This window comes from Glutamicibacter bergerei (assembly GCF_054495185.1).
The window spans coordinates 1,326,142-1,556,827 of sequence record NZ_CM137131.1 but is presented as its reverse complement, the minus strand read 5'-3'; the positions used below and the strand labels follow the sequence as shown (position 1 = coordinate 1,556,827).

The 230,686-nt window shown below is 53.4% G+C and carries 179 protein-coding genes, 5 tRNA genes and 5 pseudogenes (2 of these 189 running past the window's edge); 57 read left to right on the top strand and 132 right to left on the bottom strand.

Annotated features, from left to right (window positions below; all coding sequences use genetic code 11):
• A protein-coding gene (locus ACX5K5_RS07080; protein ID WP_459175315.1) for a cell wall-binding repeat-containing protein crosses the window boundary here: on the top strand, window positions 1–234 show its end. Its footprint begins 1,938 nt before the window's first position; 234 of the gene's 2,172 nt are visible here — the last part of the coding sequence; its start codon lies off the left edge, out of view; it ends in the stop codon at window positions 232–234.
• Window positions 235–307: 73 nt separating this feature from the next.
• Here ACX5K5_RS07080 and ACX5K5_RS07075 read toward each other — a convergent pair whose 3' ends face one another.
• Both ACX5K5_RS07075 and smc read right to left on the bottom strand, forming a co-directional pair.
• Window positions 308–1,765 carry a glycosyltransferase family 2 protein gene (locus tag ACX5K5_RS07075; RefSeq protein WP_459175314.1) on the bottom strand — a complete coding sequence of 486 codons (1,458 nt, stop codon included), beginning with the start codon at window positions 1,763–1,765 and terminating at the stop codon, window positions 308–310.
• A 74-nt stretch (window positions 1,766–1,839) separates the two neighbouring features.
• Window positions 1,840–5,412, bottom strand: coding sequence for a chromosome segregation protein SMC (gene smc, locus ACX5K5_RS07070; RefSeq protein WP_459175313.1), 3,573 nt, complete (start codon window positions 5,410–5,412; stop codon window positions 1,840–1,842).
• Between the two features lie 151 nt (window positions 5,413–5,563).
• Here smc and ACX5K5_RS07065 point away from each other — a divergent pair, with 151 nt between their 5' ends.
• From ACX5K5_RS07065 to ACX5K5_RS07050, 4 genes are all read left to right on the top strand, one after another.
• A complete protein-coding gene (locus ACX5K5_RS07065) occupies window positions 5,564–6,400 on the top strand; it encodes a serine hydrolase domain-containing protein (RefSeq protein WP_459175312.1) in 837 nt (278 codons plus the stop codon).
• Window positions 6,401–6,529: 129 nt separating this feature from the next.
• Window positions 6,530–7,462 carry a hypothetical protein gene (locus tag ACX5K5_RS07060; RefSeq protein ID WP_459175311.1) on the top strand — a complete coding sequence of 311 codons (933 nt, stop codon included), beginning with the start codon at window positions 6,530–6,532 and terminating at the stop codon, window positions 7,460–7,462.
• Between the two features lie 267 nt (window positions 7,463–7,729).
• The gene (locus ACX5K5_RS07055) at window positions 7,730–9,391 is read left to right on the top strand and encodes a hypothetical protein (protein ID WP_459175310.1); all 1,662 of its coding nucleotides are present in this window, start codon (window positions 7,730–7,732) and stop codon (window positions 9,389–9,391) included.
• A gap of 205 nt (window positions 9,392–9,596) precedes the next feature.
• The gene (locus tag ACX5K5_RS07050) at window positions 9,597–10,313 is read left to right on the top strand and encodes a DUF6270 domain-containing protein (protein WP_459175309.1); all 717 of its coding nucleotides are present in this window, start codon (window positions 9,597–9,599) and stop codon (window positions 10,311–10,313) included.
• A gap of 108 nt (window positions 10,314–10,421) precedes the next feature.
• On the opposite strand, the gene ACX5K5_RS07045 is transcribed toward ACX5K5_RS07050, so the two are convergent.
• The 16 genes from ACX5K5_RS07045 to coaD form a co-directional block, all read right to left on the bottom strand.
• Window positions 10,422–11,195 (bottom strand): hypothetical protein, encoded by a 774-nt coding sequence (locus ACX5K5_RS07045; RefSeq protein ID WP_459175308.1) that lies wholly within the window; start codon window positions 11,193–11,195, stop codon window positions 10,422–10,424.
• A gap of 143 nt (window positions 11,196–11,338) precedes the next feature.
• Complete coding sequence (mutM, locus tag ACX5K5_RS07040) at window positions 11,339–12,268, bottom strand: bifunctional DNA-formamidopyrimidine glycosylase/DNA-(apurinic or apyrimidinic site) lyase (RefSeq protein WP_459175307.1); 930 nt, start codon at window positions 12,266–12,268, stop codon at window positions 11,339–11,341.
• Between the two features lie 9 nt (window positions 12,269–12,277).
• The gene (gene rnc, locus ACX5K5_RS07035; RefSeq protein ID WP_459175306.1) at window positions 12,278–12,976 is read right to left on the bottom strand and encodes a ribonuclease III; all 699 of its coding nucleotides are present in this window, start codon (window positions 12,974–12,976) and stop codon (window positions 12,278–12,280) included.
• Between the two features lie 3 nt (window positions 12,977–12,979).
• A complete protein-coding gene (gene rpmF, locus ACX5K5_RS07030) occupies window positions 12,980–13,183 on the bottom strand; it encodes a 50S ribosomal protein L32 (protein ID WP_096255361.1) in 204 nt (67 codons plus the stop codon).
• Window positions 13,184–13,185: 2 nt separating this feature from the next.
• Window positions 13,186–13,707 carry a YceD family protein gene (locus tag ACX5K5_RS07025; protein ID WP_096255359.1) on the bottom strand — a complete coding sequence of 174 codons (522 nt, stop codon included), beginning with the start codon at window positions 13,705–13,707 and terminating at the stop codon, window positions 13,186–13,188.
• Between the two features lie 260 nt (window positions 13,708–13,967).
• A complete protein-coding gene (locus tag ACX5K5_RS07020; protein ID WP_459175305.1) occupies window positions 13,968–14,756 on the bottom strand; it encodes a CatB-related O-acetyltransferase in 789 nt (262 codons plus the stop codon).
• Window positions 14,757–15,001: 245 nt separating this feature from the next.
• Complete coding sequence (locus ACX5K5_RS07015; protein WP_459175304.1) at window positions 15,002–16,276, bottom strand: CDP-glycerol glycerophosphotransferase family protein; 1,275 nt, start codon at window positions 16,274–16,276, stop codon at window positions 15,002–15,004.
• Window positions 16,277–16,321: 45 nt separating this feature from the next.
• On the bottom strand, window positions 16,322–16,783 hold the full coding sequence (locus ACX5K5_RS07010; RefSeq protein WP_459175303.1) for an FAD synthase family protein: 462 nt from the start codon (window positions 16,781–16,783) through the stop codon (window positions 16,322–16,324).
• Window positions 16,784–16,849: 66 nt separating this feature from the next.
• A complete protein-coding gene (locus ACX5K5_RS07005; RefSeq protein ID WP_459175302.1) occupies window positions 16,850–17,740 on the bottom strand; it encodes a glycosyltransferase family 2 protein in 891 nt (296 codons plus the stop codon).
• Between the two features lie 18 nt (window positions 17,741–17,758).
• On the bottom strand, window positions 17,759–18,583 hold the full coding sequence (locus ACX5K5_RS07000; RefSeq protein WP_459175301.1) for a CDP-alcohol phosphatidyltransferase family protein: 825 nt from the start codon (window positions 18,581–18,583) through the stop codon (window positions 17,759–17,761).
• Entirely contained in the window at window positions 18,580–19,617 is a 1,038-nt protein-coding gene (locus ACX5K5_RS06995; RefSeq protein ID WP_459175300.1) for a glycosyltransferase family 2 protein, read from the bottom strand. The genes ACX5K5_RS07000 and ACX5K5_RS06995 overlap by 4 nt, the downstream gene beginning before the upstream one ends.
• Before the next feature lie 8 nt (window positions 19,618–19,625).
• Window positions 19,626–20,510: an ABC transporter ATP-binding protein gene (locus ACX5K5_RS06990; protein ID WP_443443524.1), complete on the bottom strand. Its 885-nt coding sequence runs from the start codon at window positions 20,508–20,510 to the stop codon at window positions 19,626–19,628.
• Window positions 20,500–21,348, bottom strand: coding sequence for an ABC transporter permease (locus ACX5K5_RS06985; RefSeq protein ID WP_459175299.1), 849 nt, complete (start codon window positions 21,346–21,348; stop codon window positions 20,500–20,502). The genes ACX5K5_RS06990 and ACX5K5_RS06985 overlap by 11 nt, the downstream gene beginning before the upstream one ends.
• A gap of 144 nt (window positions 21,349–21,492) precedes the next feature.
• Window positions 21,493–22,554, bottom strand: coding sequence for an LCP family protein (locus ACX5K5_RS06980; RefSeq protein ID WP_459175298.1), 1,062 nt, complete (start codon window positions 22,552–22,554; stop codon window positions 21,493–21,495).
• Between the two features lie 126 nt (window positions 22,555–22,680).
• On the bottom strand, window positions 22,681–23,580 hold the full coding sequence (gene galU / locus ACX5K5_RS06975) for a UTP--glucose-1-phosphate uridylyltransferase GalU (RefSeq protein WP_459175297.1): 900 nt from the start codon (window positions 23,578–23,580) through the stop codon (window positions 22,681–22,683).
• Between the two features lie 62 nt (window positions 23,581–23,642).
• Complete coding sequence (coaD, locus tag ACX5K5_RS06970; protein ID WP_188685375.1) at window positions 23,643–24,119, bottom strand: pantetheine-phosphate adenylyltransferase; 477 nt, start codon at window positions 24,117–24,119, stop codon at window positions 23,643–23,645.
• A gap of 113 nt (window positions 24,120–24,232) precedes the next feature.
• Here coaD and ACX5K5_RS06965 point away from each other — a divergent pair, with 113 nt between their 5' ends.
• Both ACX5K5_RS06965 and ACX5K5_RS06960 read left to right on the top strand, forming a co-directional pair.
• A complete protein-coding gene (locus tag ACX5K5_RS06965; RefSeq protein ID WP_459175296.1) occupies window positions 24,233–25,444 on the top strand; it encodes an aminotransferase class I/II-fold pyridoxal phosphate-dependent enzyme in 1,212 nt (403 codons plus the stop codon).
• Window positions 25,441–26,223 carry a spermidine synthase gene (locus ACX5K5_RS06960; RefSeq protein WP_459175295.1) on the top strand — a complete coding sequence of 261 codons (783 nt, stop codon included), beginning with the start codon at window positions 25,441–25,443 and terminating at the stop codon, window positions 26,221–26,223. Before ACX5K5_RS06965 ends, ACX5K5_RS06960 begins: the two co-directional genes overlap by 4 nt.
• Here the strand turns inward: ACX5K5_RS06960 and rsmD are convergent.
• Genes rsmD through ACX5K5_RS06940 form a run of 4 tightly spaced genes read right to left on the bottom strand, consistent with a single transcriptional unit; the run spans window position 26,194 to window position 31,026 of the window.
• The gene (gene rsmD / locus ACX5K5_RS06955) at window positions 26,194–26,784 is read right to left on the bottom strand and encodes a 16S rRNA (guanine(966)-N(2))-methyltransferase RsmD (RefSeq protein WP_459175294.1); all 591 of its coding nucleotides are present in this window, start codon (window positions 26,782–26,784) and stop codon (window positions 26,194–26,196) included. The genes ACX5K5_RS06960 and rsmD overlap by 30 nt on opposite strands.
• Window positions 26,785–26,813: 29 nt before the next feature.
• Window positions 26,814–29,003, bottom strand: a complete 2,190-nt coding sequence (recG, locus tag ACX5K5_RS06950) for an ATP-dependent DNA helicase RecG (RefSeq protein WP_459175293.1) — start codon at window positions 29,001–29,003, stop codon at window positions 26,814–26,816.
• On the bottom strand, window positions 28,993–29,958 hold the full coding sequence (locus ACX5K5_RS06945) for a DAK2 domain-containing protein (protein WP_170947793.1): 966 nt from the start codon (window positions 29,956–29,958) through the stop codon (window positions 28,993–28,995). The genes recG and ACX5K5_RS06945 overlap by 11 nt, the downstream gene beginning before the upstream one ends.
• A gap of 21 nt (window positions 29,959–29,979) precedes the next feature.
• Complete coding sequence (locus ACX5K5_RS06940; RefSeq protein ID WP_096255328.1) at window positions 29,980–31,026, bottom strand: LCP family protein; 1,047 nt, start codon at window positions 31,024–31,026, stop codon at window positions 29,980–29,982.
• Between the two features lie 153 nt (window positions 31,027–31,179).
• Here ACX5K5_RS06940 and ACX5K5_RS06935 point away from each other — a divergent pair, with 153 nt between their 5' ends.
• A complete protein-coding gene (locus ACX5K5_RS06935) occupies window positions 31,180–31,614 on the top strand; it encodes a DUF3515 family protein (RefSeq protein WP_240520491.1) in 435 nt (144 codons plus the stop codon).
• A gap of 91 nt (window positions 31,615–31,705) precedes the next feature.
• Here the strand turns inward: ACX5K5_RS06935 and ACX5K5_RS06930 are convergent, their stop codons facing one another.
• The 6 genes from ACX5K5_RS06930 to leuC form a co-directional block, all read right to left on the bottom strand.
• Window positions 31,706–32,818 (bottom strand): D-alanine--D-alanine ligase family protein, encoded by a 1,113-nt coding sequence (locus tag ACX5K5_RS06930; RefSeq protein WP_443462184.1) that lies wholly within the window; start codon window positions 32,816–32,818, stop codon window positions 31,706–31,708.
• The gene (locus tag ACX5K5_RS06925; protein ID WP_096255381.1) at window positions 32,815–33,819 is read right to left on the bottom strand and encodes an NAD(P)H-dependent glycerol-3-phosphate dehydrogenase; all 1,005 of its coding nucleotides are present in this window, start codon (window positions 33,817–33,819) and stop codon (window positions 32,815–32,817) included. Before ACX5K5_RS06925 ends, ACX5K5_RS06930 begins: the two co-directional genes overlap by 4 nt.
• Window positions 33,820–33,879: 60 nt before the next feature.
• On the bottom strand, window positions 33,880–34,572 hold the full coding sequence (locus tag ACX5K5_RS06920; protein WP_096255380.1) for a lysophospholipid acyltransferase family protein: 693 nt from the start codon (window positions 34,570–34,572) through the stop codon (window positions 33,880–33,882).
• Window positions 34,573–34,667: 95 nt separating this feature from the next.
• On the bottom strand, window positions 34,668–35,987 hold the full coding sequence (gene murA, locus ACX5K5_RS06915) for a UDP-N-acetylglucosamine 1-carboxyvinyltransferase (RefSeq protein WP_096255322.1): 1,320 nt from the start codon (window positions 35,985–35,987) through the stop codon (window positions 34,668–34,670).
• 247 nt (window positions 35,988–36,234) lie between these two features.
• Complete coding sequence (gene leuD / locus ACX5K5_RS06910) at window positions 36,235–36,840, bottom strand: 3-isopropylmalate dehydratase small subunit (protein WP_443448569.1); 606 nt, start codon at window positions 36,838–36,840, stop codon at window positions 36,235–36,237.
• A 14-nt stretch (window positions 36,841–36,854) separates the two neighbouring features.
• A complete protein-coding gene (leuC, locus tag ACX5K5_RS06905) occupies window positions 36,855–38,294 on the bottom strand; it encodes a 3-isopropylmalate dehydratase large subunit (protein ID WP_096255378.1) in 1,440 nt (479 codons plus the stop codon).
• A 122-nt stretch (window positions 38,295–38,416) separates the two neighbouring features.
• Here leuC and ACX5K5_RS06900 point away from each other — a divergent pair, with 122 nt between their 5' ends.
• Window positions 38,417–39,139, top strand: a complete 723-nt coding sequence (locus ACX5K5_RS06900; protein ID WP_096255318.1) for an IclR family transcriptional regulator — start codon at window positions 38,417–38,419, stop codon at window positions 39,137–39,139.
• 15 nt (window positions 39,140–39,154) lie between these two features.
• Here the strand turns inward: ACX5K5_RS06900 and thiL are convergent, their stop codons facing one another.
• The 12 genes from thiL to ACX5K5_RS06840 all read right to left on the bottom strand — a co-directional run bounded on the left by thiL (window position 39,155) and on the right by ACX5K5_RS06840 (window position 53,220).
• On the bottom strand, window positions 39,155–40,171 hold the full coding sequence (gene thiL / locus ACX5K5_RS06895) for a thiamine-phosphate kinase (protein WP_459175292.1): 1,017 nt from the start codon (window positions 40,169–40,171) through the stop codon (window positions 39,155–39,157).
• A gap of 6 nt (window positions 40,172–40,177) precedes the next feature.
• Window positions 40,178–41,821 (bottom strand): GTPase, encoded by a 1,644-nt coding sequence (locus ACX5K5_RS06890; RefSeq protein ID WP_459175291.1) that lies wholly within the window; start codon window positions 41,819–41,821, stop codon window positions 40,178–40,180.
• A complete protein-coding gene (locus ACX5K5_RS06885; protein ID WP_459175290.1) occupies window positions 41,818–43,578 on the bottom strand; it encodes a dynamin family protein in 1,761 nt (586 codons plus the stop codon). Before ACX5K5_RS06885 ends, ACX5K5_RS06890 begins: the two co-directional genes overlap by 4 nt.
• A gap of 96 nt (window positions 43,579–43,674) precedes the next feature.
• Window positions 43,675–43,747, bottom strand: a tRNA-Glu gene (locus tag ACX5K5_RS06880).
• 48 nt (window positions 43,748–43,795) lie between these two features.
• Window positions 43,796–43,867 (bottom strand) — tRNA-Gln (locus ACX5K5_RS06875).
• 118 nt (window positions 43,868–43,985) lie between these two features.
• Window positions 43,986–44,747, bottom strand: coding sequence for an HAD family hydrolase (locus ACX5K5_RS06870; protein WP_459175289.1), 762 nt, complete (start codon window positions 44,745–44,747; stop codon window positions 43,986–43,988).
• 15 nt (window positions 44,748–44,762) lie between these two features.
• Window positions 44,763–46,268 carry a glutamate--tRNA ligase gene (gene gltX, locus ACX5K5_RS06865; RefSeq protein ID WP_459175288.1) on the bottom strand — a complete coding sequence of 502 codons (1,506 nt, stop codon included), beginning with the start codon at window positions 46,266–46,268 and terminating at the stop codon, window positions 44,763–44,765.
• A gap of 155 nt (window positions 46,269–46,423) precedes the next feature.
• A complete protein-coding gene (locus ACX5K5_RS06860; RefSeq protein ID WP_459175287.1) occupies window positions 46,424–47,188 on the bottom strand; it encodes a fumarylacetoacetate hydrolase family protein in 765 nt (254 codons plus the stop codon).
• A 135-nt stretch (window positions 47,189–47,323) separates the two neighbouring features.
• Window positions 47,324–49,579 carry a hypothetical protein gene (locus ACX5K5_RS06855; RefSeq protein WP_459175286.1) on the bottom strand — a complete coding sequence of 752 codons (2,256 nt, stop codon included), beginning with the start codon at window positions 49,577–49,579 and terminating at the stop codon, window positions 47,324–47,326.
• A 206-nt stretch (window positions 49,580–49,785) separates the two neighbouring features.
• Window positions 49,786–50,868 carry a UDP-glucose 4-epimerase GalE gene (galE, locus tag ACX5K5_RS06850; RefSeq protein ID WP_459175285.1) on the bottom strand — a complete coding sequence of 361 codons (1,083 nt, stop codon included), beginning with the start codon at window positions 50,866–50,868 and terminating at the stop codon, window positions 49,786–49,788.
• Between the two features lie 80 nt (window positions 50,869–50,948).
• The gene (locus ACX5K5_RS06845) at window positions 50,949–52,043 is read right to left on the bottom strand and encodes a branched-chain amino acid aminotransferase (protein ID WP_459175284.1); all 1,095 of its coding nucleotides are present in this window, start codon (window positions 52,041–52,043) and stop codon (window positions 50,949–50,951) included.
• A 118-nt stretch (window positions 52,044–52,161) separates the two neighbouring features.
• Entirely contained in the window at window positions 52,162–53,220 is a 1,059-nt protein-coding gene (locus tag ACX5K5_RS06840) for a 3-isopropylmalate dehydrogenase (RefSeq protein WP_459175431.1), read from the bottom strand.
• A 232-nt stretch (window positions 53,221–53,452) separates the two neighbouring features.
• On the opposite strand from ACX5K5_RS06840, the gene ACX5K5_RS06835 reads away from it, so the two are divergent.
• Both ACX5K5_RS06835 and ACX5K5_RS06830 read left to right on the top strand, forming a co-directional pair.
• Window positions 53,453–54,598 carry a sensor histidine kinase gene (locus tag ACX5K5_RS06835; RefSeq protein ID WP_459175430.1) on the top strand — a complete coding sequence of 382 codons (1,146 nt, stop codon included), beginning with the start codon at window positions 53,453–53,455 and terminating at the stop codon, window positions 54,596–54,598.
• 6 nt (window positions 54,599–54,604) lie between these two features.
• Window positions 54,605–55,294, top strand: a complete 690-nt coding sequence (locus tag ACX5K5_RS06830; protein WP_459175283.1) for a response regulator — start codon at window positions 54,605–54,607, stop codon at window positions 55,292–55,294.
• A 73-nt stretch (window positions 55,295–55,367) separates the two neighbouring features.
• On the opposite strand, the gene metG is transcribed toward ACX5K5_RS06830, so the two are convergent.
• From metG to ACX5K5_RS06780, 10 genes and pseudogenes are all read right to left on the bottom strand, one after another.
• Window positions 55,368–56,918 carry a methionine--tRNA ligase gene (gene metG, locus ACX5K5_RS06825; protein ID WP_459175282.1) on the bottom strand — a complete coding sequence of 517 codons (1,551 nt, stop codon included), beginning with the start codon at window positions 56,916–56,918 and terminating at the stop codon, window positions 55,368–55,370.
• 57 nt (window positions 56,919–56,975) lie between these two features.
• Window positions 56,976–57,980 carry an NYN domain-containing protein gene (locus tag ACX5K5_RS06820; protein WP_459175281.1) on the bottom strand — a complete coding sequence of 335 codons (1,005 nt, stop codon included), beginning with the start codon at window positions 57,978–57,980 and terminating at the stop codon, window positions 56,976–56,978.
• Between the two features lie 122 nt (window positions 57,981–58,102).
• Window positions 58,103–59,287: a non-hydrolyzing UDP-N-acetylglucosamine 2-epimerase gene (wecB, locus tag ACX5K5_RS06815; RefSeq protein WP_459175280.1), complete on the bottom strand. Its 1,185-nt coding sequence runs from the start codon at window positions 59,285–59,287 to the stop codon at window positions 58,103–58,105.
• Window positions 59,288–59,316: 29 nt separating this feature from the next.
• Window positions 59,317–60,549 (bottom strand): UDP-N-acetyl-D-mannosamine dehydrogenase, encoded by a 1,233-nt coding sequence (gene wecC, locus ACX5K5_RS06810; RefSeq protein ID WP_459175279.1) that lies wholly within the window; start codon window positions 60,547–60,549, stop codon window positions 59,317–59,319.
• A 131-nt stretch (window positions 60,550–60,680) separates the two neighbouring features.
• Window positions 60,681–62,426, bottom strand: coding sequence for a glycosyltransferase family 4 protein (locus ACX5K5_RS06805; RefSeq protein ID WP_459175278.1), 1,746 nt, complete (start codon window positions 62,424–62,426; stop codon window positions 60,681–60,683).
• A 9-nt stretch (window positions 62,427–62,435) separates the two neighbouring features.
• Complete coding sequence (locus ACX5K5_RS06800; RefSeq protein ID WP_459175277.1) at window positions 62,436–63,611, bottom strand: glycosyltransferase family 4 protein; 1,176 nt, start codon at window positions 63,609–63,611, stop codon at window positions 62,436–62,438.
• Between the two features lie 48 nt (window positions 63,612–63,659).
• On the bottom strand, window positions 63,660–65,156 hold the full coding sequence (locus ACX5K5_RS06795) for a glycosyltransferase family protein (RefSeq protein ID WP_459175276.1): 1,497 nt from the start codon (window positions 65,154–65,156) through the stop codon (window positions 63,660–63,662).
• Window positions 65,157–65,690: 534 nt separating this feature from the next.
• Window positions 65,691–69,752, bottom strand: a complete 4,062-nt coding sequence (locus ACX5K5_RS06790) for a glycosyltransferase (RefSeq protein ID WP_459175275.1) — start codon at window positions 69,750–69,752, stop codon at window positions 65,691–65,693.
• Between the two features lie 1,061 nt (window positions 69,753–70,813).
• On the bottom strand, window positions 70,814–71,347 hold the full coding sequence (locus ACX5K5_RS06785; protein WP_459175274.1) for a hypothetical protein: 534 nt from the start codon (window positions 71,345–71,347) through the stop codon (window positions 70,814–70,816).
• An 897-nt stretch (window positions 71,348–72,244) separates the two neighbouring features.
• Window positions 72,245–73,619, bottom strand: a pseudogene (locus ACX5K5_RS06780) (IS1380 family transposase).
• A 267-nt stretch (window positions 73,620–73,886) separates the two neighbouring features.
• On the opposite strand from ACX5K5_RS06780, the gene ACX5K5_RS06775 reads away from it, so the two are divergent.
• The gene (locus ACX5K5_RS06775) at window positions 73,887–75,053 is read left to right on the top strand and encodes a nucleotide sugar dehydrogenase (protein WP_459175273.1); all 1,167 of its coding nucleotides are present in this window, start codon (window positions 73,887–73,889) and stop codon (window positions 75,051–75,053) included.
• 356 nt (window positions 75,054–75,409) lie between these two features.
• On the opposite strand, the gene ACX5K5_RS06770 is transcribed toward ACX5K5_RS06775, so the two are convergent.
• From ACX5K5_RS06770 to ACX5K5_RS06735, 8 genes are all read right to left on the bottom strand, one after another.
• Entirely contained in the window at window positions 75,410–76,024 is a 615-nt protein-coding gene (locus ACX5K5_RS06770) for a hypothetical protein (RefSeq protein WP_459175272.1), read from the bottom strand.
• 11 nt (window positions 76,025–76,035) lie between these two features.
• Entirely contained in the window at window positions 76,036–77,907 is a 1,872-nt protein-coding gene (locus tag ACX5K5_RS06765) for a glycosyltransferase family 2 protein (protein ID WP_459175271.1), read from the bottom strand.
• Between the two features lies 1 nt (window position 77,908).
• Window positions 77,909–78,328, bottom strand: coding sequence for a hypothetical protein (locus tag ACX5K5_RS06760; RefSeq protein ID WP_459175270.1), 420 nt, complete (start codon window positions 78,326–78,328; stop codon window positions 77,909–77,911).
• A gap of 5 nt (window positions 78,329–78,333) precedes the next feature.
• Complete coding sequence (locus tag ACX5K5_RS06755) at window positions 78,334–78,846, bottom strand: acyltransferase (RefSeq protein ID WP_459175269.1); 513 nt, start codon at window positions 78,844–78,846, stop codon at window positions 78,334–78,336.
• Between the two features lie 135 nt (window positions 78,847–78,981).
• Window positions 78,982–80,745: a glycosyltransferase family protein gene (locus tag ACX5K5_RS06750; protein ID WP_459175268.1), complete on the bottom strand. Its 1,764-nt coding sequence runs from the start codon at window positions 80,743–80,745 to the stop codon at window positions 78,982–78,984.
• Window positions 80,745–81,380, bottom strand: a complete 636-nt coding sequence (locus ACX5K5_RS06745; protein ID WP_459175267.1) for a hypothetical protein — start codon at window positions 81,378–81,380, stop codon at window positions 80,745–80,747. The genes ACX5K5_RS06750 and ACX5K5_RS06745 overlap by 1 nt, the downstream gene beginning before the upstream one ends.
• Before the next feature lie 13 nt (window positions 81,381–81,393).
• On the bottom strand, window positions 81,394–82,764 hold the full coding sequence (locus ACX5K5_RS06740) for a glycosyltransferase family 2 protein (RefSeq protein WP_459175266.1): 1,371 nt from the start codon (window positions 82,762–82,764) through the stop codon (window positions 81,394–81,396).
• A gap of 3 nt (window positions 82,765–82,767) precedes the next feature.
• Window positions 82,768–83,193, bottom strand: coding sequence for a hypothetical protein (locus ACX5K5_RS06735; RefSeq protein WP_459175265.1), 426 nt, complete (start codon window positions 83,191–83,193; stop codon window positions 82,768–82,770).
• Between the two features lie 890 nt (window positions 83,194–84,083).
• On the opposite strand from ACX5K5_RS06735, the pseudogene ACX5K5_RS06730 reads away from it, so the two are divergent.
• A pseudogene (locus ACX5K5_RS06730) lies at window positions 84,084–84,494 on the top strand (transposase); the annotation flags it as partial.
• 18 nt (window positions 84,495–84,512) lie between these two features.
• A pseudogene (locus ACX5K5_RS06725) lies at window positions 84,513–84,833 on the top strand (ISL3 family transposase); the annotation flags it as partial.
• A 262-nt stretch (window positions 84,834–85,095) separates the two neighbouring features.
• On the opposite strand, the gene ACX5K5_RS06720 reads toward ACX5K5_RS06725, so the two are convergent.
• Window positions 85,096–86,384 (bottom strand): IS3 family transposase gene (locus ACX5K5_RS06720; RefSeq protein ID WP_105650854.1). Its coding sequence is split into 2 segments (ribosomal slippage): window positions 85,096–86,111 and window positions 86,111–86,384, totalling 1,290 coding nucleotides; the frame shifts between segments, so codons are not numbered across the junction.
• 365 nt (window positions 86,385–86,749) lie between these two features.
• Between ACX5K5_RS06720 and ACX5K5_RS06715 the strand changes: the two genes are divergently transcribed.
• Window positions 86,750–89,812: a glycosyltransferase gene (locus ACX5K5_RS06715; RefSeq protein ID WP_459175264.1), complete on the top strand. Its 3,063-nt coding sequence runs from the start codon at window positions 86,750–86,752 to the stop codon at window positions 89,810–89,812.
• 480 nt (window positions 89,813–90,292) lie between these two features.
• Window positions 90,293–90,615 (top strand): annotated as a pseudogene (locus tag ACX5K5_RS06710) (transposase); the annotation flags it as partial.
• Window positions 90,616–90,660: 45 nt separating this feature from the next.
• Here the strand turns inward: ACX5K5_RS06710 and ACX5K5_RS06705 are convergent.
• The 3 genes from ACX5K5_RS06705 to ACX5K5_RS06695 are packed head-to-tail and all read right to left on the bottom strand — an operon-like array spanning window position 90,661 to window position 93,865.
• Window positions 90,661–91,695, bottom strand: a complete 1,035-nt coding sequence (locus ACX5K5_RS06705; RefSeq protein WP_459175263.1) for a tyrosine-type recombinase/integrase — start codon at window positions 91,693–91,695, stop codon at window positions 90,661–90,663.
• Entirely contained in the window at window positions 91,692–92,636 is a 945-nt protein-coding gene (locus ACX5K5_RS06700; RefSeq protein WP_459175262.1) for a tyrosine-type recombinase/integrase, read from the bottom strand. The genes ACX5K5_RS06705 and ACX5K5_RS06700 overlap by 4 nt, the downstream gene beginning before the upstream one ends.
• The gene (locus ACX5K5_RS06695; RefSeq protein ID WP_459175261.1) at window positions 92,633–93,865 is read right to left on the bottom strand and encodes a tyrosine-type recombinase/integrase; all 1,233 of its coding nucleotides are present in this window, start codon (window positions 93,863–93,865) and stop codon (window positions 92,633–92,635) included. Before ACX5K5_RS06695 ends, ACX5K5_RS06700 begins: the two co-directional genes overlap by 4 nt.
• 155 nt (window positions 93,866–94,020) lie before the next feature.
• Here ACX5K5_RS06695 and ACX5K5_RS06690 point away from each other — a divergent pair.
• A pseudogene (locus tag ACX5K5_RS06690) lies at window positions 94,021–95,088 on the top strand (DDE-type integrase/transposase/recombinase); the annotation flags it as partial.
• Window positions 95,089–95,203: 115 nt separating this feature from the next.
• On the opposite strand, the gene ACX5K5_RS06685 reads toward ACX5K5_RS06690, so the two are convergent.
• Both ACX5K5_RS06685 and rfbB (ACX5K5_RS06680) read right to left on the bottom strand, forming a co-directional pair.
• Window positions 95,204–96,628 (bottom strand): sugar nucleotide-binding protein, encoded by a 1,425-nt coding sequence (locus ACX5K5_RS06685; RefSeq protein WP_459175260.1) that lies wholly within the window; start codon window positions 96,626–96,628, stop codon window positions 95,204–95,206.
• A 65-nt stretch (window positions 96,629–96,693) separates the two neighbouring features.
• The gene (gene rfbB, locus ACX5K5_RS06680) at window positions 96,694–97,692 is read right to left on the bottom strand and encodes a dTDP-glucose 4,6-dehydratase (protein WP_459175259.1); all 999 of its coding nucleotides are present in this window, start codon (window positions 97,690–97,692) and stop codon (window positions 96,694–96,696) included.
• 55 nt (window positions 97,693–97,747) lie between these two features.
• Between rfbB (ACX5K5_RS06680) and rfbA (ACX5K5_RS06675) the strand changes: the two genes are divergently transcribed.
• A complete protein-coding gene (gene rfbA / locus ACX5K5_RS06675) occupies window positions 97,748–98,608 on the top strand; it encodes a glucose-1-phosphate thymidylyltransferase RfbA (protein ID WP_459175258.1) in 861 nt (286 codons plus the stop codon).
• Window positions 98,609–99,024: 416 nt separating this feature from the next.
• On the top strand, window positions 99,025–99,897 hold the full coding sequence (locus tag ACX5K5_RS06670) for a GT-D fold domain-containing protein (RefSeq protein ID WP_459175257.1): 873 nt from the start codon (window positions 99,025–99,027) through the stop codon (window positions 99,895–99,897).
• A gap of 318 nt (window positions 99,898–100,215) precedes the next feature.
• Here ACX5K5_RS06670 and serA read toward each other — a convergent pair whose 3' ends face one another.
• Window positions 100,216–101,811, bottom strand: coding sequence for a phosphoglycerate dehydrogenase (gene serA / locus ACX5K5_RS06665; RefSeq protein ID WP_459175256.1), 1,596 nt, complete (start codon window positions 101,809–101,811; stop codon window positions 100,216–100,218).
• A gap of 404 nt (window positions 101,812–102,215) precedes the next feature.
• Between serA and lhgO the strand changes: the two genes are divergently transcribed.
• Both lhgO and ACX5K5_RS06655 read left to right on the top strand, forming a co-directional pair.
• Window positions 102,216–103,418, top strand: a complete 1,203-nt coding sequence (gene lhgO / locus ACX5K5_RS06660; protein ID WP_459175255.1) for an L-2-hydroxyglutarate dehydrogenase — start codon at window positions 102,216–102,218, stop codon at window positions 103,416–103,418.
• A 230-nt stretch (window positions 103,419–103,648) separates the two neighbouring features.
• A complete protein-coding gene (locus ACX5K5_RS06655) occupies window positions 103,649–109,459 on the top strand; it encodes a DUF4082 domain-containing protein (protein ID WP_459175254.1) in 5,811 nt (1,936 codons plus the stop codon).
• A gap of 59 nt (window positions 109,460–109,518) precedes the next feature.
• Here the strand turns inward: ACX5K5_RS06655 and ACX5K5_RS06650 are convergent, their stop codons facing one another.
• The 3 genes from ACX5K5_RS06650 to ACX5K5_RS06640 are packed head-to-tail and all read right to left on the bottom strand — an operon-like array spanning window position 109,519 to window position 112,442.
• The gene (locus tag ACX5K5_RS06650; RefSeq protein ID WP_459175253.1) at window positions 109,519–110,550 is read right to left on the bottom strand and encodes a TolB-like translocation protein; all 1,032 of its coding nucleotides are present in this window, start codon (window positions 110,548–110,550) and stop codon (window positions 109,519–109,521) included.
• The gene (locus tag ACX5K5_RS06645; RefSeq protein ID WP_459175252.1) at window positions 110,547–111,833 is read right to left on the bottom strand and encodes an MFS transporter; all 1,287 of its coding nucleotides are present in this window, start codon (window positions 111,831–111,833) and stop codon (window positions 110,547–110,549) included. The genes ACX5K5_RS06650 and ACX5K5_RS06645 overlap by 4 nt, the downstream gene beginning before the upstream one ends.
• A 3-nt stretch (window positions 111,834–111,836) precedes the next feature.
• On the bottom strand, window positions 111,837–112,442 hold the full coding sequence (locus ACX5K5_RS06640; protein WP_459175251.1) for a hypothetical protein: 606 nt from the start codon (window positions 112,440–112,442) through the stop codon (window positions 111,837–111,839).
• 401 nt (window positions 112,443–112,843) lie between these two features.
• Between ACX5K5_RS06640 and ACX5K5_RS06635 the strand changes: the two genes are divergently transcribed.
• Window positions 112,844–113,431, top strand: a complete 588-nt coding sequence (locus tag ACX5K5_RS06635) for an acyltransferase (RefSeq protein WP_459175250.1) — start codon at window positions 112,844–112,846, stop codon at window positions 113,429–113,431.
• A gap of 95 nt (window positions 113,432–113,526) precedes the next feature.
• A complete protein-coding gene (locus ACX5K5_RS06630) occupies window positions 113,527–116,226 on the top strand; it encodes a WecB/TagA/CpsF family glycosyltransferase (protein WP_459175249.1) in 2,700 nt (899 codons plus the stop codon).
• 278 nt (window positions 116,227–116,504) lie between these two features.
• On the opposite strand, the gene ACX5K5_RS06625 is transcribed toward ACX5K5_RS06630, so the two are convergent.
• From ACX5K5_RS06625 to rfbB (ACX5K5_RS06555), 15 genes are all read right to left on the bottom strand, one after another.
• Window positions 116,505–117,839 carry a hypothetical protein gene (locus tag ACX5K5_RS06625; protein WP_459175248.1) on the bottom strand — a complete coding sequence of 445 codons (1,335 nt, stop codon included), beginning with the start codon at window positions 117,837–117,839 and terminating at the stop codon, window positions 116,505–116,507.
• The gene (locus tag ACX5K5_RS06620) at window positions 117,836–119,779 is read right to left on the bottom strand and encodes an O-antigen ligase family protein (RefSeq protein WP_459175247.1); all 1,944 of its coding nucleotides are present in this window, start codon (window positions 119,777–119,779) and stop codon (window positions 117,836–117,838) included. Before ACX5K5_RS06620 ends, ACX5K5_RS06625 begins: the two co-directional genes overlap by 4 nt.
• 3 nt (window positions 119,780–119,782) lie before the next feature.
• Window positions 119,783–120,514 (bottom strand): YveK family protein, encoded by a 732-nt coding sequence (locus tag ACX5K5_RS06615; RefSeq protein WP_459175246.1) that lies wholly within the window; start codon window positions 120,512–120,514, stop codon window positions 119,783–119,785.
• 118 nt (window positions 120,515–120,632) lie between these two features.
• Window positions 120,633–123,017, bottom strand: a complete 2,385-nt coding sequence (locus ACX5K5_RS06610) for a glycosyltransferase (protein WP_459175245.1) — start codon at window positions 123,015–123,017, stop codon at window positions 120,633–120,635.
• A complete protein-coding gene (locus ACX5K5_RS06605; RefSeq protein ID WP_459175244.1) occupies window positions 123,014–124,489 on the bottom strand; it encodes a lipopolysaccharide biosynthesis protein in 1,476 nt (491 codons plus the stop codon). The genes ACX5K5_RS06610 and ACX5K5_RS06605 overlap by 4 nt, the downstream gene beginning before the upstream one ends.
• A 4-nt stretch (window positions 124,490–124,493) precedes the next feature.
• Window positions 124,494–125,621 carry a DegT/DnrJ/EryC1/StrS family aminotransferase gene (locus ACX5K5_RS06600; protein WP_459175243.1) on the bottom strand — a complete coding sequence of 376 codons (1,128 nt, stop codon included), beginning with the start codon at window positions 125,619–125,621 and terminating at the stop codon, window positions 124,494–124,496.
• On the bottom strand, window positions 125,618–126,271 hold the full coding sequence (locus ACX5K5_RS06595) for a NeuD/PglB/VioB family sugar acetyltransferase (RefSeq protein WP_459175242.1): 654 nt from the start codon (window positions 126,269–126,271) through the stop codon (window positions 125,618–125,620). The genes ACX5K5_RS06600 and ACX5K5_RS06595 overlap by 4 nt, the downstream gene beginning before the upstream one ends.
• A gap of 1 nt (window position 126,272) precedes the next feature.
• Window positions 126,273–127,427, bottom strand: coding sequence for a DegT/DnrJ/EryC1/StrS family aminotransferase (locus ACX5K5_RS06590; protein WP_459175241.1), 1,155 nt, complete (start codon window positions 127,425–127,427; stop codon window positions 126,273–126,275).
• A gap of 29 nt (window positions 127,428–127,456) precedes the next feature.
• A complete protein-coding gene (locus ACX5K5_RS06585; protein WP_459175240.1) occupies window positions 127,457–128,479 on the bottom strand; it encodes an NAD-dependent epimerase/dehydratase family protein in 1,023 nt (340 codons plus the stop codon).
• The gene (locus ACX5K5_RS06580; RefSeq protein ID WP_459175239.1) at window positions 128,476–129,573 is read right to left on the bottom strand and encodes a Gfo/Idh/MocA family protein; all 1,098 of its coding nucleotides are present in this window, start codon (window positions 129,571–129,573) and stop codon (window positions 128,476–128,478) included. The genes ACX5K5_RS06585 and ACX5K5_RS06580 overlap by 4 nt, the downstream gene beginning before the upstream one ends.
• Window positions 129,573–131,102 carry a sugar transferase gene (locus ACX5K5_RS06575; protein ID WP_459175238.1) on the bottom strand — a complete coding sequence of 510 codons (1,530 nt, stop codon included), beginning with the start codon at window positions 131,100–131,102 and terminating at the stop codon, window positions 129,573–129,575. Before ACX5K5_RS06575 ends, ACX5K5_RS06580 begins: the two co-directional genes overlap by 1 nt.
• Window positions 131,103–131,679: 577 nt before the next feature.
• Window positions 131,680–134,367: a LuxR C-terminal-related transcriptional regulator gene (locus tag ACX5K5_RS06570; RefSeq protein WP_459175237.1), complete on the bottom strand. Its 2,688-nt coding sequence runs from the start codon at window positions 134,365–134,367 to the stop codon at window positions 131,680–131,682.
• Complete coding sequence (locus ACX5K5_RS06565) at window positions 134,364–136,997, bottom strand: helix-turn-helix transcriptional regulator (protein WP_459175236.1); 2,634 nt, start codon at window positions 136,995–136,997, stop codon at window positions 134,364–134,366. Before ACX5K5_RS06565 ends, ACX5K5_RS06570 begins: the two co-directional genes overlap by 4 nt.
• Window positions 136,998–137,308: 311 nt before the next feature.
• Window positions 137,309–138,745 (bottom strand): sugar nucleotide-binding protein, encoded by a 1,437-nt coding sequence (locus ACX5K5_RS06560; RefSeq protein WP_459175235.1) that lies wholly within the window; start codon window positions 138,743–138,745, stop codon window positions 137,309–137,311.
• Window positions 138,745–139,764, bottom strand: a complete 1,020-nt coding sequence (rfbB, locus tag ACX5K5_RS06555) for a dTDP-glucose 4,6-dehydratase (RefSeq protein ID WP_459175234.1) — start codon at window positions 139,762–139,764, stop codon at window positions 138,745–138,747. The genes ACX5K5_RS06560 and rfbB (ACX5K5_RS06555) overlap by 1 nt, the downstream gene beginning before the upstream one ends.
• Window positions 139,765–139,867: 103 nt before the next feature.
• On the opposite strand from rfbB (ACX5K5_RS06555), the gene rfbA (ACX5K5_RS06550) reads away from it, so the two are divergent.
• Together rfbA (ACX5K5_RS06550) and ACX5K5_RS06545 are read left to right on the top strand one after the other, a co-directional pair.
• Window positions 139,868–140,752 carry a glucose-1-phosphate thymidylyltransferase RfbA gene (rfbA, locus tag ACX5K5_RS06550; protein WP_459175233.1) on the top strand — a complete coding sequence of 295 codons (885 nt, stop codon included), beginning with the start codon at window positions 139,868–139,870 and terminating at the stop codon, window positions 140,750–140,752.
• 190 nt (window positions 140,753–140,942) lie between these two features.
• Window positions 140,943–141,548, top strand: a complete 606-nt coding sequence (locus ACX5K5_RS06545; protein ID WP_459175232.1) for a sunset domain-containing protein — start codon at window positions 140,943–140,945, stop codon at window positions 141,546–141,548.
• Between the two features lie 116 nt (window positions 141,549–141,664).
• On the opposite strand, the gene ilvC is transcribed toward ACX5K5_RS06545, so the two are convergent.
• From ilvC to ilvD, 4 genes are all read right to left on the bottom strand, one after another.
• Window positions 141,665–142,687 carry a ketol-acid reductoisomerase gene (gene ilvC, locus ACX5K5_RS06540; RefSeq protein WP_382344689.1) on the bottom strand — a complete coding sequence of 341 codons (1,023 nt, stop codon included), beginning with the start codon at window positions 142,685–142,687 and terminating at the stop codon, window positions 141,665–141,667.
• A gap of 73 nt (window positions 142,688–142,760) precedes the next feature.
• Window positions 142,761–143,279 carry an acetolactate synthase small subunit gene (ilvN, locus tag ACX5K5_RS06535; RefSeq protein ID WP_096256157.1) on the bottom strand — a complete coding sequence of 173 codons (519 nt, stop codon included), beginning with the start codon at window positions 143,277–143,279 and terminating at the stop codon, window positions 142,761–142,763.
• 3 nt (window positions 143,280–143,282) lie between these two features.
• Complete coding sequence (locus ACX5K5_RS06530) at window positions 143,283–145,166, bottom strand: acetolactate synthase large subunit (RefSeq protein WP_459175231.1); 1,884 nt, start codon at window positions 145,164–145,166, stop codon at window positions 143,283–143,285.
• Between the two features lie 286 nt (window positions 145,167–145,452).
• Window positions 145,453–147,156, bottom strand: coding sequence for a dihydroxy-acid dehydratase (gene ilvD / locus ACX5K5_RS06525; protein ID WP_459175230.1), 1,704 nt, complete (start codon window positions 147,154–147,156; stop codon window positions 145,453–145,455).
• A 117-nt stretch (window positions 147,157–147,273) separates the two neighbouring features.
• On the opposite strand from ilvD, the gene ACX5K5_RS06520 reads away from it, so the two are divergent.
• Window positions 147,274–147,735, top strand: a complete 462-nt coding sequence (locus ACX5K5_RS06520; protein WP_459175229.1) for a hypothetical protein — start codon at window positions 147,274–147,276, stop codon at window positions 147,733–147,735.
• Window positions 147,736–147,857: 122 nt separating this feature from the next.
• Here the strand turns inward: ACX5K5_RS06520 and ACX5K5_RS06515 are convergent, their stop codons facing one another.
• Window positions 147,858–148,019 carry a hypothetical protein gene (locus tag ACX5K5_RS06515; RefSeq protein WP_324091680.1) on the bottom strand — a complete coding sequence of 54 codons (162 nt, stop codon included), beginning with the start codon at window positions 148,017–148,019 and terminating at the stop codon, window positions 147,858–147,860.
• Between the two features lie 170 nt (window positions 148,020–148,189).
• On the opposite strand from ACX5K5_RS06515, the gene ACX5K5_RS06510 reads away from it, so the two are divergent.
• The 3 genes from ACX5K5_RS06510 (at window position 148,190) to ACX5K5_RS06500 (ending at window position 151,173) form a co-directional block, all read left to right on the top strand.
• Window positions 148,190–149,155: a hypothetical protein gene (locus ACX5K5_RS06510; RefSeq protein WP_459175228.1), complete on the top strand. Its 966-nt coding sequence runs from the start codon at window positions 148,190–148,192 to the stop codon at window positions 149,153–149,155.
• The gene (locus tag ACX5K5_RS06505) at window positions 149,152–150,654 is read left to right on the top strand and encodes a putative bifunctional diguanylate cyclase/phosphodiesterase (RefSeq protein ID WP_459175227.1); all 1,503 of its coding nucleotides are present in this window, start codon (window positions 149,152–149,154) and stop codon (window positions 150,652–150,654) included. Before ACX5K5_RS06510 ends, ACX5K5_RS06505 begins: the two co-directional genes overlap by 4 nt.
• A 111-nt stretch (window positions 150,655–150,765) precedes the next feature.
• Window positions 150,766–151,173, top strand: coding sequence for a hypothetical protein (locus ACX5K5_RS06500; protein WP_459175226.1), 408 nt, complete (start codon window positions 150,766–150,768; stop codon window positions 151,171–151,173).
• 55 nt (window positions 151,174–151,228) lie between these two features.
• Here the strand turns inward: ACX5K5_RS06500 and ACX5K5_RS06495 are convergent, their stop codons facing one another.
• Window positions 151,229–152,788, bottom strand: coding sequence for a chitinase (locus ACX5K5_RS06495; RefSeq protein WP_459175225.1), 1,560 nt, complete (start codon window positions 152,786–152,788; stop codon window positions 151,229–151,231).
• 277 nt (window positions 152,789–153,065) lie between these two features.
• Between ACX5K5_RS06495 and ACX5K5_RS06490 the strand changes: the two genes are divergently transcribed.
• Entirely contained in the window at window positions 153,066–155,375 is a 2,310-nt protein-coding gene (locus ACX5K5_RS06490; protein ID WP_459175224.1) for a glycosyltransferase family 2 protein, read from the top strand.
• A gap of 51 nt (window positions 155,376–155,426) precedes the next feature.
• On the opposite strand, the gene ACX5K5_RS06485 is transcribed toward ACX5K5_RS06490, so the two are convergent.
• The gene (locus tag ACX5K5_RS06485) at window positions 155,427–156,788 is read right to left on the bottom strand and encodes a nucleotide sugar dehydrogenase (RefSeq protein ID WP_459175223.1); all 1,362 of its coding nucleotides are present in this window, start codon (window positions 156,786–156,788) and stop codon (window positions 155,427–155,429) included.
• 820 nt (window positions 156,789–157,608) lie between these two features.
• Here ACX5K5_RS06485 and ACX5K5_RS06480 point away from each other — a divergent pair.
• The 4 genes from ACX5K5_RS06480 to ACX5K5_RS06465 all read left to right on the top strand — a co-directional run bounded on the left by ACX5K5_RS06480 (window position 157,609) and on the right by ACX5K5_RS06465 (window position 163,513).
• Window positions 157,609–160,257 carry a LuxR C-terminal-related transcriptional regulator gene (locus ACX5K5_RS06480; RefSeq protein WP_459175222.1) on the top strand — a complete coding sequence of 883 codons (2,649 nt, stop codon included), beginning with the start codon at window positions 157,609–157,611 and terminating at the stop codon, window positions 160,255–160,257.
• 166 nt (window positions 160,258–160,423) lie between these two features.
• A complete protein-coding gene (locus tag ACX5K5_RS06475) occupies window positions 160,424–160,660 on the top strand; it encodes a heavy-metal-associated domain-containing protein (protein WP_188687147.1) in 237 nt (78 codons plus the stop codon).
• A gap of 35 nt (window positions 160,661–160,695) precedes the next feature.
• Complete coding sequence (locus tag ACX5K5_RS06470) at window positions 160,696–162,699, top strand: heavy metal translocating P-type ATPase (RefSeq protein ID WP_459175429.1); 2,004 nt, start codon at window positions 160,696–160,698, stop codon at window positions 162,697–162,699.
• 97 nt (window positions 162,700–162,796) lie between these two features.
• Window positions 162,797–163,513 carry a Crp/Fnr family transcriptional regulator gene (locus ACX5K5_RS06465; protein WP_188687152.1) on the top strand — a complete coding sequence of 239 codons (717 nt, stop codon included), beginning with the start codon at window positions 162,797–162,799 and terminating at the stop codon, window positions 163,511–163,513.
• A 78-nt stretch (window positions 163,514–163,591) separates the two neighbouring features.
• Here ACX5K5_RS06465 and ACX5K5_RS06460 read toward each other — a convergent pair whose 3' ends face one another.
• The 9 genes from ACX5K5_RS06460 to ACX5K5_RS06420 form a co-directional block, all read right to left on the bottom strand.
• Window positions 163,592–164,743: a N(5)-(carboxyethyl)ornithine synthase gene (locus ACX5K5_RS06460; RefSeq protein ID WP_459175221.1), complete on the bottom strand. Its 1,152-nt coding sequence runs from the start codon at window positions 164,741–164,743 to the stop codon at window positions 163,592–163,594.
• 131 nt (window positions 164,744–164,874) lie between these two features.
• Window positions 164,875–165,393 (bottom strand): isopentenyl-diphosphate Delta-isomerase, encoded by a 519-nt coding sequence (gene idi / locus ACX5K5_RS06455; RefSeq protein ID WP_459175220.1) that lies wholly within the window; start codon window positions 165,391–165,393, stop codon window positions 164,875–164,877.
• Window positions 165,394–165,425: 32 nt separating this feature from the next.
• Window positions 165,426–166,286: a prenyltransferase gene (locus ACX5K5_RS06450; RefSeq protein WP_459175219.1), complete on the bottom strand. Its 861-nt coding sequence runs from the start codon at window positions 166,284–166,286 to the stop codon at window positions 165,426–165,428.
• Entirely contained in the window at window positions 166,283–166,609 is a 327-nt protein-coding gene (locus ACX5K5_RS06445) for a lycopene cyclase domain-containing protein (RefSeq protein WP_459175218.1), read from the bottom strand. The genes ACX5K5_RS06450 and ACX5K5_RS06445 overlap by 4 nt, the downstream gene beginning before the upstream one ends.
• On the bottom strand, window positions 166,599–166,949 hold the full coding sequence (locus tag ACX5K5_RS06440) for a lycopene cyclase domain-containing protein (protein ID WP_459175217.1): 351 nt from the start codon (window positions 166,947–166,949) through the stop codon (window positions 166,599–166,601). Before ACX5K5_RS06440 ends, ACX5K5_RS06445 begins: the two co-directional genes overlap by 11 nt.
• On the bottom strand, window positions 166,946–168,535 hold the full coding sequence (gene crtI, locus ACX5K5_RS06435) for a phytoene desaturase family protein (RefSeq protein WP_459175216.1): 1,590 nt from the start codon (window positions 168,533–168,535) through the stop codon (window positions 166,946–166,948). Before crtI ends, ACX5K5_RS06440 begins: the two co-directional genes overlap by 4 nt.
• The gene (locus ACX5K5_RS06430; RefSeq protein ID WP_188687156.1) at window positions 168,532–169,410 is read right to left on the bottom strand and encodes a phytoene/squalene synthase family protein; all 879 of its coding nucleotides are present in this window, start codon (window positions 169,408–169,410) and stop codon (window positions 168,532–168,534) included. Before ACX5K5_RS06430 ends, crtI begins: the two co-directional genes overlap by 4 nt.
• 3 nt (window positions 169,411–169,413) lie before the next feature.
• Window positions 169,414–170,490, bottom strand: a complete 1,077-nt coding sequence (locus ACX5K5_RS06425; RefSeq protein WP_442346844.1) for a polyprenyl synthetase family protein — start codon at window positions 170,488–170,490, stop codon at window positions 169,414–169,416.
• On the bottom strand, window positions 170,487–170,954 hold the full coding sequence (locus ACX5K5_RS06420) for a MarR family winged helix-turn-helix transcriptional regulator (RefSeq protein ID WP_441664919.1): 468 nt from the start codon (window positions 170,952–170,954) through the stop codon (window positions 170,487–170,489). The genes ACX5K5_RS06425 and ACX5K5_RS06420 overlap by 4 nt, the downstream gene beginning before the upstream one ends.
• A 118-nt stretch (window positions 170,955–171,072) precedes the next feature.
• Here ACX5K5_RS06420 and ACX5K5_RS06415 point away from each other — a divergent pair, with 118 nt between their 5' ends.
• Together ACX5K5_RS06415 and ACX5K5_RS06410 are read left to right on the top strand one after the other, a co-directional pair.
• On the top strand, window positions 171,073–171,891 hold the full coding sequence (locus ACX5K5_RS06415) for a TspO/MBR family protein (protein ID WP_459175215.1): 819 nt from the start codon (window positions 171,073–171,075) through the stop codon (window positions 171,889–171,891).
• Window positions 171,888–173,351: an SDR family oxidoreductase gene (locus ACX5K5_RS06410; protein ID WP_188687159.1), complete on the top strand. Its 1,464-nt coding sequence runs from the start codon at window positions 171,888–171,890 to the stop codon at window positions 173,349–173,351. Before ACX5K5_RS06415 ends, ACX5K5_RS06410 begins: the two co-directional genes overlap by 4 nt.
• Window positions 173,352–173,355: 4 nt before the next feature.
• Here ACX5K5_RS06410 and ACX5K5_RS06405 read toward each other — a convergent pair whose 3' ends face one another.
• From ACX5K5_RS06405 to ACX5K5_RS06380, 6 genes are all read right to left on the bottom strand, one after another.
• On the bottom strand, window positions 173,356–173,925 hold the full coding sequence (locus ACX5K5_RS06405; protein WP_346060233.1) for a MarR family winged helix-turn-helix transcriptional regulator: 570 nt from the start codon (window positions 173,923–173,925) through the stop codon (window positions 173,356–173,358).
• Window positions 173,926–174,087: 162 nt separating this feature from the next.
• Window positions 174,088–174,172: transfer RNA gene (locus ACX5K5_RS06400), tRNA-Leu, on the bottom strand.
• Between the two features lie 88 nt (window positions 174,173–174,260).
• Window positions 174,261–174,755, bottom strand: coding sequence for a thioredoxin-dependent thiol peroxidase (gene bcp, locus ACX5K5_RS06395; RefSeq protein WP_096256136.1), 495 nt, complete (start codon window positions 174,753–174,755; stop codon window positions 174,261–174,263).
• A 63-nt stretch (window positions 174,756–174,818) separates the two neighbouring features.
• Window positions 174,819–174,894: transfer RNA gene (locus ACX5K5_RS06390), tRNA-Lys, on the bottom strand.
• 227 nt (window positions 174,895–175,121) lie between these two features.
• Entirely contained in the window at window positions 175,122–176,072 is a 951-nt protein-coding gene (locus tag ACX5K5_RS06385) for a zeta toxin family protein (protein WP_459175214.1), read from the bottom strand.
• A 292-nt stretch (window positions 176,073–176,364) separates the two neighbouring features.
• Window positions 176,365–176,437 (bottom strand) — tRNA-Lys (locus ACX5K5_RS06380).
• A gap of 172 nt (window positions 176,438–176,609) precedes the next feature.
• Here ACX5K5_RS06380 and ACX5K5_RS06375 point away from each other — a divergent pair.
• From ACX5K5_RS06375 to ACX5K5_RS06365, 3 genes are all read left to right on the top strand, one after another.
• Entirely contained in the window at window positions 176,610–177,548 is a 939-nt protein-coding gene (locus tag ACX5K5_RS06375; RefSeq protein WP_459175213.1) for a 2-hydroxyacid dehydrogenase, read from the top strand.
• Window positions 177,549–177,744: 196 nt separating this feature from the next.
• Window positions 177,745–179,562, top strand: coding sequence for an ABC transporter substrate-binding protein (locus tag ACX5K5_RS06370; protein WP_459175212.1), 1,818 nt, complete (start codon window positions 177,745–177,747; stop codon window positions 179,560–179,562).
• A 59-nt stretch (window positions 179,563–179,621) separates the two neighbouring features.
• Window positions 179,622–181,112 carry a malate:quinone oxidoreductase gene (locus ACX5K5_RS06365; protein WP_188687163.1) on the top strand — a complete coding sequence of 497 codons (1,491 nt, stop codon included), beginning with the start codon at window positions 179,622–179,624 and terminating at the stop codon, window positions 181,110–181,112.
• A gap of 83 nt (window positions 181,113–181,195) precedes the next feature.
• On the opposite strand, the gene ACX5K5_RS06360 is transcribed toward ACX5K5_RS06365, so the two are convergent.
• Window positions 181,196–182,152, bottom strand: coding sequence for an Ltp family lipoprotein (locus tag ACX5K5_RS06360; protein WP_441664911.1), 957 nt, complete (start codon window positions 182,150–182,152; stop codon window positions 181,196–181,198).
• Window positions 182,153–182,440: 288 nt separating this feature from the next.
• On the opposite strand from ACX5K5_RS06360, the gene ACX5K5_RS06355 reads away from it, so the two are divergent.
• The 4 genes from ACX5K5_RS06355 to ACX5K5_RS06340 all read left to right on the top strand — a co-directional run bounded on the left by ACX5K5_RS06355 (window position 182,441) and on the right by ACX5K5_RS06340 (window position 187,385).
• A complete protein-coding gene (locus ACX5K5_RS06355) occupies window positions 182,441–185,827 on the top strand; it encodes an efflux RND transporter permease subunit (protein ID WP_459175211.1) in 3,387 nt (1,128 codons plus the stop codon).
• A gap of 199 nt (window positions 185,828–186,026) precedes the next feature.
• Entirely contained in the window at window positions 186,027–186,467 is a 441-nt protein-coding gene (locus ACX5K5_RS06350) for a MarR family winged helix-turn-helix transcriptional regulator (protein WP_240520520.1), read from the top strand.
• Between the two features lie 47 nt (window positions 186,468–186,514).
• Window positions 186,515–186,937: an organic hydroperoxide resistance protein gene (locus ACX5K5_RS06345; protein ID WP_096256132.1), complete on the top strand. Its 423-nt coding sequence runs from the start codon at window positions 186,515–186,517 to the stop codon at window positions 186,935–186,937.
• Entirely contained in the window at window positions 186,930–187,385 is a 456-nt protein-coding gene (locus ACX5K5_RS06340) for a DoxX family protein (protein ID WP_096256131.1), read from the top strand. The genes ACX5K5_RS06345 and ACX5K5_RS06340 overlap by 8 nt, the downstream gene beginning before the upstream one ends.
• A 133-nt stretch (window positions 187,386–187,518) precedes the next feature.
• On the opposite strand, the gene ACX5K5_RS06335 is transcribed toward ACX5K5_RS06340, so the two are convergent.
• The 3 genes from ACX5K5_RS06335 to ACX5K5_RS06325 form a co-directional block, all read right to left on the bottom strand.
• Complete coding sequence (locus ACX5K5_RS06335; protein WP_459175210.1) at window positions 187,519–188,241, bottom strand: TVP38/TMEM64 family protein; 723 nt, start codon at window positions 188,239–188,241, stop codon at window positions 187,519–187,521.
• 165 nt (window positions 188,242–188,406) lie between these two features.
• Entirely contained in the window at window positions 188,407–189,045 is a 639-nt protein-coding gene (locus ACX5K5_RS06330; RefSeq protein ID WP_459175209.1) for a CueP family metal-binding protein, read from the bottom strand.
• 34 nt (window positions 189,046–189,079) lie between these two features.
• Window positions 189,080–189,685: a DUF305 domain-containing protein gene (locus ACX5K5_RS06325; RefSeq protein WP_459175208.1), complete on the bottom strand. Its 606-nt coding sequence runs from the start codon at window positions 189,683–189,685 to the stop codon at window positions 189,080–189,082.
• A gap of 828 nt (window positions 189,686–190,513) precedes the next feature.
• Between ACX5K5_RS06325 and ACX5K5_RS06320 the strand changes: the two genes are divergently transcribed.
• From ACX5K5_RS06320 to ACX5K5_RS06300, 5 genes are all read left to right on the top strand, one after another.
• A complete protein-coding gene (locus ACX5K5_RS06320) occupies window positions 190,514–191,344 on the top strand; it encodes a hypothetical protein (protein ID WP_459175207.1) in 831 nt (276 codons plus the stop codon).
• Window positions 191,345–191,567: 223 nt separating this feature from the next.
• On the top strand, window positions 191,568–192,008 hold the full coding sequence (locus tag ACX5K5_RS06315) for a LuxR C-terminal-related transcriptional regulator (RefSeq protein WP_459175206.1): 441 nt from the start codon (window positions 191,568–191,570) through the stop codon (window positions 192,006–192,008).
• Window positions 192,009–192,133: 125 nt separating this feature from the next.
• Window positions 192,134–193,270, top strand: coding sequence for an LLM class flavin-dependent oxidoreductase (locus ACX5K5_RS06310; protein WP_443461257.1), 1,137 nt, complete (start codon window positions 192,134–192,136; stop codon window positions 193,268–193,270).
• Entirely contained in the window at window positions 193,254–193,712 is a 459-nt protein-coding gene (locus ACX5K5_RS06305) for a MarR family winged helix-turn-helix transcriptional regulator (protein ID WP_459175205.1), read from the top strand. The genes ACX5K5_RS06310 and ACX5K5_RS06305 overlap by 17 nt, the downstream gene beginning before the upstream one ends.
• 142 nt (window positions 193,713–193,854) lie before the next feature.
• On the top strand, window positions 193,855–194,184 hold the full coding sequence (locus ACX5K5_RS06300) for a YciI family protein (protein ID WP_459175204.1): 330 nt from the start codon (window positions 193,855–193,857) through the stop codon (window positions 194,182–194,184).
• Between the two features lie 6 nt (window positions 194,185–194,190).
• On the opposite strand, the gene ACX5K5_RS06295 is transcribed toward ACX5K5_RS06300, so the two are convergent.
• Window positions 194,191–194,508, bottom strand: coding sequence for an SRPBCC domain-containing protein (locus ACX5K5_RS06295; protein WP_443466834.1), 318 nt, complete (start codon window positions 194,506–194,508; stop codon window positions 194,191–194,193).
• Window positions 194,509–194,664: 156 nt separating this feature from the next.
• Here ACX5K5_RS06295 and ACX5K5_RS06290 point away from each other — a divergent pair, with 156 nt between their 5' ends.
• The 3 genes from ACX5K5_RS06290 (at window position 194,665) to ACX5K5_RS06280 (ending at window position 196,840) form a co-directional block, all read left to right on the top strand.
• Window positions 194,665–195,972 (top strand): ISL3-like element ISAar19 family transposase, encoded by a 1,308-nt coding sequence (locus tag ACX5K5_RS06290; protein ID WP_459175203.1) that lies wholly within the window; start codon window positions 194,665–194,667, stop codon window positions 195,970–195,972.
• Between the two features lie 291 nt (window positions 195,973–196,263).
• A complete protein-coding gene (locus ACX5K5_RS06285; RefSeq protein WP_268236926.1) occupies window positions 196,264–196,389 on the top strand; it encodes a hypothetical protein in 126 nt (41 codons plus the stop codon).
• Window positions 196,390–196,435: 46 nt separating this feature from the next.
• The gene (locus ACX5K5_RS06280; RefSeq protein WP_141392924.1) at window positions 196,436–196,840 is read left to right on the top strand and encodes a hypothetical protein; all 405 of its coding nucleotides are present in this window, start codon (window positions 196,436–196,438) and stop codon (window positions 196,838–196,840) included.
• 14 nt (window positions 196,841–196,854) lie between these two features.
• Here the strand turns inward: ACX5K5_RS06280 and ACX5K5_RS06275 are convergent, their stop codons facing one another.
• Window positions 196,855–197,367 (bottom strand): GNAT family N-acetyltransferase, encoded by a 513-nt coding sequence (locus tag ACX5K5_RS06275; RefSeq protein WP_096256120.1) that lies wholly within the window; start codon window positions 197,365–197,367, stop codon window positions 196,855–196,857.
• Between the two features lie 242 nt (window positions 197,368–197,609).
• On the opposite strand from ACX5K5_RS06275, the gene ACX5K5_RS06270 reads away from it, so the two are divergent.
• From ACX5K5_RS06270 to ACX5K5_RS06260, 3 genes are all read left to right on the top strand, one after another.
• Window positions 197,610–199,052, top strand: coding sequence for a D-alanyl-D-alanine carboxypeptidase family protein (locus tag ACX5K5_RS06270; RefSeq protein ID WP_459175202.1), 1,443 nt, complete (start codon window positions 197,610–197,612; stop codon window positions 199,050–199,052).
• Window positions 199,053–199,476: 424 nt separating this feature from the next.
• On the top strand, window positions 199,477–200,409 hold the full coding sequence (locus ACX5K5_RS06265; RefSeq protein WP_459175201.1) for a hypothetical protein: 933 nt from the start codon (window positions 199,477–199,479) through the stop codon (window positions 200,407–200,409).
• A 421-nt stretch (window positions 200,410–200,830) separates the two neighbouring features.
• Window positions 200,831–201,544: a hypothetical protein gene (locus ACX5K5_RS06260; RefSeq protein ID WP_459175200.1), complete on the top strand. Its 714-nt coding sequence runs from the start codon at window positions 200,831–200,833 to the stop codon at window positions 201,542–201,544.
• A 222-nt stretch (window positions 201,545–201,766) separates the two neighbouring features.
• On the opposite strand, the gene ACX5K5_RS06255 is transcribed toward ACX5K5_RS06260, so the two are convergent.
• From ACX5K5_RS06255 to ACX5K5_RS06230, 6 genes are all read right to left on the bottom strand, one after another.
• Entirely contained in the window at window positions 201,767–204,274 is a 2,508-nt protein-coding gene (locus ACX5K5_RS06255; protein ID WP_459175199.1) for a CAP domain-containing protein, read from the bottom strand.
• Window positions 204,275–204,670: 396 nt separating this feature from the next.
• Complete coding sequence (locus ACX5K5_RS06250) at window positions 204,671–205,810, bottom strand: cysteine desulfurase family protein (protein ID WP_459175198.1); 1,140 nt, start codon at window positions 205,808–205,810, stop codon at window positions 204,671–204,673.
• On the bottom strand, window positions 205,807–206,673 hold the full coding sequence (nadC, locus tag ACX5K5_RS06245; protein ID WP_459175197.1) for a carboxylating nicotinate-nucleotide diphosphorylase: 867 nt from the start codon (window positions 206,671–206,673) through the stop codon (window positions 205,807–205,809). Before nadC ends, ACX5K5_RS06250 begins: the two co-directional genes overlap by 4 nt.
• On the bottom strand, window positions 206,670–208,280 hold the full coding sequence (locus tag ACX5K5_RS06240) for an L-aspartate oxidase (protein WP_459175196.1): 1,611 nt from the start codon (window positions 208,278–208,280) through the stop codon (window positions 206,670–206,672). The genes nadC and ACX5K5_RS06240 overlap by 4 nt, the downstream gene beginning before the upstream one ends.
• Entirely contained in the window at window positions 208,277–209,539 is a 1,263-nt protein-coding gene (gene nadA, locus ACX5K5_RS06235; RefSeq protein WP_459175195.1) for a quinolinate synthase NadA, read from the bottom strand. The genes ACX5K5_RS06240 and nadA overlap by 4 nt, the downstream gene beginning before the upstream one ends.
• Window positions 209,536–210,258, bottom strand: coding sequence for an NUDIX hydrolase (locus tag ACX5K5_RS06230; protein ID WP_459175194.1), 723 nt, complete (start codon window positions 210,256–210,258; stop codon window positions 209,536–209,538). The genes nadA and ACX5K5_RS06230 overlap by 4 nt, the downstream gene beginning before the upstream one ends.
• A gap of 462 nt (window positions 210,259–210,720) precedes the next feature.
• Between ACX5K5_RS06230 and ACX5K5_RS06225 the strand changes: the two genes are divergently transcribed.
• Window positions 210,721–211,476 (top strand): alpha/beta fold hydrolase, encoded by a 756-nt coding sequence (locus tag ACX5K5_RS06225; protein ID WP_459175193.1) that lies wholly within the window; start codon window positions 210,721–210,723, stop codon window positions 211,474–211,476.
• Between the two features lie 570 nt (window positions 211,477–212,046).
• On the top strand, window positions 212,047–212,781 hold the full coding sequence (locus ACX5K5_RS06220; protein WP_459175192.1) for a hypothetical protein: 735 nt from the start codon (window positions 212,047–212,049) through the stop codon (window positions 212,779–212,781).
• 54 nt (window positions 212,782–212,835) lie between these two features.
• On the opposite strand, the gene ACX5K5_RS06215 is transcribed toward ACX5K5_RS06220, so the two are convergent.
• On the bottom strand, window positions 212,836–212,964 hold the full coding sequence (locus ACX5K5_RS06215; protein ID WP_459175191.1) for a hypothetical protein: 129 nt from the start codon (window positions 212,962–212,964) through the stop codon (window positions 212,836–212,838).
• A 261-nt stretch (window positions 212,965–213,225) separates the two neighbouring features.
• Here ACX5K5_RS06215 and ACX5K5_RS06210 point away from each other — a divergent pair, with 261 nt between their 5' ends.
• Window positions 213,226–213,966, top strand: a complete 741-nt coding sequence (locus ACX5K5_RS06210) for an ATP-binding protein (protein ID WP_459175190.1) — start codon at window positions 213,226–213,228, stop codon at window positions 213,964–213,966.
• A gap of 284 nt (window positions 213,967–214,250) precedes the next feature.
• Here ACX5K5_RS06210 and ACX5K5_RS06205 read toward each other — a convergent pair whose 3' ends face one another.
• The 14 genes from ACX5K5_RS06205 to ACX5K5_RS06140 form a co-directional block, all read right to left on the bottom strand.
• Entirely contained in the window at window positions 214,251–214,820 is a 570-nt protein-coding gene (locus ACX5K5_RS06205) for an arsenate reductase/protein-tyrosine-phosphatase family protein (RefSeq protein WP_459175428.1), read from the bottom strand.
• A 59-nt stretch (window positions 214,821–214,879) separates the two neighbouring features.
• A complete protein-coding gene (locus ACX5K5_RS06200) occupies window positions 214,880–216,337 on the bottom strand; it encodes a tyrosine-protein kinase domain-containing protein (protein WP_459175189.1) in 1,458 nt (485 codons plus the stop codon).
• Window positions 216,338–216,713: 376 nt separating this feature from the next.
• Window positions 216,714–217,700, bottom strand: a complete 987-nt coding sequence (locus tag ACX5K5_RS06195) for a Gfo/Idh/MocA family oxidoreductase (RefSeq protein WP_459175188.1) — start codon at window positions 217,698–217,700, stop codon at window positions 216,714–216,716.
• A complete protein-coding gene (locus ACX5K5_RS06190) occupies window positions 217,700–218,797 on the bottom strand; it encodes a DegT/DnrJ/EryC1/StrS family aminotransferase (RefSeq protein WP_459175187.1) in 1,098 nt (365 codons plus the stop codon). Before ACX5K5_RS06190 ends, ACX5K5_RS06195 begins: the two co-directional genes overlap by 1 nt.
• Window positions 218,794–219,405 carry an acyltransferase gene (locus ACX5K5_RS06185; RefSeq protein ID WP_459175186.1) on the bottom strand — a complete coding sequence of 204 codons (612 nt, stop codon included), beginning with the start codon at window positions 219,403–219,405 and terminating at the stop codon, window positions 218,794–218,796. The genes ACX5K5_RS06190 and ACX5K5_RS06185 overlap by 4 nt, the downstream gene beginning before the upstream one ends.
• Window positions 219,406–219,446: 41 nt before the next feature.
• The gene (locus ACX5K5_RS06180) at window positions 219,447–220,763 is read right to left on the bottom strand and encodes a nucleotide sugar dehydrogenase (RefSeq protein WP_459175185.1); all 1,317 of its coding nucleotides are present in this window, start codon (window positions 220,761–220,763) and stop codon (window positions 219,447–219,449) included.
• Between the two features lie 461 nt (window positions 220,764–221,224).
• The gene (locus tag ACX5K5_RS06175; RefSeq protein ID WP_459175184.1) at window positions 221,225–222,259 is read right to left on the bottom strand and encodes an IS630-like element ISAar31 family transposase; all 1,035 of its coding nucleotides are present in this window, start codon (window positions 222,257–222,259) and stop codon (window positions 221,225–221,227) included.
• Between the two features lie 153 nt (window positions 222,260–222,412).
• Window positions 222,413–223,825 (bottom strand): oligosaccharide flippase family protein, encoded by a 1,413-nt coding sequence (locus ACX5K5_RS06170; RefSeq protein WP_459175427.1) that lies wholly within the window; start codon window positions 223,823–223,825, stop codon window positions 222,413–222,415.
• A 114-nt stretch (window positions 223,826–223,939) separates the two neighbouring features.
• Window positions 223,940–225,145: a glycosyltransferase family 4 protein gene (locus tag ACX5K5_RS06165; RefSeq protein WP_459175183.1), complete on the bottom strand. Its 1,206-nt coding sequence runs from the start codon at window positions 225,143–225,145 to the stop codon at window positions 223,940–223,942.
• A 2-nt stretch (window positions 225,146–225,147) separates the two neighbouring features.
• Window positions 225,148–226,002: an O-antigen ligase family protein gene (locus ACX5K5_RS06160; protein ID WP_459175182.1), complete on the bottom strand. Its 855-nt coding sequence runs from the start codon at window positions 226,000–226,002 to the stop codon at window positions 225,148–225,150.
• A gap of 503 nt (window positions 226,003–226,505) precedes the next feature.
• Window positions 226,506–227,645: a glycosyltransferase gene (locus tag ACX5K5_RS06155; RefSeq protein ID WP_459175181.1), complete on the bottom strand. Its 1,140-nt coding sequence runs from the start codon at window positions 227,643–227,645 to the stop codon at window positions 226,506–226,508.
• 33 nt (window positions 227,646–227,678) lie between these two features.
• Complete coding sequence (wecB, locus tag ACX5K5_RS06150; RefSeq protein ID WP_459175180.1) at window positions 227,679–228,779, bottom strand: non-hydrolyzing UDP-N-acetylglucosamine 2-epimerase; 1,101 nt, start codon at window positions 228,777–228,779, stop codon at window positions 227,679–227,681.
• A 204-nt stretch (window positions 228,780–228,983) separates the two neighbouring features.
• Entirely contained in the window at window positions 228,984–230,213 is a 1,230-nt protein-coding gene (locus ACX5K5_RS06145) for a glycosyltransferase family 4 protein (protein ID WP_459175179.1), read from the bottom strand.
• Window positions 230,210–230,686, bottom strand: partial view of a glycosyltransferase gene (locus ACX5K5_RS06140; RefSeq protein WP_459175426.1) — the 3' portion only. The gene runs 609 nt beyond the window's last position; 477 of the gene's 1,086 nt are visible here — the last part of the coding sequence; the start codon falls outside the window, past its right edge; it ends in the stop codon at window positions 230,210–230,212. The genes ACX5K5_RS06145 and ACX5K5_RS06140 overlap by 4 nt, the downstream gene beginning before the upstream one ends.

The following is a 230,686-nucleotide window of genomic DNA, read 5'->3' as shown; positions in this document are numbered from 1 at the left end:
TCACAACGCCAATTCATCGCAACGGGTAACGGTTATCCTGATGGTTTGACTGGCGCCGTGGCCGCCGGCTACAACGATGCGCCACTGTTGCTCTCAAAAAAGATCTGTCTACCCGCTCCTATTGCGTCGGCTCAGGCTTCCATGCAGGGGTGGACCAATGTCTTGATTGGTGGACCGCTGGTCCTAGATTCTACGGTTGTCTACAAAAAAGACGGAAATTTAAACCAGTGCTAAGAACGGTTTAATCGATTCAAATTCGTCGGGTCACAGAAACGTATACGTTCTGTGGCCCGACCTTTTAATCTAACTACCGTTGTGCATTACGTACATCTACACTCAGCGAGCCCTTGATGGTTCGATAAATTCGGGTTCCTTGTAGGTACCCTTCGACAATACCTTCAGGAAAACGGATACGTCTTGGCTTCTCTCCTTGATATTCAAGGAAAATATCGCCAAATTCTGTTAAGTCTGCCAGCATAAGCTCGACTGAGAGCGTCGCAACGTACTGACCGGGTTGACTCGCGGCTGACACATCAGAACGTATCTCTTGGATACCCGAGCGCTCTTTAACTAGTATCCCCACTGGCTTGGGACCGTCAGCTGGAGTATCTATTTTCAGGATGAAACCATGATCAGTGGTTGAAACTTCTGCAAGCTTTGGCCTTTCACTGCTCGTAAGATCTAGCTTTGCGAGCCGCTTCAGCTCTCCAACGTTACCCACCACTATTGCTTCAGTTTTGGCTAGATCCGTTCGGTTAAAGACCGCATCCCGATTCGTAGGAAGATACTCATTGATGAAGCCCTGATGCGCCTTAATCCAACCCTGCTGTTTAGCTGGTTTATAATTCAAGAACCGCTTACCTAAGTAGAATCTCAGGGCCTTGCGTTTAAACAAGCCAGCCAAAAGTTTTTGTTGGTAGTCCTTGTCGTTATCTGTACGGCTGCGGACGGTCGAAGCTATATGGGACAGGGATTCCACATATCCGCGAGGATCTATCGCCCGCGAACTAATGTTCTGCCCGTCTTCACGAGTCCGAAGGAAATAGTAGTCGTAATCGGCGAGTTCACTGATCCGTTTTGCCACGCAGTAAGCTTCGACCATTGCCATACCATCTTCAAGCCGAACTTTGTCCTCCCTGAAGCGGATCTGATGTTCAGTTAAGAGACTCTTTCGAATCATTTTCTGCGGCATCAAAGTCGTCAAGATAACGTCCAGCGGAGTATCAATCAGCGTTTGAGCGAATAATGCACTGTAAATAGCTCTGCCACCCGTCGGCACGAGCTTTGGTGCTAACGCATCAGAGCCATGCTCTAACGCAAAATCACGCATGCGACGTAGCGCTTCACTGCCTAAAGTGTCATCCGAATCCACAAAAAATACATACTCACCACGGGCCAAATCTAGGCCGACATTTCTCGGCTTTCCAGCCCAACCACTATTCTCTTGGTGCATAACACGGAAATTTGAGTTGCGTTTCGCATAGACGTCAAGGATCTCTCCGCCAAAGTCGGATGACCCGTCGTCAACGGCAATGACCTCGTAAAATTCGTGCGCTAAATCCTGAGCTTCGAGCGAATTGAGCAGTTCGGTAAGATACGGCATCGCATTGTAGACGGGGATTACCACGCTGATAAAGATTTCGTGTCTGGGTGAGTCTACGGGTTCTGGCTGCATGATTTCAGGAACCGTCATCTGAGGAGGCTCCGGCTTTGTAACCAGTTTCGTCGATTTTAACTTGTTACTGATCTTGGTAAAGATTGCCATTTATTTTCCGTGTCACTAGCAGTATTAAGTCTAACGATTGCTCCTTCAAATCATAAACATCAATCCTGTAATAGCTACAGGCCGACGCCACGGGACAATTTCTGGCTGATAACAGTCGATACTCCATCGCCGCGCATGGTCACGCCGTACAGCGCGTCAGCGACTTCCATGGTTTTTTTCTGGTGCGTGATGACAATCAGCTGAGACGCTTCACGCAGCTCTTCAAAGATGGTGATCAGGCGGCCTAAGTTCACATCATCCAAGGCTGCTTCCACCTCGTCCATCACGTAGAAGGGCGAAGGACGCGCCTTGAAGATGGCAACTAGCAGTGCCACTGCCGTCAACGAACGTTCTCCGCCGGAGAGCAGAGACAATCGTTTGATCCGCTTACCTGCGGGACGCGCTTCCACCTCGATGCCGGTGGTCAGCATGTTCTCCGGGTCAGTGAGGACAAGTTGGCCTTCTCCCCCAGGGAAAAGACGATCAAAGATCCTCTTGAATTGAATCGCTGTGTCATTGTATGCCTCGGTGAATACCCGTTCTACGTGCGCATCCACATCCTTGATGATCTGCTGCAGATCATTGCGGGATTTTTTCAGGTCTTCCAACTGACCGCTGAGGAACTTATGGCGTTCCTCCAAAGCGGCAAATTCTTCCAGAGCCAGCGGGTTGACCTTGCCCAGAGCCGCTAAGTCCCGCTCGGCCTTCTTCAGGCGCTTTTCCTGCTCTATTCGGTCAAAGGGTTTGGTTCCGATGATGTTGCCCACATCATCAACATTCTGACGAAGTTCGGCCCACCGATCTTCTGGATCAACGTCTTCGGGAATCAGCTGGTCCGGGCCAAAATGTGCAATCAGATGATCCGCCGTGAATCCAAGATCTTCTAAGGATTTCGTTTCCAACGTTTCGATGCGGAGCCGCAACTCGGCACGCGCCATCTCGTCGCGGTGCACCGCGTCAGATAGCCGGGCGAGTTCCGCGGTGAGTTGTTCTGCCTGGGTACGCTGACTCGATAGCAGCTGGTCCAGATCACGCTGCTTGCCGGTAAGTCTTTCACGTTCTTGGGCGGCAATGTCCACAGAAATATCAATGAATTTCAAAACCCGCTCTGCTGCTTGCTCCACGCGTTGTGCGTTCACTGCTTGGATACGGCGATCTTCTGCTCTGCGCGCGGCCACCTCGCGGTGGCTGCGTTCGGCCGCCGCAGTTCTGCGCAGCCCCTCTACCCGGGAACGAAGAGCATTCACACGTTCCTCGCTGCTACGCAGCACCAACCGGGCTTCCAGCTCACGCTGGCGGGCTGCAGCGGCCGCGTCTGCCAAGGCAGCGCGTCCGGCGTCATCTACCGAGTCCTCGTCTTGGTCCTCAGAGGCCGTCTCCATGCGTTCGGTAATTTCTTCAAAAGATTCTTGTTCAATCTCAAGTTTTTCGCCAGTCAGGTGTATCCGCTGGGCCAACGCTTCTTTGTCTGTGCGGGCTGTATGCAACTTCTGTCCGAGCTTGGCCAGATAGGTTGAGATCTCATCAATGCTGGTATCCGACTCTGCCAGTGCACCCTGAGCATCTTCATAGGCTTGTTGCGCTTCCGAAAGCACTGGGGCACGCTCTGCTAATTGGCTTTCGCATTCGCTCAGTTCGTTGCTTGCTGCAGATAGTTCTAACGACGTTTGTTCCACCAGCGCCTGCTGGGCAATGAGCGAAGCGCCAGCCGTATCGCCTACGGAACTGCGCAGCGCGGAAACCGTAGCGCCGTCCAATGTGGTGATCTGCGCTTGTGGGTCTGCGTTCAGCAGTTCGGCAGCTTCGTCCAGGTGCTGCACCACGTAGTGATGCGCGAAGAGCACATCAAGCAGATCATTGAGCAGCGGATCGGAGGTGACAACTTCTCGCGCCGAAATACCGAAGACCTTGGGTGTGCCTAAATCCGAGCTCTTCACGGATGCATGAACAAAGCTCGCATGAGTGGCGCGATCTGTTGCCAATGACTTGAGAAGCCTCAAGGCAGAGCCTTGGTCGCGTGCAACGAGCGCTTCGGAGGATTCGCGCAGAATCGCGGAGATTGCTTGTTCATATCCTGGCGAAACGGAAATGAGTTCACCAAGGCGTCCCAAAATTGTTTCGGGAGCCTGCTCAATGATCTGCGCGGATTGATCATCTTGTTTTGTATTCAGCCGCAGTGCTTCGAGGCGTGCTTTGAGCCCGGAGATTTTGACCGACAGTTCCCGTTCACGTGCCGATGTCTCCGACTGGGCTTGGGATAGCCGAAGAAATTCCTTCTCCGCCCGCTCAAATTCCTCATTCAGTGAGGATTCCATGGCCAGATGCTGGTCAAGTTCTGCCGAAAGCTCGGTATGCGATCTTGCGTCAGCGTCTAAGTCCGCATCAAAGGAGCGCAACCCATCTTGCAGACGGGCAATTTCTGCGCGGGTCACATCAACTCGGCTTCGTGCCGATGCCACTTGGGAGGCTAGACGGGACATGCCCTCACGACGGTCAGCCGCAGCACGCAGCAGGGCTGCCATGCGTTGCTGCTCCGCTCGTGCCTGCTCCTCTGCCTGTTCCTTGGCCTCGATGGTTTCAGCGAGAATTTCGTGGCGGTCCTCAACTGACTCTTCAAGCTCTTCGAGTTCTTCGGCTAGGCGTTCGGCCTGTGCCTCGAGCCGGCCCGGATCCCGGCTAGAGTCAAAATGGGTTTGGTTTCCTTCAAGGAGCTTTCCGCGTTCACGTGCGAGTGCAGCCAAGGAGCGGAAACGCTCCCCCTGGGTGGTGAGCGAAACCCAGGTTTCATTGATCAGGCTCAGCCGCGGGTTAAGCAGTTCAATTTCTTCACTCAGCTGAGACACATGCTTTTTCACGTGCTCAAGGCGCTGGTCAGTCTCCTGCTGGCGAGCCTGGATTTTGGTCTCGTCATCAATGTCCTGGGCAAGCTTGTTGTTCAGAGACACAAGATCATCAGCCAAAAGCCGAGCTTTTGCGTCACGGACGTCCAGTTGAACACTTTGAGCGCGGCGGGCAATTTTTGCCTGGCGCCCGAGCGGTGCCAGTTGCCTGCGAACCTCCGAGCTCAAGTCTTCAAGACGGTCCAGATTTCCTTGCATGCCTTGAAGCTTTCGCAGGGTCTTTTCCTTGCGCCGGCGGTGCTTGAGAACGCCGGCCGCTTCTTCGATAAAGCCACGGCGGTCTTCTGCGGTAGCGTGCAAGATTTTATCCAGCTGGCCCTGACCGACAATGACATGCATTTCGCGGCCCAGTCCGGAGTCCGAGAGCAGTTCCTGGATATCAAGCAGTCTGCACGAAGAGCCGTTGATGGCGTATTCTGATCCACCTGCACGGAACAATGTTCTGGAAATGGTCACTTCGGCATAGTCAATAGGAAGCTTTCCATCAGCGTTATCGATGGTCAGCGATACATGGGCACGGCCTAGTGGCGCCCGGCCGGAGGTACCAGCAAAAATAACGTCTTCCATCTTGCCGCCACGCAGGGTCTTAGCCCCCTGCTCCCCCATGACCCAGGCGAGCGCATCGACAACGTTAGATTTTCCTGAACCGTTCGGGCCTACGACAGCGGTCACACCAGGCTCGAATTCAAAGGTGGTCGCCGAAGCAAAAGACTTGAATCCGCGAACGGTGAGAGTCTTCAGATGCACGGCGTAAAGTTCCTATGTTCGGTCAAGTGTAGATATGGTTGGTCAAGGGAAAGCTACCCAATTCCTGCTCGTAATTCTAGCGAAGCGATGCGACGATTGGGTGATTCCCGCTCGCAATCACGAGAACGAATAATGAGGGATTGGTCTAACTATGAGCGTATTGGCCCAGATTGAGCAGTGGCCTGCAGATAACGCGGTTTCTGCAGTCGTCAACGGAGACGGCGCGATAGTTGCCGAGCACGGCGATACCCAGCGTGTTTACCCGCTAGCCTCTGTGACCAAGCTGTTAAGCACTTATGCGTTCCTCATTGCCCTTGAAGAAGAAGCAATCACGCTGGAAGACTCGGCGGGCCCGGAGGGCTCAACAGTTCACCATCTACTAACACACACAGCCGGATATGACTTTGACTCGACAACTATCCGTTACGCGGTAGGAACCAAGCGGGGATATTCAAACACCGGTTTTGAAGTTCTGGCCGAGTATCTTGAAAAAGAAACCGGGATGAGTTTCCCGGACTATGCGCAAGAGGCCGTCTTTACGCCCCTGGGTATGAGCAACACCGAGATTGCCGGCAGCTGTGCCAAAGATGGTCGCTCGAATGCCTCGGACCTTGCGACATTTGCGGCCGAGCTTCTCAATCCCACGCTCGTGGCGGCAGAAACTATGCAGGATGCTACGCGGGTTCATTTCGAAAATCTCGCCGGTATCCTGCCTGGCTATGGCCGCCAGAACCCCAACGATTGGGGCCTGGGCTTTGAGATCCGCTCTGCTAAGAATCCGCACTGGACCGGTCAGAGCCACCCAGCAAGCACCTTTGGACACTTTGGCCAGTCCGGTACATTCCTCTGGGTTGATCCGGAACATCGACTAGCCTGCGTGACGCTGACAGACAAACCATTCGGCTCGTGGGCAGTCGAAGCGTGGGCACCCTACAACGAGGAAATCCTCGCGTCAGAAGTTTCCCAATCTTTCGGCTCCAAGAATTAAAGCAATTTTCACGATATGCAACCGTCTCAACACTATTTCGAGCGGACGCCTGCGTCATTCAGAACGTTAATAGCATCTGACATAGAATGTTAGGAACTAATGTTATAACGTATCGAGGAGCAAACAGAAGTGGCAAATACCAACTATGCCCAGTGGAAACTATTGCACTACATGTGGGATTCCGTTCAGGATTTCAAAGCGCGCTGGAACGGTTTCGCAGGTGTACACACCATTGCGGTTGCCGATAACCAACCATCCATTGATATATATGTAAATGAGTTTGTTGCAGAACAAAAACATTCCACTCAGACCGTGTTCTTCACTGGCGCAGTATCAAATCGCAATGGGAAAAAAGGGCCGTTCTTTTCGGGTCTAGGTATCTGCTTTAACAGCAAGCTTCCACTGATCGCAATCGCGGATCCAGCCCTAGACGATGACATGGAAATTGGTCTGGGCTGGTATCTCGGTGGCCCAAATGATAGCTACGAAAACAATCTTAACAACCTCTTACTTGCAGTCCAAGAAGTGCTGAGTCGAGAACTTATTTTCGTTGGAGGTTCGGGCGGTGGATTCGCTGCGCTCAATTTTGCTCGCAGATTCTCTGGAGATTGTTCAGTTCTAGTCTGGAATCCACAGACGGACATTTACGAATACTCAGAACGATTCGTTAAGGCATTTCTAAAGAGCCGTTTCGGCTTCGCGCACGCTTCCTTGGCAAAACAAGATTGGAAAGAATTCTGCAAGATACGCACCGACGGCAGAATTTCAACTGACGTACTGGAAGCAAGGACCCTCACTATCCCACGTCGACTCATCTATCTACAGAATAAGAGTGACTGGCACAGAAAATCGCATCTGGCGCCGCTTTGGAAGCTTCATACGGAAGATCCAATCGTGGACGGCACTAACAGAATCGATGAAAATCACCTCATCATTGTGGACGAGTTTGCCGAAGGTCATGCCCCTCCCTCCTCGAAACTTATAGCCTCAATTCTTCGCCAGTTAATGGATCCATTAAAAACTGTTGAAACAATTGTCTTTGCCGAATCGGTAGAAGCCTAGATTCGTTACGGGAACATCCACGCAATACCATCACACCAAGTGGAGTGGGTACAGTACATGACCTGCCAATAGACCCCGACATACCTCCAATTATTAAGGATCAGCGTGGAAAAAATCAGACTGACCGCACCAGTGATTATTAGCTCTGGACCCTCCTCTGCGGAAGGCTCCGTTAGCCGGGTTGTCCAGCACTCGCACCAAGAACCTGTTGTTCGCGGAAACCGACGATTCTGGCTTGACGGTAGCGTCGTACTTGATGGCACGTGCGTGAGACGAACGGCCGATCTTGAATTCGTTCTTCCACAAGCAGCTGCTCGCTGGTCCGTAGAATTGATTGCCGACTGGTGGGCCCGTGGCGCAAAGAACCCAGGTGCCCTTTATATCGAAGATACCGCCGAATCGTGGAGTGCTTGTCTACCAGACCCACTTGGTGGTGCCGTGGCGCTGTATTTTGAGCAGCCCGGCCACGTGTTCATCAGCACGTCAAACGTCGAGCTGGCGAAGGCTGCTGAAGATCGGGGCGTCAAGATGGTAAAAGATCCCCAGTTCCAGGTTGAGCGCCTCTTGTTGGGAAATGGAGGTTTGACCGCATCGAGTTATAAAAATGTTAAGTCAATCGAGCCATTCCAGTACTTGGTGTTAAACGAATCCCAGGTCCGCGTACAGAACTACAAAATCCTTGACGAGTACTCGTCCATGTCTCTGTACGAAGTTTTCAGCACCCTCCGCAATGATGTCTTGAGCAACGTACACGCCATCGCTAATTCGGGGGTAGAACAAGTTATTTCACATCTTACTGGTGGATTCGATTCGAGACTCGTACTCTCCGCAGTTCTTAATCTGGGACTCCACGATAAAATCGACTTGTTTTGCTCAGGCCCTGATGGATCTACGGATCGTGTCATCGCAGATGGTTTGACGCGTCGGTTCTCGTTGAGACGTACCAACGGTGCAGGCCTGACAACTGCTCCCACTCAGAACATGTCCGAACGACTCATGGGTGCTCTCTTTGCCAGCGGTGGCATCACCAACACAGGTCCGCACGGACGAGAAGTCTCGGTCAACGTCGCGGCAATGGGTGGCGGCTATGGCGAAGTGCTCCGCACGTTTTACGGCAACAGGGTGATCCATAACGGCGGCAAGCTAGACAAGAATCTGTTGGTCTCGAGCTTCATGCCAAGCGCTCGCAACAAAAATAGCTATGTCTCAGAGCAGGCTGTGCAGGATGTATCAGCCAAGCTGATGACCAAATTCGAGTTCCTCGATGACTGTTACGCAGGAACTGACTTCGTGGCGGATGCCTTCTATACACATGTCCGTAATCGCTACCATATTGGGCAAACTTCGTTGCTCTGGAGTCGCATCGGTTCTAGATTCGATCCTCTCTACTCCGTCGCAGGATTTGAACTTAGCCGACGAACCACACAATCCTCCCGCATGTCGAATATCGTCGGTTTTGACCTCATGGATTCGATGTTCTCAGACTTGGTGTCCCAGCCTTTTGACTATGAACGATTCAACGAGGCATTGCGCGGTTTCCGTCGACCACCTGAAACTCTTGGCTGGCCAGCTAAAGACAATCCCATCGATTTCAAACATGCTCTTACACCCTCAACGACAGAAACAAGCCCGTTCCTGCAGACGTTATCTCGCATCAGCGCGAAAGAGCCGGAGCTAACGCCTGCAGATCGTCGTGCCAAAACACTTGAAGCCAACAAGATGGGAGTCAGCTTTTGGCAGATCGTTTACAAAAATACCGGCAAAGAATTGCTGGCTAGTGCCTATGAGCAAACTCGTGAAAGCCAGATATTCGACTTAGTTGACGCCAGTTACGTCGAGAAACTGATCACGTCCAATGTCATGACTAAAAAGCAGCTTCGCGACCTCTACAGTCTTGGCGGTATCCTCACTTGGTTGAGCTTTGGCTAGTAATGCCACTGCCGAAATCATGGCCTCTTCACCTGTCTGAGAACGAACGATCCCACGTAGCCTTGCTTCCACAGCACAGTTCATAAAGAACCAAGACGCACCAGGGTGATTCATAACTGAGATAGAACTCTAATTTCACGCGATCATTTCGCGAACTTCCCAGAATTTTCGGAAAACACAATTATCCCAACTATGACAGGACCTCATGGCTAACTTTCTCATCTATGGCGGATGCGTTTCTCGCGACACCTTTGAGTTGGTCAAGGACGAACATACTTTACTTGCCTACGTTGCCCGGCAGTCCCTCATCAGCGCGTCGTCTAAACCCGAAACACGCATCAATATGCGCGGGTTATCGGCCCAATTTAATTCTCGTATGGTGAAAGGTGACATTCAGTCAAACCTCATGCCTACTATTCGCAAGGTCGCGGATGAAGTTGACGTTTTTCTGTTTGACATTCTTAGCGAGAGACTTGGTGTCTTCCGATTGTCTGGCGGAACTTACATAACGAATTCTGCCGAGCTCAAAAAATCCGAGCTCATGGAATCCTCCGCTGTAGCAAAAGCCTCAGTCCCGATGGGCACCGAAATGCACTTTGGCCTCTGGAAGAATGCAGTCAATACCTTTAAAATATCTCTTGTAGACCTCGGAATTTTCGACAAGACCTACCTCATTAAATCAGTGTGGACGGATGAAACAGTCCAAGGTAGTGCAACGCCGCGTTATCGAAATTGGAGTTCTGAACAAGGGAATAGCCTCTATGAGCCTTACTTCGAATACTTGAGAGAATTAGGTTTCAAGATGATTGTCCCTCCAGCTGAGGTCAGTAAATCAACAGAAGATCACAAGTGGGGTCCCGCTCCATACCACTACCAGAGCGAGTTCTACGACTATATTCTGTCCGCACTGAGCCTCAAATAGCGTCTCAAATTTGCGCGAACTAAACACTTTGCAAAGTGCTACCCGTAGCCTGTTTCAGTTCGGTGAGCGCTTTAACATCATAGTGCGCATAAAGTCACTCGTAGTCGTTTAGATTAGTGAAGTAGATGCCCATTCGTCAATCTCCTTGATAACTAATTCCCGACCGAGTGCTTTATGACCAGATAACTCCGTAATGCAATGCAATCGTTGCACGCCATATGAAGGAATACCCAAGTTTTTGATTTCGCTCATGAACTCGTTCTGCAGAGCGAAAGTAGCATCCTTTTCGTTGGTTATGATCTTAAACTGAGGGACGATGCCGGAAAGCCTAAAGCGATCCCGCAAGTCGACTTTATGTGGTTGTACCAAGCGGAAATCGTCAAACGTCTGATTAAGGATATGCTGTTCAATTGCTTTAACCGCTATCCGGACACTCCATTTGGATACGTCAATTTGAGGGACCTCCGCAATAGCTGTAGCCCCTTTCAACAAGGAAGCCATGGCCAAGGCTCCATAACCACCTAGGGAGGAACCGTAGAACAGAACATCGGAATTTTTAAGGCCCAAAACTTTGACTTGGTCAGAAACCAAGTCAGCCATTTCCACGATTAAGTCAGCATCAGGATGGATATACCAGCCACCTAGTAGCTCGGAGTGTACCGTCATCGCGGGATCGGCCAGTGCCAACACATGGTACTTGGTCAACGATTCACGCCAACGGAAGCGAGAAAGTTGGAGCGGATCTCTGTCCAATTTCTTCGGGAGCGCAGCGGGCATGAAACAGATAAGCTTCTGCGCACCACGATTCAGCGCTAGCTTTCCGTGGATCGGAAGTCCAGAAATGGACTCTCGATTTAGAACAGTTACGTTAGGTGATTCCATCCTGCGTAAACTTCCTTTCAACGCGCAAAAAAGCTGAGGATAATCAAATATTAGCCCGAAAATCTTGCACCAGTTAATTATGAGCAGGTCACAGAGGAAGCCTTTTTTAGGACGCAACGTTGGGCATGGAACCTGCGATTAGATTATCGGTTTCTATGCCGAGGCCTTGGCTGGCATATAGGACAGCTATAAGATGAACGTCCCATAAAGGGGTCTCGGCGAATAAGCGATTCTCGGTTATTTTCAACGCACCGTAGGCATTTTTTGCCTTCGCGCCCGTAGGCATTGAGCGACCGCGAAAAATAACCACTGGCACCGTTGACGTTGACATATAACGAGTCGAAGCTTGTTCCGCCCGCTTCCAGCGCCCGGGTCACCACATCGACGAGCGCCTCATCCAGTCGTATCACTTCTTGGCGCCGGATAGTTGCTGTATTTCTCAGCCCGGAGAGACCCGCCTGCCACAGGGCTTCGTCAGCGTAGATGTTTCCGACGCCGGAAATAATTCCTTGGTCAAGGATGGCACGCTTCAGATCCGTGGAGCGCTTGCGTAGTGCCAAATACAAATCGTTGGGATCTCGATGTGGGTCCAAAACATCGCGGGCGATGTGCGACGCCGCCTGCGCGATCAATGGCTGCTCACTGCCTGTGCCGCCTGGGTAACTGTCCGTAGTGGGAATTAGCGGAGAGAGGAACATCCCGCCGAAAATACGCTGATCAACAAAACGAAGTTCGCTCGGCGCATCAGACCGCTCGGCAAGAGATAGGCGCACCTTAAGATGCTTTTCATCCGGAGCTTCTGGTTCTTCGACAAGTAGCTGCCCGCTCATCCCGAGATGAGCTACGAGTGCGGTAGGTTCTGGCAATCCTTCGAGATCCATCCAGAGGAATTTGCCTCGGCGCACTACTGATCTCAGCGTGCAACCGGTGAGCGTTTCTTCAAAGTCTTGAGCACCATCGATATGCCGGCGAACCGAACGCGGGTCAAGCACCTGGACGGACTCGATCAAGCGGGTTCTTACCCACTTGTCGAGTCCAACACGTACAACTTCAACTTCAGGGAGTTCAGGCATGGTGCAACTTTAGTTTGCCGGGAGGTCTTCACCGGGGTGAAGCATGATCCAGGTGTTATGTGCAGCTTCTTGTTCGGCTTCCTTCTTTGAAGGACCTGAACCGGTGCCATAGACCTTGTCTGCAATGAGAAGTTCTGCCACGTAGGAGCGTGCATGATCTGGGCCTGAGCCGGTGACCGCATAACGCATTTCACCATTTTTGGTCGCAGCGACTTCTTCTTGAATGACGGTTTTCCAGTCGGTGGCCGCGCCGAGCAACAGAGGATCCGAAAGAAGCGGTCCAATAAAGCGCATAACCATCTGGCGTGCTTCGTCCATGCCATGGGACAGGTAAACAGCGCCAATGAGCGCTTCCATGGTGTCGGCGAGGATAGAGGATTTATCTGCACCGTTGGACTGGCTTTCGCCGCGTCCCAAAAGAATATGTTTGCCGATTTCAAGCTCGCGGGCGATGCTGGCCAGTGCACGTGTACTGACTACTGCGGCGCGACGCTTCGCGAGGTCACCTTCAGCCAGATTCGGGAAGCTCTTATAAAGATGCTCCGCAACGCAGAATCCCAGAATGGAGTCGCCGAGGAACTCCAGGCGCTCGTTCGTGGGTATGCCACCGTTTTCGTATGAATACGAACGGTGGGTCAATGAAAGATGAAGCGTCTCGGAATCTAAGTTGATTCCGAGACGCTTCAAAAGTTCTTCTTTAGAAGACATGTCTTAGACGTCTGCTACCTTGCGACCCTTGTATTCAAGGAACAACTCGGTACCTGCTGAGTCAGTGACAACCTTTGCCTGGTGAGGCAGGCTGTAGGTAACGCGACCGTTTTCCATGGTTTTCACCAAGCTCGGCGCGGTAGCCTTCCACTGTGCACGGCGGGCACGAGTATTCGCACGGGACATCTTCCGCTTTGGAACAGCCACGACTACTTCTCTTCTCTCTCGTCTGACGTTTTGTCTGTTGCCACATCTTCTGTGGCGGCCTCGGACAACTGCGCAAGCGCTGCCCAACGAGGATCAACTACCTCGTGGTGGTGCTCAGGATCATCATTTAGGTTGGCTCCGCATTCATTGCAAAGTCCTAAACAATCGTCCCGGCATACCGGCTGAAACGGCAGGACAGTTCCCACTGCGTTCCGCAATACCGGATCGATGTCCATGTGGTCACCGATAACCCAATACTGATCTACATCATCATCTTCTTCGAATTCATCACTATCTTCATAGTAGAAGAGTTCCTGAATATCAGCCCCGTACTTGAACCCGATAGGATTAAGGCACCGTCCACATTCGCCAGCGATTTCCACCGTGGCGATGCCGGATACCAAAATGCCCTCGTGTACAGCTTCGAGGCGAAGATCTAAGGAAACCTCAGATCCTCCACGAATACCGATGAGTGCGTTACCCACATCTGCGGGTGCCGGGACTTGCTCGTTGAGAGTCCTCATGGATCCTGGTGCACGACCGAGCTCCATGGCTGATATAACCAATGGCGACTTGCGATCGAGTTCGCCGTGTGACGATCGATCGGAACGCTTACCGCTAATGATGACTCCTACTTAAACATAGTCCGACATTTCATCTTAGCTTGCGAAGCGCCAAGAACCCAAACTGAAAACAGACTGACGGCCAACTATTGATTGTTACCCTGCCCACACGCTAGTCGTGTTTTTTGATAGCCACTTATTAGGGACATAAAACTTCAGACTCAGTAGAGCAGTGTCTCTTGTGATCCTAGGGCTGACTCAAATTCACTGTATCCGAGCGCAACGGGCCGATAAGGCTGAACGGTTCCAGATTGAATTTTCCTATGGAGCGAGTCCGCGAATTTTTCCGGAGAGGTGACATCACAAGTGGCCACCAGCTCCGGGGCATAATCCCACCATCGAGTTTCCTGGAGGGATCGAATAACATGAGATTCAAATCGATCACGAATTTTACGTGCCGGGACCCCTCCCACAACGCTAAATGGCTCTACGTCCTTCGTAACGACCGCGTTCGATGCAATCACCGCACCGTCACCGATGCTGATGTCGTGTCCGAGGGTGACGTTTTCACCGATCCAAACGTCATTGCCAATCACAACTCGCCCTTTAGATGCCTCAAATTTCTGAGCCGCAACATCGGCTTGCTGATCTTGCTGGTAGGCAGCGACCAGTGTTTGTTGGTTGTAAAAAACAGGGCTCGTTGAAACCCAGTCAACCGGATGCTTCGCACCCATGGACTTTAGGCCTTTAGCTATCGAGGTATATCTGCCGACTTCAAAGTTAAAAGGCAGGACTGAATGAGTATAGGAAAATGCGCCCATAGTGACAATATTCTTTGCCGACTTGTTCCAATACGTGGTGTAGGGCTCAATCCTGATCCCGGCTTGGACCCTGATTTCCGTATCGTCAGGGAACCCCAGACCACTTTGTTCGATGTTTTTAGTACCTTGGGCTACGAAGATACGTCCTTGTACTAGCAGAGGGCGAAGATCAGAAATCTGAATTCTCATGTTTAACAGATTATCGACAGCAACTGAGCACGCGCTCAAAAATTCCCTTGTGGAATCTGTCTACGCAATTTGTTAGAACCGATATTCCAGTGCCATGGTTCCCCTACTGCCACTCGGTAATCCACAAATTCGTACAACAACGCATACTACTTCGGTGGCGATAAGTTAGGCCCCCAAGAACGCGTGTCGGCCTAACTTATCAAATACTTATTTCCCGATGAGCTATGGCGATTCTTAGGTAATTGTTAGCTATGCCAGCCACGGAAATTCTCGAGTTTGGACTGACGTTCATTGATTAAATCGCTGATAACGCGTTGGAATTCGTTCGTAGACTCACCACGCAGGAGTTCCCCAAAGTAGAACTTGCGCATTGCCTGGCGGTCACTCATATGTGGATCATTTGCAAGTGCGGCTACTAGCAGCTCACGAACTGAGCCCACATTCTGCTTGTCGACGACCAAACATGCCTTGGCAATCGGAGCGTCACGATATAGGTTTTCACGGTTGGTCCGGCGGTCCGTAATAATGATTGGCTTGCTCGGGTGTAGATACAGGTAGTCCAGTCCAACACTGGAAATATCTGTCACAAGTGCGTCAATGGATTCGAACATGGCAAGAATGTTGCCTTGTTCTGAAATAACGTGGTCCGAACCGGAGGCATTAGCTTCAAGAATTTTTTCCATAATGCTTGCATGTGCTTTCGCAACGCTAGGGGTCTTGCTAGCTTCGACTCGGGGATGCGGCTTGTAGATGAGCCGGATTGAATCATTTGCCAATAACGCGTCTACGATATTTTCGCCATAGAGATCCAATGAGGTGTAGTTGTTATCCTCATTTTCGCCTTCCCAAGTCGGTGCATACATAACATCGAGCTTTTCACTCGGCACAAGCTCGCGTTTGAACTTGATGTCGAGCTGCGGGCGTCCGGTAACGACGAGTTTTTCAACGTCGAAATCGATCAGCATAGCTTCATGTCGCTTGATGGCTGCTGGGCCAGCGACAAATACTTGGTCATAGGCTTTGGCTTTATTCGACACCATGGAAAGTTTGTCACTCTCGCCATGGTTGACGTGAACATGCACAAGACGCGGGTGATCCAAGGATTGGAAGTTGCTTCGGGAATTATTGACGTAGATCACGAGCTTTAGATCATTGTCGTCATAGACGTCCATCAGGTCGGTCAGACGTCGGACAAAGATCTTCGGCAGAACCGTGATTTTTGATGCGGCTTTGAAAGCACTGATGGTACGGAACACCAAAAGCACTTCTTCTTTTTCGTGAAGCTCCTCGAGAACAGGAATCCACTGTTCAATCTGGTAAATCTTGTCCGCAGCGTCACCGAAGTACACTGCTACAGTTCCACGCAAAGGTACGTCGGCCATTCCTAGATTGGTGCCAGCCGGTCTTCCTGCGACCCCCATGAGTCGACTTACTCTGCGAACGAATGGCTGACGGCCAACGGCAAGAAGGGATTTTTTGATGCCGGACTTAACTGTTTCGGATATTTGGTCGTTAGACATGGATACTTTCGAGGAAGAAATGGATAGTGACGCGATTGCTGAGATCTAGCTAAGTTCTTTAACTATCTGGCTCAAGGAGTCGAGCGTATTTTTTAGTGCCTCAACATGACGCTCATCAAATTCGCTGAGCACTCTCTTCATCTCGGTCGTCGAGATTCCTGCGGTACGAGGCAGGTACACCACTTCAACTTCGTCGCCGAGGTCATCGAATTTTCCCTGCCAGTCTTCGCCAATGCCAAAAACCTTCGCATCAAATTTTTTGATGTCTAGACGCTTCTGCGCCCAATTTTCTTCAGGAATAGCCAGATCCACGTACTTGATGGCTTGTACGATCTCAAGGCGCTGTCCAAAGGGAACTACAGGCTTTTTACCCTTGATCGCATTGAACTCATCGGTGGAGACACCTACAACAAGGCGGTCGCCTTTTTCCTTGAGGCGTTTGAGAATGTTCAAGTGCCCAATATGGAACAAATCGAACGTACCGTAAGTAAGAACTGTTTTAGCCATGTTTACCTCCACGTCATGTAACTGATGCATAGTGATTATGGTGGGCTCTGTGGCCCGATACTAAGCTTAAAGAACTGGTGGCCGTCCGGCCATGGTCATTCTAAGCACGGTCGACCATTTCAGTTTAGGCCGTGTCTCGCTGTGCCATGGACTTCCACGCCACCCAGCGCGCCATCCACTTAGGTACTGCTTCACTGCAGAGCTGTTTTTCCGCATGCGCAGGCATTCCACCAGTAACCATGAAGTTGGATATATCCAGCACAGTGGAGCCGGTAAGTTTCTGCGAGCAAGCCATACCCGGTTACGTGCATTCAAGCGGTAAAACTCGTCATGGCGACGAGGGTCAACTACGGGGTGACCGATGCGCATATCCCCCGCGTACCAAACATAATGCCCGGTATCCCATATGCGCCAAGCAAGTTCGATTCCTTCATGGGCGTACCAAAATCCTGCTGCCCAACCGCCAGTGGCCTCAAAAAGTGCTCGGGGACTCACTAAGCAGGTCTCCCCCACGTGAAAGACTTTGCTTGGTTCTTCGGCGGTACGCTTGTTTAATCGCGGAATCCAACGGGTTGGATCATTCTCCAAAGATTTAGGATCAGTGATACGTGGCTGCAGGAGACCCATTTTCGGGTATCGCTTGAACCGTTCAACAGAGGTGATCAAAAAATCTTCGTCGAGAAACCATGAATCATCATCCAGGAAGCAAAGGAATTCGCCTTGCACATGGCTCACGCCTGCATTGCGTCCTGCAGGAATACCTAGGTTTTCCGGAAGGAAGTGAGTCTTGATGGACGCCGGAATATCGGTTGGATCCCAACCGTTACCAACGACCACCGCATCAATTTGAACGCACTTCTGCGCAAGTAGAGAATCTAAAGCACGGTTCAATTCGATGGGACGGTTTCCCATCGTCAGAACAACTACACCGATGCGCGGCAATATTTCTGTCGGCAACTGCTTCCTCCCTTCAAACTAAATAGCTTTGAGCCTGGTTGAGGCCATATTTGCAACGAAATGCCCTATGTTAACTAGCACCGTAGCCGGAAGCAGTATCCAGATCATCCATTTCTCGGCCAGCCCTGGTTCTCCAACGAGAGCCGAGGTGATGGCACAAGCTAGAATCACGAGGCTAAGTTCCACCGCATGCAGCATCCGGTGAAAAGGTACAAAACGCGCTAATGAACGTAATCGTCCTACAAGTGACGTTACCGGGATGGAGCGGGCTTCCGCTGTATCAGGTAGCTTGCCCAGTCCAGCCATGCCACGAGCGGCATGGACCATCAGCGATTGCGATCTGTTCAACACGAGCAGGACGGCCAAACAGGCACCCATGAACAAGGTTGGCCACGCCTGCGTAGCATTATCGCTACTTGCAGTCAGCTCCATGAACACGCGGTAGCCCAAGGCAATAGGTATCAGCGCTTCGGTTGTATGGTGACCGACCATGTCGATGAATATCCCGCGTGGGGACTGTGTACCACGCCAGCGAGCCACTTCTCCATCTGAACAGTCAAAGTAGAGCTGCACCTGCGAAAGTACAACGGCCAGCAGTGGTCCCCAGACTCCTGGAATCAGTAGCGCCAATGACATGCACCAGCCGGTGAGGATCATTAACCCGGTAACGCCGTTGGCTGAGATACGAGTTCGCACAAGTACTGCCGTCAGGTAGATCGAAATATGCCGAAGGTACAGTTCCGCGGTCCAATGCTCGGCATTTTTCCTGGCACGAACTTCAGGTGGTTGGCAGACCGCACGCAATTCCTGAAGCGTAGGTCGTGTTGGACGTTGTGGACTCATTTGACTCTGCCTTTGTCCATAGTACTGCCGGCGCCAGATACTCGACCTTTAATGTAGCCGATGGCCCAGGGAAGGTGGATGGATGGGAAAGTAGCGGCTGTAAGCAGCTTCTCCTTGAGTCCCTTTCCTTTGGCTCGCATTCCTTCCACGACACAGACCAATGCATAGAGCACTGGCACGATTTTGCTCAGATTCATCAAGATATTGATGGGTTGTGGAATTGAATTACCGGCAACCGGTTGAACCACAGCTGAGAGAATTCCGGCACCCACTCCTGTGAGAAGCAACGGTGGGAGGTCATGTCGCAAGGATTTCCCTTCGGGGAATCGCCGCGCGATTTCACCACGCCAGGTTCCGGAGGCGAACGACTGTTTGATAAGGGCTGGGAAATTATCGCGCGGGTAATAGCCAACCTTCAGCTCTGGATCAAACCAGACCTTGTGGCCGGCCTGCCGAATCCTTAAACAAAGTTCCCAGTCTTGAGCACGCCACATGTTCTCGTCAAAGTAACCCACTTCGTCAAAAACTTCACGACGAAAAATTCCTAGATATGCAGACTCGGCTTCACCTTCGGGGGCGCCGGAATGGTAAGCGGGTCCACCGAATCCGAATTTCGAGTGGTAGGCAGCGGCAATGGCTCGTTGCAGAGGCGAGCGCCCACGAGCATCCATCAGGCCACCAACATCATGTGCACCAACGCGGTTGAGTGTCTCAATGCCGCGCTTTGTGTAGTAAGTAGGCAGTTCGCTATGCGCGTCGACACGGAGCACAATTGGATGGGTCGAATTACGGATGGCAAGATTCAATGCTATCGGGGTTCGCCCTTGGGGGTTGTCCACCAGGGTAATACGTGAATCTTGAGCTGCTAAACGCTGGGCAACAAGATTCGTTTCATCCGTGCTCGGACCCAATGCAAGCACCAGTTCCTTGTCGCCTTCATAATCCTGCGCAAGAATCGATGCGACTGCCTCTTCGAGGTATTCAGCTTCGTTCAGCACAGGCATTACGTAAGCAACGCCTGGATATTCAGTCATCCGTCCCTTTACTTCTTTTTTAAATGAGCTTGGTAAGCTTTGATCACTGTGTCCGTGTCGCCATCCATCTTCTGCACACCCTTTTCGATCCAGATGCAGCGGTTGCAGGTTTCCTTGATTGAATTCATAGAGTGCGAAACGTTGAAGATTGTTCCCGCGTTTTCTCGGATTTCACGAATCTTGGCCTCACTACGCTTCTTGAATTTTGCATCGCCAACTGCCAAAGCTTCATCAATGATTAAGATATCGTGTTGCTTCGACGCCGCAATGGCGAACTTCAGTCGAGCGCTCATGCCTGATGAGTACGTACGCATTGGCAAGTCTATGAACTCTTCGAGCTCCGCAAACTTGATGATCTCCTCGCGCATCTTCTCGACCTCTTGGCGGCTATAGCCGAGAGCTAAACCACCAAGGGTAATATTTTTATCTCCCGAAAGACCCGGGATGAGAGCGGCTCCCACACCCAACAGGCTTGGGCGAGATCGAGCGTAGACGCTCCCGGACGCAGGCGGGGTCAGCCCAGTAATGGCCTTAAGCAGCGTCGATTTACCAGAGCCATTAGATCCGATGACCCCGATGGACTCGTTTTCATACGCAACGAATGAGATGCCCTTTAGAGCATGCACTGTACGAACGCCACGCATGTTCGATTGCAACAACCGGCGCGCGCCGGCAGCACCCACGGCCTTACCACTGGAATAGACCCGATATTTAACGTGAAGATTGTCCACAATCACAACTGGTTGACGGTTAGGATCAATGCTCAGATTTGAGTTCGTAACCTCGTCGGGGGAAACCACATCGATGAATGACGTGTCGTCCGAGAAAATCCGCTCGGGTTCATATTCCGGATGAAGCTCCGGGTTGATTAGGTCATCAAAATTAATCCGCACGGCCGTAACGCTCCTCAGCTTTCCAGAAATACACAAGACCGAAGGCTAAGGTCGCGAACGCCCAAATACCCACGACCCACCAAGCACGAGGTTCATACACGGCGTTATCCATGATCATTGCACGGGCAATTTGCAACGTCTGATACAGCGGGTGATAGTCAAACGCAGTGACCATCCACGGCCATTGATTGAGAATCCGATCCACACTAAACAAAACACCGGACGTAAAGAAGAGAACTCGACCGATCAGCGGCAGAATATTGGTGAAGTCACGGACATGGACAGTTATCCGGGCGCAGATTAGCGCGATTCCCATATTAAAAACACTGAAGAGAACCACCAATGGGATAACTACGAACCAAGTCCACTTAGGTGTAGTTCCCAAAATCATTGCATAGATGAACATGACAACTAACATCGGCATCAAAGTCAAGATTCCTTGTGTCACCTGTGCGACGGGCAATGCGAGTCTTGGGAACGCAAGTGATTGAACAAGCGCCGTGTTACCTGTGATGGACTTAGCACCACCAGACATGGACGAAGTAAAAAATTCAAAGAGAAACACACCGATGACCACGTAGACAGGAAAGTCTGGCCCTTTTGCGCCGCCTTGCAAGATTCCGAAAATGAACCCATACATGAGCGCATTAAAAGTTGGTTTGAGCACCTCCCAAAGCATGCCGAGTCGATTTCTATCGTTTTGCGATTGAACTCGCGCTTTTGCGAGCTCATAAATGAACTCACGCCGACTCCAGGTCTGCTTCAGGTAATCGACCAGCGACGGCCTTGCCCCTACTCGGTGCAAGCCGTACTTTTCGGCCTCCTCCGCAACTGTCATGTGGAAATTTTCCTCTTGTCGAATGCTAACTACTACTTGAATTCGTAAGCACAGATGATCAAAGTCTAGTTTATGCGCGGCGGTTCCACGTGATTCCGAGCTACGAGCAAACGTGCAGTTAATCCCATTCAGTGCTGAGCGTGGCTACTGCGGTGGATTCTCTTCCAAATATTTTGCCATGGTGTCCGTTTGCAGTGCTTCGGATATCTGAGTGACCGCTAGTTCACTGGCAAGTTCGATGGACTGCCCATCTGGGCTTGTTGAACTGCCGGCGGTGGGCAAGGTGAACATGTCGAGGTTCCCAGTATCAACGTTCTTTAGTTGCATACCCAATCCAACTATCGTGGCCGCATCCAGTTCTGAGTCAAAAGTCAGATACGGCGAGACCTTATCAATGATGTTGTAAAGCTTCGTGGGATTGGTCAGCGTATCGTTGGACAACATTTGATTCACGGCAGCCATCAAGAAGGTCCGTTGGTTCTTAACTCGCTGATAGTCGCCATCGCTGAACGATTTGCGTTCGCGCACGTACCGTAAGGCACGGTCGCCTTCGAGGGTTATCTCGCCTTCTGGATAGAAGTAGTCCGTGTCGTTAGCCGTGAAAGGAATCTCGTTAGTCACTTTAACTCCGCCGAGGGCTGTTGAAAGTTCTCGGAATCCTGCGAAGTCGATCATTGCTACATGGTCAACCTTTGTATCGAATAAACCCTCAACCGTTTGCATCAGCAGGGGGACTCCCCCGAGTTCCACGGCAGCGTTTAATTTGTGCTGTCCATACCCGGGAACATCAACCCACATGTCCCTTACTAAAGACATGACGTAGATTTGTTTCCGGTCCTCTGGAATATGAACCAGCATCATAGAGTCACTTCGTTGACTTACAGCACCTTCCAGTGCGGCGGATTCAGCTTCATTCTCATCCGCATGATCAACACCCAGCATCAAAATGTTCATCGATCCATCGTCGGGGCTTTTCACCGGACGCAGATTCTGTTGTTCTTCGGTGTAATCGATGGCTACGGAGTTGGATTTCGAATTAAACTTATGCTGAAGGTTGAAAACATAAAATCCAGCACCCAAGGCTGCAACAACAACTAGCGCAACAACAGACATCAAAACGCCGCGCATGCGTCGTTTTCGCCTACGTTCAAGACCGTAGCGGGCACTACGAGAGGTGAAGTTCTCGCTCTTGTTTGGGTTATTCATTCCTGCAGCTTCTCAAAGAAAATCTATGGTCTCCCCATGTGGCAAGTGTTTGCTCGCTACAAGTGGCAATGAAAAAGACTACTCAAGATAAATGTGATTATCCTGAGTAGTCCCTTATGACCAGGTTTAGAGAGTTGCCACGAAATTTTTGAGCCAGCTCTTCATACCTTCGCCGAGCTCTTCATTTTCTACTGCGAGGGTCACATTTGCCTGAAGGTAGCTCAGCTTGTCTCCGGTGTCATAGCGGCGTCCTCGAAAAATAACCGCATGAACTCCACCGCCGTCGTTGTTGTTATCGGTAGCCAGTTCCTGAAGCGCGTCTGTTAGCTGAATTTCTCCACCCCGACCTGGAGCGGTGTGTTCCAGCACCTCGAAGACCTGTGGATGCAACAAATAACGACCGATAATAGCTAGGTTACTCGGTGCTTCATCCACGCTTGGCTTCTCTACCAGCGCGTTGACTTTAACATAGTCTTCACCGTCGACTGCGGAAACGTCCGCACAGCCGTATGCACTAATCTGCTCAGGAGCAACCTCCATGAGTGCAATCACAGATCCGCCGGTTTTCTGCTGGGTCGCGATCATGACTGAAAGCAATTCATCGCGTGAGTCAATGAGGTCATCACCAAGAAGAACCGCAAATGGTTCATTGCCTACATGTTGCTTAGCGCACAGGACGGCATGCCCAAGCCCACGCGGGTCACTCTGACGAACATAGTGGATGTTTCCAAGTTCGGTTGCTTCCTGAACCGTGCGAAGCTTTTTGTCATCACCTTTGGCTTCCAAAGTCGCTTCCAGCGCTGGCACTCGGTCAAAGTGATCCTCAAGTGCCCGCTTGCTTCGTCCCGTAATCATGAGGACGTCATCCAGACCAGCCTTGACTGCTTCCGCAACAACATACTGGATGGCCGGCTTATCAACTACCGGTAGCATCTCTTTCGGCATCGCTTTAGTAGCAGGCAAGAAGCGTGTGCCCAGCCCTGCTGCTGGAATAACAGCCTTTGTTATTGACGACCCGAGAGCCATAGTTTGTTCCAATCGTTAAATGACATGATTTCAATACACTGCATTACGTGCCGAGATCGCACTTAGCTAGACTTTTTCGACAACCGCTTAATGACCGCGCGCGGGAAGTACTCGTTAACGTCCCCACCCAGTGATTGCACCTCTTTGAGCAGTGATGAAGATAGATGAGTAAATCTCGTATCGGCCTGCAGAAAGACTGTCTCCACGCCAGTCAGATGACGGTTCATCGTAGCCATAGGAATTTCATACGCATAGTCGACTGTGCTTCTCAGTCCTTTGACTATTGCCTCGGCACCTTGCTCCTTGCAGAAGTCCGCGAGGAGACCCTGCCCCATAGGTATGGCGGACACGCCCCTAAGCCCCCCGACAGTCTCTTCGACAATTGCTACCCGTTCTTCTTCGGAAAATCGGTACTTCTTCGAGTAGTTTGTTGATACAGCAACAATGACCTCGTCAAAAAGACTCGCCGCTCGGGCAATGATCTCAACATGGCCATTGTGAAGGGGATCAAAGGATCCTGGGCATACAGCTCTGCGCATATCTAGAATCTATCAACAAACCTGAGTTAACACGTGATTTTGATGGAACTGACATGTAACGATTCATGCGTGTTCCTTCAGTACAACCCCAAGGCAGGAAGCATAATTGAGCTATGACCTATGAATCTACCCCTTGGCGAAGAACTGCTCAGAGTGCAAATCTGTTGGGAGCGAATGGTGAACCCGGACTCACCATCTTCGAGGAAATTACCGACCTCGCCACTAAGCATCAGGCCGTTAACCTTGGCCAAGGATTCCCAGATACAGAAGGTCCATCACAAATTCGTGAGCTTGCGGTCAAAGCTATCAACGCGGGCTCCAACCAATACGCCCCTGGTAGCGGGATTCCGGCGTTACGCAATGCCATAGCCAAGCATCAACACCGATTTTACGGCTTGTCCATCGACCCTGACACTCAGGTGGTCGTCTCCACGGGAGCAACTGAAGCAATTGCTGCCGCAGTTTTGGCCTTCGTCGAGGCCGGCGACGAAGTTGTCACCTTTGAACCGTTTTACGACTCCTACGCAGCCATGATTGGCTTGGCCAACGCAACTCACAAGGTAGTGAAATTGCGAGCTCCCTCCTTTGCCCCCGATCTTGATGAGCTTCGCAAAGCCGTCACGAGCAAGACACGGATGATTATTGTCAATAATCCGCATAACCCTACCGGGACAATCTTTGATACTGACGTCCTGGACGAAATCGTTGCTCTTGCACATCGGCACGATTGCATCATCCTTTCGGACGAAGTTTATGAGCATCTCACCTTCGCGTCTGCGCATATTCCCATCGCTAGCCGCCCCGGCGGCTTCGAACGAACTATCACTCTTTCATCCGCAGGCAAGTCCTTTTCTTTTACCGGTTGGAAAGTTGGTTGGGCAACGGGTCCACGCGAGCTGATAACGGCTCTGCGCACAGTCAAGCAGTTCCTTTCATATTCTTCGGGTCCTGCCTTCCAGCCAGCAGTAGCGCAGGCATTGGAACTACCCGATACATTCTTTGAACGTTTTGCCGCAGACCTTGGTGCTTGTGGTGATCAACTTGCCCAAGGACTTGAAGACGTGGGCATTCAAGTCATCCGACCCCAAGGTACGTATTTTCTGGTTGCAGATTTGCAAGGCCTCGGCAATGAAAATGCGGTGGACGTGGCGAAATTGATGCCAGAGCGAATCGGTGTTGCTGCGATCCCCATGTCCGTGTTCGCGCTTCAAGAAAACCAGAAAGACTACTCATCCTTGATGCGGTTTGCTTTCTGCAAACGACCTGAAGTCATCAGTGAAGCGGTAGAAAGACTCCAATTACTTCCTAAGGTGTTAGCAAAATGAGTATGAAACCGCTGAAACGCTGGCTTGGCGGGATCCAAGAACACGCAAGCATCTATCCTGATGATCTAGTTCCAGGAGCGATGATCTTGGAGATTGGTGGCGCCGAACAGTCTCACGTTAATCTGGACCAGCCAGAAAACATCTTCTACGAATACCTCGCGAGAATTGCGAATCACCTTGACGTGTTGCGCCCGCAGCGTGAGCCGCTCAAGTTTTTGCACTTGGGTGCAGGTGCACTGACCCTAGCGCGGTGGGCCTCACTACGGTATCCCGGGAGCGACCATGTGGCTGTCGATATCGAACGTGAGCTACTTGATTTTGTGTTGACTCATCTGCCTTTGCCAGAACAGTGCAATTTGCAGCCGCTGGTGGCTGATGCCCGAGCAGTCTTGAAAGAAGAGCTGCTCGATAAAGAATTTGACGTCATCGTCTTAGATATTTTCAGCGGTCCGGAAGCACCAGAGCACCTGACTAGCCCGGAATATTATGAAGAACTGGCCCTGGCGCTAGCGCCTGAGGGTTTGCTCTTCGTAAATATTGGTGATGACCCACCACTTGCGTTTACGGATCGCCAGGTTCAGGCCGCGCAATCTGCTTTCGAGTACGTCCTGCTAAGTTCTACCCCGGAAATGTTTACACGCAAATTCCCTGGCAACCTGATACTCACCGCCTCAAAGAAGCGAATCGACCAGGCTGCTATTTCAGCTTGCGAAGCCGCTGGTCCTTACCCTTCAGAAGTCAAGCACTCTTTAGCTCTGGACCGGTTCGGCAAACCATAACCGTGTTTCCCCGTATTTCTTGTCGGCGATCTTTTCCAGATTTGCGGGCCATACCGGTTCAGGCGAACGGCTCGAACGCTCGACAATCACCGTCGCGTCCTCTGCCAGGACTCTAGAAACCTTGTCGAGAGTTACCGCGAGTTCCTGATCAGTGAGAGGATACGGAGGATCCATGAAAATCAGGTCAAAGGTTCTTGTTGGAGCATTGGTCTCCTCATCGAAAAAGCTGGATAGAACAGTATCAACTTTGCCTCGTTGGACCGAGACAACTTCGTTCTTCAGCGCCTCATTGATTTTTGTGGCGTTGTGCTGGCAGACGCTCACCGCTTTAGGAGCTAGCTCAACGAGCAATACCTGACGCGCTCCACGGCTTGCGGTTTCAAGTCCGAGGGAACCGGACCCAGCAAAAAGATCCAATACGCGTGCCGACGAAATGACGTCCCAGCTTTCCAGACGGGAAAACAGCGCTTCTTTGACCCGGTCGGTAGTTGGCCTTGTCGCGTCTCCGGGTACAGATTTCAGGCTAGTGCCCCCGGCAACACCGGAGATTATACGGCTCATGTCTTGCTACTACTTTCGAAGTGTCAACGTTAATTCTTATTCAGAAATTCTCGGGTGGACTGGTCTATCCATGACTCTGCAACGGCAAAAAGTTCTGGATACTTTGTAGCCCACGCGCCCTGTTTCATGAGTTCTTGCACGTCCTCTCGTGCAGACTCAATGAGAACACGGTCTTTGATAATACTCAGTTCACGCAGCGTTGAGCGACTACCAGACTGCTGTACTCCAAGGATATTTCCTTCCTTGCGTTCGGCTAGATCTGCTTCTGCTAATTCGAACCCATCAAGGGTTGCTTCAATAGTGCGCAGCCTATTGACCGATTGATGATCCGCGTCCAACCACGTGGTGAGCAGACAGGTACCAGGTAAACCACCACGGCCCACGCGCCCTCGCAGCTGGTGAAGCTGCGAGATGCCGAATCTTTCGGCATCCATGATCACCATCAACGTTGCGTTATGAACGTCCACGCCAACTTCAATCACCGTGGTAGAGACCAACACATCTATCTGACCGTCGGCGAACTCATCCATGATTTCTTGTTTATCCTGCGAATCAAGTTGTGAATGCAAGGCTTCCAGACGTACACCATCAAACAAAGGCATCGAGGAAAGCAACTCGAACATTGCTTCAACGCTCATTGTTTGGTTGGCACCGTCTTCAGCGGTTGCCACCAGAATTCCTTGTTCGGCAGTTGTCTCAGAAATTCGAGGGCACACCACATAAACCTGATGTCCTTTGGTCACTTCTTCACGGATCCGTGAGAAAAGCCTGTCCCGGTATCCGGTCAACTGCATCGGAACAATATGAGTTGAAATCGGGGCACGCCCCGAGGGCAGCTTTTTAATCGTCGAGGTATCCAGATCTCCAAAAACAGTCATTGCCACAGTACGCGGAATGGGGGTGGCCGTCATGACCAAGGTATGCGGTACGTTTTCTTCACCCTTTGCGCGAAGGGCCTCTCGTTGCTCCACGCCGAAACGATGCTGCTCATCGATTACCACGAGACCAAGCTCCGCGAAGCGCACATGCTCCCCTAACAGCGCATGCGTTCCAATGATCAGCCCGGTCTCCCCGCTAGCAATGCCTAGAAGCGCCTGACGGCGCTGTGCCGTCTTAGCCGACCCGGTGAGAAGTGCGACCCCAGTGCCTTCACCTTCACCAAATAAGCCTGGTTCAGCCAGGTCTCCCAGCATCTTCTTAATGGAGGAATAGTGCTGCGCTGCAAGAACTTCGGTGGGCGCCAGTAAAGCGGCTTGTCCACCTGAATCAATAACTTGCAAAATGGCTCGCAACGCAACAACGGTCTTACCCGAACCGACCTCGCCTTGAAGAAGACGGTGCATCGGATGGGCATTGAGCAGGTCTGCCGAGATCTCTTTGCCGACCTCTATTTGGTCTTCAGTGAGTGTAAACGGAAGCCTAGAATCAAACTTCTCGGCTAACCTGCCTTTGACAGGTTTACGCGCAATGGCTGGCTGGTTTCCCACTGCACGGTTTCGTTCGGCCAGTGAGAGTTGCAGCATGAAGGCTTCTTCGAAGGCAAATCGCTGGCGGGCAATATAGGCATGTTTGATTTCACGCGGGTGATGTCTGTCTAGGTAGGCCTTGGCCCTACGTGGGTAATGATGCTTTGCCAGTAATTGTTCTGGCAGAAATTCGGGGACTTGTTCCTCTGTCATTTCGTCAATGAGCAGTGAGAGCAGGTCTCGAATTTTCTTGTTCGGCATTTTCGCCGAGGCCGGATAGATCGGTATGGGTCGCGGATCAGCTTCGGCTACTGTGTCTAGGATGGCGTAATCGGGTTGGCTGAGCTGCAGGTGGTCCTGATACCAGCCGACCTTGCCACTGAACATCGCGATGGTTCCGACTTGTAGGTCTTGACGCGCCTGATAGCCGTTGAAGAACGTCATCTTGAGTTCTTGGCCATTCTGGTCAAGTTCGTCACTGACTGTTACTTCAAAGATGAAGCCACGACGCGAGTGCATTTGCCGTTGGCTCACGTTAGTTACTTGGGCAACGACGGTGACGTGCTCGTCAAAAGGTAATTCGGTAATGGGGGTCAGCTCCCCCACATCAACATAGCGCCGGGGAAAATGCCAGAGGAATTGACCAACGGTGGTGTATCCAAAGGCTTTTTCTAATGCGCCGGCATTCTTGGCCCCGAGCACTAGCGACAGTTCAGCCTGCTCCAGAGATACCGCTTTGTTCTCATCCATCATGAGTACACAAATCGGTGATGCTGATGTTCACCGGCTCCCCCTGCTGACGGATAAGCTCTAACGCCATGTCCGCCTCGGCCACGTGCACATGGACCCTCCAGCGGTAAACTTCTTCTCCGGTGGGATTGACTGGCGACATGATCACCGAATCGCCCACTCGATCCAGTTGTCCACGTAGCGTGGCTGCTCCCAACGCATCAAGTGTAATTGTGCACATGACCTCAACACCCTGGGCATCATTTTGGATCAGATGTACATGTGGATCTTGGACTTGGTATCCGTTGAACCCTTCATAAGATTCAAAGTCGGTTTCCGTCCCACGAACTGCAGCGCAGAGCTCGTCCAAGATCACCAGCATGCCCACAGCACCAGCGTCGACTACACCAGCATTTTCAAGACTAGGTAATTCGTTTTCGGTACCGCGAACTGCCATCCGCGAGGCCTGGGCCACCTGATGCAGTACCGTATCCAGAGCTGCGCGGCTCTCCACATCGGTTTTAATATGGGCCAAAGTTGAACCGGCAGCCAACGCTGCAGCACTGATCACCGAGAGCATGGTACCTTCGACCGGTTCACTCAGTGCAGACCAAGAACGGACCTTAGCCCGTTCAAGGCCCTTGGAAAGCAGGCTTGCGGTCAATCGGTCGTGACCCCGCCATGGTTCTGAGAGCCCACTGAGGAACACCGCCAGCAGAGTTCCTGAGTTGCCGCGCGCTGACTCCATGGACGCGCGGGCGGCAACTTCTAAGAACCCACCGATGTCGTCACTTTCCAGCTTGCTGACGGCATCATGTCCGGCTCGGGCGGTGAGATATAGGTTAGTTCCTGTATCCCCGTCGGCGACCGGAAACACATTGATGGCGTTGAGCCTATCTGAATGATTTCCTAGACTCTTCACGCTCCGCTGCAACCATTCACGAATGGCGCGCACGGAGGTATCGAGTTTTTGAGTCATGGGAAATCGGGTCTTTCAGTGTTATTTGGACAGGTCCGTGGTTGCCACGAACTCTTCCATTTTGTCTTCCTGCAACGCCTTACCAAACTTATCAATAGTTTCCATGTCAGGTATCACTATCGACTGGCCGTCTGCGGAACGTCCAGGTCCCTTGTTTGGCAACGTAAAGAAGGTCATGTCACTTGGACGCACGTTGATCATTGACGCCGCGTAGCTGGCAACCTTGGAAGCATCCAATGTTTCATCCACGGCAATAAATGGCGCAATCTCAGTGACAACGTTGTTAAGTTTACCCGGGTTGGTCAAGGTGTCTTTGGACATAATTTGTCCAAGCATCGCCTTGACGAAGAGCTGCTGGTTCTTCACACGCCCGTAGTCACTACCTGGGAAAGACTTACGCTCACGCACAAAGGCTAGTGCTTGTTCGCCGTCTAGGGTTTGCACTCCGGCGGGGAAATACATGCCGTTGGTAATCGACTGGCGGAAGGCTTGCGGGTTGTTTACCGTCACTCCTCCGAGAGCATCGGTCAAACCTTTGAAGCCTTCAAAGTCTACGGAGGCTACGTGGTTGATACGGACGCCGAAGAGCCCTTCCAAGGTTTCTACGGCCTTGGGAACGCCGCCACTGGCAAATGCGCGGTTGATCTTTGCAGTTCCAACACCAGGAATATCTAACCAGGTGTCACGCATCACCGAGGTGACGTACATGCCCTTACGGTCTTCTGGGATATGTACCAGCATCATGGTGTCCGAACGGCCACCGTTTGGAAGGGTTCCGAACTCCTCGCTTGATTCGTCCGTCTCGCGAGTGGCACGGGTATCACTACCCAGAAGCAGGATGTTCACTGCGTCTTTAGATTCTTCTTTAACCTCTGGGCGGGTTTCTTCGGCAGGGAATGCCTCGGCAATCTTGTCGCTCTTCGAGTCGAAGGTTCGACCAAGATTCCAAACGTACCCACCGGCCACGAGGCCAGCAATCACTACTAGCGCCAGAATGCCAATGAGGATTCCACGCCCAGTGCGTTTTTTCTTCGCACGTGGACGCACGGGCTGTTCTTCGAAGGACATATGCTACCTTTCACAGTTTCATCTTTTTACATCTTATCTTTCAGAAACGAACGGTACGCTGTTAAAGTGTCCGTTTTCAGTAATAAGAGTCAAGAGTCATCAAAACTTAATCTAAAGATTAGGCGTACGGCTACTTTAGCCGTAGGCGCCTTGGTGATCACACCCACACTTGCAGCGTGTGCTTCGTTAGCAGCTGTAGAGCCCGCAAGTGATGCAGGAAATCCAGTCTGTGCCGAGATGATGGTGATTCTCCCGCAGTTCATTGGTGATGCTGAGCGTCGCAGTACTAACTCTCAGGCTACTGCCGCCTGGGGTGACCCATCTCAGGTCGTACTACGCTGCGGGGTTCAAGTCCCCGGCCCAACGACTGATCCCTGCGTCTCAGTGAACGAAGTGGATTGGATTGCCCACGAAGGTGAGGACGGTGTGTGGACCTTAACCACCTACGGCCGCACCCCAGCTACCGAAGTCGTTTTGGACCCGCAGGTAATTCCGTCTAGTACTGTGCTCGCTTCGCTGTCTCAGGCAGCCTCACGCATTCCTGCAGAAGGTGCTTGCGTCAGCGTAGAGAAGAATGTAGACCTCTAAGGCAATATAGCCAGGCAAACACCGAAGCAGTTCAAACATGCGGACCGTCAAAGATCTGAGATCTTTGACGGTCCGCATCAGTTAAGTTGCTTTAGCGTAAACCAATTTTTCGTTCGCAGGCTAACGCTATGAGTTCATTGATCAGTTCGCGGTAGCCGATACCCGTCTTCGCCCACATTTGTGGATACATACTCGAGGGGGTGAACCCTGGCATGGTATTGATCTCATTGATAATCCATTCACCATCAGCGGTGTAGAAGAAATCAACCCGAGATAATCCTTCAGCATCGATGGCATCAAATGCTTTCACTGCCAACTCGCGGATAGCTGATGTCGCCTCATCGCTGAGGACAGCCGGGCAGCTGAGCTTGGCGGCTGCGCCATCAACGTATTTTGCCTCAAAATCATAGAAGGTATGTTCGTTCCCAGCTACCGCAATCTCCCCTGGCATGGACGCACGAGATTCCAGCGAACCATGACCTTCTAGGACACCGCATTCGATTTCTCGCCCGCTGATCCCCTGCTCCACGATGACCTTAGGGTCTTCCTTGCGAGCTAGCTCAATGGCTCCCTGCAACTGCGTGGGGTCATCAACCTTGGTGATACCAACTGAGGAACCTGCACGAGCCGGCTTGACGAACAACGGGTACTGCAAGTCCGCGCACCGCTCTAGTACGGCCACGCTGTCACGGAGCCACTGTTTGTTGGTGATGACCTGGTAAGGGCCAACGTTAAATCCAGCATTCTCGAAGACGACCTTCATGAAATGCTTGTCCATGCCCATGGCGCTAGCTGCGATGCCCGAACCGACATAGGAAACGCCAGACATTTCCAGCATCCCTTGGATCGACCCATCTTCGCCGAAAGGACCGTGAAGCAATGGGAAGACCACATCAATAGGCCCTAAATCAGTGATCTCGGATCCTGAGTACTGCAATAGACACGTACGCTGACCATCGTTGGACAGATGCACGGGCTTGTCTGCCACTGAAATCTCAGGCAGGGAGCCGGAGCTCAGCGTCCAGTCCGAGGAGTCTTGGTCCACTAGTGTCCATGCCCCAGCGCGGGTGATTCCCACGGGAATGACTTCAAAACGATCTTTATCGATTTCCTGCATCACGCCGGCTGCGGTGACGCAGGAAACTGAATGCTCAGAGGAACGGCCGCCGAAGAGTAGGAGGACTCGTGGTTTTGGTTCGCTCATTTTTGGAGTTCTCCTTCAGATTTCAGTTCTCGGGCCAGAAGACGCTCGGCCATATTCTCTACGCTCAAGCTACCTTCCAAGACCATGACTACCGCTTCGGTGATTGGCATATCAACCTTATGGCTTCGAGACAGGTCAAAGACTGCGCGAGCTGATTTGATGCCTTCGGCAGTTTGCGACATACGGTCATTAACTTCTTCAATGAAAAGTCCCTGACCGAGCAGCCGGCCCGCGGTGTTATTCCGAGAAAGGGAGGATGAGCAGGTGGCTACTAAGTCCCCAAGTCCCGACAGTCCTGACAAGGTCTCTAGCCGGCCACCCAAGGCGAGGACTAGTCTGGTGGTTTCTGCCAGCCCGCGGGTGATAACGGTGGATTTGGTGTTATCTCCCATACCCATGCCATCACACATCCCTACGGCCAAGGCGATGATGTTCTTAACGATTCCGCCCAGCTCAACACCGAGTACGTCGTCATTGGTGTATGGACGGAAGTATGGGGCGGAGCACAATTGAGCTATCCAATGCGCCGTCTGCCCGTCGGTGCATGCAACAACGGAAGCGGTTGGTTGTTCACGGGCAATTTCCATGGCCAAGTTCGGACCGGACAGCACTGCAATGCGATCAGCGGAAATACCGCTGATCTCCGCCATGACTTCACTCATACGCAAGTCGGTGCCGCGTTCAAGGCCCTTCATCAAGGACAACAAGACGACGTCTTGTTCAAAGTGCTGAACGAATTTAGCAAGTTCTTCACGTAACGACTGGGCAGGAATTGCCAAGACCACCAGGTCTGCGCTCGTTAGGACCTCAGATACATTTGCTGAAGCTGAAACATTGGCCGGAAGTTTTGTGTCTCGCAGGTAACGCGAGTTTGTGTGCCGCTCGTTGATTTCGCGAGCGGCTTCCTCTCGACGGGCCCAGATCTGCACCGGAATATTCTGGTCAGAAACTGCGTCCGCCAGAACCTTCGCAAAGGTGGTTCCCCAGCTTCCGGCACCCATGACGGCGATCTTACGTGGTAGCGGCTTACTCAAGGCTTTTCCTTCGCTAGGTGATCAGACTTAGTCGTTTGGCGGTTTCGGGACATCAAAATCTCTGCCCGTAGTTGTTTGCCCATGTTCACTCGGGTTCCACAGATTTTCTGGAGGTGTCTCGTCACGCAGTTCAGCCTGTAGCTCGGTAATGGAGGCCATGATCCGACTGGTTGCTTCTTGAAGCACAGTGCGTGTGCGCGGTCCCGTACGCAGATCATCAAGTTGTACCTGCTCCCCCACCGTAACTGTCACGTGTTTGCGCGGAAATAGGTACATTTTTTTGGCGTACCGGGGAAACAGTTTCTGATCTCCCCAGTGGGCCATCGGCACCACGGGAGCTCCGGTTTGCAAGGCTAGGCGGGCGGCACCGGTACGGCCCACCATTGGCCACAAATCCGGGTCACGCGTTAGTGTGCCTTCGGGGTAAATGACGATCACGCCACCGGCTTCAAGGACTTTTTTAGCAGCATCCAAAGAGTCTGCGGCACTCATGGATTTGCGTGACACTGGAATCTGTCCGGTAGCGCGCAACGCTGCCCCTAGTACGGGAACCTTAAATAGTGAATCCTTAGTCAACCAGCGCGGTAACCGTCCGCTGCTATATATCGCATGACCAACCACCAGAGGATCAATCTCGGTCAGGTGGTTAGGGCAGAGAATAAACCCGCCGGAAGGAAGCCTGTCAAAGTTTTGCCAGGTCCTGCCAATCAAGGCATTCATAGCCGGACGAACTACACCGGCCAGAATTGCAAAGACGGTTTTACTTTTGACTGTTTCCCGATGCACTGAGTTATCTGTCACGAACTAACGCTCCCCTAGTTGCTCAGTTCAACGTTTGCACCTAGTGCGGTCAGCTTTTCCATGAAGTGCTCGTAGCCTCGGTTGATAATCTCAATACCAGTAACCTTGCTGGTGCCTTCGGCGGCCAGTGCGGCAATCATATGGGAGAATCCGCCACGCAAATCAGGAACGTCAATGTTTGCGCCCTTCAGCTTTGCTGGGCCGAGAACTACCGCTGAGTGCTTAAAGTTACGCTGGCCGAAGCGGCATGGGGTAGACCCCAAGCAGTCGGTATGCACCTGCACGGTAGCGCCCATGCGCACCAAAGCGTCGGTGAAACCAAAGCGGTTTTCGTACACGGTTTCATGGATGACAGACACACCACTAGCTTGCGTCAGCGCGACCACAAGAGGCTGCTGCCAGTCGGTCATGAACCCTGGGTGCACATCGGTTTCAAGGATCAGCGGGTTCAGCTCTCCACCTGGGTGGTAGAAGCGAATACCGTTCTGCTTCACTTCAAACTCTCCACCAATCTGGCGGTAGACGTGAAGGAAGGCGGTGAGGTCACGCTGCTGCGCTTCTTCAACAAAGATATCGCCCTTGGTAACCAGTGCCGCAGAGGCCCAGGAAGCAGCTTCGTTCCGGTCCGGCAAAGCGTAGTGGTCATATCCACGCAGTTCGTCAACACCCTGGATACGGATCACCCGGTCACGGTGAACCGAGATAATGGCACCCATTTTCTGCAGCAACGAGATCAGATCCAAGATTTCCGGCTCAATCGCCGCGTTGCTCACCTCGGTGACTCCCTTGGCGCGCACCGCGGAGAGCAGAACCTGCTCTGTAGTGCCAACGCTTGGGTATTGAAGTTCAAGTTTCGCACCGGTCAGTCCCAGAGGAGCGGAGATACGGATGCCAGCGGCTTCCTTATCCACTACGGCGCCGAATTCGCGCAGGACTTCCAAATGGAAGTCGATAGGACGGTCACCAATTCGGCAACCACCGAGGTCCGGGATGAAAGCTTCGCCCAGAGAGTGGATCAGTGGTCCACAGAAGAGAATAGGGATACGTGAGTCGCCGGCGTGAGCATCAATGGCCTGATTTGAGGCGCTCTTCGCGGCGGATGGATCCATGGTGAGGTCACCGGTCTCGGGGTCCTGAGAAACCTTAACCCCATGGATCTCTAAAAGGCTACGCACGACTGCGACGTCTTTGATCTCCGGAACGTTGCGTAGTACCGAAGGAGAGTTTCCGAGCAGTGCCGCAACCATGGCCTTTGGAACCAGGTTCTTAGCGCCGCCTACTCGAACGGTGCCGTTCAAAGGGACACCGCCATGGACCGTTAGAATCTTACCCATGTATGAATAAACCTCATCGCGTAGTCGTTTTCTCCTGCCAGGGCCGGTAGGCCGATAAAACAGGCAGGACTAAGCAAGCATACCGTCATTGCCGGTGCGCTTCGGAGCAGTTCTGCCCGTGGCGCACACATTGTGAGGATGCTTTCAGGGAAGGGCTGTAGATGGCGAGTCCGTGGTTTGCAATAAAAAAGGAAGGCCCCGTTCGAATACACCTACTGGTGAGTACGAACGAGGCCTGCCAGTCAACTTAGTCAGCTGTTCTTGCCGGCAAAGTCTGAGGTTTAAATGCTGGGCGGCTAGCTTCAAAGGACGTAATGTCTGCTTCTTGCTTCAGCGTCAGTCCAATATCGTCCAGGCCTTCCATCAGACGCCACCGAGTGTAGTCATCAATCTGGAACGGAGCCACGATTGATCCGCACTGCACGGTGCGCGCATCCAGATTTACGGTGACTTCAGTGCCTGGATTATTTTCGAGTTCTTTCCAGATCAGTTCAACGTCACTCTGTGCAACCTCGGCGGCAACCAATCCCTGCTTACCGGAGTTTCCACGGAAGATATCGGCAAATCTGGCTGAGATAACAGCTTTGAACCCATAATCCTTCAGGGCCCAAACCGCGTGCTCACGCGAAGAGCCGGTACCAAAATCCGGACCTGCGACCAAGACCGAGCCCTTGTTATATGGCTCGGTATTCAGGATGAAGTTTTCATCCCGGCGCCAGCCGGCGAACAGCGCATCTTCAAAGCCGGTACGTGTAATCCGCTTCAGATAAACCGCAGGAATGATCTGGTCGGTATCGATGTTGCTTTGACGCAGCGGGACACCAATTCCGGTGTGGGTAACAACTTTTTCCATGATGGTGTTCCTTCCTAGGCCGAGACCGGAGTGTTGGCGATATCCGAAGGGGAAGCGAGAGTGCCACGAATAGCCGTAGCTGCTGCTACCAATGGCGAGACCAGGTGGGTACGCCCGCCCTTGCCCTGGCGTCCTTCGAAGTTTCGGTTGGAGGTAGAAGCACAACGCTCCCCCTCAGCCAGTTGATCCGGGTTCATTCCCAGGCACATGGAGCAACCTGCGAAGCGCCACTCGGCACCGAAGTCCTTGAAAATCTTGTCCAGTCCTTCGGCTTCTGCTTCGAGGCGAACCCTGGCCGAGCCTGGCACCACGATCATGCGGATCTGCGGGTCCTTTTCACGGCCCTTCACGATTTCAGCCGCCGCGCGCAGGTCTTCCATTCGTGAGTTGGTGCAAGAACCTAAGAACACCGTGTCCACACGGATTTCCTTCATGGGAGTTCCGCCGGTCAAGCCCATATAGGTCAATGCACGTTCGCAGGCCTTGCGGTCATTTTCGTCTTCAAAATCTTCGGGGACCGGAACGTTGGATGACAGTGAGACACCCTGACCGGGGTTGGTTCCCCAGGTGACGAATGGTTCTAGTTCATCAGCATTCAGGAACACTTCGTTATCGAAGCGTGCACCCTCGTCACTTTGCAGGGTCTTCCAGTAGTCAACAGCAACGTCCCAATCATCACCCTCAGGTGCATGTGGGCGGCCCTTGACGTATTCGAAGGTCGTTTCGTCCGGTGCAATCATGCCAGCGCGAGCGCCAGCCTCGATGGACATATTGCAGATAGTCATGCGGGCGTCCATGGACAATGCGCGAATCGCAGATCCGCGGTATTCCAGCACGTACCCCTGTCCACCGCCGGTGCCAATCTTGGCAATAACTGCCAAGATGATATCTTTTGCAGTCACGCCCGGCTTCAGCGTTCCCTCGACGTTGATGGACATCGTCTTGAAAGGCTTCAGGCTCAAAGACTGAGTAGCCATGACATGTTCAACCTCTGAGGTGCCGATACCAAAAGCCAGGGCACCGAAGGCACCATGGGTTGAGGTATGGGAGTCACCGCAGACAACGGTCATACCTGGCTGAGTAAGACCCAGCTGGGGACCTACTACGTGAACAATGCCCTGCTCTTTGTCACCCAACGAGTGCAGGCGGACGCCAAATTCCTTGCAGTTATCACGCAAGGTGAAAATTTGTGTCCGGCTGGTCAAATCTGCAATGGGCTTATCAATATCAAGGGTCGGGGTGTTGTGATCCTCGGTCGCGATAGTGAGATCTGGGCGGCGAAGTTTGCGCCCCGCCAGACGCAAGCCTTCGAAGGCTTGCGGTGAGGTGACCTCGTGTAGCAGGTGAAGGTCAATGTAGATCAAATCGGGTTGGCGCGCTTCGCCTTCCCCTTCTCCATGGCGCACTACGTGCGCATTCCAGACCTTCTCTGCGAGGGTCTGGGGCGACTGCATGGTGGACATGCGACACACTCCTCAAGCTACGAACTATCAACACCTTTACTTTGACACTTCATAGAACATCATTTCCAGTATTTGGACTTGAATCTCAAATACTGAGACGCAATAATGGTTTTATGACTACAGGTAGCGGTGTTGGTGTTCTCGATAAGGCAGCAGCCATTCTTAACGCATTGGAAAATGGCCCGACTACCCTTTCGCAGCTGGTGGACGTCACCCAGATCTCCCGCCCCACGGTTCACCGTATCGCTCAATCGTTGGTTCATCATGGGCTGGTGGGCCGCGACATGCACGGCCGTTTCGAGCTCGGCGGACGGCTTGTAGAGCTCGCTAGCGCCGCGGGAGAAGACAGACTGGTGACCACCGCGGGGCCGGTACTCACGAAATTGCGGGATCTCACCGGCGAGAGTACTCAGGTATTCCGCAAACAAGGAGACTTCCGTGTTTGCATAGCCAGTGCCGAACGGCCTGTAGGGTTGCGCGACACCATTCCTGTGGGTACCCAGCTATCGATGAAGGCCGGCTCCGCGGCTCAGGTTCTCTTGGCTTGGGAAGACAATGAACGCATGATTGATGGACTGCACCACGCGCGCTTTACCCCAACCATTTTGGCCGGGGTTCGGCGCCGCGGATGGGCGCAGTCGCTGGGTGAACGAGAACCCGGAGTTGCCTCGGTCTCTGCCCCAATTCGGGGGCAGTCCGGACGCGTGATCGCAGCGCTGTCCATGTCCGGACCCATTGAGCGCTTGACTCGCCAACCAGGCAAGATTCATCACGAATCGGTAGTGAACGCGGGCCGGGAGCTGTCAGATTTATTGCGCATTCAGTCCGAAGGCTAAAGACCCGGCAAAGCTCTAGCCGAAGTGGTCAAAACCGTTTCGGTAATCCAGTTGTTTCCCGTCGAGGCGAATTGTTGACCGTCGGCCAGTCGTTCGTAGAACCTTTCCAACAACGGTAAATTCTTCAGGAATTTCGGCCTCGGCCGGGAAGGTTGCGAGCAGGCCGAAGTCTTCTCCGCCGCGCAACACCCACTCCATGGGGTCTGCCTTCAGCAACGTTGCAGCAGGTTCCAGACGCTGAGCAAAAACTTCAAGTGCCTGGCGGTCTAATTCGAAGCTGACTCGGCTAGCCTTTGCTAGTCTTCCAGCATCCCTGAGCAGCCCGTCTGAAATATCCATCATGGCGCTTGCCCCGGCTTGTGCCGCACGCGGACCAGACTCCAAAGGTGGTACCGGCTTGCACTGTGCCTCAACTAGACGGAGCACCGCACGGTTCCAGCTAGTTGAATCGTGGAGCGCATCCAGAAGGGCCAGGCCCGCACCAGCGGAGCCTAGCCTGCCTGCAACCGCAAGCAGGTCCCCCAACTTCGCTCCATTGCGCAGGACTTTACCGTGTTCGCATTCACCAAGAACTGTAGTTGTCACCGAAATTTCCGAGGACCTACTTAAATCACCGCCTAAAATCGCCAAGCGATCAGCGCCTAGCGAAGTAATCGCTCCTGCGATTCCGCGGGCAAATTCTTTGGCCCATGACAAAGTAACGTCTGATGGCATGGATAGCGAAACGACTGCTCCGGTTGGCACACCGCCCATGGCATTGATGTCTGAAACATTCTGAGCAATGGACTTCCAGCCAATGTCATACGCTTTATGCTCGTGACCGCTGGGCCAAACCAAACGGAAATCCTGGTCTTGGACAATAGTGTCTACGGAGACCACTACTTCGCCACCAGCCACGCGAAGCGCTCCAGCGTCATCCCCTGGACCAAGTCCGGCGTCTTTGGCATCTAGCAAAGGAAGAATCTCATTGAGAATCCCCTGTTCGCCAATGTCGCCTACGGTCAAGTTTTTCTCTGTCTGTTGATTAGTCAAAGGCTGCTATTCGACTTTCTTCGCCGCACTGGTAATCAGCGACGCATAACTGTTGTATTGCTCTAAATGGTGTGATGTTGGATCTACGATAAATCGCCGAACAACTTCACCCACTGAATTTTGAAGATTTTTTAGTGCTTTCCTTCGCTTCAGTCTAGCGACCATTTTATTTATAAATGACCCGAAGATTCCTAATACTATGCCCAGCAGTACCCCCACAAATACCATCAGAGTCGGAATCGCGAATCCTTCCACACGCGGAGTCTCTGGAAGGTTGAATTGGAAGTACGCGGCCAGTGCAATTCCACCAAGCCACAATCCCCCTGCAAGTGCCACCACGACACCAAGCCACTGAACAAATTTTGTCACCGGCCACCACCACGACTTTTTTTCAACTCCAAGGGTGCAACTAGCGATAGCAATATCGATGTCGTTTGCCAGCTCTGTTCGCTGTTCACGGATGCCGTCCTTGAATGACTGGGACCAACGTGGCGAGAGATCTTCAGTTGCCGTGTTCAGATACTTCACGACTGCTTGGTCTACAGCAGCATTCTCTGCGACTGATAGTTCGGGACGCGACGTGAGAGAAATTTCAGGCTTTTCAATTCCGCGACCAAGATTCATTCGTTTCAGTGGGTCATTACGCAACCTGGTCAACCAGCTAGTCAGTGGCCACCCGGTGTTAGTCGAAGCACGCAGCTTATACGAAGTCTGGACCGCATCAGCGATCCGGTGCGTTCCATGCGCCTTGGCAATGCTGCCCTCAAGCTCACTCTGTTCCATAATCCCGGGGGTATGGACCTTGGGCACCGCAAGTTCACCGTCCAACAAGCGCAACAGTCCATCCACATCTGCACGCAATCGCCTGGTTGCCTGCACCTTGTTATTCAGTGCTACCGCAAATTTTTCGCGAACGGCATCTAGGCCTTCTCCCGAACGTGCTGAGGCCAAAACAATGGGTACTTGACCGATTCCCTCATCCGCAAGCAATGCATTTAAGGATGCCTTCACCGGTTCACGGTCGCTTTGAGCGATGGTATCGACCTGGTTAAGCACCACCAGGAGGTTTCCACGTTGGCCAGTCAGCTCACTGAGGTAGCCATGGTGAATCGAAGCATCAGCATACTTCTGCGGGTCAAGGACCCAGACAAGGTAATCGACTTGTCCTGCGAGCCGTGAGGCGATGAGGTGATGTTCAGTTGAGGTTGAGTCCATATCTGGAAGATCAAGCAGAATAAGTCCTCCACCTAGATCTTGAGACTTCTTGGAGGCTTTGTCCAGAACTTGTGAACTCAGAATATGACGCTCACTGACCTCGAGCCAGTCAAGTAATGCGTCGGCGCCAACAGGCTGCCAGATGGCGGCCACGGTTTTGGTGGTGGTCGGTCGGATGACACCGGTTTGTGCTATCTCTGAACCCACGAGCGCATTGAATATCGAGGATTTCCCACTGCCAGTGGCACCGAAGAGCCCTACCACCACATGATCAGCTGATAGTTGCCGGCGTGCTTCGGCACGTTCAATGATCACCGCTGCTTGGTCAACAACCTCGGGCTCCAGATACGGTTCAGCAATTTGCATCGCTGATACCACCGCGTCTATTTGTTCCGTAAGTCCCGTATGCGCACGAGTTACCTTGCGCTCGTTCATGCTTTATACCCTCCACCACGTAAAGGTTTCACTTGATTAAGTAGTTCTTGAACAATTTCTGGCTGAAGATGAGCCTCAATTTCATTGCGGTACACGGCTAGATTTTCATCAATGAGTTCCTGGGTTCGAGTTTCGAGCATGGTGCGGGCGCGTGTAGCCATGCGCCTCACCGCGTCTTCACCGAATATTGCTTCCAGCAATTTTTGTCCTACCACGGCTGAGCCGCCAGCGATTCCTACTTCCAATCCGGTGACTCCGGCAGTGGAGGCAAAGACCACCACCATGAGCGCCACTGCCACGCCGTTCACACCGAAGGCAGCGATTCTGGCTGTTTTGCGCTTCCCTGCACCTTCACTGCGAATCATTTCAAGCACATCTTTTTGCCAGGCGCGGATCGTGTCGGCTGCCCTAGTTTCCAGTTCTTTGGGCGGACGGTGCGCAGGCAATGAACTGAGAAGTTGGATTCCAATCGGCGTATTGCGCCAGCTGCGATCTACGTCATGGAATGCATTGGTGATCTCACCAACCAAAACCGTATGAAGCCCTGATTCGATGGCATCTTCAACCCGATGAGTTGCTGGCGGCTTTCCGCTAAAGAATGAACCGACTCGGTCACGGATGCGCCCCACTACACCTTCAATGCCCCGCAGCAATTCTCCGGCCCCGACAAAGTCTTGCCACCGCGCTAAAATCTCACCACGCAGTAGCGATCCGTCTTTCAACGCTTCGGTGGTCTTTCCCAAGGTAAATTCAAAACGCTCGGTGGCAATCTTAGCTAGGGCAGACAATTGAAGATCTTGATCTTCCGCCTGTTCACCAAGGCAACGAACATCATCTTGCAAACGCTTAATGGCGCCGTCAAGAGTCTGTTCGGCAATGCGTTGACGTTCGGCTGCGTTGGCGGCTAGAGAATTCAGCCATGCCGAAATCGGTTCGAGCCGCTCGCCCGGAATCATTTGCTGTTCATCAAGCGGAACCTCGTTGATGACGTGCAGTAGTTTAGGGTCTAGGTTTTTTGCTGCGAGCAGTCTTTGCAGATCCGGAACAATATCAGTCTCGGCTCCGGACGGGACGCGATTGAGTATCACGCAGACCGTAATTTCTCTCCCGCCAGCTTCGGTGAGCACTTCCCACGGGATCGCGTCGGCGTACCGGTTCGCAGTGGTAACAAAAATCCAGAGATCTGCAGCATTCAGCAGCTGTCCTGCAAGGGCGCGGTTGTCATCTGACACGGAGTCAATGTCAGGTGCGTCAAGAATAGCTAGTCCCCGGGGCACATTGTCGTGCGGTACCACCAATAGTGCATCGTGGCGCTCCATACCGTGGCCTTCGCTGTAACCGGCACCTCTGAGACGGTTCAGTTCGGGAAGGATCCGTTCATTGGCAAACCACGGTTCGTCAGCGGGATTCACTGCGAGTACCGGCGTTCGGGTGGTGGGCCGTACTGCGCCGGAGCGGCTAATACGATCGCCGAGAAGGGAATTGACTAGAGTAGATTTTCCGGCACCGGTGGAACCTCCGACCACTGCAAGCAGAGGTGCATTTAAATTTTTGATGCGCGGTTCGAGATAGTCATTGATCTGGTGCAAGGCCTTGATGCGCAGCGACTCACCGCTGGCGTCGTGAGCGAGAATAAACTGCAGATTAGTGAGTGAGTCTTCAAGCTTGGCTACTCGCTCCAGCAGTTCAAGGGCGTGCGTATCCGGCTCGGTGTTGTCCGGGTTTGTCGATTCCGGCAGTGATGACGTGGACTCCATGAGTCCTATCATGCCTTATGACAAGTTGAACGCCGCTAGCAACAAAGGTGTCAGGAGGGGTTAAAAGGAAAAACCACGACAATGTCGTGGGTTTTGTGACCCCAACGGGATTCGAACCCGTGTTGCCGCCGTGAGAGGGCGGAGTACTAGGCCGCTATACGATGGGGCCGTACGCTAAAGATTTCTCTTCAACTCACCGAATAACTCCGGTGAAGCGCTGGGATACCAGGACTCGAACCTAGAATGACGGAACCAGAAACCGTTGTGTTGCCAATTACACCATATCCCAATGTGACTTGGACATTCAGCGAATAATCCTCGTTGGGATTTGCGCTTGATGCCGTAGCACGAGAATTAACTATACCTAGCTAATTAGTCGCTGACAAATTGAGAGCTTGGCGTAGGGCTCACTCTCGCGAATCGATGCTTTGACTAATGAAGACAGTGAGCTGTTCGAGGTTGGATACGGTGAAAGCCGATTGCACTGCATGCTTGGACTCACGGTCCACAAAGATTGCAACAAGTCCGGCGTTCTCTGCGCCCTGAACATCATTTATTGGATTATCACCCACATACAGGGTTCTGCCCGGCGTGGATTTCAGCTGACTACACCCCGCAAGAAAAGGTGCAGGATCGGGTTTAGGAGCCCCGGCCGTATCCGATCCAATAACTACTGCGAATCCGGTCAATCCGGAACGTTCCAGCTTCATTCGCTGATACGCCTCGACGTTATTGCTCACCGCACCATAAGGTATCCCCCAACTGCTGAGGGCAACAAGATGCGGCAATACGTCGTCAAAGGGTTTCCACGAATCCTTTACCAGGGATTCATACTTTTCAGCCCAGCGCAGGTAGGGCTGCGCAGAAAGTGGCTTGTGGCCAAGAAGGTCAAAGGCGCGATTCAACCGCAACTGCCGTTGCCCGAGAAACGAGACTTCGCCAGCCATATAGAGTTCGTAAGCCCCGGCCCCATCATCAGCAAAATCTTCGGCAATGAACCTTAACCGCTCGCTAGTAACTCCTTCTATCAGGTCATCAACCATGGCAAGAAATGCATCGATTGCTGCGGTCCGCAGGTCAACGAGCGTGTCGTCTATATCAAATAGAACACCTTCGATTCCGCCACCCAGTGGGGTGGCGGAATCGAAGGTGTTGTCTAGTTCGTGCAATGTGCGTTCTATCGTCTAACGGGATTCGCCAAAAGCACGCAGGCGCTTCAAGCTGGATTCGCGTCCGAGAATTTCCATTGATTCAAACAATGGAGGCGAAACACGCTTGCCCGAGACTGCAACACGAGCCGGACCGAAGGCCTGACGGGGCTTGAGTTCAAGCTCGTCAATCAGCTTTACTCGCAGCGCATCCTGAATGTTTTCAGCATTCCATTCCTGGACACTTTCAAGTGCAGCAATGCTCGCGTCTACAACCTCAACCAGGTTGGCAGGCATTCCCTTCAGAGCCTTTTCTTCAATCTCAATCTCTTCATCAGATTTGAAAAGGAACTCCATCATTTCGGCAGCTTCGCCGAGCAAGCCGATACGCTCCTGAACCAGAGGTGCAGCCGCGTCAAGTATTTCGTTCTCGCGTGCGCTCAATTCGCTACCGACAAGCTGAGCAGCCTGCAGATAAGGAACTAGACGGTCACGGAAATCTTGCGGCTCAAGTAGACGTACGTGAGTGCCATTGATAGCTTCCGCCTTTTTGATATCAAAGCGTGCTGGGTTGGAGAGCACGTCTTTAACATCAAATGCTTCGATTAGTTGATCACGGGTGAAGATATCTTCATCCGCGCTCAGCGACCAACCCAGCAGCGACAGGTAGTTCAGCAGACCCTCGGGGATGAATCCGCGGTCGCGGTGCAGGAACAAGCTCGACTCCGGGTCACGCTTGGACAGCTTCTTATTTCCCTGACCCATTACGTACGGCAGGTGACCGAACAGTGGCATGTATTGTGCGACCTTGATATCAATCAAGGCACGGTAGAGCACAATCTGACGTGGAGTGGAGGAGAGAAGATCTTCACCACGAAGCACGTGGGTGATACCCATCAGAGCGTCATCTACCGGGTTCACCAACGTGTACAGAGGCTGGCCGTTGGCACGGACAACCACGAAGTCAGGAATGGTGCCCGGCTTGAAGGTAATCTCTCCACGGACCAGGTCGGTAAAGGTGATGTCATCTTCTGGCATGCGAATGCGCAGCACCGGTTCACGGCCCTCCGCCTTGAACGCGGTGATCTGCTCTTCGCTCAGTTCACGGTCAAAGTTGTCATAACCCAGTTTTGGATCCCGGCCGGCAGCCTTGTGGCGCGCTTCGACTTCCTCGGGGGTGGAATACGACTCGTAGACGTGTCCAGCAGTGCGCAGCTTGGCAATGACGTCTTGGTAAATGCCACCACGCTGGGACTGGCGGTATGGCTCGTGTGGGCCACCGACGTTTACGCCTTCGTCCCAGTCGATGCCCAGCCACGCCAAGGCGTCCAGCAGCTGGTTGTAGCTCTCTTCGGAGTCGCGCTTCGCATCCGTATCTTCGATACGGAAAATCATCTTGCCCCCGGTGTGGCGTGCGTAGGCCCAGTTGAACAGGGCGGTACGGATCAGGCCAACATGTGGGGTGCCGGTAGGCGATGGGCAGAAACGAACCCGAACCGGGGTTTCTTCGGTCACGGTAGGTATCAGCGATAGATCAGTCATGATGATTTCATTCTAGTCCCGTAGACGTGTCAGAAGCACAATATACAGCGAAGCTCCTCATCACATGGTGATGAGGAGCTAGTGCGGGACCACCACCTGTTGATGGCAAGTTGATGGTCGGTTTAATACTAATCTACGCGACGTTTAGCCGATATCTAACGGCGGAAGACGCTTCGAAGAGTTCCGATTCCTTCTACTTCAATCTCCACATTGTCACCTTCAACAACTAAACCAACGCCTGCTGGTGTACCCGTGAGAATGACGTCGCCCGGTAGCAGCGTGAAAGCCTCCGACGCACGAGCGACAAGGTCATTGACTGACCAGATCATTTCGCTGGTTGATCCGTCTTGGCGAACTTCGCCATTAACGCGGGTAACGATTCCCACATCATCTGGATCAGCGAGCTGTGTTTCAATCCACGGTCCAAGCGGACAAGACCCATCAAACCCCTTGGCTCTCGCCCACTGTGGATCTTTACGCTGCGCGTCACGCGCGGTGAGGTCGTTAGCCACGGTGTAACCGAAGATCACGTCTGCAGCTTTTTCTACAGGGACGTCTTTGCAGATACGTCCAATGACCACTGCAAGTTCGCCTTCAAAGGAGACTTCTTCGGAAAATGCTGGAAGAGTCACAGGATCGCCATGCCCCACGACGGAGGTATTCGGCTTTAAGAACATCAACGGTTCGGCAGGAACTTCGTTTCCGAGTTCTTTCGCATGTTCACGGTAGGTTCTACCAAACCCCACAACCTTGGAGCGAGGAATGATCGGTGCCACGAGTCGAACGTCGTCGAGCTGGTGAGTGACGCCGGTGGTCTTGATTCCCTGGAAGAAAGGGTCCCCGGCCAAAACGTGGATATCGTTTCCGTCTACGACCCCGTACATTGGGTCGCTATCAACTACAAATCTGGCAATGCGCATACACACTAGCCTAGGGCATTTTGCCGGCCGGACATCTTGTCTTCCGTTTGCTTTTTGAGGGGGTGTTGTGGAATTCATTACCTAAGCTGTTTTTATGCGTTTAGCGCGTCATGCTTAGGTGCTTCCGGGGCTTTCTTAAGAAGTTGCAGTGGGAGTAACACTTGGTGATGCGTTCTTAGTACTAGGATTCTTCGACTTTGACTGGGACGATATGGGTTGCAGATCTAATTCGGCAATAGCAGTTTTTTCTGCGTTGACAAAAACCCGTCCCGAGTTTGATACCGTCAGTCGAGTTCCGAATTGGCTCTTGAGCTGCGGACTACCAATCGTTGCCAGTGTTCCCGAATCAAAATTAATGCCAGTGGTAGTTCCTGCGGCGGTATGCACAGCTTTGCCTTGATTCTCTAGTACTACCAAATCGGCGTTTTTCCATCCGGGTCGGTAGCTGGTGTTGTGCGAGTTGGTTAGTCGGTGTTTCTTCAGTAGTTTGCCGCTTACTGGGTCGAGCACGCTGACACCCTCCAAATCGGCAACTAGCAGCCATCCGGCCAGAAGCTTAGGCGCGTAGAGTGCACCACATTTTGCAATAGGCGCCACACTCCACGAGACATTTTTTGTTGCAATATCGAACTTGAAGACTTTGGCGTTTCCTTCAGTATCGGCAAGACCGTAGCCATTTCGCACCGAGGTAGTTCCATAAATATACTTTTCATCAGCGACGAGTCCGGTGATTGAATGGTGACGGATAAACCCTTCCCCATCTCCGTTCAACACCCAGCTCACTTCATCGGTACGTGGGTCAACTGCTCCCAGGACTCCGCCGGAACGGCCATATTCTGGAACCGTACCGAAGAATACCTGTTTGGAATTTTTAGCCCATGCAAATATCCGGGATTGTTCATAATCCGTGGCCAACCTAACAAGGCGCTGATATCCCTCAGGATTATTTTTAGCGTTGCTATTAAGCCGAACAATGTCCGCAGACCCGTATGACCCTACATAGGTTTTTTGAGGGTTGAATTCAATCATGCCCTCAATCTGATTGATTGCATTCTGCTCAGAAGGTGATATCCAGTGTTTTCCGGTATCAGGATTAATTGCTGTAATACCGTGGCCCATATAACCTCCGACATAAATGTTCCCGTCCGAATGCGACATAAGAGATTGAACAACGAACTCGCCACGAGCCAACGCCACGGTGCTTACCAATTGCACTGACTTACTCGACAAACGAAACACTTCTATCTGAAGACCCGTCTTATTCGAAGAGACGACCACCACTTGGCTGGTCGTGGCATAAATAGTCAAAGGCGCGCTGGCAGAAAGTTTGCCGACAAATTGGTCTTGCCACGTGGAACTGCTAGTAACAAAGAGCTCGCCGTCGCTGACGTTGTAGAACTGCTTAGTTGCAGGGTTTACTGCGGACACTTTACGACCTGACCAGACCCGATCCACAGATCCAACCCACGAATTAGTTTGAGGGTTTAGCAATAGCTGGCCCGAAACGTTGTCAACCGAGACAACGATTGAGTTTCCTACTGCTTCCAGCGAAGTGACAAAGCCGGTTCTTTTGGGTTCCGGCAACGGAATCTCGGTGATTTCCTGAGGGCTCTTCGTAGAAAACCGAAACACGCGCGGGTTTCGAGAGCCTGTGCCCAGCCATACGTCATCATTCGAATCAACGGCTACACGCCGCACATAGTCTGTGTCGGTGGCTACGCGCTCGAATACGTCTATTTTCTTGGTTTTGGGAGCGTATTTAAACGCTGCTCCGAGAGGATAGGTTCCGCCCCACAAGGTGCCTTGGGAATCAAGTTGGAGATCATAGATAGTTGTGGCGCCGGGTACTTTACCTAATATCGTCGTTTCTGATGGGCTAGAAGGTTTCCAGACAAGCAGATAGTTGAGGGTCGCAAGATAGAGGTTCTTGGTCTTTTTGTCCCAGATCATTGATTGCACGCCGCCACTATGGCTTTTGGGAATTTCTACAACATGGACTGGTGCGTTTCGGCTAGGACTAATAATCTGCAGTTGGTGCACTGGACCAACAATCGTAACGGCAAACCAGGGGAGCCCCGTCTTCTGCAGTCCTGGCAATGGCTCCACGCGACGTATTTTTGTTGCCGGAAACGCGCCTTCGTAACGTCGAAGAGCGCCAGAGGTGTTACGAGTTCGTTTAAGTGGCGCTATTACCGATGCGTCACGGTTCTTGAGAACGGAGGTGGGTTTCGGAGTTTGAGTTGGCTTCTCTGGCGTTCTGGGAGAAACAGGAGGATCTGGTGGTGTTTCTGGAAGCTGACCGTAAACGACCGCTCCTGCAGTTAGCGCACCGAGAGTGAGAACCACGCGTCGACTAATTCTTTTTGCCGAGCGTTCCTCAGTTTCTGCCACTAGTCGACTCCTGAACTCTTATTGAACACCAGAAATAAGGCTAACGAAAGAAAATGTTTGAATCCTGATACCGTGAGGTGAAGCCCCGGCACGCAAGTCAGTCTATGGTGCTGGCTAATCAATCGGCCCATAATCATGAATAGAGTGGCTGCATTTAACGACGGCTCAGATTAGCCGTGATACCGAGTCACTTATTCACGTGAAAATTATTTGTTCGAGACCACTTCCCCGAGAACAAAGTCGCGAAGCTCTAGGGAATTCATTTCTTCATGTCCGATTCCTGGGAATCCGTCTGGGTTCTTGAATTGCCATCTCCACATGTCCTCAACCATTTGCTCGAGGCCGCGTTCGGCTTTCCACCCTAAATCTAAACGGGCCTTTTCTGCATGGGCATAGCTCTCTGCGACGTCACCGGGCCGGCGAGCAACAATATCGTAGGGAACGGGGCGTCCGGAGATACGTTTGAATGCCTCAATAACATCCAGGACACTCGAGCCTGATCCAGTCCCAAGATTCCAGACATGCAGACCCGCACTCGAAGCTAAGTAGTCCAAGGCAGCTAAATGACCGGCAGCTAGATCCAATACATGAATGTAATCCCTGACTCCGGTCCCATCTGCCGTCGGGTAGTCATTGCCAAAGACTTGGACCGCATCGCGTTTGCCTACAGCAACCTGTGCAACAAATGGCATCAAGTTGTTTGGTATCCCTCGGGGATCTTCGCCAATCAGTCCAGATTCATGCGCACCTACCGGATTAAAATAACGAAGATTGGCGATGCGCCACCGGGAATCAGAGGCGGCTAGCTCTTCGAGCATTTCCTCGATATGTAGTTTCGTTCGTCCATAAGGATTCGTAGCACTACGTGGCGTAGATTCACGTAAGGGAAGGTCAACTGATTCGCCATATACGGTTGCAGAAGAGCTGAAAACGATAGTTCGGCAACCAGCTTCGTCCATTGCTTCCAGAAGATTAATGGTTCCAGTCACATTGTTTTTGTAATAGCGCAAAGGCTGTGCGACAGATTCGCCAACCGCTTTCAACCCTGCAAAATGGATCACAGCATCCGGCTGGATATCGCTAATCACTTCAGTGAGGGCTTTCCTGTCTAACAGATCTACCTTGAAAGTCGCCATATTTTTAGAGGCAATCGATACGACTCTCCTGAGCGACTCAGGAGATGAATTGCTGAAGTTATCAACAACCGACACCTGGTGTCCCGCTTCTAATAGCTGTAGAACCGTGTGAGAGCCAATATACCCAGCTCCGCCGGTGACTAAAACGCGCATCTACAACATCCTCAATTTTGAATCAAAATAGCCCATGCAAAGATTACTTGCATGGGCTATTCTATCGACACTTCTACTTTTTAGGCTAAGCGCTCGAGCCAACCGTGGCGATCTTCTACGGTTCCGCGTTGGATACCGAGAAGTTCTTCACGGATAGACATTGTCACTTCACCGGCAGGTGCATTCTCATCACCAATAAGTTCTTCGCCGTTCTTGAGCACGCCGATTGGAGTGATCACTGCGGCAGTACCGCAGGCGAACACCTCGGTAATGTCGCCGCTGGCGACCGAATCACGCCACTCGTCCAACGTAATCTTGCGCTCTTCAACTTTCATGCCACGATCCTTGGCAAGCTGAATCACCGAAGAGCGAGTGACGCCTTCCAAGATGGTCCCGGTCAACGCTGGGGTGACCAGAGAGCCATCTTTAGTTACGAAGAACACGTTCATTCCGCCGAGCTCTTCAACCGCGTTGTCGTTGAATGAATCAAGGAAGAGCACTTGCTTGCAGCCGTTCTCTTCTGCTTCAAGCTGGGCTACAAGGGAAGCTGCGTAGTTGCCGCCGCATTTAGCCGACCCGGTGCCGCCACGGCCTGCACGAGCGTAATTCTTTGAAACCCAAATACCTACTGGCTTCAGCTCCCCTCCGAAGTAGTTTCCAGCCGGTGAGGCAATCACCCGGTAGGAGACTTCACGCGCGGCACGAACACCCAAGAAAGCTTCGGTAGCGATCATGAATGGACGTAGATAGAGTGCTTCCCCGTCACCGGTGGGTACCCAGTCAATATCCGTGGCGACTATTTTGCGCAGGGAATCTACAAAAACGTCTTCATCCAGCTGTGGGAGTGCAAGGCGTGCGGCTGACTTGTTCAGACGCGCTGCGTTGGCGTGCGGACGGAACGTCCATACGGATCCGTCTTCGTGGCGGTAGGCCTTGAGTCCTTCAAAGATCTCCTGGCCATAGTGCAGGACGGAGGCAGCAGGATCCATGGCGATGGGACCGTACGGCTCAACTCGGGCGTCATGCCACTGACCGGTGCCAGCCTCGGAGCCAGCCGACCAGTCAACGACCACGGTGTGGTCGGTGAAGAAGTCCCCAAACCCGGGGTCTGCCAGGACGGCAGCGCGTTCTTCCGCGCTCTTGCGATTCGATGACAGATTTTCGGTGAATTCCATCTAACTCTGGACTTCCTTGCTCAGTTAACGAAAAACGGGTGCCCCACGCCATTGGCGGAACACCCGTCCGTGGATTTGCTGCTCGATTAGCAACTAACCGAACTACATCACTTTTAGCTTAGGCCAGTAGCGCCACAATTGCATCGCCGATTTCGCTTGTGGTGCGGTGATCAGTCAATTCTTGGCGTGAAGTAATCTCTTTTTCGACGGCTTGCTCAACAGCGGTAGCCGCAGCTGACATTCCAAGATGTTCCAGCATCAATGCCACCGACAGGATAGCTGCCGTGGGGTCGGCCTTCTGTTGACCGGCGATATCTGGTGCCGAGCCGTGGACCGGCTCAAACATGGAGGGGTAAGTTCGGTCCATGTTGATGTTGCCGCTGGCCGCCAAGCCGATGCCGCCGGTGATTGCGCCGGCCTGGTCGGTGAGGATATCGCCGAAGAGGTTGTCTGTCACAATGACATCAAAACGGGACGGGTTGGTAGTCAGGAAGATGGTGGCCGCATCCACGTGGAGGTAGTCATGGGTGACCTCTGGGAATTCTGGGGCCACCATTTCTACGGTGCGGCGCCATAGATGCCCGGCGTGCACCAGTACGTTGTGCTTGTGTACTAGAGTTACGTGCTTGCGTGGACGTGCTGATGCACGGCTAAAAGCATCTCGAACTACGCGCTCTACACCATAGGCGGTATTCACCGAGACCTCGGTGGCAATTTCATGCGGGGTGCCGGTACGGACCGAACCGCCATTGCCTACGTAGGGGCCTTCGGTACCTTCACGGACAACCACAAAGTCAATTTCGCCCGGTTTAGCCAGCGGGCTTTCAATACCTGCATAGAGCTTGGATGGACGCAGATTCACGAAATGATCAAGCGAGAACCGGAGCTTGAGCAACAGTTCACGTTCAATGATTCCCGAAGGGATTCGTGTGTCACCCGGTGCGGCGCCAACGGCACCGAACAAGATGGCGTCATGCTTTTTGATGGCTTCAAGAGTTTCATCGCTCAGGGTCTCCCCCGTCTTGAGCCAGTGCTCTGCGCCCAAGGTGTACTCGGTGAGATCTACCTGCTGATCTCCACCGTTAGTCACGAACTTCAGGACTTTCACGGCTTCGGCAACTACTTCTGGGCCGATACCATCGCCTGGAATGACAGCAATATTAATGACGTTTCCCATGCTCTCATCATAACGAAGTGAATCCACCATTTGAGAACCTATCTCAGATTATGAGATAGGTTTCTTTTTGCGTCACAGAATCTCAAACCCTGGCATGAGGACTGCGTCCAAATCGCTGGCTAGACTCGAGGTAGAACACAGCATTTGAGCACGCGCGAAGGAACCTTTGATTTTCACTAATCCACACCGGCGGATAGACCGGTGGATCCGTTCAAACCCCCACCGGATCGATATGTTCGCTGGTGCGATTTACACACTCCTGTGCGTAATTTTCTCGGTCGGTCTCGGATTTGGCGTGGGCGTAGGCTTTGGACTCAGCATCGCGGCAATCGCCTTTTTGCAATCGGCACCACTCATGGTTCGCCGTCGCTACCCGTGGGCAGCTACCCTCACCGTTGCAATTGCCCACATTCTGCAGCTGTTCTTCCAAGGGGTATTCCTGCCCTCCCAGATATCAGTCCCATTCATGATCTACACCATGGCAATCTATGGGAAGCGCTGGCAATCCTTCGCTACCTTGGGCCTGGGATTTCTTGGAGCCATTCTGGCTACCTTCAATATTTTCGGACCGGGACTTGATGGTAATAATCCAATATCCTTTGACAAGATTATTTCCTTCGTCGGATTGTCTCTTGTGGTAACCGTCGCTTGGACCTTTGGCGACCTCGCGCGAAGTAGAAGACAAACTTTGAGCGCGCTACGGGCTCATGCGCAGCGACTGGAGAATGAGCGTCTGATTGAACGCGAGCTGGCCGCCTCTGACGAACGCAACCATATCGCCAGAGAAATGCATGACATCGTGGCGCATTCCCTGTCGGTGATTATCACGCAGGCTGACGGGGCTCGGTACGCAGCGGCTCAGGACCCAAACATTGCCATTGAAACGTTGAAGACCGTCTCTGATGCGGGCCGATCTTCACTACGAGAAATGCGTCGTTTGTTAGGCGTGCTGCGCACCGACGAAGAAACTGAGCACCGGCCGTTGCCAAGTTTGAGTAATATTCCTGAACTCGTTGAAATGGCAGTCAAGTCTGGCCTGGAAGTCTCTTATGAGAACCAAGGGTCCCCTCGTCGGTCTCTGCCCACCGGTGCCGAGCTCACCGCGTACCGATGCGTACAAGAAGCGATCACCAATGTTATTAAGCATGCTGGTTCACGGGCTATATCCACGGTTAAGTTGCACTGGTCAAACCGTGGCCTCGATATCAAAGTCGAGGATGACGGAGCTTGTACCGGAAAACTTGAAATCGATGGTGCCGGCCAAGGGCTGCGTGGATTACACGAACGAGTCGCCCTATACGATGGAACCAGCAAAGCTGGACCGCTTCCGGACGGAGGCTTCTGCGTCTCCGTCTTCATCCCCTACTCCGAGGACTAAAAACGAATGACCACCACCGAGCCAATCAAAGTTGCCTTGGTAGATGACCAGCTTCTGGTCCGTAGCGGATTCCGAATGCTGATCAATTCCCAGGACGATATGAACGTGGTTGCTGAAGCATCCAACGGACGCGAAGCCTTGGCGTCTCCGGCCTTAGCCACAGCGGACGTCATCTTGATGGATGTTCGTATGCCTGAAATGGACGGGATCGAAACCACTGAACGCTTACTCGTTTCCCGCGCACAGGCAATCGATTCGCCGCGAGTCATTGTGCTGACCACTTTTGACATGGACGAGTACGCGTTTAGTGCCATTCAGGCTGGCGCCAGTGGATTTCTGCTGAAAGATGCCCCACCCGAAGAGCTGCTTGAGTCGGTACGTACGGTCAACCGTGGAGATGCAGTCATTGCGCCTTCCACTACCCGACGTTTGCTGGATCACATGGCGCCATTGCTGAAGCGCGCTAGACCAAATGATGACCCCTTGACGGCCGCCGTAGACTCGTTGACCCCGCGCGAACGGGAAGTATTCGGTCATATAGCTCTGGGGCGTTCAAATCCGGAGATTGCCATGGATTTGTTTCTCTCCGAGGCAACGGTGAAAACACATGTAGGTCATATCTTGTCTAAGCTTGGAGCTCGTGATCGCGTGCAAGCCGTGGTCATTGCCTACCAGACCGGTGTGGTCAGCCCGTAAAGATTGTGGTTAAAAACATAAGAAGTCCAAGTTTGGTTTTAATCCAAGCTTGGACTTCTTTGTTTGCTACGAACTATTTGTCTTCTTCATACCGTGGGAATACCGGTGCCGGTGCCGGAAGTTTGGTTCCTGGAACCAAAGCGGTGCCGAAGTGCTCGAAGTTACGTGCGGTTCCCTGACCGACAGCCAAAAGGTCAAGCATACTGGTCATTGTTTGCGGCAATACTGGCTGCAGCAGCAAAGCGACCTTACGCACGATTTCGATGGTGACATAGAGAACCGTTTCCATACGCGCTGGATCGGTTTTCTTCAGCTTCCAGGGTTCTTGATCCGCAAAGTACGCATTGGTGTCTCCCAAGACGTGCCAGACGGCTTCTAGAGCTCGGCTGAAGTCTTGACGTGAGTACGCGTCACGGTTGAGTTCCAAGAGCTCTGAAGCTGCCGCCAGAATCTGCTCATCAGCTGGCAAGAGCTGTCCAGGAGTCGGCACGACTCCCCCGCAGTTCTTGGCAACCATCGACAACGAACGCTGAGCGAGGTTTCCAAAGTTGTTTGCGAGGTCACCGTTGATGCGCGCCACGATAGTGTCGTGGTTGTAGTTTCCGTCAGCGCCAAAGGTCACTTCACGCAGGAAGAAGTAGCGCACCTGGTCGAGACCATAACGTGCAACAAAGTCATCCGGAGATACGGTATTGCCCAGAGACTTAGACATCTTCACACCGTTGTTGTGCAAGAAACCATGGATCATCACGCGCTTGGGAACGGCCAGCTTTGCAGACATCAAGAATGCGGGCCAGTAGATCGCGTGGAAACGCGAAATATCTTTGCCGATGACATGTACATCGGCAGGCCAGTACTTCTGGAAGGACGCGGATTCTACATCTGGGAAACCGGCACCGGTCAGGTAATTGGTTAGTGCGTCAACCCAGACGTACATCACGTGCTTCTCGTTGCCTGGAACAGGGATTCCCCAGTCAAAGGTAGTACGAGAAATGGAGAGGTCGGTCAGACCGCCTTCAACAAAACGAACAACTTCGTTAAAGCGTGAACGTGGGGCACCAAAGTCAGGATTGTCCTCATAATGGGCCAAGAGCTTGTCTTGGTACTTAGAGAGCCGGAAGAAGTAGGACTCTTCTTCGGTCCAAGTAACCTCGGTGTCGGTTTCCGTGGCGTAACGAATCCCGTCCTCGCGGACATCGGTCTGTTCTTCGGTGTAAAAAGCTTCGTCACGCACCGAATACCAGCCGGCGTACTTATCGAGGTAAATATCGTTGTTAGCTTCCATCCGGCGCCACAGCTCCTGTGCCGCGGCATGGTGGTCAGCATCGCTGGTGCGAATGAAGCGGTCGTAGCTGGTACCCAACTCGTCATTCATCGCCTGGAAGGCGTCCGAGTTACGCTGCGCCAGCTGCGCAGGGGTAATCCCCTCCTTTTCAGCAGTCTGCATCATCTTCTGACCGTGTTCATCCGTGCCGGTCAAGAAGAAGACGTCATATCCGTCCAAGCGCTTAAAACGCGCCATGGCGTCGGTAGCGACTACCTCGTAGGCATGCCCGATATGCGGGGTGCCGTTTGGGTAGGAGATTGCTGTGGTGATGTAAAAGGGTTTCTGCTGAGAAGTCACGATACAAATTTACCTTAGTCAGTGTTGGAAGCTTGATTCGTCAAAGCGATCATCTCGTCACATGATTTTATCGAGGTAATCCCAGAAGGCCCCACGAAGCGTCCGGCGAATCGTTTGCTGATCGGTTTTCCACTCCCCCAAAACCTGCGCGCAGTCTTTCAGCAAGGTGCGGTCGATCTCCGGCGGCAGCTGTGGCTTATCTGCCACGAGTTCAACGACTTCGGCTTGCGTGGTACTGGCCAACCAAGACTGAGCCACTTTGGCACCAATCTCTTCGGCTGCCGTGAGTTCCTTCTGTTCATAGGCCGCTTGTCCGTGGAATCCGGAACGCTCACTATCCGAGGAATACACCATTTCTGGTTGCGCCACCGGTTCGGCGCTCCGAACAGTCTGGGCTTTTTGCGCCAGCATTGCCGGTGTCGGAATACTAGGTTTAGGAGTTGCGGTGGGTTTCGCGATGGGGGCAGCGGCAACCAGTGCGGTTTTCGCGCAATTGTCCTTATCCCAATCAATAATCCGAGTAAACGAACTATCGATTATTGAGTCAGGCATGACTTCAATAGCGTCTGCCGTTAATGCTAGGTGCTCCGCTACCGAGGCGACGCCTAAGCGACTCTGATCCTTTTGCAACCCAAGCAAGACTACTTTCATTCCTAAATCTTGAGCTTCTTCTACGGCTTCAGCCAGATCATCATCACCTGAAACTAAGTAAGCGACGGATGCAGATCCATGACGGGCCACACCAACTAGATCTAAGGCCAAGCGAAGGTCAACGCCTTTTTGCTCGCCGTTATAGGAAATACGTCCCAGACGAACCTTAACACCCGGGATCAATCCAATGCGCTTATGCTGCTCGGTAAAAAGACCGTCTTTCGACGCGTCATACCAATAGACACGTAAGTTATTAAGCCCTGTATTTTTCTTGACGGTTTGTACTATCCCGCGAACTAGCGACTCATAATGTGTCGTAAAAGCTGAGCGTAAGGTTGTCCCTGCAACCATGTGCCCGCCTAAAGATAATAAGAACCCAGCATCAACAAATATGGCAGTTTGATTCATCATACTTTCGATACTAGTCAGTGCAGCACAAAGTTTCCTGCACCACAGGTGGACTTCACAGACGCAGACGCACTTTAAAACCAGAAGGGCTAGGACAAATTGTCCTAGCCCTTCAAAAAGATGCTTTAGATGCTTGTTGCGCGCATCATGTCATCAGCGTCAGAGAGTCGCGAATCAAACTCTTCGATACGCTTTCCTACGCCGAGAAGCTCCGCAATAGCGGCCACAGTACGTTCGGAGGCCTTGCCGTCACCATATGGATTGACGGCGGTAGCCATCTCTTCATATGCGGCGGAGTCATTGAGCAGTTCCGATACCGAATCAAAGATCCGCTGTTCGTCGGTACCGATCAGACGTACAGTACCCGCGGTCACGGCTTCTGGACGTTCGGTATTCAAACGCATCACCAGTACAGGCTTGCCCAAGCTCGGTGCCTCTTCTTGCACTCCACCAGAGTCGGTCAGGACCAAGGTCGAAGCATCAATGATACGGGTGAATTCACCGTAGGCCAGTGGCTCGGTCAGCGTGATGTTTACAATTCCATCAATTTCCGGCAGCAATGCTTCGCGCACAGCTGGGTTTCGATGCAACGGAAGAATGAACTGCACGTCCGGCTCAGCTATGGACAAGCGTGCAAGCGCACGTCCAATGCCGCGCATTGGTTCACCCTGGTTTTCACGACGATGAGTCGTCACCAGAACGATACGCTTACCGGAGTTCACAAGTTCTTCCAGCTGCGGATCGCTAAATGGAACCTTCTTCTCGACCACCGTGAGCAGAGCATCAATCACGGTGTTACCGGTGATTACGATGTCCTTGCTGTTGAAGGTTTCGCGCTCGAGGTTTCGCTTGCTCAACGAGGTTGGAGCTAAGTGAACACTCGCAATCTGGCTGGTGAGCTTGCGGTTGGCCTCTTCCGGGAACGGAGAGAAGATGTCGTAGCTACGCAGACCTGCCTCGGCGTGCACTACCGGGATTCCTCGGTAGAAGGCTGCAATAGCACCTGCCGTGGAGGTAGTGGTGTCGCCTTGGACGACAACGGCGTCCGGCTTTTCCTTCTCAAAGATCTCATCTAAGCCGGCAATGGTCTTGGTCAACAAGCCATTGAGGGTCTGGCGAGGCTGAATCACGTCAAGATCATAGTCCGGAGTAATTCCGAACAATTCATTGACCTGATCCAGCATCTCGCGGTGCTGTCCAGTAACGACAACTACGCAATCGAAAATTTCAGCCTCTTTCAAGGCCTTGACGATCGGAGCAACCTTGATGGCCTCCGGACGAGTGCCATAGATCGGCATGATCTTTTTCATTTAAATATACCCTGTCAGGTGGAGAGTAATTAGCGCCAAAGACCGCGGGTGTCAATGACTTCCTTGCCAGCGAGTGTGGTTGCTGGCACCGCCTTGAACTGGTCGTGGTCTACCAGCAAGGTGATAACGTTTGCAGCTTCCAAAGCTTCATCCATTGGAGTCAAAACCAAGTTGGAGATGCCATCAAGCTTCTTAGGCAACGCGTCAACGTGTGGTTCGACCGCAAGGAATTCAACAGTTGGATTGGCCAAGGCAAGCTTACGAGCAATTTCGATTGATGGCGACTCGCGCATGTCATCAATATTCGCCTTGAAAGCAAGACCCATTACGGCCACCTTGCCGTTGAAGGTATCGAGCTTCGTAGCTGCCTCGACCTTTTCGATGACCCAATTCGGCTTGGCATCGTTGGTGTTACGTGCCATACGAATCAAGTTTGATTCTTCAGGAGCTGCTGACACGATGAACCACGGATCAACTGCGATGCAGTGTCCACCAACGCCTGGGCCAGGCTGCAGGATGTTCACACGTGGGTGACGGTTAGCCAGGGAAATCAATTCCCAAACGTCAATATCAAGCTTGTCGGAGATGACCGAGAGCTCGTTGGCGAAAGCGATGTTTACGTCGCGGTAGGAGTTCTCAACCAACTTAGCCATCTCGGCGGTCTTTGCGTCTGTGGTCAAGATTGCTGCCTGGCAGAAAGTCTCGTAAAGAGCTTTTGCCTTTTCCGCAGCTTCCGGAGTGATGCCGCCAACGATGCGGTCGTTGGTGACCAGCTCTTCCATTACATAGCCGGGAAGCACGCGCTCTGGGCAGTGTGCAACTAAGAGACTATCGGTGGTGAGGTCCGGGCGCTTAGCAAGCAGGTATTCTGCTAGGTGCTGGGTAGCTCCCGGAGGAGAAGTCGACTCCAAAATAACGAGCTCGCCACCCTTGAGCTTAGGCGCGATACCGTCTGCAGCTGCCTCGATGTAGGAGAGGTCCGCGGTGTAGTCAGCGTTGAATGGGGTAGGAACCGCAACGATGTACGCTTCTGCTTCTGGGGTTTCAAAGCTTGCGCTCAGCGTGCCTGCTTCAACGGCAGCTGCGACAAAGTCGCCCAGGGCTGGTTCCACAAATGGAACCTCGCCCTTGTTGACCGCTTCAACTGTACGAGGGGTAACGTCTACACCCTTTACGATGATTCCCTTGGATGCGAGGATTGCGGCGGTAGGCAATCCAATGTATCCCAAACCAATGACTGCAACTTCTTTAATGCTGTTCACTAAAGTGGCTTTCCTTCTGGTGCGAGTGTAATTCTAAAATCTGAAGCTTGCTACTGATCATATATCGCTGCTTTCCCCCAAGGCGACCAGTAAACCTTATCGCAGGTCGCTGCTGTTAGTAAGGAGGTGGATCACCTCGGTTTATTTATTACCAACCGGTAGACGCGATCTAACTTCTTGGCATTTTGCGACCACGTGCGTGTTTTAAGTACGAGCTCCCTACCTGAATCGCCCATGGCGGCTACCTTTTCCGGGCTCTTCATCAAGTGATCTATGCTGCTCGCCCATTGATCAACATCACTCGACTCCACTAAGTAACCCGTGACGCCATCTTCAATCAGTTCTCCGAGGGCGGGCAAGTCGGAGGCAAGAACCGGAACACGGGAAGCAAGCGCTTCGACTGGTTTCAGCGGTGTCACGGCACGCGTCACCGCGCTGTCCTTGCGCGGCACGACGAACACGTTTAATGCTGCGTGATATAAATGTGCTTTTTCACGAGGTACACGGCCCGTGAATTCACAGAATTGCGAAATTCCTAGTTCGGCCGCAAGACGTACGAGATTTTCTCTGTCCGTACCGTCGCCAACAATGAGTAATTTAAGTTTCTTGTTTTTCGGTTGCAGTGTAGCCACCGCACGAAGAACTGTATCTAGCCCTTCGTAGGGAACGAGACTGCTGACGGTGCCGACATAAAAAGCCTGAATATCCAAACCAAGTTCATGCCGAGCCGTAGAACGGCCTACTGGCTCATTGAGAAATTCATCGCCAATCCCGTTGGGCAAAATTTCAATTTTATCTGCTTCTACACCCACCGACGTGAGATTTTCTTTCATCTGATCACCCAGAGTGATCACGTAGTCAGCACTATTGGCTACATACGCTTCGCGTTCGCGAAAGAGTTTGTAACGCTCGGAATTTTCAGCCGATTCCGGCCTAGTCGAGAGCCAGGTATCTGCTAGCTGACCGCGAACTTCATATACCCAAGGAATGCCAGTGGCGTCCGAGACTGCTTTGACTGCAAGAGCATTGGAAAAATCTGTCGTGGTGTGGAGGATTTGAGGTCGGTCGCGAATAACCTTCGCCAGTATCTCCTCCGCTTGCTGTTGAACTCGCCCAGACAAGTCATATTTTGCTCGAGCTGGAATTAAGCGTTCGTACACTACAGGTCCGACTTGATCCGACGAATTCGCTTGGAATACACCGATATTTAGTGGGTAGTTCACTCTCGTGCAGGCATGTACTTTCCAGCCTTCACCAACCAGCGCTGACAATGTGGACTGAGTTCGCTGCGCATAACCACTGCCCGTGTGAGGCAGCGAATTCGTCGCTAAGAAAACAACTGATGCTGGCCCTTCATTACCTGTAGCAGAAAGCCGCGTAGCCGGCAGCTTCGGTTCAGCTCCAGAATAGACTTGATATTCAGAAACGTAATGCCGCTTTTGCCTGTTTGGGGGTATTTTTTCAAGCAAGGCAATTGCCTCACTCATGTTGCCTAAGCCCCATTGCAATCGTGCTCTAGCACGAACCGTGTTTGGAGATGACTTTGCGTGCTCCAACAATCCGCTGGCAGTATTCCATTCCCCACTGGCGATGCAGAGATTCGCTAGGAACACTGCGCCACGTTTTGAACCCGATTCTTCTAACCAAAGCTGGCAGGTTTTTTGTAACTGAATGCTATCGTCACGAATCATTGCAGAGAACGCAGATGCAACACCGTTGTTTTTTCCCAACGAGAGCACTTTGTCCAGGAGTTTAACCGGGACTCGATTTTTGAACTTTCTTGCTACTTGAAGGGCGAAGTAGCTTGGGTCGTCGGCCAGATTCGAAGCGACCAAGAATCCGGTATTCGTAAGGTTTGATAATAACTGGGTATTCAAAATACTGTCCTAGCTCTTGCCTTCGCGGCTTACGACGTCGATTAACAGCTTGGCGTAGGTTCGGGCAGCATCACGCAGTGACGCGTTTTTTTTGACCCAATGTGAACCATGGTTGTTGGTCTTCAATGTGTCCGGGTTAGCCGCCAAGTTCGTTAAATATTCGACAAGCGCTGGGACACTCTGACCAACAACTTCTCCGGATTCAGCAGCGGTAATTATCCCGGCGGCTTCGCCGCGTACCATTCCGGTAATATGACGGTCTAAATACAGCAATTCATAGAGTTTCGAAGGTACCGTGTGTTCAAAGCTGGGCCAGTCCGGCCGAAGCGAAACGACGCAGGTGTCGGCCCAAGCATAATTTTCAAGTACTAGCTCTCCGTACACCGGTTCTCTGAAATCAACATTTGCTTCGAGCTCGTCAGCGAGTTCTACCAAACGCCGTTTCTCAGTACCGTTGCCTACTATTCTTACGGAAACCTTGTTGCCAAGAATACTAGCTGCCTGAATGAGTGTTTCTAGGCCTTGGCTTAGGCCAATGTTTCCAAGATAGAGCACTCGAATAGCGCCGGTTCTGGGCTCCTTGACAATGGAGACTTCGGGCCGCTCAGTATCCACGCCATTAGCTATCGTCGCAACATTTTTGACACCATCGAGCCGCATCTTGATGGCAAAACCGCGGGTCACCGTCACCAGCAGATCACTTCGTTTCACGAGATACGCAAGCGCGTGAGACACGATTGGTTCCGGCCAGCGCCACTTCAAAACCTGGGATTCTCTCAAAAGATCAGGCCACGCATCACGTAAATCCACGACAAGAGGAACACCGCGGACTTTGCTGATTGCATATCCAACAATGAGTGTCGGTAACGCCGGCACAGTTGCAATCACGACATCAGGTCGAGTGGCTTGTAATGCTGCAGGCAAACTCAATACTGCGTCCACGCCATGTTTGAGCACTTTACCGACCATGGTTTTGGACTTACTCAGCGATTTATAACGTCTAACGTGAATACTTTGGTTGTCCATGGAGAATGTAGCTCCCTGAACAGAATTCCCCCGAGGTTGAGGGGTGACTACAGTGATCTCATTGCCTAGTTTGGTTAGTTCATCTGCGATGACCGACCAACGTCGTTGTGGAGGAGATACTTCAGGCGAAAACGAATGAGTCAGCAACATGATTTTCATCTACTGCGTACTCCTTGGTCTTCGACTAAAAATTCGCACACAAGACCTTTAGAAAAAAAGATGCTTGTCATTGCGTCCAAACCATTGAATCTTACCAGTCGCAGTGAGTTCAGCGTCGCTGAGTCCCCAAGTGTGCGCTTTTCCGTCGCCGCTACGCATTTGCATGAAGTTAAACCGGTCACTTGAGTAGATCGTTCCGCCTCCGTCGATCACGTCGCGCAAGAATTGGGTATCTTCTCCCCTGCTTCTCGAAGCAAAGGGTGTGTTCTTGAAAATAGATGCGTGTCCTAGCATCGTTGGCCCCATGACCAGATTCGTAAATCGGTGCTCTCGTTCAGCGAACCTCAATAGGGTCGCATCCGAATCTGCAAGGTACATGAAGTGAGCTTGTTTACCGACAACTGAGGCACCGCTGTAGCGCAGTGCCGACACCTGATCAAAGAGGTAATTCTGGCCATAAAGATCGTCGTCATCCATTTTGGTGATGAAGTCACCACTTGCCTCCGCGACAGCTGCGTTCAAGCAGTCGCCCAACGACAGCTCAGATGATAATTCAAGAATCTTATAATCTTTAAGCTTCGCTTCCACAGCTTTTTTCTCAAATTCTTCTTGATCAATGCTGAAGCCGTGTGTGACCAGAATAAGCTCGGTATCGACATTGATCTGAGATGCGACGGTAGAAAGAATGTGGTCTATCTGGTGCGGGCGGATCGTTGAAACCACTGCGGTCACCTTGGGACGCGTAGTCATCGAGTCAGCGGAACGCTCAGTCTGGGGTAACCCAACTAATGCTTCTACTTCTCGGGCTCGATGTGCATATGTGTGTTCGGTCCAGACGCGCCGTTGCCCCAGGTGCACCATCCGGTCACGCAGTTCGGGGCTCTGGACGATGCTGCGAATCGCGTTAGCAGCATCTTCACGGGTTGAGACTTCTAAGACCTCGGAGGAGTCAAAGAAATTACTGATGGCGGCACTGGGAGCCGATATAACTGCACTGCCCGCGGCGGTAATTTCAAAGATCCGGCGTGCACACATGCTCGGTGAATCCACGACGGAATTCACGTTGAGAAAAACGTTGTAGTACTTATATGCCGATAGCATCCGGTCATAGTCCAAAGAGCCAACCACATACTGGTTATATGGCGCGGGGAACTGATACTTCTCATCTCCCCCGTGTTGGCGGGAGAAAATATCCACTCCGTGAGGGAGTTTGTCGGAAACGTCCGCGGCGCCGCCAAGCACAATCTCCATTTGTTCACGACGCTCCGGAAATTTGTGGGCAAAATACATCCCAGCAAAAGCCACGTCGCGACGCTCTTGGGTTAGTGGACGTACTGGATTGTGGAATGCTGGTTGGGCCGCGAAGCTCAACGTGGCCACGTTATCGTGACCTAATTCGCGCCTGTAATCCACAATTTTTCGCTCATCAGAAGTCAACACGAAATCAAAAAGTCGCGCGCAATCCAGGAAGTCTTCGAAGTGTGGCGGATCTTCCTTGTTCCAGAAAACCGCAGGGATTTCTTTCGCTTTGAAGGCAGTGACCATGTCAACTAATGCGGGTCTTGGCGCACTCGTGCCCGTGAGGTGATATTGCCAGGCCTTGCCATTACCTGCCCACGCGGATTCAACGAACAGCAAATCAAACTCTATCGACTCAAGGTGAACTTGCCAGTTCGTGGGAGTGATGAACGTGCAATCCCATTCTGGGCCCCAGGCCCTAGCACTAAAGTCGTCCAGGATGACTGCAACTTTTAGCGGCGTTGCAGAGCCCCATGCTGATTCAAAAGTTACCGCCGGCAGCTGAAGACCCAGAGTCTTTTCAACATCAGTTTGGAAGCTGTGGCTAAAACCGCCAGTCCGAGATTCGTAACTACTGCGTCGGTACCATTCCTGGAATTGCCGCGGGCCACCTTGTCTAAGGTGCCACAGGGCTTTTCGAAACTCACCTATTGCAATTTTCACTTCTCAACTCACTCTAAAATACTCGCAGGCAGGAATTATCAATATTACAGCGCGGTGCGCCCCCTGCTCTATTCGAGCCTGAGGCGCACCGCGCTAACTTGAACTTGTTTCAGAGAACTACTCAGATTCTATGGCTCTTACTAGCTCAGCCATAATCTTCTTGGCATCGTAGTTTTCAATCGTAAATTTTCGGGCTTCTTCAACGGAGAGGTCGAGCTGATCCTGGTTCGAAACGATGTCGACCACCCGATTGGCAGCGAGTTCGGTATCCGTGAATAGCCATTCTTTCGGGTAAAGCCATTCGGAACCTGGCCATGCCAAACCAACGGGCAACGCTCTTGAAGCTGCTCCATCAGCCAGCGTGAAGTGGAATGACTCAAAATCGCTGGTGGATACTGCGATGCCAATTTGCTGATACCACTGTGCCATATCGTCGCCTTGCGGGTCGAAGCTGACCGCGCCTTGAAGAAGAGGAGATTCATTGATTCGAGCGTACTGAGCATCGTAGAATGCCATTTCCTCGGCCCTTGCCGCCATCCACGGATAGTCCTCTGGCCGCTTGCCCTTCACCCGCAAGGTGAATCGTTCGTCCTTTGCACGTAACTCTTCCAACAAGTCGAGTACGAGATCAAAGCGCTTCATTTGCGGGACCATTCCGACAAAGCCCAAGACAAACTTGGCGTCTTCACTCTTTGGCAGATCGAGTTTTCGAGTATCTACCGAATTGGGGATGACACAAGTCTTATCTTCTGGAATACCGAATTTTTGTATCGCCATTCCGCGGATCAGTTCGCTTACGAAGATGATACGGTCCACGTTCTTGAACTTGACCTTGTGCGGATAGTCAGTGAACAACTCCTGAGAGTGGAATCGGGTGACTAAGCGCTGACCTGGTTTGACATGCTTTGAGTACCATGCCAGATTTCCCAAAGACCATTCGCAAAACACAATGTTGGCGTCTTCAAGTAGTTGAGAGCTCAGCTCGCTGTCATGCTGGGCATGGCCTGCCCACTGATCTACGTTCAGCTTGTGGCCTTGGCCTTCGACAGTCTTCATAAGCTGACCAGCAAATTTAAGGTCATGGCCAGCAATCAGAACGTTGTGATCGCCCGCGGTGTAGCGCGTCTCCTCCGGAGCGAGAACACCATTCTGTTCTTCCACTACGTTGAACGGACGGCGCAGACGCAGATGGATTTGGCGCGAAGGATCCTTCGCCTGTTCCATCTTCAGCAGCGGTGAATTCGCAGATGGCTCATCCTTCAGCCATAGCGGCAGGCCACGGACGTTGAGATCCAGTTCGGAGGCTTCAACACTTGCAGCTCCCCCGTACTGGTAGGCGATCAGCAAATCTTCTAAGAGGTGAGAGTCGCCTAGAACCTCTTGGACGCGTGAAACAGAAACCTCGGCCGTTCGAGAAGTCTCAGAAAATACAACTCGTATTCCGTGGACAATCAGCATATCGATGGCCCCAGAATTTTCTTCCGTCTGCGCCACATATACTTCGCTCGGACGAACAGTGGATGCCAGAATCTTTTCTGCAACACCCTCGTCCAGCTTCTCAAGTTCCAGGCCTAGAGTTGGCAGAGTTGGAATTTCAACTGCAATTCCAGCCATACGAAGCGCGAGCGCGAGGCGGTGATGGGCCAAATGCTTTTGGAAGGTGACGCGCATTGGCGCCCAAGCATCCATGACACGATCCGCTTCGCTTTGCATCCACAGCGACGTGATCAGCTCAGATTCTTCACGGTTGCGAACTACCGGCACGGTACCGTCAAACATCCAGGTAACACCGAAGCTCTTACCGCTGATAAGCGGGGTACCGCATGCTGCAATTTCAAAGACACGACGTGAGAACATGGTCGGTGAACCGTTGACCGAGTTGACGTTGACGTGAACTGGGTGGGACTTGTAGGCCTCTACCATTTCGTCATAGGTCAGTCCACCTTGAACAAACGGCTGGAGTGCTGCCGGGAACTTATATGGTGATTCCGCGTTATCGGCTTGGCGATCATAGATGGTCAGCCCCTGCTTGCGGGCACCTTCAAGGATCGCACGCAGTTCTTGTGAGCGTTCCGCATACCGTTCGCCGTAGTAGGATCCGCCGTAGGCTACCGAATGGGAATATGGACGGCTTGAACCCATTGGGTTATGGATTTCTGCTTGCGCCCAGAATGGAAGGCTGCCCAGGGCGCGCATGTATCCACCGCGGTTCTCCCAATAGTCTTCAAGGCAATTCGCGTCCGTGGTCAAGACGACATCGAAGAGCTTCGCTGTACGGCGGAACCGGTTGAAGTGAACAGGATCTTCCTTGTTCCAGAAAATGGTAGGAATACCATTCTTACGGCAGTACTTTGTCAACGCGTCAAGATCCGAGCACTGGTCATCCTCGTAGTAGCCGACCTTGCGAGTCCAAGTCTCGGAATTTCCTGCCCAGGCAGACTCAACAAACAGCACGTCTACCTGCTGAGCCGAAAGAATTTGCCGCCAGTTCTCAGGTGTCGGCGCAACGAGATTCACTTCACGCTTGAGCGTGGAAGTGGTGAATTCATCCGCAATGATTGCCATACGGATGTCCTTGAGCTTTTTAGCTGCACCAGTACGATTTTGCACTGTTCGTACTCGCTCAGTGAAGGTCTTCGCAACTAAAGGCCAGGTCCGGGTTTCTACCGTCCATTGGCGAGCCCTTCGACCAATATTCTGACCAAGTTTCGGATCAAGCGCCAGCTTAGTGATCTGCTCTGTTAACGAGTCCACGTTATCGGCTTCAAAGAGCAAACCGCGCTTTGAGTCAGTTCCGAGCAAAGTAGCAATAGGAGAGACATCCGAGCCAATAACAGGCCGGCCAGCGGCCATAGCTTCAATTGGTTTCAGAGGCGAGACGAGTTCGGTCACGATATTGGATTTACGAGGGCAGACTACTGCGTCGAAGATCGCTAGGAAGTCATTAATCTTGTCATTCGGAACGCGTCCGGTAAATCGAATGCGTTCTTCAAGACCTAGCTCCGCTACTTGCTGCTTCAACGAGGGCAAAGCGTTGCCGTCACCGACAATCAATGCGCCTACATGATTAAACTCTTCAGGTAGCCCTGCGATGGAGTCAACAAGAAGGTCTAGTCCTTCGTAGTTGACGAGGCTGCCCGCGTAACCAAGCAGGAATTCTCCCGCTCGTTTCTGAGCCACAACTGAGGAACGCTCAGCAGGCAACGGCACATACTGGAAAATATTTGCAGCGTTAGGCAGGATAGAAATATTCGCCTCGGTCGCACCTCGTGCTACCAGTTCTTCGCGGACCTCTTCAGTGATTGCGAAAACCTGGTCAGCTTCGTTCGCTACGAGTGCTTCAAGATTGCGCGCAAGTTCAAAGCGCTCGGAATTTAACCAGGTATTGTTGTCCGATGCCGCGGTAATTTCCCACAGGCCGCGGACCTCGTAAATGAATGGAATTCCAAGGCGGCGCGCAGCAATGAGTGCTGGAAGTGCAGTGATGTGATTCGAAGCCGAAACGATGACCGCAGGGCGGTTCATCATTGCCTCACGCACATAGATGTCAGCCGCAAGCTGGATGAACTTGTCCAAAGGATCGTTGCGTAGAGAAACTCCAGGATTAAAGTGTGTCTTGACTCCTTGGAAGTCGCGTATGAGACGCTTCTGCGATGGAGCCTTCTTGGTTACCTTCGAATCCCATGGATAGCCCGGACGCGCAGCAATAAAAAGATCCATACCTGCGTCAATAACAGCCTTGGTAAGGCCAGTCGTGCGGGTCGAGTATCCGTTGCTGTTGAACTCACCGGTGCTGTGTGCGCAGTACATCACTTTGTCCGGCTGCGGAATGTACGCTGGTGACTTGGTTTTTGGTGGCACATTCGGCAAATTCTCGAGGATTCGAGCCTGACCCAGAATCTGGCCATGCAGGGGCCCGAAACTGTCACGACCGTCGTCTCGCGTAGTGAGCTCTTCCAATCCCGTCGCAGGAATGGAGATTTTACCTTCATCACGATATTGGGCAGTATATTCATCAACTTCGCGTTGGATCGATTTGAGGATAGTGCCTGCCGGGTCATCCGTTTTTGCGGCCAAAATATTGTCATTATTCGACGCGGTAGTTTGTGGGACAAGTCCGGCGGTCGACTCAGATACCGAAGGTGAAGCGACTGGCTGACGTGCAAATGAGTTTTTCATTCCACGCACAGCTTTCACAACTGGGTGGCTTTTTAAGTTCTCGTACGCAGATTTGAACTTTTCCGCACGTTCATGTTCATTGGAGAGTTTCTTTTTGAGAATAGCTGCCTCTTGGCTAAACTGCTGACGCTCTGTCTTTGCACGGGCAAGATCACGATCGAGTCTGGCAACTAGTCCCTCGAGTTTTACAATGTGTGAACTAAGCGAATCATTTTTTCGTTTCAGTTTAGAGGCTTGCAACTTGTACGTAGCCAAGTCGTGCAACAATCTGCCGTCAAAATCGCTGTCGTGATTCTTATATTCTTGCTGGATATTAAAAATCTCTGCACGCGATGCGATAGATTGGGCGGTCTTGCGGTTCGATTGTTTCAACGAAGAAACTCCCTATGCTCTGAATTCTTATCTCGGGATAATTCTAACTGTTCGATGGGTTTAGCTGAATTCCTCGCCGACGGACAAACGCATCTTAGACGGGCAGTCCTCCCCGGTCGTATTTCATTGCACGATTTCCTTGAGTGATTGCCGATTCGTTGACAACTTCAAAATCGGGAAAGTACGTAGTTGAGGCGAAATCGCAGTTCTGTAAGTTGAGTACGTGGCTCAGGGACTTACTAATGTTCGCAAGAACCTAGTTGACCAACGCTAGGAGTGATGCGGTATATCTAACGGGGACGAATTTGAAGCGCATCGGGTGCGAATACCGGGATCATACGAATTAATGGACGAGGGTATTATTGTGCACACGAAACCTACGAGCGTGTTGAATAGTCTGCACCGAGTAATACATTCAAAAGCCGAACCAAGGTTTTCTTCAAAAACCGTGACATGAATCACGTAGTGCAACGTGAAGGATGCCCGGTTTCTCGAGGAACCTCCGCGTCAGGAAAGAGCATGTTCAGACTCATGGAACATTATTTGGTTTTTCGCCGACTCGACGCCGTGATGTAAGACTCCCACCGAGTTTCTAAGAGATAGCAGTCGCTACTTATGGGGATAGCCAATACGGAATTTCCAGGAACAGTAGTCGAAAGGCACTCCGCTTTCGATATTCTTCTGGTGCGTTAAGCATCGTAACCAAGGGTTTTCATAAGGTTCTTCCAATGGATCACACGTATTTCGACCGAATCTACGAAATGATGATCCATAGCGTTTGGGATGAACCTCGGGTGCGCTAAACCATTGTCGGCAACCACATCGTGATTAATGTCAAAATAGGTCGCACCAGATTCATGGGTAGCTTTTTTAAGTAATTCGTTAAAATGCAGTGTTAGTTTGTGGCGTTCGATATCTGATTCATAGTCGGCTCTAATTCGATGAATAATTTCTTGTTTCTTATCCAACTCAACGTCAGAAACGCGCTCTGTCACGACATTGGCAACATCGGCGATTGACTTTCTTGTGTCATAGATGAGAACAGGTATGTTAGCGCCTTTAACTAAGAAATTAACTTCCGGAAACTCTTTTACAAATTTTGCTATTACGATGGCATAAGACGTGACAACTTCATTTAAATAATCTATCGGCTTGCCAGTGTCCCCCTTAACGTACTTCCTATAAGGAGTGCCAAGTTCAACGTCTACCTGTCCGAGATTCATGACGCACACATCGGGGCTCGATTTTTGAAGCCATTCAGTTAGCGATTCACGAAATTGAAGTGTCGAATTCATCCGGCCGACTCCAGCAACGGTGGCACCGTTTACCGGATGAACTTCTGATCGTAGATCACGGACCAGAGGGTAGATGACTCTCACACCAGGGGTGATGCCAAAATTACTTTGTATGGGAATCTCCGACTGCCAATACTTTCATAGCTAAAACCTTTCTGAATTATTGCTGTGAAATAATATTCATGACCGATACGACCTGAAATCACAACTTGCGTTACAGCTGGTAATTTGAAATGGAATGTGAACCGATTAAATTCTTGCCAGCGCATCGAGGCCACTCGTGGTTAACATGATTTCGACCCATTTGCATAATACAGGATCTCATTGAATAATTTTCAGGGCCACAACAAGGACTCCAAAGCACTACAAGAAAATCAGAGTTTGGGATCACTCCAGTAAGCAATCTCATCTAAGAATTGTTCAATAATTTGATTTTGCATCGAGATACTGCAGGAGAATGCCTGCACCGGGTCAATTCGCACCACCAGCGACGCACCTTCTATAAATTTCGTGAACCCTAAAAGAACCCAGATTGACTCGTTCGCTTTTCACACTCTTATATCCGCACCAATCTGCACCAAGATCACCTGCGCGCTGGCTCGGAATATCCCTGGAAGCGTTTCTAACGCTTAACCCAGATTTTTTCATGAGTCCTCTGACCGCCACCGAAATCCACTACCATTGAATTCCCGGCGGCCGTTCATGATTCACCGACGCGCAATGCCAGACTCCACCTACCTGGACTATAAAGACCTTTCAAAACCAGAGAAACAAAGAAACCACCATTTCAGGTAGCCAGCTGGCCGTGCCGTCACCCCTGGTACATCACGTCAACACCCTCTTTCTGTTGACGTAACAGCCGCGCTGCTGGCGCTGCCTGCCACTATAGACAATCGTCCCGGCCATCGAAAACAACCGGTACCGCCACCGCTTCAAATCCCAAAACGAAGCCTCATGACCAACGGGAAGCACGGCCAGCTGCAGCCATGCGACCAGGTTCACCGCGAACATTGCAAGGTCAGCCAAAACCTGGTTCGCGGAAAAAGACCAATTCGACAGCTTCCCCAACCCGGCATTCTTCAAGGCTTTGACCCTGTTCTCGCACCGGCCACGTGCCCGGTGCCTTGCATCGAGAAATGCCGTGTTGAACCACGGAGCATTGGTCAAGAACGCCCTCACCCGGTTCAAGCCGGTATCGAACAGGTTCGCTTTCGTCCTAGGATGCAATGGCTCAGCACGCAAATAGATCCTTGTTCCTGGCAGGTAACTATTCAGCTCGATCACCTTGCTCGCGTCGATGACCCACGCGTTATCACGATGGCCACCGTCGGCGGTGAGTGCGGGTTCCTAGTACTTCTTCTGATCGATCCGCCGGATTAACCGCTCCTTGAGCAGCGGTAACGAATACAAAGTGAAGAATTGGATCCCCAGAGAATCCAGGTAGTGCAAAAACACCCGCGAAGATCCTGCGCTATCAGTGCGGACCAGGATCTTCTCACCACACAGGTTCCCGTGTTCGTCGTAGAAATCATCAGGAAGTTGGGCCAATGATTGGGCGAGCACTTCGATATGGGAAACGGCTGAGTTCGCGCCCCGGTTTCCCGGGCGCAACTGCACGGCCAACACTTCGCCGGTTCCATTTGTCTTGCCGTAGTCGGCCATGGCGATCATGGGTGAGGACCCATATCCGCCTTTATTGGTGCCAGCGCTGTTCTCATTATCGGAATGGACGTGCGCCAGGGAGGCATCATTGTCGATGACCATCGGGTTGGCTGGCATGGCCAGTTTGGCTGGATTCCGTGACCCGGCCGCGGCCCAGAGTTTGGAGCGCAGGCTGCGGGTTATAGTGACGAATCCATGCTCGAAAGCTTCTGGTTGTTCCTTGATCCGGCTCATGAATCGGCTGATTGCGGCATCCGACGCTACGGGGCCGAAGAGTTCTGGTGCGGCTCTTAGCTGGTCGATGTCTGTGGCTTGATCGCCGCCGGCCGCCAAGGACATGGCGAGTGCGCCAAGAATTTTTTCCTGGCCGATGGGTCGCGGTGGTTGGTACGAAATGGCTGAAGCGGTCCTCGCAGAGCCGGCGGAAGTCCAATGCATTCAGGAAACTGGCCAGCACCGACAGGCCGGCGTGGGAGACCAAGGTTTGACCGGTGAGTTGGGTAGGGATGGCAGAGAAAACATGAGTAGAATGGCTCATCGAAAAGATGATCCTTTGAACGGGTATTTTAAAGCTTCAATAAATCCTGTTTTCCCTATTCAGGTCACTTTTTCAACTTTTAAGTCAGTCAATGATTACCGGCCTTCATGAAATACCCGGGTTAGTCAGGTACACACGAAAACTTCTTTATCGCTAAGTCTCCAATTGCAAACGCTACATTCAGTCAGGTTGGCGAGTAAGCACATTTTGATTGAAACGGTATGGCAGGAGACAATAAAAGAGTTCGATTAAGAGAGAGATGGATTCATGAAAATAGCAGTCGTAGGAACGGGCTATGTTGGCATGTCGATCGCGGCCTTGCTGGCACGACACCACGAGGTCATTGCTTTAGATATCAATGAGGAACGCGTCAACCTCGTCAATCAAAAACTTTCGCCAATAGTCGACGAACACTTAACGAAGTACCTCTCACAAGAGTCGCTCAAGCTCAGCGCAACGACGGATTCGTCTTTGGCTTACGGGAGTGCAGCGTTCGTAATTGTTGCCACTCCTACCAACTATGACGCAGAAACAAACCATTTCGACACTTCGTCAGTTGAATCGGTCATCTCCGACGCCATCAGCGTAAATCCAAACGTCACAGTCGTCATCAAGTCAACGGTTCCTGTTGGATTCACAAGTGAACTGCAGAAAAATCATCCTGAAACCAAAATTATATTTTCACCGGAATTCCTGCGCGAGGGGCAGGCTCTCTACGATAACTTGCACCCATCACGAATTGTCGTTGGCGATCGTGGCAACCACGGTAAGGAATTTGCGGATCTTCTGCTAAAAGGTAGCTTGGAACAAAATGTTCCTATTCTGTTGACTGACCCGACCGAAGCTGAAGCAATTAAGCTTTTCTCAAATACATACTTAGCCCTTCGGGTCGCGTACTTTAACGAACTAGATACCTACGCCACGTCCCGCGGGCTCGATTCAGCGCAAATCATCAACGGTGTCGGGTTGGACCCACGTATTGGAAGCCACTACAACAACCCGTCATTCGGGTATGGTGGCTACTGCCTGCCAAAGGACACCAAACAACTCCTCGCTAACTACGACGAAGTTCCGCAGAATCTGATCTCAGCCATAGTTGATGCTAATAGAACTCGTAAAGATTTCATAGCAAACGATATTCTCTCGCGAAATCCCAAAACGGTAGGTATCTATCGTTTAGTTATGAAAGAAGGTTCCGATAACTTCAGGCAATCCGCAATTCAGTGCGTAATGAAAAGAATTAAAGCGAAAGGTATTGAAGTGATCGTTTACGAACCAACCTTAGACGCTGATGAATTCTTCCATTCGCGTGTTTCCAAAGATTTTGACAACTTCGTGATGGAATCTGACGTTATCATCGCCAACCGCCAATCTTCGGACCTAGACTCAGTTTCTGACAAGGTATACACGCGAGATATTTACGGTCGAGACTAGACGTCTCGCCACAATATGTTGAATCTCACTACTAATGTTTGATGGTATGCGTTAAAATCCTTCGGGTGCTAGTGATGCAGCCTCATATTCTTGGATATTCGCAGACGGCAATTCCGAGTCTCCAAAACTAATACGGTGAGAATAGTGCCTAGCGGGATTGAAATAGCTAAGCAACGGCTATCGGGTCAAAGCACTAGGTTAAAGCAGCGAGTTTACTCGAAACCATACCCAAGTAAATGTGCAGGCGCACACCCGCGACTGCCTTACATACTAGGGTGAGGGAGCCGAAGAGTCGATAAACGTTAGGGTGTGGCTGCTTTATAGCCACACCCTAACGTATTTATCCGAATTCAAATTCAGGAGAAATGAATCAACTCAATACCGATCGATTGAAATAGCGCTTGGAGCGATATAACTTCTTGTTGCTCGATATGAGCTGATAGATAAATTCTTCCCAGAGGTAAATCTCCACTTGCTAAGAGCGCCGCCGCGATAATCGGTCGGAAGAAATATTTATGATCAAGCACGTCGCTAAATATAAATGCACTCGAAGCGACCTGCATACGGCCCGGCTTTCGGAGGAATCCTTCATTCAATCCGTATGGGAGAACTTCAACTTCTAGACACTCCGCAGGTGCGACTCCGCCATCATAATTAATTATGAATCCATCGTTGCCTAGTTTCACAAGCTTCGGAACCAAATTGATACCCTGCGGACGTATGCGAACTGGAAAGCTGTCGTCTTCCATCGCACTCGACAATTCCGGCGTTATTGATTCCGGAAACACAATAGCTCCGCTTGCCCAAGTTCCAAATACAAGATAGCCAGCTAATGCCACATACTCAGATGGCAGATGGTGTGGCGTAGCATCGACAATAAATCTATCCGTCGGCGCGTATCCATCATATTCATCGAAGGTAGCTTGCAATACGATGGAGGACTGGGATCCAATATCTCGGGATATGATCAATTGCTAACTCCTTAAGTTTGTCCAAGCAGTACAAATTTAACCGAGCTTTGCAATCTATTGAATACCAAGTCGGATTCCTGCTTATCGCGAGTCAAAAAAATCTTCAAGTCTTCGCAAGATTCATCGTGTTTGCGCTGAATCCCACTCGAATAACACATCGTATCCAGAGTTCCCAGATCAGGATCCTCGACATCCTTATCTACAAATATTGCTGAATAGGGGGTCCATTGAATGCGGTCGACGATCCACCTTAGTGCATCGATCGCCCACCCCTGCCCAAGAACTGGGGTGACTTTTACATTGTTTCGCATGTCGACACGAGTGAACTCACAACCATAGCTAAACAATCTCAGCAGGTCTTCGACGGTCGCATTACGCAATAGGCTTTCGCTGAAAATGTACTTTCCGTCAATCGATACGGTGGAAATCGTAAGATCACCTTCCAACGGAACCCCATCCAAAAGCGCAATATTCTCGCCAGCGACTTGAACGGAAATTTCTGAGTCGCTTGCAATCAAAAATGGCCAGAACAGATCGGAGTCTATTACCGAAGCCATGGAAAGTTCATCGTTATTAACAACCGCAAGTACATCATCCTCAAGAAAATACGCTTCATTAGCAAGGGTGTGTTCAAGACAGTTCTTTTCAGCTATAGCTACGAATGAGTCCCGCGTCAGAGTTCGTTCTTGCTCAAATCTAGTAACGATTGTGGCAAACGTAGCGCGTTCAAACATACATCCGCGCAATTTTCTACTTGCGTCCAAAAGTAACGTGTCGGATTTCTCGTTTTTGCCGTGCAGGCCGTCAGCAATAACCAGCCTGGTCATACCGCCCATCACATCCAGCATCTTTTCGAGATAGTTCCGTGCAATGACCTTAACGCCTGAAAGTGGCAAAACATAACGCCCTCGGCAAGAGCCAAGCAAGCTAGTTAAGCTACCATCAGATTCAGGGCACAAGCGGATTCTGCTATCTGGCAAGGAACCCAATTCATTAGCGAAATGTTCAGGAACTATGATCTCAAAAGAAGAAACTGTCTGAAGCCGCAACATCTGTATTAGATCGTGGTTCGCTTTCAACCCATCGGTAAAAACAATGCTTACGATTGGTAAAGGTACCTCCTCGCTGTGCAGCCAGACGGTTCGGTTACGTGAGACGGTCGCATCTTCGGAATATATTCTACGATTAGTATTGACTGAACGTGTCGCGTTTATATCATTTTTGAGTACTACGGAAGTTGGAGTATGCCACATGTGATAGATTCGAGCTAATTTTTCTTCAACCCACACCATACGCAACCCCATTCGACGCGCTCGCAGGGCGAAATCCATATCTTCCCGACCGTACGTCGTCATGCGTTCATCTAGCCCTCTCAACTGCCGGAATCCAGCTTGAGAGATTGCCATCATACCGCCTACGCCCCATCGAGGTCGCAGTGAAGAAACCGATTCTAAGTGCGGCCAATCGATTTGCTGACTCGACAAATCGTCGATAGTAACGCTTTCAGGTAGATCTCGACATTGCAGGAACATAGCGCTTTCCCCTGAAGAACGCCACCATTGATATACCGTTTCAAGGGTTTTTGGAGCGAATAGCATATCTGCATCAGTGCTGATGTAAAGATCGCCAGCTGCTAGTGCGAAGCCTGCATTCAAAGCTCGGGACCTGGACCAAACTGGCGCGTCAGTTACTTGCGCCAACTTTAGCTGCAAACGCTCAGCAATTTCGATTGCGATCGTGGGATCTGACGACCCATAGTCAACAAGAATAATTTCGCCAGATTGGTTGCCGAATGAATTTTGTATGCTCTTCACTGCTACATTAAGCCTATTAGCGCCCCAATCACGGAAACCAATCACCACAGACATATCCAAATGGGTCATATTAAATTATCCGTCCCGGAACCACAAATTGTTTGAATGGGACAGGAAGATCCCATTCTCTAGAAAATAGCTCAAGCGCCATAGATGTGACATTAACAGCAGAAATTCCTGCCAGTTTTTTCCATTCAATACAAGATACTTCCAACGTCTTAATGGCAGGATCTAAGGCGAAAGTTTTTCCGAAAAATGTAGCATCTACTTGAATTTGGTGAACGTATTCAAATGAGGAATTTAAACTCGATGACCAATTTAACTCTTCGAATTTTTGATCATCCGTGTATTGGGCACCGACTCGCTTTACCGTGAAGATAAATTGTCTATCAGCCACATTACCGCTAAATGAGGAAATGATTCTTGCTCTGGTAGCGTCTTGAGGAATGTCAAATTGCATTACTGGTTCTCGATCAATTACTTTAAACATATTTGTTAGCCCTCGATGGAGCGAAGTACTCGAGCCGGGATTCCAGCTACTACTGTGTTTTCAGGGACAGAATTCACGACGATCGATCCAGCCGCGACGACAGCGCCGGCGCCAATAGTTACTCCACCTAAAATCACGACGCTAGCGCCTATCCAAACACCATCTTCAACTACAATATCTTCAGTCTTGCCGGCTCCCGCCCGATGACCGGAATCTCCCAAGTGATGCGAATCCGAAATGATCTTGACAAATGGTCCGATAGATACGCCATTACCAATTCGAACCCGTGAGCGTATGTAAGCGTCGCGGTTAATAAACACACGAGAACCAATCTGCATGGGACCAAGAAGCTCGGTTCCACGCAGAATCCTTGTCCGGTCACCGATTTCGATGGGGGTGCTAGCAGTGGCGGACATTGTCACCCCGTTACCGATGCGACAGTGCTCCCCCACGGTCACGAATTCGGGACGCCTAAACGCAGGACGGCCGGCAGGATCTTGCTTGTTCTTATGATCCATAAGAAACCTGACTGTTCGTTCAAGTTCTCTAATCCGAACTTCAAGTGCTTCTACCGCCGTCGTGTCCTGCACAGGGCCACCTTATTCTTCTCTAGTTAATTTACAAGCGACGAGTCGCCCATAATAGTCAAAGGATCAAAAAACAATCTTCTCATACAAGGGTGCCTCCCAATCGACTGGTCCAAACGCTTGTTGCGCTTCTTCAATACGACCATTTATCAAGTCCCACCATGCTTGCAGGACGCGGTCCTGATCTAAACATTTCAGCCCCTGGAATGCGCTTACTCGCTGCTCGCGTACCTGATGATTTCTTGCCTCTAAGATTGACCGGGCTGCTGTTTCCAAGTCGTCAAATATAAACTCGTCAGGCCACAAAGTTTCAATTCCCGGCCACCTACGCGCAATCGGAAGTGCACCCGATGCTATGCCCTCTGCCAAGGCTACATGGGAACCTTCCAGATCGGATGTCGAAAGAATGACACCGATTTGTTGGTACCAAGACGCCATATCACGGCCTGGCTGATCGAAGTGAACTGCATTCCGAAGTAACGGGTTAGATTCAATTCGATGCAGAACACTGCCCCACTGCTCTGCTTGCATTGGTTGTTTATGCCAATTGATATGCTCAGAAGGCAGATTTCCTCTCACTCGCAGAACATACCGAAGGTCGTCTCTTCGAAGTCGTTCGAGTAGATCAATTGCAAGGTCGAGCCTCTTCAGATCCGGTGTTATGCCGACGATTCCCAGAGTAAATTCTGATCCCTCAAGTTTAGGACGATGGAAATATCGTGAATTAACATAATTCGGTATGTAGACCATTTTTTCACTAGGCCAACCGAAATTCTGTACCAACGCACGACCTACCCACGGCACGATTACCACTCCCCCAAAATATCGATCCATATCAATTTTGCGCGGAAAATCGACAGTTACTTCGTATCGGTGAGCACGAACGATAAGGCGTTTGTCTTTTTTTGCCTTTTCCTGAATCCAGAAATTATTGGGTCTAGCCCATTCGCCTATAATAACGTCCGAATTCTCTAAGATCTTAGTTGAATGAGCAACATCCGGTGGAGCGCTGAGATGCTCCCATTCGTCCAGAATAATCCTTGACGCCGAATTTCGAGCTAAATCTCGACTTAGTTCATCAATAAACGTAAGTTTAGTTCCTAGAATTCCAATCTCGATTGGATCTCCCGATAACTTTCCAGGTACTAAGATTTCTGAAATAACTGCGCTATTTGCAGATTCAGAAGCAGCCGAAGGCAGCGCGTTTGTCTGCTCTCCTTTGCCCGTAGGTCCCTGCATGGAGTCACTACTTCGGAATTCTTCAAATTCCCAGCTCATACCGGAATAATTTAGAGATTTTAGTTCATGTTGAAACTTCGACTTCTCGAATCGCCATATATTGTCGCCTGATTCATCGATATCGTTGATCGCGTTCGAAAAATGCGCAGGACCAAGTACTCGGACATCAGCCCGAAAATGCTTGAGCTCCGATTCGATCACTCGTCTTGATAGATCACTATCAGTCAAGATTATTGTGTCGACATCAACATTTTGCGCTAGACCCTTCGCCCAAACATCCGTATATGCACCCCAGCCTGATCGAGACGTAGGAATAACGATAAGAGCAAAGACACATCCTGGATTATTCGAAAATCCTTTTCGAGCAGATTTAAGTGCATGCACGTCTTCACAAAAAACTACTAAACGGCCTCTCGCAGGTACTAGAACGGATGATTCCAGCACTTCTTGTCGTGGAAACATCATCAGCTCGCATGAATTAGCTTCTAATGCCCTAAAGAGCGAAGTCTTAAAACGGTCTAAGCTTCTATTTGGAGGCTTGTTCTCCGAATAAACAAATATCGAATATTTAGATGATTGATCATGGGTCATTATTCGCCCTCAAAAACGACGACTATACCGGCAAGTTTGCAAAGATTTCGGATTAATAGCTTATCAATTTCCGAAGTCGAGGGTATGCAAATGGACCGTGCTAGAAATTCATCTGCGAAAAGTACGCCAACGGCAGCCGCAACTTGAGCACTTGAACTATGCTTCTCGTGTAGCCATGCATTTGAAGCGACAATGGCTTCTTTAATTCCCCAGAGTACCCCGCTGTAGCGCTCACTAGGAATCAAAGTCAAGTTAGTCACGTCACGTTCTGGCGTGACGTTCGCAAAAGCTGCCTGGAGATTGATCTTTAAAGTCGTCGCTCTAATCTTGGTGTCAAATTCGTCAGCTACCTCGGGTGCCAAGTCCAATTCTGGATTCGCACTTTTGCCAATCCCAACGAGTGTTTGAACCTGCTCAACGAAAATATTCGAAACTTCACCATTAACTTGAATGCGTTCCAACCGCCTATTCCCAAAGAGTAGAGCTCCAGCGATGAGAGTCTTGAGAGGGCTCAGGTCAGTCGGAGCCGCATCGAACATTAATGATTCAAGTTTGGGTACAAGTTCTTCGCCCTCAGAAACGGCGAGAAGTTCAAAGCCATTAGTTCCTTGGAGCGAAACATTCTTAATTAGCAATTTTCTTTACCCTTCAAGCAGTCTTATTGATAGCGTCACTACGAAGGTCGATTTTCGTAATTTCTCGCACTTTGTCAGTTGTTCCGCTCACAAAGATTCTGCAGTCGAGAGCCTCATCGCCGAATAACGTTCTTTTGATTCCATCTGCAGCCTCTAGAGAATGTAGTGGAATAATGCCACCAATAACTTCACCGCTGTCTTCCGTGGTGGAAAAACGTTGCTTGGTTACAGAAATCTGCTGATCAGTCCAGTCTTGGGCACGTCCAACCGCAAGTACTAGTACATCAGTATTCTCAAAGAACCCATCTTGATGACCGTGAATTGACGACAAAGCGTACTCTGTTATCAGATCCTGCGAGGATTTTTTAGAAAACGGTTTAGGAATTTCGATGCCGTTTAGTATTTCTTCAATCTCGGAGTTTTCCCGAACTCGAACGCTAACACGGTTCGTTTGCACCCCTGCTCCGCATTTTGCAAAGTATTCTTCCCAATTCATGTTTGCCGCGTCTAATACTTCGAGCCGCTGCAAACTTTCCTGGATTTCGGGATCTTGCCTGGCGATGACAATGAATCCACTTCTCTTTACTAGGTGATCAGGTAAGAATCCGAGATACTTAGTCTCCCAGTTCGTTTTGTCAACCGGTCCCCAATCCCTACGCGCTGCTTTAGAAAGTTCTTGGATGCTTTGAGCGGTAAAGGCGCGCTTCAAAAAACTGAGATTCATTTGCGCAACGTATTTCTGCCCTTGGCCACCTTGATTTGTAATGCGTCCGCTGTGTACACGACGTAGCAGGCAAATTACGCCGCTATGCTTAAAACGGACTCCAGAGCGTAGCATTCTAAAAGTGATATTATTGTCTACAGCACTCTCAATTCCCTCGTCATATCGAAAAGTTTTTAAAAGTTCTGTACGAACAAGCCAAGTCGAATGCCCTGGTGCGAATCCGCTCATAAGCGCCGGACCGTATCCGTAATTTCGTCCGTGGTGAAGTTGCAATTCAGCAGTTTCATCATCAAAATTGATAAATGCCCCGTATATAAAGTCCACCGAATCATTGACAAATTTAAGCTGTTCTTCTAAACGGTTCGGCAACATAATGTCGTCGTCATCGTGAACCGCAGTCCACTCACCACGTGAATTTTGTGCACCAATATTTCGTGCCGCTGAGATGCCTTCGCCTTTACCTCGAACATAAATGAGTCTGGAATCGTCAATACTTTTGACAACCTGCTCAGTGTTATCAGTTGATCCATCGTCTACAATGATCAACTCAAAATCTTCAAAAGTCTGATTGAGTACTGAATGAATGCCAACCTTCAACAATTCGCTTCGGTTTCTAGTAGCAATAACAACGCTCACCAAAGGCGTTTCTGATGAAATCAAAATTTATTTCCCTCCGGGATTATGCTGGGCGTTAGCTGAAATTACTTCAACGAAATTTAAATTAGCGTGTAAGCTCAGATCTTTTACCGTAATTCGAATGTGTTCTGGGAAGGGTGTCTCACTCTTTCGAGCCCACCGCGCAATTACAAATTCAAGTTCACCCTTTACGTCAAGTCGATCTTCTTCCATACCGATGACAAGAGTGGAAATTCCTCCGCCAACATATTGGTACTTAGCATCCAGTCCTTGCGAAAAGTACGTCTCGCATTTTTTCGAAAAGTTCTTGATCTGCGATTGCTCTGGAAGTAGAACGAATTCTCTGTCAGACCCTTCTGCCTGCACTATTAACTCAAGTGGCACCGAGTTTGGGGGCAAGTTAAAGGTATATTTTCTACTCTCCAACGCATCTATTTTCCCAAAATAACTCATTGTAAACAACTTTCTTTATGTCATTGGTACTCAGCTATGGCCCGGTATACCTATTTTCAAACTTCGTTGACGGACTGTAAACCGAGATACGTGGCGGACGTCTTTTGAGAAAGTACTCATTCTCCAACTCGTACCCTTCACGCCCGTACAACCATAGATTGATTTCATCCAACAACCATTCAAAACTCTATCGATGTCATGTTATCAGGTGTAAAGTCCTGTTTCAGTAAGGACTTCCAGGGTACCAAGGAGATATTCACCGTAGTATTTTGCAAGTAGATTTGTCGTTGCCTGACGTTCTCCTTAGGCCCTAAACGACTCGTTAAGCCCGAAGAGGATTAGGGGTTGTCGGCCGACCAGTCCTGGCGCGGAAAATTAACTCTTTGTAATTATTGGGGGTGATCGGCCAGAGAATCGCTGGCAGGGCGATACGGGTTCTTCCGTCGCGATGTGATTTATACATCGTCTGCCCGGTATGTAGTTCGCAGCTCATTACCTCCGAGGAACATATGAGGTGTCGGCCTGCAGCTCGATATGGTGTTCTGCCCTTCCTTGTCCAGAAGTCAGGCCGTTACCACCGAGGTTGAAATGGCAGCATGGTGTTTTTTGATTAGTGACGCAACGCCCGAAACTGTGCGTCTATCATCAAGTGGTTGTAAGAGTTTGCTAGCAACCGTTGGCCGTCCTTGAACAAGGAATAGTTCAAAGGAGCATTAGACATGAACAGCACAGACAGCGAAATAATCCTAGGCCTAGACGTCGGCGAAACCGACCGCTGGGCTTGGGCCGTCACCAAAGACGGCAATAAAATCTGGAACAAAATCAGGCCTATTGACGAAGCCGAACTGACGCGGTCAACTAAAACCTCACTGCTCAAGGAGCAATTTTGGCGGTATAGAATCAGCAGACTTACTGTCTGGGCCAGACCCATCATGGTTACCTTAGACGAGCACCGTGTCATCGTGGTCGGCGCCGACGCGAAGAATTAGTCATCACGTAGATGACTAGTCAGCTGTTCTCCTTGCACGCCCCGCGAGCTATCGTCGCTAATCACCTTGAAGCCATGGCGGAGGCACCTTCTCCACCCGGTCCTGACATCTCGTCAAATCTCTGGCAAGAAGTTCGCTACTGTTGCGGTGCTGGCTTCCTACGTTGGATTAGCGCCGACCCCATGCCAGTCAGGGACCTCGGTCAAGTTAGATCGCATCCATCATTCACTCAACAAACGCTTGAAGCGAGCTCTATGTTTACGCTCTGACCAAGCACTCATGGCGTTGGCTCACCGTCGGTTAACAGTACTTTCGCTAAGTTTCGCGATTCGACGCCCCGCTTACGAAACGTTTGAAAAGCGTCCCACTGTCGTGGTGATCAAACGACGTCACTGACACTGCAACCACTGTCAACCTGTCTGGGGTGAAGATCTTAGCCGAGCAGTGAAATCCAAGCAGAAAATCAGCCATGCACTCCTACACTGGGCACTGACCGGGGTGGTCTGCCAGCACTTGTCGGTCTCGCGGATCGCAGATGTCTTGGGCGTCACCAATAATACCGCCAAAGAGCCGGTATTGTCTGAAGGAGTCCGGCTATTCATTGATGATCCTACCCGGTTCAACGGTGTCAAGGTTTTAGGAGTTGGTGACGCGTCATACCCTAAATTTGATCATCAGAGACGTGGAATAGCTCTGCTGAGTCACGGAACGGACTGTTAGAGCAACTAGGTGGTGTCGGGTTGGGACTCAAAAATTTGGCTCACTAGATCGCACACTCATGCTTGGAGACCGGTAAGTTTATGCCCGGTCTACACCCTCAATCCTGAAGAGCCATTTAGAGTCTACATCCACTTAATACGGTTCTGAACTCGCTTTTATAACCTGCATAGCCAGGCATGAACCGTCCCGGAAATCATGCCGCCGTCTTATGTGCGGCAGCGTCGGGTAACGAGCCTGTCATTTCATCATAGTAGGCACGCTCAAATTCCTCGGGAGTTTGGTGATCCAACGAGGAATGCAAGCGATCATTGTTGTACCAAAAGACCCAGTCGAAGACGACCTCAACGACATCTGATTCGGTCTTCAACGCACCACTGCGGAAGGGAGAACCCTTGGCCACGGCTTCATTCTTGAATAATCCCATGACCGTTTCGGCAGCCGCATTGTCGTAAGCATCCCCGACACTGCCAATCGACGGAACCAGCCCCTCAATTTCTAAGGTGTCGGTGTAACGGATCGAGGTATATTGCGAGCCAGCGTCCGAATGATGTAGAAGTCCCTTGTCAACTGGTCTTTTGGTGTGTTTTCGGCGCCATAAAGCCATCTTCAAGCACTGTTCCACGAAGGCGGTGTCTTTCACCGTGGAGGTTTCCCACCCGACGATCGCCCGTGAATACAGATCGATCACCAAGGCCACGTAGACGAACCCGGAATACACCGGCACGTAAGTGAAATCTGTGACCCAAATACGGTTAGGGGCACTGGCGCTGAAGTTCCGATTCAGTAGGTCGCCAGCTCGTTTGCCGTCCTTGCCAGGGATCGTGGTGCGGGTCTTACGTCCACGAATCAGGCCGTTCATGCCCTCGTCACGCATGAGTCGGTCAACGGTGTGTTTGGAGACCTCGGGGAAGCCGTTGCGCCGCAGCCAAGCGGTCATCTTTCGCCGGCCATAAAGGATTTCTGGCTTCGGTCTTCCTTTAGCGTCTAACACTTTGAGGCTGCGTAACGTGTCAATGACCTTGGCATCTTCAACTGCTCGCAGGGCCGGAATCCTTATTTTCCAGGCCCGGTAGGTTCGTGCGGCGACCTGCACGCCCTGCTCACGCAGGACGGCGCAGATCGACTCGACCGCATGACCTTCGGCCCGCTGCTCATCAACGAATCGGCAGATTAGCGGCGGCGAGGGTCGAGTTCCCTCGCGAAGAAAATCGATGCAGCTTTCAAGATTTCGTTGGCTTCCTTCAAATCCCGATTCTCCGCCCGCAACGCCTTGAGCTCATCGAGTTCGGTAGTGGTTGGGCCGTCCTTCTCACCGGTGTCGACCTGGGCTTGGAGCACCCAGCGACGCAATGATTCGGGACCGACATCCAGCTTCGGAGCCAGAGCCTTGCACGCTGCATACACGGAAGGATATTCAGAGAGCCGGTCCACAACCATCGCTACGGCGCGGTCACGAACTTCGGCAGGATACTTCTTGGGCATGGTTTCTATCTTTCTCTCGAAAGACAGCGGCATCAAATCAGGGACGGTTCAGGCACGAGTTATTTTCGGTTTCAACCCAACGGCTAGAATCGCGTATCCTAGCGAGGGTGCAATAGATGTTTCTGACGGGCGGGATCGGCTGAAAGTTGTTGCTAATCAAACGGACCATATACCCAAACCAGAATCGGTCTGCTATGTGTCATCGCGAAGCCAGTGGAAACTGAAGATGCGGTACCAAAGTAATCTAACGTTAACTTGTGTACGTTGCCAGCTGTCGTGAATTTGAGACAGGATATGGCAAGTAAAAAATAATCTATTTAATTTTAGTAATCAACTACTACTTTGTTCGAGAGTATCGCAGAAATATGAATAATTCATTTGATCAGTATTCAGACGTAGAGATATTGTTAAAATCTGGGATTTTCGATCGCCACTGGTATTCAGCTCAAAGTGATCGATATTTCCGCAGTTGGCAAGCAGCGGCTGAAGATTTCATTAATTATGGAATGTCTCAAGAAATGTCGCCTCACCCGCTGATGGATGTAAGAACTTGGCCGGCACACTTGCGGAGCGCATGGAAGGAAGGCAAGCTCGCTGAGGTAATGCGATGGTTCCGGCGACCGCTAGAACTGCAGCCAATGATAGGTCCACTTCTCGTCCCGAACTTGCTTGATCGCACCGATGGGGTCATTTCCTCGGACGCTGTGTCTAGCCACCTGGGCGGCACTCTCGGCTGGTTATTAGAAAATGCTCCAGATGGCTATAGTGTGAAATTTTCTGAGGGGGAATGGATCTGGAACGACGTCCTGGCATCCAAAAATACAGTTGTTAATACTATAAAGTCACATACCTATAGATCGCGGAAACGTACCTTAACTTCTTGGGATCACGCGGCAGAACTTGCCTGGCGCAAACAAATCTCCTCCATTACGCTTCCTCCTTCGAACCCAGAAATTCCGTTGGTCAGCGTTATTATGCCGGCGTGGAATCGCGCAGATTCGATTGCGAAAGCCATTCGATCGGTCCAACGCCAAACTCTCACAAATTGGGAACTGATAATAGTTGATGATGGCTCTACTGATTCAACAAGCGCAGTCGTTCGATTAATAGCCGAAACTGATCAGCGCATAATTTTTGTTAATGCACCCCATAATGGCGTTTGCGCCGCTCGAAACATTGGTCTACAACGTGCATCTGGTAGTTGGGTATCTTTCCTTGATACGGACAATGAATGGCCAAAAGACTACCTTGAACTTTCGATAAAGGGAGCGAAACAGTCGGGTTCCAGGGCTGTCTATGCTGCCCTTGAGCTACATAACTCCGGTAAAGTCAGCTATCGGGCATATCAGGGTGGCTTTGAAGAACTGATGATTGTCAATCATATCGATCTCAATGTATTAACGATTGATCGTGAGCTGGCGTTGGAGACAGGCGGGTTTGATGAGTCTCTTAAGCGGTGGGTTGATCATGACTTCGCGATCCGAATTTCGAAGCATGTTTCACCAACCCTGCTCCCGTTTATAGGTTGCAAGTATTGGGATGAGCGTGAGTCTCCGAATCGTATTACCACCTCGGAAGCCGAGGCATGGCAATGGGTTGTCTTAGGTAACAACTTGATTGATTGGCGAGAAATGACTGATCGTGATTCGGTCGCTGGTCGGGTGACAATTTCCATACCGGTATATCAGGACTGGAAAATGACCGCGCGTGCGGTACGGAACGTGCTCGATCGGTCAGGGCAGATCGACATTGAAGTAATTATCGTCGACAACGGTTCTGCTTATTACTACAGTGTTGTGCTCGGCCTTCTATTCGATTCTAACCCGCGTGTAAAGTACGTTCGGCTACCTAGAAATCTTAACTTTGCTGTGGGCTCTAATTACGGAGCATACATTGGAACGGGTGAATATACTTGTTTCTTAAACAATGACACTGTCGTGCAAGACGGATGGCTTGCGCCGATGGTTCAACGACTTGAGAATAAGTCTGTTCTGGCCTGTCAACCTCTTTTGTTGTACCCCGATGACTCCATTCAAACAGCTGGCACAGTTTTCATGGCGGAAAACCGCTTACCAGGCCATTTTTTGGCAAATCATCCGCCAGAAGACGCTGCAACGGTAGCAGAAAATAAATTCTCAGCCATAACAGGTGCGTGCATGCTTTGGCGGACTGCAGATATTGCTGCCATGAGGGGCTTCGATCCATTCTTTGTTAATGGGATGGAAGACATCGATCTTTGTTTGAGGGCAATTGAATCGAAGTCTGGATATTTTGCTGTTGAGCCAGAAGCACGCGTTACACATCATGAGAGTAAAACCCCCGGACGTGGACGAAATATCGTTTCCAACCGACATGCATTTATGACACGATGGAACGGTCGACTGCCTTCACCCGACACTGAAATGTACATTCGTGCTGGCTTCGAACTTGCACACGTCGGCGGTGATACTAACCTTATCCCGTCTCCTCGGCCGTTAGTTATTCGGCCAAAGCACTCCACCCGTCAACGGTGGGGAATTCGATATGCCGCGATTGGGGGCTCAAATGGCGATAAATGGGGCGACACCCACTACGTTCGTTCTCTGGCCGACGGGTTACGTACCCAAGGGCGGGAAGTAGTTACCTACCGTCACAGTCATAACAACGATGGCCGACAGGTATTCGATGACGTCAACTTAGTCATTAGGGGATTAGACAAAATCTCCCCAATACCTGGAGCGATTAACGTTCTTTGGGTCATAAGTCACCCAGAAGATGTATCGATCGAAGAAATTCGTTCATATGACCTCGTCTACGCGTCCTCTTCCATATGGGCCAAGAAAATGACCTCTCTAAGTGGAAGAAAAGTCAAGACCCTACTACAAGCAACAGATTCACGTAGTTTTCACCTTCCGGTGTCGGACACAGTAGAACGTTCAAGACCCACTACTTTTGTAGGAGCCAATACTAGAAATCGTGCTCGGTTAGTGGTTTCGGACGCTATAACGTCTGGAGTTGACCTCCGCATAATTGGACACGGGTGGTCTCATATTCTTGAACCGCAAATGTACGAAGCGGAAGGTATCGATAACAGCCGATTAGGTGACTATTATCGATCATCAAAACGAGTTTTAGCAGATCATTGGCCCGATATGGCTATACAAGGCTTCATCCAGAACCGTATTTTTGATGCTGTGGCTTGCGGCACGCCAGTTATTTCTGACAAGGTCGAAGGTCTACCTGAAGTCTTTGGAAAAATGGTTCAGACATTTGATTCGTTAGATAAACTGCGGTGGCTTTGCAGTCCCGATGGCCTCAGCGCATTTGGTTCAGAGGAAGAAAGACGTGCCCAATCGCTCCAAATTATTGAGCATCACTCCTTTGAAGTCAGGGCACGAACTCTGACAAAAGATGTTACCAAATGGTTAGCAAATAAGTCTTCTAGCTAAGCGCCTCTACGTCGGCGTGATATTCACGGTAACTACTCCGCACCTCAAAATCCTTACAGTTGATCCAGTCACCTAATGGTGGATTAGATAAATACTGTAGCGGGACAGGTCGCAAGGGTATGGCATCAGTTCACCATCGGTGTCATACCCTTAACTAGATCCCCGCTGCGTCATGCCATCAACTCCAGGAATTAAGCTCCTCATCCGGCTATCCTCATCGATTGCCGGGCATTGACCCAGAATTTGAAACTGTTATTCTCTGAAGCCAACTCTTCGTAAGATGAGTGGTTCCGCTACGTATCGTGGTTCTAGTACACTGCCCTCGGACTCAGTCCAACCGCCAATCGGCAGCTCCCTACGTGTCAGGCTTGAACGGTACCAACGCTACATAGCAAATCCACCCCAGCACGTAGGGCGAGAAGCAGGAAATCATCCTCAATGTCTGACCTAGCCACAACCGTCATAGGACAAGATAGTCCTATAACTACTCCCGGACCCCGCGCCGGTGGACCGTCCCGACGCAGGACGTTCACCCCCACCGAGAAACTTGAACTGCTCACCGGTTACGATGAAGCTATCGCCGAGCAAAAGGGCGGAGCTTACCTGCGTGAGCATGGCGTGTATTCCTCGCATATCGCCGAATGGCGCAAGCTACGCGACGCTGGAGTCCTCGACGGAAAACAGTTGGAGCCCATATTGGCAAGCTCAGCGCCGAACAGGCCGAGATTGCCCGCTTGCGCCGCCAGTTAGAGGTGAGTGAGGGCAAGCGGAAGAAGACCGAGAATGCCCTGGAAATCATGGGTTATGCCGAGAATCGAATTATGCCGATGTTTGCCTGATAGGCCTCCTCAGCCACGGGTGTCTGATTGATTTCTCGGAATAAGAATCAGAGTTCCTCCAAGAAGGATAAGAGCGAATCCGGAGGCTTGTATCGTCCCGGCCCGGTCGCGGGTGGCGCAGTTCGGTCGAGGGCACGCTGCTTGATGGTCATGTCCGCATGGAGGTAGGCGCGAATCGATTCCTTGCTGGAATGACCAAGCCAGAGCGATATTGTGGCCGAGTCTATGCCGACGGCCAACATCCGCATGGCACAAGTGTGCCGCAGAACATGAGGGGTAACGTCCTTGCGTTTCAAGGTGGGGCAGTCCGTAGCCGCTGTGCGCTGATGAACAGCCAGACGTTGGGCGATAGCATCGGGGGGTCATCGCGTGGTGGTCCACCTGGGTGGGGAAAATGGGACTGCTCGTTCCCAGCTGCGCATTCTCATCCCACCAAGTGGTGAGCACCGAAACCAGCCCTGAGTTGACCGGCGTGCTGCGCTCCTTGCGTCCTTTGTCTTTGCAAGCGACGTAGGCCGGAGCGTGTAGCTGCAAGTCTGTCCACCGAAGGTTGACGAGCTCAGAGACACGCAATCCGGTATGCAGCAGGAACTGGATCATCGCTTGGTCCCGTCGCCCGATCCAAGTTGTGGTTCTTGATGCCGCAGTCAGCGCTTTAGCTTCGGCATCGGAGAGGTAGTCGATGTCTTTCGTAGCTGTTTTCTTGGGCGCGAGCGCCAAGACTCTGCTGATAAGATCGGCATGTTCGGGGTGTCGGTAGGTGGCATAGTGGAAGAACGCATGAATTCCCGCCAGACGGGTATTCCGGGTGGACGGGCTGTTGCCCCGCACATCCTCCAAATAGGCCAGGAACTCCGTGATGTGTTGAACGTCGAGGTCCTCAAAATCCAGGGAGCTCGGTTCGAAGCGGTGCTTTTCGAAGAGAAAGGTGAGCAGCAGTCGCCACGTATCCCGGTAGGAGATTAGCGTGTTAGGGCTGACCGATTTCTGGCCCATCAAGTAGCTGGTGAAAAATGCTTCGAAGGTTGTCACGATGATGGTCATGGCAGTAGGGCTCCTTGATGTTGGGCGGTGCTGACTCGCTCCTCGACCAGCGCCAGTAGCTCGGGCACGGACGAGAGATACCAGTAGGTGCTTTCCGGGCTGACATGCCCGAGGTAGGTGGCCAGGACCACGATCCTGGCATCAACGTCAACGTCAACATCGTCCCGATAGACCTGAACCAGGGTGTTGGTCGCGAACGAATGTCTTAGATCATGCAATCGCGGCTTCTTGCCTTCGGGGCGCGGCGTGTAGTCAAGATTCACCCGTACGGTACGAAATGCCGCCTGCAGGCCGGTGGGATGCGGTCGGTTTCCAGTGGAACCGATGAAGAAAGAAATCACCTCAGCGCCGGGTATGGCGGCACGACTGAGACGGAGATAGTTTTTCAACGCGGCCACAGTGCTGGGGTCGATCGGGACGAGCCGGGTGCTGTTGTTCTTTCCGTGCACCGTCAAGATGCCGCTGGGCCAGTCGATATCTGCGAGGTTGAGTCCTAGGTATTCACTGATTCTCATCCCTGTTGCAGCCATCAAACCGATCAAGGTCTGCAAGGTCAGGCCGCGTATGAACGGTCGAAGTGAAAGGGCTTCACTCATCATCGACTCCACTTGGGAATCACTATAAATGTAGGGTTGCTGCCGGGTGGCGCGGGCGGGAATGAGTCCTGGAGGAATCGATGCGGCCAACAGCGGGTCACGGGCATGAACGTAGGCCGAGAACCCCCTGATCGCGCTCAAGCGTGCGGCCTTCGTGGGGTTAGCGGCCTCGGTCGGCAAGCACGACCAGATCACGGCGGTGTCTACCGTGAGGACTTCGTCGTTGATGTCGTGGAGGTAGTTCAGGTACCGCGTAATCATGGCATCGGCCACCTTTAGGTTGTGGCCCATGGCGTGCCGCAGCTGCAAATATTCGTCCTGGTAGCTGTCCAGTGACCGGTTCATGGCCGAGATCCCAAGGATTTTTGCTCCGCCGCCACCGGCCACGGCTTGACCAGGCTTCGCAGGTCCGCGAGGTGAACCTTGGCGTAAATCACGGTGGTTGAAGGGCTGGAATGGCGCAGTATTTGGGATGCTTCGGTCAGCGTTCCTCCGCTGTCCAGTACCTTGGTGGCCAGGCTGTGGCGCAGTCGATGTGCGCCGATCCGGGACCCGATATCTGTCCGTGATGCGCGAACTGTGACCATCTGGCTGATGGGTCCGCGGGCCAGAGGTCCATGTGGTCCCGGAACCTGGAGGAATATGTGGCGATCGGGGGATGCCGGACGGGTCCGAGTCAAATAGTCCACGATCGCTGCGCCAGCATCTACCGGCAGCGGTACGAGTTCGACATGTCCGGCCTTTCCCAGCACCCTGATGGTTCCGGAGTGCCAATCAATATCATCCAAAGTGAGATCTTGGACCTCACGGGCGCGAAGGCCCATCCTCACCATAATCAGCAGCAGTGCCTGGCTGCGCAAAGGCTGGACTTCGCGTGTCGAAGGGCCGGCGAGGAGAGCATCGATTTGGCTGGTGTTCAGAAATTTCGGAAGTCCTTTGTAGGGCGAGTAGGCGACCGGGCCAATGCCTGTGGCGACGGGCTGGTCGATGATTCTCTCCAGAAATAGCCAGCGGAAGAACGCGCGAAGCGCTGTTGCTGCAAGCCGGATCGAACCCGCCGATTGGGTGGCCCCGCGAAACAGCAAATAGTCCGTGACGTTAACTATCGACATCGATGCCCAGTCGGATCCGTTATGTCCTACCCGCCATTCCAGAAACGGTCTGACCTGGTTGAGGTAATTCAGCACCGTTGTTCCTCGCTGAGCCCGCTCAGTGACCAAGTAGTGCTCGAACCGGGACAGGATTGCTTCTTGGGCCGAGAACGTCGGTGGCGGGTCCGCAGTGCGTTCAATGCCGATGGATCGGAGGAAACCGGTAAATGCAGTCAACGCGCGCGATGTGTGAAAGTTGTGGTATCGCAATCGGCGCTCTGCAAAGAAAGAATTGATGACATGGTCCGATATCTCCCGGATGCTCAGCCCTTGCACATCCATCCAGCGTGATAAATGAGCAACAAGCTGGAGCTGATTCGACGTCGAGTCGGGCGAGTAGCCTAGCGTCGTCAAATAAGTGTGGAAACCTGTTGCCAGCGGCGCCAGTGGGCCAACGATAACAACCTTGCATGGATCTCCCATTACCTTTTGTCCTTCCATAGAAATGGGAAGACCAAGTATCTGCTCAGTGTCGTCTTATTCCGAGAAATCAACCAGACACCCGTGGCTGAGGAGGCCTATCAAGCAAACATCGGCATAATTCGATTCTCGGCATAACCCATGTAATTCCGATATCGGAATTACATGGGAAAACTCTCGGCGTTCTTCGAGAACGCCATCAGCGAGTCGCAGGAAGAACTGAAGTCCAAGAAGTAATGAAAGCCGCTTACCAGCAGCTTCTCTCGATCAAGATCCGCAACGCAACGCCGCTGACATGGTCGGTGTTTCACGCACCACGATGAATCGCAAACCGAGCAGGCTGCAAGATGCTCCGCGTCCCGCGCCGCCGAACAAGCTCAGCACCTTTGAACGGGCTGCGATTCTTAGCGCTTTGAATAGTCCTGATTGCGTGGATATGGCTCCGATGCAGGTCTATGCGAAGTTACTTGATGAAGGTCAATATTTGGGTTCTTTATCGACGTTTTACCGGGTGCTCAATGAGAATCGGCTGGTCAAGGAACGGCGCCGGTTGGCGAAGCATAAGCCGCGTGCGATCCCTGAGCTGGAAGCCACAGCTCCAGGTGAGGTGCTCAGTTGGGACCTCACAAAACTGGCTGCTCCGGTGAAGGGTAAGTATTTCGACTGTTATTTGATGGTCGATATTTATTCGCGGTATATCGTTGGCGCGCATGTGCACGCTACCGAGTCCGGCCTGCTGGCAGTGGAGATGATGAAGGAAATCTTTGGTGTTCATGGGATTCCACAGGTGGTTCATGCGGATCGTGGGACGAGTATGACGTCCAAGACGGTCGCGGCGTTGCTTTCTGATTTGGAAGTGACCAGGTCGCATTCGCGTCCTCGGGTGAGCAACGATAATCCCTACTCGGAGTCGTTATTTAAGACTTTGAAGTATGCTCCGCAGTTCCCTGAGCGTTTTTCTTCGTTGGGTGATGCAAGGCAGTTTATGAGTGGATTCGTGCAGTGGTACAACTGCTCATCAGCATTCGGGGATCGGGTTGCATACGCCGGCGGACGTTCATTTTGGGTTGGCTGCTTCGATTGCTGCGAAACGTTCACACACGTTGGCGGCGGCTCGTGCGCGGCATCCTGAACGCTTTAGTACGTCGCAGGATCCGAAGATTTTGGCGATGCCTGAAGCTGCGTGGATTAACAATCCGAAAGATCGGGCAGTTCAGGCCGCTTGATAGTTATTTAGACTCTTGTTGGTACCGTTTGACTTGAAAAATTCCGGCTCGGCAAATTTGTTCGGGTCGTTCAAGTGAACTAGCGCCGTTTACCAGCAATTACTAGTCTATAAATTTATTCTTGCCCCTGCATCCGCAAATAATCTTCAAGTGCGGCATGTTGATTTCGTGCCCGGAATCCAGTCTCTTCGATCTTTGACAGGTCCAATACGCTATTCAGCGGCCGTGGTGCCGCCTGTTTTCCCTGAAAATACTCTATCGTCGAGATCCCTGTAACATCCGACGTCGGGCGTCCTAGAAACCCGTACACACTTTGGGCGACATCCGCCCAACTCTGTGGTTCACCCGGGTTGGTGATGTTATAGATCCCGGACTCTGCTTGGCTTGCCAATAAGTGGTCGATACCAGAGGCCAGATCTTCCGCAAAGGTCAACCGCCCGATCTGGTCATCAACGACGCTAGGTTTAATGCCACGCTCGGCGAGGTTCGCCATGGTGCCCACAAAGTTACTACCCTCACCAATGACCCAACTAGTCCGGACGATGTAGTGGTTTGGGACCATTTCTACGATAGCCTCACCCGCGGCCTTTGTTTGGCCGTAAACTCCCAAGGGCGACACGAGTTCACCCTCTGTATGAATCTCATTGCTACCATCAAAAACATAATCGCTGGACACATGAACCAAGGTCAGCTGATTCTCGATACACGATTTAGCCAGCAACTTAACACCGGTAACGTTCGCTGCCCATGCTTCACAACGCCCGGCCTCTGTTTCCGCCTCATCAACCTTCGTGTAGGCACCAGCGTTAATGACAGTGTCGTAACCGGACCAGTCCATGCCATCATGGTGCTCCGGCTTGGTCAAGTCGAAGTCGGCGCGACTGGCGAACTCAACGTTTGAATCCCCCTCATACAACTTGCGTAGCGCACGGCCCAATTGACCTGCCGCACCGAGCACAAGCGTCTTACGGGAAGCCATGGGCGTCACCTGGCCAAGGGCAGGGTGTGCCCGGTCCTTATCTGAAAGTTCTGCATCCTCAAGCGCAATAGGCCACCGAATACCCACGGTCTCATCGGCCAAGTTCAAGAAAGTGTAACGAGACTGCGCTTGAGCGGACCAATGATCGTTGACCAAATAAGCATATGCCGTGCCATCAACAAGAGTCTGAAACGCATTGCCCACCCCACGCGGCACAAACACAGCCGTCGAAGCATCCATCTCCAAAGTAAAGGAATTACCGAAGCTCTCCCCCTCACGCAAGTCAACCCAAGCACCGAAGATTCGTCCGGTAGCCACCGACACAAATTTATCCCACGGCTCAGCATGAATGCCGCGCGTGGTACCAGCAGTTTCGTTGAACGAAATATTGTTCTGCACCGGCGCGAAATCCGGAAGCCCAGCGGCCACCATTTTTTCCCGCTGCCAGTTTTCCTTGAACCATCCACGGTTATCCCCATGCACGGGGAGCTGAACGACCATCATCCCAGGAATAGCAGAAACCGGGGTGACACTTAACTGCTGAGAGAATTCGATACCCATGGGTGGTGCAAACCGCCTAAAATTATTTGATGACTACACAAAGTTGACGGGGAAAAACCCCACAGCTATTGGCCTTGCGCCACGTACTTCGCCTCAGTAGCATCCTTCTGCGGACGCCACCACGACTCATGATCTCTATACCAAGCCACGGTAGCTTCTAGCCCCGCCTCAAAGTTTGCATATTCCGGGACCCAACCCAACTCAGTGCGCAACTTCGTGGAGTCAATCGCGTAACGCAGATCGTGTCCGGGGCGATCCGTTACATGGTCAAAAGAACCAGCAGGTTTGCCCATGATGGACAGAATAGTCTCAATGACATCCTTATTGTTCTTTTCCCCATCAGCGCCAATAAGGTAAGTCTCCCCAACCCGGCCACGGTTCAAAATCGTCCACACCGCCGAAGAATGGTCATCAGCGTGGATCCAGTCTCTGACGTTCTCCCCCACGCCGTAAAGCTTGGGGCGAATACCATCTATGACGTTGGTGATCTGCCGTGGAATGAACTTCTCCACGTGCTGATAAGGACCGTAATTGTTCGAACAATTACTGAGGGTCGCTGCGAGACCAAACGACCTTACCCAAGCACGAACCAGCAGATCAGACCCTGCCTTAGTCGAAGAATACGGGCTTGAAGGATTATATGGCGTCGATTCGGAGAAACGTTCGGGATCGTCGAGTTCCAGATCACCGTAAACTTCATCGGTAGAAATATGGTGAAACCGAACCGAGTGCTTGCGAACGGCCTCCAGCAACGTGAAAGTGCCGATGATGTTCGTCTCTACAAAAGGTTTAGGGTCGTGCAAAGAATTGTCATTGTGTGACTCCGCGGCGTAATGGACCACCGCATCCACCTCAGAGACCAGCGAATCAACCAGTACCGCATCGCAAATATCGCCTACGACTAGTCGGAATCGATTCCCGTCCAGCCCCGCCAACGACTCGCGGTTACCCGCGTAAGTCAGCTTATCCAACACCGTCACCGACACATCAGTGTGCTCCAGGAGATAGTGCACGAAATTGGAACCAATAAAGCCGGCACCGCCGGTCACGAGAACATGTTTCACATTCATAAGGGTACTGGTTGGACTAGAGGACGCATAAACTGAGAAGATTCGCAGTATGAAGGGCATCATTCTCGCCGGCGGTACCGGCTCACGACTCCATCCAATCACGCTCGGTATCAGTAAGCAGCTCGTACCTGTCTACGACAAACCAATGATCTACTACCCCCTGTCGACGCTCATGCTGGCAGGGATAAGAGAAATCCTGATCATCACCACCCCCCAGGACTCCGAACAGTTCCAGCGGCTACTGGGCGATGGCAGTCAATGGAACATCAACCTCACCTACAAGACCCAGCCCTCCCCCGACGGACTAGCTCAAGCCTTCATCATCGGCGAGGAACACATCGGCCAGGACAAAGTCGCGCTGGTTCTGGGCGATAACATCTTCTATGGCCCCGGGATGGGAACCCAACTCCAAGAACTCACCGATATCGATGGAGCCGCAGTCTTCGGTTACCACGTTGCTGATCCCACCGCTTATGGAGTGGTCGAATTCGACGAGGCTGGACAAGCTGTGTCACTGGAGGAAAAGCCCGCTCACCCCAAAAGTAATTACGCGGTCCCCGGCCTGTACTTCTATGACAACCAGGTCATTGATATCGCCAAGAACCTGCAACCCTCACCGCGCGGAGAACTGGAAATCACCGACATCAACCGCGCCTACCTCGAACGCGGTCAACTGCAGGTAGCAATCCTGCCTCGCGGTACGGCATGGCTTGACACCGGAACGTTCGATTCACTCAACGACGCGTCGAACTACATCCGAACCATCGAGGCCCGACAGGGCCAGAAGATCGGCTCACCCGAAGAAATCGCTTGGCGCATGGGATACCTCACCGACGATGAATTGCGCAGTGCTGCCGTACCGCTGGCCAAGAGCGGTTATAGTTCAAATTTGACTGCAATCATCACCTAACCCTAATCCCACCGTAATAAATTCGAATGAACTAGGATTTCAACCTAAATACCTAAATACCTAAATAGAAGCTGCCGGATTAGAATTAACAACTCGAGATTCATTACAAATAAGACATCGAGGCGCGCCTCCATTCTACCTGTCTTAAATGACAGTTGCGGGCAAACACTCTGTCCACTATTCCTTACGAAGCGCCCTTTCGAGTGTCAACGATTCATATCCGACCGGCCACTATCAATTGGATCTCCCACGCAACAATCACAAAACATCGATTTTCAGGCGATCGGCGAGTGCTCGCAGAATTCCTACAAAGAAATCTCAAGTCATGATTTCTATTCATTCCGTCGGTAACTGTATTCTTCAAGAAGGCGTGTCAGTTGCGACCCCTGCGGTTCATGAATGGTATATTCCAGCACATGTCAACCGTGAATTTTATCCGTCTAGACAATGTCGAATCTTTGATCATGGCTAAGTGGAAGGCAAAGCAGCCATTTTCGTTGGTACGCGTCGGCGATGGTGAATTGTCAGTTCTTGAATATCCGAAAATCGAGCAGTCGCGCATTCAACACGTTTTCCGACGAGCCATGGCCGACAGATCTTACTCCGACGACGAAATTACCGCAGTTCGTAGGGGCTTGATTCAGTCGATTAATTCTGCAGATTTAGTCGGTATGTACGATTCGTACGAGTCGAACGACTTGTGTGTAGTTTATGAAGACACGCTAGTAGCTGCCGGACTTGAATGGTTTACTGGGTGCCATCCTGCTGTTCATTTATTCATGCAATCGACAGGTATTCTAGACAGATTATTACGCAAGGCTCAACGAGTCACTCTCGTCACTGGCCGTAATGTCATAGAAAACTTCCAGGAAACTTATCCCCACATAACTGTGAATCAGCACTTGATTCCGGTGGAACGCCAGTACACGGTGGACGGTGACATTGGAGGGCAACATTACCCCGAAGTATTTACAAAATTGAAATCGGCATTGCGTCCGGATGGACCTTGCCACCTTTACCTCATCGGTGCCGGCCTACTTGGCAAGGAATACTGCTCCGTAGTCAAATCACGAGGTGGCTTCGCAATTGATATCGGAAGCGTCTTTGACTACTGGGCAGATGTTCCTACTCGAGAAGGAAAACGTGCAATAGTCGACGGGAAAGCAGCTCTGTCAGGAGAATCTAGGTGGCCAGCAATCTTCTTAGGTTCCACGCCTCAACCTGATGGATTAAGCCGAACTGCCCACCGAGGAATGCTTCGCCCAATGGAAATTACTATTCGCCCGTAATACATACCAATGTAAGGCGTCGAATATTATAAACATCACCTAGCAACAATCTGCTCCTGTGCCATATGGCAAGGGTAGACATTGAAAAATCAAGCCAGACATATTGTGCCCCGATACTCCGGAGTGCAGGCAGGCCCGCCGCTAGCTTCATTACAAGCTACGGGCGAGTGCAAGCATGTATGCGGAAAGAAGCGAACTTGATGATCCTGAACAAAAAGATCTCTTTAACAAATTAGGCTCCTTCTGCGTCGAACTATTGGTCGAGGCAGAAGGAGCCTACGGCAACTGAGCAACCAGCTGTCCGGGTAATGACCTATACTACTCTGCTAGGTTGATCTCTCGCGCAACGCTTGCACCAATGGCGGCACCGACAACGTCCAGCACTCCGCCAGGAAGCGCCGAATCAATGTTGATTACAGCAACCGCTTCCGCACGTGCCTCATCACGAGCAACCTGCATGCCAGCAATATTGATGCCTTGCTCCCCCAGCACGTTGCCCAACGACCCGACAACGCCTGGACGGTCAGCGTAGCGAACAATGATCATGTGATCCGAAATCGGGATTTCAATCTCGTGGCCATTGATCCCGACAAGCTTCTCGATCTGCTTTGGACCAGTCAAGGTACCGGCAACAGCAAGCTGGGTACCTTCGTTGGTGGCGCCTTTAATGGTCAGCTGGTTGCGGTATTCTGGCGAATCGGCGGTGGTGACCAAACGGGTGGCTACACCACGCTGCTCGGCAAGCACCGGAGCGTTGACGTAGGACACCTGGTCCGAGACAACGTCCATGAAGACGCCCTTCAATGCGGAAAGCTCAAGTGCCTTCACATCGAGGGACGCGATCTCGCCGGCAACGACTACGTCGATGCTGGTCAGCGAGCCGGAAGTCAGGGCATTGAAGATACGGCCGAGCTTCTCGATCAGCGGGATGCCTGGACGGACGTTCTCGTCAATGACGCCACCGGCCACGTTCACGGCGTCCGGCACTAGTTCGCCAGCCAATGCGAGGCGAACCGACTTAGCTACGGATACGCCAGCTTTTTCCTGAGCCTCATCGGTGGATGCGCCCAGGTGCGGGGTGACGGTGACATTTTCGAATTCGAAGAATGGCAGGTCGGTGCTTGGCTCCGTGACGAAGACGTCAATGCCGGCACCGGCGATTTCTTCATTCTTCAGTGCTTCATACAGCGCGTCCTGATCTACCAGGCCACCACGGGCCACATTGATTACGTAGGCGCTCTTCTTCATCTTGCCGAAGGCTTCCTTGCCCAGCATGCCCAGAGTCTCTGGAGTCTTTGGCATGTGAATGGTGACAAAGTCAGCCTGTGCCAGCAGTTCATCAAGGGTTACCAAGGTGACGCCCAGCTGGGAGGCACGAGCAGGGGTGACATATGGGTCATAGGCAATGACGTCCATGCCGAAACCCTGCAGGCGTGCGGCAACCAAGGCACCGATGCGGCCCAAGCCAATGATTCCGGCCTTCTTCTCGAACAATTCAATGCCGGTGAATGAGCTGCGCTTCCACGCTCCGCTCTTCAGCGAGGCGTTGGCTGCCGGGATGCGGCGGGCCAGGGACACGATGTGGCCCACGGTCAGTTCCGCTGCCGAGATGATGTTTGAGGTGGGTGCGTTGACCACCATGACGCCCGCCTGAGTGGCGGACTTGATGTCAACGTTATCCAGGCCTACGCCGGCACGGGCGATCACCTTCAGATTCTTGGCTGCGGCGATAGCCTCGGCATCTACCTGGGTGGCAGAGCGCACCAGAATGGCGTCTACGTCTGCGATTGCTTCGAGCAGCTGGGAGCGGTCCGCTCCGTCTGTCTGACGAATTTCAAAGTCGGGACCGAGCGCAGCGACAGTTGCTGGGGATAGTTGTTCGGCCAGAAGTACGATTGGCTTGTTGTCAGACACGGGTGTGGCACCTTTGCGATTTCTTGGGCTGATGCTTGCATATTAGTGATCGTTGATGATCGCCAACATGTTCTACCCTAACGCCGTAAAGGCTCAGAAACCCTTGAATTGACGCATGTTACGCAGCTTCTTGGCGACTTTGTGAAAACTTTCACTTGCGCCGTAGAATAATCTTCCTTGCTGATAATGTCAGCTGCAAAACACCGTCTGCTGCGGAGAGTGCTTACTGGATGCCGGCGTCCAAGTCTCTTATTCAAGAATTAAACAGCCTGACTCATCGGGAAACCCCAGAACCATTGAAGCACCTCTTCATTCGTGGACGTGTCACAGAAGTGGTTATACGATCAGCTGAGGATTAAAACCCTTTCACCGCGATTTGTGGTGAATCCGAAACTTGGGGACACATGGAAACACACATTGGAATCATTGGCGGAGGGATCTTGGGGATCGCTCTTGCCCGCGCGTTGGCGCTTAAAGGTGAACATCGCATAACCGTGCTTGAAAAAGAAGCAACGCTTGCGAGCCACCAAACTGGCCGTAACTCCGGGGTAGTCCACGCGGGGTTGTATTACCAGCCTGGCTCGCTCAAGGCCCAGCTGTGTGCACGAGGCAAAGCCCTGACCCGCGAATACTGCCAGGAAAACGCTCTGCCCTACCGGGAGTTGGGAAAACTAGTTGTCGCATTGGGAGACGACCAGCTAGGACGACTTGCCGACACGGAACAACGCGCGATAGCGAACCAAGTACCGGGATTGACGCGGCTAAATCGCGATGAGCTGGTGCAAATCGAACCGCACGTCGCAGGAATTGCCGCCCTGCATTCTCCGCAAACTGCCTCGGTGGATTATGGCGCCATTACGCGCAGCATGGCGGAAGAAGTCAAGGCAGCAGGCGGGCAGATCTTGCTGAACTCCGAAGTTACCGCCGTCAAGGTTTCTGACCAAGCCTGTCTAGTTTCCACCACGGAAAGCACTCACCGATTTGATCAGCTTATCGTTTGTGCGGGGTTGCAGTCAGATGTGATCGCACGAATGGTCGGCGCAGATCCCTCCCCTAAAATCCTCCCCTTCCGGGGAGAATACTGGGTGATGAGCAAGAGTTCCTCAGCAATGGTCAACGGAATGATCTATCCGGTCCCGGACCCACGCTTCCCCTTCCTTGGTGTGCACTTCACCCGCGGCGTGTATGACGAGGTCCATGTTGGCCCTAACGCAGTGCCGGCGTTGGCGCGGGAAGGCTATGACTGGAAAACTTTTTCATTCAAAGACACGATGGAGTCACTACGCTGGCCAGGTGCATCATCCTTAGTCAAAAAATACTGGAAGACCGGTGCCACGGAAATTGGTGCCTCGTTGATTAAACCCTTGTATCTGAAGCAATCCAAGGCCTACCTTCCAGAACTCAAATCGGCTGATCTCGTTGAAAAAGGCAAAGCCGGAGTACGTGCTCAAGCGTGGAGCAAGGACGGTTCGCTGCTCGACGATTTCGCCGTAGACCAGGTTGGCCCGGTGACCGTGCTGCGCAATGCCCCATCGCCAGCCGCCACCTCGGCGATGGCCATTGCCGACTACGTGCTGGAGCGATACCCCGTTGGTAAAGCGCGATAGAAGTACTGTCTTAGACGCACACGTAGTGCACGCGCCAAGGTCCCAGTTGCTTCGCTCATTGGTCTCGACGTCAACTTCCAAACCTTGAAACTTACACCCGAGATTCTCTCGTTTTCCACGTATTCTCTGTCTTCCACACGTAGAGCTACATATTCTGGATACGGGTATGTCCTAGCTAAGTTCATGCTCAAAAACGTCTCCCCTTCGTGGGAGCTTCCTTGGGAGATGTAATGAGCGTGGCGCAATTTGAAATTAATGAAACCAGAGAACGCCGCGCTGCGAAAAATTCGCGTTTTTGGATAGCTCTCACTGCCCTTACCGGACTTCTAGTCTCCCTACTGTTGGCCACGCCAGCGCGCGCCGCCGAACAGTGCGGTCCGGACGACAATGCCATTGTCTGCGAAAATTCTAAACCTGGTTCACCGTGGACCGAATGGGATATCGACGGAGCCGGGGATGACTCAATCCAAGGATTCGCCGCTGATATCAGTGTGAATGTCGGAGATCCAATCGATTTTCAGATTGATACTGATGCCTCCGCATACTCCATCGATATTTACCGTACCGGCTGGTATCAAGGCCTCGGCGCACGGAAAATCACCTCTATTTCACCTAGCGCCCAGCTTCCGCAGATCCAGCCCGAATGCTTGACGGATGTAGCCACCGAGCTGACCGACTGCGGCACCTGGGGTATCTCGGCAACCTGGAATGTCCCAAACGATGCGGTATCGGGCGTGTACCTGGCAAAACTCACCCGCACCGACACCGGGGGTTCTAGCCACATCACCTTTATCGTGCGCAATGAATCCAGCACCTCGCGGGTGCTCTTCCAAACTTCAGACCCCACATGGCACGCATATAACCTTTATGGTGGTTCAGATTTCTATTCGGGAGCCGACAACGGCCGCGCTTTTAAGATCAGCTACAACAGGCCTTTCGCGACACGTGATGGCATTGAAGCCCGAGATTTCTATTTTGGGGCCGAATACCCGATGGTGCGTTTCCTGGAACGCAATGGATACGATGTCAGCTATTTCTCCGGCGTTGACACCGACAGGCACGGAGACCTGCTCACCAACCACAGTGTCTTCCTTTCCGTGGGCCATGACGAATACTGGTCCGGCGCGCAACGCAGCAATGTAGAAGCGGCCCGGGACGCTGGCGTGAACTTGCAATTCCTTTCTGGTAACGAGGTGTACTGGCGCACCCGGTATGAGCCCTCGACTACCGGCGGAAATGATTACCGGACGTTAGTCAGTTACAAAGAAACCTGGTCCAATTCCAAGATTGATCCTTCATCCCAATGGACAGGTACCTGGCGCGATCCGCGCTTTGCACCCCAAGAACAAGGCGGAGGTCTTCCTGAAAATGGGTTAACAGGCACCGCCTACGTGGTCAACAGTGGAGATCTTCCGGTCACGGTGAACGCGCAAGAAGGAAAAATGCGCCTCTGGCGTGATACTTCTCTGGACAGCCAAACAGCGGGCAGCAAAACCGAACTTGCTCCGCATACCGTGGGTTATGAGTCCAACGAAGATGTGCCCAATGGTTTCAGGCCGCCAGGACTCGTCCACCTATCCACAACCACAGGAGACATCCCTCAGTATCTCCAAGACTTCGGCAATGTAGTTGCCCCCGGCTCAACCACTCACCACACCACGCTCTACAAAGCAGCCAGTGGTGCGAGCGTCTTCTCCGCTGGATCGATCCAATGGACGTGGGGACTGGACCAATGGCATGACGGTGACGGCGCCCCGGAAGATCCACGGATGCAACAGGCACAAGTGAATCTGTTGGCTGATATGGATGCTTTGCCGACAACGCTCATGAGCAACATAGCGTTTCCGGACGCTCCCAAAGATCTAGATGCACCCTCGATTCAGGTAACGAAGTCTCCGGCGAGCGCCGTGGGCTACGGCGAGATGGTCAGTGTGGAAGGCACGGCCAGTGACGTGCAGGGACAGGTCGCTGCGGTTGAGTATTCCTTTGACTCAGGACTTTCCTGGCAGCTGGCCCAAGGCACCACACAATGGTCTATTAACACGGTCCAACTCGGGACAGGTGAAAATGATCTGCTCGTCCGTGCGGTTGACGATTCTGCTAACTACCCGACAGAGGCAACCCCCGTACCTTTTGAAGTGAAAGGCCCGTATAGCGCCTTCGGCCAGCAAGAGCCTAAGACCAAGGATTCGGGAGACGGTTCCTCGGTGGAGCTGGGGTTGCGGTTTACTGCTGCGTCCGAGGGGTATATCACCGGTGTCAGGTACTACAAAAGTTCAGCAAACACCGGCACCCATACCGGTACGCTATGGAGCCTGAACGGCACCGAGTTGGCGACAACTACTTTTAGCAACGAAAGCAGCACAGGCTGGCAAACCGCGTTATTCAGTGAACCGGTAGAGGCGCACGCCGGTGATGAATTTGTTGTCTCTTACTACGCACCCACCGGACACTACTCCGTAGCAGTCCAAGATTTCGCCTACCGTGGTGTTGACTGGTCGCCGGTGAAGGTTGCCGGCGGTTACGGCACACCCTCAGCGGGTCTCTACAGTAGCTCTGCGGGGTTCCCTAGTACTGCGTGGGACCGTAGCAACTATTACGTGGACGCAGTCTTTGAAACTGGCGCATCCATAGCTCTCAGTGCCTATAGTCAGTCGCCTACCCCGACAGCCAACAGCGTCCCGGTGACTGCGTCTATAGGTGCCACACTTTCCAAACAAAGTGATCCGTCTTCTGTCAGCATCAAGGTGCAGGATTCGTCCGGACAGAACGTTTCCGGCACCACCAGCTACAACCAGAGCACACGGCGGGCCACTTTCCAACCGGAGGCACCATTAGCTGAAGCAGGCAGCTACACGGTCACCCTGAGCGCCACAGACTTGACCGGGAATTCGGTGGACCGTGGCAATACGTGGACTTTTAATACCGTACAGCCGGTACCGACAGATCCGGCGGCTTGTCCGTGCGGCCTGTACAACGACCAAGATATCCCCGCACAGCCTGTAGTCAATGACGGGAAGCCGGTTACTCTAGGTACCAGGTTCTCCGCGGATACTGACGGCGTGCTCAATGGGTTGAAGTTCTACCGCTCCCCCGGTGAAACTGGAGCACATACTGGTCGGCTCTATTCTTCTAATGGCAGCACCATTGCCCAGCTGCAATTTCCTGATGACTCGGCCACCGGTTGGCAGTATGCCGCCTTTGATGCGCCGGTCAGTATCCAAGCCAATACTGAATATGTTGCTGCCTACCGAAGTAATGGCATGTATCCAGTGACCCCCGGCGGGTTTGCCCAACCCATGCAGTCTGGACCACTGCGTACCACGAGCAATGCCGGGCATTACAGCTACGCGGAAGAATTTCCTGGATCCATGGTCTCAGCAAGTTACCTCGTTGATGTCAGTTTTACGGCTCTGGGCAGTCCTGTCAGCATCACCGGGCAAACACCTGCCAAGGGCGCAAATGACGTGGCGGTGGATACTGAAATCTCCGCAACCTTCAGTGAATCTCTGGAACCCGGCGGCGCCTTGGAAGTCAGTACTTCCCAAGGAACTATTTCAGGTACCTCAGTTCTCGCTGCGTCCGGTAATACGCTGACCTTCACCCCGGATGCGGCACTGCCCGAAGCCACCGTGGTGAGCGTTAAGCCCACGGGTATCGTCGGTACAGAAACTGGTGAAACTTCACCGCATTCGTGGACGTTTAGGACTGCGGGCCAAGGCCCAGCCTTAACCACCTTCCTCGAAGACCAGCAGCCGGCCCAATTGGATCCTTCCGATAACGCACCGGTGGAACTCGGACTGAAATTCAGTGCGCAAAAAGATATTCAAGTACACGCGCTGCGCTACTACCAGGGCCCTTCCGGACACGGTGAGCATTCAGGTTCCATCTGGGATTCCACTGGAACTAAAGTGGCTACCGCGACGTTTGCACAAACGACACAGCAAGGATGGCAAATCGCCTATCTGGACAGTCCAGTCACCATGGCCCAAGGCAGCGAATTCACCATTTCCTATCAGGCCCCGTCAGGAGGCTACGTCTTTACCTCCGCAGACTTCGCCAATGGAAAATCAAACGCTGAGCTCTCACTGACTGGTTCTAATGGGCTCTTCACCTATGGTTCAGGCAGTGTCCCTGCCAGTTCGTGGAATAGCAGTAACTACTTCGTTGACTTGGCCTATACGGTGAGCACGCCAGGAGGATCTGCAGAGCCTACCGAGTCGGCTACTCCTAGCGGCCCCACCGCAACTGCTACCGAACCGGTGCAACCGCTTGAGGTGGCTGGCCTTGTGCCGGCTGCCCAGTCGTCAGGGGTCGGGACCACTGCTGAAATTTCCGTGAGCTTCAACCAGCAAATCGATACTTCGGCAACACTTACGGTAACTACCGGTGACACCACCCTTGCCGGCACTACCGCAATCAGCACCGAGGGCACTACCCTGACGTTCACCGCTGCCGACCCAATGCCAGCAGACGCGGTCATTACCGTGACGCCAGCTCATATCAGTTCCCCTGGCTCACCGGAATTCGAACTCGCACCGTGGTCCTTCCGTACCGCACCATTGGCACCTGAGGATCCTTCGGCCTGCCCCTGCGGTTTATTTGGCAATACCGATACCCCAACGGTGGCAGCAATACATGATGGAGTGCCGGTAACTCTGGGCACTCGGTTCTCTGCGGACACTGCAGGAGAAATCCTCGGAATGGAGTTCTTCCGTAGCGTCGGCGAAACCGGGGCGCACAACGGATGGCTCTATTCCACCACTGGTGAGGTTATTGCCGAGCTAGTCTTCCCAGATGTTCCAGTGTCCGGGTGGCAGTATGCTGCATTTGATGCGCCGGTACCCATTGATCCCAATAATGAGTATGTTGCAGCGTATCGAAGCAACGGCGTCTACCCTGCCTCCCCAGGTCTGCTGGGCAACGCATTACATATCGGGCCCTTGAAGACCACCGGATCCGCCGGCCACTACGGTTACAACCAAGGCTTCCCGGCCTCCATGGTTTCCACCAGTTACCTTGTGGACGTGAGGTTCAAACCAGCGGCAGAACCAGTAGATCTCACCGACAGGTCGCCGAGTGCCGGAGCAAGCGACGTCCCAGTAGACAGTGTTATCACTCTGAACTTCAATCAAGCGGTCAGTGTCGAGGCCGCAATCGCGGTGAGTGCTGGCGGCTCAGCGGTTGATGGCACCACCACCATCTCCAACGGGAATAAAACGTTGACGTTCAGCTCATCAGACCCGCTTCCCGAAGCTAGCGTGATCACCGTGGATACCGTCAACCTCACGGGTGTGGGAAGCACTCAGGAAGTTCTTGCTCCATGGACGTTCTCTACCGTGGGTATCGATACACCCACGGTCTCCTTCCTCGGGCTGAATGAAACGCCAACAGTGCTGGATCCAGGCGATACCGCAGCTGTTGAATTGGGCATGCGCATGGTGGCGGAGGCAGATGTACGCCTCCACGCTCTGCGCTACTACCAAGGACCTGGAGGGATTGGTTCTCACACCGGTACCGTTTGGGATTCCTCCGGTGCTCAGTTAGCTACCGCCAGCTTTGCATCAACCAGTGAACAAGGATGGCATACCGCCTATCTGAGCACCGCCGTAGAAGTCCCCGAAGGCACGGAGTTCACCGTTTCCTACCATGCACCAAATGGTGGATATGTGCATACTCCTGCGCAATTCACGGGTGGAAAATCCAATGGTGAACTTCGGCTGGAAGGTTCAAATGGCGTCTTCCGCTATGGGAACAGCACTCAGCCCGGCAGTTCATGGAACAGCAGCAATTACTTTGTGGACGTGCTCTACGAAGTTTCAGAAGCTGTCCCCACGGCGGGCCCAACATCCGAATCAAGTCCGCCAGTTCAATCGGCCAGCACGGCTGATCCCGGCGCCACGGAAACTTCTCAGGCACCCGACAATGGCACTGCCGCTACAGAACCGGCGGCAAGTCCTACTGAATCATCTGCCAGTCGTCCACCGCTGGACACGGAGAAGGCAAGTGAAGAGCCGCCCATGGTGGCACCTACGCCCTGATCACCGAGCCGATACCACCGGATAGCTCCGTGAGCCCTGGTGGCCAAAATGCTGTGCGCTCAGCCAGTGGTACGCACTACCGAGGGTGACCACGCATCTTTGATAAATAGCTGGGGACGGGAGTTGGCGGTGGCCTCTATGCTGTAGACGTCACTGTCTCCCGCACTTCCGGTGCGCGGCATGCCGAAGAGCAGCGTCTGTGAATCCAGCCATTCCAGTTGATCATCAAATCCTGGTTCCAGCGGGAGGATGATCTCCTGCTGCGTCTTGAGATCTAGCACGGCAATATCCCAATGCGCCAGACCGCTCTGGGCCCGGCGCTTTTTGTAAGCCACCTTGGAATGATCCGGCGCAACAGATGGGCACTCAGCATTCTGGATCACGGAGTTCATTCGGCGTTCCGCTAAGTTTCCCTCAACCATCCACGTCTTGCCTGCTGACGCCACCGTGGCGTAGAACTTGTTTTCCGAGGCAAAAGTTACGCCCCAGACGTTGCGGTCTACGGCTGTCAGTTCTTGGCCGTCTATGAAAATCGAGTAATCCTCAAGGTTCCCGAAGTCCTGCCCCTGAACGGACTTGATGACAGTCTCTGTAGAAAAACTGTCCGTGGCATAGGAGTGCCCGGTGACAAATGCGGTGGTTGCTACCAACCCTCCTTCGGAGATTCGCGTTCGGCTGGGAACTCCGGGCAAGGGATACTCAACGACAGTATTTGCTTGCGCATCGAGGATCCGTGTTTCAAAGGTTGTCGGGATTCCGCGCTGAGTGCGCATACAGGAAATATATTCGGTCGACGCATCGACCCTGTCGCAGACCGTCTGAGATAGTTCCCGGGGTCCTTGCGGCTCTGTGATAGAAACCGAGGCAATCTGCCCATAGCCTTGGCCCATGGCAGTGTTGCGAAAGACTATTCGATTACCGTCATGTAATTTATCGGTGATCTGTGCGGCGGATGCCCCGGTGGTCCGTGCTTGATACCGCCCAAAGGCTTGCACCGCGTAGACCGTTACAGAGCCAAGTGCTAGTACTGCAATGATTGCCAGGATGAGCCACCTGGTTTGAGCCGAGATTCCGGCCGCCTGCTTAGTCATGAAGTCAGTGTACTTTCAGGTTCCTTGCGTTTGGACAGCAAGAGTCGCCAGGCCACAGGCACCAGCAGAAGCAACAATGCTGCGGCGATCAGCATTGCGTTGGTGCTGCCAAGAAAAATCCACAAGACCCCGAATCCCGTAGAGGCAAATAGTCTCGCTACGGCTACCACGGTCTGGGCGGCCCCGATGGCTGTTGACGTTGCTCCGTGGGGTGCCAGTTGGCCTGCAAGCGCCGCCAAAACACCATCCGTAGCTGCATAAAAGGTACCCAGAAGAGCTAGGGCACAGATGAGGAAGAGCAAGGAACCGCCGGCTCCGGCACAAACATATGCCAAGGCAAGTGCTAGATGCCCAAGGACAAAGACCCCTGCACGGGATGTCTTATCTGCAATTCTTCCCAAAGGAACAGCAAAACTGAGGAAGAACAGGTTGGCGCCCACAAAAAGGAGCGGGAACCACATTGCGTCCAGCTGCCCATGCTCCATCAACGCCAGGTAAACGAAACCATCACCGATGGTCAGCAATCCAAGGAAACCGGCGGTCAGCAGCACCTTTCCCAACGGCCCGCGCAGCAATTCACGGAACTTCGGCCGCGGAACACTTCTGGAGCTTTCTTCACCGCGGTCTTCAGCAACTTCATCCTGGACGAGCTTCCGGTTAGGCACCAGCAGCGCCAAGACTGCTACACCTAATACTGCGGCGGCCAACGACACCACAAAGACCATCCGGTAGTCCCCCGGAACCAGCATGAGTACCACGAACGACAGGAGCGGGCCGATAGTAGCACCCACCGTGTCTAACAGCCTGTGCACCCCGAAGGACCGGGCTAAATGCTCCGGCTGCGAAGCTTGCTGAATCATTGCGTCACGCGGTGCGGTCCGGATCCCCTTGCCAATGCGGTCTAGTCCAATGACCGCAAGAATTCCGCCGAATCCAGTGGCAAACAACAACCCAATACGAGCGGCCATGGACAGCCCGTACCCTGCGACGGCAATCGGTTTGGGTTTGTTGCTGCGATCAGCGGCATATCCTGCTGCAATGCGCACCACCGAGCTGATGGACTGGTTCATTCCCTCAAAAAATCCATAGGCAACCATGGACAGACCCAGTGCGCCGGTAATATAAAGCGGCAGAACTGCAGCCACGGATTCTGAGGAAATATCGGTCAGCATACTGACTATTCCCAGAGCTATAACCGTCGGAGAGGCTTTGAACGCCACGGTTTTTGCACGGTCGGCACCAGAGGCTTTACGCGATGTCCAGTCCGAGAGGCTCAGATACACTCGCTACTCCTGGATTTCAAATACTCCGGCAGCAACAATTGATGTTGCCCCGGTAGATAATTGACGAATCGTCACCGTCGTGGAGTCCTCACCAAAGGACCCCAGCAATTGAGTAACACCGGTGGCCGGTTCACTTTGCGTGGTCAGCCAGCGCTGCTGCTCGAAGTGCTCAGAATAGAAGGAAAGAACCTCTTCCACACTCGAGTTGCTGCGGCCTTCAACTCCGACAAATACCAATTTTTCTTGCTTCTCTACCGAGGACTGAACGATAGTTGTCGCTTTGGGCACCGGTACCGCGTCTTTTGGAAATTCTTTAGTCAGTTTGCCGGTGGACACACCAGTTTTTGGTGCCTTCTTTAAAACAGGTTGACGTTCCGGTGTATCCGGCAGCTTAAATTGCGAAGCTTTGGATTGTTCGGGTACTTCTAATCGTGATTCCGAAGCGCTAGGTTTCGGATCCCAACTTGGACGGGTAGCTTCAGCTGTGGGTTCGCCAGACTTTTTTTCCTCAGCCTTTTGCTTCTTCGGCTCAGAATTTTTGCCTCTTGCGGACGGGTTCGCAGATGCCTGAGCGGACGGCGCTAATGAAGCCGAGGGAGAGGTTGCCACGGGGCCCTGTGTGATGTCCGCGGACAAGCCAGCCGTTGGAGTAGACCCGCCGAAATCCAGGGCGAGCGCGACCACCAGCAATATCGCGGCGGCGCCCAGCACTATAGACACGAGTATTTTGCTTTTCATATTTCCCCCATTAGTTATCATGCTCCCCCAGGATCACGAGATAACCTGCTCACTAGGCTATACCTCGGCCTGTGGAGATATAAGCGCAATAGGCTCCGAGGCATACTCGATATTTACTTGGCAGGGCTCGGCAAAACAGTGAGTTTCACTCCCCTTCTGCGCTGATCAATTTTTCTTCCTGAATACAGAACTATGCTCGGAAGACGAGGCGTACGGCATTGGGGTCCGTAGGCTCAACGGTTCTTTATGAACCGAATTTTTGGGGGAAATTCATGACTCACATCGAGCAAACTGCCGATGTGTCGCCTCTGGCGACCATTGGCAATGAGAGCAGCATCTGGCACCTGGCACAGGTTCGCGAAGGAGCTGTTCTCGGTGAAAACTGCAACATTGGACGAGGCGCTTATATTGGCCCCGATGTTGTGTTGGGTGATAACTGCAAAGTTCAAAATTATGCGCTGGTTTATGAGCCGGCATCACTTGCAGATGGGGTCTTTATTGGGCCAGCCGCGGTACTGACCAATGACCTCTTTCCACGCGCCATCAATCCTGATGGAACCCGCAAGGGAAATGAGGATTGGGAGGCAGTGGCAGTCACCATAGACGAGGGTGCCTCCATTGGAGCGCGTGCCGTGTGCATTGCACCGGTGCATATCGGAGCTTGGGCCATGGTGGCCGCCGGCGCGGTTGTCAACCGTGATGTTCCGGCCCATGCGCTGGTAGTGGGCGTGCCAGCACGGCAGATTGGTTGGGTAGGCACGGCCGGACACCGGCTGGAATTCACGGATGGCTCCTGGCAGTGCCCTGCCACCGGTGAACGCTATGACCACCTCGGCTCCGAATTCACGGTTCCGGTTTAACCGGCCCCTGGTATCTCCCGTACTTTCCACCATTCCAAAGCCCGCGGTGTCTTTGACCGGGCTGGGTGGTGCTTACACTTCTTTCAAGGAAAATCATGACTGCCACAAATCAACGCGTGGATCTGGCCGGAATCGTGGTGGATCTGCTCACCCAAACGGACGCCATCGACAAAATCATTGGCCATGCACGCCAGGCCAAGCACTTACCGGACGCCGAATTGTCACCATTATCGGTCGTTTCAGCAAACCTGGACCATCTCGTGCAGTTCGGTCATGGAAGCCGTTGGCAAGGGGTGTTGGGTGATTCATTGCATCCCAGCCGGCCGCTGCGCTATGTGCCAGAAGCACCCTCGCCTTTCGATGCACTGCCGATGTTATGGCTGAACCTCATCGATGGGGCTCCGTTAGTCATGCGCACCAAACAATTGACGGGAAAGCTTTGGCCAAGGCTCGCTGGAAGCGATCTGATTGGCCCGATTTTGGATGATGCTGAAGTTCACGGACTGCGTGTGGGATTCCTTGGTGGCCAGCCAAAAATCCAGGCCGAACTCGCCGCACAGCTAGCTGAGCAACGACCCAACCTGCACGTCTCAGGATTCTGGGCACCGGAACGCAACGAGATTGAAAACGAATCTCTCTCGATGCAATTAGTGGCGGCCATTCGTGAAAGTAACACCGACATTCTCGTAGTCGGGCTTGGCAAGCCCCGCCAAGAATTGTGGATGGCTTCTTACGGAGCGTTGACCGGAGCCAGCGTGCTACTAGCATTTGGCGCAGTGGTAGATTTCCTGGCCGGAACCGTACAACGTGCACCGCAATGGGTGGCTACCACCGGGCTTGAATGGGCGTGGAGACTTGGTCTTGAACCCCGCCGGCTGGCACAGCGCTACCTGGTGGATGACCCTCCGGGATTGCTGACGCTGCAACGGCAAAGCAAGCTCATCTCAAGTACACAGGCAAGTCCGCTTCGGCAAAAACCTGCCCGCAAATTTCCGAGGTTACAGCCGCCAGGTGAGGGAAGATTTGTTGCGGGGAAAGCTCCGGTGGATGTTTCGGTCATCGCAGTCACCTACAACAACGCCGACTCCGTTGAGCAGCTGATTTCCTCCTTACGTGTTGAGGCTTCGGGGCTACGGCTGCGGATAGTCATTGCAGATAACGGCTCCGTGGACAGCACAGTTAAACAGCTGGAAAAGCACGATGACGTCATCGTGATTCCTACCGGGTCCAATCTTGGTTATGCCGGCGGTATTAACGCCGCGAGGCCATATACCGGCGACTGCGAAGCGGTGCTGATCCTCAATCCAGATCTTTATGTCAGTCCCGGGTCTATCCAACGGCTGCTCAACAGAATGTGGCTCTCGCAGGCAGGGATTGTTGTCCCGCGCCTGCTGGAAGAAGACGGAACCAGCTACACCTCTTTGCGCCGTGAACCAACGGTGCTCCGCGCGACTGGTGACGCCCTCTTCGGCGAGCGCGTCTCACGGCGCCCCGGATGGGGTTCTGAAATTGAATACAATCTGGAAGGCTACGCCCATCCGCATCAAATTGATTGGGCCACCGGAGCGGCGCTGCTCATCGATTCAGCATTGGCCAAAGAACTCGGCCCCTGGGATGAGCAGTTCTTCCTCTATTCGGAAGAAACCGACTACTTCAAGCGCGCCCGGCAGACCGGAGCGCGGATCTGGTATGAGCCCGAATCCTCCATGACCCATCAAATGGGTGGATCCGGTGCCTCGGTGCAGCTGGAAACCCTGATGGCGGTGAACCGCATCAGGTATGCGCGTAAGCAGCAGCCTGTGCGCACCGCCACGATGTTCCAGAACGCCGTCATAGGACACGAAGTCCTGCGTTCCTGGAAGCCGCAACGCGGTGGTGTGCTGCACGCAGTTGCCACTGAGCGCTCATGGTCATCCCTGCTCGCAGCTACCCACGGAACCCAACCTCACGATGGTTTCCCCTTCGGTACGGTGATTATCCCCGCTCACAACGAGGCGGCAGTCATTGCCAAGACGTTGGAACCTCTGCAACCGCTTGCCGAGCAAGGACTGATCCAAGTCATTGTCTCCTGCAACGGGTGCACCGATGACACCGCTCAGATTGCCCGGCGCTTTTCCGGGGTGCAGGTCATTGAGATATCTACGCCGTCAAAGGTGGCGGCATTAAACGCAGCAGAAGATATCGCCAAAGGGCATCCACGGCTGTATTTGGACGCTGACATCATCATCACTGCTTCAGCCTTGAGAATGGTTTTTGAGCACCTCAGCGAACCCGGCGTGCTTTCGGCAAGGCCGGCGTTCACTTACGACACCGCAGGAGCTTCTGGCATCGTGCGGGCCTTCTACCGGGCACGGCGCCGGTTACCAGGCACCAACGATGCTCTATGGGGTGCCGGCGCCTATGGCCTAAGCCGTACCGGACGAGCAAGATTCACGCAGTTCCCCGCGGTGGTGGCAGATGACCTATTTATTGATCAGCAGTTCGGGGCTCAGGAGAAAACGGTGCTCCCCACAATTCCGGTGCAGGTTAAAACCCCGCGCACCGTCGGGTCTCTGCTTGCCATACTGCGAAGGAACTACCGGGGACAGCAGGAACTATTGCGCCAGGACCAAGCAGCGTCCACCACACGGTCAACGCTCCGACAATTAGCGAGATCCATTTCAGGGCCAGTCTCTGCCTGGGATGCGTTGGTGTATGCCGGAATGGTCACCGTAGCTCGCGGTAGCAAAAAACCGGCCGCAACTGGCGCGGGGGTTATCTGGGAACGAGATGATTCAAGCCGTCAGGCGGCTTAGCAGCCCAGCATAAGATGACTGCATGATTTCGCGTGGGCTGTTTCTCCACAATAATCTGCTGATCTGACATCACCGGAAGCAAGATCATCTACTAGTAAATATAGGTTGGGATCACCGGCATATGCCGGTGATCCCAACCTATATTTCCGCCGCAGTTCTTCGTCGTGCTTGGTCCGTGTTCTGCTGGCCGCTGCTAGCTGCGTGACTCATCGCCTTGAAGCTACACCTCCCGGCGCAATAAATCCCCGGACCAAGTCAGCGTGGAAGAGCCCGGTTTATTATTTGGCAGCACAGTTGGTGATGGGCACCTTGTAAATATGGATGGTATTGCCGTCGGTAAAGCCGTCATCGAAGATTCCCTCCGTAGCTTTTAGGCTCCTGTTCTCATTGAGCACTTCTACGTCAGTGGAACCCACACATTGGAGGTTGAATGATGCCTTTTGCTTGCCAGCTTGCGCCGACCCGGCGAGTACATAAAAGTGATTCTCGTAGGCTTTCACTCGAACGTTGACCGCACCCTCGGCGCTGAGTACCCCCTCGGCAGTGACCGAATTCAGTACCGGAGCCAAAAGTGAAACCTGGTCGTTAATCCGTGCAACGGCTGAGCTGTTTTCCTCCCCGCAGTCACGCAGGACATGTTGCGAGGCGCATTGTCCAGAAAAACTGTGGTTGAAATAGACTATGCCTCGTGCTCCCGCGATGAGGCTCTGCCACACGGCGGCACGAATTTGTGCTGGGGTTACCGTCGGTAATTCCTCGTCGCTAAAGGGACGACCCAACTCTACAAATCCCCATACAGGTTTACTGCCCGCAGGCTGGATATAGTCCCTGATTTGCTTCACCGTATGTCCATAGTTCGCAGCTAGCCGGCATTCGGACTCGCTCAAATCACGAGGCTCTTCAAAGCGTGTTCCGCCCTCGGTCTTGTGGCAAATATTGGGATCGGTAAACCAGTAGTTATCTGCCGAGACCACGTCGGCATAAGTGCTGGTGAAATGAGTTCCGACTTCTTCATCACCCCAGAAGGTCACGCCTTTGCCGAAGTTCGCGTAGACCATTGACCCAGCCGGCGCTTTCTCTAAAGACTGTGCCAGCACGGTGTAGCCGCACCGGCTCTCTTCTGGCTCGCAGATTGGAGCCTCTCCCGGCCATGCTCCCGTCCATACGCCCTCTCCGGATTTACCCCACATATCCACCTCGTCGGGAAGAACAAAACCGTTGAGGCCTGGCTGGGGCGTACCGCTCAATACATATGATCCGACGTCACGTGCTAACTTCGGATTGGATTCAGGGGTTAGTTCAACATAGGTGTTGATGCCGAAGGAGCGATCAGTCACCGCATCTTGTGCATCCATCAGGCTTTCATGCCACACCGCAAGCGGAAAATACGACGGGTCATCGGGTAAAGAGTCAGCAAATTCACCATAGTAAGCGGCCCCACCGTCGTTGACGGTGGTGTCGAAGGTTTGCTCAGGGGCTCCCACCGCGTTGGTGCATCCTGCCAGCAGAGATCCTGCCAGCAAGATGATCCCTAGCTTGCCAACTGTACGTAGTTGTTGGTTCCTCTTGGATGTGCGCAGCTCGACGTCCAAGTTGTGCAATGTTTTTGTCATGACCAGCCCGTCTTTCGGAGAACTATTTCGTGCGCCGTCGCGGCCGCCATAATGGTCAGGAACCCCAGTAAAAGAAGGGCCCATTTGGTGCGTGGCAGAATCTGCACGGGGACCACTGCTTCAGGGTAAATGTCGGTAATGATATGCGCACTGCGTTTAACGTTCATTTGCTGTTGCGGTTCTTCGGCCAGAGCGGTCAGTTCGGTCATCGTTTGATCCATGGTCGATAACACCTCTTCCGCTGACGAGGCAAGCACTTCAACGGTGATGGTTGCTTCTCTCTGGTACGTCTGCCACTGTCCGCCAGCGTTGGGGACACGCACCAGTTCCCCACTGCGCACACCGGTGCCATAAATGGGAGCCGTGACTGGTTCAATAGTCGATGGTCCATGAATTCCGGCGTACGTTTCTTTCACTAAGGCGGCAAATGGAATCAGGTCCCGGGCATCGGTGCGCAAGGAGTTTCCTCCTACCGCGCTGGATGGTGGCAGGAATACCAAATCCTGTTGAGTCCAGTAAGTGCCAGGTGCTTGCCTGATTACTTGGGCAATGGGAAGCGCGATCAGAACTACCAGCACCGCAGCGGCGGCAGCAAACATCCGCGCCTTTTTTGAGCCAATGCTAGGGACCGCCACCTTTGGATTCAGGCGTTCGGAGTCCTTGGACAGCCTCCAATATGCCGAACTAATCCCAAGCACCAAGAAGAGCACGCCGGGTGCTTGCGGGAACGAGAAACTGTCAAAGAATGCCATTAGCGTGGCGCTGGAAATTATCGAGGCGGCCAGGCCGACACCCAGATGATTATTCAGCGATTCCTCACCGGTGCTTCTGCCGGCAATGGCACAGTAGACCCCTGTAGCGAGCAACGCGACAAATGCCAGTGCACCGACAATGCCGATTTCCAACACCAGTAGCAGCAGCTGATTATCCAGGATTCGATAGCTGGGCAAGAAGGTGCCAAAACCACGTCCGAAGAGCGGGTTTGTGCTGAATACTTGAAAAGCGAAGTCCCAGCTTCCGGTTCGGGATTCCACACTGGAATCCCCGCCCTCAAACATTTCCATGATGGCGCGTAAGACCGAAGGAAGAGCGATCATCACCGCGCCAGCTCCGGCAATTCCCAGCAACACAACTCTGCGGCGCAAACGCGCATCCCAGAAGGGCATCATGGCTAGTATTCCCAGCGCCAAGCCGATCAGTGCGGAACGCGTCAAGGAAATAAATGAAACGCCAACGAGCACTGCCACCGGGAAAAACCGTCGGATGAAACCCAGCTTCCGGTCCCCAATGCACAGGGCAATAGCCAGTGGCACCAGGCTGCTGACAACTGCCGCGAATTCGAGGGCATGCCGTGCAGTTCCCCGGGGTCGCATGAATCCGCTACGCAGATCGACTCCGCCGTCAATACTTGCCAAACCAGGCGTTGGGAATCGATCGATGAGTACCGTGCCGGTAAGGAATTGATACATGCCCAGTGTCGCCACCACAGCACCGAGCAGAACAAGTCGTCTGCATAGGACGGCTAATCTTTCCTTGGACTGGATTCCGTCAGCGGCTACGAAGAAGGCGCCGGCAAACCCGGCCAAGCGCAAGATGCCCATATCTGCAGCGTTCTGATCTGGCTGTGGCAGATTTGAGGTGGCCGCTACGACCTCGCTGATCATCACGGCCGCGGCAAACGCTAAAAAGGTGAGGTACACCGGATTTGAGAACCTCACCCGACTTGCAAGGCGGGTTCGATACCAGAGCCACCAGACCATGAGTCCTATCGACAGCAGGACCGCCGGTGTTCCGGCCCCGCCCAACTGAGCGATAGTCCTGTCGCTGGGGACAATGAGCAGCACCACGGCGTATACCGTCAGCCCGGTCACTGCATCGGCTTGCACCCGTGCCGGTTGCGGCAACGGCACCCGTCTACGATGCTCCGAGGACTTGAGCATCTGTCAAGTTCCGTTAGCGAATCGTACTGGCTGCACGGTCAGCCTAGATTCGGTGACTTCAAGGCGCGCAGCAACCTCGGACGGAGGCAGCGTCATCTGCGCTGAGCCAGGATCATCGTGTTTATCCTCAGATTTCCGGCGCTTGTTCTTAGGCTTTCGTTTAGCTAGGAACTTGTCCAGTGCGGCGACGAACAATACCGTGGCGACGGATCCGCCGCCGGCGGCTACCGCCATAAGCTGTAGCTGGCGCTTGTTTTCGGTTTCCGCTTCACGCGACTGGGCTAGGGTCATCGTGCCGATCTTGGCGTCTGCAGGTACCTTCAGTTCGTCCTGCAGCGCGTTCAAGGCAAGCGGAACTTGTGCAGTCACCTTTTCTACCAGGGCTAGTGCTTGGTCATCGGTGGGCGCTGCCACGGAAATTTGGATAATCGGCCCGGTTGAGGTGGCATCTTGTTCAAGAGTGAATGATTGATCAGGATTCGAACCAATAACTTCCTCTTGCGAAGCCGCCGAATTCATTGTAATAACTAAGACATTGAGTGCTTGGCCAAGTCCTCCAAGGTACAGGTATGGATTATCACCATCCTTGACTGACTTTTCCGGTGGCAATAACACCACCGTTGATGTTGCACTGTATGTCACCGGTGTGACGGTGTATGCTCCGTACACTCCGGCTGCTGTCAAAATAACTCCGAGCACGACGATGTACCACCGGCGTAAAAGACTTCGAAGCATGTCGCTTAAAACCATTTTTTCCCCCAAAAAAATGTCACAAAAGTGACTCCCCCAGTGTTGCCACGACTACTGCGTACCAAGTCCCTCTTCGTTCGCGATAAGGGCAACAATCCCCATGTTACGTGATTGGCGCCTCCTTTAGAGATGATAATTCGATTAAATCTATGGCGCGCTGTTCCCACGAGTGCCCGGCGGCAAAAGCTCTGCGTACTGAGATCTCCGAATCCTGCGTTGGATGAGCGATAAATTCCTGGAGCAACTCTATGACCTCAGCATTTGTGTTTCCAACCGCCAGGTGTTCGGTGTCTAACCAGTGCGAGGAAGGAAGATTTGTCGATACCACAAATAGCCCAGCCGCCAAGTAGTCCAAGGTCTTCAATGGGAAACTTGCCTGGTTAAATTTCGAATTTGTGTAGGGGGTGAGTCCTATCCGGCAACCAGCCAGAAAGCCCGGGACCTGCGTGGGCGGAATTTCACCCACCCATTGCACACCGGGAGATTCCAGAAAATTGCGCATACGCGTCACCCACTGCGCGTTGTTACTTTTCAGCGGTCCGGCAACCCGAAGCTTTAATCCTTGATCTCGGATCTGTTCCAGCAGCCCTACGTCAAGGCGTTCGTTGAGCTGTCCCAGCACTGCGATCGCTTGGTGGCGGTCACCGGCACTAAGCTCGGAGATCTTGCAACCGTTTGGCAGCAGGTTTGTTATGTGCCTCGATTGCAGTTGATCAAGCTGAGCAGCCAGGTGCGGGGAGACGGCAAAAACCTTGTCGGCAACCGCAAGGTTCTCGGTCAAGCGTTTGGAAACACTGCCGGCAGGTAGCCCCATGAGCTGTTCACCGGCAATCCAGTCGTCGGTAACGTAGAGGCACTTCGTCCCGGAGATCTTAGTCGGGAAGCTTGCACTGGCCGAGGAGTGAATGATCAGACGCTCGGTCAGCTGTTTGCCACCAGCAACCCGCAGCAGGGTACGTGTGGTTAGCTTGTCGTAGATTCTACGCAGTTGAGGATAGCGCACGCCGGCCGGAACAAAGGTCTGTATCCGGGTTATTTTCCCTGCGACCTGGTCACGATGGGTGCCGAGCAGTTTCGCTGGCCTGGAGCCACTCGTAGTCAAAGATGATTTCAGTGTTCGAGGCGGATCCACCCAAATGACTTCGGTCTTCGCTGACAAAGCTGTCGCGAGCATGTGATCGGTGCCCTTGACGTCATCCCAATAGGTGCCGGCAAGGTAAATCACCTGCTGGATCGAATTACCCGATCGGCGAGGACAGAATCTTGCACTGACGGTATTGCTGTTGAAGTCATCCATCACGGTTTTGCGCCATAACTTCTGGCGTAGGCGCGCAAGTTTGTATTTTGTGAATTCCCTGGCCGCAAAGCTCCAACTACCTAGTTCATCCGCAGACCGTACGCGATGTGTGCGAGCAGCCGTATAGAGCTCTTCCAGCGTTCGGGACAAACTTTCCAAGGAATATCGAGATTCCACCAGTTCCCTACCAAAATCTCCGAGTTTGCCCTGTCGACGCCCGGCGTCAAGCAGCGGCAGCAAAATCGATTTGAGGCGCTCAGCTCCACCGTGGTCATCAGCACCAACTCCGTACCAGCCTTGCCAGAAGAATTCATCGACGGAATCAGGTTCAAACAGCTTCCAATAGCCGTTCTCCCCCTGAACAATCAGCGGTTTGGCGAACGCCATGGCACGCAGTGCAGAACCACCCATGCCCAAGGCAATGTCAGCGGCCGCGTATGCAGCCCGCGGGTCTGCCATCTCCCCGGTCAGCACAATGCTCCCGGGGTACCGCAGGTTCACCTGTTCGGCACGTTCACGGACGGTGTCCTCGGCCGAGCCACCTCCAACTATGGCCAAGCAAATAGGACGCTGTTCAGCAATCAGTGCGGTTGTATCGATGGCCGAAAGAATTCCCTCAAGTTTCAGCTCAGGCACGAGCCGTGAAACCACCACGACCAATGGCACGACCGGGCTGATACCATGTTCCGTGCGGAATTCTAGACCAAGTTTTTGATTCGCCTTGTTCTTGTGAACGTCCACCGGCGGCTCGAGGAGCGAAACACGGTCGAATCCTCGCGCGTTCCGCTCAGCCTTGATTTGCTCGGTACCCACAGTCAGAGACATGGTTCGCGGGATGAAATCGGCGACCGCCATCGACATGACAGTGGCGATACTTTTTGTCTGTTTCAGGCCAAGAGTTGCCAAAGCGCATTCCAACGCGGGTGGCCATTCAAAGCCATGGACTATGTCAATCTGACGTTCGCGAATTAACCGCCGCAGATCTGCGACGATCGCGGGAGTCGGCCTAAACCGCGGTCTTGGCGACTGAATGAATTCAAGACCCAGCTCACGCACCTTTTGTACCAGCTCCCCCTTCCACCCGTAGACAATGACCTCATGGCCGCGCTCACGCAACGCGCCGGCCAATTCAATGGCGTTGAGCTGGCTGCCGCCCATGGCTAGGTCGTGGGGATAAATCAGGATCCTCATGTGCTCGTTTCCAAACTCTCAGTGCGTGAAATATTGCGGATCTGCCCTATGTCGGTGCGGCAGGTCAATAGCAGCAATGCCATGATCAGCAAGGTCCAAATGCCGGCAATGGTTAATGCCAGCAGCTGCTGCGTAATGAAGTGGGTAGCCAGATAACATCCGGCCCATGCGAAACCACCAGCGAGCAGCGGGAGGCACATTTGCCGCAAGATTGCGCCGAACCCCACTCCGCCACCGCGCAACTGCCACAGGTACACCGGTAAGAGGATCACCACGGAAACGACCGCGTAGGCACAAGCTACTCCCACCATGCCGGCCAGCTGAGACCCAATCCATAATGCAGGAATCAGCACGCCGAGCCCCACCAGCTGTATGACCAGAACGGTGTTAGTTCGTCCCACGACCACCAGATAGTCGTAGACCAGCTCGTTAAAGACCTTGGACAAGGCCGCAATGACCAGCCAGCTCAAAACCTGCGCGGCCGGAATCCACGGTTCGCCGTAGACCAATATGATCAACGGATGTGCAACCGCTGACATCGCCAGAAAAGCGGGAATGGTTGCGCTGGCTAAAACCTTGGACAAGCTGGTGATGGCTTGCCTCAGTCGCAGCTGATCATGCTGTATCGCAGAAAATGCTGCGGGAGCCACTCGGCGCAGCGGTTGCGAAATGATATTCAGCGGCCAGCTGGAAAGGTTGAATGCCAGGACATAAAAACCCAATGCGACACTTCCCAGCGTGGCACCAACGACTAATTGGTCTGCATACCCGACGGCAAAAACGATGATGCTAGACCCGGCCAGGGGCAACCCAAATTTGATCAAGGCCAGGGCATGGTTCCGGTTCCACCCAAATTGGTATTTCAGGGGTGAAGCTTTCAAAAACATCACGGCTGAAATCAGCGCACCAGCTAACCGTCCTACGGCCAAGGCCATCGCACCTAAGCCGACTAAAGCTAAAACAACCGAGAGGACTGCTCCGACCCACACGTTGACTTGATCAATCACCATGCGCGTACGTTCTTCAAAAGCCCGTTGGAGCAAGGCCGCGGGACCTGCCACAATGCCATTGAGCAGTACGGAGAGGACCAGAATTCTGACAACGCCCGTCGCTTCAGGGTCTCCCATGAGTTCCGTGAAGCGCGGTGCCGCAAACCAGGAGATCGTGCAGAATACTGCACTGCCAACCACGGAGAGCGTATTGACCGTCGACGCGATGAGTGCCGGTTCCGAAGGCCACCGGACTATAGCAAGACTGACTCCGAGCTCATTAAAACTAAGCACCGCCATGAGCGCGACAAGCGCAATAGCAAAAGTACCAAACTGTTCCGGACCCAATACTCTGGCTAGGACGATACCGATGCCCAGAGTTCCTAATCTTGAAACTAGGGTATTGGCCAGGCTCCAGCTAAAAGCGTTGCCGGCAGAATTCGAAGCGCCCGGCGACCTTGTCCGCTTCCCGAGATTGCGCATCGGATCACAGCACCGAAATCAGCGCGTCTGCCACACGTCGCTGTTGCTCCTCGGTGATGTGCGGATACAGCGGCAGGGACATAATCCGGCCGGCAGCGCGTTCGGTGACCGGGAAGTCCCCTTCTTTGTATCCCAGGTGTGCAAAGGCTTGGGTCAGGTGCACCGGATATGGGTAGTGGATTCCTGCGCCAATGCCTGCGGCATTTAGTTCCGCCACCACTCGGTCACGTTCTTTCACCTGAACCACATACAGGTGCCACACGTCTTGGTTCCCCGCAGCTTGCTGCGGCAGGGTGACTCCTGCAACCCCGGCCAGCAGTTCGCTATAACGCGATGCAGCTTGGCGGCGCAGCTCATTCCACCCGGCCAGGCGTTCCAGCTTGGCACTGAGCACCACCGCTTGCACCGCATCCATCCGGGAATTGCGTCCCACAACTTCGTGCACGTATTTGGTGCGGCTGCCGTGAGCCGAAAGCAACCGGACCTGCTGCGCTAACCGGGCATCGCCGGTAAGCACCGCTCCGGCATCTCCGGCCGCCCCGAGATTCTTTCCCGGGTAGAAGCTGGTACCAGCGATATCACCCAAAGTCCCGGCGCTACGCCCATGGCGGGTTGCACCTTGCGCTTGGGCCGCATCTTCGATGATCACCGCACCGCAAGCGCGGGCAATGGAAGATAATTCTTCAACAAAAGCGGTCTGCCCGTACAGATGCACCGGCATGATGGCTTTGGTCTTTTCGGTCACAGCTTCGGCTACCGCCAGCGGATCAATCAGCAGGTATTCGGTATCTACGTCCACCAGTACGACGGTGGCGCCGGTAAGGCTCACCGCCTCGGCGGTGGCTATGAAGGTATTTGCCGGGAGGATCACCTCATCGCCCGGTCCAATGCCGCTGGCGCGCAGCGCCAGCTCCAGTGCATCGGTGCCGTTTCCCACCCCAACGCAGTGTCCAGTCCCCAAGAAGCCTGCGTAGCTTTGCTCGAAGTCGGCTACCGCTGCTCCCCCGATGAAGGCGGTATTTTCAAAGACCTGTGCCAGCGATTCATTTACCTGCTGCTGTACTTCTTGTTGCTGTGCGCGCAGATCCACCAACGGAATCTGGCTCTGGGTGCTCATAGTTTTGTTGCTCATGCTCTAGACCCTGTCGATTCAAGATTTGTGGAAGTAATGATCTGCCGGGCTGGGTTGCCTGCCCAGACCTGTTCTGCTGGCATGTCCCGCAGTAACGCTGATCCCATGCCAAGCACCGCACCGGCACCGATCTGCACATCTTCACGCACCGCCGCGTTAGTTCCGAGGTAAGCCCGGTGGCCCACGGTAACCCGGCCTGCCAGTTTTGCCCCGGCCGCCAGCGTGCAATAGTCCTCAAGCACGTTGTCGTGGGTCAGCACTACCTGGGGCATGAGCACCGTGTGCCGTCCCACAGAGATGTCGCAGGTCGCCACGCAGCCGGCGAGGATGATGCTTCCGCATCCCACGCTGACCGAACTTCCGAGCGCTGCCGAGCCATGGATATGTGTTGCATAGCGAGAATCATCCAGATCCAGCCGGGCCGCAATGGCTGCCCGGCTGCTTCCCTTCCCGGCACAGATCAATAGCTTTTCGGTACGCTCTTTGGCTAATTCCAGTCCCCCAAGAACCCGAACTTTGCCAATGAGCGTTCCGTGCAATGCAGTATTGTCATCGAGCAGTCCGATGACCTCATGATCACCGGTCTGTTCAATAGACGAGATGGTTTCCCGGGCCAGCCCACTGGCTGCGACGAGCAGTACTTTCGCCATCTCACTCACCGCCGGTAGCGGCAAGCACATTGGACAGCACGCTGGTGATCACGCGGTCCTGCTCATGCTCTTCGAGCTGGTGGTAGAGCGGCAGAATCAACGTGTTCGCCGTCAGATGCTCGGTTACCGGCAGCGGAGCGACAATTCCAGAATGTCCTGCATAGGCCGGTTGCAGATGCGAGGCCATGATGCCGCGCCGGGCCGAAATACCATCTTCGGCAAGCCGTTCGAGCAGTCCCTCGCGGTCCACACCGAATTGCGGACCAAGCTCAATCCAGAATGATTGGAAGTTCGAGGTTCCATACTCAGGGTCTGTCACACAACGCAATCCCGGCACATTCGCGAAGGCGTGCTGGTAGCGGGAGGCTAGGAACCGGCGGCGGGCCACCATGGTGTCCAGCTTATCGAGCTGCACCAGGCCCAGGGCTGCCTGCAAGTCCGTCATGCGGAAGTTGTAGCCAACTTCCTTGTAGCTCTCGGCCGGTGCCAGCGTGGAGTTGTGGCGTTCGGCAGCCGAAACATCCATTGAATGTTCACGTAGCTGACGTGCGCGTTTGGCCCACTGCATGTTGTTGGTGGTGAGCATGCCGCCTTCACCGGTGGTCAAGAGCTTGCGTGGATGGAAGGACCACGCGGACACGTCCGCGCCGGCCCCCACCGGAGCCCCACGGTAGGTTGATCCGGCGCCGCACGCGGCGTCTTCAATGAGGACCAGCCCCAACTCGTCACAGAGTGCACGCAGCGGCTGGAGATCCAGCGGCATACCGCCCTGGTCCACCACAATGATTGCAGTAGTTTTCTCGGTCAGCACCGCACGTACGGTCTGCGCCGTGACATTCCCGGTCAATTCCTCAACATCGGCAAACACCGGACGGGCACCGACATAGGTCGGTGCATTAGCGGTGGCCACGAAGGAAAACGACGGTACCACCACATCATCGCCGGCCTTGACTCCCGCGACCAGCAACGCCAGTTGCAAGGCGGTAGTGCAGCTGGATGTTGCCACCGCATAGTCCACCTGCTGATGCGCGGCGAAGGCTTCTTCAAAGGCCACGGTCCGTGGCCCCTGGGCGACCCAGCCCGAGGCAATAACCTCGGCGACTGCGTCGGTTTCGGCTGTTCCCAGCCATGGTTTCATCACACTGATGCGATTCATGATTCTTCCCCCAAAAAATCGTTGTTCGCTTATTTGGTTACGCCGACTGGCTTTTTCAAGGCCCGCCCGGCGGCTACTTCTTCGCGCAATGGCTTCCACCAGTCCACGAGCTTTCGAAGCCCCTCTTCCAGACCAATCTTTGATTCAAATCCAAGATCCATCCGTGCGGCGGTGGTATCTGCCAGACGGCGGGACACCGAGTTCACTGCGCGTTCCGGACCGTATTCGATATGCAGATCCGAATCCATGGCCTTGAGCAGAGTTTCAGCCAGCTCCTTCAGGCTGGTCTCCGTGCCGCTGGCCACGTTGTAGATGCCTTCGGATATTGGGCTGCTGGCGGCCAGCAGGTTGGCCCGGGCGATATCCTCGGAAACCACAAAGTCCATGGTCTGGGATCCATCACCAAAAATCAGCGGTGGCAGTCCGTCGGCGATGCGTTCCATCCAGCGCACGAGGACCTCGGTGTACGCACCGTGCACATCCATACGCGGGCCGTAGACGTTGAAGTAACGCAACATCACGTAGTCCATTCCGTACATGGCACGGAAAGATTTGAACAAGCCTTCATTGAAGGTCTTGGCCGCCCCGTAGAGGGTGTCGTTGTTGTACGGGTGATGGCGTTCGGTGGTCGGGAACTCCTCGGCCATGCCATACACCGACGCGCTGGACGCGGCGACAATCTTCGGCACTTTCGCTTCTACCGCCGCTTCCAGGACGTTAAAGGTTCCGTTGACCATGACGTCCACCGCCAGGCGTGGCTCCTCCGCGCACTGGGTGATGCGGATGGCCGCTTGGTGGAACACCATGTCCTTGCCAGCGGTCACTTCACGCACCAGGGTGCGGTCCGCGATATCCCCCAGGATGAGGTTCACTCGTCCGGTGGCTAGCGCCTTGTCGATATTGCTACGTCGTCCGCGGACCAAGTTATCCAGCACATCAATCTGCTGGGCTCCGGCGGCCAGCAGCTGATCCACGATTTCGGAGCCAATGGTGCCAGCTCCTCCGGTGACCAGGTAGCGTCCGCCTGCAAGGTTCTTAATATTTTCGTTCATCGTGCGTTCTCCATGACGGAAGTAGGGTTTTGTGTTGGTTGGGCTGTAGATCCGGCAGCCAAGCTTCGGCTTGCGTCCTCCAAGACCTTGAGCACCCGAAGTGCCGAAGGCCCGTCGGTGGGTGCTGGCCTGGATCCACGGATGCTGGCGGCAAATTCAGCCACCATCAATCCCAATGGTTCAAATTCTGAGAGCGCCGGAGACCAGGTGTCGCCGAGCCGGTAGGAAATCGTGGCGCCCTTGCGGTTTTCCACGTCGGCACGAATCATTTCCTGCCGGTCCAGGTCCACACCGCGGTCAAAGATGGTCAGCCGCTGCTGTGGATTCAGGTCGTCCCACACCAGGGTCTTGCGGCTACCGCCAATGACCATCTGGCGGATCTTTGTAGGCGAGAGCCAATTGACATTGATATGCGCCAGGACACCGTGCTCAAGTTCCATGCTCAAATAGCCCACACAGGACTTGCCGGCATTCAGCGGATCGGAGCCAAGCGCGGTGACGCTGCGCGGGTTGAGCCCGCCGGGAATCACAAAATCAAGGATGGACAGATCATGCGGGGCAAGATCCCAGAACACGTCAACATCTGGCTGGACCAGTCCGAGGTTGATCCGTGTGGAATCAATATACAGAATGTCGCCCAATTCGCCGGCTGCCAATAATTCGCGGATTTTAAGCACCGCAGGTGTGTAGCAGTAGGTGTGGTCAGCCATCAGGATGGTTCCGGCTGCTGCGGCGGCATCTACCATTTGCGCCCCGTGCACCGAGTTATCTGCCAGCGGCTTTTCCACTACCACGTGTTTACCGGCCGCAATGGCGGCCATGGCAATCGCATGGTGGGTCCGTGCCGGGGTGGCGATAGCCACCGCGTCGACATCATGGAATTCGAGCAGTTCATCGAGCGAACCCACGACCGCAGGCTGACCGGTCTTGCGCGCCAGCGCTTCGGCCCGGTCCAGGTCCATATCGCAAATGGCCACAAGTTCCCAGTCGGTGCTCATCGCGAAGTTGCGTGCGAGGTTCGGTCCCCAGTAGCCGGCGCCGATGACGGCCACACGCAGGGCAGGATGAATCAGGGTTTCGGGTGCAACGCTCATTAGTAAGCTCCATCGGGTTTGATCATGACGCGGAAGGTGCGCCAGATGATGCGCAAGTCGCTGAGCACGGTCCAGTTCTCTGCGTAATACAGATCCAGCCGTACGCTTTCCTTCCAATCCAGGTTTGAACGGCCGCTGACCTGCCACAGTCCGGTGACTCCGGGCTTGAGCAGCAGCCTGCGGTGGGTGTGCCCCTGATAGGTCTGGACTTCAGTGAATAGGGGCGGACGCGGGCCCACTACAGACATGTCGCCGAGCAGCACGTTCACAAACTGCGGCAGCTCGTCCAGCGAGTGCTTGCGCAACCACCGGCCAGAGCGGGTAATGCGTGGGTCGTCCTTGAGTTTGAAAAGAGGGCCGGCTCCCTCGTTCTGTTCTTGGAGCTTGGCCAGCCGCGCTTCGGCGTCTTCGACCATGGTGCGGAATTTGATCATCTTGAACGGACGCCCATCCTGGCCGGCACGTTCTTGTCTGAAGAAGATCTTGCCCGGACCGTCGAGCCGGATGAGCAGCGCGATGACCAGGAACACCGGTGCAAGTCCGAGCAAAGCCAGCGAAGAAAAGACAATGTCGAAGCCGCGTTTGAAAAAGTAGCGTGCTCCGGTGAACTTAGCCAGTTCAACATGGAGCAACGGCATGCCATCCACCGGGCTAGTCCGTACCCGCCGGCTGGCTACACCGGTCAGCGCGGAAACCACAATGAGCTTTGTTCCTGTGCTCTCCAAGCGCCAGCCAAGTTGCTGCAAGGCGGAGTTTCCACCGGTGAGCGGGCCGGCAACAATGACCGAGTCGGCACCTAAACGGGCCACCTCTTGCTCAATGGAGCCGGCGTCATAAGCCAGCGGAAGAGTTGGATCAGCAAGCCGGATGTCCTGTTCGGCCTGCGCATCCGCAGCTCCGTCCAGCAGTACTCCGACAACCCGGTAGGCGGGGCCCGAACGCTTGGAAATCTGGCGTACGGCGAATGGTGTATCTGCTGGCTGCCCGTAGATCAGCACGTTGCTCAATGCGTAACCGTTGCGGCTGCGGCGTATCAGCCACTGACGCCAGGTCCACCGGCTGGTGAGTAACGCGGCTAAGCCTATGGGCAGGGTGATGACCAGGAAGACTCGCAGGTCACCGAATCCTGTCACGCCGATCAGCGTCCCTAAGGTTCCGGCAAGAACCAGCGCGGCATATACGAGAAATTTGTATTCCTGCATACCCACGGCAACACTGCCTAAGGTGTGCGCCTTGAATGATCTCAGACTCAGCATCCAGACTATGGTCAGCAGCACTCCGGTCCACACATATGGTCCAGCTGAAGACTGTGAAAGCGGTGTACTTACCGTGCTTTGCCCCATGGCCAGCGCCGGCAACGCACTAGCCGCGCCAACGATCAAGAGATCTGTGGCGAATAGCTTACGAAGGTAGGCCCGGCCATTTGAACCGACGGTTGCTACCGCAGGAGTGGACACCGGGCTCAAGGTTGTCCAGGACCCCAGTGCGTTCAGATTATTTTCGCCTAGTCGGCTGCTAATTTGCGACATTACTGTGTCCCGCCTTGCTCTGCGACATGGCATGGCAAGGGCGGGCACAATTTGGCAACACAATGTTAAACATCTATGTTTCCCCCAAGAAAGATGCATTTCCCCAATTTGAGGACGGTCCAGCCATTCCCAAATAGCTGTGTTGTCCTCGTACGTATTGAGCCTAGGATGCAATTGATCACTGCGCACGAGTGGCGGAACACTCAAATGCTGTGCTGCCGGCATCCGTAAATACCCGTTTGGCACTTGGTTCCTACTCGCTCACTACTTGGGTGAGCAAAAACGGGCTTAAAGAACAGACCCCGCACCAGCGCAGAGGGGTTGCTGGTGCGGGGTCTGTTCTTGCCAAGGGACCGGCGGCCGCGCTGGGGGTATATCCTTGCGGATTCACGAACCACCGGCCCCGTATGAGGGTTGAGTCTCGCTGCCGCAGCAATTGAAAATACTGTGGCGGGTACGCACTCGTTCGGGCAGGATCTGGTTGGTTGCTCGTCGGCTCCCAGTATTCAGATTACGCAACCAGAGCCTTGCACCGCACGGGTGGTACTTACCCCAAGATTGCCCAAACCACTTGTAATTACCTAGTACCGGTACCCGCTTGGAGTCCTGCGTTGTTAAGTGCAGAGCGTTCGGTAATTCCCAGCTTAGAGAACACCCGGTAGAGGTGTCCTTCGACGGTTCGCTGCGAGACAGTCAGCGCCCTGGCGATCTGGGCATTGTTCCGGCCTTCACGGGCCAGCTCCACGATTTCAGCCTCGCGTGCAGTCAACTCGGTCAGTGCCAGAATTCGGGCAATGTACCTGCCCGAATCCAGCCCATGTTGCTCGAGGATTTTTGCGGTGCGCCGCAGCAGTGCACCGCATCGTCGCTGATCTCCGGCAGCCGCGTATTGTTCGGCGGCCCGGGCCATCGCTTCAATGGCCACCAGATATTCGTCCTTGGCCAGCGCTTGCGCAGCCAAGTCTTCCAACAGCTCGCTGTTAACCGTGCCTAGCAATTCCATCAGCCGTGCCAGGAGCGCGGGCCGTGAGCCCTGGTGTTCGCCAGCTAAGAGATGTAGCCGCTCGCGCTGCGGTGCCATGGCCAGTTCTTCGCCACTTAGTTGCCGAGTGTGGCTGTAGAGGATTTCGCGTTCAATGAGCGGGAAATCGCTGAGGGATTCACCTTCATGCGGATTGCCCAGCGCTGCGGCGAATGCTCGCGGGAAGATCCGCTGTTCGGAGGCTTCCTCGCCCAGATATCCGGGTATCGAGGAGTATCCTCCAGCCATCTCATCCACCGTTCCGAATGCCACAGCCGCAGGTACCGGAGTTCCCAAGCGCGCAAGCAGCAGCCGATAGAGATTAATTGCCACCGAGAGTACCTGTGCGGTATCAACAATTCGCAGTTCGGTCACTGCCTCGGCGATCTTCGAGATGGCAGGATGTACCCGGCTCTGTAAGAGGTCACCGATTCCGTCTAGTAGGGAAACGACTCCCTGATAGTGCTGAATTGAGTTTAATTCTGTGCCACGAGACTCATTGATGAACTGCTTGGCACGCCGGTACTCTCCAAGAAACAAGAGATTCCAGCCAATACGGAAGAACACCCGCACCTCATAGAGGGAACGCAGTTGTGGTTGTGTCTGAAGTATCTCCATGGCCGATTCAGCCAACTGAAGTGCATCCGAGCACAGGCCTTGAGAGCTGTAGAGATCGCTGAGTGTGATCATGGAAGTGATTCGCGCCTGAATCGGCAGATCAGGATCATCCAAGAAACTGTGCAGCTCTTGGGCACTCGGACGCGGCCCCTTGGCTGAATTAACCCGGATCCACAAATCTAAGACGCCGGCCCCTGCCTGTTGCAAGGTGAGAAAAGCTTCCACGGCAAGTGCATCATTTTGCTCATCGGCCCGGGTCTTCCACGTGACTAAGACCTTTTGCAGTTCGCTCCTATCCATACCGATACAGGTCGACACTTCGAGCAGGTATGCAAAAGCCTGACCCAGTAATTCCAAGTCGGTCAGCTGATCAATCAGCCGCAAGAGCAGGGCGCGAGCCGCATAGAACCGGCCCATTCCCAACAGGACTTGGGCTTCGAGCAGTGCGCCTTGTTCGTGGAGCTGTGAAAGTTTTCCCATGGTGCATAACGGCAAGGCCAGCGCATAGTCCAATGCATTTGCGGTCTCCTGCGCGATATGAAAAACCGTCGTTGCAGGTACAGGCTCTCCGATTTCCAGACTCCACAGCATTTCTACTGCATTAGCGTCAATCCCCAATTTAACGCTGGCGGTGCTCCAGAGCTCATGTAACTGCGCGCTTTCCTGTTCGGTCGCCAGTTCCCGAACGACGCGTTGTTGCATTTCAGTTCTCAAAGTGATCGCAGCGTCAACGACCGCTAGGTCCCCCGCGTCGACTAATCGCCGATAGGGCAGGGAACATTCATCAAGGAGTTCCGGGCGTTGCGGTCCGCCCAGGGCCAACAGGCGCAGCGTCAACTGCTCCTCCATCGGCAGATAGCGGGTCAGTTCGCGGCCTAAAGAAAGTAGCCGTGCATCAACTTCCGGCAATGGACGGGCAATGATCCATACCGATTCGTGAACGGTCGCATCCTTGAGTAAAGAGTCGTCTTGGAACAAGATTCCTTGATCCCTGCAGGAAGCTGTATAGGCTTTGACGAACCGAGGATTACCACCAGTCATACGCTCGATAATCCTCACCGATCCGTCGCTGAGCCTTCCATCAATAATCTCTTCGGCAAGTTCTCTGACGCCTACGAGATCCAGAGGTTGCATGATGATGGTGCTCAGCGTGGCAACCTCGCTCAGTGTCTCAAGCGGAGAGTTAGCTTCCAGGGTCCCGGCACCCACAGCGATGAGTTTCACAGCTGCATTTTCAATAAGCAACGACAACACAAAACAGCTCTGGGCATCCAAGTATTGTGCGTCCTCGACAAGTACAATTCGGGGCCCCGTTGCTCCCTCTGTGCTAAATATTGCCCGGTTCAGCTCGCGCAACACCGCTACCGGCTCATCAATATTTTCCAAGGCCCCCAAGTAAGGTGACAAGGCTCCGTGAGCTATAGAACTCAGAGACTCACTGCAAAATAACCTCATTACCGGATTCTGAATACCTGGTGCTGACAGCACAGCCTCCACGAGACTGGTTTTACCCATGCCGACGCCTCCAAGAATCAGCGCCCCGCCGGAGCCTTGCTGGCGCAATGCCCGTAGCAGTTCGTTGTATTCAGTTGAATTAGTTCGGCTGTTTCCTCCCGACTTGATCATCGTTGGGCTACCGTGCGTCGACTCGATCGATCCAAAGCCGTCAGTTCTTGGCGGTTGCGCACCTGAAGCTTTGAATAAACCTGGTAAAGATGCCCTTCCACGGTACGAATCGATACCCCGTTAAATTTTGCTATTTCCAAGTTTGATTTCCCGCGGATCGCCAGTTGGGCAATCTGAGCCTCGCGTTTAGTCAAGTCACGGACCCAGCTTGGTTGCTGTTCTGCCAAGTCAATTTGACGTTCTCCTAGGGACGCTTTGTCCGGAGCTAAAGCTCGTTTATATTCGTTAAGAGCCTTTGATAATTTTCGCTGCTCCTTGGCATCTAGCAAAGAAATAAGCTCATTATGCGCCGGGGCAGCTAGTAGCAGATGGCCGTTGAAGGCCAGAGTCTTCAGGGCCAGTGCGAGCCCCGGCCCGTCTAATTCGCTGACTGACTTTGCAAGCTCGACAACATTCTGAGCTAAAAATCCTTTGCACCTGCGACTGGCTAGTTCAAGCTGTGGCAGAGAATCCCAGCTGCCCAAGCGCACGGCGAATGCCAAGGTAAGCATTTGAAAAACCAAATGCCCCTCACCCTGAATTTGTTGGGCAAAGTGCGTCAACCGAGCTTTAGCCACGTCTTTTGAACCTAATTCAGCCAAGCTGAGAGACGCGAAAATTTCAGCCGTCCAGGTGTAGAAGTTTAATGGTGCTGTGGTGTTTTTGGTTTCGCTGAGCCCATTGGCCATCAAGGTAGTGGCTTCCATACGCCTGCCTGAACAGGCCAAGGCATAGGTGACTACCGATTCCATGGCATAGCGCAGCGTCTGATCTCCCTCGTAGCCCAGTTGTTGCAGGCAAGGCTCCAATACTCGCAGTGCTCCTTCATGGTCGTTGGCCAACCCGAGGAGAATTCCATGTACCGTTTGGGCATGAGCCATCAGCAATGGATTGAGCTGGCTGCCAGCGGCAAGTTTTTGCGCCCTAGACGCTGCTAATTTCCAATGTCCCGCCAAGAGCTCGGTGTGCAGGAGTAGCTGTTCGATGTCCGCGACGTCTTCTGGACCAAAACTGCTGACTAAAGGCGCATTAAACCGAATTGCGCGCAGCTGATCATCCAAGTGTCCCGCCAAAGACATGGCCCCACCCTGGCGGGACTGTGCTGCCCAGCCTTTGGCCTGAATTGCCAAGGCACGTAGATGCAGAGATTCACTCATCCAATTCGAAGATTCCGCTAATATCTCAGTACCACCAATGATCCCTGAGTTGTTCCCCATTTCGTCTTCGGACAGCAGCGACATTTGGCTGAGGATTTCAAGTTCCTGATCAGCTAGGATCAATGGTTCTAGCGCACCGGCTTCGTTGATTGCCAAACGCAGGCCCTTCCAGGCGTGAGCGATCACGTCCAAAGTCGCCGCCTGCCGGCCAACCAGAGTCAACGCATTGACATGCATTTTCAAAATTCCTACGCGCACCTGTGGATCCATTTGCCAGCCTGCCGGATCATATCCGTGGCTCTGGAACTTTTCGGCCAGTGCAAGCTGGTCGGCATACCTACCGATATCTTTCAGTTCACGCAGCGCGGCCAATGATTGTGCGGCACCGGGATCCGGATGCAGTTGCGCGAGTTCGATACGGCCACTTGCTTTTAGCTCCCCACCGGTTTCGGACCGCATCAGCAACCCGAGCAATGGCGTTGCTATCCCCACGCTGTTGGTAGATTCATGCAGATACTTGACCGCTCCGCGATTCAGCAGACCGTCAAGTGGACCAGTCAGGCCGGAAAGGTGGACGCGGTCTAAAGCTACCGGGCCACCAAGGGCCAGGATCGTGAGTAACTCTCGTTCTGCCGAAGTCATTCCCGCGGTTAATGAGCTGGAGATCGACTGAATGTCGTGACCTGAGCCAAGTTCGGCCGAGCGTAGAACCCACACACCTTGCTGCTGAACTAACTGACCATTCACGCACCAGCTCTGGACAAGCTTCCGCATCAATCCGCGATTACCGTTGGTCAAATAGCACAGTGTGGCCGAGCTATAGAGCGAGACCTGTCCACCCAGTTCCTGCTCTAAAAACTCGTGAGTCTGCGTACTGTCCATACGGCTGACACGAAGCTGTTCGAGTTTTCCCGACCGAAATAAGGTAAAATGATCACCCGGCAGATCATGCACATGCTCACAGATGACTACGAGTTTGATTTTGCCCATGACGGCGAGCTGAGCAAGCAGCGAGCTCGATTGCTCGTCAATGAGTTCCGGTCGTCCAAGCATTACCAATGCTGCAGAATTCTCAAGGCAAAGAATCTTTCCCAGCCCGTGAATCAGCTCGTGGCGCGTCGTGTGTGAGTCAACGTCCAACTGCGCTAGCAGGAACGACAGCACACCAAGCGGCACCTTCGTGCCAAAATTGCTTCCATTCAAGCGAATGAGTCGTGGCGCCTCGCTGAGCAGGCCAAGGCCAGCCTCAACAAGTGCGCGGCGACCACTGCCGGTTGGACCGGAAACCACTGCACCAGACAATTGCGGATCGCTGAGGATCCTGCCAATTGTATTTGCCGGAATGTCCTTTGATTTCGTTAGAAATTTGGCATCTCCCCAGAGCCTTTGGACATTTTGAGCGTTGTTAATTGACAAAAAACGTGAATATTCCATTATTCAAACCGCCCCAATCGGTTCGTTCCCCCAAGATTACGGTTGGAATGTTTAGATTCCACCGCATGAATCCCATACTAGGATGGAACAGCCCGAAAATCAGCTGGTTGTCACAGTAAAGTTGCGTTACAGGTACTACATACTCGGTTTCTAGGTAACGAAAAGGTCCACAGGCACCCAAGCATCCAGTCTGTGAATTCACACGCAAATCCACTTGACTTGGAACTTTCCAGATTATTTGGATTTCCAGTTACTGAAAATCCAGAAAAATTACGAGGAAATCGCACCGGGCGTGCTGTCATACTCGATTTTTACTCGGTCACGTACTGTGACTTCTCAGGTGCAACTTCCAGGAATTCCGCGAGCAAATCTGTCTCAGGTCGGCCGGTGAATCCAGTGGCACGTAACTTGTCCATATTGAAGGTGCTGTACTTTGGACGCGGAGCCAAAAATGGCTTACCAGCGGCATATTCTTGCGTCGTCGTGGGCTGCACTCTTGCCGGATCATGTCCACTGAGTTCAAAGACCCTGCGCGCAATCTGATACCAGCTCGAGGGCTCGCCATTCCCCTGTAGATGATAAATTCCCGGGGCACTGCCCGAATCGATGAGATGAGCTATGCCTAAGGCAAGTTCACTGGCAAAGGTCAGCCGCCCTACTTGGTCTTCAACTACTTTCGGGTCAATCCCCTGGTCCGCTAGACGACGCATGGTGAGTACAAAATTGTTTCCTTGGCCGATAACCCAACTGGTCCGCACCACATAGTTCTGGGCATGGGCCAGTACGGCTTGTTCCCCGGCTGCCTTGCTCTGTCCGTAAACACCCAGTGGACAGATCATTTCATCTTCGTCAGCGTTGTCGGTTTCGCCGTCAAAAACATAATCAGTGGAAACCTGGACCAAGGCCACGCCCTGTTCGGCGCATGCTGTGGCCAGCCGGCGTACAGCCACAGCATTGACCTGCCAGGCTTCGGACCGACCTGCGCCGGTTTCCGCGAGGTCTACCGCGGTCATCGCTGCCGCGTTGATGACGTGGCTGTAACCGGAAAGGTCCAGCGCTTCGCTGAATCCGGAGCTCTGCAGATCTACGTCTTCGCGTGTCAAGACCACAAGTCGTGGGTCATTTATGGCCAGTTGCGCGAAAGCACGACCCAACTGGCCATTGCCGCCTAGCACGGCAATTTTCTTCGGCTGCACGGGCTTAGCTTCGTCGAGGTGCGGATGGTCCCTGTCGGCCTGTGAAACGATTGCTTGATCCAAGCTGATGGGCCAGTCAATCTGCAGTTGCGGGTCGGCAAGATTTACGTAGCTGTACTCGGTGCGCGAGGCCTCGGTCCAGTGTTCGGTGACCAGATAGGAATACACGGTGTTGTTACTCAGGGTCTGGAACGCGTTGGCTACGCCCCGAGGTACAAACACCGCCTGGTTTGGCCCCATCCGCACGGTAAATACGGTGCCGAAGGTCGCTCCGGGACGCAGATCCACCCAGGCGCCGAAAATCTCTCCGGAAAGCACCGACACATATTTATCCCAGGGCTCCGCGTGCAAACCACGCGTGGTACCGCGGTCGGCATTAAACGAGACGTTGTTCTGCACCGGGCGGAAGTCTGACAATCCGGCCGACACCATCTTTTGGCGCTGCCAATTTTCTTTGAACCAACCGCGCTGGTCAACATGCACCGGTAGGTGAAGTACTAATAACCCGGGAATAACGGTGTGCTCTACCTTGAGTTGTTTTTCCTGGCTCATCAGCTCGTCACACGAATGTCGGCCGCAAGTTGCGTCCTATAACGCTCCTCGGTTTGTGCCTTGCCCGGCTGCCACCACGAACGGTGCTCCCGATACCAAGCAATGGTCTGTTCCAAACCCTTCTCCAGGTCGGTGTACTGCGGTGCCCACCCCAATTCCTCACGTAGCACTGAGGAATCTATGGCATAGCGCAGGTCATGCCCCGCACGGTCCGCAACCCATTCAAAATCATCAGCTTCCCGGCCCATGAGATCCAGGATCAATCCCAGGACATCACGGTTATTGCGCTCACCATCGGCGCCAACCAGGTAGGTGCGCCCAGCTTCGCCGGCTTGAAGAATTCGCTGCACCGCGGACGAGTGGTCGCTGGCATGGATCCAATCGCGGACGTTCGCACCGTTGCCATAGAGCTTCGGTCGCTGCCCCTCGAGGATGTTGGTGATCTGCCGCGGAATGAATTTCTCCACGTGCTGGAACGGTCCATAGTTGTTGGAACAATTGGACAGCGTTGCCTCAATGCCAAAGGAACGTACCCACGCTTTGACCAGCAGGTCACTAGAAGCCTTGGACGCCGAATAAGGGCTCGAAGGCTTATAGGGTGTGGACTCGGTGAAGCGCTGCGGGTCGTCAAGCTCCAGATCCCCGTAAACTTCATCTGTGGAGATGTGGTGCAGGCGTACCTCGTGGTGGCGCACTGCTTCGAGTAATTCAAAAGTCCCCACAACATTTGAATTCAGGAAGCTACGTGGATCATGCAAGGAATTGTCATTGTGGGTTTCTGCGGCAAAATGAACTACCGCGTCATGCTGCGGCACAAGCTCATTGACCAGCACGTAGTCGCAGATATCTCCCACGACAAGGTCTACCCGTTTGGGATCAAGACCGGACAACGACTGCCGGTTCGCGGCATAGGTCATTTTATCTAGGACTGTGATTTCACTGTCGGAGTGCTCAATCATATGGTGGACAAAGTTCGCCCCAATGAATCCTGCTCCCCCAGTTACAAGGATTCTTTTCATCTTCTCAGACTAGCCAGAGGCCAGCCACGTGCAGAAGCAACCTAGCAATTTTCGAGTATGACTACTCTGCCGGCTCTTTAGTCCCGATAGTTAGGCTTGGATCATGAGGGGAATAATACTTGCTGGGGGAACCGGGTCGCGTCTGCACCCAATTACACAGGGAATTTCAAAACAGTTGGTGCCGGTCTTTGATAAGCCGATGATCTACTATCCGTTGTCGACTTTAATGCTCGCTGGGATCAAAGACATCTTGATTATCACCACACCACAGGATGAGGTTCTTTTTCGAGGGCTGCTTGGGGACGGCTCTCAATTCGGAATAATGCTTAGTTATCGTGTGCAATCATCACCAGACGGGCTTGCTCAAGCATTCTTGATCGGTGAAGACCATATCGGTGACGACTCGGTTGCCTTGGTGCTGGGTGACAATATCTTCCATGGGCCTGGCTTTGGCACACAATTACAAAAATACGTGGACAACCCCGGGGCCAGCATCTTCGGGTATTGGGTCGCAGATCCGCGTGCCTACGGCGTCGTGGAATTTGATGAGGATCACCGAGCTATCTCTCTGGAGGAGAAGCCGGCAAACCCGAAAAGCCATTATGCGGTTCCGGGCTTGTATTTCTATGACAACTCTGTCGTGGCCAAGGCTCGCGAGCTGAGACCATCGGCGCGCGGTGAACTGGAAATTACCGACATCAACCGTTTGTACCTGGACGAGGGAACGCTCAACGTCAACGTTCTGGCCCGCGGTACCGCTTGGCTGGACACCGGAACCTTTGAATCATTGAATGATGCCTCAAACTTTGTGCGCACCATCGAGGCCCGGCAGGGTCTGAAGATCTGTGTTCCAGAGGAAGTCGCGTGGCGCCAGGGATTTATCGACAATGAACAGCTGCGCCAGCGGGCGTTGACGCTCGCCAAGAGCGGTTACGGGGATTACCTCAACGGGCTGCTGGATTTCAGCTTCGCCGACCCATACCACTAGGCCTTCGCCTCGCTTCTCAAATGATTCCCTTTCCCTGCCGGGGAGGGGAATTATTTTGCGTTCTCGTCGAAATTATCGAGTTAACGACGTCTTTATACGAGTCTTGTACCTTCTGGGGTCTTGTCATATTAGAATCAGATTTCGGGATCATGGAGTCCCGTACTCGGACCGAAATTTCATTGGGGAAAAATTGAATAAAATCGCTCAGCGCGCTCTTGCTATCATCGCAACCGGCGCACTCGCCTTCTCAGGTGTCACCGCTGCCACAGCTGCGTCGCAGCCGACTGCTGTTCCGACCATTAGTGTCTCTGCCGCCAAGAAAACGCCGGCCGTTTCCATCAAGAAGATCGGCACCAAAACGGTCAAGGGCTCAGCGAAAGCAACCATCCAGCCTAGCTATTCCAAGGTGAAGAACGTCAAAATCAAGTCTGCACTCTTGAGCGTGACCAAGGGCAAGAAGTCCGTGGCCAAGAACAAGAAGTCGGTCAAGCTTGCAGCTGGCACGTACAAGGTCACCACCTCGGTCAAGTACCAGCTCAAGGGCAAGACTTCCACCGTTAAGAAGACGCAGACGTTGCTGGTCAAGAAATCCGTCACGAAGAAGTCCGTGAAGATGAACGGCAAGACCAAGAATTGTCCTGCTGGCTACCCGGTAAAAGGAAACCGTACCGGTAGCCAGAATGAGTGGAAGTACCACGTAAAGGGCCAGCGTTTCTACAACATCACTAAGCCTGAGGAGTGCTTCAAGACCGCTGCCGATGCTCGCAAGGCCGGCTACCGCGCGTCGAAGATCTAATATTCCTCGTCAATCCGGCATCACTTGCCGCATGAGATAAAAATGAACTCGGCTACCTCCCAAGGAAGTAGCCGAGTTCATTTTATTTGCTGGTAATTACGGGGACAACCGGTAGCTTAGCGAGCTACGGAACCATCTACGTAGTCATCCGAGGAGGAATCAGAGATCCAGGAGAACAGCGAGCGCAGTTCGCGGCCGGTGGTCTCGATTGGGTGCTCTTCACCCTTCTTGCGCAATGCCTTGAACTCTGGAGCTCCGGCCTTCTGGTCTTCCATGAAGCGGGTAGCAAAAGCACCGGACTGGATATCAGCCAGTACAGCCTTCATGTTTTCCTTCACCTCTGGGGTGATCACGCGTGGGCCGGAGACGTAGTCGCCGTACTCAGCGGTGTCGGAGATGGACCAGCGCTGCTTGGCGATGCCACCTTCCCACATCAGGTCAACAATCAGCTTCAGCTCGTGGAGTACCTCGAAGTAAGCGATTTCTGGCTTGTAGCCAGCTTCGGTCAGAACTTCGAAGCCGTACTGTACGAGCTGCGAGGTGCCGCCGCAGAGAACTGCCTGCTCACCGAACAGGTCGGTTTCGGTCTCTTCGGTGAAGGTGGTCTCGATGACTCCGGCGCGGGTGCCGCCGATGCCAGCTGCGTAGGACAGTGCCAGTTCCTTGGCGCCACCGGTGAAGTTCTGCTCCACGGCGATCAGGTCAGGAATACCACGGCCTGCTTCGAATTCGCGGCGCACGGTGTGACCCGGAGCCTTCGGAGCAACCAGTGCAACGTCAACGTTTGCTGGTGGCTTGATGAAGCCGAAGCGGATGTTGAAGCCGTGGCCGAAGAACAGGGCGTTGCCCTCTTCGAGGTGCTCGGAGATCGACTCTGCGTAAACCTGGGCCTGGACCTGGTCCGGGGTCAGGATCATGATGACGTCTGCCCACTTGGCGGCTTCTGCCACGGTGGCGACCTTCAGGCCTTCGGCTTCTGCCTTGGCGCGGGACTTCGAGCCCTCGGCCAGGCCAACGATGACCTCTACGCCGGAGTCGCGCAGGCTCAGTGCGTGTGCGTGACCCTGGGAGCCGTAGCCAATGACTGCGACTTTCTTGCCCTGGATGATTGAAAGATCCGCGTCGTCTTCGTAGTACATATCAGCCACTGTGATTTCTCCTTAGGTTTTCTTCGACAAAGAAGTTTGTTATTAAAAGTGTATTTGGTAGTGCTTAGGCGGAAAGGGTTTTCAGTGCCCTGTCGCTCATCGATTTGGATCCGCGTCCCACGGCCAAGGTGCCGGCCTGGACAATCTCGCGGATGCCGAATGGTTCAAGGACCGCGAGCAGTGCATCGATCTTCCCGGCATTGCCGGTAGCCTCGATGACCAGCGAATCCTGGGCCACGTCGATGACCGAGGCACGGAAGAGCTCGGCGGCCTGGGTAACCTGCAGGCGCGTTGCTGCATCTGCACGGACCTTGACCATGATGTGATCGCGCTGCACCGAGGTTTCCGGCAGCAACTCCACGATCTTGATGACGTTGATCAGCTTGTTCAGCTGCTTGGTGACCTGTTCCAGGGAGTCGCCTTCGGCGTCCACCACGACGGTCATGCGGCTGATTCCCTCAATTTCGGTGGGACCCACCGCAAGTGAATGGATGTTGAATGCGCGGCGGGCGAAGAGGCTGGCTACTCGGGTGAGTACGCCGGGAACGTCTTCGACAAGTACCGACAGCGTATGCTTTGCCATGTTCTAGTCTTCCTCTTCCCAGACTGGGGTCATGCCCTTAGCAATCTGAATCTGATCATTGCTCACTCCTGAGGGGACCATTGGCCACACCATGGAATCAGCGGAGACCACAAAGTCAATCACTACCGGACGATCATTGATTTCCAAGGCCTTCTGGATGGTCGCGTCGATGTCCTCGTCGCGTTCGCAGCGCAGGCCCACGCAACCGTAGGCATCTGCCAGCTTCACGAAGTCCGGTACCCGTGCGGTTCCGTGACCGGTGTTCAAATCGGTGTTGGAGTAGCGCGAGTTGTAGAACAGCGTCTGCCACTGGCGGACCATGCCCAGCGAGGAGTTGTTGATGATGGCAACCTTGATGGGGATCTGGTTGATCACGCAGGTGGCCAACTCCTGGTTGGTCATCTGGAAGCAGCCGTCTCCGTCAATCGCCCACACCACGCGGTCTGGCTGAGCTACCTTGGCACCCATCGCTGCGGGTACCGAGTAGCCCATGGTGCCAAGGCCTGCGGAGTTCAGCCATGAGCGCGGACGCTCATACTTCACGAACTGCGCCGCCCACATCTGGTGCTGGCCCACGCCGGCCACGTAGACCGCCTCGGGACCGGAAAGTGCACCGATGCGTTCAATCACGTTCTGCGGAGCCGAAAGCCCGTCATGGGTTTCGGTGTAGCCAATCGGGTAGGTTTCACGCAAGCGGTTGAGCAAGGCCCACCAGCCGGTGAGATCCTGTGGCTTATCGGTTTCAAAACGCGTCGCGCAGGCTTCTTGCAGCTGCGGGATGATTTCATCCAGCGAGCCAACGATAGGCACATCAGCGGTGCGGTTCTTTGAAATTTCGGCCGGGTCGATATCAGCGTGGATCACCTTCGCGTTAGGGGCGAAGGATGGAAGCACACCGGTGACGCGGTCATCAAAACGTGCGCCCAGAGTGATCAGCAGGTCTGATTGCTGCAAGGCAGTGACCGCGGAGACCGCGCCGTGCATGCCAGGCATGCCGACGTGCTGCTCGTGGCTGTCCGGGAACGCGCCGCGTGCGGTCAGGGTAGTGACCACCGGGGCGTTGATGAACTCGGCAAAAGCCTTCAGCTCCTCATGCGCGTTGGCCTTGATGACGCCACCGCCCACGTAGAGCACCGGACGGTTGGCGCTGGCGATCAGCTTGGCCGCTTCACGCAGCTGCTTGTTATGCCCCTTGGTCACCACACGGTAACCGGGGATGTCCACCTTTGGTGGCCAGGAGAACGTCATGTCCCCCTGCTGGGCATCCTTGGTGATATCTACCAGCACCGGACCGGGGCGTCCGGTCTGCGCGAGGTAGAAGGCACTTGCCATAACTCGTGGAATTTCTTCTGGATTTGTCACCAGAAAAGCGTGCTTGGTAATTGGCATTGTGATGCCAACAATGTCCGCTTCCTGGAACGCGTCCGAGCCAATAAATGCGCTGTGTACCTGGCCGGTAATTGCCACCATGGGAACCGAATCCATGTTGGCATCTGCTAGCGCGGTGACGAGGTTGGTGGCGCCTGGACCGGAGGTGGCGATACAAACGCCCACTTCACCGGAAACCATGGCGTAACCCTGTGCGGCGTGGCCTGCACCCTGTTCATGGCGGACCAAAATGTGATTAATTTTGGTCGAATCCATTAGTGGATCATAGGTAGGAAGGATGGCCCCACCTGGTAATCCGAAGACGTCCTTGACGCCTAGTTCTTCCAACGAGCGGACGATGGCTTGTGACCCCGTCATCTTTGTGGGAGCGACGATATTATTCGGACCCTGTACCGGGTTCGAAGCTTCCACGACGGAAGAGACAGCGGTGGCGGCATCCTTTGATCGATTGATTGATTTCGCAACCGAGGCCGGATTGGCTGGTGTTGAGTTGCTCATCGGGACCCTTTCCTTTTCTATCTCTTCGTTAGCGCATAAAAAACGCCCCGCGGCCGTCACTGTTGACGAAAGGGGGCTGGCGCGTTACCGACGTTCTGTCCTGGTGGACAACGTTTCAGGCTTCGCGCCTGATAACTAGTAGAACCTCGGTGGTTGTTTGCATATCTCTAGTTTTCTCCACCCGGAGGGAAAGAGCAACTGGAGACCCCTGTCATCTCATTATATGAGATGGATGTCCATTGGTTGGACGCGTTGGCGTCCAACCAATGACTTTTACAAAATCTTCTTAGCCGCAGTAGGCGCCGGTTGACGCCGAGTTGACCAGTTTGACGTACTTGCCGAGCACACCGGTGGAGAACTTAGCCGGCAGTGGTTCCCAGCCGACCTTGCGAGCTTCCAGCTCGGCCGGATCAACCAGCAGGTCAAAGCTTCGCGCGTCGATATCCACGCGGATCTTATCCCCGTCCTTGACGAAGGCGATTGGTCCCCCGTCAACGGCTTCCGGAGCGACGTGTCCAATGCACAAACCGGTGGTTCCCCCGGAGAAACGGCCATCGGTCAGCAGCAGCACATCCTTGCCCAGTCCCGCGCCCTTGATGGCACCGGTAATGGCAAGCATTTCACGCATGCCTGGACCACCCTTAGGTCCTTCGTAGCGGATGACCACGACGTCCCCGGCCTGGATTTCGCCAGCGTCCAAGGCCGCCAGCGCACCCTGTTCGCGTTCGAACACGCGGGCGGTACCCTCGAAAACGTCGGCATCAAAGCCTGCGGACTTCACCACAGCACCTTCCGGTGCCAGCGAGCCATGCAGCACGGTGACCCCGCCGGTCTTGTGGATCGGATTGTTCACTGCGCGGAGGATCTTGCCATCTGGATCTGGTGGAGCGATATGCGCCAAGTTTTCTGCCATTGTCTTGCCGGTGACGGTCATGCAGTCCCCATGCAGCAGTCCGGCATCCAGCAGCGCCTTCATGACCACCGGAACTCCACCGATGCGGTCCAGGTCATTCATCACGTAGCGGCCAAATGGCTTCAGGTCCGCTAGGTGCGGAACCTTGTCGCCAATGCGGTTGAAGTCTGACAAACTCAGTTCAACTTCGGCTTCGCGGGCAATGGCCAGCAGGTGGAGCACCGCATTGGTGGAACCGCCAAAGGCCATCATCACGGCAATGGCGTTTTCAAAAGCTTTTTTAGTCATGATGTCGCGGGCACGGATGCCCTTGCGAAGCATCTCAACGACGGCCTCGCCGGACTTGTGCGCGAACATGTCGCGGCGGCGGTCCGGTGATGGCGGGGCAGCAGAGCCAGGCAGGGACATGCCCAGTGCCTCGCCAATGGATGCCATGGTGTTGGCGGTGTACATGCCGCCGCAGGCGCCTTCGCCCGGGCAGATGGCACGTTCAATGCGGCCTAAGTCTTCTTCGCTCATCTTGCCGGCGGCGCACGCGCCCACGGCCTCGAAGGCATCAATCAGGGTGACATCTTTTTCGGTGCCGTCCTCCAGCTTGACCCAACCGGGCATGATGGAACCGGCGTAAAGGAATACCGAGGAAAGATTGAGCCGGGCAGCGGCCATCAGCATGCCTGGCAGCGACTTGTCGCAGCCGGCTAGCAGGACCGAACCGTCGAGGCGCTCGGCCATCATGACGGTTTCCACCGAGTCGGCAATGACCTCGCGGGAAACCAGCGAGAAGTGCATTCCCTCATGGCCCATGGAAATACCATCGGAGACCGAGATGGTGCCGAACTGCATGGGGAACCCTCCCCCAGCGTGAACACCTTCTTTGGCGCCTTGCGCCAAGCGGTTCAGCGAAAGGTTGCACGGGGTAATTTCATTCCACGAACTGGCAATGCCGATTTGCGGTTTAGCGAAGTCATCGTCTCCCATGCCGACCGCACGCAACATGCCGCGTGCTGGGGCAGCGTGGATACCATCGGTGACCACACGTGAACGTGGTTTGATATCTGGGGCTGTATCCTGGCTCATATTTGAGATTCTAGTAGTCAATATGACCAATTGGACAACCCATGACGCGACAATGACATATTTCGCTATGCGAGGAGACTGATCAATTTGTCCATCAAAGTCGGTAGAGTGGAACTTATGGACCCACGCCCAGACGAAAATCCTACCGACCACGTCAAGCGCCTCCTCCATGAGGCCTTTGACTCGCAGATCCCGAACTTCGCCAGCTATAACTTGGTGGCAGGTACCGGCATCGCCGGTTCGGGGGGCTTGAAGGTCATCGGATATCGACGTCAGCCAGCGGAACTAGTCCTCGCACCGGTTTCCTCAACCGATCTTTCCGCATCAGAAGCGGCCATCACCATCAACAACACCAACGTGAATCAGCTTGCATTGCTCAGCGACGGCGGTTACGAAGTTGCCACCTCCACCGGACGCGTCTTCCGATTTGCTATCCCCGGGACCCCGAGCATTGACGTGCATATTGATGATGCGGTCAGCGTTGGCGCGGTTATTGATCAACAAATTGATGCGCGAGATTTCGCTGATTTCATGGATCACTTCATGAATACCATCGAGGGTACCGAAAGCTTCGTTTAAGACACCGGCAATATCCCTGAACTTCGGCGGGGTCGCGCATAGCATGCGGGCCCCGCCGAAGTTTTTTGCTCTAGGCCGTGGCCGGCCGCCGCTGGCATTTCAGCGGCAGCGGGCCTGTGGGCCTAGTAAGGCCACAAGCCGCCAGCTGGCTGCGATACGGATGCCTTATATGGCCACAGTCCACCGGCATCGGTGTCGGCCGGCGCCGCGGTGTTGGCGGCCACGCCAACCACCAAGGCCAGAGCCGCGGCGGTCAAAACTGCGATCTGCTTAATTTTCTTCATTGCGGGTGCGATCCTTCGCTGGTGAAGTAGCGGCTGCTAGCCACGGCACTTAGCGAGAAGTGCGAAGTGCCGGAGTTCATCCTAGTGACAAACGACACGGGCAACAAGTGCTCGGTTGATAGTGCGATACTGATTCAGTGGATCACATACCCCCAGTCGCCTCCGTGCAAATGTCCGTCTCGAAACTGCTGCACACGGTGCAGGCTGAAGAATACGAAGCGGCATGCGTGCTGGGCAGGCAGCTGCTCCCACAGCTTTGCCCGGAAACCGATCCAGAGACCGCCTGGCTGGTCCAGGACGCCATCTGTTCGGCCGCCCATCAAGCCGATGATTACGAGTTCATGGATTCTGTGGCCGTACAATTGCTGCACAGCGCAGCGCTGCTTGAACGCCCGGATTTGCAGGTTGCCGCACTGTGCAAGGCATCCACCGCTAAACGCTGCCTGGGCCAGGTGGAACCTGCCTTGGGCCTGGCCCATCAAGCGCGGGAAGGCAGCATCGATTTTCCTGCAGATTCTCCGCTGCGCGTTCAGGTCTACCAGGTGCTCATTGCGGCTCTGGTGGAATCCGGGAATTTCCAGGACGCATGGGCGCTGCACAGCCTGCTCGATGACTGCCTGCACCTGGTTGCCGATCCCCACGAACAGGGCAAAGCCTATTGGACCCTGGGCAATCTGGCTTTCCTGGTCGACCAGCCCCAGCTTGGACTGCACTACCATGACCGGGCGGCGGCGCTGCTCACTCCGGCCAAGGACATGCTGCTGTGGGCACGGTTCAACCGTGCGTCCACCGAGCTGAGGCTGCAGGCATCACTGCTCGACCAGGCCACGCGCGACTGCCTGCAGCGCGCCGAAACAGCGTTCGAGCTGATCGACGCCGGGGATCTGGACCGGATGGGATTGTGCTTGACCCAGTCGCGTCTCGCCGCGCTGAGCGGAAATCCCGAGGCGGGCCTGAAGCTGCTCGAAGATTTTGCCGCACAGTACGCCGGCTCCGGGGAACATCTGGTGCCGCTCTACCAGTGGTGGGCCGAGCTGCTGACTACTCTGGGGCGCGACGCGCTGGCTGCCCAGAAGATGCGCTACGTGGCCTCGTGGACAGACCAGAGCACCGGCGAGCAAGGAGCAAGCAAGTGAGAGAGAATTCTGATCCGCGCATCGAGGAAATCGTCGACGCGATTGTGAGCATCTCCAGCGGCGACTTCTCTGTCTCGTTATCCCCCAGCCCGCTGCGCGACGACGTGGATGCCATCACCGTGGGCATCAAAGCCATGGCAGCCCGCCTGGGAGCGACCTATGACGCGTTGGAGCAGCGTGTTGAACAGCGCACGGCTTTGCTGGAAAGCGCCCGCCGCTCACTGGAGCTCATGGCCTACAGCGATGAACTGACCGGACTGGCAAACCGCGCGGCGCTCATCCGCGCGCTGGATGCCCACCGTGAATCGCTGCAGCGCGGCGAACCAGCGGCGGTGCTGTTCCTGCTGGATCTTGATTCCTTCAAGCACATCAATGACACCCACGGGCATAACGCCGGCGACACAGTACTCCGGGAGGTCGCGCGGAGGCTGGAAGCCAATATCCGGCCCGGGGATTTTGTGGCTCGGCTTGGCGGTGACGAGTTCGCCGTTCTGGCGCACGCAGATCTAGTCACCGCGCAGGCCATGGGGCAGCGGATCAGCAATGTGCTGCAGGAAACCATGGATCTGGGCACGTCGGTAATTACCCCCGGCGGAAGCATCGGCTTCGCCAGCAGCAAGCCCGTGCAGAATTCCGAGCAATTGATCGAGCAGGCGGATACCGCAATGTACGTCGCCAAGCGGCACGCCACCCAGAAGGTCATGCAGTTTGAGCAGTACATGCTCTATGAGCGGCATCAGAAGGCGAGCCTCAGTGCAGCCTTAAGAAATGCCCTGACCTACAAGGAAATTTTCCCGGTGTACCAGCCAATCGTCTGCGCTGCCACCGGGGCGCATGTGGGGGTGGAGGCATTGGCCCGATGGGCGCACCCGCAGCTCGGGGTGCTGGCTCCCATCGAGTTCCTGCCGCTGGCGGCAGCCGCCGGTATCTCGGACAAGCTGACCGCACGAATACTTGCTGCGACGTTGTCTGATCTTTCCTCGTGGCGAGCACATGGTGCGGTGCCTGAGGACTTCCGGGTGCAGGTGAACGTGACCCCCGCGGAACTCAGCGATCTATCATTTCCAGATATCGTCCAGGAGCTGCTGCGCCGGTATCAGATCCCTGCCAGCTGCATGGTCATCGAGGTCACCGAGGAGCGCTATATTTCCGATGGCAAGTTGGAGCTGTACACGCTCAAGGGCCTGAAAAACATGGGCGTGAAGGTGTACATTGACGATTTCGGCGCTGGCTATTCTTCCTTCGGCTATCTGAGCAAGCTTCCTGTGGCCGGCGTGAAAATCGACCGTTCGCTGAACACCGAGGTGGAAACCAGCGCGCGGCAACGCGCGATCCTGCGTTCGATTTTTGATCTTGCAACCGCCTGCGAGCTCGACTGCATCGTGGAGGGTGTTGAAACTGCCGCCCAGGAAGAAGCCTTGAAGGGCTTGGGAGCAACGTATTTCCAAGGATATTTCTACGGTATGCCTGGCGGGTACGCCCCTACCATGGCAGGGTAAAAATTAGTCAAACTTTGGGATAGACTGGCACGGGAAATATTAGTGACTTTCGCCTCACGGTTCAGTTGAATCCAGGCGCAGGTGCAGTAAAGAGATCACATGTGGGGAACGATGATCATTCAACCGATGGAAGCGCAGCCGCAGTCCGATGCACAGGCGCAATGGACCGTGCGCGTTCTCCAATCGAACATCCGGGAAATCAGCTTTCCCCCGGGAACCACACTTGACCCCAAGCTGCTGCATGAAATCACCACGTATCTGCTCCATGACGAACCCGAAGGCGGCATCCGCGCCCTTATTCACATGAGCGGACTGGTTGACGTATGCCCCGAGGTGGCGCCACGGCTGAACAAATCCAAGACCACTACACGGTTGGCTCTGCTGGGACAAAGCCGCGTAGACCGGGTCCTTGCCGGGTTCATGCTGGCAGACATGTGCAACACGGACATCGCCAAATACGTGTCAAGCCTCGACGAAGCGCTGGCCTACCTCTCCGACGGCTTCGACCCTGCAGCTTAAGCCCGGTTAGCCGCAAAGCATCTGCATGCACGGACGCAGACCGCGAGCCTCTGCCCTAAGGTTTTGGCGGCTTTGCCGCGTCAATGAGTTTCTTAACCTCAGCATTGTCCAGGACCGTCCACGCCGAATCATCGGCGCCTTGGAGCACCGCCTGCGGCGATTGCGCGGTATTCCACCATTTGGCTTGAACCACCCTGCCTTCGAAGAGCACCCGGTCATTCTTGGTGTAGACGCTCTTTGGGTTCCACTCAGGGTAGAGGTCCACTGGTGCTTGAAGGACCGCAACAGGCTTATCTCCCGGAAGCACCGGGCCAACCAGGATCCACGGCGACGGCTGCCCGTCTGCTGCCGGCGCGTCCGGTGCAGTATTCTCGTTCCACCACTTCGCTTCGTAGACGTTTTTGCGCCAGACTGACCGATCGCCTTTGACGTAGGCGAAGTCGCTGTTCCAGATCGGGTAGGGGCTGGTGGCTGGATCATCGGCAATGGCGGTCTCCACTGGCGCCTCGACGGCGCCAGAAAGTGGCGTGTCGTCTTCCTCCATCGGCAGCTGGCCTAGACCGGCGGAGAGGACTGAAGCGAATTGTCCGCCTTCTTGGAGGACGCCGCTGCAGTTGTTGGAGACCCGAGTCAGGTCGGGAAAATTCTCACCGCATCCAACATCACGATTCGCGGACCAGAATGAGACGCGCCCGATACCCTTGTCCAGCACAAATGTGTTGAGTTCTTGGGCGTCCTGCAGGGTGAAAACCTCACCGAGTAAGTCATTCTGCCCAATCATCGGAGTCACACCGATTTTGCGCCACAATGAATGCTCCCCCAAGTTCTGGCCATGGGCGCGGTAGGCGTCGTCCAGTTGCTTCCGGGCGTTCGTGGCGGCCTCGATGGAGGCTGCACCCATCGACTGGCCCGCGTCTCTGGTGTCGCCGAAGTTCATGGTCATCAGATTCAGACCCGTGAGCTCAACGCCTGCGGTAAGCAGCCTATTTACCTCTGCGACTCCTTCCGGGGCCAGACCGTAGGTTGCCGACGGCAGGGTCAGCCACAGCTGGACATCGCTGTCTCGCTGCAGTTGCACCAGTGCCTTGGTCCTGCGCTCACCGGCGGCGGCATCGCTCAAGTCGTCACCCTCGATATCAAGATCCAGGGTTGTCGCTTGATACCTATCCAAGATCTGGGAATAGCCAGCGGCGACTGCTTGCGGATCCTCGCAAGCCGTGGCCAGCTCAGAGTTCAGCAACCCGCCAGTGGATATGACGATCTGCCCACCGTTGCCATTGACCCGGGCAACTCGTCGGTCCAGATCAAAGGTCTCGGCTGCCTCATCCAGGGAATAATAACCGCCCCACGAGGGGGCACAGCCATCGTCCGGATCCGCAACGGCAAAACCGAGAACTACCCGTTGCCCCGGCACAACTTCCGCGCCGATATCGTGAAAGGGAGTCGAGGTGGCATCGACATAGGACCCAAACCACTGATTGGTATTCGCCGCTTGGGCACTGTCCTGTGCCCGCTGCCAGAACATCAGTCCGGTGGCAACCAGAGCAAAAAGACAAACTACCAGAATCAGCAGTCGTACCGGCGACAAACGCCGACCTTGAAACTCTAGAGCCATGGGTTCCCCTTTAAAGGAGCAATGATGAATATCAACGGAAAGGGACGCAGGATTTGAAGCATAAGCGACCAGCAAGGAAGTATCCCATCGCCGGATGGAAAAGTTCGCACCCGCGAAATTATCGTAGCCTCGTAGGCTAGGATTAGGCTAATTGCGCACCATATAGGCCTTGGGACGAAGCTCCGCCGGCGGCACGCCTCAGGGAATTATGCCGGCATGTGAACAGTCGCAGTCTTTGTGCTCAGCTTCGAATTTGATTCTCGCGAAGGGATCCCGCATGAGCGCGGCAAAAATTGGTACCGAGCAGCCAGGATCTAGCAGACGGCGCCAGTGGGGTTCGGAAAAACGCTCCGAGCCGCTGTCGATAGTGCATCCGGCTCCGTCTCGGCGCAAACTGGCGTGGGGCCGCGTAGCAATTGTGACCACCATTGCCGCTTGGTTCTCCTATGTGGTCAGCACCATTTTGCGGCAGCTTGCGAATAATCCGGGGGTCGGCTTCCGCTTCCAGTTCGAGGCGGTCCTCTACCTGCTGGTAGTCACGCTGCTGACTTTTTCAGCCCTCATGTATCTGACAGCACGCCAGGGAGCAATGAACCGCTTTGCAGCCCATGTGCGGGTACCGCGCGGCGAACTGGACGGGCATTTCAGCAACCACCAGGAAGGCATTACGGTGCTGGTGCCCAGCTACGCGGAGGAGCCCTCGGTGGTGCGGGCAACATTGTGGTCCGCCGCTCTGCAGGAGTTCCCGCAGCTTCGGGTGGTGTTGCTGATCGACGACAACCCGTTTCCCAGCGAACCGGAGGTGGCTGAGAAGCTGGCCGAAACCCGTGCGCTGACCGGTGATATCGAGCAAGCCCTGCAATCACCTTTGAAGCATACCCGCGCGGCCCTGGACAAATTCCGCCAGGCAGGCAATTGTGCCGATGCGCAGCTGCTGGCTGACTTAGCTGGCTCGTACCTGTGGTCTGCCCAATGGCTGGAGACCATGGCCGAACAGGAAACAGTCAACGACCATGTGGAAGAATTCTTCGTCGATTCGGTCCTCATGGGATTGGCGCGAGAATTGCGCCTGACGCTCTTGGCACTGAAATCGGCCGAAGCCCAGCACAGCGCACCGGACCGGACCCGCATGGAGGAATTGCACCTGCGGCTGGTAAGGATATTTGATGTCAAACTCGATTACTTCGAACGAAAGCGTTTTGCAAGCCTCTCTCAAGAGGCCAACAAGGCGATGAATCTCAACTCTTATATTTCGCTGATGGGCAAGACCTGGCTTTCCGAGCAACGCGGCGATGCCTTGGTGTTGCGTGAATACCTGCCACAGGGACGGCGCGCGGCCGCCGAGGGGCTCATCAACATCCCGGACAGCACCTACCTGCTGACCCTTGATGCAGACTCGATACTTCTGCGCGACTATTGCCTGCGCCTGGTGTATTTTCTTGAGTCCGAGGAAAACTCGCGCATCGCCGTCACCCAGACTCCGTACTCGTCGTTCCGCGGAGCTCCGACTCGTATCGAACGCATCGCCGGGGCAACCACCGATATTCAGCACATCCTGCACCAGGGCAAAACACACTACAATGCGACGTTCTGGGTTGGAGCCAATGCTGTCATCCGCAAGGAAGCGTTGCAGGATATCGTCCAGGTTAATACGGTGGGCGGATATGAGATCCACACCTATATCCAGGACCGCACGGTCATCGAAGATACCGAATCGAGTATCGACCTAGGCACCCATGGCTGGGGGCTGTCCAACTATCCCGAGCGGCTGAGCTACTCCGCCACGCCCCCGGACTTCGGCTCTTTGGTAGTGCAGCGCCGGCGTTGGGCCAACGGCGGGTTGCTGATCATGCCGAAACTTTGGAAACAGGCGCACGAGCGGCGCCTGCAGCGCAATCCCATGCGTTTGCGCGAAATCCTGCTGCGCGTGAACTATATGTCTTCAATCGCTTGGGCAAGCGTCGGACTGATCTTTTTGCTTGCCTACCCCTATGACAGCCGCCTGCTCAGTCCCCTGATTTTTGCCGCCGCACTTCCGTATTTCTTATGCATGGGCTGGGACCTGCGCGACTCCGGGCACCGCTTCAGCGATATTTTCCGCATCTACGGATTTAATCTCGTCCTTCTGCCGGTTAATATGGCCGGGGTGCTCAAGTCCATTCAGCAGGCTTTCACCGGCGAAAAGATCCCGTTCGCCAGAACCCCCAAGGTACGCAACCGGACGGCTGCTCCTGCCTTGCACGTTTTAGTTCCGTACCTGATCGTGTTGTTCTCCTTGTTCACGCTCTACCGCGATGTCCTCCATGAAAATTGGGGCAACGCGGTGTTTGCCGCGTTGAATGCCACTCTTGCGGCGTACGCCATCCGAGCTTATATCGGCATTAAGAATTCAATCTCGGATATGTTTTTCGGCGTGGTGTCCTGGCTTTTCGTGAGTCCCAAGAAGACTCCTGTTCCGGCTGCGTCCTACCCCACAGCGACTCCGGAAACAACGGATTGGGAAACGATTTTGTACCAAGGCGATCGCAGGCTGAACCGCGATCTGCGCGGGAAAAACGACCGACGCCGGCGGATCAATCTGCGCTGAGATGCAGTGCAGAAAAAGTGGAACCAGCGCTGCAGAAAATCATCTAGATGCTTACAGCGGCACCCGGTTCAGGATTCCGGTGGCTCTATAGGTCCCATCAATCACCGTGTCGGCATCGCTGATCCAAGACAGGTCCGCGTAGCTGTGCGCGATGTTGAGGAAGATCAGATCTGCACGGAAGCCACGCGGATTTGGGTATCCCTGAACATGGACGTCCCCTAAAGTTATGGGTCCGGCAAAGTGGTGATCGTGGAATCCAACGTCGGCCCCGGATTTGAGCAGCAAATCCATAACCTGCAGCGCCGGAGAACCAACTAGATCCGCGGTGTCCGGTTGATGGGACAAACCAATGACCAGCACCTTGGAATTGGACAGCTCTTTTCCCAAATCTGCGAGCACACGCACACAACGTTGCACCACCACGGCAGGGCGTTGTTTGTTGGACTCCACAGCCGCTTCCAGTACCGGAAGCTGTAAATCAAGAGCCTGTGATTGATTGAGCCAATGATGCGGGTCCATGCTTAACTCGTAACCACCGGCACCAGCGCCAGCAAATGGTCCCGTAACAGCCTCGGGATTTAGATTGGCCGACTGGAGGACCTCTTCGAATGGAAGATCGAGCGCCGTGCAAGCTTGCGCGAATTCGTTAGTCAGCGCCGTATTTACCGCGTGGTAAGCGGTTTCGAAGAGTTTGGTCATCTCCGCGGCTTCCAGACCATAAGTACGCTGAAATTTGAATGCTCCACGTCCGAAAAATTCCACTGCCGTTTCACGGCAGGAGGTGGTGTAACCACCGATTAGTCGAGGGGCATGAATATTTTTCTGCTGGGAGGTTTCGGCGCTAGCCGGTTCCGGACTGAATACCACGTGTATATCAATGCCTGGCACTAAGGATCGTTCCCGCAACGGTTCCACAATCAGTTCGCGCGTAGCGCCGGGATAGGTTGTCATGGTCTGCACAATGAGCTGACCAGGTGACGCTGCGTCCACCACGAGGCCGCAGGCATCGCGCAGAGGCGAATAATCTGGGACCTTGGTTTCAGGGACTGGTGTGGGTACGCAGATGATCAGCACTGCAGCTTTAGCAAGTTCTGCCGGATCGGCAGTCAGCGTCAACAGCTGCGAATCAATCGCGTGGGCGATCCTCTTGTTTTCGAGCAACGACAAGCTCATGGAGCCACGGGAAAGCTCAGCGAGTCGGGACTCAGAGACATCAAAACCGAGCATCCTGGCTTTGGAGATGCAGTGTTTGTGAAGTGTCCGCAGTCCGACCGTACCCAAACCGATCACTGCGATGTCGTATTCAAATTTGTTGTCAATACGCGGATTCTCGCCTATGAATTTTTGCGGCGAGTCTCCGGTATCGACAACATCTGACGGGCCGAGTTTTCCGTGAATATTTTGTACGGTCATGATGCTTCCCCCAAGAAGTCTCCAATATACCGTTCAGAATACTACGGTGCTCCCGCTTTCGTTCGAACAGGCGCAGGGCCAGCGCAACGTTTCCTCTGTACTCCCCCAAAAGTGCACAGTAAGTTGACACTTGCCCAGCAAACTGTCGGTCCGTCCTGAAACAAGCTTGAACTCGAGCATGCCAAGTTGGCTAGTGCATTCGGTGGCGAATATAGAAAACCCCAGAACGATGAAAGAAATGTGGGGTTAACCCCACGTTAAACGCATACTCTGAGATAGCTCTTGAAGTAATATCGTGCGTGCACGCGCCGTTTGGCGGTGACCGAACAGCCCCAATGCTGGGGCAAATCCAGGCTGCGCGCTGGTCTTCTCCAGCTGAACTCGATGTGCGAACACGAAGAGCATCGGCAAACAACGTCGCCACGGTGGGTTTAAGTCTTTCTCTGCCTAGTTCCAAGAAATATTCTCCATGCTTAGAGCACAGTTGCAGTGCGCTCGGCACTAACTCTTCAGCACCCACCGGACAGAAGAAAATATGCCAAGTTTATTTTTAGGCGGCAATACATCCAAGATGCTAAACGCATCTACAATTAGTTCCTGAAACACTGCGTGATACTTTTTACCTATTCCCAATTTCATCGTATTGTTGGATTAGTTGAACATAATAATGTTCGGCCAGGTATCGCTGGGGGCGTTACCTGCACTTGCACAGGTTCATCAGTTCTGGACCTGATTTATGTGCTTTGGGGAGTACTCGACGTGTTGTTCATACATCCGCATTCTGCCACCGGGCTCTATCAGTCTTGGCCGGGAACATCCCATGCGTAATAGGCAAATGCTTGTCGATAAGCTCGGAAAATTCACGCAAGGATACCGTGACAGAGTTGCCATCGTATCGGGCGGGTCCGGCTTGGGAAAATCCTGGGTACTCGAACAAATTGGTCAGCGGCTCGACGGGCAACCCCACCGGCTCATCCGTTCTAACAAACATGATTCGACTTGGCCGTTGTCAGGATTATTGTCTTTTATTTCGGCTATACCGCTGAAGCTTTCACCAGAGATCTCCGGACTCATCCCTGATTCCACGAATTCTGAGGTCGACCGTTATCGAATCGCCATAGCTCTGCTTCAAGAACTCACCGAAAAAATTGAACCAGACACGGTATTCCTCATTGACGATTTAGATTTCATGGATCCCGACAGCCAACGGATCTTAGGATTCCTTGCAAGCCGGTTGCAAGGCAACCGCGTAAGTTTCATTGCCACAATTAATTCGGCGACGGTACCTGAGCCATTCGACGTCTTCCAACGCTTTTCGTTGGAGATGATGGATTCACTGACCCTGAAACAGATCGCCATAGACGAAAGTGTCTTTGAGCTGCAGGACTCCGTCGCCGAAATTCTCGTTTGTTTTGCTCGTGGAAACCCAGGGACGTTGCTTGAGCATGTGCGTTCCTTGTCCGAGGCACAAAAGTCGAATCAGGAACCGCTGACGCTTCCGTACCATGCACGGCTAGAGTCCTCTTCCACACTGCGCGCTCTGGAAGTGCGCTTTTCCGCACCGCAGATTACGGCACTGAAATACATCGCGATTGGTCCGGTACTGCCATACGCCGTGGCCTTGGAAATTCCTGATGTGACGGAGCATGACCTCAGCGAACTGGTTAACGCCGGTGTCGTGAGATTCAGCCAAGAATTACTCACTCTTCCCAATGCCCTCATGCGCAGCCATTTGTTTTGGGGTATCGGCTCCATGCAACGCCGCCACATGCATCAGCTCCTCGCCGAAGCCGCAAACTCCATAGAGCTCAGGCTATTTCATCAAAGCCGGGCTGACGATTCGCAGATACCCTCACGCCAGCTAATCCGTGGTGCCGTCCGCCTGGTTGAAGCCGGCTTGATCCATGCAGCCATTGAAGTAGCTGAATGGGCTCTGACTCGCCTCGATAGTGAGCATCCGGCTCCCGAACTGCTGCTATTCGTTCAGCAACTCATCCGCAGTGGACATTTAGGTATCGCCTGGCGCTACATCAAATATCTCGATGGCTTCAATCTGGCCCCTGACGAGAAACTCATGCTGCTAAACAATGAGGTAGAACTCCGCGTCCTAGAAGGCTCAAATACCCCAACTGCAAGTATCCGTAGTGCGGTGGAAGAGCATCACGTCAATAGCCTCGCACTCAGCGCAAATCTACTGAGCATGAGCGCCCTTGCCCTGTGCCTCGATGGAAAGCTTGAGGAAGCCCACGCAGATTTGCAGCGTGCCCGGAGATTATTTTCCGAAGCTAAATCTGCACCCAGTCCACGCTTCCAACACGCCCAAGTACTCCATGACTCGTATACCGGAAATCAAGCGTCGGTGATGTCCCTCTATCAGTCGGTGATCCAGCAAAAAGCAGCCGACGTTAATGGCATTACATTCCTGACTGTCGCCTCTGCGCTCTCGACGCTCGGTTACCACGAACAGGCGCGCACTGCACTTCTGCCGCTGCTGAACGGGACCAGTACCGAGATCGTCTACCAATCCTTAGGGCTGCTCTACGAAGCCCAATTTGCTATCACTGCCCATGATGTACCGCGGGCATTACGAGCGGTAGAACGCTGGAACTCTTCGTCCAGTGTGGACTTGATGCGTCCGCTACCAAGCATTATCAACGCTTGGTATTGGATTATGAAGGACCGTCCCGATCAGGCCGGCCCCGTCCTGGATGCCTTGCGTCCGTTCGCCATAGATCAGCCGCCCTCAATTTACGCGACACTCGTCACCGAGCTTCAAGGTCTGCAAGCGCTGTTGAGCGCCCGGTTTGATGAAGCAATCACGTACTTTCAGCAGGCGCAACTGGAATATGGCGAGATCGTCAGTATCCATTATGTAGAAACCTGTGTGAATCTCATCGAGGCCTTGTCCTGCGCGCATCATGCCCAGGAAGCAGCCAATGAATTCAGGGTTACTCAATCGTTGATGGCCAGGATAACGGGCCGGCATGCAAAGATGTTGATACTTCGCGCTCAGGCAATCGCATTGTCCGGCGATATTTCTCTCGCTCGTTTCCAAGCACTCCTCGATATGTGGCAACCTGCCGATGGCCAACTTGAGCTCGCAAGAATCCACCACTGCTTTGGCAACCGATTGGGAACTGCTGGGCGGCAAGAACAGAGCATCGAACAGCTTGTCATTGCGCGCACCATCTACCGGAACATTGGCGCCTTAGGCTGGGCGCAACGCGTCGATTCCCAGCTCTCAAACGTCACCGCCAGCACCTCGGAGGACACGTATTTCCAAATGCTGTCCACCGACGAAGCCCAGGTGGTCGCCATGGTTCGAAAAGGGATGACTAATAAGGACATCGCCGAAGAATTGTTCATTACGGTCAGTGCCGTGGAAGCGCGGCTGACCCGACTCTTCCGCAAAACCGGTACGCGTAATCGACAACAGCTTTCGGCACATTTCGCTTCACGCTCGATCTAACGCACAACCGCATGGGCAGTTGGCGCCTTGCCAGCAAGAACTTCCGCGAATCAGGCACTTGATCCACGTCAAGGACAATATTTCAGCACATAGATACGCTCGGGAGCAATGGTTGGAATCCCCTCCAACTATTGCTCCTTCTCTTTTTTGAGCGAAAGGTTCCACCATGTCCAACACGACTGCAAGCACCCACACCCTGCTCCGTGCCGAAGGTTTCTCCTGCCCCTCATGCGTATCCAAAATCGAGAAACAGGTTGGCCGACTAGAAGGCGTTGAAAAAGTTCAGGTGCACTTCGCCTCGGGCCGCGTTGAGGTAGACCACGACCCAGCCCAAACCTCCGTTGAGCAACTCATTGCCGCTGTGGACAAGGCCGGATATAAGTCCGCGGTCTCGGCCTTCTAATCTCCTGTCGATAATTCAGAAAGGTCGGCGTGCTCGTGAAAGCGCTTGGCAAATTCAGGTACGGAAACTGGTTTATTCCTGTGGTTTCCGGTCTGCTAATTCTTCTCTCCTTCGGTGTTCAGTACCTGTTTGCCGGGCAGTGGAACGCCACGCTGACGCCTCGCTGGTGGTTTGCAGCCACCGAACACTCCCACGAGACGGGCCATGTATTTACCCTGTCCAACGCGTTGATGCTTGCTGGTGGAATCGTGGCCGGCTACAAAATTAGCGTGAACGCGGTACGGGCCCTGCAGGTGAAGTTCATCAGTATTGATCTGTTGGTCTCTATCGCTGCCCTCGGCGCTGTGCTGATTGGGAACTTCTGGGAATCGGCAGCGGTGACCTTCCTTTTCTCCGTAGGCCACGCGTTGGAAGCAGGAACCATGAATAAAACCCGCGCTGCTCTCGCCGAGCTGGTCGCGGTAGTTCCTGATCAAGCCGTCGTCCTGCGCAATGGTGAACAGGTTCAGGTACCTGCCACCGAGGTGAAGATGGGCGAGACGGTACTAGTCAAAAACGGTGCCAAGATCCCCGTGGATGGGCTGGTCATCAGCGGCACCGGGGCGATTGACGAAGCCACCATCACCGGCGAATCCATCCCGGTTGAAAAGTCGGCCGCAGACCAGGTGTTCGCGGGAACTATTTCTCACGGTGGCTTCCTTCAAGTCAAGGCCACCGGCACCGGCGCTGACACCACGTTGGCACGCATCATTCACCGCGTGGAAGAAGCCCAAGATGCCAAGGCTAAAACCCAAACCTTCATTGATCGTTTTTCCAAGTGGTACACCCCGGCCGTAATGCTGCTCGCCCTGCTGGCATGGCTCACCTCTGCAGACGTGGTACTTGGACTGACGTTGCTGGTCATTGGCTGCCCAGGTGCATTAGTGATCTCTATCCCGGTGGCCATTGTGGCAGGTATAGGACGCTCGGCACGGAACGGAATCCTGATCAAGGGTGGCGAATATCTGGAGAATGCCGCAAGGATCACCGCGGTAGCCGTAGATAAGACTGGCACCCTCACCGAGGGGCGCCCTGTGCTCACCGACATCGTGGTGCTCGATCCGAAGATGGATCGTTCAGCAGTGCTTCGCTGGGCCGCCGGCGCCGAGGCAGGATCCGAGCACCCGCTAGCTGCACCGATTTTGGACACCGCCCGTGACGAAGGGGTTTCTCCCACCACTCTAGCCGAAGATGTCACCCCGGTGATTGGCAAAGGAATCGTTGCCCACGTTGAAGGACAACAGGTTCTGGTGGGCAATACCGCGCTCATGGCTCAATATGGAATTACTGAATTGGGTGCTTCGGCAGAAGTTGCTGACGAGCTCTCCGCAGCAGGAAAAACCGCCATGATTATCGCGCTGGAAGACCGTGTCATCGCAGTGATTGCAGTAGCCGACACGATTCGTGCCGAGGCTCCGGCAATGATCCGCGAATTGCACGCCATCGGGGTGAAGAAGGTCGTGATGCTCACCGGAGACTCCCGCAAGGTGGCAGAAGCTATCGCTGCGGCGACGGGAATTGATGAAATCCATGCCTCCTTATTCCCGGAAGACAAACTCGCCGCCGTCGCACAAATGCAGAGCGAAGGTCACGTTGTGGCCATGGTCGGTGACGGGGTCAATGATGCGCCGGCCTTGGCCACCGCGGACATCGGTGTGGCCATGGGTGCTGCCGGTTCGGCGGTCGCAGTGCAAACTGCGGATATCGCGCTCATGGGAGACCGGCTGCTGAAACTTCCGGAAGCAATCTGGCTGGCCCAACGCACAGTACGGATCATGCGACAGAACATCACCATTGCCTTGGGCACGGTGCTGATATTGCTCGCCGGAGTCTTTGCCGGCGGGGTGAGCATGTCGCTGGGAATGCTCGTCCACGAAGGTTCGGTGCTCATTGTCATCCTCAACGCCATGCGGCTGATGCGGGTTCGTCCCACGCAAGTTGCCGTACCTGACCAGGTCGCCACGGGAGAGGATCAAAAGAATAAGGCAGCACTTCGCTAAGCAGCAGAACAACTGCCACAGCCAGATAACTTTGGCGGTGGCAGTTGTGCGTCTTTTCATGGAGGATAAGGGCATAGCTGAGGGTAAGGAAGATCTGATGCACACCAGTATTGCTACGGAGAAATCTGCGGGAGCAAACGAGCTTTGTGTAAGCCGAGTACCGCTATTTCAATCATTGAGCTACGAGCAACAGCTAGAGGTTGCCGGGGTGGCACATGCGATTCATTTGGACCGCGCCGAGGTATTCTACTCTGCTGCCAGCAACAATTCTCAGTTGCTGGTGGTGCATACCGGGCGGGTAAAGATTTCCCGCACGAATTCCAACGGTCACGAACAAATTATCCGGGTTCTGGGTCCGGGAGATTTTTTTGGTGAGTCTGCGTTCCTGACAGGAATCAGTCCAGAGAATGATGCGACTGCGCTGGAGGACGCTCAGTTGTGCGTTTTTCGCCATGCAGACTTAGCCCAGTTGATACAACGTCATGCAAGCATCGGATTGTGCATGCTTCAAGATGTCAGCCGCCGCTTAGGCGAAACAGAATCTCGTTTGGCTGCGGTGATTTCCGCAGATGTCAGCTCTCGCCTGGCAGATTATTTGCTGTCACTTCCGGCGGTGGCATCCGCTGAGCGAGCATTGGAAGTGGTACTCCCCCTGGCGAAGAAAGACATTGCCTCGCTGTTGGACACCACTCCTGAGTCGATTAGCCGTCAGTTGCGTTCGCTCAGTGAGGCTCGGGTCATCGTTCAAGGACGAGGAAACCGAATCACATTGCTCGATATCGATGCGTTAAGCGAACTGACCAACGCGCTATAGAGCTTCTGCGTACCAACCATAAACGGTCGGTACGCAGAAGACTGACTTAGATCTCACCAATCACAGTCTGGAGAGATCTTAAACTAGCAATTCATGTGGATAGTTCGCCTCACGGTGCTGAAATTCCAAGATGGCCGGATTCTTGATGATGCCGTCCTGAATTTCAATGGCGCTGGCAATGGTCCTATTCTCATTCCAGGCGCCAGGCCCGGCGAGCACCACGTCGAGGAATGGCAGCAATCCATCGCTGATTTCCCAACTGGCCGAGTTCCACAGGTAGGAGGGCGAATGGTCCACCGCGTAATAGTTGATGTTCTTTCCCACGCTGAACATTGGATCGGCAAAAGTGGTCGGCTTAGCCCATTCGAAGCCCATCCCTTCATCGCAGGAAACATCAACGATCAGGCTTCCCGGGGCAAAGGCACCCAGTTCTTCGGTACTCAGATACATCAGCGGTGCATTGGGATCCTGCAGCGTGCAGTTGATGACCATATCGTGTTCGGCCAAGAACGGCGCCAAAGGCACCTTGCCGGATTCGGTGGTCACTTCGCCCAGATTAGGACCCTCGTCGTGTTCGAATTGCACCATGTCCACCGCGTGAATGGGCGAGGCCACCGCTGCCACAGCACGCGTGGTCAGCACCTTGATCTCATTGACACCGTGCGCCCGCAAAGCGGTCACCGCGCCGCGAGCGGTCGCGCCGAATCCAATGACCACTGCAGACAGCCGGCGCCCGTAGTCTCCGGTCACCCCGCACAGCTGCATGGAATGAAGTACCGAAGCGTAGCCGGCTAGCTCGTTGTTCTTGTGGAATACATGAAGCCCAAAGCTTCCGTCGGCACCCCAGTGGTTCATCGCTTCGAAGGCGATCAGCGTCAGCTTCTTGTCTACCGCCAGTTGGGTGAGTTTCTGATCCTGGACGCAGTGTGGCCAGCCCCAGAGGATTTGTCCTTCACGCATTTCTTCGAGGTCTGCATGCTGCGGTTTAGGCAGCAGCACGATATCTGCGGTTTTCATGATTTCGCTTCGTGAGGCAATTTTGCCTACCAGCGGTGCGAGTTGTTCGTCATCGATGCCGCAGGCCAGCCCGTATCCGGTTTCCACCATCATTCGCTTGCGGAAGCGCTCTTCGATGCGCTCAAAGTGCATCGGGTGGATCGGTAAACGCCGTTCATCGGTCTTCTGCGAAGTTGCAATGACACCCAGTGACAGGCCATTTGTCGAATTCATGCGTTGTTTTCTCTTTCTTTGTGGAGCAGGCCACAATAGACCACCCCATACAGCTCACGGTACAGTGCCGTACCAAACGCCAGACTTATCACGACGCATTCGAGCCGATGGGAGGCGAGAAAAACGCGGACTCAGTGGGCGGGCTGCGGGGAGAACTGGGCGAGTTGTTCTACCACCCAAGGGCTGAACGCCCAGGGGGTTTGCGACACCGAGGCTTCGAGGTTCTGCACCTTCACCCAGTGGTAATCCATGACTTCATCCGGATTAGGTGCCAGTTCGTTGTCCAGGGTCGCGACGAAGACCGGGCACCGTTCGTTTTCCACGATGCCCGAAGCATCTACGGCACGGTAGGCAAAGTCCGGCAGTACAACGCTCGGTTCGCTGATGCGCGCGCCTAGTTCATGTGCTGCGTGGCGGCGTACCGCTTCCTCGATTGGCTCCCCTGGCATCGGGTGGCCACAGAAGGAATTGGTCCAGACCCCTGGCCAGGTAAGCTTCGACAGTGCCCGGCGGGTGATGAGCAATTGGCCTTGGGAGTTGAACAGATAACAGGAAAACGCCTGATGCAAGGCGGTGTTTTCGGTGTGCACCAATTCCTTGGGACATGCGCCAATTGGTTCGCCGTCCTCGGAAAGCAAGATGACGTCCATGAAGTGATTACTTCCTTAGCTTCGTGGTTCGCCTAGGCGAACATGGTGGTGTAAATAATCAGCATAGTAAGCAAGAAGCCACAGAGGTAATTTACCCACAGGAACCTCTTCCATGCCCGGTTGACTTCTTGGGAATTTGCATCCGTGACCCGCAGGTAAGGCAACGCATTGAGCAGGTATGGGATGACCAGTAATGCGGCGGCGGCCGAAGGCCAGTGCAGTCCCAGAACCAGCAATGCCCCGCCCACTAGGTAGGCAATTAAAACCAGGTGCAGGGTCGATCGCGCGCCAAGCACGGTGGCAATTGATCCGAGCTGTCCTTCACGGTCAGGAATGATGTCCTGGATGGCACCCAGTGCATGGCTGGCCATTCCCCAGAGCAAGAATGCGGCGAATACGCACCATTGGGTGCTTCCCACGGCGCTTCCTGCCAGCACCCAGCCGTAAACCGCGGGCGAGAGAAAATGTATCGAGCTGGTTAAGGAGTCGAGGCCAGGGCGTTCCTTAAAACGCAGCTTCGGTGCACTATAGGCCAGGACCGCAAACAGGCTGATCAGCAAGATGATATTTGAAAGCGCCGTACCACCGAGCAGCAGTGCCACGACAAACGGCAGCGCACTGATCAGGCTTGCGGCGAGGATCATGCGGTGCTTGCTCTTGGATAACAGCGCTCCCTCAATGCCTCCCTTGCGTGGATTGCGCAGATCAGATTCATAGTCAAAGACATCGTTGACCCCATACATGAGCAGGTTGTATGGGAAAAGGAAGAACACGGTACCAACCACCAGCAGCCAGTCAATGTGCTGTCCGGCAATCAGGTAAGCGGCTGCGAATGGGTAGGCGGTGTTCACCCAGGACACCGGGCGGGAGGTCGCTAAAATAGCCCGGATCATTCCGCCGCCTCCTTTTCAACAGTTGGCTTGCCGCCAAAGAGCCACCAGAGCGCAGGCATCAAAATCACCGCTGCTAGCGGGTAGAGGAAATCCTCTACAGGTGCTCGTCCCAGATACAGGCCAAGCAAGGTTTGCTCCCCATAATCAAAGAGCCCGGCGGCAATCATCACATTGTCAAAGACGGCGGTGAGCACCAGCATGATGCCCAGTGCCATCCCGAGTACGGCGAGCGCCTGACCATAAGGAATCCGTTTGGCTAGGAGGACTATGAGCAACAACAATGCCGCTACTGCGACAAACCAGAATCCCATATCAAGAAACATTGTGGCCTCCGGTAGTCATCGCTTTGTTCCTGCGCAGTGTGCGGCGTACTACCGGTAGTCCGGTGACCACCACCATGGTGGAATAGCACAAAAATATCAGGAAGAAGACTTCTTCCAGCGGCAGTTGTTCGGACACCATGATTCCTGTCATCAGGTGTGAATCTCGGTGCAGGAAGATCCCCTGGCTGATGGCCAATACGTCCCACAGGAGGAAAAACGCCGTACCCAGAATCAGGCTCAGTAGGGCGGCCAGCGGCTTGGCAAATATGAAGAGCTTAAAGCGCGCATCCAGCAGGGCCATGCAGGTCAGCAATCCCAGCAAGATCAGTAGATAAATCATAGTTTCATCCCGTGCTTCAACATCCAGCTGGTCTCATCGATGGCTCCCGGGGTAGTGATGCCGTTAACCGCCTTAGCGGCGAGTTCCCCGCTGATCAGACACATGGGTACGCCGATCCCTGGTCGTACCGAGCTTCCGGCGAAGTAGAGTCCAGATACTTTGCTGCTGCGGTTCTTCGGGCGTAAAAATGCACTTTGCCCCAGGGTGTGCGCCAGTCCTAAAGCGGAGCCTTGGAAGGCACCGTATTGGGTGGCGAAGTCTGCTGGTCCAATGCTCTGCCGCACCACAATGCGCTCTCGCAGATCCGGGATCTTGGCCCACTGCGCCAATTGGTCGATGGCCGCGTCAGCTACCCGTTCCACCATTGGGTCTCCTTGACCGTCTGCTCCCCCGCTACCCCATTGAGGTAAGGCTGGCGCCGGGATCAAGATGAAGAGATTCTCGTGTCCTTCCGGAGCAACGGAGGGATCGGTGGCGCTGGGTTTGCACACGTAGATGCTGGTGTGGGTAGCCAGCTCGCGGCCTTCGTGGATGCGTGCAAAGTTATCGTCCCAGTCCTTGGTGAAGAACAGGTTGTGGTGTTCGAGTTCCGGAAGGCTGCCGGTGACGCCCAAGCAGAGCAGTACCGCGCTTGGTCCAGGATCTTTGGACTTCCAAGTATTCGCTGGGTAGGTATGCAGCGAGGGGTCCAGTAGTTCCCCTTCGAGGTGGTGCAAGTCTGTCGCGCCAATGACCACATCGGCTTCAGTACGTTGCATCCTGCCCACAGAATCAACCCAGCGCACTGCTTCCACCGCGGCATCCGGGCGCCGCGCGGTTTCAATTTTGGTGGCTGTAGCTCCCAACTTGATTTGGACTCCACGGCTCTGCGCGAGCTCACCCATCGCATCGGCGAGCGCCGCGAATCCGCCCATTGGGTATTGCACCCCTTGGGTGAGATCTAAGTGACTCATCAACTGATAGAGAGCTGGGGTGCGCTTCGGGCTGGAGCCCAGGAACACTGCAGGGTAACCCAGGATTTGGCGCAGTTGTGGATTGCGGAAGCGCTTGGCTACATAGCCTTGCAAGTTATTAGTCAGCAATGTAGCCAAGGTCAGCGCGTGGCGCGCTATCGCCGGGCGTACCAAGCCCTTGAGCGTGTTGAAATCGTCGTAGAGGAAATGATCCCGGGCCAGCCTGTAGCCGGTCGCAGCCCGATCCAAGTATTTCGCTAAGGCAGGGGCAGAGCCCGGTTCCAGCTGCTCGAAGAGGTCCTTTACTTGCGTGCCGGTTCCTACCTCTACCGGGCTGTCACTACCTTCAAAGAAGGTTCGGTAGCCAACCGGTAGCTGACGAAGATCCAGGTGCTGGTCCACACTGGAGCCCATGAGCTTGAACCAGTGTTCAAAGACCTCGGGCATAAGGTACCAGGAGGGTCCGGTATCAAAGTTGAAGCCTTCGCGGTGCAGCCGTCCGGAGCGACCGCCTAAGCTGGCGTGCTGTTCAAGCAAGGTCACCTGGTGTCCGCTGGCCGCCAGCAAACCGGCACTGGCCAGTCCGGAGAACCCTCCGCCAATCACCACGATGCGCGAAGAAGCTGTGCTCATTTAGTACTCCAAGAAATAGTCGCGAGCACGGCCTTAAAGGTAATCAAAGCCTTGCGTGGTGTTGAGACCGAGATCCGCCCGGTCAGCAGCTTCCGCGCCGGGGTGTTATCTATTTGTCGATTGAGTTCGGCAAATAAGTCGTGGGCTATACGTACCGCTCGCGCGGCGCTGGGAGCGAGCAGGTTAATGCCTTCTCGCGCTATTGCCAGGTCTGCATAGATCTGTGCGACTAGCTCATCCTTCTGGGCCTCGCTAAATGTGTGGGCCGCAGCACCAGGGAAATAATTACGTCCCAGTTGTTGGCTATCGGCGGCAAGGTCACGCAGGAAGTTCACCTTCTGGAAGGCTGAGCCTAAGCTTCTGGCGGCCTGTGCCGCCTTGGGTGAATCACTGTGATGTTTGCCTGGCATCGCGCGGAAGACTTGCAAACACATCAGTCCCACGACTTCGGCTGAACCGTAAATATAGTCTTCTAAGGAGGAGGCGTCGTGATCGTTGCGAACCAGGTCTGCACGCATCGAGGCGAAGAATGGTTCGGTTAGTTCCACACCAATACCGGTGGCCCTGCAGGTGGCTGCGAAGGCATGGACCACCAGGTTAGTGCTGTACCCGCGTTCCATTCCCTGTACGGTTTCCGCTTCCAAGGCATCTAAGACGGCTGCCACCTGAGGACCGCTCAAACCGGCCTCACTGGCTACCCCATCTACTACCTCATCAGCCAGACGGACCAACGCGTAAATATTGGAGATGTGCTGGGCAGAAACGCGGTCCAGCATTTTGCAGGCCAATGAAAAGGAAGTTGAATACGCGCCGATGACCACCTGGGCACTGCGGGTGGCCGTGGCTGAATAGCGTTGAAGATCTGTCAGTTCCATGGCTTAGTTACTCCGTGAGAGGATCAGCGCGGTACATTCGTGCAGCATGGCCTGCGCCGCGGCGGGTAAACGCAAGAAGGTGGCCGAGCGAGTGGCCGAGGTACACAGCTGGTGTGCTAGTTTGCGTGCGAACTGTTCGGCCCCTGATTCTTCGAGGGCACGGCGTAGGTCGCTGAGCTCGCTCTTTCCTGCCCGGTAGTGCGCTAACTGCGAGCTGAAGCCCTGCTGGCCATTGGCCAACGAGATCAAGATGGTGCTCTTGGCTTCGCGAAGATCCGAATCTACGGATTTTCCGGTAGCTTTTGGATCCCCAAAGGTTCCCAATACGTCATCAATGACCTGATAGGCGATACCTAGTTGGCAACCGACGTTTCCCAGAACCTCTGCTTGCTCTTTTCCTGCGCCGGCTAATAGTGCGCCTGCCTGCAAAGGAAGTTGGAAGGAATAGGCTGCGGTTTTCAGTTCTTCCATGCGTAGCACTTCGCCGGTGGTGGCCGGCTGCTGCGAGAGCGAGTAAAGCAGGTCTTCGAGTTCACCGGCACCGGCTTGGGCGATAGCACGGTGAAATGCTGCCTCCACCTCGGCCTCACAGTCCAGGCCCTGTGCGGAGCGGCCTGCGATTTTGATTGCTTCGGCCAATAGGAGGTCGCCAGCAATAATGGCGGCGCTATTGCCGGCGTGATCAGCGTCGACACTGTTACGTCCCGCAGCCAGGGCAAGGTCACGGTAATGCGCTGAGAGAGTCGGCGCTCCACGGCGTACGTAGTCACGGTCCACTACATCGTCATGCATCAGCAGTGCGGTGTGCAGTAACTCGAAGGCGCATGCCAAATCAAGCAAAGCCTTGGAAGCCACGCCGCCAAAGGCTTGATAGCCAAGTACTACTAAGGCCGGGCGGGTGAGTTTTCCGCCGTCGATACTTACCGAAATTTGTTCCCACAAATTAGCGGTGTATGCCGAATAGCTTGCGGCGCGGGTTTGAGCTTCGGTGACCAGCTGGTCTAGGTGCGTGCGAATCTCGGCCAAGGTCTGCGTATCTGCAAAGCTAGGCAAGGCGGCGTGGGCGGCATAAGCGCTCATGATTTGTTACTCCGTGGCTGATTTTCTGCGGCAGATTCTAATACTTTGCAAAGTTGTGTCAGGAAGCCGAGGATGGTTTGCTGCTCGGTCTCGCCTAATTCTCGATATGCGCGGTAAATGCTTCGCAGACGCATCGCCGTCTGTTGTGGGATTCCCGGGAAATTTTCGCCGTGACGAATCAATGTTTTGCGTCGGTCGTGGCTGTGGGCTTCGCGGCGAATGTATCCGTGGGTGGCGAGCCGGTCCAGCACCGCGGTAATGGAGGCGGAGGTGAGCGACAAGCGTTCAGCTAGTTGTCCCGGGCTGAGTTGTTCGTTGATCCCTAGTGCGCGCAGTGCACGCAGGTCTGTTTCATTCAGACCGAGCTCTTTACGGTAGCCCTCTTCTGCGTCTATGTATGCTTCTTGGAACTGCTCCATCAGGCGCAGAACCTTCGAAGACCGGGCATCCGGTGGGGTTTCCATAAAGAACTTCTCTCGCTAGGTTGATTATTAGCTTCTCTAGATACATCATGGATTAAGTATCTTGATTTGTCGACCCTACAATCGAGAAAACCGAACAAACAAACTTTCGGAGCAACTGATGAAGCAAGCTCGACAAGAAACTACCTTGGCGTCCTGGCCGGTGGTGATATTGGAAATCCTCGCCTTAGGAGCCGCAATTACTGCCGCTTTTATCGGCAGCGGAGCCATGGGCGGCACCCCGATTCAGGAGGCCGCCGGTGGATACCTCAGCGCAGATTCAACCTTGCTAGCCCCTTCAGGACCAGCCTTTTCCATCTGGAGTGTCATTTATCTAGGACTGGCAGTCTTTGCGATCTATCAGGCTTTACCCCAGGGCCGGCGTTCACAGACCTTGCGTGCTGTGCGGGTTCCCGTGGCAGCCTCGGCATTGCTCAATGCCGCGTGGATCGCCGTGGTCCAGCTAGACCAACTTCTGGTAAGCACCATTGTGATTTTCATCTTGCTTGGGGTTTTGATCTGGATTTTACTGCGACTGGTGAACTTCGGCACCGCTTTACGAGCCGAACACTGGATCATGTGGTTAACCTTTGGCCTGTATCTGGGGTGGGTGAGCGTGGCGAGTATTGCCAACACCTCAGCACTTCTGTCCTCTTGGAATGTAGGAATTGATACAGCTTGGGCACCCTACGCTGCGGTAGTGCTCTTGCTCGTGGCAGCGATCATTGGTTTGGGCGTTACTGGATACACCCACGGAAAGATTTACACCGCATTGGCCATGACCTGGGGTATCGCTTGGATTGGGCATAGCCGACTGACCGGCACCAATCAATCAACACTCGTCGGATACGCCGCGCTAGTCATCGCAGCAGCGTTACTCATTGGCGCCCTAGCCATCGCCTTTTCACAACGCCACCGCACAGAATCGAGCCGACCATGAGCGTCATTGCCGTCACCGGGGCCACCGGCTACATTGGCGGGCGACTAGTCCCGTTACTGCTGGAACGTGGGCACCAAGTGAGGGTTTTCTCGCGCAATGAAGAACGCCTTCGCGATGTGCCGTGGCGCGCGCAGGTCGAGGTGGTCATTGGAACATTGGAGGACCCCGAAGCAGTGGCTGAGCTCTGCGCCGGAGCCGACGTGGTCTACTACCTGGTGCATTCCATGTCCAACACCAAGAACTTTAAGCAAGCCGAGGAAGACGGCGCACGCAACATGCTGCGTGCTGTGACCAAGGCTCAGGTAGGACAGCTGGTGTATCTGTCCGGGCTCCATCCAGAGGGAGAACTCAGCGATCACTTATCTTCGCGGGTGAGCGTGGGTCAGATCCTAGGTTCCGGCTCGGTTCCGTTGCTTACTTTGCAAGCCGGACTAGTCATTGGTTCGGGTTCTGCAAGCTTTGAAATGATCCGTCACCTCAGCGATGTGTTGCCAGTAATGCCGGCCCCGCGCTGGGTGCTCAATAAGGTCCAGCCCATAGCCGTGCGCGATGCTCTGCATTACTTAGCTCGCTGCGCCGAACTTCCGCACGGGGTGCAAGGGACCTACGATATCGGCGGCCCCAACGCCTATAGCTACGCGCAGCTGATGCGCAGTTACGCCTCCGAGGCCGGATTGCGTCAACCTTGGGTTATTGCCTTGCCGTTGCTCACCCCACGTTTGGCTTCGCATTGGGTCAATCTGGTCACTCCCCTGCCCCACACGCTCGCCGGAGCCTTAGTTGATTCATTGCAGCATGACTGCGTGATGCGCAACTGGGATATTGATGAGCTGATTGAACGCCCTGCTGGAGGCCTAACAGACTACCCGCGTGCGGTGGCGCTAGCCCTTGAGAAGATCCGTTCCGACTCGGTGGAGACTAACTGGGCCACCTCCCATCCGGTCACTGCTCCGGCTGACCCGTTGCCTTCAGACCCAGACTGGGCAGGACACCGGGTTTACCTAGATCAGCGGACCGCGCGTACCACCGCCAGCGCCGAAAGATTGTTTGCTGTGGTGGGGCGCATTGGTGGAGAAGCGGGCTACTTCACGTTCCCACTGCTCTGGAAAGCGCGGGGACTCATGGACAAACTCGCTGGCGGTGTGGGAATACGCCGTGGCCGTAGGCAACGCGAAAGCCTAGCCTTGGGAGATGTGGTGGATTGGTGGCGGGTTGAAGCTCTAGAACCTGGCCAGTTATTGCGTTTACGTGCAGAAATGCGAGTGCCCGGAAACGCGTGGCTTGAATTCCAACTAAGCCCGGAAGAAAACGGGCAGACGCGGCTCACCCAGCGAGCCATCTTCTTCCCCCGGGGACTATCCGGGCGCCTGTATTGGTGGTCGGTGTACCCATTTCATGGGCTCATCTTCTCCTCGATGCTGCGTAGCATCGTGTCGCAGGCCGAAGCCAGCAAGAACTAAACGATTATTTACCCGGCTCGGTAGCCTGCGGTTCATTCCCGTCAAGGCTATCTTGCAGGGCGTCGGAGGTGCCGGCGAGGAAACGAATCACTACATCACGTTCGGCGGAGCTCAAATTGCGCGCTACGTCGAAGCGCTTGGCGTGGTGACGTCCAACTTGTTCGCGGGCGGCAAGGTGGGTTTCTGCACTGACTTCCACCTGTTGGGAGCGCCGGTCGGTGGGATGTGGTTTGCGTATCACGTGTCCACCGACTTCGAGCCGGTCAATCATCTTAGTCACCGAGGCGGTGGTGACGCCCAAGTGGCGTGCAAGCAGACTCGGGGTGACGGCTTCACCTGCGTGCTTAGCGGAAATCAATTGGCGGATGGCGCGCATATCGGTTTCGTTGAGCTTCATGTAGCTTTGGCTGCGAAGCATGATGCGCCGTTCCACCGCGCGCAACCGTCCAAATTCAGCCATGATGCGGTCGATTTGCTCTAGATCCTGCGCGGGAATATCGGCCCGGGGTATGAGGGCTTGCTCTGGATCCGATTGCGCCAGACTAAACATCGTGGGCAGCTTTTCGCGCTCCACATTCCACCCCTTGAATTTCACTTACATCGTTTCCCGCGTGGGAACACTCTTCCAAAGCTTACTCCCGCGTTGCGTGGGAGCTATGACACATAGGCTGCCCAAGTTTTTCGCCGGATACACAAAACCTCCCGAACTTTAGAAGTCCGGGAGGTTTTATATCTTTGGTGCGAGTAGAGAGACTTGAACTCTCACGTCCGAAGACACTGGAACCTAAATCCAGCGCGTCTACCAATTCCGCCATACTCGCTCGCGCTACACCGACTTGAAGCCCGGTAACTCGACCTCAATAAGCATAGCGGACTTTTTCACAGATATAAAATCGGCGAATCTTGGAGCTACTTTGGGTCAATCCCCAAGTCACGGCGAAGCTTTGCAACGTGACCTGTAGCACGCACATTGTACTGAGCTAGCGTGACCTTACCCTGCTCGTCGAGCACTACGGTGGAACGAATCAGGCCCTCGTAAGTGCGGCCATAGTTCTTCTTTTCGCCCCATGCGCCATAGGCTTCGGCGACCTTATGGTCTTCATCTGCCAGCAGTGGGAAGTTCAATTCTTCCTTGGCAACAAATTTGGCCAGCTTGGTCACGCCGTCCGGAGAAATTCCGAGAACTTCGTAGCCCAGGCCCTGCAGCGAGGATAGAGAATCACGGAAGTCGCAGGCCTGCTTGGTGCAGCCCGGTGTCGAGGCAGCTGGGTAGAAGTACACGATAGTCTTCTTGCCCTGGTAACTGGACAGCGAGACTTCGTTACCTTCGGCATCGCTCAAAGTGAAGTCTGGGGCCTGATCCCCTACTGCTAAGCGAGTAGGCGTGGTTGCTTCGTTGCTCATCGGTAGAACTCCTTTTGCTGGGTATACAAAAAATCCGATCTGAAGAATTCAGACCGGATCTAATGGTGCGCCCCTCGGGACTTGAACCCGAAACCTACTGATTAAGAGTCAGTTGCTCTGCCAATTGAGCTAGAGGCGCTTACTTCGCTCTGACTAGTCCGTTTCCGGAACATGTCTTTGCGACGTAGATAATCATAGGCAGAACTACCCCTAAAAGGAAAATCGGCCACCCTCCCCCACCGATGGCATATAAATACTAGTCAACGGTGAAATGAGGACATTTTTGATGCGATTTCACGAAAAATCAATCAAAAATACCTGCGTGGCTTGAGCCACATTTAGCGCCGAAGGCAATCCCGAAAGGGGTTAGACCCTGCTTTCAACCTCAAATTCAACCAGAGGTGCACCGCGTTCAGCACGGCGGAAGTCGCTTCGCAGTTGCCCATAGCCTGCCGCACCATTCAGCGCCTCACCGGTGGTGCGATACACGCGATATCGACGCACAGCAGAACATTCATTGGCCAAATGTTCAGCTACCGCTTCCGGCTTTGATTTATCGCCAGGTCCATTGAATACCTCTCGAGCAAATTCGTACGGTACCCACCGGGCACCTAAATCATCTTCACCGTCCAATGAGGCCTCGTGCATTTCTTCCCAGCGCTCGGTGATGCGCTGTTCAGAGACTTCATAAGGAACATGCGCCTCAATAATCTGCACGCTATAGCGTGCAGCGTCTAGGTCGCTGATCAACTCTAGAGCCGGCTTGAGCGAAGCGAGTACCTTGTCGACAACCAGGTTGTATCCCAAGTCAATGCAGTCGCTGCGTAGCTGCTCGGCAAGTATCGAAGATTCCTCATGAACCAGGGTGGCTAGGTCCAGGGGGAAGAATTCTTCACCTTGAGCTTCCAGATCTTTCACAATCTGGGGTTTGATCCATGATTCGTAGCTGCCGTCGGATTGCGCCTCGCGAAGCAGCGCCTCTTTGAATTCATCAGAATCAATGACCACATAGTGTTCTAGGTTCCCTTCAAGCACCTGGCCAAGGAGCGTGCTTTTGCCAGCTCCAGGAGGGCCCGCTAGAACCAAGGCACGCCGGTCTGCGCGAACTTCTGGCACGGCAGCTAAGAATTCGTTTTTTAATTGTTCGTGCAGTTGCTTTCGCACATCGGTGGCCACCCACACACCCGGCTCCACCTCGGTGAACCAGTCGGGGTTTCGCACGGTCACGTGCGCAGAATCTCTGGCCAAGGCTTCACCCGGCGCCGATAGGTCACTGACCGACTGGCGGTGTTGTTCAATTACTTCGTTATCTGCCAAGGCAGAAGCCCCCTCGAATCCTTAAAAATTCTGGCTCATGTCCGATCATACGGTCTTGGATCAGCAAGAAATGTTCCACAAACTAATCTATGGGGTTCGGCTGGAAATTTAGGGTAAGCCTGTACCGAGCAACCCACGTTTCGAGCTAAGTCCCAAAAAGTGTGTACAGAAACTTGCCAAAACAGATAACCATTAGGACTTACATCACCAGCAAATACTTTGAAAGCGGGCACCGTGGCAAAAGCTCTCGGAAATGCAAAAAGGCCGAACCGAAGTCCGACCTTTTCTACTGTGCGCCCCTCGGGACTTGAACCCGAAACCTACTGATTAAGAGTCAGTTGCTCTGCCAATTGAGCTAGAGGCGCCCGCTGCGATGTTCTAGAAGCTTTTTGTGCTTCGCGCTTTCGCAACGAGATAAAACTTTACCAGCTTTCAGCCGGAGTGCAAATCGAGAGGCACCTGCCTGCCGGTGACCTTCGTTACAGGAGATGACTTGGGGTTATTCCGTAGAGCTTCACAACTTTGTACAGTGAACCCATGAGCAACCAACGCACGGTTTCCTTCCCAACCCAAGAACTCCTCGACGCTGTCGGCCCGCTACCGGAGAACCTCACGCCGGTCATTTGGGACTTGGTTAATGAACCAGTTACAGACTTAGCACAGATTGATATTACGATCTTTCCGTACATGGCCTCCCCGCACAGCCTGCGCAACATCAATCAGGCACCAAACGTCACCCATGTACAAACCCAGACCACGGGCTTTGACGGACTAGTTGATCTGGTCGGCGACCGTGCCAACATCACCACCGCTGCAGGAGTCCATGCGGCAGCTACCGCCGAGATGGCCGTGGGGTTGGCCATCGCCTCGTTGCGCGGGTTCCCACAAGCAGTACGCGATCAGGCCGAGGGCAAATGGAATCCCATGCAGTGGCGCGGACTGGCGGACCGCACCGTAGGTCTAGTGGGCGTGGGCGGCATAGGCGAGGAAATCCACAAACGTCTAGCACCCTTTGAGATCAACCTAATGCGCTTTGGTTCCCGAGCCCGTACCGATGAACACGGCGAAGTGTTGGACATTGATCAGCTAGCCCAGCGTGCCTCGGAGATTGAGGTACTAATACTGATCGTGCCGCTCAACGATTCCACCCACCATCTGGTGGATGCATCACTGCTCGCCAAACTTCCTGATGGTGCGCTAATCGTCAATGTGGCTCGCGGGCCGGTAGTTGATACCGACGCATTAGTAGCCGAGGTAGCCTCTGGCCGGCTCTCGGTTGCCTCAGATGTTTTTGATCCTGAGCCATTGCCGGCTGATCACCCGTTGTGGAAGTGCCCCAACGCATTGATCTTGCCGCACAACGGCGGAAATACCGCGGCATTCTTCCCTCGTATGGTCAAGCTGCTCAAAGGACAGCTCAAAGCATGGTCCGCGGGCGAACTCGGCGAAAACGCTGTGCACCAGATCACCCGCTAAGGCTTTTTAGCTAACAATTTGATGCTACTTTGCGGCATCCCGTCAGATACTCGGGGTGCCGCAAGTCGTGTGCGCTATCTTTGATAAATACCCAACCGTTCATCACCGAGAAATCTGCTGATTTCTTTTGGTTCGGTACCGCGACCATTTACCAGGAAGTCGAGTCTTCACTGTGCCTTCGAAGCAACACCATCTCGTGACGCGACGCATGATGCTCACCGGATCACTCGCTGCGACAACGTTGGCACTAGCTTCCTGCACCTCCAAGGACGGCCAAGCGCAGGCTTCGGTGAGCGCCTCACCCAGTAAGCCGGCTACCCCACGCACGCTACGTCTAGCCTCTTCCGCTCCCCCGGTATACCTGGATCCAGCCTTAGCCAATGACAGCGAGTCTTTCCGGATCACCCGCCAGGTTTATGAAACCCTGATTTCCATTGATCCAAATACTGGTAGCCCCATTGCTGGGCTCGCCGAAGCCTGGACCGAGAGCGAAGACGGACTGCGTTACACCTTCACCCTGCGCCGCGGTGTCACCTTCCATGACGGCAGCGCCTTCAACGCCAAAGCGGTCGTGGCCAACTTCAACCGCTGGGTCAAGCTGCCCAAACCCTTGGCGGAACATGCATCCGAAGGTTTCGGCCACGTATTCCATCACGAAGAAAATCTCCCGAAGCTGCCCACCGAGGCCGAGCTGAAACTGAAGTTGGAAAAGGGCGAAGAGCTGAGCGAGGAACAGCGCACCGCGGAGACTCTGCGCTTGGCAGAACTTGAAAAACTTAAGACTGTTTTTGCCGGTGACTTATTCATTGGCAAATCTTCCGAAGGCAGCGCCAGCTACTTTGCTGGCGTCGAAGCCACCGACAATTACACCGTTACGCTGACACTGCGCCGACGCCGCGTAGGGCTCATCGAAGCGTTTACCCTCCCTGGCATGGCCATCGCCGCTCCGGATTCCTTGACCGGCGGCCCAAAAACCAATCCAGGTCAATCACTGCTCACCGCGCCCATTGGCACCGGTCCGTACAAATTTGTCTCCAATGCTGATGGCATTGTGAAGTTGGAACTCTTCGCCGGCTACTGGGACAAGGCAAAGCTGGGAAATAATCCCAACCACCCGCAGCTGGTGGAGGTCTCCTCCATCTCCTCACCGTACAACCGTGAAAGCGCGCTGATGGCCGAGGAAATTGACGGCTTTGACACGGTCTCGGTAGACATCATGCGCACCTTGGTACGTAATGCCAAGGTGGTAGTGCAACGTGACCCGTTCTCCGTGCTGTATCTCGGAATGGACCGACGAAACACCTGGTTGGCCAAGGCAGACTTCCGTAAGGCTATCGCACATGCAATTGACCGCGGCTCGCTGGCAGACAAGCTTTTTCTGCAAGGCTCCAAGGCCGCGCAGAGCATCTTGCCACCAACCTTTGGCGTTCCAGATCCTGAAGACACCATTACGCACAGCGTCGACAAGGCCAAGGCACTCTTGGCCGGCCTTGGCTACAAGGGTGAGCTCATTGAGTTTGCCTACCCGCTGCGGGTCTCACGCAGCTATCTACCGCTGCCCGAGCGCACCTTCGCCCAACTTGCCGAAGACTTAGCCACCGTGGGTATTCGAATCAAGCCGCGCCCGATTCCGTGGACCGATGGTTATGTGCAAAAGATTCGTTCAAAGGACTTCACCGGACTACACCTCTTAGGTTTCTCCGGCGGTTACCGATTGGAGGATGACTTTATTTCCGGAATTCTGGACACTAAAGAACATGAGTTCGGATACACCTCTAAGTTGCTTGACTCACAGGCTTTGGTGGCTCGTTCCTTGCCCGCTGGGGACGAACGTACCGCGGCTTTGACCGGCATTTTGAGGACACTGAACACGGATCTACCGCTGGTCCCACTGGTATTTCCCATCTCTGCGTTGGCCTTCAATTCCAACGTCACTTACTACCCGTCCTCACCTATGCTCAATGAGAGCTACCTGGATGTGCAGATGACTAATTCACCCGCACTATCCAGTTAACGATTTTTAACCGGTGCGCTACTGGGTCTAGGCTGTAGTAGAGCAAAGTACCACTGTCGATGGAGATCCTCGTGCCTTCTGAAACGTCAACCGAATCATTTGACGTAGTACTAATCGGTGCCGGCATCATGAGTGCCACCCTTGGCACCATGATCAACCAGCTGGAACCGACCTGGTCCATTGGTCTTTTCGAGAACCTGGACAAGGCCGGCGAGGAATCCTCCTCACCATGGAACAACGCAGGTACCGGTCACTCGGCACTGTGCGAACTAAACTACGCCCCGGCCAAGGCCGACGGCACCGTTGACCCCGCGAAGGCGGTTGGAATCAACGAGCAGTTCCAGGTATCACGCCAGTTCTACTCGTGGGCAGTTGAGAACAAGCGCGTCTCCGACGCGAAGTTCATCAACGCACTGCCGCATATGTCATTTGTTATTGGTGAAGACCACTCCAAGTACCTTCAGGCACGTTATGATGCGCTGAAGCCTAACGCCCTCTTTGGCGATATGGAGATCAGCACCGACCTGGACACCATCAACGATTGGGCACCGCTGGTTGCCAAGGGACGCGACGGCGCGCAGAAGGTCGCTGCCTCCCGCGTTACCTCCGGTACCGACGTTGACTTCGGTCGCCTCACCAAGGATCTGACCAACTCGTTGGCTTCCAATGGTGCTTCGGTGAACTACGGCCACAAGGTCAAGGGTTTGAAGCGCGACGGTGCTGGCTGGGCTATCACGGTGAAGAACAACGCCACCGGCGCGGTCAAGACCGTCAAGGCTAAGTTCGTCTTTGTTGGTGCAGGCGGCGGCGCACTGTCACTGTTGCAGCACTCTGGCATCGATGAGATCAAGGGCTTCGGCGGCTTCCCAGTCTCCGGACAGTTCCTGCGCTGCACCGATGAGACCATCATCAACCAGCACCACGCCAAGGTGTACGGACAGGCTTCGGTCGGTGCCCCACCAATGTCGGTGCCACACTTGGACACCCGCTTCGTCAACGGCGAGCGTTCGCTGATGTTCGGCCCATACGCTGGCTTCTCGATGAACTTCCTGAAGTCCACCACCCAGCTTGACCTGCCACTTTCGTTGCGTCCGCACAACATCATCCCGATGCTTGCAGTTGGCAAGGACAACATGTCACTGACCACCTACCTGATCAAGGAGGTGCTCAAGTCACGTGCTAAGAAGGATGAGGCTCTGGCCGAGTACTTCCCAGAGGCAGATGGCTCGAAGTGGGAACTGATCACCGCCGGTCAGCGCGTACAGGTCATCAAGAAGGATGCCAAGAAGGGCGGTGTCCTTCAGTTCGGTACCGAGGTCATCACCTCTTCGGATGGTTCGATCTCCGGTCTGCTCGGCGCCTCCCCTGGCGCCTCGACCGCGACCCCAATCATGGTTGGTCTGCTCTCGCGCTGCTTCCCGAAGCAGTTCGCCGGCTGGGAGTCGAAGCTGGCGGAAATGATTCCTTCCTACGGTCAGAAGCTGAACGAAAACCCTGCACTGTACGCAGAGGTCAAGGCAGCAACCGATAAGACTCTGGAACTGATCTAGTCTCTTAGCTACGCACAAGACCCGTTCACCGTTTTTTGTGAACGGGTCTTGTCCGTTAATAGCTGTGTGGACCAGACACCCTTTTATAGGCCCGTAGTACTCACCCCATAGGCAGCTTGCTTCTTGGTGTAGCCCTCGTAGATGAGCTGGTCTACGAGACCAGATTTGGAGAATGAGGTGTAATCCAAATAGTCGGCTGCCTTCAACGCTGCCTGCTCATTCCAGTCGACGCTCACTCGCGCAACAGCCCATGTGGCATCGCTGTTTGAGTATCCTTCATATTCCAACTGTTTGATGAGCCCAGTCTTAGAAAATGCGGTGTAGTCCAAATAGTCACTGGCCTTGCTTAGGGCATTTTGTTGGCTCAGTGTTCCAGCCTCTTTTTCAGCCTTCGCTTCGGCTTCTGCTTGAGCGCTAGCCTCGGCCTTGGCTTTCTTTTCGGCTTCAACTTTGGCTTTCTTTTCAGCCTCGGCCTTATCCTTTTCCTCTGCTTCCGCCTTGGCACTAGCTTCGGCGGCGTCCTTCTGTTCTTGCTCTGCGGCAGCCTTTTTTGCGCTGGCTTCCGCTTCGGCGCTTGCCGATGAAATAGTAGTCGGTTCTACTGTCGATTCCAGGGTGGCGTTGGCCTCCACCGCACTTGGACTTGGACTTGCAGCAACCGGCGCGGGTTGCTCATCACCTGCTCCGCCCAGTGCCCCGATGACACCAATAACGAGGACACCAGCAACCACGCCAAGACCAATTTTCTTTCCACGACTCAGTGGTCGCTTCTTTGGCTTGTGCCTGGACGCCATATCCGGTGCAATCCGCTGAGAGGTTTCTGGTGCATCCCAGGCGGGCATCACCGACATATACAGGTAGGGATTAGCTTGATATTCAATTGGAGGTTCGGATGCCGCACCAGTCGTGGATTCGACCCACATAGGCCAACCAACTGGTGGCGCGCCCCACGCACGTTCCGGAATCCAATCAGCGGCCGGTACAAAATCCTCCGGCAGGTAAGCACGCCATGCAGGCGGTGGGTTGAAAAGAATTGACATGATGCCCCCTAGAACATTCAACGAGTGTCCTTGGCCGGTGGAATATTATTCGTGACCAAGTAGCCCTGAGCATAGGATCAAGCACCGACAAAATGACCCCAGCCCTCTCTTTGGTGTCACTTCATGTGCTCAGGAACAACCGCGACTACGAGAACTTTTTGAACAGTCATCGTCAACCCTTTGGATGATATTGGGTGGTTTACATCTCTTAGAGACCGTTGCGCGCTTACAACCAACTAAAGTTGTTTTAAACCCCTCACTTCACGACACCGCTAGGACTACACCCGCATGCAGCGCTTGGCCACCTTGTCATTAAAGAACCGGGCGCTTATTGCGCTCATCACGGTTTTTGCCGCCGTTTTTGGCGTGATCTCTATGGGATCTTTGAAGCAAGAACTGATCCCTTCCATGGAGTTCCCGCAGATCTCGGTGATGGCCACCCAGATGGGTGCGAGCCCCGACGTGGTGGACGAGCAGGTCGCAGCTCCGCTGGAGACCGCGCTGCAGGCGGTCGAGGGACTTGAATCCTCTACCGCTACCTCGCAGGCGGGTTTCACCCGTATCGCATTAACCTTCGAGTACGGTACCGACATGGACCGCGCACGCTCCCAGGTTGAGCGCGCTATCTCCAACGTCAAGTCCCAGCTTCCCGAGGATGTTGAACCTACCGCGTTGGCCGGCTCCATTGCCGACCTGCCAGTATTGATGCTTGCGGTCTCCTCGGATCAGTCGCTGGAAGCGCTGAACGATGATGTTGAACGCATTGCGCTGCCTAAGCTGCAGAAAATTGAAGGGGTACGCGAGGCTTCGGTTTCCGGCGGCGCTTCCCAGCACATTGCGGTGATTCCCAATGATGGAAAGATGAATCAGTCCGGACTCACCGTGGCTGATTTGAAAGACGGCATCGAAAATGCCGGTTCGCCCATGCCTATCGGCAATATGAACGTTGATGGTCTGGAACTGCCGGTCATTGCCGGTTCTACCCCTGATAGCTTAGACACCATCAAGAACATCCCACTGGTCACCGACAACGGTCCGGTACTACTCAAGGATGTTGCCAAGGTTTCTGTCGAAGCCGATAAAGCCACCAGCGTCACCCGCACCAATGGTGAAGAGACCCTGTCTATCCAGGTCACAAAAACCCCAGCCGGTGACACCGTAGGGATCTCCCATGCGGTCAACGCGATGATTGCTGATCTGGAATCTGAGCTTGGAAACAAGGCAAAGATGACCACCATCTTTGATCAGGCACCATTTATCGAAGACTCCATCAGCCACCTTGCGCTGGAAGGCGCACTAGGTCTTGGCTTCGCAGTGATCATCATCCTAGTTTTCCTCTTCTCGGTTCGCTCCACCCTGGTCACTGCGATCTCCATCCCGCTGTCCCTGCTGGCCACCTTCATTGGGATGAACGTATTCGGCTACACCTTGAACATGCTCACCCTAGGTGCACTGACCATCTCCATTGGCCGCGTGGTGGATGACTCGATTGTGGTAATCGAGAACATCAAACGACACCTTTCCCACGGAGAATCTAAGGCCCAATCCATCTTGCTTGCGGTGAAGGAAGTGGCAGGCGCAATTACCGCCGCGACACTGACCACCGTGGCGGTGTTCTTACCCATCGCGATGGTCGGCGGCATGGCCGGTGAGCTATTCAGTCCCTTCGCCATGACCATGACTATTGCGCTGCTTGCCTCGCTGTTGGTCTCGTTGACCATTGTTCCGGTGCTCGCTTACTGGTTCTTACCGCACCGCCCGGGCACAGGGGTAACCCGCACCGTACATGTGGCCGAGGATAAGTCTTGGCTGCAGCGACTTTATGTGCCGGTACTCAACGGCACCCAGAAGCACCCGGTGATCACCTTGCTGGCATCGGTAGTGATCCTTGCCGGCACCGTGGCGATGACTCCACTGCTGAACACCAACTTGCTGGGCTCCACTGGCGAGAACTCGATCTCGGTCACCGCAAAAATGCCTTCGGGTACCGCGCTGGGCACCACATTGAAGGAAGCGGACAAGGTTGAAGCGAAGCTTCAGGACATCGATGGAATCGAAGACGTTCAGATGACCGTTGGCAGCGCCAGCGGCATGGCTGCCATGTTTGCCTCCGGCGCCGATACCGCAAGCTTCACCGTGATCACAAACCCTGATGTTGATCAGGAAGAATTGACCAACACGGTACGCACTCAGGTTGAGTCGCTGGATCTTTCCAAGGACTTGACGCTCAGCTTCGGTTCCAACTCCTCGGCCATGATGTCCAGCGATGTCACCGTCGAGGTGAAGGCACCGGATGAAGAGATCCTGCGCGAGGCCACCGACAAGATGCGTGAGGCGCTAACCGGCACCGAGCACGTCACCGGGATTAGCGACAATCTCTCGGCTAAACGTGAACAAGTCTCCATTGATATCAATGCAGAAAAGGCCGCAGAAGCAGGGTTGACTGAAACTCAGCTCGCCGGAATGGTCGCTTCCCAGGTCTCGACCGTCCCGGCCGGCACCCTGCGCCTGGATTACACGGATATGACCGTGCAGATTGGTGAAGGCATGGATCTGAACGGTCTGACCAAGCTGCGCGAGCTACAGATCCCTACCGCTACCGGAATTCTTCAGCTGCAAGATCTTGCCAAGGTGGATCGCACCGAAGTCGTCCAGCAGGTCACCACCTCCAATGGTGAACGCATTGCTACCGTCACGTTGACCCCAGCAGAGAATATGCTCGGTGCGGTTTCCAAGGATGTCACAGAACGTCTGGATTCCGTGCAGCTTCCTGAGGGCGCCAGTGTCGAGCTTGGTGGCGCGGCCACCGAGCAGGCTGACTCCTTCAACCAGCTCTACCTCGCACTGCTAGCTGCCATCGCGATTGTTTACGTGATCATGGTGGCAACCTTTAAGTCCTTGATTCAGCCACTGGTTCTGCTGGTATCCATTCCATTCGCCGCCACTGGCGCCATTGGCCTGCTGCTGATTTCGGGCATCCCACTGGGTCTGCCATCACTGATCGGTATGTTGATGTTGGTGGGCATTGTGGTGACTAACGCAATTGTGCTCATTGACCTGATCAACCAATACCGCAGAGATACGCTCGAGCGCCCTGCAATGCCACTGGACCAGGCGATTATGCAAGGTGCCCGGCAACGTCTGCGCCCAATTTTGATGACCGCCTTGGCGACCATCTTCGCGCTGGTTCCTATGGGACTGGGCCTCACCGGCCAATCCGGGTTCATCTCCCAGCCATTGGCTGTGGTGGTCATTGGTGGCCTGGTGTCCTCGACCTTGCTGACACTGATTCTGGTTCCGGTGCTCTACCGGCTGGTGGAGTCGCGCAAGGAAAAGCGCATGTTGAACCGTGCGGCACGTAAGCACTCAACCGAGCAGCACACCGCCGCTCAGGACCTTTCGCTTGCCATGGATGGAGCTAGTGCCAAGATCTCCTCCGCTCCGGAGGTAAAACCCGCTCCGGCGCCGGTAAAGAAGTCTTCCAAGCGCACTGCTGAAAAAGTCACTGAAAAACCTGCTAAGGATGCAAAGTCAGCTTCAAAGCAACCGGCCAAACCTGTGAATCCTTCCGAGCAGGTAGTTAATCCCCTCACCGGGCAGATTCCGGTCACCCGTAAGGAACGCCGCGAGTTCGAGGAAATGATGAACAAGGCTAACGAAAAGCCCAAGGAGTAGTCACTTCGGCTGGTGAACCGAACGGGTCTGCAACCACTTTTTAGTGGTTGCAGACCCGTTTGCTTTTGGCGCACGCGTCAACCCAGAGCGCTCCTCGATCCGTTGTTTTTAATCCTGCACCTCGACTTGCGATATTGGGGAAATTCTTTAATTCTCAATTTAGGTTGCGCACAATTAAATTGCGTGCAATGATTATTCCATGGCAATAGTCGATGAGATGGTCTGTTTCGCTCTCTACTCCGCGAGCCGGGCAACCACCCGGGCGTACACGGAGCTGCTGGCACCGTGGAAACTGACATATACCCAGTACCTCGTACTGGTCATTTTGTGGACGGAAGGCGAAAAGCCGGTCCGCGAACTAGGCGAAGTACTACAACTTGATTCGGGAACTTTGTCACCGCTGCTGCGACGCTTGGAAGACAAAGAATTTATTGTTCGGCAACGCGACGGTCAAGATAGTCGCGTCGTCAACGTGAGCTTGACTTCAGGCGGTCGCGCACTACAAAACGACCTGGCACATATTCCCGCACAGATTGCTTGCGGTACCGGACTCCCGGATCTCAAGGCCGCGCAGGCCCTGCTCGATTCGCTGCACCGGGTCACAGAATCAATGCAAAAGATTTCTTCCCCCGACACATAGGCCGAGGAAAGACCGCACAACCCTCAACCACACCGAAAGGCAACATCATGGAATCTTTGTACACTGCAGAGTCGCTCTCCACCGGCCACGGACGTGAAGGACGCGTGAAGACCGCTGATGGCAAGCTCGATTTGAACCTCACTCCCCCAACTGAATTGGGTGGCTCGGGAACCGGGACAAACCCGGAACAGCTCTTCGCCGCTGGCTATGCCGCATGTTTCCACTCGGCGCTACATTCGGTGGCCCGCAGTCGCAAGATCAAGATCGAGAACTCCAGTGTCGGCGGACGCGTTCACTTGCACCGCGACGGGGACAGCGGATTTAAACTCTCCGTCGAGCTAGAAGTTGTCATTCCCGAAATGGATCATGCACAGGCTCAAGATCTGGCAGATGCGGCCCATCAGGTTTGCCCGTATTCCAATGCAACTCGCGGCAACATCGATGTCACCGTCAGCGTCAGCGATGACTAAGAGACCCGCGCTAGATTCCACCTCTGAGGCCAAGCCCCTTGGATTCGCTCGTCATAGCGCGCGCGTTGTCCTGGGCTCGTTCTTGACCTTTGCAGGAATCAGCCATCTCACCATTGCGCGTGAAGAGTTCCAAGCTCAAGTTCCCCACTTCGTCCCGCTGGACCCGGATCTGACCGTCATACTCTCCGGAGTTGCGGAAATCGGGTTAGGACTCTCGCTACTGACACTGCTCAAAAAGCGGGTCCATGTCGGCTGGGTTGTTGCACTCTTTTTCCTCGCAGTCTTCCCTGGAAACCTTGTCCAATGGCAAGAAGGCCGCGATGGGTTTGGGCTAGACACCGATGGCAAACGCTTTGCCAGGCTCTTCTTCCAACCAGTATTAATTGCGTTGGCGCTTTGGTCAACGGCTGCGTGGCGGGATCGCGCACAACTGCGACGCCAAAAGTAATCACCAATCAGAGTCTAGGAAGCAGAAGCAGAAAGACAAGTTCGCACCGCAACCAGGGTGGCATCACGCCAACAGGTTGCGGTGCGAACTTAGTTAAGTGCTTTTTAGCGTGTAATATTCGGTAGCTCCGAGACTAGGCGTTCGGCGCCCCGAGGATCACAGCTTTACCCTGACGGCGCCACCGTAGATAAGCCCAGACCGTCAGTACCGCCACAATAATCCAAGCAACCACGATCACCGCACCGTGGAAGAACGAAGGCACGGCAATGAAGGATCCGATAGCCACCAAGGACAGCTGACCCGGAATCACCGAGAGCGCGCTGGCAACGAGATATTCGCGTTGTGTTATTCCGAAGGCTCCACTGCCGTAGTTCACCGGCCAATAGGGAATTCCTGGCATCAGACGCAACATAAACACAGCCAGCAGCCCCCGGGACTCCAATTTCTGCTCCACCGTGGCAGCATGCCTGCCTAGAAACCGGCGTACCGTCTGCCGGCCCAGTGCCCGAGCAATCCAGTAGGCTCCCCAGCTACCGAGCATTACCCCGATGAGGGAGTAGATGGTGCCTTCGAAGATTCCAAAGAGCAACCCGCCAGCGGTGGCCATAATGGTCACCGGAATCGGGGTCAAGGCCACCAATGCATAGGCTCCGATGAACAACAGCCGAGTAGTCCAGGTGGTGGCATCCGCCATATTTCTAATCTCTTCAATGGATGGCAGGTGGACGTTGAACGCCAACCAGATCATCAACAGAAAAACTGCAATCAGCGCGCCGTTGCGTGCATAATTGACCCACAAAGAGGTAGCAGCCTGCGGCTCGTCTTCATTGGGTAGCTGTGCCTGCTGGTTATCCATCTTCGTAGCCTATCGGCAACCTCTGGCCGTAGTGCATTCCTGTGATCAAGCACCATTTGGCCCGCGCGACGTAAAATGCTCGCCGCACAGAGCGGTCAGGTATTTGGGGCTGTCTCCATTGCCGGAGACAGCCCCAAATACTTCATCAACTACGAAACGCTATGGCTACACCAGACGAAGCTGCGTCAAGCAGGTGGCATTTGTGTCCCCTGCGGTAGACACGGTGCTCTTCGCGGTTTTACCTTCATAGGTAAATTCCAGATCCACGGTGATTCCGCGTGGAACCCAGAGCCCAATGAAGCCGTTGCCGAAGGTTTCCACAGACTTGTTCACCAGCACCTCACCGGTTTCCGCGTTGCTGGCCTTCACTTTCACTTCCTCGCCGTACAGCTCCCCCAGACAGGTAGTAAGGCTGTGGAAATGGCAGCTATGTGTCTGATTCACATAAGGTGCTGCCGAGAGGTAGTACTGATCCTTGGGCATCGGCAGCCATGCGGTTCGGCCCGACTGATGGGTCAGCACCAGCTGGGAGGGCTGCACCTGGGCGGTGAACTCGCTAGGTCGCTGCTCCGTGGGTAAGCGATCAAGTTTGTCTATCGCCTGCTTTGCATCGAGTCCTTCAAGACCCAGCTCGGCGAGGAAATCACCGGTTTGCGCGGCATCAACCACCGTCTGCCCACCGCTGACAGCCGGATCGGGTGCGCTGCTGCAGGCTGTTAGTGCGGCAAGCGCCACGACCGCTACAGCCGCTGGTCCAACCATTCGTCGGCCAATGCAGCGATTCATTACAAGAGTTCTGAACATGTTTTGCCTCAATCCTTCCTGATTCATGGTTCGATTACAGCGCTGCCAGCAGCTGTTTCGTCTCTTGGATTTCTTCATTCTGGGATTTGACGATGTCCTTCGATAAATCGATGGCCGCTGGATAGCTTCCTTCGTTGATCTCGGTCTCGGCCATATCCACGGCACCTTCGTGGTGGGTGATCATCTGTTCAAGGAATAATTTTGCGGCTTCCTTTCCGGAAGCTTCCTTTAGCGCTTTGATTTCATCTTTCGGGACCATGCCGTCACCATGCTCCATGCTTGGGTGGTCCATTAAATCGGACATACCCCAATCGGCAAGCCAGCGGTCCATGCGTTCAATCTCCGGTGATTGCGCAACCTTGATCCGTGTTGCCAATGCCGCGATATCTTCGGGGATGCTCTCCTTTTCCAGGAGAATATCGGACATTTCGATCGCCTGTTCGTGGTGCATTTTCATGCCCGAGGCGAAGGCCATGTCTGCGTCGTTTGCGGAGACTGACTGCGACATAGAGTGGCCCGAGTGCGATGCGGAGGCCGCGGGACTCTGTGCCGGCGCCTCTTGCGGATCGCCGGCACAGCCGGACAGTATGAGCATGGCACTCAGTGTGAGGGCGCTGAAAAATAAGGTCTGTGTCTTCATTACTGGATCTCCTGATTGGATCGGAACGTGCGTGGCAAATCAGCGGCGGGCTTCCAAAGTCCGCCGGCCGCTCACGTTCTGCAGATCCCCAAAGCAATCAGGTCAGGTTTATTCGGCGAAGTACCCCGAATCAGCGCCAACGTTGGTATGAGAAGGAATTGCCTTAGCGTCCGCGTTTGCACAGTACGTGGAGGTCGCAAGAAAAGCAGCATGGCCAGTAACGCTAGAATGCATCCCGCGGCTGACATTTCGTGGCCCATCGGGCAGGAAGCGCACCCATGCTCGGAGCTATGTTCTGGGTCTGCGACCGGAGCATGATGCATTGGATCATGCTCAAGCATTTGCATCTGGGCAGTTGGCATCGAGGAGGAAACCGAAACTGGGTTGTTCAGGACATGCATTGCGAACAGACCAAGAAGCATTGCGCCAATAAGGAACACCGTACGAACTATCGCCATGTGTGGTCGAGTTCGGCCACTGGGTTCAGTTAGGAAATTACCGGTGCTCACGACTTCTACCCTACCCACTGATCACCAAAGGGTTTAACCCATGAATGCAACTAAGACGAAGGACTCCACCCACCACTAGAGCTGGCCCGCAAAACGGGAATCGAAAATGTCCGTATCTGACCTGGGCAGTAAATGCGGAGGACAGAACCGTTCCAAAGCAGAAAACTACCCTTTCCTCGTTAACCAGATCAAGACCAAGTTGCAACATCCAGATTGAAGTGGCGCTGCGAGCAATTTTCCTTGACTTTAATTCAGTAAAAGACAACCATTACAGAACGTACCTTGGGGGTGCTATCAGCAGTTTTTCTTGGGGGAAAAAATGAAAGACAACGATCTTGGGGAAAACACAAACGCACAATCTACTAAGAAGACGAATTGGGCACGACTTTGGACATTCGTCATAAGTGCTGGGACTGTCGCATCGCTGCTTGCAACGCTTCTCGCTTTGGGCGGCACATCTAACGCCTTTCGGGCATCGCAATGCAATTCCAACGCCAACTGGGTGCGGGAAGCACTCCTCAGATGCAGCTATGCAACGATTGAGGACGCGACAGATATCATCCGTAACTATTATGATGCGGCGTCCAGCGCCGATCCTGAAAATGGGAAAGTCCATCTCTCGCGTGAGTTACGAGATACATGGAACGCGGATGACTATGCAAAGCACTGGGCACATATCGGCTGGGCCGAGATTGTAGGCACTCCAGAATCACTTGCAAGCTCGTCCGCGAATACGTTCAAAGTGCAAAGAAAGATGTACGGTAGTCCGCACGATTCCAGCACCGACCGCGAGGGATACGTTTGGGACATTTACGAAGAGATCACGCTGGTCATTGAAGGCGAAACATGGAAAATTGCGCACACCACTCGCGTTGGTCGCCAAGACATCCAACGATGGACGCAATACGGAGTTGCTGTTCTCACTGAGGACCAACCCTCGTTCACCAAGGCAGATACCTCGAGCCAAATAACAAACGACAACTGGAAAAGCGGCGGCAGTCTTCCCGTCTATTGCGATTTGGAGATTGTCAGTCGCGATGGCTCAATGGTAAGTAAATGGGTTCGAACACCTGTCGGGTGGCTGCCTTCGTCAAAGGTTTTCCTCACAGCTAATGATGTACGGGCTTGTCAGCCGCTAAAACGCTCATAGCATCTCCCACTCCGGGCACCTTCCGTAAAGAGATCGATGTTCAGATTTAGCTATGTCCTGGTGCCTACTCGACCAGAGCCACCAGCAGTTCTTAATCCTTGGCGAGTCACAGAACGGTGTGCGAGCCATCAAGTTGGCCGCACAGTTGAACCTATCTGTGATCCCCATGGATATCCGCCTGTGACAGCTGGCGGGGATCGGCGCGACGGAGGCCATACTGCCGGTGAACCTGGAATCCAAGGTGCTGATCCTGATCATCTTCGGCGTGGAGCAGTACATCTATCGGGCCATGTCCAGAGGAGCGTCCGGATTCAGGCTCAAGAGCTCGGAGCCCGAGGAGCTTCTCGGGGCGGTTCATGCGGTGGCCGAGGGTGCCGCCGCCCTCTCCCCGCGCATTGCCCGGCGGGTGATCGACAAGCTGCGCGGGATCGATACCGCGTCATTGAATCAAGCCCAGGGCCTGGTCCAGAGCGTGACGGCACGCGAGCGGGAAGTGCTTGCGCTGGTGGGAGCGAGCCTGACCAATGCGGAGATCGCGGCCCGGCTGGTGCTCACCAAGGCGACGGTCGAGGGCCACATGACTGCGATTATGCTCAAGCTCGGTGCACGCAACCGAGTGGACGCCGCGCTGACCGCCTACCGCGCGGGAATTGTGAGTCCCTAATCATCACGGGTGTTCGGCACCACAGCTATTCTCCGGGAATATTTGACACGTCAACTTGTTATTACATGCATACGCATATAAATTAGAGGTAAGCGCAAAACGTACCTCGGCCTCAAGGAGTGGACATGCAATTCGGAGTCTTTTCAGTCAGCGACATCACCCGCGATCCAACCACCGGTAAGATCCCTACCGAAAAAGAGCGTATCGACGCCTCGGTAGCTATCGCTAAAAAGGTCGAAGAAATCGGCATGGATGTCTTCGCTATCGGCGAGCACCACAACCGCCCATTCTTCTCATCCTCCCCCACCACTACACTGGCCTACATTGCCGCGCAGACCGAACGCATTATCCTTTCCACCGCAACCACGTTGATCACCACCAACGACCCAGTGAAGATCGCTGAAGACTTCGCGATGCTGCAGAACCTTTCCGGAGGCCGTGTTGATCTGGTTCTGGGACGCGGCAACACCGGACCGGTCTACCCATGGTTCGGCAAGAACATGCAGGACTCGGTGAACCTGACGGTAGAGAACTACAACCTACTGCGCCGCCTCTGGGATGAAGACGTAGTCAACTGGGAAGGAAAGTTCCGCACCCCGCTGCAGAACTTCACCTCTACCCCACGTCCACTAGATGATGTGGCACCATTCGTCTGGCACGGCTCCATCCGCACCCCACAGGTTGCAGAGATTGCCGCCTACTACGGTGACGGATTCTTTGCCAACAACATCTTCTGGCCAAAGGAACACTACAAGCAGCTCATCGACCTCTACCGTGAGCGTTACGAACACTACGGCCACGGAAAAGCACACCAGGCCGTGGTTGGCTTAGGTGGCCAGTTCTACATGGCCAAGGATTCCCAGCAGGCAGTCAAGGAATTCCGCCCCTACTTCGACAATGCACCGGTCTACGGCAATGGCCCCTCAATGGAAGACTTCACCGCACAGACTCCGCTGACTGTGGGCTCCCCACAGCAGGTGCTGGAAAAGACCTTGAGCTTCCAGGAGTACTTCGGCGACTACCAGCGCCAGCTCTTCCTCATAGATCACGCAGGTCTTCCACTGAAGACCGTGCTGAACCAACTGGATATGTTAGGCGAGTACGTATTGCCGGAGCTGAAGAAGGAAATGGCCTCCCGTGCAGCTCCTGATATCGCGCAGGCGCCAACTCACGCCGGACGCGTGGCTGCCCGCAACGCTAAACTGGTAGTTGAGCAAGCCAACGCCGCTAAGGAGCCAGAAGTCAGTGACCGGGACCAGTAACACCCAAGCAACGCTGAAGGTCACCACAGATGCGTGGGAGGCGCTCTTTCGAGCACAGGTCGCGGTGATGAGGAAGATTACCACCATGCCTGAATTCGCGAAGCTCTCCCTGCGCGAGTACGACGTGCTATTCAACCTGCGCCATGCTCCGGAAAATGAGACCCGGCTAGTTGACCTGAATAAGCACCTGCTGATCTCCCAGCCGAGTTTGAGCAGGATGATCACCCGGCTCGAAGAGCGCGGGCTGGTCAGCCGCTGCACCGATCCCAGCGATCAGCGTGCCAGCCGGCTGAAGCTGACCGAAGCGGGCGTGTCCATGCAGCAGGAAATCGGCCGTGCCCACGTCAAGCAGTTGCACCTGTTGTTAGGTGAGGCGATGAGCGAGGAAGAATTCATTGAACTGCAACGTTTGAGCACCAAGCTACACAACGCGGTGGAATAGACGCCACGCTTCAAGGGGCTATCAGTTCATTCAGAATTGGTAGCCCTTTGGTGTTGGATGGCAATCAGGATCCGGAAACGTCGGTGGCAATCAGGATCCGGTAACGTCGGTGGCAATCAGACCACGACGCGAAGGAGTCCTCGTGAACAATGCAACCCACCTACTGATCCACCGCTACCTCCCGGGCACCGGACCGCAACCACCAAGCGAAGAATTCGACGCAGAAATGCTCCAGTGGGAATCGCTGGATACGGCGCTGAAAGCCGATGATATCCTCATCTCGTCTTTCGCCGTCCAAGACCGCGGGATAGTTTGCTCGCTCGCTTCAACCCATAAGTTGGACACCGACGCCGAAATCATCTTTGCGGTGCATGCTATCAAGGTGGCCGGGGAGCAACAGGCACAGGAAATCGCCCGGCGCATGCCCCACCTGTCCTACGGCAGCGTGGAAATTCGTCCGTTGATGGAGTAGCAAGAGTTATTTGTAGAAACCTTCACGCAGGTTGATTCCGTGCTCCAGCCAGATCTTCATGGCAGCTAGCATCCCGGTCCACCCCTCGCAGTTACCGAAGGCGCCAGTCAACCCCTGCGGCGTGGAAAGCCATCCCGCCTCAGTGATCTTCACCTTGGTACGTGTTGCCTCAGCTACGGGCTGGAATTCGAAGGTGACGGTATTCATTCCGTCATCCGCTGCCACCCACTCCCCTGCCCATTTTAAGACGATCTTCTTATTCTGGATGTTTTGGATTACCTGCACCGGGAAACGACCGGGAAAATCATGAAAGTCCCAGGTCACTTCGGTCCCTGCCTCTAAACGGGCTCTTCAGGAATAAGAGTGTAACCACCTGAAACCAACACCCCGACTCCCGGGCATGTCGCCGAGCACGAAAAAGTCGAGGTCTTCCAGAAGAATGGAAGTTACCACACTAGCCATTTTCGAAAGACCTCGACGTTGCTCAATCCTACCTTCACCGCACCAGACCTCACCACTTTCACCAATCTTGACGGCTTGGGACTGACCGCAATCGGGCAACACCTGAGCGCAGCGAAAGCCGAAATCCTCTGCCACGTCACCAACCCGAACCCTTGGTGCCAAACCTGCGGAGCAGCAGGCATTCCACGCGATACCGTCACCCGCCGCCTCGCCCACGAACCATTGGGCTGGCGTCCCACTGTCCTAGTCATCAAACACCGCCGCTACCGTTGCGCCAATTGCCAACGAGTCTGGCGTGAAGAGCTGTCCCACGCAGTAGCGCCACGCCAGAAAATCAGCAGGACCGGGCTACGCTGGGCGCTGGTTGGACTGGTCTGCCACCACTTGTCAGTCTCCCGAATTGCCGAAGGCCTCGGCGTCACCTGGAATACCGCCAATGAGGCTGTGCTGGCTGAAGGCCAACGCTTACTGATTGATGATCCAACCCGCTTCGACGGGGTCAAAGTGCTGGGAGTCGATGAACATGTTTGGCGGCATACCCGAACCGGCGACAAATACGTCACCGTGATTGTGGACCTCACCGCGGTGCGTGACGGCACCGATACCGCACGACTGATCGACATGGTCCCTGGAAGATCCAAAGCTGTATTCAAAACCTGGCTGGCTGATCAAGAAGAACAATGGAAACAGGGCATTGAAGTCGTCGCAATGGACGGTTTCACCGGCTTCAAAACAGCTGCCGTCGAGGAGCTACCCCACGCGGTGGAGGTGTTGGATCCATTCCATGTAGTCAAACTAGGTTCCGAGGCGCTGGACCAGACCCGGCAACGGATTCAACGTGAGCAACATGGGCGTCGAGGACGCAAGGATGACCCGCTTTACAAGTGCAGGCGAACGCTGACCACGGGACTATCCTTGGCTACGGAAAAGCAGAAGACCAAGCTTGAAGACCTGTTCAAGGAGCCGGAGTATGAGCCGGTTCAATTGGTCTGGAGCGTGTATCAGAAGATGGTGGATGCCTACCGGCAACCGAAGCCCGAGGTCGGACGGTGGGCCTTGGAGCAACTGATCAACGAAGTTGGCACGAAGGTACCGAAAGGGTTGCCGGAGCTGAAAAAGCTCGGCAGCACCCTGAGGCGACGGAAGACAGACATCCTCGCGTATTTTGATCACCTTGGCAGTTCCAAGGGGCCTACCGAGGCTTTGAATGGCAGGTTGGAGCATCTGCGAGGTATCGCGTTGGGGTTCAAGAATCTGGCGCAATATATCGCCCGGTCGTTGTTGGAGACCGGTGGGTTTAGACGGCGTTTACACCCTCAATCCTGAAGAGCCTCTAAACGCCCTTTGGCCCCTCCGGTGGTGAAGTAGCAGGAGAGCTGGTCTGGGTCTGCGACGGCTTCATACACTTCATGACAGGTTTTGGAAATGTGTCCATTAACTGTGAAGGACAGCGGTTCGGATGGCTGGGGAGTTTCCATAATGCAATATCTACCGCGTGCCTCCAGTAGCCGTCAACGACGTTGAGCCGGGTCTTTCCCTTCAGTTCCCAGATTCCGTGCCGCGTACCGTTCACCGGATTCATCCGGAGCACAGCGGCTATCCGCAGGAGCCCTACTCATGGCACTGCAACAAGACCTTGGATTCTTTCTTGCCGCCATCAATCAGATTATTCACCTAATAAACTTTTGCTTCTTGGATGGCGATGAACAAGATCCGCCGCCTAGCTTGCTAGATTCCAAATAGCGAAGTTGTCAGCCTTACCGCAGCGGCGTCACCCATCGATGCCAGCATGAAGGTAACACCAGTGAATATTGTGGACACGATCTCCGTCATCGGTGAAATTCTTGCGTGGATCGGGCTCGGACTTGGCCTGCTCTGCCTGCTCCTAGCGCAACGACAAAAGAAATTGAAGGCCGGTACCGAATACCTTGATGCCTTCGTTTTCACCGAGGGGAATCAGACATCCATCCGTTGGATGGCACCGGACGGGATGCATGAACGGCAGCTGACTTACACCGAACGCCGCAGCATGGAGTGCGGCTGGCAAACGGTCCTCGTGGACAGCAAAACCCACAGCCGGCTGGTGCGCCACGATCCACAGGAATCTTTGGAGATCTTTTCCGTGCTCGCTAAGTTCCTGCTGGGTGCCGGCGTGCTAGGTTTTGCGCTGTCTTGGTTATCGATCTTCGACTGATCACCGCGCGCACTTCAGCAGCCGAATGGCGCCGCGTAGCGATAGTGGCCGGTAGGAAGCGACCGTTCGTCAAAGACCCGAACCATGAAGTGATCGCCCCAGACAGGATCCGAGGGAATGATGCCGCGGCTAACGGCCGGCTCGTAGCCAAAACGCTGATAATAACCCGTCGACCCGAGCAGTACGATGCCCGACACATGCTCACTCTCGGCGCGGTCGGAAATAGCCTGCATCAGCGCAGTACCGGCTCCCTTGCCCTGATACTCGGGTGCCACCGTCAACGGACCTAGGCCCAGCAGCTTGTGCTTGCCATCTACTGTTCCCCAGGTGGCAATCACGTGGGCGATGACGGTGTTACCGTTCGTGGCTACTAGTGAAAACGCCGGCGAATAGCCGTCGCATTCGAAGAGTTGCTGAACCAATCCGACTTCGCTTGGCTCAACCAGGTGATCGTCTTTGCTGAAGGCCGCATGCGTCACAGCATAAATTCCTGCTCTGTCGTCGAAGACTTCTTGCCTGATCTGCATGTTGGTAACTTACCAAAATTGAAGCTCAGATGAAGACTCGTTTCTTTGTTGGACTTTGCGCCCCGACTCAAGTACGAGCATCAGAAAACCGAGTCCTACCAGTGAATTTATAAACTTTTCCGCGAACATCTCCCACTAATCGTCTGAAGAACGTTTCAAAACGAGTCAAGATTTCCCTTGTCCCACGAGCCCAAAGAGTGGTCGAATGGAGCATCATCACTTGGACAACGGAGTAACTTCAGATGCCCAAATACTTTGGCCCAAAAATTTTCACTGCCATGGCGCTCGGAGCCGCACTTTCCTTAGGGACCCTTCCGGGCGCGGCCATAGCTGCCGGGCAATCAGCGACCGTGCATTCAGCAACCTCGATGGCCACCGCTTCGTCGATAGCACCGACGAGCGCAAACCCGATATCCGTCGTGGCCGCACGGAAACTGGACCGCAACCCGAGCCACCTAGATGTATTCGTCAACAAAAGCTACCCGCTGAAGCCGGCGAGATACACACCCAAGACCAGCACGGTTAGCGGCACCGGTATTCGCCTTCGCCCGGAAGCCGCTGGGGCCTACAACAAAATGGTGAAGGCAGCCAAGAAGTCCGGTGTCCGGGTCAAACTAATCAGTGGCTACCGGTCATACAACCGTCAGGCACAACTGTTTAACCAATACTCCAGGATGTACGGCAAGAAGTATGCCGAACGCATCTCGGCCAAGCCTGGAACCAGCGAGCATCAGACCGGACTCGCCGCCGACGTAGGAAACTACAACGGTGCCTGTGCGCTGCAGTCCTGTTTTGAAGGCACTCCCGTGGGAAAGTGGATGAAGAAAAACGCCCATAAGTATGGGTTCATCCTGCGCTACCCAAAGGGCCAGGAATCGGTCACCGGTTACGCCTACGAACCATGGCATTTCCGCTACGTCGGTACTTCCCTAGCCAAGTCCTACAAGAATTCGGGCGCTAAAACCTTCGAGCACTATCATGGGGTGGCCTCGACAAAGAAGAACAGCCCTAAATCGGTCAAGGGCACCGCTAAGCCCACGGCGAACCTGAATATGCGTTCCGGGGCTGGCACCGGTAACCGTGTCATTCTCACCATCCCGCGGGGCAAGAGCGTCAAGTTGACCGGATCCAAGAAGTCCGGCTGGTATCAGGTCACCTATAAGTCGAAGACCGGATGGGTCTCCGGAACGTATTTGAGCAATGTTTCGATGCCTAAGTCCGAAACGAAGAAGAAGGAAACCAAGAAACCTTCCCCTAAGCCGAACAGCTCGTCAAAGAAAACGACTGCCAACCTAAATATGCGCGCTGGGGCCGGCACCAGCAACCGCGTCATTCTGACCATTCCAAAGGGCAAGACCGTCAAGGCCACCGGGAAAACCAAATCCGGTTGGCTACAGGTAACTTACAAGTCCAAGACTGGCTGGGTCTCCGGCACCTACCTGAGCAATACCTCGGCACCAAAGAAGTCGAAGCCTAAGACCGAAAGCTCGCCGAAGAAAAAGGTCAAGACTAAAACGACCACCGCGAACTTGAACATGCGCGCCGGCAACAGCATCAAGAAGAAAATCATCTTGACCATCCCGAAGAGCAAGAAAGTTGAAATCACCGGATCAAAGAAGTCCGGCTGGTATCCAGTGAAGTACAAGTCGAAGAAGGGTTGGGTTTCGGATACTTACCTGAGGTAGTAAATACGAATGGCTCCCATCTCTCATTCTCTGCGTGAAACGAAAGCCCGTATTCTAGATGTACGACTGGCTGCTTACGCTCGTCACAGGTGTCCTTTGACAAGCACTCACCACCTAAACAAGACAACCGAGTTACCCCGATCTTGGGTCGAGAATGCCTGCTACCTACTGCGCCTTGGCCAAAACCGGTGTTCGGGACTTCCGGCGTTCAAATGATCAATGACGCGACTACCCCGGCAGACACAGGCAACTCCCAGTAAACGTCCGTGTGGCGTTCACTAGTCCGCATAGCACTCTCATAGAATCGTGACTAATGGCTACCTCAGTAGGAGGTTCTGCCAATATCGACTCTGGGGGTTGCTCAATGAGCGTTCAAAAAGTACGTCACAGGATCAAATGGGTTGGTCTAACACTCGCCGCAGCCATGCTGCTCGCCGGCTGCAGCGCCAACACTGCAACGAAACCAACAGAACCGGCCTCCACTTCAACATCACCGAGCGCAAAGTTCGCGGCAGAAGCTGCCCCGGCTTCCCCCATTGCTTCAGCTACTCCAACGTCAGCTAAAGTGACTTGGAAAAAGGTGAACCTCGCGAATGAAAACTTCGAGCTCAGCATGCCTTCCAACTGGGATCTCGAAAAGACCAAACCGAACGAATACCAAGTCGAAGAGGGATCGCTCGCCAGTTTCAATGTCGTCTCTGACGATGGGAAAAAGCTTGCCGAACTACGTACCGGCTATCCCGGAACCATGGATTTTCCCGTCAGTATTAACAAAGTGACCAACAAAGTCTTCGACTCAGAGGCAGACCCAGACGGCTTGCTGCACTATACGTTCCTTTCCTACGAGGGGTCACCAGACGAAGCAAGCATCTCCATCACTTCACTGGATCCTTCGAAAGCTTCAACATACGAGTACGTTTTACCTGAGTTCGTTTACACGGGTGGCACTGGTCGTTTCGATGCGACGCTGGACGCCAAGACGAAGCTTCCCACGGTAGATGCGTCGTTGAAGGGCGCTGCACGCTTTAGTGCATACGCAAAGACTGACGAATACAAGCAGTTGAAGAAGCTTATGATGTCATTCAAAACGCTAAACCCTGCGACAGATTTTGCTAATAGAGAATCAGCGCGCGCAGCTGGCCCGTGCATTGGAGCCAAATACACCTACGATCTAAGTGAATCAGGCATGACTTGCGAAGAAGCCAAGTTATTCTTCACAAAGATGTTGGAGCAACCGATCAGCGCCGGCGCCATAGAACTACCAGGATTTGGGTTGTGCAAACTGCCGTTCGCCGACGAAACTGGATGGTGTGATGTCGGCGCCACCGAGGGCACCCTCTACATAAACGAAAAGTAGCTACCACTCATATTGTGTGTCAGGCGGGTCTAGCATCAGCAAACCGTTTGGCACGTAATAATATCCAACGGAACTCGCCTGTTTACCGGCGGTGACGGCTCACTTTTAATTCGGGCTATATCGGCTATTTATTACTTACAAATTTTGTGGTCTTCATTAAACCTAGTTGCTGACGGATTATCCAAGTTCTGAACCGATGGTCGATAGGCCGTACCACAAAGATCGACACTCCGCTCGAGTCCCCTAGCGTCCACCCTTCTCGGAAGTTCTATTATCAGTGATTCGTCATTCGAGGCACAGATTGGTGGCATGACGCCAGTATTGTGCCCACCACCGGTTTACCCACTGCATGGAACAAGAACATCCCTTCGGCTGGCGACGGCAGCCCTCACCCTATGCTCACAGCAAGGAACCAACAACTATGAAGCGTTTAAATTCTCCACGTTTGGCCGCAATGGCCATTATCTCTGCAGCAGCCATCGCTCTCACCGGGTGCGCTGCAGAAACCGCACCGACTGGCAAGAGCTCAGCTGCTGAAGCGAAAAGTGAAGCAACTCAAAAACCTACAGTCAGTGATGCACCCAAGTTTGGCACGGACGCAGCCACCAAAGAGGCAGTTGCTCACGCTACGAAGTACGCTCGCGCATCGCACACGAATGGTTACTTCCTCAGTGGCGATTGGGATGAGAAGGGCGGTTCTGTGGACGAGATGGCAAAGTTCCTCAAGAAGTACTATTCGGCCGACGAAATGAAGTCCGTAAATTCCTGGAAGGGTAAGGATCAGAATGATGGCAAATTCGCTGAAGCCATGACACCACTGTTGGCTTTCTGGGGAGACACCGACAACTACAAACCTTACGAGAAGTGCACTACTAAAAATCCAAAGCCATGCACCATTTCCCTAAAGCAGGGTAAGGCAACTAGCAGCATCGACAAGGCGAAGAAGATCGTCAACGTGAAGTTCAAGCAGACCACCGAGTTCCCCCTGTGGAGTAAAGAGATCGACCAAACGGTAAAGGCTACCGGAACCTGGACCTACGATCTGGATGTCGCACCGAAGAAAAATGGCGGTTGGGAAATCGTTGACCACAACATCGACGGGGCCTTCAATGCCTTGGAGCCCGTAAACCTGTAGACCGCAACCTGTTCCATCAAAAATATCCGGCACTGAATATTTTCAGTGCCGGATATGCTTCATTGACCCAATGATATACCAAGGAATTTGAGGATAGTGTGCAGATGGCCGGCCGGGACCAGTTCACCAAGCTGTTGAACCAGCGCAATATTGAGTTTCGACCCTACTAAACGACAATTGCTAGTTCGAGCCGTGTCGATATTTCGCAAGTACCCTATGCCGCTATCTACGGTTATCCACTTTCCACGAGGTTTTTCCCCGGAGTTTGTAAGATTTATTGGCTGGTTTGGCGGATACGGAATGTCGTCCAGAATAATTCTTGTGAACTCCGGGCTTCGCATATTTTCCGTCGATGTAATAGGCAACGCCGGTGATTCTTGAGATAGTTATAGTGTTGCGACTAGAAGACCCGGAGACAGGTTTAGTGGTAACTGGATCTCGGTTATCGAGTTTCCACGACAATGTTCCCGACAGATACACATTATTGTTTGAGGGCTTCACAGTTACGGTGTGGAGGCCGGGATACTTCTTGTGAATGCCTGGCTTAACATATTTACCGCTGATGTAATACTTTGCGCCACTGGTTGCCGGAACGGTAACAGTATTCTGCTTCGCATTAGATGTGGGGCGCTTTGAGGCAACAAAGCGGTAGCTCCAGGTAGTTGTTCCATTCAATTTGTAGTGGGCACTTGCTGCAGCGGTAGTCACCCTGATGGATCCCGAAACTTTATAGGTTCCTTTCTTGCGTAATGATCCGTTGACATAATATTTCACGCCATTCCTCTGAGGGATGGTTATATACGAAGGCTTAACCTTTGGCGCCGTGGGAGTCACTGAAGTCCGGTAGTCGAACGTCCAAGTTTTCTGCTTGACATCGTAATTCTTGGCTGATGCCCTAGTAGTTACGGAGATGCGAGAGTAAATATTGTGAGTTCCGGCTTTGGTGAGCTTTCCACCAACGTAGTAGCTCACCCCGCGAACAGTCGGGACTGTAAGTTTCTTTTTTGCGATATCAGCAACTGGCGACTTCGGGCTAACAAAAATCTTGGCGAGTTTAAGGCTCCACGACGTTGTCCCCGAAAGCGAGTACTTTGAACTTCTGGCCTTAGCCGTGACGACAATATTCCTATACCCAGAAGAGTAGGTTCCCGAAACCTTGTGTACACCGCCTACGTAGTAGTTCACGCCTGCGGTTGACGGGATTGTGTACTTTCCTTCAAGAACGTTTGTGGTGGGAGCAGCGGGGGTAACTGCAATGACTGGTTCAGCTCCGTAGTTTTTGCTCCAGGAGGTGGTTCCAGTCAGCGAATAGCCAGTGTTGGCATGCGCTGTCACTTTGTAGGTAGTCGAGTAAGACGCCTTATGAGTACCTGCGCGGACTTGTGCGTTATTGACCTTGTACGTAATTCCAGGCACGGATGGAATTGTGTAAGTCATACCGGTCGTATTGAACGACGGAGCACTCGCCCTAATATTCTTTAAATTTGGAGGAGTAGGTGTGGAAGCCATTGAAGCGAAAGAGTGGGAGAAAGTAAACGTATTCAATTTATCCACATGGTACCCACGAAGTGGTTTCACCGTGAAAGTGAAAGTTGAACCAACCGTGGCTTTGTACGTTCCCGCACTGCGAGGAGATCCGTTAACCATATACTGCACACCAAATGCGGTTGGCACCTTATAGGAGAGCGACTGGTTGTCTACGAGAACTGGGCTTGCGGTGACGCCCTGAGTTCCGATAGATAATTCCCATCCATCTTCATATTCATCAAGGTAAAGCCAGTCTGAGTATTCTGGATTAACCTTTGCTGTGACTTTAACGTTGGAAAAATTTGATGCATCGTATTCGTAACCATCTTGCAGGGCACCATTAACGTAATAATCAATGTATTCGTCGTAGGGTAATGCAACAATTTTCCCAACTACGCGCGGCTCGTCAGGCGAGTAACCGTCCATATAGGGGAATTCATTAAACCGCCAGCTCCATCCGCCTTTAGCGATGACATTATCATCGCGCGACTGGTAACCGCTGCCCATAACAGGAGTTATATGCAGCCGGTCACCGTAAATCTTATAGGTTCCTGCTAGAATAAATTCTTCTTTGTAGACGTTGTAGTAACGTACACCAGTAGCGGACGGGATGGTGTAGGTGTTATTCGTCTTGTTCACCGTAGGCGCAGGAACTCTGACCATGTTGCTATTTGTGATGTTTACAGGTTTGCCGCCGGAATAATATGAAGATGCACCGTGGTAGGTTTCTGGCATGTAACCGCTTGACTTAGCAGCATGCAAGAGGGCAGTGCCATAAGTTTTTCCATGGGCAGTATAGAACCCAACGCCAAAGCTGGTCGCATTTGGGTCATTCATACCAGCGCGGTGGGAATCTGAGGTTTTCCACCGAGCGAACATGGAGCCGACACTGCTCAAATCTGATATTGCAATGTTTTCATTACGGCGAGAGTAGTATTTGACACTCTCACTATCGACTTCGAAATCAGTTGTGTGACGGAACTGCCCGGCCTTGCTCATCCATTCGGACCATTTGAAAGCTTCAACGGAAGCTTTCGCATTGAATTCGACCGGGTTAAGTCCGTGTTCAGCACGAAGATCGTTGATTAATTTCTCGAATTCAATAATCTGAGATTCCTGACCAGCAAGTATCTTCGACTCGTCGTCAGTAATAGCCAAGTTTACTGAGTTTTCCGGACTCAGCGTAAATGCTTTTGCCGGCATTGCAAAACCTATGAGCATTAGAACGATTGCCGTTGCAATGAAAGTGACTGTCAGTCTGATACTTCTCGTACCCAAAAATAATCGCCGAAAGTAATCATTTCTTTGGTCGTTTAATGGATGAGAAATCCCAATATTCTTCAAATTATCCCCAAATATAATCATCATCTAAGGCACTAAGTTCGGCTACCGTCAGGTCATCCACAGTGCATTTTCATATTTTAGCCGAACCTCAACTGTCATCTCTCCAAATGACTCTGGTACGTCAAAAATTACCGAAGCATTGATTCAGCGTTGAGCCATGAATTAATCATCATAGTACTAAAAATGAACGCCAACCCGAGCCCTTCCTTCTCCGGACAAACCCGAACATGAAGTATTCGAATCACCTTCGGTTTATTAAACTAGCGCGGATACCGTCGCCACCACCGCGTTGGCCACCTGACTCAGTTCGTTCTCTTTAATTCCTCGGCTGAACGATAAGCGCACCGCGGTGTGGGCAAGTTCTGCTTCATATCCCATTGCGGTCAGCACGGCCGACGGGTCAGTACTTCCAGCTGAACAAGCAGAACCAGAAGAGCACAGCACACCACGTCGTTCAAGCTCAATGAGCACGGTCTCCCCCGCTGCACGTGGGAAAACGAAGGAAACAATCCCGCCCACACGCTGTTGTTCGTGGCCGGTCAGCTGAACCAGTCCCTGACCCTTGGCGTTCAGCTGCTTGGTAATTCGTTCAATCAGGTAGCGGCCGTAGCCATCACCGGTGCCGGCATTGCGTTGCTCGGCGCAAACTTGCAAGGCTCGTGCGATTCCCACCGCGGCTGCGGGGTTCTCGGTACCGGAACGCATCCCACCCTGTTGGCCGCCACCGTGCAGCAATGGCACCAGCGGGTATTGGTTGGAAAAGTAAAGGACTCCGCTGCCCTTGAGCGCACCGATCTTATGCCCGGAGAGGCTCAGCGCATCTACCTGTGTTGCGAGTTCGGCCAGATCTAGCCAGCCCGCAGCCTGCACGGCGTCGGTGTGCATCAGCGCACCGGCCGCACGGGCCAGCCCGGAGATCTGCGCGAGCGGCTGGATGGTCCCCACCTCGTTGTTCACGGCCATGACCGAAACCACCGCAACGTGCTCATCGATGAGTTTCTCCGCTTGCTCAAGATCTACCAAGCCGGCGTAGTCCACCGGAATAACCCGGTGTTCAAATCCGTGGAATTGCACCAAATAGGCGCAGGCCTCCAGTACCGCAGGATGCTCAATGGAGCTTGTCACCACAACTTTGCCGCGGGGGCTGCCCAGCGCTGCGCCGATAATTGCGGTGTTATCCGCTTCGGTACCGCCGGAGGTGAAATAGATTTCGCTTGTCTGAACGCCTAAGGAGTCGGCAACCTGTGCCCGAGCCCAATCGTTGGCGCGTTTGGCCTGATGTCCCTGCTCATGAAGCGAAGCGGGGTTGCCGAAGTTGCTGGTCAGCAGCGGGGTCACCAGGTCCAGCACCTCTTGGCGAGGCGGCGCGGTGGAGGCCGCATCCATATAGATCATGCAACAACCATATCGAGGCCAAGGTCAATGGCTTGTACCGAGTGGGTGATGGCGCCCGAAGAAATAATGTCCACACCACTCTGGGCAATCGCGGCCACGGTATCGGCTCGCACATTGCCGCTGGCTTCGATAGTTGCTTGCCCGTTGATCAGCTTGATTGCTGCCGGTAAGTCAGCCACCGCGAAGTTGTCCAACATGATGATGTCTACCCCGGCGGCGAGCACCGCGGGGATCTGCTCGATGGAATCAACTTCCACCTCCATCGCGGTGGTGTGGCCCAACCGGGCACGCACTGCCTGCAACGCACTGGTCAACTCTTCACCGTCATCCAACAAGGCCAGATGATTGTCCTTAGCCATAAACGCTTCGGAAAGATTATCGCGGTGGTTTACTCCCCCGCCGCAACGCACCGCGTAACGTTCCAAGACTCTGAGCCCCGGAGTAGTTTTTCGGGTATCGGCAATCCTTGCCTTGGTATGGGAAACCAAGGTGACCAGCTCGCGCGTGGCGGTGGCAATGGCGCTCATCCGCTGCAACAGGTTCAACGCCACACGTTCGGCGGTAAGCACCGAGGCAGCGGGACCTGTGACGGTCAGCAACCTGTCGCCAACTTCAAATTCTTGGCCTTCCTTCACCAGCTGGACCACATGGATTTCCGGGTTGATCATCGTCATGGCCCGGGCGAACACGGTTCCGCCTGCAAGCACGCCGGCTTCCCGCGCACGTACCGCGGCGGTGGCTTTGGCACCGGCGGGCACGATGGTGTCCGCGGTGATATCTCCGCGCGGATTATCCTCTGCGAAGGCGAACTCTAGAATGCGGTCGATTGCAGCGGTGGGCACCGGGTGGATTACTTGGTTCACGCGTTGATTTCCTTGCTCTGTGTCCGGTTATCGCTCCGCTTGGTCTGCGCCAGCCGGAAGCCGTATCGAATGGCGGCCTGTTGGCCGTCTTGTGCATCAAGTCGGTGATGCGCCCCAAGGCTACTCGTTCGCCTAATCGCACCTTGAGTGATGATCCTTGCGGTGATCCAGAGGTTTGTCAGCTCGGCCAGTTCGCGCCGGCCTTGGGCTACCGGGGCACTGCTTTCAAGCACACTACGCAAGGATTGTAGTCCTTGCCCTGTACGGTGCACGCCGAGGTGTTCGCTGGCCAGTGTCTGGAGTTGGTGTAGCTCCAACGGGGCGTCGTTTTTTGCCGGCGGAAGCTCGCTCAGTTGCAGCTGTGAGGTGTCGCAAACGCGGCCGGCTTGATCAGTAATCATGGCTCGCACCGCTTGACGTGCGAAGACCATAGCTTCGAGCAGCGAGTTGCTGGCCAGACGGTTGGCACCATGCACCATGGTGTTTGCGCATTCGCCGGCCGCATAGAGTCCTGGCACACTACTGCGCCCCTTAGTGTCGGTATGGATTCCGCCCATCCAATAGTGCTGAGCTGCCACCACCTCAATGGGTTGCGCCGCCAGATCCAGTCCGGCCGCCTTCAGCCGTGCGCTAATGGAAGGGAAACGCCGTGTCAAAAATCCTGCACCTTGTTTTTGTTCCACCGCCCTGGCATCGAGGAACACCCGGTGTCCTGCAAGGTTTTGTCCGTGAATCGCACGGGCCACCACATCCCTGGGCGCAAGTTCTGCCAACTCATGGATGGCCGGCATGAACCGGTCACCGGATTCGGTGACCAGAATTGCTCCCTCACCACGCACCGCCTCGCTGATCATCCCGGCCTGCGGGTACTTGAGTGGATCCACCAGCGTGGGATGGAACTGGATGAACTCAGCGTCGGCAATGACCGCTCCGGCCCGAGCAGCCAGCCCGATGCCATCCGCTGTGGCGCCGGCCGGGTTGGTGCTTGCAGTAAAAAGCGATCCCAGTCCCCCGGTAGCCAGCAGCACCGCGTCGGTCTCGAGCACCAGTTCCTGATCATCGTGCAGGTAGCTCACGCCGCGCAGTTGGTCATCAGCAAATTCGAGCCCGTTCGCCAGCGCGTACTCAATAATCTCCAGCTGCCCGGCCTTGTGAGCCGAGCGCACCGCCTGGCGTAGCGCATCAATCAGTCCTGCACCGGTGGCGTCCCCGTCCACGTGCAAAATTCGGTGGGCACTATGCGCGGCTTCAAGACCCAGCTGGTATCTTCCATCCGCGTTGGCATCAAAATTCACCGCGTAGTCTTCGAGCGTCGCGACCAGCTCACCGGCCGCAGCGCACATCAGCTGCACCGCATTCACACCGCAGTGCCCGGCCCCAGCTTTCAGCGTGTCCGCCACATGCGCTTGGACGCTATCTCCGGCGGCTACGCCCTGAACAGTGACAGCCGAGAGTCCGCCTTGGGCGAGCTTGCTGTTTCCATCGCCCAGTGCGTCTTTGGTCAGCACCGTCACCTGCGAACCGAGACGCACGGCTTCCAACGCGGCGCTCAGTCCCGCCACCCCGGATCCGATAATGACTAAATGACGCCCGGTGGTTTTGGTCATGGCTTGGCCGCGAGCATACGCTCCAGCGCGATTTTTGCATCACCCTGCTGATTTTCTGGGACCTGGATCCGGTTGACCACGCGCCCGGCCACGAGCTCTTCCAAAACCCAGGCAAGGTAGCCCGGGTGAATGCGGTACATCGTGGAGCAGGGGCAGATCACCGGATCCAGGCAAAAGATCGTGTGCTGCGGGTATTCGGACGCCAGACGGTTGACCATGTTGATCTCGGTACCAATGGCAAAAACTGTTGGTTCCGTGGCATCTGCGATAGCCCGGCGGATGTAATCCGTAGATCCAGCTTCGTCAGCGGCGTCCACCACTTCCATAGGGCACTCGGGGTGCACAATGACACGCACTCCTGGATAATCCTCGCGGGCCTTGGTTATCTGGGCCGGGTTGAAGCGTTTGTGCACGGAGCAGAATCCGTGCCACAAAATCACCTGTGCTTCGCGCATGATTTCTTCGCTGTTTCCACCTAGTGCTTTGCGTGGGGTCCACATTGGCATCTTTTCCAATGGCACGCCCATGGCCTTCGCGGTATTGCGTCCTAGGTGCTGGTCAGGGAAGAACAGCACGCGGCGGCCACGTTCAAAAGCCCATGCAAGCACCGTCGCGGCATTGGAACTGGTGCAGACGAGTCCGCCATTTTTTCCTACGAATGCCTTGAGTTCTGCAGAGCAATTCATATACGTCACGGGAATGACAGGCATCCGCCCATCATCTGGCTCATCTTGATACAGCTCGGTCAGCTCATCCCAGCACTGCTGGACACTGGGCCCATCTGCCATATCCGCCATGGAGCAGCCTGCGGCAAGGTTGGGCAGGATGACTGCTTGCTCAGGCTTGGAAAGAATATCTGCGGTTTCCGCCATAAAGTGCACGCCGCAGAAAATGATGGCCTCGGCCTTGTCACGGCTCAGGGCCGCATTGGCCAGCTGGAAGGAATCCCCCACGAAGTCTGCGTACTGCACCACTTCATCCCGCTGGTAGAAGTGGCCAAGGATCACCGCACGTTCCCCCAGGGTTTCGCGGGCGGCGCGGATACGGGTATCGAGTTCTTCAGCACTTGCGGTTTTGTACTCGGCAGGTAAGCCACCTTGCACCGGGTAGCCAGAAGGAATCTTGTCTTCCTGTGAGGCACCGGGACCGTAGCCTGCCGGGGTATCCCATGGGTTGGCTGCCAGATCTGTGGAACACGTGGAGTCTGGGGCCAGAAGAGTGAGCCGGGTGATGGTCGAGGAGAGAGTCTGTTCGCTCATTTGCTGGTGTCTACTTCCATGGGATCGGGGCCGTGTCCGAGATACCGGTACAGCCTTGGCGGCCTATGCTTGCCGCCTGCTAAATATTCGTCGGTGGCCTCGATCGAGGCGGTGTTTTTCAATTGCCGGCGGAAATTGGCCGGGTCAAGTTCTTTGCGGAGGATGGCTTCGTAGACCAGCCGCAACTGCGCGAGGGTGAACCTTTCGCCCAGCAGCCGGTGTGCCATCTGCCCGTACTCAGTTTTATTCGCCAGCCTCCAGAGCGCGTAGTCCACGATCTTCCGGTGATCAAAGGCCATCTCCACGATCCGTGGATCGTCAACGTCGAACCATGCGACATTTTCATCCGGTACGCGAGTGCCTACTTCTTCGATATTCACCAAAGCGAAGTACGCGATGGTCACCAGCCGGTGGGTTGGCGAACGGTCGATGTCCCCGAAGGTGTAGAGCTGTTCAAGGTAATTCGGGTGCAGTCCGGTGGTCTCGGCCAACGTGCGTCCTGCGGCTTGGCCCAAGGATTCGCGTGACCCGACCGGCCCACCGGGTAAAGCCCAGAGTCCGGCATGCGGTTGTCGTATTCGCCGCACCAGTGGCAGGCAGAGTTTGCCCGGACCGCCTTGCGGATCGCGTCGGATTCCGAGGATTACCGTGGAGACGGCCAAGGCGGGTGGCAGATTGCGCCGCTCGTCGACGTTGGCCCATCCGGGTACCGATGACATGATCTACGTTCTTTCGCCAGTGTTCTGAAGTGCGAGATTGCCGCATTCCAGTTCGTTAGAGTCATTCTGACATTAACTAATCGCCTTCGCGACCTGGACAACGAATCCGACACAAATAACGCGTTTGGAAAGGCCTGGAAATTCAGCTCTGCTGCTCTCGGAACACAACAGAAAATAACTCCTGAGCTGAGTCGTTCCGACCGGAAGCCCGACTCCCCTTCACCCCAGAGCCACGTAGAAATATTTCTAAAGACAAGCGCCCACAGAGTACGTCACCGCGTTTTCGGTTCCGGGTACCGCCGAGGTTTACCCGCCAAAAGGCTCGTACGAACGGCGCGCATTGCGGATCAAATCCACGCAATCGTCCACAAACTTTGACGCTTTCACCTCGATTCTCCGCAATCCCGAGCGAAGAATGGCTGGGCAAAGCAGTTAACCGCAAAGTCGCCTAGGATCATGAGCATGAGTCTGGATCTGAATCTTCGTGTGATTTCCGCAAACAGTGAGTCGGAAGCACGCCCGGTGCTTCTCATTCATGGTTTCGCCTCGTCGGCCGAGATGAACTGGAACCGTTCACGCTGGGTCCAGCATTTCAGCGACCACGGACGCGACGTTATCCTGCTTGACCTTCCCGGGCATGGAGAGGACCCCTATCGCAATGAGGGAAGCTGGACTCCAACCCGAATCCGCGAAGCCATCGCCGAGGGACTTAATGAGCTGAACTCCGGGCCCGTGGACGTGCTCGGATATTCTCTTGGAGCGCGTCTGGGCTGGGAATTTGCCGCCCACTTCCCCGAGCTGGTCAACCGGCTTGTCATGGGCGGACCGGCGAGTATCGATCCGCTGGCCGCATTTGAACTTGATCAGGCACGGGCATTCATGGACCAGGGCGAGGAGATGCACGATGAATACACCGCGAAGGTCATCAACATTGCCAAATCCGAAAGCGCGAATGACTTTAATGCCCTCTTCCGGCTGATTGAAGCGATCAAAACCGATCCATATATTCCGGCATCCAAGGTGCCCGCCTGCCCGACATTACTCGTGGCAGGGGATCACGACGATCTGGCAACCACCATGCCGCAGCTTCGCCGGCTGCTGAAAAACGCTGGCACCGAGTCGGCTATACACTGGCTGCCCGGACGCAATCATGCAAACGCTGTCACCAGCCGCGAGTTCAAGGAAAAGGCTTTGGAGTTCTTCTCCTCAGCGAAATAAAACAAAACCGGCACCGCGCTCGCATCCCCAAGATGCGCGGGCAATGCAACCCCTACCCCATAGGGGCATTGCTTAGCCCGTTGCGCGGTCACCGATTTCATCTATGCCCAGTCAAACACCGGTCACCGACAGTTAACCCGCGTCTAGGCGACGCTCGCGAAGCAGGCGCCCTCGCGCACCTTTGCATCCATGCGCTAGCGCATCTACTGGTGCGGTCTCATAGACCGCCAAGCACCCCCGAGTGCTGCGTTCAACCGATCGTGAGCAGCCGGAATTTGATTCGGCGATACCCGCCGAAGACTGTGGATATTTGACCAATATTTGTCCACTGTTCATCACCGAACGCTGGACTTTCATCCCCCGCGTCAGGTGCGGCAAAAAGTCCTCCAAAAGCGTTGCATACCTCGCGCGCGAGACGTTATCGTCGAGGGCATAGGCGAATTAAATAGGCCACTCGCTTATGGATAATTACTTCAGCAAATAGCCAGAACATGAAATGGTTTATTCTCTGCTCGTCACATTCACCGCCGATCCAGAAGCCATACCGGCCAGATTACCCACAGAAGGTGCATGATGAAATATAAATTCCCACTTCTTATTTCGCTAGGTTCCCTCGCACTCGTTCTCACCTCGTGCACTGCGGTCAGCGCCCCTTCCAGCACCCCGAGCAGCAACCCCGCATCCGAATCCACGCTCGGCTCTGCATCGAGTTCCTCCGCAGCAGCGGGCACTTCTGCCCCGACAGGACAGTCAACCGCCGCATCCGAAACGGACCAAGTCACCGCCGACCAGATCATCCCGACCCTCTCCCGTCCAGGCAACACCGAAGATGAGCCTCCGGCTGACGTGACTGATCCTTCGATCAAACAAGTCAGCCTCCGCGCCCTGGCTCCACTGTCTTACGCCGAAGAATTTGCCGCAGTTAATGACAAGGGCGACCTGTGCTTAATTGCCTGGGCCAACAGCGGAGACGGGGATGGAACCGCCACACTCAGCGAGCCTGGCCTTCAATGCGATGAGCCTGCAAAGGTGAAAACCGATGGGCTGTCCCTGCGAATCGAACAAACCAAAGAAAACCCCGGTGTGGTACTGAACATGCTGCCACCGGATCTGACCGAAGACGCGGTCCGCACGGCACTGCTCAAAATTCCGGGCAACCATGAAGATCTGCGCCCGCCGGTGGAGTTCGGGTCCACCGATTTTGGACTGGTGTCCGTCGCCATGCTCCCTGAGACCGCCGATGAGCTCGGCAGCATCAGCATTCCGCGCCCCGGCGGGAAAGCTTTCACTCTCGATCTGGGCTAAGCACGCTCTTGGGCAGCAAACCGGCGAACCGTCCCGCCGATGCGCTGGCGTGATCTAGCGCGGAGCGTAAACCAGCAAGGTGAGGTCCGGGGCTTCGGCCGGAGTGAGGTTGTGCTGCTCGTAGCGGGTAAGCCCTTTCTCCGGGTGTTGGAACATCCGCTCACGAGTGCCGAATCCCGCCACGTCGTGTTCCTTCCAAATTGCGGCAAATTCCAGTGCTCTGTCTCAGTACATCTTGGACACACGATCTCATTGATATCTCTCCGGTCCGGGTCGGAGCGGCCTGCGAGCTGGCGTTACGTGGGCCGATCAGATCTCCACGTTATGCTCACCTGCGGCCAATTCACGACACTGGGCAAGATAAAACAGGGGCCGTTCCAGATGGTCTGTGACAGAAGAAGGCGGATATGTCCGCGGGAGCGCTTACTACGCTGGTGGCACCCGATGAGTCGGTTGGACGGGGAATCCAATTGGAAGCTGCGCGAAATGAATTCTGGCGAACTCTTGGAAGCAATTGACAGTCAGGATGAGATCCTCAGCATCGGCATGCCACTCGAAGAACGGGTGCGGTTAGTCGTCGATGACGCCTATGACAGAATTACTCGTTCCAAAGTCGAGGGTCTGATCCGGCGGGCTGGGCCGCGTTACCCGAACGCTGACCCACGTCGCATCGACCTGCTCGATGAGCGTAGCCTGAACCGGGAGCTACTAACTCAACTTGGCACCTGCTCCTTCGACAACCGACAGCAGAACGTTGTCTTCCAGGGATTCACCGGCTTGGGAAAATCGTATCTGGGATTCGCTATCGCCAAACGCGCCTGCGAAAACCGCATCAGGGCTCACCACGTGCGAATGCCTGACCTTGAGGAAGCTTGGGTCGCCGCGCAAGACAGGCCCGGAGGATCCGGGAAGTTCCTGCGCAAGTATGCCTCGTTCACGATGCTCGTCGTTGAGGAGTCGTTGTTGGACCGGCCAACTGAATCGATGCGCGGCATGTTGATGGAGCGCCGCTATGGCGAAACGTCAACGGTGTTCTATACCCAGTATTCTCAGAAGGACTGGCACCAGCGACTGGGGTCCGGTGTTCGCGCGGACGCGATCATGGACCGTATGATCTACAACACGATCTGGGTCGAGGCTGGAACCTACATCATGAGGGAGCACACTGCGTTGGCCGGCGCATAATCGCACCGGTGGATCCCAGTAACACCACCACTGGTGCTCTCTCGCACGAACATGGTGCTGTACCGCACGATTAGGTGGTGCTCAAAGCTTCAAATACTTAACAGGATGTTGCGCTATTCGTACTGAACTACCCTTGCAAGTATGGTGAGCTTTGAATTCACCGCACTACGCGAGTGCGAGTGCGCAAACCAGCCCGGCAACCACGGCCAGAACACCCAAAGATAGCAAAACGCTAATTAGCGGGGCTTTCTTGTGATTTGCTCTAGGCGCTTGCTTTGGACTCATTAGAACTCTCCCACCGCATCTTTGAACAACCGTGCACTCGCATTGGCCGCCGGGAGAAGTTGTCCCACCGAAAGCTTATATGTTGCTTGGTCTTTACCGTAAGGATCGACGACATCTTCTTGAAAAGGATCATCAAGCAGGGGCAAGGTTCCGCGCAATTGGGCAACTGACTCAACGGCGGCTCTGAGGAGTTCTAACGGCGAGCGGCCTGAGCGCATTGCAATGGCCTCGTTGCTGACCTGGTCAGCTAAACGGGCAAACTCACGAAGGGTAAATGTGTGCCGGCTTGCACGCGGCAATATCTCAACAATCTCTCGACGATGGCCTCTATCCATGGCAAGAATCAAGTCAGATTCCTTGAGCATCTCGAGTGAGAGTTGCTGGGCCTGATGGGCAGCCGCTTCGTTCAATCCAAATTCATCTGCAAATTTCTGCATTGGAGCATGCATTGGTTGCCCAGCCAATGCATGCGTTCCAGCGCTACTTATTACAACGGGAAGTGGAGAAAGTTCGTTTCTGAGAAGTGACTCTCCCAATGGAGACCTGCAGATATTTCCAGTGCAGACCACTAATATATTGAAAGTGGAACGATCTGGAGTTTTATCGAAAAGAGAGAGCACTTCGCAATTTACCTTTCGACTCGTCGAGCTCTGAGATTAAGCGGCTCTTCTGCAGTGAACTGTTCTCTATCAGGCAGTTGATCACCGGTATAGGCGCCATAGGCGCCATATGCGCCATATGCGTAGCTGTCGGGGCCTTTGGTAGGGAGCATCGTCATGACGATGCCACGCAGCGCGCCGCCCGCAGCTTGCAAACTGTTTACCGCACCCGCAAGAGACTGTTTACGGGTGGACGCTGACGCAGCTACAAGCAAAACACCATTCGTGCGCTTACCTACAACAGCAGCATCGGTAACAAGTAGGATTGGTGGCGAATCGATGATCACGAAATCAAAATACTCACCGGCAACTTCCAGAAGCTCATCCATAGCGCGTGAGCCCAAGAGCTCACTTGGATTCGGCGGAATTTTGCCCGAGGGTAGAACATAAAGTTCATCACGTCCCCAACGCTGAAGTACATCAGCTACTTCCACCTTGCCTATCAAGATGTCTGTCAGTCCAACGGCACCTTCAATGCCCATATACTTTGCGATAGCTGGCATACGTAGATCAGCGTCAATCAGCAAGACACGCGAGCCAGTTTCAGCCAAAGCCAAGGCTAAGTTCGCCGAAGTCGTGGACTTTCCTTCTCCTGCACCTGCCGAAGAGATTACGAATGTGTGAGCGTGCTTTTGGTCCGAGTCACTAACAGCCAAAAATTGAAGGTTCGTTCGCAAGGTACGGAACGACTCAGCACGCGGACTACGTGGATCGGAGTGCACAATCAACGGTCGCTTTGACGCGTCAGAGTCATATGTAATACCGCCGAGCATGGGTGCATCTGTAACTAGTTCGACATCGTGCAAGGAGTGAATTCTAGTATCAAGAATGAATCTCAAGATAGCAATGCCAACGCCAAAAGCTAAGCCAAGCGCAGCACCCAAGAAAATATTTAACGGTACACGCGGACTAAATGGGGACGATGGAGCAAAAGCAGATTGAACTACATTCAACGACACAAGGCTAGGGTCACCCTTTACAGTGGATGCTTCTAGCTCTGTTTCAACGACACGTTTCAGACTTTTTCCGACTGCATTCGCTACGTCAGCAGTTTGTTGTGGATCTGTCCCAGTGGCTGTGAGATTTATTAGTGACTGACTGGATGGGGCACTTGCTTGAATCTGGGACGCCAAGGCTCCGGAGCTTACGTCCAAGTTCAGATCGTCAATCACCGGTCCGAGCACGCTTTCAGTCGTAGCAATTGCTGCATACGTCGCAACACTTTGGCGAGCCACGACGGATCCCTGTGCGAGGTCAACGATACCTTGCCCCTCCCCGCGTACCGAAACATACAACTGAGTAGATGCCTCGTATCTTGGAGTCATAAAGATTGATGCGCCTCCACCCATGCTGATGCCAATTAAGACGAAGGCCGTTATTAGAATCCAATATTTATGAAAGATTCTTAGATAGTCACGCAACTCCACGGCGACGGCTCTCCTAAAATTAGTTTTATACGAGTTTGAAAATTTAAGATAATATAATTTCTTTATTTATTTTAAGAATAGAATCAAGACAGTTATGTAATTACGCTTGGGACTAGGAGTGTAAATATTAATGGGCTGAGAAGTATTTTCACTCCGACATTCGAATGATGACCTTTCTACTCTTTCAGTGATATTAATTCGTGATATGGGTAAAAATTCTATTAACTTGAGATAATTATGTTATTGAATTTCGAAACAGATTGCGTTCTATGCCCGCAGTCTCAAATCGAATCCAATTCAAGCAAGAGGCAGTTTGATCACGTACTACGGAGCGTCACAAATCTAAATAATACGGATTGACTGGGGATGGACTGGCTTAAAGGTGCAAAACAGTATTCGAGCAAGCGGCTTCAAGTGCCTTCTCCACGACGAGGAGAGTTCGTTGGCCTTGCGCCATCGTCACCACATCTGACGGCTTACCCAGCACCGCGTCACGGAAATTCTCATGCTCCACCCGCAACGGCTCACGCTTCGCAAACGCGTAACGAGTCATATGTCCCTCAGAAACACCACGGAACGACGAAACAGACTCCCACTCCAACGGAATCGTCCCATTGGCATAAAACGTCAAATCACCCGTCGCAGTATCAGCAACAAAAGCACCCTTCTCACCGGTCACCACAGTGAGACGCTCCTTCAGCGGACTCAACCAATTCACCAGGTTATTCACAATCACCCCAGAACGCGTACGCCCAGTAATAGCAATCATATCCTCATGCTCACGCCCACTCTTATGCGCCGTCTGCGCGAACAACATCTCATACTCAGACTGCACCACCCACGCAGTCAAATCAACATCATGAGACGCTAAATCCTTCCCAACACCAACATCAGAAATACGCGCCGGGAACGGACCCTGCCGGCGAGTCTGCACCTGATACAACGCACCCAGCTCCCCCGCCTCAATCCGACGACGCAACTCCTGCAAAGCCGGATTAAAACGCTCAATATGACCCACAGCACCAACAAGCCCGGCATCGCGGAAAGCATCAACCATCCGCTGCCCCGCCTCCAGCGAATGAGCAATTGGCTTCTCCACCAACGTATGCACCCCAGCAGCAGCAAGCTTCAACGCAGCATCCTCATGGAACACCGTCGGCACCGCCACCACCGCAACATCAATCCCCGCAGCAATCAACGCATCAATATCCGGCAAAACATCCAAATCACCGGCCACCCCGTGCGGATCACCACCAGGATCAGCAATCGCCACCAAATCAAACCCATCAACCTCACGCAGCACGCGAGCATGATGACGCCCCATCATCCCAACACCGAGCAACCCCACACGAAGATCACTCATTAGGCACCAGCCTTAACCACTGAATTAACCGCGGACACAATACGCTCTAAATCAGCTTCGCTCAGCGACGGATGAACCGGCAACGAAACCACCTCGCGAGCAGCCTTCTCCGTTTGTGGCAAATCCAGACCAGGTGCATAGGGGGCCAACGACGGTAAACGGTGGTTCGGAATCGGATAATACACACCCGCCCCCACCTGATACTCGTTCTTCAACGCTGCAACGAAACCGTCCCGGTCTTCCGGAACACGGATCGTGTACTGGTGATAGACGTGCGTTGCACCGTCAAGCACCACGGGCACTGTCACCCCGTCGAGGTTGGCATCTAGGAACGCAGCGTTCGCCTGACGCTTCGCAGTCCAGGCATCAACCTTCGTCAGCTGCACCCGGCCAATCGCCGCATGGATATCAGTCATTCGGGCGTTAAACCCAATAATCTCGTTCTCATACTGCTTTTCCATACCCTGATTGCGTAGCAACCGTAGCCGGCGTGCTACCTCATCAGTGGCTGCGGTCACCATGCCGCCCTCACCGCTGGTCATGTTCTTCGTCGGGTATAGGCTGAACATCGCGAATTCACCGAAAGAACCCACCGGGCGCCCATCCAGCGAGGCCCCGTGTGCTTGCGCAGCATCTTCATACAACGCCACGCCATGCTTAGCGGCAATCTCTTCCAGCTCACGCATCCGCGCCGGGTGCCCATACAAGTGCACCGGCATGATTCCGCGAGTCTTCGAGGTAACCGCCGCTTCAACAGCCGCCGGATCTAAAGTGAAAGTCTGCGGCTCAATATCAACGAACACAGGTGTCGCACCAGTCAACGCTACCGAATTACCTGTCGCCGCAAAAGTGAACGACGGCACGATCACTTCGTCGCCAGGGCCAACACCAGCAGCAAGCAAACCCAAATGCAACCCTGCAGTACCAGAATTCACAGCCACGGAGGAACGGCCCGGGACGAAGTGCGCTGAGAACTCTGTCTCGAAAGCAGCAACTTCTGGTCCCTGCGCAACCATCCCAGAACGCATCACCCGATCAACAGCAGCCCGCTCGTCATCACCAATAATTGGCTTTGCAGGGGGAATGAACTCGCTCACACGCTCTCCTTGAATAATTTTCCATCAGACTCTGCATAACGCTCCCCGGTGACCGGGCAGACCCAGTCCCCCGGTCCTTCTCCTGCAACCAACGGATGCCCAGCTTCGCCGACCCATCCCAAACGACGTGCAGGAACACCAGCAACCAAAGCATAGGCGGGCACATCCTTGACCACCACAGCACCCGCGGCAACAGTAGCCCACGCACCAACAGTCACCGGGGCCACACACGTAGCCCGAGCGCCAATCGACGCCCCTCGCTCAACAGTCACACCGACCGGTTCCCAATCATCGGCACTCTTAATCGAGCCATCAGGATTAATCGCCCGCGGATACGTATCATTAGTCAACACCACCGCAGGGCCAATAAACACGCCGTCAGCAAGTCGAGCAGGCTCATACACCAGCGCATAATTCTGCACCTTGCAGTGATCGCCCATGACAACACCCGTACCGACATAAGCGCCACGACCAATAATACAATTCGCACCAAGTTGCGCGCCCTCACGCACTTGCGCCAAATGCCACACCGACGTGCCGGCACCCAACTGGGCATCCGCAGCAACATCAGCCGAATCTACGATTCGCACAGCAGAACGATCAGCCATCAGCACCGATTCCAATCAAAACTAGATCTACGCGCATTCATTTACGCGACTGGGCTGACCGGCACGGAAGCCGCACCGACGACAATTCGAGGAGTGCCCGCCCACTGCGAAGCATCAGTCGCATTGCGTCCGTCGACCAACAATTTGATACCCGGCAGTTGTTCAGGTGAAAGTTCTCGATACATCGCGTGATCGGTCTGCAAAATCGCCAAATCAACGTCGCCACCCAGCTCATACGGCTCAAACCCAAGAGCCTGCAACTCGTCATCGCTGTAAAGAGGGTCATGGACACTCACCACGGCACCGCGCGAACGCAACGCTTCAACCGTGGGGAACACACCGGAGAACGCAGTCTCTTTCACGCCACCACGATACGCAGCCCCAAGCACCACAGCCCGTTGCCCTTCAAGAGAACCAAGCACACCTTCGGCCTGCTTCACCAAACGCTCTGGCATGGACGCATTCATCAAGCGCGCGGTACGCACAATATCCGCATCCGGATCAGTCGACAAATACAACCGAGGGTACACCGGAATACAGTGCCCACCCACAGCAATACCCGGACGGTGGATGTGACTGAAAGGCTGCGAATTACAAGCCTCAATCACCTGATAAACGTCGATACCATTATCAGCCGCAAAAACACCGAACTGATTCGCCAACCCAATATTCACGTCACGATAAGTAGTTTCAGCAAGCTTCGCCATCTCAGAGGCCTCAGCCGTGCCCAGATCCCAAACACCATTCGCACGTGGAAGATCCGGACGATCATCAAACTGAAGAACCGACTCATAGAACTCACGAGCCTGACGAGCACCTTCAGGTGAAAGCGCACCAATTAGCTTCGGGTACTTACGCAAATCTTCAAAGACCCGTCCAGTGAGAACACGTTCAGGGGAGAACACCAGATGGAAATCTTCGCCCTCAACCAGTCCTGAGCCTGCTTCAAGCATCGGCTTCCAGCGGCCACGAGTCGTCCCGACAGGTAGTGTTGTTTCATAGGAAACGAGCGTTCCTGGAGTGAGATGTTCTGCCAGTGACTTCGTCGCTGCGTCCATCCAGGCGAAATCAGGCTCCCACGTCGCATCGTTCACGAACAATGGAACAACTAGAACAACGGCATCAACGTCAGGAATTGCTTCCGCATAATTCGTCGTCGCGCGAAGACGACCCGCGGGCACCAGGTTAGACAACTTTTCTTGTAAGAAAGCTTCGCCGGGGAACGGCTCAGTAGCCGCATTAACTAGATCGACTGTCTGGGGGTTCACATCCACACCAACGACGTCATGACCTGAGTCTGCGAACTGGACAGCAAGTGGGAGTCCGATTTTACCTAAGGCAATAACAGCAATACGCATGATTTGAATCCTAACAGATAGTCGACGGGTATAAACTTAACAGAGTCACACTTAGACGTTGATTCAATTTGGTCTTCCTTCAAGTGATCCATCATGACTTGTCACGAATGTTTTCCAATAAGATAGCCCCAAAGAACTCAGTCTCTCTCCAAAGTATTTGAATAGTTTCTCACAGAAATTGAACTAAATCATCCGCATCACCTAAGTCATTCAAGTGACCTTTAAGATATGAAATAGAAATAAACTAATGATACAATTATTGGAATCAGAAATGTTTCAACTTACATGTCAGAATATCGAGTCTTACCGGTGTCTATAGTGAACTATTAAGTGCATCAAAGAAACGAAAACTCGGCCACGTTAAACATCGAAAAGGCAAAATTAATCGTACAGAACGTCTCGCGTAACTAGTGAATATGAGCTGCTATGGCTCTCTTATTTCAAAAACGGTCGGCCAACCCTCAAATCTTGTAATCAAACGACCGCGACCGGGTATGCGCCTCAAACGCCGTCACCGTCGACTCAAAATCATCCCGCTGAACATTGCTAATCGCGTTCTTCGCATCATTCCACACATGCTCAATCGGATTATGATCCGGAGCATACGGCGGAAAATTGATCAAATGAACATCCCGTAACGACTGCCCCAGGCCCAGTTCAGCACGCAGCAACTGATTCTTATGCCACGTCGCGTTATCCCACACAATCACGATCTTCTTCCCCGGATGCAACCCCACCAAGGTTTGCACCGCCTCTAAGATCGTGGCGCTATTCTGCCAATCCAACCTCAACGTCAAACACTGCCCAGTGTTCTGATCCAAGAACCCAATAAACGACTGCGAAGCCTTCTGCCGGTCCACCTGCAACACCGTTTTCGTATTCTTCTCATACCAAGCCCGCCGCACCACAGCTTCCTGATCAATACGTACCTCGTCCGCGGCGAACACCAACGTATCCTCATCAGCCAACGGAACCGCGAGTTCTTCCCGGATCTCTTTGATTCGCTGGTCAATGAGCTTGTCATCGGCTCGCCGCCGGTCAAACTTCTCCGGCTTATGAAAAGACAACCCCGCCATACGCAACAAGAACTGATACGACGTGGGCGAAGCATACTCAACGTTGAACGTAGTCGATAACCAGCGATCTAGTTTAGGAACATCCCAGAACTGCGCCGGCAAATACTCATCACCCGGCGGCTGGGAAAGCACCTGTTCCACGGCTTCTTTTTGCTCCGCGGTCAAGAAGCATCGATTCAGATTTCCCGCGTGACCAGTGAACAAGGACGCCATGCGCTGCGTGCACCAGTCTCGGACCCAGTCCTCCAACGTGGAAGGTTCACGGTCCACGAAGTCAGCAACAATCACCGGATCAACACCAGCAGACAGCAGTAGTAAAGCTTCTGCTTTCTTCACCACGAGCTTGTGTGGTGCGGTGTTTTTGTAGTCTTTGAGCTGTTGGCGTTCTTTATCGGTGACCTCGGGGTTTCGCATACCCACAAATTAACATTCTCTGGTCGGCGTTAGAGGATTAACGCGCCGGTCGGGTTTAGGTTATCGAATCCGATTTTGAACTGTGCCCGCCATACCTCGATAGTATACGAGACTCAAATTTTCTCGACGCCCAATAACGATGGACTCGTTGTTAATTTTCTAATATCCAGTAAGTACCGGTGCTTCCCCAGGATCTCTAAGATCGAACCACCAATGTCGTAAGTAGCGGAACATTAGGCCGAAATAAATAGTTGCCCAAAGGCATCCGATGATAAGTGTTTCAATGACAGAACCAACGGACTCATCAATTGGAATCATCCATTTGGCCAGAACTGCCAAACAAGCCAAGAGTATGTTCAAAAGCAAGATATACAGGAGCCCTCGCCAAGGGAAAATTCTAGCAAACGATACGTTAAGATAGCGAGACGTTAGTATCAGCTGCGCAAATTGAGTAGCCGCTATGGCAATCAAAGAACCAAGAGCTGGTCCAATAAATCCGAATAAATGGTAACCAGCTAACCCAAAAACAACACTTAAAAGCAACGTGCATAGCGAGGTCCATAAAACAGACTTTGAGCGTCCAGTACTGCTGAGAAACATACCGAAGTATGTGGGTCTAAACAATAAGACAAGCGCATAAATTTGCATAACAGCTGCGCCACTTGAATATTTTTCAGAATACAAAAACGTGAGTGTATCACCAGGAAAAGTAAATACACCAAGTGCAAAGAATGAGAGAAAAGCGAATCCGATCAAGGTCGATCTGCCCCACAAGAAGATGGACTCACTAATACGGTTACGAGACAAAAGACGAACAATGACTGGCATCACTACAGCCGTAAGGGAACCCGCCAAAAGGGTTACGGGCAATTCTCTTGATGCGTTCGTATAAATAGCCAATGCTGCAGTGTCGAATTTCCAGCCAATCAGTAACTTATCAAATTGGGCTGTAATTATTCCCGTTGATGAAGCTAAGCCCAGCGGAATCGAAAAAACCAAAATATCCCGAACTAACTTCCAGCTGCGTGGAAATGACAACATTCCAGCAACTTTCGGAACAATTAGATAGACCGCAATACAATAGGTTACCTCTATCCCGACAAATATCAACATGTAAAACGAAAAGCCAAGCTGAAAAATATCCACAAAGATAACAGCGGCTAGTAGAAGAATCGCATTTGATACCTTGAAAATGACCAAAAAATTCATTTTTTTGTAAACAATAAAAACGTTATCAATACCACTGAGTATAATCTGAAACCATGGATATGTGGCCAGGACGTAAGCGAAAGAAGTGATGAGTGAATTTCCAAAATACTTCTCTATTAAAGGAACTGATAGTACGAGAATCAGTCCGGTTACGATACCGAGACAGGTAGACAATAAATAGTAGACAGACAAAAAATCTTTGCGTTCCTGAATGTCACGCGCTTTCCCTAAAAAGTAATTAACACTGTTCGGTAGTCCAAGCATAAAAATACTCGCTGTTAAATTACCTACCAGCAATAATTGTGAGTAAGTTCCATATTCCTCCAAGGTTCGAGTTCTTGACAGTAGGATGACGGTTACCATGGAAATTAGAGCTATGAGTATTCGTGAGCCCGTTAACTTTGCGGCATCGCCGCCCAATGACCTACTCAATGCCTGTTCCGAAAGTTTCTGACGAAATAAAAGAAATATCCACAGTTACTTACTTTTCATTAGAACTTGCACTCTTTCGATTTCCATGTCCATGCGATGTTGCCATGACCAGAAGTTCTCACTGGCGAACTGCTTAGCGTTCTTACCAAGTTGAGAAGCATACGCAGAGTCATTCAACACTCGGAGTATCCCTTCCGTGACCGTTTGATTGTCATGCTGGTCAAGTAGCACTCCGTTAATATTATCAACGATTACCCGGCTCGTGTCTCCTACGTCCAATGTCACAATTGGTTTTGCGCAGGTCATTGCTTCAAATAAAGGATTCCCGAGATTACTAAGGTCGTAAAGAGAAAGAAAAACGTCAGCAATTTCCAAATACTGATTGACTTCTGTTTGAGGCACGGAACCTGCAAAATGTACGTAAGAAGTAATACCTTTGGACTCGACTAGCTGTATAAGTCGATCTCGTTCCGCACCGTCACCAACAATAAGCAGAGAGACCGCGTATCCATTTTCGATTAACGTCGCAGTCGCTTCGATCGAACGGTCGATATGTTTCCATGAAACTAAACGCGAAACAGTAATCAAAAGAGTCCTGGATTTATCTATTTTTAATGACTCATAAATAGAATCTGTTGATGATTCTGCAGATAAAGAATTAAATTCATCTACACCGTTTCTCCAGAAGGCGCGGGGCGATCTATTACCCAATCTGTCCAGTACTCTATCTCCCTGCGTTCCATCATCTGTCATGATAATCAGATCTGAATCTGTTGCAAGGGCATTAAAGTGGGGGTAAAGACGAATTTTTTCAATTACGCTGTCGGCTACGGGTGCCAATGTCGTTCCCTGAAACCGAGTGACCAGAGGGAGTTTAAAACGTAGACTCAATAACTTTGCAGGTAGGACAGCGTGTACTTCATAGGCATATAGGAGAATCGGTTTGCCTGCCTTCTTAGCCTCTTTCTGTCCGATGAAGTACAGGCAAAGTCCGCCCCAAAGTGTCTGATGCATTCTGCCGAAAAAACCCAAACCCCTGATCTTCGATAGGCGTGTACCACCAAGTCGGATTTGAACGGCTTGTACGCCAGGCAATTCTTGCTCAACTAGTTGTGAGTCCGAAGTTGACAGTAGTACTACCTTCCATCCCGCATCTCGATAGGCTTGTACTGTGCGTTGGAATGAGGGCGCGCCCTTACGACCTCCCATAGACCAGAGGTTAAGGAAGCTAAAGATCAATACTGTATTCATGTTTATAATACGGCTTTCTTTTCTGTAAATGGCACTCTATTGTCTTTTTTGAAAAGATTAACACGAGTCGCAAAATTTATTATGACGGCAAAGTAAACCCAAAGCCATTCACTGGAAATATTAGAACTAGAACTGATAGAGGAAATTACAAAAGCTGCTATACCCGCAAATAAGTATGCAGAAATGTAGCCTACAATATTATTACCATTTTGCCAGGTGCTTTTAATTAATTTTATGAAAATGAACAAAATCATTGTAATGTATCCAACAAACACGAGAACCCCGTAAGCGACCAAGATTTCTAGCCACCAATTATGAATATTAAGAACACCGGAAGTTGGATAGACGGCACGAGTTTCCATCCAGTGTTCGATATTTCCTGCGCCTGTTCCGAAGCCCATAGTTTCGATCAAAAAATGGATGCCATTTTTTGACAAATTTAGTCTGACACCGTCAGAACTATGACTATTGTCGAAGGTAAAGTTGAAAATCGTTTCCAAATTTAAAAATTTAACAATAAACGTTAAATCTACAAATAATAAACAAATAAAGGTAATAGAAATCGTAAAAATTGAAACTATCACCCTATGCACGTTTCTAGCCTGTGTAATCACAATTATAAGTGACCAAATAAAAATCGATATTATATTTGCGCGAGAGTCTGTGCTGAGAACCAACAGAATCGATGAAGCTACCGTGATATAGAATATAAATTTTGACCACCAGTGACGACTCGTTCGAGCCGCTATAACTAAAATGCTAAGGGATACCAATAAATAAGTGGCAAAATCATTAGTGTTTCCAAACATCGATGCTGCTAACTGGTTTTCAGCATAGAATTGGGCACTTCTACTCAAGAATAGTAATCTACCGGTCGTGATCTCGTACCATCCGACAATATTATGGAACACTGTCATTATCGCCATTATGCGGAATACTATAAAAAAATTAGATATCTGAGTGAATGTGGTGTGAAATAAAATTGTTGCGATTGAGCCAATGAAAACAAAAAACGTGGCTCTCCCCCATCCGCTGTAGTCGTACGCCCATATGAAACTAGAAATGCTCATTATCAGCCAAAATAACATGAACTTATGGGGGTACTGCATCGGATTAGTATCCAATTTAAAACTCGTAAACTTCGAGACCTTTGCGCTGTACAATGAGTCCACGACCGTTATTATCAGCAACAGAATTACCGTGGCCCGAAAGATCGAAAGCTGAGCGCCAGCAATCTGCACTGAAATAGCAGTGGCGTCAAGTGCGGATGCAAACACCGCAAAATATGCAATGCGTCGTCTTAACATGTTGATAGTCCTTAATTTCCTGAGAACTCGTATCAAAAATAAATGATCTCAGGCTAAGTAGCATTCTTCGATGCAACGATATCCTCAAATATTTCCGTTAGTCGACGAGAAATCGTCTCTGGGGAAAATAGCCTTCTTGCTTCCGCCGAAGATTCCTCAGAACTTATCGAGAAATTCCCTTCATAGGCAGCAAGAATACTTTTTGACAACCCGTCCAGGTCACTTGCCTTAACCACTAACGAATTTTTTTTCGTCAGGAAATGCTCAGGCCCCCCACATTGCGTTGCGACAACTGGCAGTCCACTGGCTAAAGCCTCGATAAAGACTACACCAAAGGTTTCCTTCTTGGACGAAAGTACGAATAGGTCCGATAGAGCAAATTGTTCCGCTACATAGGAGTGTTCTCGTTTCCCCGCGAAAATTACTTTCGTCGTGAGGCCAAGTTCCGCTACAAGCGACTCAAGAGTTTGTCGCTCAGGACCATCACCGATAATAGTCAACGAGACCGATTCCAGATGCCCGATTGAATGACTAAATGCGCGTATAGTCATGTCCATTTGCTTGTTCCCGACAAGGTTTCCCACTGAAACAACACGATATCCGCTATGCTCCACTTGCTGATTATGAAATAACGCAGTATCAACGGCATTAGGAACGACTACAGACTCGGTTCCAACTTTTTCACGAATGGCAGATTGGAGTGCGGGGCTCACCGCAATAACTTTCTGTGAACCCTGATAAGTCTTAAGTGCCAAATTATGGAATGCATTGTCTAGTTGCGAGTGCATAAGGTAACTTGAATGCTCAGTATGGACTAATGCTATTTTCTTGGACTGTGCTAGATCGATAGCCGCAGAACCAACTAGAAGAAAGTGAGAATGAATGATCTCCGGAAGCGGGTACTTACTGTAAATAAAATGGAAAAGAATGTGTAACCCAAATAGGATTGCACACCGCTGAATTTTCACCGGTAACTTACCAACCGGAATGCTGATCGCAAAAGCGCGCATTCCCTCACTCGAAGTCACCTTTACTATCGGAAACCTACGCCGCCTGATTGACCGAATATCCACTGCAATATAGATGACTTCGTGTCCAGCACGATAAAGAGCTCTTGCCTGATTGAACTCGAAAATACCACTCGTCGGATTCGACTCAGTAGGAATATTCCTACCGACAACTAGAATACGCATGTTATTGTTTCTGACATGAGGCTCATTATTGAATTAAACATCACGTGCTACCGCGCAATTGCGTAATAACGCCTGGATGGACGCTTCAGACGCATTGCCAATACCGAAGGGCGTTCCTTGTTCAGCGGTCGGCAAAGGTCTCGAAACAACATCAACCAACGTACTTGGATCGTCGACCAGAACGTTCCAATTTCCATGCAACGTTTCAATCCATTCAGTTTCAGACCTGACTGTGGTGCAAGGTACACCGAGCAGATATGCCTCTTTCTGCAGACCACCACTGTCTGTCACTACGCCAGCTGACTTTTGGACCACCGCCACCATTTGTGGATATGATACAGGTGCCACAGCTGATACATTTCCAGAGTTGAGTTCGATACCGGCTTCGGATGCCTTCTTTGAAAGTCTTGGATGTGCATATAGAATCACAGGCAATTTCAAAGATTGTAGGCCTCTGACGATTGCCGCGAGACGTTCCGGGTCATCAGTATTTTCAGCACGGTGGACTGTTGCAACGATGTAGGGTTTTTCTGAGTCAATCATCGGTGGGAGATAAAGAGATAGTGGATTATTTCGCACGGACCCCGCAACCGTCAAACAGACATCTGCCATTACATCGCCTGTGATAACAACGCGTTTGCCCAATCCTTCGTTGACTAAATGTTCGGCAGCGTGATTTGTAGGAGCCAAAAGTAAATCGGCGGCGTGATCGGTGAGAATACGATTCAGCTCCTCCGGCATTCGTCGGTTGAAAGAACGCAGCCCGGCCTCTAAATGGGCAACCGGTAAATGTTGTTTGACTGCAGCAAGTGCGCCGGCGAGTGTGGAATTAGTATCTCCATACACTAGAGTCCATTCGGGCCTTTCGACTAGTAAGATTTGTTCAATACTTTCTAGCATCCGCCCTGTTTGTTTCCCATGGTCAGCGGAGCCAATGGCAAGGTTGTAATCAGGGTTTGGAATTCGTAAGTCATCAAAAAAGACATCGCTCATTCCTGCATCGTAATGTTGTCCCGTGTGAATAATAACATGCGAAACTTCAGTACCCGTGGCCCGTACTCGCTCTATTCCTCTAGCTATTGCAGCTAGTTTCACGAATTGTGGACGTGCTCCAACGATTGATAAAATTTTCATTCCATAACCTACTTTAATCTAGAATTTACCTTTTACCCTTATTCGATTTATGTTTATATACAAAATTCGGAATTAAATAGTATGGTTATTGCATCATGAAGTTACAAAATATACTATAGAAGCGAATTGAGCTTAAATTAGAATTTAAACTTTATAACGAGTAATTTGAAAAGATATTATTTTCGTTTTGCATTTCGGTTTTAACTAAGTTAATTCTTTCGAAGTCACGTTCATAAGGACGTCATTAAGATGGCCAGCCAAAACCTGATAATCGTATAGTTCTGCGACATGTTTACGACCATTTTGTCCCCAGATTCTGCGCTGCTCTTCAGATGCAGAAGCCATGTCCCGCATTGCTTTTCCTAATGCCAAGATATCGTTTGCAGGCACCGTGATCCCAGCTCCAGCGGCATTCACAATATCATTTCTTGCGTTGGTTGCAATCACAATAGGCTTCGCCGACGCAGCATAGTCGAAAAGTTTGTTCATGCTCACACCATAACGATAGACGTCTAGGTCAAGAACATTGACCACTAGTGCATTTGCCTTCGTAATCAACGTTGGTACCGCATCTCGGGGAACAGGATCCTGGAATTTCACGCGATCACATACGTCGGAATATTTTAGTGCGCATTCAAGCGCTCGACGTTCCTTACCATTGCCGACTACAACCAGTTGAATTTTAGGATCCGATCTCGCAGCAATTTCAAATCCATCGATAATTGCTTTAACACCGTTTGCTCTACCAATAGATCCTAGATACATAAATGTGAAATTATCAGATTTTTCTGTCTTAGAAATCTGGGAAAAATCACTGATACTCGTACCATTAGAAATCCAGTAGATCTTTTCTTTTTCTATTCCTCTTGCTGTGAGATATTCATGGGCGAAGGGAAGGAGAGTAATCACTGCAGCTGCACGATCACAAAGTTTCTTCTCCAATAGTCGCATGAGAAGAGCAGGAATCCCTTTTTCGTGGATCTTTCCCATATCTATTAGTGTTTGGGGCCAAAGATCCCGAATCTCAAAGACGAATGGTACGTTCATTCTCCTTGCAATAACAGAAGAAGCCCAGGCAGCAAGTGGGTGCACTGTACTCCCAATTATTACTTTAGGAATAGCCAGATCTTTTACAGTAGATACGCGCAGCAACTGTAAAGTAAATGCCAAAATATTTACAAGGCGACCAATGCCAGTTTGATAGGTTGGTGTGCTAATAAATCGAAATTTTACCCCTTGGCTCAACCGATCTGTGGCACGTCGGTTTTCCATGCCAGTACGTCGTCGACCTGAGGGATGGTCAGTACTCGCAGCAAGTATAGTAGGTTTCCAACCGAAATCGATCAATCCTCGGGCAAGGGAAAAATGCCTTGATCCTGCAGCAGATTCTTGTGGATCTGTTGCATAGTGGTTAATAATCCATACATGACTCATAATGACGAACCTATTCGGCGATATTCAGCGACCATTTTTTCAGCTTCTTGAATCCATTCTGGCAGCTTGACTCTGGCGAGACTAGCTGTTGCCTCATCGATTCTTTTGTCGTCAATGCTTTCGATCATCGACACTAGCGATTCACGGGTCATATTGATCTTCCATCGGTCAAGCGTCCCATCGACAAGGCGGTCAACTTCAATGAGATCCGTGTAGACGAACGGTATTCCTGCCCTTGAATATTCCATTGCCTTGTTTGGCAGTGATAACTCATAAGATAGGCAAGTAGGTTCTATCAGGCAAAGTCCTATATCGCAACTAGCTATAGCGCTGACAACCGATGTTGGGGGCACGGGTGGGTGGTGATGAATATTGTTGAATTTTTCTGCGTAATCCTTGACAATCCCTTCTAATGTCCCGGATCCGAGAAAAACTACATGATCACGGCTACCCGTGCGTTCGACAAAAGCGCT

What these genes read in the sequence shown, in the direction of transcription:
- leuC (WP_096255378.1), bottom strand. Translation starts at nt 38,294, where the DNA reads ATGCAGTCGCCCCAGACCCTCGCAGAGAAGGTCTGGAATGCGCACGTA.
- ACX5K5_RS06595 (WP_459175242.1), bottom strand. Translation starts at nt 126,271, where the DNA reads ATGGCGAAAGTACTGCTCGTCGCAGCCAGTGGGCTGGCCCGGGAAACC.
- ACX5K5_RS07000 (WP_459175301.1), bottom strand. Translation starts at nt 18,583, where the DNA reads ATGAGTCCACAACGTCCAACACGACCTACGCTTCAGGAATTGCGTGCG.
- ACX5K5_RS06785 (WP_459175274.1), bottom strand. Translation starts at nt 71,347, where the DNA reads ATGAATCTCGGACAGGTAGACGTTGAACTTGGCACTCCTTATAGGAAG.
- ACX5K5_RS06210 (WP_459175190.1), top strand. Translation starts at nt 213,226, where the DNA reads ATGAGTCGGTTGGACGGGGAATCCAATTGGAAGCTGCGCGAAATGAAT.
- ACX5K5_RS07065 (WP_459175312.1), top strand. Translation starts at nt 5,564, where the DNA reads ATGAGCGTATTGGCCCAGATTGAGCAGTGGCCTGCAGATAACGCGGTT.
- ACX5K5_RS06695 (WP_459175261.1), bottom strand. Translation starts at nt 93,865, where the DNA reads ATGGGAGATCCATGCAAGGTTGTTATCGTTGGCCCACTGGCGCCGCTG.
- ACX5K5_RS06450 (WP_459175219.1), bottom strand. Translation starts at nt 166,286, where the DNA reads ATGATCCGGGCTATTTTAGCGACCTCCCGCCCGGTGTCCTGGGTGAAC.
- ACX5K5_RS06225 (WP_459175193.1), top strand. Translation starts at nt 210,721, where the DNA reads ATGAGTCTGGATCTGAATCTTCGTGTGATTTCCGCAAACAGTGAGTCG.
- ACX5K5_RS06230 (WP_459175194.1), bottom strand. Translation starts at nt 210,258, where the DNA reads ATGTCATCGGTACCCGGATGGGCCAACGTCGACGAGCGGCGCAATCTG.
- ACX5K5_RS06310 (WP_443461257.1), top strand. Translation starts at nt 192,134, where the DNA reads ATGCAATTCGGAGTCTTTTCAGTCAGCGACATCACCCGCGATCCAACC.
- ACX5K5_RS06735 (WP_459175265.1), bottom strand. Translation starts at nt 83,193, where the DNA reads ATGAGTTATTTTGGGAAAATAGATGCGTTGGAGAGTAGAAAATATACC.
- ACX5K5_RS06620 (WP_459175247.1), bottom strand. Translation starts at nt 119,779, where the DNA reads ATGCTCAAGTCCTCGGAGCATCGTAGACGGGTGCCGTTGCCGCAACCG.
- ACX5K5_RS06425 (WP_442346844.1), bottom strand. Translation starts at nt 170,490, where the DNA reads ATGAGCGCTTATGCCGCCCACGCCGCCTTGCCTAGCTTTGCAGATACG.
- ACX5K5_RS06885 (WP_459175290.1), bottom strand. Translation starts at nt 43,578, where the DNA reads ATGGAGTCCACGTCATCACTGCCGGAATCGACAAACCCGGACAACACC.
- ACX5K5_RS06585 (WP_459175240.1), bottom strand. Translation starts at nt 128,479, where the DNA reads ATGAACGAAAATATTAAGAACCTTGCAGGCGGACGCTACCTGGTCACC.
- ACX5K5_RS06340 (WP_096256131.1), top strand. Translation starts at nt 186,930, where the DNA reads ATGACTAAGAGACCCGCGCTAGATTCCACCTCTGAGGCCAAGCCCCTT.
- ACX5K5_RS06280 (WP_141392924.1), top strand. Translation starts at nt 196,436, where the DNA reads ATGAAGGTAACACCAGTGAATATTGTGGACACGATCTCCGTCATCGGT.
- ACX5K5_RS06835 (WP_459175430.1), top strand. Translation starts at nt 53,453, where the DNA reads ATGTTCGCTGGTGCGATTTACACACTCCTGTGCGTAATTTTCTCGGTC.
- ACX5K5_RS06445 (WP_459175218.1), bottom strand. Translation starts at nt 166,609, where the DNA reads ATGTTTCTTGATATGGGATTCTGGTTTGTCGCAGTAGCGGCATTGTTG.
- ACX5K5_RS06760 (WP_459175270.1), bottom strand. Translation starts at nt 78,328, where the DNA reads ATGTTTAAAGTAATTGATCGAGAACCAGTAATGCAATTTGACATTCCT.
- ACX5K5_RS06255 (WP_459175199.1), bottom strand. Translation starts at nt 204,274, where the DNA reads ATGCCGGCAAAAGCATTTACGCTGAGTCCGGAAAACTCAGTAAACTTG.
- ACX5K5_RS06460 (WP_459175221.1), bottom strand. Translation starts at nt 164,743, where the DNA reads ATGAATTCGACAAATGGCCTGTCACTGGGTGTCATTGCAACTTCGCAG.
- ACX5K5_RS06845 (WP_459175284.1), bottom strand. Translation starts at nt 52,043, where the DNA reads ATGGAATTCACCGAAAATCTGTCATCGAATCGCAAGAGCGCGGAAGAA.
- gltX (WP_459175288.1), bottom strand. Translation starts at nt 46,268, where the DNA reads ATGACTGATCTATCGCTGATACCTACCGTGACCGAAGAAACCCCGGTT.
- ACX5K5_RS06285 (WP_268236926.1), top strand. Translation starts at nt 196,264, where the DNA reads ATGGCACTGCAACAAGACCTTGGATTCTTTCTTGCCGCCATCAATCAG.
- ACX5K5_RS07050 (WP_459175309.1), top strand. Translation starts at nt 9,597, where the DNA reads ATGGCTAACTTTCTCATCTATGGCGGATGCGTTTCTCGCGACACCTTT.
- ACX5K5_RS06705 (WP_459175263.1), bottom strand. Translation starts at nt 91,695, where the DNA reads ATGACCATCATCGTGACAACCTTCGAAGCATTTTTCACCAGCTACTTG.
- ACX5K5_RS06480 (WP_459175222.1), top strand. Translation starts at nt 157,609, where the DNA reads ATGCGTAATAGGCAAATGCTTGTCGATAAGCTCGGAAAATTCACGCAA.
- murA (WP_096255322.1), bottom strand. Translation starts at nt 35,987, where the DNA reads ATGGGTAAGATTCTAACGGTCCATGGCGGTGTCCCTTTGAACGGCACC.
- ACX5K5_RS06180 (WP_459175185.1), bottom strand. Translation starts at nt 220,763, where the DNA reads ATGCGTATTGCTGTTATTGCCTTAGGTAAAATCGGACTCCCACTTGCT.
- ACX5K5_RS06775 (WP_459175273.1), top strand. Translation starts at nt 73,887, where the DNA reads ATGAAAATAGCAGTCGTAGGAACGGGCTATGTTGGCATGTCGATCGCG.
- galE (WP_459175285.1), bottom strand. Translation starts at nt 50,868, where the DNA reads ATGCGCGTTTTAGTCACCGGCGGAGCTGGGTATATTGGCTCTCACACG.
- ACX5K5_RS07075 (WP_459175314.1), bottom strand. Translation starts at nt 1,765, where the DNA reads ATGGCAATCTTTACCAAGATCAGTAACAAGTTAAAATCGACGAAACTG.
- ACX5K5_RS06375 (WP_459175213.1), top strand. Translation starts at nt 176,610, where the DNA reads ATGAGCAACCAACGCACGGTTTCCTTCCCAACCCAAGAACTCCTCGAC.
- ACX5K5_RS06265 (WP_459175201.1), top strand. Translation starts at nt 199,477, where the DNA reads ATGCTGCTCGCCGGCTGCAGCGCCAACACTGCAACGAAACCAACAGAA.
- lhgO (WP_459175255.1), top strand. Translation starts at nt 102,216, where the DNA reads ATGGAAACACACATTGGAATCATTGGCGGAGGGATCTTGGGGATCGCT.
- ACX5K5_RS06195 (WP_459175188.1), bottom strand. Translation starts at nt 217,700, where the DNA reads ATGAGTGATCTTCGTGTGGGGTTGCTCGGTGTTGGGATGATGGGGCGT.
- ACX5K5_RS06145 (WP_459175179.1), bottom strand. Translation starts at nt 230,213, where the DNA reads ATGAGTCATGTATGGATTATTAACCACTATGCAACAGATCCACAAGAA.
- ACX5K5_RS06420 (WP_441664919.1), bottom strand. Translation starts at nt 170,954, where the DNA reads ATGGAAACCCCACCGGATGCCCGGTCTTCGAAGGTTCTGCGCCTGATG.
- ACX5K5_RS06260 (WP_459175200.1), top strand. Translation starts at nt 200,831, where the DNA reads ATGAAGCGTTTAAATTCTCCACGTTTGGCCGCAATGGCCATTATCTCT.
- ACX5K5_RS06360 (WP_441664911.1), bottom strand. Translation starts at nt 182,152, where the DNA reads ATGTCAATTCTTTTCAACCCACCGCCTGCATGGCGTGCTTACCTGCCG.
- ACX5K5_RS06920 (WP_096255380.1), bottom strand. Translation starts at nt 34,572, where the DNA reads ATGAATGCCTTGATTGGCAGGACCTGGCAAAACTTTGACAGGCTTCCT.
- crtI (WP_459175216.1), bottom strand. Translation starts at nt 168,535, where the DNA reads ATGAGCACAGCTTCTTCGCGCATCGTGGTGATTGGCGGAGGGTTCTCC.
- ACX5K5_RS06170 (WP_459175427.1), bottom strand. Translation starts at nt 223,825, where the DNA reads ATGGTAACCGTCATCCTACTGTCAAGAACTCGAACCTTGGAGGAATAT.
- ACX5K5_RS06790 (WP_459175275.1), bottom strand. Translation starts at nt 69,752, where the DNA reads ATGAAAAACTCATTTGCACGTCAGCCAGTCGCTTCACCTTCGGTATCT.
- ACX5K5_RS06325 (WP_459175208.1), bottom strand. Translation starts at nt 189,685, where the DNA reads ATGAAGACACAGACCTTATTTTTCAGCGCCCTCACACTGAGTGCCATG.
- ACX5K5_RS06220 (WP_459175192.1), top strand. Translation starts at nt 212,047, where the DNA reads ATGATGAAATATAAATTCCCACTTCTTATTTCGCTAGGTTCCCTCGCA.
- ACX5K5_RS06840 (WP_459175431.1), bottom strand. Translation starts at nt 53,220, where the DNA reads ATGGGAAACGTCATTAATATTGCTGTCATTCCAGGCGATGGTATCGGC.
- ACX5K5_RS06580 (WP_459175239.1), bottom strand. Translation starts at nt 129,573, where the DNA reads ATGAGCGTTGCACCCGAAACCCTGATTCATCCTGCCCTGCGTGTGGCC.
- ACX5K5_RS06610 (WP_459175245.1), bottom strand. Translation starts at nt 123,017, where the DNA reads ATGAGGATCCTGATTTATCCCCACGACCTAGCCATGGGCGGCAGCCAG.
- ACX5K5_RS06275 (WP_096256120.1), bottom strand. Translation starts at nt 197,367, where the DNA reads ATGCAGATCAGGCAAGAAGTCTTCGACGACAGAGCAGGAATTTATGCT.
- ilvD (WP_459175230.1), bottom strand. Translation starts at nt 147,156, where the DNA reads ATGAGCCAGGATACAGCCCCAGATATCAAACCACGTTCACGTGTGGTC.
- ACX5K5_RS06430 (WP_188687156.1), bottom strand. Translation starts at nt 169,410, where the DNA reads ATGGAACTGACAGATCTTCAACGCTATTCAGCCACGGCCACCCGCAGT.
- ACX5K5_RS06165 (WP_459175183.1), bottom strand. Translation starts at nt 225,145, where the DNA reads ATGAATACAGTATTGATCTTTAGCTTCCTTAACCTCTGGTCTATGGGA.
- ACX5K5_RS06520 (WP_459175229.1), top strand. Translation starts at nt 147,274, where the DNA reads ATGGACCCACGCCCAGACGAAAATCCTACCGACCACGTCAAGCGCCTC.
- ACX5K5_RS06615 (WP_459175246.1), bottom strand. Translation starts at nt 120,514, where the DNA reads ATGCTTCGAAGTCTTTTACGCCGGTGGTACATCGTCGTGCTCGGAGTT.
- ACX5K5_RS06330 (WP_459175209.1), bottom strand. Translation starts at nt 189,045, where the DNA reads ATGTTCAGAACTCTTGTAATGAATCGCTGCATTGGCCGACGAATGGTT.
- ACX5K5_RS06890 (WP_459175291.1), bottom strand. Translation starts at nt 41,821, where the DNA reads ATGAACGAGCGCAAGGTAACTCGTGCGCATACGGGACTTACGGAACAA.
- ACX5K5_RS06500 (WP_459175226.1), top strand. Translation starts at nt 150,766, where the DNA reads ATGATCATTCAACCGATGGAAGCGCAGCCGCAGTCCGATGCACAGGCG.
- rfbA (WP_459175233.1), top strand. Translation starts at nt 139,868, where the DNA reads ATGAGGGGAATAATACTTGCTGGGGGAACCGGGTCGCGTCTGCACCCA.
- ACX5K5_RS06410 (WP_188687159.1), top strand. Translation starts at nt 171,888, where the DNA reads ATGAGCGTCATTGCCGTCACCGGGGCCACCGGCTACATTGGCGGGCGA.
- ACX5K5_RS06440 (WP_459175217.1), bottom strand. Translation starts at nt 166,949, where the DNA reads ATGATTTATCTACTGATCTTGCTGGGATTGCTGACCTGCATGGCCCTG.
- ACX5K5_RS06670 (WP_459175257.1), top strand. Translation starts at nt 99,025, where the DNA reads ATGTCAACCGTGAATTTTATCCGTCTAGACAATGTCGAATCTTTGATC.
- ACX5K5_RS06965 (WP_459175296.1), top strand. Translation starts at nt 24,233, where the DNA reads ATGACCTATGAATCTACCCCTTGGCGAAGAACTGCTCAGAGTGCAAAT.
- mutM (WP_459175307.1), bottom strand. Translation starts at nt 12,268, where the DNA reads ATGCCTGAACTCCCTGAAGTTGAAGTTGTACGTGTTGGACTCGACAAG.
- ACX5K5_RS06485 (WP_459175223.1), bottom strand. Translation starts at nt 156,788, where the DNA reads ATGACCGTACAAAATATTCACGGAAAACTCGGCCCGTCAGATGTTGTC.
- ACX5K5_RS06635 (WP_459175250.1), top strand. Translation starts at nt 112,844, where the DNA reads ATGACTCACATCGAGCAAACTGCCGATGTGTCGCCTCTGGCGACCATT.
- ACX5K5_RS06475 (WP_188687147.1), top strand. Translation starts at nt 160,424, where the DNA reads ATGTCCAACACGACTGCAAGCACCCACACCCTGCTCCGTGCCGAAGGT.
- ACX5K5_RS06320 (WP_459175207.1), top strand. Translation starts at nt 190,514, where the DNA reads ATGAAAGACAACGATCTTGGGGAAAACACAAACGCACAATCTACTAAG.
- ACX5K5_RS06630 (WP_459175249.1), top strand. Translation starts at nt 113,527, where the DNA reads ATGACTGCCACAAATCAACGCGTGGATCTGGCCGGAATCGTGGTGGAT.
- wecB (WP_459175180.1), bottom strand. Translation starts at nt 228,779, where the DNA reads ATGAAAATTTTATCAATCGTTGGAGCACGTCCACAATTCGTGAAACTA.
- ACX5K5_RS06980 (WP_459175298.1), bottom strand. Translation starts at nt 22,554, where the DNA reads ATGAATAACCCAAACAAGAGCGAGAACTTCACCTCTCGTAGTGCCCGC.
- rsmD (WP_459175294.1), bottom strand. Translation starts at nt 26,784, where the DNA reads ATGAGCCGTATAATCTCCGGTGTTGCCGGGGGCACTAGCCTGAAATCT.
- ACX5K5_RS06605 (WP_459175244.1), bottom strand. Translation starts at nt 124,489, where the DNA reads ATGCGCAATCTCGGGAAGCGGACAAGGTCGCCGGGCGCTTCGAATTCT.
- ACX5K5_RS07025 (WP_096255359.1), bottom strand. Translation starts at nt 13,707, where the DNA reads ATGAGGACTCTCAACGAGCAAGTCCCGGCACCCGCAGATGTGGGTAAC.
- ACX5K5_RS06590 (WP_459175241.1), bottom strand. Translation starts at nt 127,427, where the DNA reads ATGAATCGCATCAGTGTGATGAAACCATGGCTGGGAACAGCCGAAACC.
- ACX5K5_RS06350 (WP_240520520.1), top strand. Translation starts at nt 186,027, where the DNA reads ATGGCAATAGTCGATGAGATGGTCTGTTTCGCTCTCTACTCCGCGAGC.
- ACX5K5_RS06570 (WP_459175237.1), bottom strand. Translation starts at nt 134,367, where the DNA reads ATGATCAAGTCGGGAGGAAACAGCCGAACTAATTCAACTGAATACAAC.
- rfbB (WP_459175234.1), bottom strand. Translation starts at nt 139,764, where the DNA reads ATGAAAAGAATCCTTGTAACTGGGGGAGCAGGATTCATTGGGGCGAAC.
- ACX5K5_RS06650 (WP_459175253.1), bottom strand. Translation starts at nt 110,550, where the DNA reads ATGACTAAGCAGGCGGCCGGAATCTCGGCTCAAACCAGGTGGCTCATC.
- ACX5K5_RS06655 (WP_459175254.1), top strand. Translation starts at nt 103,649, where the DNA reads ATGAGCGTGGCGCAATTTGAAATTAATGAAACCAGAGAACGCCGCGCT.
- leuD (WP_443448569.1), bottom strand. Translation starts at nt 36,840, where the DNA reads ATGGAAAAAGTTGTTACCCACACCGGAATTGGTGTCCCGCTGCGTCAA.
- ACX5K5_RS06960 (WP_459175295.1), top strand. Translation starts at nt 25,441, where the DNA reads ATGAGTATGAAACCGCTGAAACGCTGGCTTGGCGGGATCCAAGAACAC.
- ACX5K5_RS07015 (WP_459175304.1), bottom strand. Translation starts at nt 16,276, where the DNA reads ATGTCTAACGACCAAATATCCGAAACAGTTAAGTCCGGCATCAAAAAA.
- ilvN (WP_096256157.1), bottom strand. Translation starts at nt 143,279, where the DNA reads ATGGCAAAGCATACGCTGTCGGTACTTGTCGAAGACGTTCCCGGCGTA.
- ACX5K5_RS06685 (WP_459175260.1), bottom strand. Translation starts at nt 96,628, where the DNA reads ATGGGTATCGAATTCTCTCAGCAGTTAAGTGTCACCCCGGTTTCTGCT.
- ACX5K5_RS06715 (WP_459175264.1), top strand. Translation starts at nt 86,750, where the DNA reads ATGAATAATTCATTTGATCAGTATTCAGACGTAGAGATATTGTTAAAA.
- ACX5K5_RS06565 (WP_459175236.1), bottom strand. Translation starts at nt 136,997, where the DNA reads ATGGAATATTCACGTTTTTTGTCAATTAACAACGCTCAAAATGTCCAA.
- ACX5K5_RS06270 (WP_459175202.1), top strand. Translation starts at nt 197,610, where the DNA reads ATGCCCAAATACTTTGGCCCAAAAATTTTCACTGCCATGGCGCTCGGA.
- ACX5K5_RS06925 (WP_096255381.1), bottom strand. Translation starts at nt 33,819, where the DNA reads ATGGGTGCCGGAAGCTGGGGAACCACCTTTGCGAAGGTTCTGGCGGAC.
- bcp (WP_096256136.1), bottom strand. Translation starts at nt 174,755, where the DNA reads ATGAGCAACGAAGCAACCACGCCTACTCGCTTAGCAGTAGGGGATCAG.
- ACX5K5_RS06560 (WP_459175235.1), bottom strand. Translation starts at nt 138,745, where the DNA reads ATGAGCCAGGAAAAACAACTCAAGGTAGAGCACACCGTTATTCCCGGG.
- ACX5K5_RS06185 (WP_459175186.1), bottom strand. Translation starts at nt 219,405, where the DNA reads ATGGCTGATCGTTCTGCTGTGCGAATCGTAGATTCGGCTGATGTTGCT.
- ACX5K5_RS06600 (WP_459175243.1), bottom strand. Translation starts at nt 125,621, where the DNA reads ATGAGCAACAAAACTATGAGCACCCAGAGCCAGATTCCGTTGGTGGAT.
- ACX5K5_RS06750 (WP_459175268.1), bottom strand. Translation starts at nt 80,745, where the DNA reads ATGACCCATGATCAATCATCTAAATATTCGATATTTGTTTATTCGGAG.
- ACX5K5_RS06495 (WP_459175225.1), bottom strand. Translation starts at nt 152,788, where the DNA reads ATGGCTCTAGAGTTTCAAGGTCGGCGTTTGTCGCCGGTACGACTGCTG.
- ACX5K5_RS06155 (WP_459175181.1), bottom strand. Translation starts at nt 227,645, where the DNA reads ATGCGTATTCTAGTTGTCGGTAGGAATATTCCTACTGAGTCGAATCCG.
- ilvC (WP_382344689.1), bottom strand. Translation starts at nt 142,687, where the DNA reads ATGTACTACGAAGACGACGCGGATCTTTCAATCATCCAGGGCAAGAAA.
- ACX5K5_RS06700 (WP_459175262.1), bottom strand. Translation starts at nt 92,636, where the DNA reads ATGAACCGGTCACTGGACAGCTACCAGGACGAATATTTGCAGCTGCGG.
- ACX5K5_RS06830 (WP_459175283.1), top strand. Translation starts at nt 54,605, where the DNA reads ATGACCACCACCGAGCCAATCAAAGTTGCCTTGGTAGATGACCAGCTT.
- ACX5K5_RS06250 (WP_459175198.1), bottom strand. Translation starts at nt 205,810, where the DNA reads ATGATCTATATGGATGCGGCCTCCACCGCGCCGCCTCGCCAAGAGGTG.
- ACX5K5_RS06345 (WP_096256132.1), top strand. Translation starts at nt 186,515, where the DNA reads ATGGAATCTTTGTACACTGCAGAGTCGCTCTCCACCGGCCACGGACGT.
- ACX5K5_RS06625 (WP_459175248.1), bottom strand. Translation starts at nt 117,839, where the DNA reads ATGACAAAAACATTGCACAACTTGGACGTCGAGCTGCGCACATCCAAG.
- ACX5K5_RS07010 (WP_459175303.1), bottom strand. Translation starts at nt 16,783, where the DNA reads ATGGCTAAAACAGTTCTTACTTACGGTACGTTCGATTTGTTCCATATT.
- ACX5K5_RS06415 (WP_459175215.1), top strand. Translation starts at nt 171,073, where the DNA reads ATGAAGCAAGCTCGACAAGAAACTACCTTGGCGTCCTGGCCGGTGGTG.
- ACX5K5_RS06355 (WP_459175211.1), top strand. Translation starts at nt 182,441, where the DNA reads ATGCAGCGCTTGGCCACCTTGTCATTAAAGAACCGGGCGCTTATTGCG.
- ACX5K5_RS06995 (WP_459175300.1), bottom strand. Translation starts at nt 19,617, where the DNA reads ATGACTGAATATCCAGGCGTTGCTTACGTAATGCCTGTGCTGAACGAA.
- coaD (WP_188685375.1), bottom strand. Translation starts at nt 24,119, where the DNA reads ATGCGCAGAGCTGTATGCCCAGGATCCTTTGATCCCCTTCACAATGGC.
- galU (WP_459175297.1), bottom strand. Translation starts at nt 23,580, where the DNA reads ATGGCTCTCGGGTCGTCAATAACAAAGGCTGTTATTCCAGCAGCAGGG.
- ACX5K5_RS06530 (WP_459175231.1), bottom strand. Translation starts at nt 145,166, where the DNA reads ATGAGCAACTCAACACCAGCCAATCCGGCCTCGGTTGCGAAATCAATC.
- recG (WP_459175293.1), bottom strand. Translation starts at nt 29,003, where the DNA reads ATGATGGATGAGAACAAAGCGGTATCTCTGGAGCAGGCTGAACTGTCG.
- ACX5K5_RS06795 (WP_459175276.1), bottom strand. Translation starts at nt 65,156, where the DNA reads ATGGTCACTGCCTTCAAAGCGAAAGAAATCCCTGCGGTTTTCTGGAAC.
- ACX5K5_RS06510 (WP_459175228.1), top strand. Translation starts at nt 148,190, where the DNA reads ATGTCCGTCTCGAAACTGCTGCACACGGTGCAGGCTGAAGAATACGAA.
- ACX5K5_RS06465 (WP_188687152.1), top strand. Translation starts at nt 162,797, where the DNA reads ATGCACACCAGTATTGCTACGGAGAAATCTGCGGGAGCAAACGAGCTT.
- idi (WP_459175220.1), bottom strand. Translation starts at nt 165,393, where the DNA reads ATGGACGTCATCTTGCTTTCCGAGGACGGCGAACCAATTGGCGCATGT.
- ACX5K5_RS06930 (WP_443462184.1), bottom strand. Translation starts at nt 32,818, where the DNA reads ATGAGCGAACCAAAACCACGAGTCCTCCTACTCTTCGGCGGCCGTTCC.
- ACX5K5_RS06365 (WP_188687163.1), top strand. Translation starts at nt 179,622, where the DNA reads ATGGAGATCCTCGTGCCTTCTGAAACGTCAACCGAATCATTTGACGTA.
- ACX5K5_RS06335 (WP_459175210.1), bottom strand. Translation starts at nt 188,241, where the DNA reads ATGGATAACCAGCAGGCACAGCTACCCAATGAAGACGAGCCGCAGGCT.
- rnc (WP_459175306.1), bottom strand. Translation starts at nt 12,976, where the DNA reads ATGTCTTCTAAAGAAGAACTTTTGAAGCGTCTCGGAATCAACTTAGAT.
- ACX5K5_RS06575 (WP_459175238.1), bottom strand. Translation starts at nt 131,102, where the DNA reads ATGTCGCAAATTAGCAGCCGACTAGGCGAAAATAATCTGAACGCACTG.
- rfbA (WP_459175258.1), top strand. Translation starts at nt 97,748, where the DNA reads ATGAAGGGCATCATTCTCGCCGGCGGTACCGGCTCACGACTCCATCCA.
- ACX5K5_RS06800 (WP_459175277.1), bottom strand. Translation starts at nt 63,611, where the DNA reads ATGAAAATCATGTTGCTGACTCATTCGTTTTCGCCTGAAGTATCTCCT.
- ACX5K5_RS06240 (WP_459175196.1), bottom strand. Translation starts at nt 208,280, where the DNA reads ATGACCAAAACCACCGGGCGTCATTTAGTCATTATCGGATCCGGGGTG.
- ACX5K5_RS06860 (WP_459175287.1), bottom strand. Translation starts at nt 47,188, where the DNA reads ATGCGCATTGCCAGATTTGTAGTTGATAGCGACCCAATGTACGGGGTC.
- ACX5K5_RS06755 (WP_459175269.1), bottom strand. Translation starts at nt 78,846, where the DNA reads ATGGATCATAAGAACAAGCAAGATCCTGCCGGCCGTCCTGCGTTTAGG.
- ACX5K5_RS06515 (WP_324091680.1), bottom strand. Translation starts at nt 148,019, where the DNA reads ATGAAGAAAATTAAGCAGATCGCAGTTTTGACCGCCGCGGCTCTGGCC.
- ACX5K5_RS07020 (WP_459175305.1), bottom strand. Translation starts at nt 14,756, where the DNA reads ATGAGAATTCAGATTTCTGATCTTCGCCCTCTGCTAGTACAAGGACGT.
- ACX5K5_RS06940 (WP_096255328.1), bottom strand. Translation starts at nt 31,026, where the DNA reads ATGTCCTTCGAAGAACAGCCCGTGCGTCCACGTGCGAAGAAAAAACGC.
- wecB (WP_459175280.1), bottom strand. Translation starts at nt 59,287, where the DNA reads ATGAAAAAGATCATGCCGATCTATGGCACTCGTCCGGAGGCCATCAAG.
- ACX5K5_RS07045 (WP_459175308.1), bottom strand. Translation starts at nt 11,195, where the DNA reads ATGGAATCACCTAACGTAACTGTTCTAAATCGAGAGTCCATTTCTGGA.
- ACX5K5_RS06490 (WP_459175224.1), top strand. Translation starts at nt 153,066, where the DNA reads ATGAGCGCGGCAAAAATTGGTACCGAGCAGCCAGGATCTAGCAGACGG.
- ACX5K5_RS06900 (WP_096255318.1), top strand. Translation starts at nt 38,417, where the DNA reads ATGACTACAGGTAGCGGTGTTGGTGTTCTCGATAAGGCAGCAGCCATT.
- nadA (WP_459175195.1), bottom strand. Translation starts at nt 209,539, where the DNA reads ATGAGCGAACAGACTCTCTCCTCGACCATCACCCGGCTCACTCTTCTG.
- ACX5K5_RS06765 (WP_459175271.1), bottom strand. Translation starts at nt 77,907, where the DNA reads ATGACCCATTTGGATATGTCTGTGGTGATTGGTTTCCGTGATTGGGGC.
- ACX5K5_RS06985 (WP_459175299.1), bottom strand. Translation starts at nt 21,348, where the DNA reads ATGACAGTTGCGGAGGAGGCCGAAAAGTACGGCTTGCACCGAGTAGGG.
- ACX5K5_RS06945 (WP_170947793.1), bottom strand. Translation starts at nt 29,958, where the DNA reads ATGACTCAAAAACTCGATACCTCCGTGCGCGCCATTCGTGAATGGTTG.
- ACX5K5_RS06820 (WP_459175281.1), bottom strand. Translation starts at nt 57,980, where the DNA reads ATGATGAATCAAACTGCCATATTTGTTGATGCTGGGTTCTTATTATCT.